Consider the following 223,911-nt stretch of genomic DNA (forward strand, 5'->3'; position numbering starts at 1 on the left):
GGATTGTACGAGGTAGCTGAGATGTATCTCAAGCGCTCGGAGCGCTTCATTGACCGGACGCGCTAAATCTTAGATTTCCAAGGATTGTTTCTTGATGTCGATAAAACCAACACCATATGCCGATGTTAATGCCCTGTTGGAAAATTTTCTTACAGAATGGCGTACTATTCTCGGGTCGAAGCTTGTGAGTTGCTATCTCTATGGCTCTCTGGTAACAGGCGACTTCGATCTGAATTGCAGTGATATTGATCTGCTAGTGGTTACCTCCCTCCCTCTCAATGAGGAAGAGCTTAAGCGTTTGCGGGAAATGCACCACGACTTTGTGCTTACCAGGATGGAATGGGATAACCGGATTGAAGTTGCCTATCTTTCGCTCACTGCCTTGAAAACCTATCGGACACAGGCGAGCGAGATCGCGATTATCAGCCCTGGCGAGCCTTTCCATACCAAGGAGGCAGGGCGTGAATGGCTGGTGAATTGGTATGTTGTGCGCGAATATGGTAAAACGCTCTTCGGCCCCGCGCCAACGGAGGTGATAGATCCGATTACCAGAACCGAGTATTTCCAGGTGGTCAGAGAGCACGCACAGGCATGGCGTGAGTGGGTGCAGGGGACTACACACCGGGGAGCGCAAGCTTACGCTATTTTGACCATGTGCCGGGCACTCTATACGCTCACAACAGGTGAGGTTGCTTCTAAGAGGCGGGCGGCTGCCTGGGCAGCGCTGGAAGTGCCCGAATGGGCTGGATTGATCAGGCAGGCTCACCACTGGCGAGAGGAGCAACCCTCCGAACCAATCGATCATACTTTCCCTCTGTCCGAAACCCAACGCTTTATCTTCGATATGACCGAACGTTGCAAACAAACACCCCATATGTAGGCGCAGTGCATCAGCCTGCGCCCTCTACTCTCTTTAGTAGAAGAAAGCAAGATCAGAGAAGTTAATCGAAACCTCTTGTTCTACAATGCTGCTAAGGCGTTTGACTAGCAAGAGGAGCGATAGTATGCGTAAAATTATCGTCTACAATATGGTTTCTCTGGATGGATATCATACTGGATTGAATAATGATCCCTCTGTGATGTTTCCAATGATGGGCGATAGAATGTTCAATGGCTATAATGCGGAACTGTTGCGTGAATCTGACACGTTTCTTGTGGGTCGTGTCTCTCACGAATTGTTTCATGGTTACTGGCCCAAGGTCGCCGAAAATCCAGATTCTGATGAGTGGACCGATGAACAAAGGGCGATCATAAAAGAGGGTAAATCTGTCAAAAATGTTGTTGTCTCGGATACTTTGACAGGAAGTTTGCCCGGTTTTCATATTATCAGGCGCGCGAATGCCTATCAAGAGATTGCCGAACTGAAACGTCAGCCCGGCAAAAATATTTTGATAACCGGCAGCAGAACTCTATGGAATGATCTGCTGGCACATGGCCTGATTGATGAGATCCATCTGATGATAGGCAATGTCGTTTTAGGTGAGGGAATACCTGTCTTCGTAGGTACGCCAGATGCAGCGCTGCGAGTCGCCGAGGTTATCCATTGGGAGGGCTCCAATAACGTTCTCATACGCTACGAAGTTCTCCACAAGAGCCAATAAACATCTCTCGTCCTTTCAAAAGATAGGCCCAAGGAAGGCCATCATTGTGTCTCCATGTAGCAGATGTGAGCTGAATTTGTCTCAATGTTTGCATTTTCGGGAGAGCGTTAGAAGACGCTCTCCCGAAAACCTTAAAACATCATGTTAATGGGATTAGCTCTGGGCAGGGCAAGCTAACCACAGCCTATTGCTCGACACCAGATTGTTCAGCAACCTCTTCGTCATTTTCTGTCGTTAGAGGCATGCCCCTGCGCATCGTATCAAGCACACTCTGTAATTCCTCGGAGGTTTTTCCAATCTCCTGTACCAGGCCACTAGATTGAAGCAGAGTAATGGCTTCCTCCAAAGCGCTTATGGCATCAGTTGGAAGCTTTATGTCGCGATAAAGTAAGACCGCCAGTTCGATCAAACTCTGAATTTCGTATTTGGTGAGAGACAACTGTTGAGCTGCTTCACGTGCGGCTGTGAATGTGGCACGTGCCTCTTCGCTCTGATTAAGCCTTGCCTGACATAACGCAAGCATATATTGGAGCTTTGCTTGACTTTCCTCGTCTCCAAGTTCCTGGACAATCGTAAGGGCTTCCTGACAGAGTGGAAGTGCGTCCGCTTCTTGCTCTGTCTGCGTAAGCAGATGTACCTGATGCATAAGTGTTGCTGCTACACCAGCTTTATTGCTCGCAGATCTTGCGATTGAAAGCGCCTGTTCATATATGTTATATGCTTCCTGGAAGTTCTCCTGCTGCACGTAAGATTCCGCTACGTTATTCACAATGAGGATACAGGTGGTCGTATCTCCAACCAGGGTACACAGGTTGAAAGCCTGATCGAAGAGTTGCTTTGCCTCATCATACTTCTCCATCCGCACATAAAGCTCTGCCATGCCATTCAGGGTAATGCCTTCTTCATTCTTATTCCCTGATTCTCTGATGATGGACAAAGCCTGTTCATAGGATGCGAGAGATTCCTCAAGCCGTTTGGTATCCCGATAGACGCCAGCTATATTGGTAAGGGTGATGGCTTCCCCTGTGCGATCCTCCACTTTCTGCCATATAGGCAAGGCTTGTTCTAGCAAAGGGAGGGCCTCATTTGGCTCGCCCATGTCCATATATGTTTCAGCCATGTTATTGAGGGTAATGGGTTCTCCGGCGCGATCACCTTTTTTCTGCCTGATAGACAATGCTTCCTGGTAGAGTTGAAGCGCCGTCTGATGCTGCCCCAGGTAACTGTAGATCTGTGCTAGATGGTTCGTAATTTTTAACTTCAGATCTTGCGCCTTCTTGCCTTTAAGTAATTCCTGAGCTTGCTGGAGCAGTTGTAGACCCCGCAAAACATCTCCCTGGCGGTAGACAACCCAGCCCCAATGGCAAAGATAGGTGGCCTGCTCGATACCTACGAGATATGCGCTCGCGCGCTCAAAATCTTCATCCATGATTTGAGCGAAAGTTGATGCCCATTCATGGCTATCCAGATTGGTGTAGATGCGCTCTAAGAGCGCGGCATATACCGCCCCATAACGTGAGAGCAACTCCTCGCTCGACAGCGCTTGCTCTAAATGGTGCTGGATATAGGGGCGTAATGCCGGTGGGAGAGCATAGACGGAATATGTTACATCGTCCAGCACCGCTGATTTATAGCTCAATAGGCCATGTAGCCAGAGTTGATGGAGTTGATCCGGGATAGATGGGCCCTGCTCTTGCTTTTCCGTTGCGTCAGGCGTAAAAATACTGGTGGCCGTCTCAGACAAAAAGTCTGTATAGAAGATCCACAAGCCGCTCAGGCATTTCTTCAGAGACGGTTCCATGAAATGGAGAGTGGTTTCAATCCAACGATAGAGCCTGCGTTGTTGACCATTTTCAAGGTCCGTGAATTTCTCTTCGGCTTCTTGCAGATGGGCTTCTGCCGCCTCAGTGAAGACATCTAGCGCGATCTTACTCGCGTTAAAAGCGCTCGCCAGCAAGCGTAGGCTAAGTGGGTGTCCATCCAGTTTCTCGCTCAAGCGCTGGGCCAGTGCAAGATCAATCTCGTTTCGGCGCTGGGGAACGCTTTGAGTGAACAGAGCGGCCCCAAAGGTTTCAGAGAGTCCTGATAAATCATAGAGCGTCTCATCAGGCCAACCCAGAAAGATGTGGGAAATCATCAAAATAGTGGCGCTCGTTGAGCTCAGAATTTGATTAATCCACTCCACCAGTTGCAGAGCGATTGGATTGTTAGCCTTTAGCTCTCCAACTAACGTTTCAACATTATCAAGGATCAGCAGGGTACGCTTTTGCGCCAGCCGCTGAAGAATCTGCTTCTCAATCTCCTGAGTGGATGAGCCTCTTTTTGGGGAGATGCCCAGGAAACGAGCTAGCTTGCTTACAAAGGCCGTATGCTTCGGTAAGGGATCTAATGAGAGGGCCCAGACGCCACCGGGCCAGGCCCAGGCGAATCGCTCCACCAGCGCGCGAGCCAGGGCTGATTTGCCCTGCCCACCTCCGGCGTGAAGCGTGAGTAGGCGTGGACGCTGGTCCGCCGTTAAATATGTACCCAACGCCTTGAGATCGCCCTGTCGCCCTTGAAAGATACCTTCAGCGCGGGGAAGCGCACGTATTTCCATTGGTGGGGTGGTATCTTTAATGACTAGACTACCTTCGCGGGATACAAAGCCGGATGCTGGCTCTTGCAGAGATGTATAGAGCACCGGGGCCCCTACCATCCAGAGCCGCTCTCCTCGCGCTAGTTCCAGGCGCGCCTGCAAGAGCGCCTCTTCAACTGACGAACCACGTGCTAGTTCACTATAGAATATCTCAGTGAACACACGTGCGTCACTCTCATATACTGAGAAGCGCATACCGAGCGCGTAGGGAATCTTCTGGTGTACGAGAGACGCCGCCAGATTGCTAAATGCGGTGGGACCCGGCTTCGCGCTCATGCAAGCGCTGAGCGTTACCAGGAAAACAGAACCACGCAGCCGTCGCACCAGATCTTTTGCTGATACTTCATCCAGGTCACCGTTTTCCTGCTCAAAACACAGAAGGGCACCTTCGTCGTTTTGCCCACCGTGTCCAGAAAAGTAGAGTACCAGATCTTTTTGTCCGGCTACCACCTGACGTACCCGTCCCAGAGTAGGGGGCCTCACTCGCTCCAGAGTAATAGCCTGGGGCACATCCCGAATGCTATCTTCCAGGACGTTCCAGTCCGCTGTCATATCAAGTTGGGCTACGTCCTCACTCAGTGGATCGGAAAAAAGCGAAACAATGCGCAAGCCATTCTGTAACACTGGTGGCGCGACCCGGCTTTCCGCTGGTAAGCCGCGCACAAAGTGGCATTCCAGAAGCAGGAAGCCTTCAGAATAATCAGGGAGTTGTGAATCTTCAACGCCATATGAACCATAGGCGTATTCCCAGGGGATTGAGTCGAGTTCAGTGGCTGTCGCGACTAACAACAAGCGTTCTGGGCGGCTAGCAAGCGCGCGGCGCGCGAGAGATCCAGGCGCAAAGAGCGCTTCGTAGAGCTTCTTTCCATAAGCCATTACATCGTCATGTAATGGCATCGATTCTTCGTCCTCTTCAAAATGAAGTGGTTGAGGATCAAAGGTATGCGAGTGTTGTCCATCACAGATCACTGCGACTTCAGTCTCGCTCTGAAGGTGAAGGAGCAATTCCATCTAACTACTCTCCATGTTCAAAAAGATGGTTATGTCGCCAGATTGATGAGGAATGCAAAAGCATCTGATAGCTCTTTCTGATTTTCGTTGAGGCGTCAATCCGGATGGCCCGGGAAAACCAGTGTAATCTAGCCACATACTTGGCATGTTTTACTAGCCAATGCGTGTGAAAAGGTATTCTAAATGCTCTGGCTTACAGGAGTAACAAAAACATCAAGCCCCTAAAACAAAACGATTGTGTGCTCTTGCCCAGCAAGAGCACACAATCGAAAAAGTGGGAATGCTATCCCCCAATCATGCTGGTGATGCGTGCGAAGGCGACGCCGAAGGTGAGCAATGCCAGCACTGTCTGCAATACCATGAAGAATTTGGCCCGTTGTGAAAGCACAACCACATCTGTGGGGCCGAAAGTGGTATTCGTATTGAATGCAAGGAACAGGTAATCAAAGACACCGGGCTTCCAATTATCCCAGCCATGAAAGTCATCCGCCTGCTGTGGGAAGACCAATTCCTTTTTCTTGGAATCAAAGTTCCTTCTTCCCCACTTGAGATCGAGGAACCAGTACCATGCGGCAAAGATCACCATGATCATGAACCAGATGAGAAGAACATTCCAGACCAGTGCACCAAGGTCACTGCCATTCTTGCTTTGATATTGTCCCAATGTATATACGAGGACTGTGTTGACGATAGCGATATAAAGCGTGGCGAGGGAGAGGGCGATACCAAGAATGAATCTCATCAATCGCATCTGTCCAATGATCCAGGCAAGTGCGAGAACAGCGAATGGTGTGAGAAAGATAAGCATGTCTGGGAGAAAAGAATTATCCCCCGGATCGTCAGGGCCTACAAATGTTGCTACTGCGGGTATTGCAAATAATTTATCAAAGACGTTAACCGAGTAATCCACGAAGAAGCACAGAGCATAAATAACGAGGATAATGATCAGTGACTTCCATGAACTTGCTCGTTTGAAGGTCGATTCTTTTTGGCTTTCTTCAGCATGTCCTTGCTGTAAAGATTGTTCCATAAATGAATTCTCTCCTTATGAATGAGTCGTGGTGTCACTCAAAGAGCAACTGGAAATAGAAATTGAACGATGGAACTTTATATTGTTCCTTACTATTCTCATTCTGTTGACTGGTGAACATAATCACACATGGCATTACTCAGTTGCTCTGAGTGCCTTATTTTATACAATTGCTTGTTTTATAGATGACTACTAATGTATATGTGTATATATATCAGCAGCTCTATACCAGCAACTCTATAAAAGTAAGTAACAGTAGAAACGGCAGGCTAATAATACCATATGTACCAGTGTTTGATAACCAATCTAGATAAAAATCCTAGTTGTCTATACTGCCAGTTTGTATGTATAAGGTGAGGTTTTATGTCATGAACGTGTTAAAGTTATGACACAAAATTCGCGAGAGCATCGTCTATGCTCTCGCGTCACCGTTTGATGTCAAAGTATAAGATCTTATGCAAAAAACAACCCTCATTCGAGGGCACGGCGTTGTTAATCGTAGCGCTCAGGTTTCCTTATAAATATAAGTAAAAGTGAATGAGAACTCAACTACGCACATTTATGTGCGTATACATTACACTAAAATAGGAGTGTAATATACATTATGCTAGCGTGCTATTTTAGAGGTAGAAGCATACTCCTCTGCGAGGAGCCCAAAGATAAGTGTATTTCGTAACGAGCCATCAGGGGTGCTCCCATCATGACGCAGATGCCCTTCCTGTGTGAAGCCAAGGCGATGCGCGACGGAAGCGCTACGGACATTTCTGGCGTCACAGCGGATCTCAAGGCGCTGGACCTTGAGCGAAGTGAAGGCGAATTCTATCAAAAGTTTGAGCCCTGCCGAAAGGTAACCATGCCCCTCAGCGGATGCGCTCAGCCAGTAACCTATCTCAAAGTAGCCAATCTCCCAGGTGCGGGGATGGAGTCCGGTACCACCAAGGAACCGTCCAGATTCTCTCTCCCAGATACTTAAATTTATATCTTCGCGCATCACCCATCGGGCTCGTACCACGTTAATCCAATTCAGTGTTTCCTCTATGGTCTGGTGTTTGTCGGCAAAGGGGAGCCAGGGGCGCAGGTGCTCGCGCGATTCATTGACGGCGTCAAAAAGTGCCTGGGCGTCGCTTTTTCTATATGGGCGCACAATAATGCGGTCGTCGTGAAGTTCATCGAAGAGGGGGGTAAGTGAACGGTAAGCGAGTATGCTCATGTACTATCCTTTCGTGATTGGTCCATTGCGTCTAATCGGAAGAGGTGAATATTTTCAAGTATACCTGCTGGGCTTGGATGATGACAACTCAACGAAGTGTGATCGATAGAGGGAACAGTTGCCAAGACATCTCTTGTGTAATAGCTGCCGGTGTTATTGTTGAGCCTATAAAGAGTTCTGCATTATCAGCAGAGAGTAGTGTGATCGATAGCAAAAACATTGATATGAAGAAGTGTGATGTTTACACGAAACGGTAGAGGGGAGAAAAACGAAAACCAGCCTGTTCATGAACAGGCTGGTTTTGCGAGATAAATGCCTACCAGGCGGGAGCCCAAATCCCAAATTCATTGTCATCAAGGTCTCTGAATTGTGCCCATTTGCCCCAGGGTTGAGTGCTCGGTTCCACGGTTAGAGTGACACCGCGCTCTTTGAGTGTCGAGCAGGTTTCCTCTAGATTATCGGTATGCAGGACAAAGCCTGTCATGCCTGTTCTGTCGCTGGCGCTCTGCCCACGCAGACCGAGCATGATGTGGGTCTGCCCGCCGGGAAGCGCAACTTCTACCCAGCGCTCAGTTTCGCTCATGGGCTGGTCGTCGATTTTTTCGAAGCCAAGTTTGTTAACGTAGAAATCGAGGGCTTTATCCTGGTTGCTAACGCCTACTGTAATGGTTCCAATTTTCGTGAACATGTTTTTCTATCCCTTCCAATGATTGCTCATAGTCATGTCTACCAGCGGTTTCCGTCGCATGAGTTATTAATTCAACCAGAATAGTATACCCTCATTGGACTAGGAAAACTTCTCGAATCTTGCGCTCTTTCCGAAAGGGAAAATACAGGCGGGATAGTAGAGCAGTGCTTCACTATCCCGCGTCTCTCTAACTCTAATATCAAAGCCATGCAGGTCAGGCGGATTTGCTGGGCTGTTGTTGCTGTTCGGCTTTTTGGAGAGCGACCGCGCTATTGATGAGGGCGATATGCGTCAAAGCCTGGGGATAGTTGCCGAGTGAGAGCGTGCTACCGGGGGCGACCTCTTCGGAGAAGAGTCCCAGAGGACTCGCGCAGGTTAGCACAAGCTCGAAGAGGCGGCGAGCCTCATCGAGGCGTCCCTGGCGTGCCAGATTCTCGACCAGCCAGAATGTGCAACTCGTAAATGTTCCTTCATCGCCATTCAGGCCGTCTTCGTTGCGATAACGATAGACGAAACCCTGGGGATCGGTCAGCTTCTCAAGCGTGCGCTCAACGGTGGCGAGCATCCGCGAATCGTTGGCATCGATGAAGCCTACCAGGGGCATGATCAGATTGGAGGCGTCGAGCGAGGTGTCTTCGTAGCGCTGCGTAAAGCTTTGGAGGACAGGGTTGTAGCCATGTGCCAGGACATCTTCGCGGATCTGAGCGCGTACCTCTTGCCAGCGCTCCAGGTCGGCGGGAAGATGAAACTGTTGGGCCATGCGCACGCCACGGTCAAGTGCCACCCAGCACATGACTTTGGAGTGTACGAATTGCGAAGGATCTCCGCGTACCTCCCAGATGCCATTATCGGTATCCTTCCAGTGTGCGCAGACATGTTCGATCAGGGTACGCATCAGCATCCAGAGTGGACCGTTGGGCTGTTCGCCATAGCGGTCAAAGCTGCCACTATTCCAGTAGAGATGGATGCAGTCAATCATCTCGCCGAAGACGTCAAGCTGCTTCTGTTGAGCCGCCTCATTACCTATGCGTACGGGCTGGGAGTCACGATAGCCGCTAAGATGTGTGAGTAACTCCTCTGGTAGCTCGCGTTCGCCGCGCAGCCCATACATGATTTGCAGTTCCTCGCCATCATTATAGGAGAGGTGGAGCAGCCAGCGCGTGAAGGCGCGTGTCTCTTCAGTAAAGCCGAGCATATTGAGGGCGTAAAGGGTAAAGGCGGAGTCGCGTAGCCAGGTATAGCGGTAATCCCAGTTGCGCATGCCACCTAGTTCCTCTGGGAGTGATGTTGTAGGAGCCGCCACAATCGCACCTGTGGGGGCATAACTTAACATTTTCAGTGCCAGGGCACTACGCTTGACCCAATCTTTATATGGGCCATTATATTCGGTCTGGGCGATCCATTTGCGCCAGCAGGAAAGCGTATGCGCCAATTCCCAGTCAAAGTTACGTTGCAGGAGATCCCATTCGACGAGGCGACGTACCGCGCGAGGGCTGCGCCCAACGCCAAGTGCGAAGGTCAGACGCTCGCCTTCATAAAGCTTGAAGCTCGCGGTCACAGTCGCATATTCGTCTTGCTCTCCCTGCTCGCATTGGATGCTGAAGGAATCTATATCGCGAATGCCAAGAATTGCCAGTCCAACATGTTGCTTCTCACTGGTGATGATCACGCCGCTCTGGTTCTCGACGAGGCTAACCGTAGCAGGGGTGCCAGCATAATTGGGAGTCACCTTGAGATGCATATTCAGGGTCATCTCGCCATCGAGACAGCTAATAACACGCACAAGTGAATGGCAGGAACCATTCTCTCGCGCCCAGGTATTATTATTGAGCGTACGATATGTCCAGGCGCTCAAGTCCTCGACAGGCATAAAGTCTGTAAGGACCGCTCGCCCGAGTTCGCCAGTAAAGGTCGTCTGTAGTACGTTGGTATCGGGTATATAGCGTTGTTTGCCGCCGATATTTGTATCCACAGGCGCGATCTGGAAGTACCCTCCACGTTCCGCGTCTAGCAAGCGACAAAAAACAGCCGGGCTGTCGAAATCTGGGAAACAGCCCCAATCTATTGAGCCATCAGGGGCGACCAATGCCGCTGAGTGGCAGTCGCCGATGACGCCATAGCTATTGATCTGTTGATAGTGCCGTATCTGTTGTTTGTCTGTGACCATGTGATCCAAATCCCCTCTAGACATGGCTCTTGTGTTCTGGCGATGTGGGCAGTGATGTGGGCTAGGTTGAGCTTGCTCTCGACGCTGATGCTCAACCATAAGATAGGAAAAGTATGGAAGATTGTTTGGTGAGAATAAAGGGCTTTTGGGGGGCTAGTAATAGGCTACTATAGGCGGTTTACACAAGCTAAATGGAGATTGTGAGCCATTTCACAGGCAAAGGGGGAAGATTAGGATTAGGCTGTCATACAACCCCTATGCATGGTAGTCATTAAGAATAGAAGGCATGCATTGTAGGTTCACGACATTTAAAAAAGGCTAACCTTCTGGCGTAAAGTGGTGAGATCAAGACATAATTTCAATTCTTCGCGGAGTTCTCTCGACGCTTCGTGAGGAAACTTCGTAGAATTTATTTAATGTTTTCAGTGCTTATACCCCTCGTAGGGTCAAGGAATGTGTATGGGGAACAGGGCTTCCAGCCTGATTCCCTGGTATTCCCTGGCCCTGCGAGCCGTTCAAGGCGGCGAGAGGTCCTGAGTAGTCGCGTCCATTAAAAAATCCTAGATCAGAGAAACGCTCATGAAGAAAGTTACAATCGCGCTGATAGGCGCGGGCTCTCGGGGGATGGAGAGTTATGGAACCTATGCGCTCAAGAATCCCTATGAGCTTGAATTTGTTGCCGTCGCTGACGCAAACCCGGCTCGGCTTAGCAAGTTTCAACAATTGCACCATGTTCCAGAGGAGCGTGCGTTTAGCGATTGGCGCGACCTTCTAAGCCAGCCCAAACTTGCCGATGCGGTCCTGATTTGTACACAGGACCGAATGCACTATGAGCCGGCGATGGCGGCGCTCCAAGCGGGCTATCATGTCTTGCTAGAGAAGCCAATGTCGCCTGATCCTCAAGAATGTGTGCGCATGGGGGCATACGCGGCGGAAGTTGGTCGTGTCTTCTCTATCTGTCATGTGTTACGCTTCACTAGTTTCTTTAGCGCGCTCAAGCGCCTGTTGGACGAGGATGCGATTGGGCGTCTAATCTCAATTGAACATAGCGAAAACGTCGCCTTCTGGCACTACGCGCATAGTTATGTGCGTGGCAACTGGCGCAATACCGCGCTCTCTAGCCCGATGATTCTGGCGAAGTCCTGCCACGATATGGATATCCTGCTGTGGCTCGCGGGCGCGGACTGTGTACGCCTCTCCTCCTTTGGTACGCTTACCCATTTCCGTGAGGAGAACGCGCCTCCCGGAGCGCCTATGCGCTGCACCGATGGCTGCCCGGCTGCGCACAATTGCGCCTATTTCGCTCCTAAATTCTATCTGAATGGTGACGATGCCTGGCCCAAATCGGTTATTAGTTCTGACATCAGCGATAAGGGTATCATGAAGGCTCTGGAAGAGGGACCATACGGGCGCTGCGTCTATCATTGTGATAACGATGTCGTTGATCACCAGGTCGTGAATATGCTCTTCGCCAACGACATAACCGCCGTCTTCACCATGAGCGCCTTTACCGATGATGTCACGCGTAAGATCAAGCTTATGGGTACGAAGGGCGAGATGTGGGGAACGATGGCGCGTGAAACCAATCGTATCGAGATCAAAGAATTTGTGAGTGGGACCCATAAGGTTATTGAGCTACCCAACGAGGGTGGTCCACAGGGGCATGGTGGTGGTGATTATGGAATCATCCGTGACTTCCTGCGTCTGGTACGCAGCGATGGTCGCGAGACGGGTCTGACCGCCGCTACAACCTCCGTACAGAGCCATCTGATGGCCTTTGCTGCTGAGGAAGCACGCCTGAAGAACAGTGTAATCGAAATGAACGAGTATGGTCGTCGCTGGGGCTTTGAGCGTCTCGCCGAAGCCGCCCAATCCACCACGACGGAGTTGGATGCCGCCAGTTTGCCTAACGCCTAGTGCTATTACCAAGGAGGGCGCGCACTACCGCTGGTAGTGCGCGCCCTCCTTATGTTTCAGTTCTCTGTCGTAAATAAGCGAAGCTCCTCGGGATCGTTATGCAGTGTGATCCGGCGCTCAAAATGTAGACCCAGCTTTTCTAGCAACTGGGCTGAGCGCTCATTATCAAGCGAGGTGATAGCCACAATACGCTGTAATCCCAACACCTGCCTTCCATGGGTGAGTACCGCCGAGGCTGCTTCATAGCCGTAGCCCTGAGTGCGGAACTGGGGCAGAAAAGCAAAGCCGATATCTACATCCTCCAGAGCATCTCTTTTGATTAAGCCACAGAGCCCAATCGGTGTACGATCTTCTTTAAGCGCGGTTAGATACAGGCCAAAGCCCTCACGGGCGTACATGGCAATGGGACCGCGCACAATATAGCTACGAGCATCTTCCAGGGTTCGCACTCCATTGTCTCCAATGTATCGCAGCCATGCGGGATCATTTACCAGCGCGAGAATAAAGGCGGCATCTTCAGTGGTAAGATGGCGGAGGATCAGCCTATCTGTTTCAAGTACATCCAATGGAGGGGACTCCTTTCTGATATGAGCAAAGTAGTGGCTTGCTCAATATATCACACCACATGAGCTGAGTGGCATTCGTAGATGCGGTACTTATAATGAGAGCAGGTTCCCAACTGCCTCATAGGCATAGAATGGAGATGACTATGCAGCTTCCTGCGTTTATCGATGATCACACTATCGAGCCAAGAGAGTATCATCGCAGGCTACGAGAGTGGTGTCGCATGATGCGCGCGTCTCACCCGGTCGCCTATGATGATGAGAGTAAGACCTGGCTTGTTTCTCGCTATGAAGATGTGGTGCGTGTGCAGAGCGATTACACTACCTTTTCCTCGGAGCACAGTCTCAATCGCGAGCGCCGCCAGGTCGTGCGCCGAGACCAGCCGAGCATTATTGAACTGGACCCACCACGCCATAGGCAGATGCGTTCGCTCATCACAGCAAGCTTCTCGGCGCGTACAATTGCCGAGATGGCTCCTCAGATTGAGCGGATCGTCGACGAGTTGCTCGATAAAGCCATTACCGAGGGGCATGTGGAATGGATGGATAGCTTCGCTAACCCTCTTCCCGTGATGGTTATCTCTGATATGCTAGGTATGCCGCGCGCGAAATGGCGACAATTCAAGGAGTGGAACGACGCTCTCACTATCGATGATGAGAATGGCGCGCGTGCCAGTGAAGCGTTCACTGAATACTTTGAGCAATCGATTGAGGAGCGGCGACGTCAGCCGCGTAATGACATCCTGAGCCTGCTCATCAACTCTGAGGTGGATGGTGAGCGCCTGAGCCATGATGAATTGATGGGCTTCTGCTTTACCCTCTTTATCGCGGGCAATATTACCACGACCAGTATTCTTGGCAATGCCTTGCTCTGTTTTGACGCCAACCCCCAGACACTAACGCAACTTAAAGAGCGGCCTGAGATTGTTCCCAGCGCCGTTGAAGAGATTATTCGGTATATGCCACCCTTCCGCGCGGGACTAAATGATCTGGTGCTGGGTCGGGTTGCGAAGAGGGATGTTGAGATAGGTGGTGAGCTGATTCAGAAGGGCGCGTATGTGCAGATTAACCGTCTCTCCGCCAACTTTGACGAACAGGTCTTCCCCGATGCGGAGCGCTTCGATATTGAGCGTAATCCCAATAAGCATCAATCGTTCGGGCATGGTGTCCATTTCTGTATAGGCGCGCCACTGGCACGTCTGGAAACGAAGATTGCCCTGACGAAACTCGCTGAACGCGTCAAGAAAACACATATCGTTGAAGGCGAACCTCTGGAGCAGGTCCGCCATCAGCTTCTCTTCGGCTTGAAACGCCTCCCTATCTATCTCGAAGTATAGTAATGGCAATATGAAGTTCGCATTGTCAGCAATGCGAACTTCATATTGTTGTTAATCTTTTAGACCGTAAAAGCTATAGAATGCTTTAATAAATGAGTTGCAGGTCGAGGAACTCTTGTGGATAGTGCATCAAACAATCCTTTGCAAACAGGTGGGGAATTCGAGATGTCAGCAGCTTAAATAGCACCAGAATGGCGAGGCTGGTGTAGAGTGCGAGTTGGGAATAGGCTCAATCTTTCTGGTTTACATTGCTCCTAGTATAATAGCTGTTCAGGAGCTTGCTATTTCGTATTCTTTGATGGCGTTTTGTGCGATGCTGAGGTTTACATCAGTGCAATCACGGTAGTAGCGGATGGCAATTAGCGAGTGACCTCTTTGTAGGAGGAAGCGAATAATTGCCGGTTCGGGTGTGCGTGCTTGATGGAAGAGCCAGAGGTCGCGCCCCTCGGCGATATCTTCTTGTAGGTACGCGATAGCTTCGTGAGCCTCTTCCGGCGACGAACCGGTACTGGAGCAGAAATAGGTGAGCGCATCTTCCTCATATCCAGCTTTGAGGAGGAGGATGGTTACGATAGGGTCAGCCCCTGGTTGTGTCGTAAGAGATTGATCTATGCTGTGAGAGGAGTTGTAGCCTTCCAGGTCGAGAATGGTGTGCATGGCTTCGCTGTATGAGACCGAGTTTTCTTCCTGATAAAGCTGAATGGCGCGTTCTCGTACCAGGGTAATGAGAGCCAGGGAGGGGGCCTTAAACTGGCGTACCAGTTGTGTGCGCGCTTTCTGCTGCCTCATGCGTTGTGTCACCTGAGAAATTGGTGATTTGGGCCGGCGTCTGTCTGGTCTTGTGGCTGGTCGTGAGGATTCATCGCGTTGTGGTGGGTGCGGCCTGGACAGTTCTTCATGCCGTCGGGCAGATTGTGACGGGGATGGTCGGCGTATGGCAAGAAAGACAATGACGAATATTATAATCATGATTATGGTTATCTCGGGCATTCGAGTTCTCTCCTCTTGCAAGTGTGTGGCTCTCTATTCTATAGACGCGAGGATGAGCTCTTTCTCGAATATATGGCCCCGCGAAAAGCGGTAGGCACGATCTTGAATTCAAGATCGTGCCTGTTGGGATGTGTGTTACATGGGGCGCCCGGCTGGTTTGCCTGGAAAGGGGGTTACACGGTTGTTCTGGAAGGCGCGAATAAGCCACTGTCCATTGTTCTTCACAAAGACTGTCGTGTTGATGGACTGGCGATCATCAGAGGCCACTTCCTGCCCGTCCAGGCGTGAAGCGCCGCCGCTGATGAGAAGCGCGACGGTGGGGGAGAGGAATTCTAAGCGCGGTTCGCGATATCCCTCAAGCTGAGAACCTTTCAGGGGACCTGTAAAGAGAAACTGGTGAAGTTTGGCAATTGCGATTGCACCCTTGCTGTGTGTGCCCATGACATCAACATAATCGGCGTCCTCGGTAAAGCAAGTTCCGTATCCCTGTCCATCGCCGTTATTCCAGTAGCCAATGAGTTGCTTCAGGAGAGATTGAATGTCTTCGATGTCTTTGGCTTCGTTTGAGTCGCTTTGAAATTGAGCCATTGCCCGATTCCTTTCTTTGCTTTTGATCCCAATAAGCCGCCTGTGATGGCTTGGGAGCATTAGTACAGCATGCAGAGTGATTGAGCCAGGTTGGCTAAGGCGCAACGCCTACATATGGAATAGCCCAAGATTTCTGAACACCGCTATTATAGGTCGTAAATTATTTCATGTGATCATGATTGTGATACAATTTGTTAGTTGAATCAAATATCTAGATCTGACTAGATATTTGATATGTCTAAATATATATTATGGAGGGATGGTTTGTCAAGACATCAATCAGTATCTCACTCAAAGCGAGAGAGCCTTATTGAGGCGGTTATGCGAGCGAGCCGCGAGAATAGCACTACAGCGGTATTTTTTCATACCTTTATGGCTGAGCAGGTTGGATTAGGCGCGACTGAGAGCAAGACTCTCTACCTGCTCGGAGCTAGAGGGCCTATGACAGCGGGCGAGATCGCGCGCGAGACAGGATTAACCACCCCTTCGGTGACGAGCCTCATTGATCGACTTGAAAGCAAAGGTTTTGTGCGGCGGGTGCGAGATAGTCATGACCGGCGGAGGGTGATTGTGGAGCAGAGACCGGAACGACTGGCGGAACTGAATAACCTGTTCGGCTCGCTAGCAGACGAATTTGGAGACATTGTGGATGCGTATAGCGATGATCAATTGGCCGCCATTGCGGATTATCTGACGCGGTCTAGCGAGCGGTCGCGAGAGATTGTCGCCAGGTTACAAAAAAGGAAGCAAGACGCGCCAGAGGCGGAGGGCAATCGATAATTCTGGAATAAAAGCGGGTCGCTTTGTGTTGTAGGTAGGCGTAACAGTGAGCTTAAAGTTTCGGAAGGAGACAGTGTACGAACATGCAGTATCGTCATCTTGGAAACGCTGGCGTCAAAGTGAGTAGCGTTGCTCTGGGTGGTTGGATCAACTATGGTGAGGGCAAGACTGCTCCCGATGCCGCCCAACAGGTCATCAAGACCGCTTATGAGCAGGGAATTAACTATTTTGATATCGCAGATGTGTACGGTCGTGGTGAGGCGGAGAAGGAGATGGGCGCGGTCCTGCGCGACTATCCTCGTCATTCGCTTGTCATCGCGTCTAAGGTCTTCTGGCCGATGAGCGATGAGGTCAATGATCGCGGCCTCTCGCGTAAACATATTATGGAGAGCGTTGAGAAGAGCCTCCAGCGGATCGGGACTGATTACCTGGATATATATTTCTGCCATCGTCCAGATCCCGAAACGCCGCTGGTAGAGACTGCCCGCGCTATGGATGATCTTGTGCATCAGGGCAAGGTGCTCTATTGGGGTACCTCTGAGTGGACCGGATCGCAGATCGCCGAAGTCTACCAGATTTGTGAGCGCTATAACCTCTATCCACCTACCGTTGAGCAACCACAGTATTCTATGCTTTACCGCGAGCGGGTTGAGCAGGAAATTCTCCCCATCACAGAGCCACGTGGTATTGGCCTTGTCATCTTCTCACCTCTGGCTCAGGGCATGCTGACGGGTAAGTACGACAACGGTGTAGGCGAGGGGACACGCTTCAATCGCGAGACCTGGGCGCGTGATCGCTTCTTCACTGAAGAGAATACCACTCGTGTACGCAAACTGAAGGAGATTGCTGACGACCTGGGTGTCACTCGCGCGCAACTGGCGCTTGCCTGGGTTCTGCGCCACACTGGCGTAAGCAGCGTCATCATCGGCGCGACACGTCCAGAGCAAGTCAATGATAATGTGAAGGCTATCGAAGTTAGCGATAAACTGACCGAAGATGTGCTCCAGCGCATTGATGCTATTTTGGGATAGCTAAAGCGCTGCGCGATATATAGGGGCAGGCGGATTTTGTCATGAACAAAACCCGCCTGCCCCTTTTGGGATTGAGTGAGAGCAGGAGACTTGAAAGCTTTGAGCCGCCATAGGCGGCTGTGTATAGTGTCTATATGCCATGTATGAAAATGTAGCTTTATCTCGCATTTTAGCCCGCTATCGCGCTAAATTCTTGTGCAATTTATACGAAAGTTTATCTATAAATTCTGATTATTCGCCACTACTCTCTAAAGGGAAGAGTCTTTATACTATGAAGGTGGTAGATTGTTTGCTCTTGTGCAAGGGGGCCTCTCCTTGCTTACAAGGAGATCAATCTCATGTAACGTCTGTATAGAGATAAGGGAATGCGTTCAGTCGCCAGAGTTGTCGACGAGTTTCACCTCCTCCCTCCCCCGAGAGATGGCCCATGACTAATTAGCTCATGTGGTCCATCTCTTTTTATGTGCACTCTGCACACAACAAGCAATGGCTAAAAGCTCTATGTCCATACACATATCGCGGACTTATTTTTGTTGGATACGTTTCATGAGGAGATAGAAGCGTCCATGTGTGCGAATGTTATAAAAGTGGTTGGCATTCGAGCGAGATAGAGGGATGGGCGTAATCTCAACGCCCTGTAAGTTGAAAATTGTGGCTTTCCCATCACCTACAATTTGTGCATACTATACAAAAGTGGGGAAGTTAAATTGTGTTATTTTGTCAATGTACGATGAGTCAATCTATATGGTACATTTCTCTTATGGTTCTTATACGACCCCCAACGCCGCTAGTCGCGGCTAGCACTGACGCGCTCAGGGTTTCGAGAGGCTGGGTTCTTACGCGAACCCCAACGCCGCCTATTTGCGGCTATCGCGCTTAGGGGCTCAGAGTATGAGAACATAGTTTTAGGCCTGAGAATGAATTATCTCCAATGGCAAGACGGTGCTGTGCCGCATCGCAACCAATCCTACTGTTGGATGCTCAGCAGGTCGTGATGGTTTCCCCAATGATTGAACGAAGACGTTCCAAACGGGCAAAAAGCTCCAGACATACTGAAGATCGACTGACAGTATGTCCTTGTACAGACGTTTTAAATTGGGAGGAAAGATGGCAACTATTGAGACAACACGACCCTCATCAGCCAGCGCGCTTGCCAATCCACGTACACGCTTCTTTATCCTGCACGTTCTGTTACTATTTGTAATTGGCCTGGTGGTGGGCTATGCCGCCACCTTCTTCGCGGGCTCCTCCGCAGGCAACTTTGACGCCAAGGCCATTAATAGCGGAGATACAGCCTGGGTTATTGTTTCCGCCGCTCTGGTCATGTTGATGACACCTGCGGTCGGCTTCTTCTATGGTGGTATGGTGACGCGCAAGAATGTTGTCAGCGTCATCAAGCAGTCGATACTTATTTTAGGAATTGTAAGCGTCCAGTGGGTGCTGTTCGGCTATAGCCTGGTGTTTGGTAAAGACATGGGTGGGCTGATTGGCGACCTCAGCTTCTTTGGCCTGAATGGCGTAGGATATGCCCCCAATGCGAGTTATGCTGGCACCATTCCTCAAATGGCCTTTATGGTCTTCCAGGCCATGTTCGCAATCATTACTCCAGCCCTCATTATTGGCTCTTTCGTAGAGCGCATTCGCTTCCGCACACTGGTCCTCTTCGTGATCTTGTGGTCTACACTGGTCTATGATCCCATCGCACACTGGGTCTGGGGCGTCGGCGGCTGGCTACGCAACCTGGGCGCGCTCGACTTCGCTGGCGGTACCGTTGTGCATATCAGCGCTGGTTTCGCGGGTCTGGCGGCGGCTATTGTGGTCGGAAAGCGCAAGGGTTATGAACAAGGTGGACATCTGGCCTCGAACAATGTGCCCTTCGTACTACTGGGCGCGGCACTCCTCTGGTTCGGCTGGTTCGGCTTTAATGCTGGAAGTGCTCTCGCGGCCTCTCCTCTGGCTGTAAATGCCTTTGTCGTAACGAATACGGCTGCTGCTGCCTGCGCGTTGACCTGGATGGTTCTGAGCTGGGCGGAGAATCGGAAGCCTAGCGCGATGGCAACCGCTACAGGTGCTGTATGCGGACTGGTCGCGATCACGCCTGCCAGTGGTTTTGTCGGACCAATCGCGAGTATCGCCATTGGTGTGGTCGCGGGCCTGGTCACCTACTTGATGCTTATGCTGCGCAGTAAGAAGACGCGCATTGATGATACGCTGGATGTCTGGGCCGCTCACGGTATGGGTGGTGTAACCGGCGCGCTCCTGACTGGCGTCTTCGCTGAGAAGGCTATTAATAGCGCTGGCAATAACGGCCTGCTTTTCGGCAACCCTGGTCAGTTGTGGACTCAGGTAATCGCGGTCGCGGTGACCGTAGTATATGCCTTCGTTGTCACCTTTATTCTGCTCAAGATACTCACGCCGCTGGGCTTGAGAGTATCGGCTGAAGAAGAGGAGGAGGGCCTGGATATGGCCGTCCATGGTGAGGATGGATACCGACTCTAGCGATTCATTCAGACAACGTATCACTCTGGATTGCTAGTAGTGTCTTTCGAGATGGGGAGCGCGTCACACGCTCCCCATCTTTTTGTGTGTGCCCCTTGTCTCTGGTGGATTTAAGAGTTTGGCGTAGGGCTTAACCGCTCGCGAATCCACTGCATAACATTCTGGGTTGTCTCCCCAATTGATGGATGACTAGTATCATAGAGCGTCATAGGTGGGGTGGTCGTGTTGGCGTGGTTTTTGAGCCAGCGATTAAACTGAACCATCCACTGAATAAATTCCTCTGAGCCTGATTCACGCCACTCTGGACGGCGTTTCAGGCGCTCTTCTAATAGTTCGTCATCACAGACCAGGGCCAGATAATGGAGCTTCGAGAAATAGCGGCGTTCGGGGCTGTTCTCCAGTTGTTCGGGAAGAGCTGTCCCACAGAGAACAACCGGGCGACCTGCCTGCCCAATATTTTTCGCAATGCGTAGCCATACATTATTATCGTCGTTTCCTTGCCCCTGGTTCTCACCCCAGAGGATATCAGACTCCATGACGACGCACTCACGCAAGCGCGAAACTAGTTCCAGGGTGAGGGTTGTCTTGCCAGCGCCACTGGAACCCGTAATAATAAACAGAGGTTGCTGCAAGAATGGATGCGGATGATGGCAGAAGGGGCAAATAGCAAATGGGCCTGCGGGATCAATCGTCTTCTCTACTGAGTATTCGCCACATTTTGGGCAGACGTTAAACACAAGATCCTCCTTAATCACAGTGAAAAGCAGTGCTGGTTTTGTCTGAAAGTTGTAACTTGTTCTGTAAGACAAAACCGGGTAAGATTGGGGCAATGGATCACCACAATATGACATATTCGTGGTGATCCTATAACGTAGGCTCACGCAAGTGGGCAAGCCCCGATATGCGGAGGCGCGCATATGTAGATGCGCATCCCCTTAAATATACTGATGGCGTCTGCGTATGCGCGCCAAGGGCTCTAGACCCGTATGAGCTACTACAAATGGCAAGAGATCCAGAGTCATTGCCTTTGATACTATATCATAAACGAAGATGGCGCGAAGGTACTGAATTTGAAAATAAAGAAACCAAACCTTGTAAAGATTTATTCGGAGAATAACCAGTTTCAATATATTGAAACCTTACGTCGCAAGCGTGAGAAGAGACTGCGGCACAAAGAGTTTTTCATTGAGGGGGTACGCCCAATTAATCAAGCGCTAGCTTATAATTGGGAGATCAATGCCTTTGTGTATTCGCGAGAGAAGCGACTCTCAGACTGGGCGGAGGGCATACTTGCCCGCTCGAAGGCGAAGACGCATTTTGAGCTTCCGCTCCATCTGCTTCAGAAATTGAGCAACAAGACTGAGAGTTCTGAGCTGCTCGCGCTTGTGACGACACCTGAAGACGATTTGAGTCGTATTCCGCTGACTCCAGAACTACTTGTTGTGGTCTTTGATCGGCCTGCCAGCCCAGGTAACCTGGGAACCATCATCCGTTCATGCGACGCGCTACAGGCCCAGGGTTTGATTCTCACTGGTCATGCCGTCGACCTCTACGATCCTGAGACGATTAGCGCGAGCACTGGCTCTTTCTTTGCCCTGCCAACCGTCAGGCTTCCCTCACAGCGAGAACTCCTGCCCTGGCTGACGACAGTAAGAGAGAAGTTAGGTGCATTGCAGGTCGTAGGAACCGATGAGAAGGCGGAACAGGAGATCTCACAGCATGATTTCGCTCTGCCAACGGTGCTTATAGCAGGCAATGAAACATGGGGGATGAGCGCGGCATATAAGGACCTGTGCGATGTCGTCGTGCAGATTCCCCTTGCGGGTTCCGCCTCATCGCTCAATGTGGCCTGCGCGACCTCCATCGCGCTCTATGAGGTAGGCCGACAAAGGCGATTGAGACAGAATATATAAAAGCGACCGCTGCTGAAGCGACGCGGCTACATATAGGGGCATTTAGGGCGTGGAGAAAAACGGCAGATGCAACATCTGTTGTGCCTGCATTCACTTCATACATGCCCTTATCATATGTAGCCGCGTCGCTTCAGCAGCGGCATCTTCTTAGAGAGGTGCTTGAACGGCGTCTAGCGTATTGAGGTTTTTACTGGTAATGAGGATGCCATTCTGCCAGGGATCGCGCAGAGAAAGCGTATGCTCGTCGAGTTTCTGCACAGGATGTCCCGCTGCTTGCAGGCGCGCGTGAACGTGTTCAACCTCAGTCGAGTCCGGAAGCTGAATGGTATAGAAGCGCAGACCAACGGCATTGGCGGGTGGTGGTGGCGCGTTGCGGCTCTCCCAGGTGTTGAGTCCTAGATGATGGTGGTAACCACCGGCTGAGACAAAGAGCGCGGCCCCATTCCAGTTTTGCATGATGTCGAAGCCAAGTACGTCATGATAGAATGCCTGGGCCTGTGGGATGTCACCTACACGCAGGTGCATATGGCCCAGTGTGGTTCCCACAGGCAACCCCTTCCAGGTTCGATTCTGTTGAATGCCCTCCTCCACCAGAGCGTTGACGTCCAGGTGCGCGTTCGCCATCGCGATCTGATTATTCTTCATGGGCCACTCGGCGCGGGCCGGTCGCGATAAATTTCGATACCATTGCCATCGGGATCAGAAAGGTAAAGCGCTTCGCTTACGAGATGGTCCGCCATGCCATCTATAGGTGTGCGAACTTGCGCCAGGTGATGAATGACATAGGCTAAATCCGCGCGCGAAGGAAGCAAGATCGCGAAGTGATAGAGTCCTGTGCTAAAACGTGGCAGTGGTTGTACTTGCTCAGGTTGGACCAGAGCTAGAAGTGCTGTACCCGGTATGCCAAGTAGGGCACTATTCGCGTTCTGTTCAAGCACATGGAAGCCAAGTTGCTGCTCATAATAAGCAATTGAATGGTCTAGCGAGGAGACCGCGAGCGTGACCATGCCGGTGTGCGCGTCTGGCGAGAGCGGAAAGTTGCCTGCTGTGTGATTCATGATTGTTTTGTTACCTTCTCTGAAGCGATTATTCTTACGACCTATTCGAAAACCTATAGAACTGTGTGCCTTGCGCAGGCTGAAGCGAAGCGCCTACATATGAGGCCCTTTGAACGTTAGCCGCCATTGGATTTTGCATAAGACTTAGTGACTATGGATAGTATACTAACTAGGTATATGTAAGTATAAACGATTTTGGTTATAAATTCTATTCCCACATCTATCATTTTAGAGTGTTGCGTGTATTGATTTGGTGGCGAGCCCCATGTGGTAGAGAAACGATGAGGGGAAGATAATGCGAAGGCGAAAGGGCAGTGCGTGTATAATGAGGCGACCTGCTTCTTGTTTAGAGAGAGCAGGTCGGTGAGCGAAGGGATAGACATGGGGAGGGCTAGTTGTGGATATTCCGGATCTGGTTCATGGAGACACTATGGTGTTGGGGACCGCCATTGTGTGATTCACCTTGTAGGGTGATGTTCTGAATGAGGGTGGTGGTGGCTTGCTTAGAGTTGGAGGTAACAGCCAGCCCTATGTAGACCTGCTGGTTCATCTTGAGAATGACGGTTCCGATCTGCTTGAAGTTCGTGCCATCTTCGGAGATGAAGCCGGTAATCTGGTCGCCCTCGCGAGTAAGGCGCAGCCAGAGCGGGAGCTTCGCATAGTCGTACTGGCTATAATTCACATACTCACCATACCGCTCGCGATACTGGAAGTAGGCGTAGCCGCTGGGTGTCCACTCGATCATGGCATGAGGAGCATTGCCCTCAAGTGTCTCGCGAATCTGGATGCCTGCTTTGGCATAGATATCAGTGTTATCGAGGCTAGCTATCTGTACGGTGAGTGTGCCATTGCCTTCTAGCTTGCGCTCAAGGAAACACAGGTCATCGGTGCTGGCGATAAGTTGTGTGCCGTTTGAGCGAATCCGCAGGGAATTGGGAGCCACGGAGTCCACTTTGGCGACAGTTTTACCGATCTCCTGAATGGTCCAGACGAGCGTCTGGTGAAGAGGAGAGGTCATGGTCATAGTCAAGTCTCCTTCTAAAGACTGCAACGGTGTGTAGCCTTGGGTTGTTGTTTCTACTGTATCGGGCGAGGAAACTCATATATTTGGGGATGTGGTTATCTCTGACTTTTTGCTGGCGGCTCATCTGAGGTTAAGCGGTTATGTCGCTGTTCCCATTGGGGAGCGTGGATAGTAAGGAAGACTGGACCCAGGGGAGAAGGCTTATGGTGATGGGTGGGGAGAGCGGCACATTCTAATCGTGCCGCTCTTAGGGGGGTTACTGGACGATGCGGGGATAGAGTTGCGCGCCAATGATAATCAGCACGGTGGTGACGACAAAGATGACGCCGAAATCGGTGATGAGGGAGGTCGCGTTTATCCCTTCGCCGATCATAAGCATACGAATGCCATCGACCACATAGGTCAGTGGATTAACGCGCGCGATGACCTGTAGCCAGGGCGGCATGATGTCGATGGGATAGATGGCGTTACTGGCAAAGAACATGGGCATCGTGATGACCTGTCCAATACCCATCACGCGGTCACGCGTCTTGAGCAGGCAGGCAATAATGAGAGAGAGTGTGGAGAAGCAGGCAGCACCCATGAGCGCCATAAAGAGCACGCCCAGGATTGCCAGCGGATTTGGGTTCAAGTGGACACCCAGAATGAATGCCAGTAGATAGATGACGATAGCCTGCGGGATGGAGCGAATGCCAGTAGAGAGTGCTTTGCCAAGCACCAGCGCCCCGCGCGGTGTTGGACTGGCGAGAAACTTATGAATCACGCCCAGGTCACGTTCCCAGATGATCGCGATTCCAGCGAAGATGGAGATGAAGAGCACACTCTGCGAGAGGATGCCGGGTGACATAAAGGCCAGATAGCTCACGTTCCCTGTTGGGATGGCGCGAACGCGCGTGAAAACCTCGCCGAAGATAAGCAGCCAGAGGGTAGGCTGAACGGCGCGCATCACCAGATCACTTGCGTCATGGCGAATCTTACGTATCTCCCACTCAGCGATAGTGCCAGTCTTACGAAAGAACTCGGCGACAACCGCTAATGGAGAGCGGTAAGACCGTACAGAGGCTCCCGTATGGAGCGCTAGTCGATTAACCAAGCCTTCTGGCTGTGCGTCTTGCTCTTGAAGCTTCACGGTAAGTCCCTCCTGATTCCAGGGCATCGCCCGCATAGTGAACGAACACATCATTAAGGTCGGGATTCTCGCCATCGACCGTAGCCTTTAGCTCGGCGGGTGTGCCACTAGCGGCGAGCACGCCCCGGTGCATAATGCCAATATGTGTGCAGAGACTATCGGCCTCTTCCATAGAATGAGTTGTCAGGAAGATGGTCATGTCTGTCTCGGCGCGGAGTTGCATTAAATGCTCCCAGATGGCCTGGCGAGCCACCGGATCCAGACCAACGGTTGGTTCATCGAGGAAGAGCACTCGTGGCTGATGCAGAAGAGACTGCGCGACTTCCAGGCGGCGGATCATGCCTCCGGAGTAGTTGCGCACAAGTTGCCTGCCCGCGTCCGTCAACCCAACAAAAGAGAGAACCTCTTCGATGCGCTCTTTACGGCTCCTTTGGGGTAGATCATAGAGCTTGGCGAAGATCAGGAGATTCTCAAATCCGGTCAGGTTGCCATCCGCCGAGAGGGCCTGGGGGACGTACCCGATGCTGCTCCGTACAGCGTTGGTCTGATGCTTAATATCGAAGCCGTTGACGGTCGCACTCCCGGCTGTGGGCGAAAGGAGCGTCGTCAGCATCTTGATGGTCGTGCTCTTACCTGCACCATTTGGACCGAGCAGCCCATAGACCTCGCCCTCCTCAACCTCGAAGCTGATCCCTTTGACCGCCTCATGGTCACCGAAGCGTTTCACCAGTTGTCGAACCTGAATAATTGCTGTCATGTACCTCCCTCTCCTGTAACCCTTGTGTCTCGGCGGCATCTAGCAGACGCCCGATGAGATGCTCAAGTTGTGCTTGCTCATCGACGTCGAGCGCATCTAACAGCGCCATGAGCTTCTCGCGTCTGCGTGTGAGTCCCGCGTCGATCAGAGCGTTGCCTTCTGGCGTCAGCGTAACCTGAACGACGCGCTCATCGTCCGCACGGCGCTGTCGTGTGAGTAACCCTGCCTTCTCCAGGCGTTTGCACGCTGATGTCGCGGAACTCGCGCTAATACCAAGAGTGTGCGCGAGATCACCGATATTCTGCGCCCCATGTTTATGCAACTGGCGCATGAGCCAGTATTGTTGCGGCGTCATCTCGGCGGTCCGCAACGGCCTGAGCAGGCGTGTCAGGGTCAATAGCTCTTCTACAAGGTGTTCGGCTGGCATACGTTCTTTTAATTCCTCTACCTTTGAATATCAAATGTTTCGATATTCAAAATAATTATAACCAATTGAAGTATGTAATTGCAAGGGAGCGTAAGTTAGAAACATTGTAACGCTTCTCGTCCAGGGAGGAAAATGAAGTTTCCTGGTGGGAGTGATTATTCTGGGGCGAACAGCGAAGTTTGAAGGAAGCTATACTGGATCAAAGAGTCAGGAAAGTAAGCAAAGAGCTGTATTGAGTGCTGTCTGTTGATTTCAACGTTACATTATGTGAAGGATGCGGTAAGATTTTTTGTTCATGGAGCTATTGCCTTTGTATCATTGTTTCTGTATACTGAAACGTATCGAGTTGAGCCTCCTATCTGCTACTAGCGTTCGCGACGGTATGATCTGACGTATAGCTAATCGCGATTGTATCGTCTGCTGAAATGGTGCAAAGGAGACTACCAGGAGTTTGCTTCATGCACCCTGGCTTTTTGACTCGGTCCCTGTCAGTTATGCACAACCCAACGTCTCGGAAGGATGTGTCTCATGGCAATAGCAGCCATGACCGTTGTTGGTTTGGTCGTGTTCGGCCTGATGATCGGCTCGGCCTTCGTGTGTGATCTGAAATCGCGGCCTAATGGTACGCGCGTCACGATGCGTTCCATCATGCTTGCCGGTCTGATCGTCAGTGGGTGCATCATCGGGATCGGCTGGCTCGGCTTCGGGTTCTTCAGCGGGATCGGCTGGTTCGACAGCAGGTCCGTCAACTTCGCCAGCCTGATGTTCGGCATGCCCATCGATGGACTTCAGAGCTTGTTCACTCACACGCCCATCGACTGGACTAACACCAAGTACCTCGGGTACTTCATCATCGGCGTCATCGGCAGCGTCATCGGCTGGTCCTTCATGCTCCGCCTGCCCTGGGCCGGCGGTGAGGCGAAGGCCGGTTCGTTCGGCCGATAGTCACAAAGGTGTGCCCCTAACTCCTGGGGCCCTGTCGCGAGAGGCGACGCCACATGGCGTCGCCTCTACGCTTTTATTCCCTCTTGTTAGCTATGATGTCTGCCTGTCGGAGCGGATCGCGGAGTCAATGGTATGGTAAACCAGAAGGTTGAGCCCTCGCTGGGAGTGCTCTCTACGCCGATTTCACCCCCGTGGAGGGTGATGATGGTCTGGCAGATATAGAGCCCCAGACCCAGACCCATAGAGCCACAGGAATCGCCCTGAATGTGCCTGCCTGGAATCTGATAGAAACGCTCCCAAATCCTTTTTTGCTCGTCACCTGTTAGCCCTGGACCGTAGTCGCGTATAGATACCTTGACCAGGGATTGATCACAAGCTACGCTGATCGCAATGGGTTTCTCTTCAGGTGAATACTTGATCGCGTTGGTAAGCAGATTGGTAATCACCTGGCTAATGCGCATGGCATCGACCTGGACTGGAAGGAACGCACTCGCGGGGGGCTCGTAATTAAGCTTACGCTCTGGATGCTGACCCTGGATATCAGTGATGACCTGGAAGATGATGTACAGCAGATCGATAGGAGCTGTAAATATCTCCAGGCGACCCTGAGTAATACGGTTGGCGTCCATGATGTCATTGATGATACGGCATTCAGCGACGACCTGTTGCTCCGCGCGCGCCAGATTCTTCTGAATTCGCTCCATCTGTTCGGCAAACTCCTCTTTATTCTCTGGTGAAAGCTGATTCAGGCGCTTGCGCATCATTTGCAGACTCGTACTGATGCCTGTGATGGGCGTGCGTAACTCATGGCTCGCCATGCCCATAAAAGTATCACGCATCTGATCCCGCATTTTTTGCTCGGTGATATCGCGGGCGATAATATAAATCTCATTCTCATTCAGGTTTGGGCGAGCGCTCCACGACAACCATTTATAGGAGCCATCTTTGGCGAGATAGCGATTCTCTTCCAGATCTTGTGGCTCTCCTTGCGCGAGCCTTGCGAAACGCCTGAGAGACCGATCTCTATCCTCGGGATGGACCCAATCCGTCGCGAGCACACCTACCGCGTCCTCGGGAGTATAGCCAAGAATGTCTTCAAAGGCCTTGTTTATGCGCAGATAGTAGCCATCGATGGTCGTCATGCAGACGATATCGAGCGACATATCGAAAATGTTTTGCGCTTCCCGTTCCTTGTGTTTCAGTTCGGTAATATCAAAGGCTTCAAATACAATCAGAGAGACCTTGTTGTGCTCATATTGCAGAGGGGATAAGGAGTATGTACCATAGCGTTCTTCCCCAATGGGAGTGTAAAAGTAGCCGGAGTTCTCGACGTACTTTCCCTGTGCCGCCTGCGCGACTTCTTCTTTCAGCTCTCGTTGTACTTCGGGAAGCCTATCCCACCAACCTACCTGCCAGAGTGGACGACCAAGCTGTAATTCTACTGGAAGATGATAACGACAGTTTGTTTTAATAACGTCAATAACTATACCAGCAGTATCTAAAACAACGATATATGTTCTGCACTGTCGCAAAATGTCTTGAAAGCGGTTTTCATGCTTCTGTTTCAGCACCAATTGCTTCTGCGTTATGAGGCGCTGGATCATAGGCTCGTTCCCCTCCAAAGCAGAGGTATGCAAGCGTCCTTACCGGCTATTCTCTATCCTCAATATTAGACTATTTATCATAAAATATATCACAATCTTCGGTTTCTTCACAAGCTGATCGATTATACATGCAATATTACGTACTTGAGGAATTGCAGACAGGCAATGCTGGTCCTCGCGATGAGATTTCAGGTCGTAAACACTCAGTGATAATAGGTATGTCCAGCGTGGCGAGAATACTGAAGTGGAGAAATGGGAGTGCTTTGATTGTCGCAATATTACAGTAGCGCTTTCGGCGATTCATGGTTTATAATTGAGACTACAGTGCTCTAGTTATAAGTCGTCCTCCACGTAGGGAGCGGCTTCGTGGTGCAACGGGCAAGCAAGGGGCTATGCAGAAAAAAGAGAAGACCTCATTTCTCTCCAAAGATCGCAAACGTTCCGCATAACATGGCTATTTTACTTATCAAGAAAACCTGAGCGCGACAACGGCGTTGGTTTTCGCGTAAGACCTCGTGTACCCTCCATACAATGAAGTTGGCATAGGCACTGGTGACCACGAACCGCTATGGACACATGTCCGCTTGCGTAACCTCGGCCTGGCATGCTCCGGCCACACCTGGAGGAAAAGACTTATGCACTTCGATTTATACAACAAAAGCGTACTCACGCTAAAGGATTTCAGCGCCGACGAGGTGAACGCGCTCCTCGACCTCTCGGCTGAACTGAAGGCAGCGCGAGCGGAGGGGCGAGAGGTACAGCGTCTGAGGGGAAAGAGCCTGGCGCTTATCTTTGAGAAGGATTCAACACGCACACGCTGCGCATTTGAAGTTGCCGCGTATGAGCAGGGTGCACATGTGACCTATATTGGTTCTGGTGGCTCGCATATTGGCTACAAGGAGACATTTAAGGATACCGCGCGTGTCCTGGGGCGTATGTATAGCGGTATTGAATATCGTGGCTCATGCCAGCGTAATGCTGAGAGTCTGGCGCGCTACTCTGGTGTGCCGGTCTGGAATGGCATGACCGATGAGGAGCATCCCTTTCAGACGCTAGCTGATCTATTGACAATGAGGGAGCACGTTCAAAAGCCACTCCGCGATATATCTTTCTGCTTCCTGGGAAATGTGTGCTTCAACATGGGACGCTCGCTCTTGCTAGGGGCCGCGAAGATGGGCATGGATATTCGCCTGGGAGCGCCGCGTGCTTTCTGGCCCGATGAGCAGAGCCTTGACTTTGCGCGTGCGTTGGCAGAGGAGACGGGCGCGCGGATTACGGTAACCGAAGACCTGGAGACGGCAGTCCAGGGCTGCGACTTCGTGCATACGGACGTATGGCTATCAATGGGCGAGGATTCCAGGGAATGGGCCGAGCGTATACCTCTGCTGCGCCCCTATCAGGTGACGCCACAAATCATGGAAATGACGGGGAACCCTAACGCGAAGTTCATGCATTGCCTACCCGCGATCAGCAACACAGAGACGACCCTGGGTCAGAAGTTATATGATGAGTTTGGCCTGAAGGGTGCCGAAGTTGTGGAAGAAGTCTTCGAGTCCGAGGCATCGATCGTATTTGATCAAGCTGAGAACCGCTTGCACACCACCAAGGCCGTCCTGGTCGCCACACTCGCTAAATAGCGACCGCCGCGTCGCTAATGCTCTTTTCATATATACCCAAAGAGCAATGGTGCTTGATATGCTTGGGTTGAAACGGTGCAGGATGTTGAAAAGGTCCAGTATTTTGTGGCGCGCCACAAAATACTGGACCTTTTCCGCGAATGTGCGAGTAATATGTAGCCGCGTCGCTTTAGCAGCGGCTTAATCCAGCACAGTGACCTGGATGGACTCGCTACCGAGCATGGCGGCGACCTGGCTGCGAACCTGCTCGTTGTAGTTCATGGTGTTGTTGTGAGGGGTCAGGCTGACCTGCCACTCGCCATTGCTGACACAGATCTCATAGTAATCGCGTCCCGGCTGGTTGCTCAGGCAACGATGAAGATCCTGTACCTTCATGATGTCGTTGGAGACGGAGATCTCATCATCACCACTGATGTTGAGCGTGAACCAGACCTGATAGCGCTTGCGATTCATCTCTTCTTCCGCCTTCTTGAGCGGTTCGATGCTATCGCAAAGAATGCCCGGCTCATCGCGGCGTACCTGGACGGTCCCCTTGATGAGCACAATCGCGTTCTCTTGCCATTGGTCGCGGGTCTGCTCGTAGGTGCGAGGGAAGATGGTAATACCTAGCGTGCCATACATGTCCTCAAGCTGCACGACGCACATATCGTCGCCCTTCTTGGTGGTAATACGGCGCACCTCTTTAATCATGCCACCTACAGTCACCTTTTTGGTATCCAATTCCTCTGTGACCTGATCGATGGTATGCGTGGCTCCACGCGATACAAAGATGTCGCTCAGATAGGCGAGAGGGTGCTTGGCAATATAGACGCCGATCAGTTCTTTCTCCCATTCAAGCAGTTGTTTGCGCGGGATTTCTGGCACTTTCGTAGTCAGGCTAAATTCCAGCGAACTATCGGTCTCCTCAAGGTCTCCAAAGAGGCTCATCATGCCGCGTTCTTTGGCTGAGCGCTCGCTCTTCCCGTAGTTAATGGCGCGCTCAGCAGAGGCAAGCAGGACATGACGTTGGTTCTCTGATTCCACAAGCGAATCCATCGCGCCAACTTTGATCAGCGTCTCGATGACGCCCTTGCCGACTGCCTGGGGATTGACGCGTGTGCAGAAGTCGGCAAGGGATTTGAAGGGACCACCCTCCTGGCGAGCTTGAATGATGGCGTCAATCGGGCCGTCACCGATACCCTTAATGGCGAGCAAGCCAAAGCGCACGTTATCGTCCTCGATGACGAAGCCCTTGCCACTCTTATTGACATCGGGTCCGAGTACATCGACGCGCATACGTTTACACTCGGCAATCGCGTTCGCGATCTTCTTGGCGTCCGCAGCTTCAGCCGTCATCGTCGCAGCCATATACTCGGCGGTATAATTGGCCTTGAGATAGGCGGTATAGAAGGAGACGACGGCATAACTGGCGGCATGGGCCTTGTTGAAGCCATAACCACCGAAGGGGAGGATCTGCTCAAAGAGCGTCTCCGCAACCTCCTGCTTCACGCCGTTCTTAACGCATCCCTTCAGGAAATCGCCCTTGTATCCCTCGACCTCATGCATAATCTTCTTACTCAGGGCTTTACGGAACTTGTTGACTTTGCCCCAGGAGAAGCCAGCCAGGTTAACGGCGATCAGGAGCACCTGGTCCTGATATACGATAACGCCGTAAGATTCCTCTAGCCACTGCGAGAGACGGGGATCAAGATAGGTCACCTTCTTGCGCCCATGCTTGGCGTCGACGAATTCAGGAATACTATCCATCGGGCCTGGACGGTAGAGCGCGACCATAGCGGTAATGTCCTCAATGCAGGTGGGCCTGAGCTGTTTGATATACTCGCGCATCTTCGCACTTTCCAACTGGAAGACGCCCGTTGTTTCGCCAGCCGCCAGCAGATCAAAGGCCTTCTTACGCTTGAGGTCAAGTTCGGGGTCGCCAGTTGGATCAAGAGGGAGTTTCTCCAGGTTAATGTCCTCGCCTCGCGATTCCTTGATGAACTTGACGGCATTATCGAGGATGGTAAGGTTGGCGAGACCCAGAATATCATATTTGATGAGGCCGATCTCTTCCAGGTGGGCGTGTTCGTACTGGGTTGAGATACGACCTTCACGTTTTTGCAGGGGCACAAAATTGACCAGGGCCTCATTGGCGACCAGAACACCGGCGGCATGCACGCCAGTCGAGCGCACCGAGCCTTCGAGCTTAAGTGCCATATCCAGCAGTTCTTTGGCCTCGCCATCGTGTCCATAGAGATCGTTCAGTTCGCGAACGTCGTTGAGTGAGCCCTGAAGTGTGATCTTGGGACCAGTTGGAATCAGGCGCGAGATACGATCGCCCAGGTCTTGCCTGCCCATGGAGCGTGCGACGTCCTTGACCGACTGCTTGGCAGCCATCGTATTGAAGGTGACCATCTGCGCCACACACTCATGCCCATACTTCTCACCAAGGTAGCGGATGACTTCTTCACGTCGATCATCAGGGAAGTCCATGTCGATATCGGGCATGTCATCGCGCTCAGGATTGAGGAAGCGTTCGAAGAGTAATTGGTAACGCAAGGGATCAACATTGGTAATACCAAGCGTATAGGCGACCACGCTACCGGCAGCCGAACCTCTAGCAAGACAGCGAATGCCATGTTCGCGCGCCCATTTCACGTAGTCAGCCACGACCAGGAAATAAGGCACGAAGCCCTTCTGAATAATAATGCTCATCTCGTAGTCAAGCTGGCGCTTGATCGGCTCGGTGAGCTCTCCGAAGCGATAGCGGACACCATCGAGGCACTGAGCGTAAAGATATTCGTCGGGCGTGCTGAACTGTGGGGGGATATCGACTGATGGGAGGCGAGCCTTATAGGAAAGGGGATCGACCTCGCACTGCTCCGCGAGGCGTACGGTATTGAGTAACCCTTCTCGCAGTTCGGGGAACAGGTCGAGCATCTGCTGAGGGCTACGAAGGAAATATTCATCGCTATCAAACTGGAAGCGATTGGGGTCGCTCAACGCGCTTCCGGTCTGGACGCAGAGCAGGACCTCATGCGCGTGGGCGTCGTTATCGTGAACGTAATGCAGGTCATTCGTCACGATCATCGGAACCTCTAGCTCTTTGGACAGACCATAGAGGATATGGTTAAGCTTGTTCTGGGGGGAAGGGGTGCCATCCTTCTCCTTGCCGTGGTGTTCCTGAATCTCCAAATAATAGTTCTCGCGCCCCAGCAGGCCCTGATACCAGCGGATGGCGTTCTTTGCCTCTTCCTCTTTGCCTTCCAATAGCAGTTGTGGGATCTCGCCACCGAGGCAGGAGGAAGTAGCGATAATGCCCTCGGAGTATTGTGACAGGACATTCTTATCGATCCTGGCATGGTTCGCGTACATGCCATCCGTATTGGCGAGGGTCATCATTTTCATCAGGTTACGGTAACCTGTGTTGTTCTTCGCCATCAAGAGCAGGTGCGTATAGTCGCGCTGTCCGCGCTTCTTCATTTTGACGTTCATATCCTCGGTCAGATAGGCTTCAACTCCGAGGACAGGGCGCACATCGGCGGCCTTGCAGGCTTTGTAGAACTCAAGCGCGCCATACATCGCACCGTGGTCAGTGATTGCCAGGTGCTTCATGCCAAGTTCTTTGGCCTGTTTGATCAGAGTTTTGATGCGGCTGAAGCCATCGAGGAGAGAATATTCAGTATGTACATGCAGGTGTGCGAAGTCAGTAAAGTTTTGCATTAAATAATATCTTTCACCTAAGATGCTTGACCAATATACATTGATGAGTTGCTAGATTATGGTTTCTATCAACAATAATACTCTCAGAGACGCGAAGTCATGCCGGACTCTGGAAAGAAGAGGGACCTTTTGGTCTTAAGTATAGCAGATATGGGGTAGATCGGTCTGCTCTAATTTTGGAGGAGTGGGATGGAGAACCAGAAGGTTGATCCACCTCCTGGTATGCTTGTAATGCCTACCTGCCCCTGGTGAAGCTCTATAATACTGCGGGAGAGGTAGAGACTGAGACCGAGACTAAGATCAAGCTCATGTTGTACTCCTACGCCCTTGGTGCGGTAGAAGCGTTCCCAGATATGGACCTGGTCTTCGGGTGAGATGCCCGGCCCATGATCGTGAACCTGGGCATAGACGTTTTTGTCATCCTTACGAATTGTCACATCGATGGGATATTGGTCGCTTGAATAGGCCAGGGCATTATCAATGTAGATGTGAAGAACTTCCTCGATACGTTCGCTATCGATAAACACAGGGTAGCATGCTGCCTTATCGACGAAGGTGAGGCGGATATGATGATCTGGGAAGTGTGGTTGTATCGTCGCAACTGTTTCGCGAGCGATATTCGCCAGATTATACCTGCCCTTACGCAGAGTAAAATTATTGCTCTGAAGTAAAGCATCATCGATCATGTGCCCGATCAGGTGTTTCTGTTTATGGGCGCTCTCCCAGGCGCTATGGAGCAATAGCTGAAGGCTATCCATGCGCCTTTGGATATCGGGCTGGTCAGGATATTCTCTCCTACAGCGTTGTAGACGAAGCTGGGCTAGCTGAAGATTGCCAATCATGCTGGTAAGGGGCGTGTTCAGCTCATGGCTTATCTGGTTGATGAAGGTGTTCATGCGCTGGTTGCTTTCCTTGAGTGCCAGCTCGTTTGCATGTGATATAGTCCATGAGCGCATGACCAGGATGTGCTCAATAACGAGGACTATTAGAGTGGCGATAGCTTTAACGAGATTGATATCATGTTGATCATAGGCCTGATTTTTTTCGGTTCGGCCCACGATTAGCAGGCCAACAAGTTTATCCTGGGCGAAAAGAGGGGCGATGAGCATAGCCTGCTCGTTGAAATCCTCTTCATATTCAAGAGGGATATGGATTTGAGAGCGAGGTATAACAACCACTTTCTTAGCTTGCAGAGTCGCTATGATGTCCGGGTCGAGATACTCTGACATGGTATAGAGGCCTGCTGCCTTGCAGCGATGATGGAGTTGCTCATCCGTGAGACCTGTAGCAGATAGGATATAGACGTAATTATCGGGATAGGAGTGGGCATAAATAACAACCTGATCACAGTCCATCTCATTCTTGGCAAGCTCTACAAGTCGCTGCGCAATATCGGTTATCTCGGAGAGTAGGAACCATGGCTGCTCAGGAAATTTAAAAGACTGATATGTTGGTAAGTCAGAGAGTGTGGATACAAAGGTTTGTAAGGGGGTTGGATCTACTTTTTGTGCCTCTGTCTTAATGTGGGTGGAGACAACTGATTCACTATGTGATCCAGCTTTTAGCAGGGTATGTGTGCCTTGATGCTTCCCTTTTCTCATCGTGCCCCTCAGTATCGTTCAGCTTTGATAACAAGAGCCGATGAGTGTACACCTTTCAAACGACTCCTCTTCCTATTATTGGCTTGCAATCAAGCTGAACATTTTTGGATATTGTCAAACGAAAGGCCATTTATGATTATGTTGATAAATTAAGTCAATAAAGCCTTGACAAGGCGCGGATCCTCCATTTACAATGAAACTATGATCGCCGTGTGTGGTTAGGAAGCCTCGTTGCTTCTCTTAGTGAGGACAAATTGGTATGCCAATAAGAAATGAGAGTCAATCTACCGCTCGTACCCACCTATTTTATGCCCCGCTTCCCCTCATGTGTTGTTCCTCCATGCGCCGCCTCTGTTGTTGTCCTCGCTAAGTGCTTATGAGAAATCCAATGCCGCTGTCTCGTTCAGGTTTACTTAGGGGACAGAGGTCCAATCTCTTCTTTGATCTGACAATGATCCCATAAACTCTACTTATTATCACACCTGCAAGCATTAAATTGCTGTCATGCTGACAGCATGACGGGAAGACATGCGTGCCTTTTTGTAGAAATGGATAAGTTGATGAGTATTGTGAGCGAATCCCTTGCAGATGTGCGGTGCGAGCTTGTGCGCAAGGAGAGGCGCGATTTACTGGTTCTGAGCCACATGGCCCAGGCATTAGAGCGGATGCTTAAGCAGCCACAGGTTCTGGCTGAGGAGCGACCGTGGTTGCATATGTCGCTGGAAAAGAAACGGCGAACGCATCGCGTTGCCATCTATCAACCTGAAGCGCTACGGATAGGCGGTGCCTTCTCCTTTGTCGGGTTTGTGAGCCAGCGGAGCACTGTTCTTGAGCCGGAATTGATCAATGAGGTGGCGCGAGTGGATCAGGAGATGCTCGTACACATAGGAAGCGTCCCTGGGTTGATAAGCTATTCGTCGCTTGAGCTACGGCCTGGCCTCTGGTATAACTTGGTGCTCTTTCAGGGGGCGGCGCTAAAGTCACATCTAAGAGGTATGGTGACGCACAGATATGCCGCGTACGAACTGGCTCCATCCTATTACGATTGGATTCGTTTGCATCAGGGAACGCTATCTGGCGGCCTGACGCGCTTACGCTTGCATTCAACACGCTATTATATGTTCGCGAGTACACCATCTAGTGCGGAACTGACCTATACTGAGACCGAGTTGTGAGTGGGAGGAAAGAATAATATGGCTGAGAGTACATCTGGAGCGGTGTTACGGGCCGCCACATATCTATCTCCATTGTTATATGACACCTACGCGTCCATCGCGCGCTATCTCGAAAAGCATCTGGGCCTGACAACAACACTAGCGGTAGGTGAGACGCTTGACGAGGTCACGAATTATGATCTGGCCTTTCTCTGTGGCTTGCTCTATGTACGCCTGAAGGCCGAACCGTCTAGCGAAATAGAATTACTGGTCGCGCCCGTACTCACGAATGAGCGCTATAAACGTAAAGCGGTCTACTTCTCTGATGTTGTTGTGCGCGATGAGAGTCCTTATACCTCGCTAGAGGATCTTTATGGAACGGTGTGGGCGTATAACGAGACATCCTCTTATTCGGGCTATAGCTTTGTGCGTTATAACCTCTTCGAGCGTGGTATCTCGCCTGATTTCTTCCGCTGCGCGCTCGCTACCGGCTCGCACCTCCAATCCTTGAGTGCCGTAAGCGAGGGGCGAGCGGATGTGACGATGGTGGATTCGCATGTGCTTGATGTACTGCGTCTGCGACAGCCAGAATATGTGGCAAACTTGCGCGTCATTGATGCCTTTGGCCCGGCTAGCATTCCTCCTCTAATCATCTCTACGCGCCTGGCTCCAGAGCTTCGCCAGCGGGTGCGCGATACGCTGCTTACGATGCATCTCGATCCCTTAGCGGCTCAAGCCTTGCGCGCGGGCTGCATCGAACGCTTTGTAGCGGTTGATGATGGCTCATACGACGATATCCGGCGTACGTTCTCCCTGGCGCGAGTGTGAGTACAAAGAGAGAGGGGCTGACCCATCTGAGTCAGCCCCTCTCTCCTTATGTTTCTCTGTGCCTATGGTAAGGTGATGAAAGAGACGCCGGCACCTGGATAGAAATCCCAGTAAGAGAGGGTCGCGAAACCGCCGCCATTGTTATACCAGTTGTAGTTGCTAGTATGAACGCTTCCATCGGAGTTGATGGATTCAACGATAGCGACGTGGCCTACACCGCCCGCGCCCTGTACGCCTGGCTGCAAGACGATGATCGCGCCGACGCTAGGAGATGCGGAGACGTGATAGCCGTATTGCCGTGCGCCGCTGTCCCATTCCCAGGCATTACCATACCAGGGAACCCATACACCGAAGAGCTGGTGGAAGCGGTATGAGGCCCAGTAGGTACATTGTCCATACGCGCCATGATTAGAGGTGCCGCCTGCGAGAGCGCCGCCCGAGTTGTTTGTAGTATTGTTGTAAGTCAAATCGTCATTGCCATACATCGTGACCGCTGTCTGGGTTGCAGCCTGCTCTACGATGGAGGCATCGCTGGCGGCCTTGGAGTCATAGACATTCTGATTTTGCCCGTTGGCTGTAAGATTACCCATTCCTGCCTGTGCATCAAGTGGGCCGCCGAGTGTGTTTACCATGAGCAGGCTACCCACCATGATGAAGAGCATGAGCGTGGCTACGCCGATCTGGATGACGACACGTCTTCCCTGAGGAGGGCGGATACTGGTGGTACGCTTGCCGTTTTCTCCCGCGATGGTAACTGGCGGACGGAGCGCGGTCGTCTTGCTCTTCGCCAGGGCCAGTCCGTCTGTGCTAACATTGGTTGAAAGCTGGCCTGTCGAGACTGGACGCATTAAGGCATAATTGCCGTTGGATGATGAAATAGGTCCTGTCGAAGGGGCTTCGGGTATGGGGGTGTAGGGGGTTGCAGGAGCCCCGTAGGCCTGCTCACCCTGTGGGGCCTGATTGTCCGCAAATACGCTGGCACCACTATAAGGCCCCACGCTGCTACCGTGTTCTCGATCCATCAATGACATTCTTGCTTCCTTCAATTATTTCTTATGCGAGAGCCTGAGTGTGCTTGGAGGCTCGCATAAGACCTTGCAATTTCGCGGTGCTGGTCTATTTATAGGTGTGTGAATTCAGTAGTAAAAATAGTTATAAATGTGAATGCATTGCCTCTACTCTACCCAAGTGCCTACCTATCGGTCAAGTTTCATGTCGCTCTATAGGAGTATATGGCTGATCTGCTAATGAAATGCGCGTCTATCGATATGAGCTCTCTACTTGAAGCTCTTAAAATGTCCTCATTTGAGGGAAAACGACATATTATCAATGACATCGCGATGCAAGGCCTTTGCAAAGGACAGGGAAACCTAAAAACACGATAGAGGATCTGGAGTGTGAATATAGTGCTTGTATTGCCCGCACTCTTCCGGCATACCGCTGACGTTAGCGAGGAGAGGGCATTGGAAAAGGATGCCAAGCCTAGCACATGGAGATTTACCTTTCAGATTCCCTAATATTGCGTACTTGTGAACGAGAAAAAGGCCCGAAGATATGTGTCCATGACATATGTCTTCGAGCCTTTTAGATAAGCAAGTGAATGGTTGTGTCAATCGTCCTATTTTGCTGTTTGCCTGCCTATTTATGGGTTATGATACGCATATATACCCATTTATTGGTATCATTCGTCATAGATGTGTATTTGGAGCAGTGACTGTGGAACAGCAACAACGTATAGGACAGCAACTTGGCAATTACCGCCTGGGTCGTATGTTGGGGAGAGGTGGCTTCGCTGAGGTGTATCTGGCGGACCATGTGCATTTGAATACTCAGGTCGCGGTCAAAATTCTCTCTACTCGTTTAACAGAGGATGACGTGCAGGAGTTCAGGCGCGAAGCACAACTGCTGGCGAGTCTGGTGCATCCGCGTATCGTGCGCGTGTTGGATTTCGGTGTGGAAGATGGGTCCCCCTATCTGGTTATGGATTATGCCCCCAACGGAACCCTGCGGCGTGCTCATCCCAAGGGTTCGCGCCTGCCTATCGAGAGTGTCGTTACTTTGACGCGGCAGGTGGCCGAAGCCTTGCAGTACGCGCATGATAAGCGCCTGATCCATCGCGATGTAAAGCCAGAGAACATTCTCCTGGGACGCGATAATGAGATTCTGCTCAGTGACTTTGGCATCGCGCTGGCGTTTCAGAGTTCGCATCTTCAAAGCACACAAAACATTGCCGGAACAATTGCCTATATGGCTCCCGAGCAGATCCAGGCTCATCCGGTTCCTGCCAGCGATCAGTACGCGCTTGGTACGGTCGTATATGAGTGGCTCTGTGGGCAGCGCCCCTTTAATGGAACGTATACCGAGGTCGCGATTAAACAGAGCACAGTGTTTCCTCCAGCGCCCAGTTCGCTACGTAGCGACCTTGGACCCGCGTTCGAGCAGGTTGTACTTCGTGCTTTACATAAGGACCCTCAACAGCGCTTCCCACGCATTCTCGATTTTGCTCTGGCGCTGGAGCAGGCCGCACAGCAGGCCGATTCGCAACTCTTTATCCCGACCGAGCGTAGGGTTAATCCTCCTTCATTGCCCGGTAACTATGCCCCGACCCCATCTTCTACGAGCCTCTCCAGTCTCTCGACGCCTGGTCAGTACACGCCCTCAACAAACCCACCCGCCTATGTCAGCGGTCAAGCGCCATCACCCTATATACCATATGGTATGCCCACGCCCGGCACGTATGTCGCGCCGCCAGCGCCAAAACGGCGTGGGAGGCGCTCGTTGCTGATTGGGTGCGCGGTAGGGTTGGTCGCGGTCTGCGCTCCCACTAGCTGGTTCGCGGTAACCCAGGGTCCCAAACTGGCGCGCAATGTGCTGAACTCAGCAGGTGGCGTCACGGGTCTGGCGCTGCCTCTCCTTTCCTACAAAGGGCATAAAGATTACGCTTATGTCGTCGGATGGTCGCCGGACGGCAAGTATATCGCGTCCAGTTCAAACGAGGGTACGTTGCTGCTATGGAGTGCCGATAAGGGCGAGACGCGCCTCTCGGTGCGCAGCCTGGTGCAGCCGCCGGAGTCGGACGATTACGCCTGGTCCTTGGCATGGACCGCACACCCCACACAGCGCCTGGCTGCTGGCTTTGTTGATGGCACTATCCAGATTCTTGATCCGAATGCTGGCAAGCGCCTTCTGGCTCTGGATCGGCAGGAGGGTGGGGTGATCCCTGTTCTCTCCTGGTCACCAGATGGGCGTTATCTTGCCATTGTGGGGAGTGATGATCGAGCGCGTGTCTACTCCTATGAGCCCTGGAAGGTTGTACGCACCTATGGGGAGCATACCGATGATGTAAGTTCTATCGCCTGGTCACCAGACGGCAAATGGCTAGTTACTGGCTCAAAGGACACGACCGCGCGCATCTGGGAGCCACTCACTGGGCATACGAAAATGGTCTACAAGGGGCACGCGAGCGAAGTCTCCTCTCTCTCCTGGTCTCCCGATAGTAAGCAAATCGTTTCGGTTGAGCGCAATCAAAGCGCCAAAATCTGGGAAGCCGCGACCGGGACCACACGTTATACCTATCAAGCTCCAGGGGGCGCTCCCATCGGTGATGCCTATTGGTCCAATCACGGCAAATATGTCTCTATCTATGGCGGAGATGCGCAACTCAGCTTGTATGACACACACAGCGGCAAGATAGAGAAGAACATCCCTACGGGCGTCTCCTTCAACCATTCCTGGTCGCCCGACGATACGCGCATTGTCTCCGCCAGTGGCGAGAAGACGGTTGACATCTGGGAGGTAAACTAGGGTTGCTGTACCGCTTTTGAACTCGCGCAAAAGAATAGGTAGATAAGCAGCGAAGAAAAATAAAGAGAGGATACGATATGGCAAGCATAACCATCGTTGACGAATCGACTATGGGCCAGAAGCGTGCCTGGAGTCTTGATATATTAGAAGAGGCACTCAGCCTGCGCGAGCTTATTCGCAGGCGTATTTACCAGGAAGTCACAGAGTTTAACGCTCGGCAAGTGCTCGACTTCAATGGTCTGGTCCAGCCAAGCGATGCCGAGCGCTCACTCAATGGTTATCGTCTCAAGAAAGCGCAGAAGCTAAACTGGGAGACACAATATAAGCGTGCTTTAGAAGCCTTTAAGGGGCATGGCATTATTGTGCTGGTGGATGATAAGCAGGTCGATGACCTTGATGCGATAATCACACTTCACGCGGGTTCCGAAATTACGTTCTTCAAGCTTGTGCCACTGGTGGGAGGATAAAGCATGCCGACAGAAGCACAAACACTCCTCAAGGCGTTTTCGGCTGAGATCGAAGGAGCAAAGAACCCCTGGAACATAAAGGTTTCTGACTATGATGCTGGGAAGGCCATTCTCTCAGCGGACCCTCAGACCCAGATTGCGGTCATCAGAGAAGCTCTCCTTCCTACAAAGCCAGCCAAAAACTGGTATATTAGCCATGGTATTGGTACTATGATGAGCCAGCTTTGCAGACGTAAGCTTCCTTATACATTGGAAGACCTGCAAGCTATTTTGAAGGCGCTGATTGGTGTTGGGAACCATCATGTTTATCCCTTTCAGGCTCTGTTACGAAGCATGTCTTATCCTCTTGCCGATCTCACAATCCTCGCTACCTGTCGCCCTCTACTAGAGAAATTGCGCAAAACTATGGTGGATTGGTATCAAAATGTTGAAATACGCAAGATCATACGCCTCGTCGATGAAATCCTCGAAGGACAGAGTGGACAAACTGTGCGAATCAACCGCGATCACTGGGGCGTGCTAGCCCTGACCTCGCTGGAAGAGATGGAGCCAGAAACGCGTGAGTGCTGGCAGAATCTGGCGCGTCACTGTGCATCAGCCAGTGGGAGTACTCCCAGTGCTAAATGGCTCACGCAGGCACGCGCACTTGTTGCTGAGGTGGGGCAGGAGTCATTTGAACGACAGGCTCGCGAGTGGATCTCTTTCTTCGCTCGCAAGCATGGAGTGCGCCCCGATGAGCAAAATGCGGAACTATTGCGCGGCCTGATCTGGTCTTGCATGGAGAGCAAGAGTGCTCCCCTGGCCGCCGTACTTGGGGATGCGGCTATTGAAGGCTATCGTAAGCTTCCCGGCCTGGGACCACGCGCTCCAAAGCTGGGAGGGGCATGTGTCTACGCTCTCAAGCATATGCCCGGCCTGCAAGGGGCCGCGCAAATTGAGCGTGTCCGCCTCAACGTTAAACAAGCCTCCTTCCTCAAAGGTATTGAGGAGGCCCTGAAAGAGGCTGCGCGCAAGGCTGGCATGAGTCGTGAAGATCTGGAAGAACTGACCGTCCCTACCTTCGATCTGAACGATGGAAAACGGAGCCTCCCGGTTGGGGAAACCAGAGTTGAGTTAGAGGTCGTGGGCATGGACGTGCGTACCCAATGGTATGACGCTGCGGGGAAGGCGCGCAAGGCCGCATCAGCCGAGGTAAAACGCGAGCACAAGCAGGAACTCAAAGACCTCAAGCGCTTGAGTACCGATCTGGAGCGCATGCTTGTCGCGCATCGCGAGCGCATCGAGCGCTTACCCCTGACCGAACGCACATGGTCGCTTGCTCACTGGCGGGAACGCTACCTTGAGCATCCATTGGTGAGCCTCATCGCGCGGCGCTTGATCTGGCGCTTCAAGGATGGCGAGCGCGTCATTGACGGTATCTGGCTCGATGGGCGACTGGTGGATGTACATGATCAGCCCTTGAGTAACTTTTCGGATACCACGATAGTCTCCTCCTGGCACCCCGTTTTCTGCTCACCAGATGAGGTGCGTTCCTGGCGCGACTGGCTCGACCGCCATCAGATTACCCAGCCCTTCAAGCAGGCGCATCGCGAGGTCTATCTCCTGACCGACGCCGAGCGTAACACGCATGTCTACTCCAACCGCTTCGCCGCGCATATCTTGCGCCAGCATCAGTTCCATGCTCTGGCTCAGGGGCGAGGCTGGCGTAACCAGTTGCGCCTCATGGTAGATGATTCGTATAATCCCGCCACGCTCGAACTGCCACACTGGAATCTGCGCGCCGAGTTCTGGATCGAGGGCGCGGGTGACAATTATGGCGCAGATACGAATGAAACGGGCACCTACCTCTACCTCGCCACCGATCAGGTCCGCTTCTATCGTTATGGCTCGACTGAGAACTACGCGCATGCTGGAGGTGGCGGTTATGGCAATTATATGGAAACTGTCGATCCTCTTCCGCTGGAAGATATTCCGCCCCTGGTACTCTCGGAGGTCTTACGTGATGTAGATCTCTTCGTGGGCGTCGCCAGCGTGGGCAATGATCCCACCTGGCAGGATGGTGGACCCCAGGGCGCATTCCGCGACTACTGGCACTCTTACAGCTTCGGCGAACTCTCGGCTACTGCCCAGACGCGTAAGCAGTTACTAGAGCGCCTGCTACCCCGCCTCGCTATTAGTGAGCGCTGCGAACTCGATGGTCGCTTCCTCAAAGTGCGAGGCGAACTGCGTATCTACAAAATTCATCTGGGATCTGGCAACATCCTCATGGAGCCAAACGACCAGTATCTCTGCATTGTGCCTAGTAGGGGAAGTGGTACTCCGACAGGCGAGCGCGTCTTTCTCCCCTTTGAGGGTGATACGGTCTTCTCCATCATCCTCTCCAAAGCCTTCTTGCTTGCTAACGACCGCAAGATCACCGACCCCACCATCACGCGCCAGATAGGCGTTGCGGTAGTATAAAACAAGGGGGAGCCATTCGCACTGGCTCCCCCTTTGCCAATTGCCTATTCTAAAGCCTCATACCACCTGACACTTCTATTCTCTGCCCGTTTATCCAACCGGTTTCCTCGGCGAGGAGTGCCGCAACAGCCCCGCCAATATCTTCTGGTTGACCAGCGCGACCAAGTGCGATCTGTGAGGCCACAAATTGGTTGACGTCTTTGTTATCGCGAACAGCACCCCCTCCAAAGTCTGTTGCAATGGCACCAGGAGCCACAACATTGACCACGATGCCTCGCTGACCAAGCTCAACTGCCATGTAGCGAGTCAGCACCTCTATCGCCCCCTTGACTGCACCATAAGCACTATTGCCGGGGAAGGAAAAGCGCGCGAGTCCTGATGAGATATTGATAATTCGTCCACCATTCACCATCAAGGGGAGGAGTGTTTGAGAGAGGAAGAAGGTACCCTTGAGATGCACATTGACCAACTGGTCAAATTGCTCTTCGGTCGTCTCGGTGAATGGTACATTAATGCCAAAGCCAGCATTATTGATGAGGAAGTCAAAATCCTCCCTCTCCCAAACCTGTCTGAGCGTCTCCTTGATAGCTTCTCTAAAGGCGGCAAAGGACTTCGTATTAGATACATCGAGATGCAGCGCGACTGCTTTTCGACCCTGCTTCTCAATCGAAGCGACCACTGCTTCTGCTTCTTCTTTTTTGCTGTTGTATGTCAGAATAACATCGTTCCCCTTGGCGGCGATATTCATCGCCATATCTTTTCCAAGTCCTCGGCTTCCGCCAGTAATAATTGCTATTTTCATGAACATCCCTTTCGAGAATATGTCTTATTTTTCTTTAATAATCTGTTTTGCCAGCCCGGTGGCGATTTTCCCTATCTCTTGGGCCCTGGCATCGTCGCCACGCTGGACCGCTTTCCAGAATGCGACCTTGTGTTCCAGATAGCGAAGATGCTCTTGCTTCTGGGCCATCTCCTGCTCTAGTGCTTTTTTCTGTGCCTCGAAGAGCGCAAGTTGTTGATCGGCAGCCGCTTTTCCATCTTTAAGAAGAGCAAAGTACTTCCGCATATCATCAATTGACATACCTGTTGCTCGTAAGCAAGCTAGAGCCTCAATATTCTGGACATCTTCAGCGGTATATCTCCGATGGTTACTGCTGCTGTCTCGGTTCACTCTGTCGAGCAAGCCAATCCGTTCATAGTAACGGAGGGTATGTTCGCTCAGACCGCTTCTTTGAACTACTTCCTGCAGGGTAAAGTAGAGAGGCATGTTTTCTATATCACGTGACATGGAGATAGTATGCAATACCTAGAGTGCTCTAGGTCAAGTGTTTGTTTGGTCAATTTTGAAAAGTGGTCAGAACTTCTTTCGCGAGCAAGAAACTTGCTTGTCCACAAAGAAGTTCTGACCGAAGTTGGGGAAATGCAAAACATTCTAAAACAAAGACAAAAGGATGTACATTTATAAGTGTCGAATGCGGTGTTAGATGCGCTTATTCCTCTTCCGTTATTTCTGGTCCAGTAAATGCGGCTTGCAGGAAGCCGCGATCCTCCTGGCTTAGGGGGAGGGTCGCGAGTTGGTCCGGGTCGTAGAAGGCGGCACCAAGCTCATAACCGTCCTTCTCGCGCGCTTCGGGATGGTAGTTGCCCGCGTTAGCGCAGTAGACGAGTTGCAGATGATTGGGGAAGGGATAGGGTGGATGGGGGACCGAATGCTGCATATGGCGAATGCCCAGGAAGCGCAACGGCGGCTGGATGCTCCAGCCACTCTCCTCTAGCACTTCGCGCCTGAGTGTCTCCTCGAAGGTCTCTCCATTTTCACGATGCCCGCCTGGAAGAAGATGAACTCCATTGGGATCGCGTATGACCAGCACTTCATTTCCGCGCCTGACCACGCAACGCACAGAGATTGTGTATTCAAGGGCGCGCGGTGGGAGCTTCGGGTTTACATAACTATCAATCCGAATTGGTGTGCTCCATACGACATCCACGCCACTGATATGGCGGCTCTGCTTAAGGTATTCAAGCAGCTCGGCATAAAACTCATTTGCATCGGTCGTGCTAGCAGGGATGTTCATATGGTCTATCCTTTCATTTCAAAGCACAGGGCTATCTCGCGGCTTTTGCGCATGGGGGTGTCTCTCTTGAAGATTGTATCAGACTGTGAGTTGTTGATGCTATTCATGCGCGTGCTTCGCATCATATCACAAGTGGCGAATATGTGAATTGGCATCCTGGTTATACCGGAATTAGGAGGAATAGCTAAACTATTTCATGAGGAGGCACGATGTGCGCATACTGATCGCCGAAGATGATCCCTTTGTGGGCGAGAGCATGAAGAAGGGTTTGGAGCGGCAACACTATGTGATTGATTGGGTTGAGAATGGCAGGCGTGCGCTCTCGCTTGGTAGTATCGAGCCCTATGATCTGGTTATTCTGGATGTGTTACTGCCTGAAATGGATGGCTTTGAGATTTGCCGCTCGCTACGTGAGCGAGGTCAGACCATGCCCATCCTCTTCTTGACTGCCCTGGATGGGGTCGATTACCGGGTAAATGGGCTGGATATGGGCGCTGACGACTACCTGACCAAGCCTTTTGCTTTTCGCGAATTGGAGGCACGGGTGCGCGCTCTGTTGCGCAGAGACGGACCAAGCAAGACGACACAACTCACGTTTGGGGACATAACCCTGGATACAGTTGGGCATCAGGTCTGGCGTGGCGGTCGCGAGGTCAATCTGACCCCAAAAGAATATCTGCTGCTGGAGTTTCTTATGCGCAATCCCCGGCAGGTCTTGAGCCGGACCATGATCGCGGAACACATCTGGGAGAGCGATGCCGAGAATCTCTCGAACGTGATTGATGTGTACGTGCGCTATGTGAGGCGCAAGCTATGCGAGCAAGGAGAACCTGATGTTATTCACACCATCCGAGGCTTCGGCTACCAGCTCAAAGAACCCTGAGAGTGAGCGTCCAAGAGGGATATGGCCGCTTGGTATACGCGCGCAGGTATCACTCTGGACCAGTTTGGTATTTGTATTTCTACTAGTGCTCTTCGGGACAGTTTTCTACATGCAGTTGCGCGCTACCCTGGACCAGAATATTGATAACACTCTGTATGTGCGCGCCCAGCATATCTCTAATGGTATGACCTACAAGAATCAAATGGCGCAAATGCCCCAGGCGCATGCCAGCGTGCCTGCCAATGTCACCCCGCCAGCCGTAACCCCACAAAGTAATCCCTACCAGCAATGGCGGGCTCGCCGCAACAACTCCGAGTTTAAGACCGCCGAGCGCGATATTATGCAGCATCATCCCGACCTCGCTGTCGATCTGGATGGACCCGTGCGCATCTTCGGCTCCAATGGACGTGAGATCTATAGCACGCCAACCTTCCAGGTCTTAAACCTGCCTGCCACCATTGAGCAGAGCACGCGCGAAGGGAAACCCTGGATCGGCACCGTCAGCGCGCACGATGGGCGAGAGGTCCGTCTCTATAGCCTGCCTCTGAAGCAGAACGGCAAGGTCTATAGCGTCATCCAGGTTGGTACCTCTCTCTCGACGCTGGAAGAGACGCTAAATAACGTCGTTTACGAACTGATGCTGGTTGGCCCTGCTGTCCTGCTGCTTGGTGCCTTTGGTAGCTACCTGCTGGCCTGTAAAGCTTTCAAGCCTATCGAGCGCCTGACCAGTGCCGCGCGCACCATTACTATAGGCGATCTCTCGCAGCGTGTCCCCGTACCACGTGCGCGTGATGAAGTGCGCCGTCTCGCCCTTACCTTTAACGAAATGATTGCCTCACTCGAAGCTATCTTCGCGCGGCAGCGACGCTTTACCTCTGATGCCGCCCATGAGCTTCGTACTCCTGTCGCTGCTATTCGTAGTATGGCCGAAGTCGCGCTTAGTGAGCGCGGCGAACTTGCGGGTCAAGATATGATGCGAACTTTACGCAATATTACCAGCGAGTCCGAGCGCCTGGGTGCGTTGATTAGTGACCTGCTAGCCCTGGCGCGTGCTGACGAGGGGCAGGGGCATTTTGAACGCGAGCCTGTGCGCCTGGACATGCTAGCTCAAGGGGTAGCAGCGACTATGGAGCCGCTGGCACAGGAGCGAGATGTGCAATTGCAGGTAGATGCGAGCGAGGTTGTGACAACCAATGGTGATGAAGCTCGCTTGATCCAGGTTGTGCTCAATCTTGTTGAGAATGCCCTCATCTACAACCAGCGTGGTGGAAGTGTCATGATAGAGGTGCGAAGCGAGGATGAGCGAGCCATCTTGCGTGTCCGAGATACAGGTATTGGAATCGCCCCCGAACATCTGGCGCACATCTTCGAGCGTTTCTACCGTACGGACAAGGCTCGCTCACGGGCCGCAGGCGGCAATGGTCTGGGTCTCTCCATTGTCGATTGGATTGTCAAAATGCATCAAGGGAAACTCGACGTCCAGAGCGAGCCTGAACAGGGCTCCACCTTCAGCGTCAGCTTTCCCCTCGCGCCAGCTACCAGCCAGGAAACGCGTATAAGTACCAGCATTGGAGCGAGCGTGGGCTAAAGCGTAGTGGTGGACTGACTCCAATGCATCCTTCCTAACAATACAATCTCTCTACTAGATAGCTTAAGTGGCAACCTCTTCACTTGATTCTCATAAAAGGTTTCTATACTGCCAAATGTGAGAGGGATGAAGGTAGATAAAAGGTCTAGAGATATTGACTGAAGAGAGGGATAACGCCATGCAACACTTTCAAACTCGCAATAATGCCATCATGAATGGATATAATAATACCTTGCTCTATGCTTTGAGGCGCTACCGCGCATATGAGACACGCAACGAGGAGAGCCACCGCTCCTGGCATAGGGATGGAGAGCTTATCGTGCTTGACCTGCCAATGGAAGAAGATGACTATGCCTCATATGGCTCTGGTGGCCCTGCCCAGGCGTATATATAGGCGTAGCCGATAGAAGACACGCCTCGGGCGCATTCCCACTCAAGAGAGCCAGCAAGCGAGACATCGGTGAGCACCACCGATGTCTCGCCACGTAGGCGTTCTATTAGCCCCAGCGCTGGCGTAAGCGCGGGAGAATCTCTTTCGCGTAGAGTTTGAGGAAGCGCGACTGGTCATCACCGGGAGCGTGGAAGATCAGATGCGTGAAGCCCAGGCCAATATAGTGTCCAACCTGCTCCACGTGCTCATCAGGATCGTTTGAAACGAGCCAGCGGCGATGGGCCTGATCCTCAACTGTTTTGGCCTTCTCCTCCATCTCGCGTGGATCGTGAATGCTTACCTTGTCCTCGGCAGGGAGTGCCAGCGCGGCCCAGATGCGGGTATCCTTCAGAGCTCGTTCCTTGTCCGTGTCGAACGAGACCTTCACTTCAATTGTGCGCTCTACGGTATTAGGATCTTTACCCGCCGCCTTTGCGCCCTCTTCCATTGCGGGTAGCAATTTATCGCGATATAGCTCATCGCCCTTACCGGAGGTGCAGATAAAGCCATCTCCCTCGCGACCCGCGAATTTAGCCGCCACAGGACCACCCGCGCTAATGTAAATAGGCACGGGATGCTCAGGCTTATCGTAGATGGTGGCGTTGCGCGTGTGATAATACTCGCCATTGAAAGTGACCATATCTTCGCGCCAGAGCTGCTTAATCAGGCGCACGGCTTCGCGTAGGCGTGCCAGGCGTTCTTTAGTCTCGGGCCACTCCATACCCGTTACCGCGACCTCGTTGAGCGATTCACCAGAGCCTACACCCAGGATGAAGCGTCCGGGATAGAGTTGTCCAAGCGTACCGAAGGACTGTGCTACCACGGCAGGCTGATAGCGAAAGGTAGGGGTAAGGACGCTGGTACCCAGTACGACGCGTTTGGTGCGCTCAGCCGCCGAGCCCAACCATGAAAGTGCGAACGGAGCGTGCCCATTTGTGTGTCGCCAGGGCTGGAAATGATCGCTAATCCAGACGCTATCAAATCCCAGGTCTTCAGCTTCGACTGTAAAGTCGAGCAGTTGGCGAGGTCCAAACTGTTCCGCTGATGCTTTATAGCCAAACTTTAAGGGTGTATTCGCCATATGAAAGAACTCCTTCTATCAAACAGATGCCTCATCCTTGAACTCCCTATGTTATATGAAGAGCTGCCGGGCAGGTATGAGGCCCTCTTCTGTCAGCATAACACTCACAGAATACCAGGCTCGCTAGGACAGGCTATACATTTGCCTGAGCGCAGCCGCCTGAGAGGCTTAAACGCCGCACAGCACACATTCGGCCTGAAGTCGAAGCATGTGGCGGCGAAGCTAGCCGCCGCTCAGGCGGCGTTGGCAAATGCTTTTTATACCAGGCTATCGGGCGAGCATCTGAAATTACCCATGCTCACCAGTATTTACCGCCTTTAATGAGAACATCACCAGTGCGGCGTTTTATGCCCAATGCTGAGCCTTCCTGGCTGATTTGACTCCAAACTCAGGGTGATGGATAACAACAATTGCCTTTTAAACTACAAGAAGGGTGAAGGGTATAATTTGGGACAGCTTTACTGTCACAGATGCAGGGCGTTCCATATGAGTGTACCCGCGATGTACCACATCACACAACCCACGAAGCAATCCAGAATCTTCCAGGACCAGGGGGAACGAAAGAGAGGAGCGAGCCACCGCGCTCCATACGCCAGAGCAAAGAACCAGGCAAACGAGGCGAGTATCGTTCCGAGTCCGAAGAGAAGCCGCTCACCGGAAGGATAGTGTGCACCAATACTTCCGATGAGTACCACCGTATCGAGAATGGCGTGTGGATTGAGTAAACTAAAGGCGAGGACAGACAGGATTACCTCACGTAATTGCCCTGTCTCTTCGGAAGTGGCATGAGCGTCAAGTTTTTCGGTTTGTAGGGCTGATTTGAAAGAGCGAAACCCATAGACTAGCAGAAACGCGGCGCCTCCCCAGGAAGCTACGATACTAAGTATAGGAAGCGCACTAATGATCGTGCCCAGACCTCCCACTCCCAATGAAATCAGTATGGTATCGCCGAGTGAACTTAGAAGGGCGATAACAAAAACATGCTGCCTCTTTAGTCCCATACGCAACACAAAGGCGTTTTGAGCGCCGATAGCGATAATAAGGCTTGCACCAAGCCCAAATCCTTGTATGAGGGGTGAGAAATCTTGTGACATTTGATGTTTACTCCATCTCCTACTACACTACCTGATATATAAGAGAATATAAAGCGTATAAGCCCGCGCTTCCTGGAATCTTCTCCCAGGAAGCGCGGGCTTATACGCTTTAGCGAAATTGACTTTAGTATGGACCGAGCTGCGAGGAGTAGGTGGACATATAACTGCCATAGGCTGATGCGGTCTGGCTGGCATTGTCCTGAACCATACCTGTATAGCAGGAGGTCTGACCTGGCGCGACGTATTTGTTCCCACCTGTATCACAGGTGTAGGCCTTGCCATCGTTGATGCGTACAATCTTCGCGTTGCCGTATTTCCCGGAGGGCATGGCCTTATCGAAGACGATCTTGGCCCAGGCGGCATGGCAGGTCACACTAAAGCGGAAATAGATTGTCGCGCCTACCCCGCTGATTGTGACATGCTTGGAATGCGAGTTTGAAAGTGACTGCTCGCAGGTTTTCCCACTGACAACATAGGTCGTGGGATTCTTGCCGTCAACCGCCGCGACAATAGGTTTCGGGGTCGGCGTAGGCGCTGGCTTGGACGTTGGTTTAGCCGTAGGAACTGGTGTCGGAGTTGCCTTGGGTGGTGTTGTCGGGGTCGATCCCTTGGTACCCGGCTGAGTAGGAGTAGCGCCGGTGGATGTACCATTTGTGCTGGTGGATGTACCATTCGTATTGTTGGTATTCTGATGGTCATTCACCCCAGGCGTGGCTGTCTTACCAGGCGCGTTTGATGAGTCATTATTGGATTGATTCCCTGCGAAGTTGCGGGCGTTCGTGGCGTTGTTGCCCTCTGCAAGGCTCTTCTGTATCTCTTCGGGCAGAGAGGTAATACTGAGAGCATTATTGCGCAGAGGTGGCATAAACGCGCTCGCGCCAATGACCAGTAAGACCAGCGCCACAGCTACTAGAGCGACAAAGCGACCACGGCTATTGCCTTTACTGGTCTGCTTTGCGCTCGTATTAGCTGGTAGCGTTGCGAGTGCGTATTGATCATTGTCGATATGAACCGCAGGTGTATTGGATACCTCATCCAGTTCGTTTTGGGTTTCGTCGAGCGTATTGGCGGAGGATGCGTACTCGCTCGCGAAGCTCTCTACTGTCTGGATTGTTTCGGCGGTGGGAGCTTGTGGCTCATTCTCTTCATCGAAATCGAGTCCGAGATCGGCGGGATTGAGCACTTTGGTCGTAAGTGTTCGTGTTAGGGGAAGGACCACAAGTCCGCGTTCAGGATCGCTGGCGGTTTCGAGCGCTTTGGCGAACTCTTGCACACTCGCGAAGCGCTGCTCTGGATCATGAGCGAGCGCCCGTTGTAGTACCTGTTCGACCTCGGTAGGGATGTGGGGAGCAAATGTGCGCAAGCTTGGTGGCGCAATCTCTTCCCGTGTATCCTCACCCTCCGTCTCCACCTGAGACGGCAAGCGACCGCTAAGCCACTGGTAAACAACGGCACCAAGCGCGTATTGATCACTGGCGGGACTTACTTCTCCGAGTTGTAGCTCAGGTGCGGCATAAGGCCCGATGTCTTGCGTTGTGTCGTCTTGTGTGTCTGACTCGCTAGCGGCGTGCGACAGGGTGGAGAGTGTGAAGTCACTTAGCAGTATCTTGTCTTCGGCATCGACCAGCATGTTCTCTGGCTTCACGTTGCCGTGTATGATGCCTTGCTCATGGGCATATTGCAATGCCTCCGCGATGGGTGCAATCTGAGCCAGAACATCCGCAAGGGGCATTTGCAAGCCTTTTGTATGCCGACCACGCAATGAGCCATTGCTTGCATACTCCATTATTACAAATGGAAGATGGTTGCTACCCACTCCACCATCGAGTAATTGCATAATCGATGGATTTTCCAGTTGTTGTGCATGCACCTCATCGATGAATGCCTTCTGGTCTTCCTCCCGCGTAAGGTAGACATTAAATACCTTTAGCGCGGCCTGGGTGTGCTCAAGTGTGTGTTCACCCAGGTAGACATCACCAGATTGTCCCCCGCCAAGCCAGCGGACAAGGCGATATGCACCCAATTGTTGACCCGAAAGGTCTATGTATTTCGTCATCCCTGAATATACTCCGCCATCTTGACACATAATGAAATATAGTTGTTGAAGCTCCCCAGGAGCATAAGCTGTCTCTATTGTAAATGTAGCAATCTTTAAACGTCAAGTAGATAGGATTTCCTGGATGTATGTAGTAAAAATTTATACAAAAACAAACAGCACTGTTATGGCGAGTATTGCACATTCAGGTTGTCACATAGGCAAAAAGAGAGGCAGCGGACCAATTCGCTGCCTCTCATAGTTGGTAATCTATCGTGTTATGAGTGCCATTCGCTCGCTAGCATACCGTAGACGACCATGTCATGGGCTTTTCCGTTGAGCCACTCCACCTGGCGCATGATGCCTTCCTGGGTGAACCCCAATCGTTCGGCAACCGCTCTGCTCGGCCTATTGCCTGTCGCGGCATGGATCTCTACTTTGTTGAATCTGTATTCCTCAAAAGCATAGGTGATAAGCGTACTGGTGGCGCGTGTGATGATACCTCGCCCCTGTAAGTCTTTATCAAGCCAGTAGCCGATCTCCGCCATGCGCTTATCCCAATTCATTCTCGGAAAACCAATCGCTCCCGCCAGTTGGCCGCGATACCACAGGTTGGTTGGCAGGCCCATATTATCTATGAAGCGTTGCATGCTCCCTCGCAAATACGCCTGGATGCCTTCATACGTTTGCTCGTAGGCTGCCCAGGGCATCCAGGGGCGTAGATGCTCAATATTGCGTTCGATCAGGTTGAGATACTCTTCTGCGTAGCGCATTTCGCTCAGGCGTAACTCGATCTCGTCGTCTACTCTGATACATAGTGATATGTTACTCATTCAATCTCCTCCAGGCTGTACTGTACAGGTTAGCATCATCCTTGTCAAATGCTGAGTATTCTGGTATACTGGCGCAGTAGATAGATTTTTGTATCGAAAGGAGGTGCGCTCTATGAACATTTCTCTTATAGTTTCAATGGGGCATGGCACCTCGAATAGAGGAGACTCTTTCCGCTAAGTCGCGGGTAACGCATTCCTATCTTTCCCCTCCTCCAGGTGCTTCGCCTCGCTGCCCTACTCCCATAGTCAATTTTCGCGGACGATTGTGTCCCACCTCTAAATTTTTTCCACAACAATGGAAGCGAGAAATAACATTATGGCACATGGTCATTTCCAGTCCTTTTTGCTCAACCTCTTACGCGAGGCCCAGATCAATCAGAATGCCTTCTTTCTGGCGCTCCCTCCCGGTGAGTTGGATATCATTGGCGAACCTAATTTTTGGTCCGCTAAGGATCATGTTGCTCACCTGACTTTCTGGCGTCAGCAGCTTGTTCTCAGACTGCAAGCACATCTGCGTCAGGAGCCACAACCGCAGAGTCAGGACTTTGAGAAGGTTAATCCTATTGTCTTTGAGGAGAATCGTTATCGGAACTGGCCCGATATCCTCTCCGAGTCCGATCAGGTCTATGCCAACCTTATCACGCTTATTGAGCAACTGGAAGAAGAGGACCTGACTGTGGTTGATCGCCTGCCCTGGATGCTTAAGGGCCTGGCGCTCTACATATCCGTGATGGGAAATTGCTACGAGCATACTATGATTCACCTGGGCTACTATCTTAGCGAACGACATCAGGGTGAGCGCGCTGTGGTTGTCTATGAGCAATGGGCTGACCAGATCATCAAGGCTGATGTCCCCGATCCCTTGAAGGGGAATATCCTCTATAATCTGGCTTGCTTCTATGCCACACATGATCAGCTAGAGAAGGCTCCGCCTGCGCTGGAAGAGTCATTTATCCTGACGCCTGAATTGCGCGAATTCGCGACCACTGATCCCGATCTGGTCGCGCTCTATCCTACCCAATCCTAATCGCTATTAGGATGCAAACATGAAATATCCCAAGGTTTGAAGGGATATGATTGCAGAAAAAGCCTCCTGAGAGAAACGGAAAGCAAAAGCACCTGTTTCTCTCAGGAGGCGTAAATTTCTGCAAAAACATTAAATGTGAAAATATGATGATATATGATATTTTATACATATAATTTCTTGCGTGATTTAAAATAAATAATTGATAGACTTATGCTATTGTGAAAATAGGCATTGGTCTGTATGAACATCTATATTTGAGGGTTGACGCAAAACATTTTGCGAATGGTATTCGTATGGACCAGGATATCTTCACAGGCGAGTCTTCTTACATCAGGTTGAAATAGAGAATGAAGGAAAATATTAAATAATGAAAGAATTGGAAAATATCACAGGAATTGCAGAACTCGATGATGCCGAGTTAGAACTAGTCAGCGGTCGCGGTGGCGAAGAAGGCGGCTTCGGTGGTTCTGGCGGCAAAGGCGGTTATGGCAAGGTCCAGGGGTACAGAAACGACAACGAGATTATCAACAATTTCTCGTTCCGTCATGATACCGCCATCAATGGCTTGATTAAAATTGGAGGCGACTCCGAAAATGGTGCGTTGAACAACTTCACCTGTAATAGCTTCAATAACACCGCCATTGGCCATTAATTGCAAGAAATTGATTTTACCAGCTTTGAGGCGAGGTGTGTTGTCTCAAATTTAGATTGAGATATGAATCATCCCGAATGGAACAAAGGTGGGATGGTGAGGGGGACGTTTAGCCAGAGAAAGCTGTGCGCTTCCCTCAAGCGGTAGAGCGGCACCTGTTCGCGCAGGCGCCGCTCTACTATGTGATATTTGGCGATGTCCCTACATAGTAGATTGCTGGCTGGTTCTTATAAATAACAGAGAGCAGCGAGCCTCTTCATATGTAGCCGCATCGCTTCAGCAGCGGCGTCGATCTCACGTCCTCAGGGGACCGCGTTTCACGCTCTCACGCATGGTATCTAGCTCTCCGGCGGGTACATATTCTACCCACCACGTGACTCCGGCTTCGGATAATGCTTGCATCAGGGCGCGATCCTTTTCCCAATCGCCCGAACGTTGCCTCCCACCTAGCTTGATTTCATAGGGAGTTTCTCGTTGTTGTTCGCTTCTATGGCTCTCCATGAAATCTCTAAGCTCTCGTACCTCCTCTGGCGTCCAATCGGTGTTTTCTCCGGGGGGATGTTTGTAGAGGCAGCAGCCTTCATAGCGTGCGGCCCGCAGGGATGGTCCTCTAAGCGGCCAGCCACCACCAACCAGGATTGGAATACGGGGTTTCTGCACTGGTGTGGGGAGGAAGGTCATTTCATGGACTTGAAAGTAGTGGCCTTGATAGCTGAAAGGCTCTCCGCTCCACAGACCGACAATGATGTCCAGCGCCTCATCCAGTATCTTCGCGCGCTCTTTCGCATCCCTCACTTCATTGACGCGACTAAAGCCTGCCTCCACACCATCCCCAGAGCCGACGCCGAGAATAAAGCGTCCATCGGAGAGTTGATCCAGGGCGACGGCCTCACGAGCTACTTTCCATGGTCGCCGTCTGCTCAATGGTGTCACTGATGTACCTAAACGTATATGTTTCGTGCCAACGGCCATCGCTGCCAGGGCTATCCAGGGATCGCAGGTTGGGACGGCACCATCACTTTGATGCACAATGTAATCTTCAACAAATACTCCATCCCAGCCGCTTGCTTCCGCCAGACATCCCAATTCTGCCAACACCCTTGCATCACCACACACACCCCCGTTAGGAAGAGAAAGACCGTATTTCATCTCGATCTCCTTGTTGTCTACTCTCGTTTCAATTCTCTATGAAGCAGTATAGGCCACCCTCGCGTCATCCTCTGTCATATTACAGAATGCTTTACGCATCTTTTGTTCCACAAATGGTAGTCAGGACTCAGATTTGAGGGGAAACATAAGCAACTTAGCGCGAAGAGTGAGTACAAGACATGTTCACAAGGGATACGCCCTCGATCTGGTATACTGCTTCTAGCGCTCTTAATAACCAACCATAATGGGCCAGTATGGCTTCGGACAGGGATGTAGTTGGAGGAGCTAGAGATTGACAAAACACACCATGAGGCGATCAGGAGAAGAAAAATGAGCCAAAAGATCCTACTATTGGGATTGACGGACAGTGTCCTCACCAACGCACAGCAACAGCTCACGCGTCCCGATCTGGAGGTGTTTTTAGGGAAGAGCGTAGAAGATGTGCGGTCCCGGTTTTCGCAGACTACCATCGATCACGTTTTTATAGGGGGCAAGCTCGCTGTGGAAACCCATCTAGAGATCGCGTGGGAAGTCATTCAGGCAAGTGACAAAGCGACTATACATCTACAGGATCGATCGGGGCCGGAAGGCTTTCTGTCGTTTGTTAAAGCAGTCCTTTGCGGACTTGTCCCAAACTAGATAGAGCTGGCTCTTCCCACTCAATTTTATTCTAATTTTCAGCCAGTAATTTACCAGATGAGCTTTAAGTGACCAGGACTCACGAAAAGAGGGCAGGCCTCATGAAAGAAGCCTGCCCTCCGATGCTGTGTTGAGCTCGGGAAATGTGGTTGTCTGCTAGATCCTAAGCTGTGACTTCCAGGCCGAGACCTGTCGCGATACGCTGACCGAATTCGGAATCGGCGCGGTAGAAATGCTTCAGCTGGCGCTCAACAGTGGCCTTGTTTTTGACGTTGCTCAGATGCCCAACGAGGTTATTGACAAGGTGGGTCTTCTCCTCAGCACTCATCAGGCGATAGAGGTCGCCGGGCTGCTGGAAGTCGTTGTCGGTCAGTTCGTACGAATGGCGGCTAGCTGTACCACTAAAGGTATCCTGGTGGTCGCCCTGGTAGAACTCTGGAGCCGCTTTTGGTCCGCCTGTGGTGTTGGGCTCGTAGTTCGAGCTGGCACCACCATTGCCGTCGAAGCGCATCGCGCCATCGCGGCGATAGTTGTTCACTGGGACTAGTGGGCGGTTGATGGGCAAATGCTCATAGTTGGTGCCGACGCGATAGCGATGGGCATCAGGATAGGCGAAGATGCGACCCTGAAGCATCTTGTCGGGAGAGAAGCCAATGCCGGGCACGATATTGGTTGGCGCGAAGGCTGCCTGCTCGACCTCGGCGAAGTAATTCTCCGGGTTGCGGTTCAGAACCAGGCGTCCAATCGGAATCAGAGGATAGTCCTTGTGTGACCAGACCTTGGTGACATCGAAGGGATCGAAGCGGTAGTTGCTGGCGTCTTCAATGGGCATGATCTGCACGAAGGCATTCCAGACGGCCTCGTTTCCACTCTCGATATGGTTGAAGAGATCAAGCGTCGCGAAATCGGGATTGGCACCCGCCATGTATGTCGCTTCCTCGTTGGTCCAGTTCTCGATGCCAGCGGCGGTCTTGAAGTGATATTTGACCCAGACCGCTTTGCCCTCGGCGTTGATCCACTTGAAGGTGTGGGAGCCGAAGCCGTCCATGTGACGGTAGGTCTTGGGTGTACCGCGACTGGAGAAGAGAATAGTGACCTGATGCAGGGCCTCAGGTGTGAGCGAGAGAAAGTCCCAGAAAGCATCGGGATCTTTGGCGTTGGTCTGTGGATTGCGCTTCTGTGTGTGAATGAAGTCAGGGAACTTGATGGCGTCGCGCAGGAAGAAGACCGGCGTATTGTTGCCTACGAGATCGTAGTTACCCTCTTCAGTGTAGAACTTAATGGCGAAGCCGCGTGGATCGCGGGCGCTATCGGCTGAACCTTTCTCGCCACCGACGGTAGAGAAGCGAATGAAGAGCGGCGTCTTCTTGCCCACGCCGTTCAGGAATGCAGCCTTTGTATACGCACTCTGGTCGTGTGTGAGTTCGAAATAACCATGCGCGCCCGCGCCCTTGGCGTGGACGATACGCTCGGGAATGCGCTCGCGGTTGAAGTGCGCCAGCTTCTCAACGAGGTGGAAGTCCTCAAGAAGCGTGGGGCCAGGATAGCCAACGGTGAGCGAATTTGTATTATCAGGAGCGGGAATACCAGAGTCGGTAGTAAGATAGTGCTGATCTTTTTCCGCCATGTTGTAAAGACACCTTTCTGGACTGATCGCGAGTGAGGCACGACCCAGATCTTATATGAAAATCAAAGTCGCTGCCGCGCCCCCGCATGGGGGTCTCGGCTAGCGCCCACTTCTTAGAAGAGAATTCGCCTGAGTATGCTCAGTTTATCAAGTAGGGCGCTACTAGCAGCATGCCTTTCTGATGATCGGCATGCGCCGACCTTTACTTTAGTGAAAGTACGCTACGATGATAGCACGCGATCAAATTTTTGTCAATTCAATTGCGCGCAATTGAATTGAGTGAAATATGTTTGACAAATGTGGTGTGAAAAGGTATGATGCATGTTACACAAAGTGTCATTGTGGCGTGAGTGTCATCCAGTATGTTTTGGGCTGATCAGGTCTTATGCGACAATCGAACTGCACAAGAGGGCATGGAGTAGCTCGCACTCAGGTTTTCGGATAAGGACTAGGCATATTTTTGGGAACGAGCGTCCTTTTCTATTCTCACTGAAAGGTTCTTATGGCTCCACAAATATCACGGGATGACGCATTGAAGCTTGATAATCAGCTCTGCTTCGCCCTCTATGCCGCCACACGCGCGATGATGAACACATACCGCACTCTGCTTGATCATCTTGGGCTCACCTTTCCCCAATACCTGGTTATGCTTGTACTCTGGGAAACTGGTCAGTGTACAGTCAAGGATCTTGGGCAAGCGCTGTACCTCGATTCCGGCACGCTCTCGCCACTCTTGAAGCGTCTGGAAGTGGCGGGCCTGCTTCGCAGAACACGTAGCGCTCGCGATGAGCGTGCCGTCGAAGTAAGTTTGACCGAGGCGGGACAGGCCTTGAAGGAGCAAGCCTTTCCCATACCAGGCGAATTCAATTGTCGTGTCGCCCTTGAGGATCAGGAATTTAGCCACCTGCGCGGTCAATTACGCCATCTCGCCGAGACGCTGACCGCCTCCAACGAAATTAACGACGCCGCCGACGAAAATGCTGGCTAAAACATTGCGCTCGGCCCTTTTTAATCGCAGAGTGCTTGTTATATACTTGTGCTTAGTGGGTCAACCACGCATATATTCATCTTCTAAAAGGACCTGTTAAGCTATGAAATCGCGCTCTCTTTTCGACCCCAAGATTCTATTGCATATTGAAGGTGCCGCTGTTTTGCTGGTGGCACTGATACTCTATTTCTGGCAGGGTGGCTACTGGTGGCTTTTGCTATTACTCATCCTCGCTCCTGATGTATCGATGCTTGGATATCTAGCTGGTAACCGCGTCGGCGCTATCTGCTACAACATCGTGCATGCCTACGTGTTACCGCTCGCCTTGGCACTCTATGGAGCGATAGCAGGCGTCCCACTTATTCTCTGGCTGGCGCTGATCTGGTTTGCCCATATCGGCGGTGACAGGGCATTGGGCTATGGCTTGAAGTATCCAACAGAATTTAAAGATACGCACCTGCAACGCGTTTAAGGGTGGGGGCCAGGGAGCCATCTGGGCTCCCTGGGAACATGTGGGGTTAAACCTGGGGCAAGAAGTTTTGTGAGCCGTAGGTGCCGCCGAGCACGTCTTTAGAGGAAGCTCCAAGCCAGCGATCAAGCACGGTCGCGTAGACGGAGCGGAAATCGACGGTATATTTCAGGTTGCCAGCGTCATCCAGGCTGGTCAGGCTGGGAGGTTCGCCATAGATGCCCTGCGTCACGGCGTTCCCAAGTACGAAGAGCGGCGCGGCGGTCCCGTGGTCGGTTCCCTGGCTACCATTCTCCTCCACCCTGCGCCCAAACTCCGACCATGTCATAACAACTACGTTGTCGGCCTTACCGTGAGCTTGAAGGTCGCTATAGAAGGCTAGGAGCCCCTCACCCAGAGTCTTCATTAACTGCGCGTGGTCTTCCGACTGGTTCGCGTGTGTGTCGAAGCCGCCAAGTGTAACATAACCCACGCGTAGACCAAGACCCTGAACGATAGTTTCCGCCAGGATTTGTAGTCCGGCGGCGAACGGTCCCTCTGGGTATTGCACCTGGGGCGTATAGTTGGAAGCAGCCTCATGTAGCTGGCGACTGCCCTCCTGCGCATTTACCGCTGTAGCTTCGAGCAGGGCCGCGTATGGAGCGGATTTAGGATAGGTGGAATAGAGCTTCATGAGCGTTTGCAAGCGGCTAGTGCCGCCATCCTTGTCGCTAGGATCAGCATTGACGCGATAGCTATTGACGGTCTTCAAGGTAGGCACCTGGGCGCTGATGGATTGGAGCGCCTGAACCGTCTGCGTATCCACGTTCAGCGACTTGAAGGGGTGCCCATCTTTGTCGACCCATCCGCTAACGAGCTTACCCAGCCAGCCTTCGCGTCCACCTCCGTTGAGGTCCAGCGTTTGCCAGACATCCATGGCCTGGAAGTGCGATAGGCTAGAGTTGGGGTAGCCAACGCCCTCGACGATAGCCATGTGCCCGCTATCCCAGAGCTTCTTGAGAGGTGCCAGTTCGGGATGCAGGCCGAGGCGGTTATCCAGGTGGAGTGTCTTGCTATCGGGGATTGCCAGAGTCGGGCGCATCTTGAAGTAGTTGGAGTCCGTGTAGGGAATGACTGTATTAAGGCCATCGTTGCCGCCAGCCATCTGTACCACGATTAATGTCTTGTCTGTCGCGGCCTGTGAGAAGCGTGCGCCCTGCGATGAGAGCGTCTTGGCGGAGGCGATACCTCGACTGAACACGCCCGGCATGACCATTCCAGCGGATACAACCAGCATCCCATCTTTAATCATAGTTCGCCGTGAGAATTTCATGAGCCTTTTATCCTTTCTAGTTCAATTGATATTCCGGGGATGTCATAAGCAGGTAGAGTGTGCCGCACACGCTATTGAGAGGGTAGCTCTTACCACCTGAAAATGTGATATTGCCCTTACCGCTGGCCTTTGTTGTGGTTAGATAGTTTGTCAGGGCGTCCTTGCGCTCCTGGGGCAGATTGCCGTCGAGCAGGAAGCCAGTGAAGTATGCGACAAAGTGCTCCGGCGAATCGATCTTCTGCTTGTTGATAATGTCCTGTAGATCGATGGTCCCTGGGTTGATCTTCTTCGCGCCCTTCTGTGGTCCCGAGAGCAGCATGTTGATATAGTTCAGGCGGGTCATCCAGGTGCCGCTATTGAGCCAGGCTGAGCTTACTTTGTCGCCGGGCCAGCCTGAGACGTTGGGTGGATCAAAGAGTTCCTGGCCCATGTTGACGGTGATCGCTGGCAGACCCTTGCCGCCTCCATTTACTCCGAGCGCGCGATAGGCTCCTACGGTGAACTCAACCGGTGACTTGAGGCGGCTACGATATGCCTTCTCTGAGGAGAACTGGGGCGAGAGGAGAAGGGCCTTCATAACCGCGCCCATGTTATGCTTGCTCTGGTTATAGGCATCAACGAGGGGCTGGAGGTCCTCTTTGCTCGGGTTTTCGTAGACGAAGAAGGTAAAGAGCTTGCCACAGATAAACCAGGGGAGCGCGGGATGGTTGGTCAGGGTGTTGATGATATCCTTGTAATCAAGCTTTCCTGTGTGTCCAAGGAAGGTCTTTTGCAGATCATTGTGCAATGCTGGTCTATAGATCGATTTTAGGGGATCGGTACGATTCAAGCGCCAACCGGTCAGAGCCGCAGCGCCATTGAAGACATCCTGCTGGGTGTAGTGACCCAGGCCGAGCGTGAAGAGTTCCATCAACTCGCGAGCGTAATTCTCATTGGGTTGCTTATTGCTGCTTTTCGCAAGATCGAGATAGACTAGCATGGCGGGATCAGCCGTAATGCCCGTCAGAATATTGTCGTAGGTATCGAAGGCATGAGCGCGCAGGAAGTTATTCTGCACAATCATGCGCTGAAAGCCAGTCTTCCCGCCGACTTTGCGGTAACTGCTCACCAGAACACCATGCCAGAAGAGCGTCATCTTCTCCAACAAGGGACGCTGAGTCCAGGCCATCCGCATGAGCCACCACTGTTGCTGATCCGCAGGCTTATTCATATCCAAATGGAGCTGCGATAGGCGCTGCTCCATCGCGCTATCATTAACCTGCTGATAGTTGAGCAGGCGGTCAACGCTATCTTCAAAGCCATAGCCCGCATACGCCTGCCGCTCCTGATCGCTCATGCCGAAGCCTGCTTTGCGCAACAGGTGCCCAATCTGTTTCTGTGCGGTTGGGCTCTGGGACTGGCTTTCCTGCCACCAGTGCTCTAACGCGAATCCTCCCGCGCCAATTGCCCCCACTCCCAAAAGACCTGCGGCGCCCAGTCCCAACGCTTTACGCCGTGAGATTCCCTGCTTCGTCGGTGCCTGGGCGGTGGATTGGCCGTGATCAGGTATTGTAGGTTGCTCGTATGCATCCATGTGTCGGCAATCCTCCTATTAATAGGACATAATGTCCATTTGCTCTCATTGTAAGCGATCCCTTTGATCTATCTGGCCTTTATTCTAGCAGGCAAATCTCAAGAAAGATTCAAGGTGAGCTACAGCTTTGCGCAAGATTGACGTAATATCGAGCAATTCTGACGACACTATGTCACTTGGGTACAGCCCCACTAACCGGTGAACGTGCTCAAGCGAGCTTGCGGGGACGCCCTCGCGGTCGCTTGGGCACCGTTGGATCAGGCAACGGGCGTGAGCGAGGACGTCCCCGCCGTTTCGGCTCAACCCAAGGTGCTGGAGCAATCTTGAAGGTCAACACCTCGCCAATGCCCCAGATATGATTGGTGAGGCCTGACGCCATCGCTGGCGTACAAGGAAACCCGAAATGCTTGGCCGAACTCAATTCGTGGTGTGCAAAGCACAAATTGTAGGTGCAGCCGAGCAGATACATGCCCGTTTCCAGCGCGTGTACACGATGGGCCGCATGGCGACATTTACGCGTGAGGCTCGCGAGCCGTTCGCGCATGGTCCCATTGAAGCGCTCGATAAAAGCGGTGTTGAGCACCGTTCCGCCTCGTGACTGCTGTAACAGCTTTTCGGCTGAAGACAGCAGACCTTGTGTCATTCTCCGCGTGATTTCCACTACACGCTTTTTCTCCGTGCGCTTGATGACCGTTGCAATCACGATGTCAGGCCACGGCATCAAGCATGCTCTTCCTTTGCCTGCGGTCTTTTTCACCTTTTCACGGAAAGCTCGACGAATGCTGCCCGGATACGATGCCCATCCATCCGTGCAGACCAGTAGCGTCCGCAACGATTGGCTGCACGCTCGCACCTGCCGCAGAAGGCAATCAGCGAGCTGGTTATCGCGCCTTCGGCTCACTACCCCAGCCAGCCACAGACGCGTTGAGACCATCATCGCTAACCCCATCCAGGCAACCATTTGACGCCCTTTCACCCGGATCTCATCGGCCTGCACATGCACTAGATCAAGCTGTCCTTGCTGCACGATCGCCTCATGGACCTGCTTGCAGTGCTCGCCTGCTCGATCACGCCAACTGGCGACGGTGCGTTCGTCTAACCCAAACGCCTGCACAATGGCCTGGACCGGACAACCATAGGCCACTAACGTCATCACAATGATCACCAGGCTCGCTGGCCTGCGTAGGCCTTCCAGCATCGTCCCTTTGCGGGCACTAAAGGTCTTTCGACACATCTGACATCGATATCGTGGTCGCTTGCGTCCATGAATACTGATGTTTCCTGCCCCTTTTTTGCCTCTTGCGCAACACATCTCGTTCGGGCAAAATTGAGAGGATGCGTCCATTGGCTCTGTACTTTTTTGCATAAGCGCAGCATCTCTTTGGACGCTGCTTTTTTCAAGCTTTCCTGACCTTTTCACCAGTTAGCGCAGTGCTACCTGTCACTTGCCACATCCACTCTAATTCAGGTATTATGGGCAATATTCGCCGATGCTAGAAATGATCTGATAGCGATAAAAGGAAGAAAGCATGAAAAATAGGACTTTAGGTGCTCAGGAGAAGCAGGGATATAGTGTTGGAGAGTTGTTAGCTTTAACAGTTCCCTTGATGTCGGCGGTAGTATCGATAGCCTGGGCGGTGGCGACATACTTCATTGTGCGCGAGGTACAGCAAGCACGCGTCGAAATCGCGCGTATCGAGGCCGAGAAAAAATAAGCAGCATTCCATTGTGAAGCGCTTCACAATGGAATGCTGCTTATTTTTTCCTATATTCCTTCGATCAAGTGATGGATGTTGCCGCGAACGGGGACGCGCTCAAAGCGTCGATCCTGGGGAAGGATACGCATGGGCATCCCGCGCACCGGGTCCAGATTGCTACCTTTAGGTTCAACTATGGTATCAGGTATGAGCGCGAGGCGGTAGCGCTGTAGCAACATTGCCAGCACGACTTTCATCTCCATAAGAGCGAATTCCGCGCCGATGCATCGATGTACTCCCGCAGCGAACGGGAGATACTCGTACGGCGTTCGACTTAGCGTTTCCCAGCGGCGCGGCTGAAAACGATCTGGGTTTTCATATAGTTCTGGTAAGCGGTGGGTAAGGAATGGGCTGAAGAAAATCGTCGAGCCTTTGGGGAGTGTGTAGCCACCGACCTCACAGGAAGCTGCCGCAATGCGCATGCTTGTAGGAGCCGGTGGCAGCATACGCAGGCTCTCCTTAATAACGCCATCAAGCAAGGGTAGTTGTGGAAGCGACTCAAGTGTAGGAGCCTCTCCATGTAGCTTACTATCGAGTTCCGTGAGCAGATCCGCCTGGATGTCGGGGTGCTGATGCAGTAAGAAGATGGTCCATGTCAGTGCGGTCGATGTGGTCATATGCCCTGCGGCATATAAGGTAAACGTCTGACTGATTAACTCCTCATCGGTAAGGCTAACCCCGTCTTCATCGTGCGCGCGTACCAGCGCTGCCAGCACATCATTGCTCTCAGTCTCTGAGCGCTTTTGTGTGATCAAACTACGGATAAAGTTTTCTAGCTGCTCCGCCAGCCTGAGCATCCGATGATAGGGCGTTCCTGGAATATCAATCAGTATGGGGAGCAGTAACCAGGCCTGCGAAGCCTCCATCTGTTGCAGGAGGGTTGCGATCTGATCGATTTTCTGCTCATCTTCCAGCCCGAACAGTGTCTTGACTGTGATACGCTGGGTAAGGTTCTGCATTTCCGCGTGCAGGTTGATCTGGTCGAGAGCTTGCCAGCGCTCAAGTAGACGCTCTGTGAGGGCTGCCATGTCGTCGCGATACAGTCCAATCTGCCGTTTATGGAAGGCTGGTTGCATCAAATGGCGATGCCGTTTGTGATGCTCGCCGTTCATGCTCAAGAGATTCGATAACTGGAGACGGCTCCAGGCAGTGTCTTTTGGCACCTTCAAGATTGTTCCTTTCCCAGCCTCGAAGAGTGCGGGTTGTGAAAGCAGTTGGAAGTTGTATTCAGGGCCAAAGGCAAAGACATACTTGGGATCGCCACGCTTCATAGCGACGATATCGCCATAGGTATCACGCAGTTGGCGCGAGTAGGTACATGGGTCGCTAAATATTTTAAGCATAGTTGACCAGCCGCCAATCAGGGGCAACGTTGCTGGACCAGGAAGAGTGCGCTGTGCAGCGATATTTGTTGCCATAAGATTATCTCCCTCATTGAAAAGAATGATAAGGCATTGATTGAAATGAGCCGGAGTGATATGGGTAGAAGTCCATGCAGCCCTTTTCAAGAACTGCATGGGGGACTTTGAGCGTTAGAGAGACAGCTCCAAATCCTTCTCCACTGTAGGCTGTTCCGCCTGTGGGAGGCGAGCCTGGCGCAGGATAAAGAGGGCAATGCCGCCCGATACCAGGATCAGCGTTCCCGAAATTGCCATCCAGAGGATAGCACCCAGGCTATCGCCAAAGCTGCTACTCAGTGTCATGCTGATGAGCGTTGCAAGCGACATCACAGTTTCGAGTGTTCCAAACACTCGACCGCGATAGCGATCCTCAGCTCCGGTCTGGAGCAGTGTGTAGAGCGTGATGATGAAGCCGACCGAGAAGACACCTACGATTCCGGTGAGGATCATGGCTATTATAGGATCAGGGAAGGAAATCACAGCCAGGATGGCGCCTCCCGAGACCAGACCACCCAGGGCGATCTGATAGCCAGGTCTTAGCCACTTGCTGAACACCCCGTTTAGCAAAGCGCCAAGAATTGAGCCAATCCCCTGCGAGGTTAAGATCCAGGCGTAGATCATCGCGTCACCATGTATAACATTTCTGACGAAGATCACAAACATAACCTGGATAATCCCTTGCCCAAGCATAAACACACACATTGTCACAAAGATGCCAACCAGTGTCTGACTGCCTCTGATAAGTCGAAGTCCCGCTGCCCACTCTTCCCAAAGATGCTTGACCGCCGCACCCACTGTCACACGTTCTTTCTGTTCAGTCGCTTTGTTTACAGAAGCAGACGTGGGAAGCGAAAGGCACAGAATCATCAGGGCGGAAAAGACGTAAGTAGCGCTATCCATCAAAACTGTTCCAGTAAGGCCCAGCGCGGTGAAGAGGATGCCGCCAACCGCTGGCCCGATCAAACGGGTTATCGATTGTCCTAGCGATGAGAGTGAGTTCGCGGCCATAAGTTGTTCTTGCTCGACCAGTGATGGAATGAGAGCCATCGATGCAGGCGTGAAGAACTGTGAGATGATGGCCTGTGTGGCTATCGCGACATAGATGAGCCAGAGTTGGTCCGCGCTATGTACCAGCAGCATGAGTAAGAGAACGACGGCCCGTAAGAGATCGGCGGTCAGCATAGTCCAGCGACGATTCCAGCGGTCTACGAAGACTCCAGCCAGCGAACTGAGCAGGACCCTGGGGAGAGTCTCAGCAATAACTGTGATACCCGTTTGCAAGACCGACCCCGTGAGCTGGTAGACGAAGTATGGTACCGCGATATACATAAAAAAGTCACCACACATCGAAATCACTTGCCCAAGCCATAGCAAGCTAAAATTGCGATTTTTAAAGATGGCAAACATTGAGCAACCCTTTCTTAATCATAAAGCTTGATGATTTTGTATTTTGTTAATCTTTTAAAACAAGATCATGAAAATTTAACTTAATAACTAAGCTAAAATTATATTAGCATGATAGTTTATCAATGTCAAGAAATTCTTAGGAAAGATTACAAAAATATATCCTTTTAACAAAAGGATATATTTGAGAGCTAGGATGTGGGGTAGCACTGCGCTAACTGGTGAAAAGGTCAGGAAAGCTTGAAAAAAGCAGCGTCCAAAGAGATGCTGCGCTTATGCAAAAAAGTACAGAGCCAATGGACGCATCCTCTCAATTTTGCCCGAACGAGATGTGTTGCGCAAGAGGCAAAAAAGGGGCAGGAAACATCAGTATTCATGGACGCAAGCGACCACGATATCGATGTCAGATGTGTCGAAAGACCTTTAGTGCCCGCAAAGGGACGATGCTGGAAGGCCTACGCAGGCCAGCGAGCCTGGTGATCATTGTGATGACGTTAGTGGCCTATGGTTGTCCGGTCCAGGCCATTGTGCAGGCGTTTGGGTTAGACGAACGCACCGTCGCCAGTTGGCGTGATCGAGCAGGCGAGCACTGCAAGCAGGTCCATGAGGCGATCGTGCAGCAAGGACAGCTTGATCTAGTGCATGTGCAGGCCGATGAGATCCGGGTGAAAGGGCGTCAAATGGTTGCCTGGATGGGGTTAGCGATGATGGTCTCAACGCGTCTGTGGCTGGCTGGGGTAGTGAGCCGAAGGCGCGATAACCAGCTCGCTGATTGCCTTCTGCGGCAGGTGCGAGCGTGCAGCCAATCGTTGCGGACGCTACTGGTCTGCACGGATGGATGGGCATCGTATCCGGGCAGCATTCGTCGAGCTTTCCGTGAAAAGGTGAAAAAGACCGCAGGCAAAGGAAGAGCATGCTTGATGCCGTGGCCTGACATCGTGATTGCAACGGTCATCAAGCGCACGGAGAAAAAGCGTGTAGTGGAAATCACGCGGAGAATGACACAAGGTCTGCTGTCTTCAGCCGAAAAGCTGTTACAGCAGTCACGAGGCGGAACAGTGCTCAACACCGCTTTTATCGAGCGCTTCAATGGGACCATGCGCGAACGGCTCGCGAGCCTCACGCGTAAATGTCGCCATGCGGCCCATCGTGTACACGCGCTGGAAACGGGCATGTATCTGCTCGGCTGCACCTACAATTTGTGCTTTGCACACCACGAATTGAGTTCGGCCAAGCATTTCGGGTTTCCTTGTACGCCAGCGATGGCGTCAGGCCTCACCAATCATATCTGGGGCATTGGCGAGGTGTTGACCTTCAAGATTGCTCCAGCACCTTGGGTTGAGCCGAAACGGCGGGGACGTCCTCGCTCACGCCCGTTGCCTGATCCAACGGTGCCCAAGCGACCGCGAGGGCGTCCCCGCAAGCTCGCTTGAGCACGTTCACCGGTTAGTGGGGCTGTACCGGATGTGGGTGAGCTACACTTTTTAGCAAATAATAACGACTTTCTAAGATTGTTCTTTTAGGGATCATAAGAAGTAAATTTGCAGCTTAATAGAAAAAATAGAAAGAGAGCGAATGACTAAATCTAATATAAAATAGGCTTAACGTGCTATTATATTGATAAATAGCTGCCTATCTATTAAGATAGGCTTCTGATTCATCTGGTCCTTGTCTTTGATGAGACTAATGAGGGCTTGCTCGCTCTCGTTTCCATATTTCCAGATCGCTGAAGTTTCGCGGAGGAATGGAAGGACTATAAACGAGTCGCTTGTTTGTTTCGACGTCCATTGTTGGAAGAGATAGGCTACTCAACCGTTCAGTACCGATCGCGCATAAGCGAGGAGTGACCATGTGCAGTAACTGCGAGGAGCGCCGCCACCAGCAGTGCACCCGGAAGTACCACACGCACGACAGCGGCGACGTCTGCTGCTGCCCGGAGCGGGAGCAGATCCGTCGGTGAACGGCTGAACGACGTTCGGTCTTCCAGGTGGGGCCCCACAGGGCTCCACCTGGGGGCACCAGAACATAGGAAGTGAATATACGCTCTACTCCCAATTGTTGTAGCTTCGCTCTTCTTTTCTGTCAGATTGACTAACTTCTTCCCCACATCTTTCCTCTGTCCCAGGATGAGTTCGACACAAAAATGTGAATTACACTTTCTTCTACGAGAGCCTTGACAGTAAGGCGTCGGATTTGATATGCTAAGCTCATACTTGAGTAGAGAGGTCCGGAGCGCCTGGCGTTCCGAGAGAAAGGACGTGTCAGATGGGAAAAGAACTTATCACACCTCATTTGCATCGCGTCTCTGAGAAGGCCATCTCCACTCCTGCTAGGAAGCAAGTATAAGCTAGCGAAGCTATAGACAGACGACAGGCCATCTCATGAAGGATGGTCTTTTTTTATTGCGTAAAGAGAGGCTGTGAGCGTGATGCTCATGGCCTCTTTTCTTTTGCCCAAAAAGTGGGCCAATGTGAAGAGAGGTGACAAATGCACAACAACATCCCTGCAAAAAACAACAATAATTGCTGTCTATTGATTACAACAAGGAGTATCCATTGTCCAAACGCAAGCTATTACGCGCGCTTGAAGAGCAAGAGGAACTTGAGGCTCTGCAAGAGCGCGAGGAAGAAGTAGAAGATCCCATTCGCTCATCGTTAGATTCATTTTTCGCAGATGCCTTAATCAGTGAGATAATTCATGAAGTCAAGAGCGGCAAAGAGGCGACTGTCTATTGCTGTCGCGCGCACCCTTCGCAGGATGTACCCTATATAGCAGCCAAGGTCTACCGCTCGCGTAACAACCGTGGCTTCAAGAACGACTCAATGTACCAGGAAGGGCGTTTTATCGGGGACCAGCGTATCAAGCGCGCCCTGAAGAACAAGTCGGATGTGGGTCGGGAAGCGCAGTTCAGTATGTGGATCGCGCACGAATTCGCGATGCTTACGATGCTCTACAAGGCGGGTGCGACTATTCCCAGGCCCATCGCGCACAATGGCAACGCTATCCTGATGGAGTATCTAGGAGAGCCACAGCAACCCGCTCCTGCTCTACAACATGTCCAACTCACTCCCGATGAAGTATATCCCACCTTCGCTCGTCTGATGGATAATATCGAGCTCTGGCTGGCGCATAACGTCGTGCATGGTGACCTCTCGGCCTATAACATCCTGTATTGGGAGGGGAAAGTAACCATCATCGATTTCCCCCAGGCCGTTGACCCACGCGTTAACTCACACGCCTTCACGTTGCTGGCGCGCGACATCGATAATGTCTGCAAGTATATCGGACGCTACGGCTTGCGGCGCGATAGCGGCGAGCTGGCTAACCGCCTCTGGCACCGCTTCAAGAACTCACAATTGTAGCTGGCACAAAGAAAATGCAGGGCGCTCAACTACAACGAGCGCCCTGCTATATATTGGGAGGATGGCTATACCTCACATTTATGATGAACCGGCATGTGTCTGATGTTTCAGTCAGCTTTTGAGAGATGATATTGGCAGATCGTCTCTATTGTAGAAAAACAAAACAAAAGGAGATAAAAATGCATCCCCCGTATGATAACATAGATGCTTATGCCAGTGATATAGCATTGCTGCCTCCCGAAATTCGTAGGCTTCCACTTCAGTGCCTCAAGGTGGTAGTGAAACCAGGCACGCGTACCCTGCTAGAGGTAATGGACCAGGCGCGCTGGTCTATGATCTGTGTTCAGCTAACCGCGCTCTTGCTCCTTGTCAGCGTGATAGATTATCTCTTTTACCTGTTAAGAACCCTTAAGCATACAAGCATGCTTCAATCAATCTGGTCCTTTGCGTCAGAATCAGGGGTAGTCGTGAATGTGCTTGCTATCCCATTCTTCATGCTTGTGGGTATCGGTGTGCTTCACTGGCTGACGTATCTGCTTGGCGGACGAGGGAAGTTCCTCACGATGCTCTATACGAATCTGCTCTTTCAGGTGCCACTTCTGTTGCTTTCAGCCATTATTAATGATATTCCAGGTATCATCTCGTTTGGTGAGATATCCTGGATTGCTATTGCCTGTAGTGTTATCTCCATTGCAATTCAGCTCTATACTGCGGTGCTACAAGCCCTTGCCTTAAAGGCGGTGCACGGATTGAGCCAGAGTCGAGCTGTGGTTTGTGTGTTGTTACTGGTGTTGTTCTCGCTCCCACTGGTTATCTTTCTCAGCATTATCATTTTGTAATAGTATATTATGAGATGATACTCAAAAATGGCTTACATCTTAGAAGGAGAAGCATATTGTGAGTGATGGTCAGCATCGTTTGGGTTTTGCCGAGGTGAATGGGACACGCATCGCGTATGAGATTGCAGGTACGGGCGAGCCACTGATTCTGGCGCACGCGGGGCTTACAGATAAGTCAATGTGGGACGAGCAGTTTTTGGCCTTTGCCGAGCACTTCCGCGTGGTGCGCTACGATCTGCGCGGTTTTGGTGAGACACCGATGGTCGAAGGGGAATATGCGCACGAAGAAGATTTGTGTGCCTTGTTGGATGATCTTGGCATAGAGCGGGCGCATCTTGTAGGCTGTTCAATGGGGGCATGTACTATGCTGGATTTCGCCCTGGTCTATCCAAGCCGGGTGCGTTCACTCAGTATTGTCGCAAGCACGCCAAATGGATTTGCCTTTGCGCAGCAAGACGAGGCGTCCAGGGTCATGCAGGAGGAACATGTCGCCGCCATTCGCGCGGGCGATACAAAGAGGGCCGCCGATGTGGAGGCGGATTACTGGGTCGCGGGTCCACGTCGTCGCCCCGAAGAGGTCGCGCCCTCTATACGGGAACGCGTGCGCACCATGAACCGGATCGCGATGGCGAACAAGGTCGCCTTCTTCAACCGTGTGTCCGAGCGCGAATTGCGTCCCGCCGCCGTTGATAGGCTGGCGGAACTACATGTCCCCACGCTCGTTGTCTTCGGTGATCTGGATGATGGTAATATTCTTAACGGAAGCGAGTATATGCTGAAAGGGACCGCAGGCGCGCGCAAAGCTGTCATAAATGGGACGGCTCACTTTCCCAACATGGAGCGCCCTGATGAGTTCAATCGCATTGTGCTCGACTTCTTGCGTGGATAGAGCTTGTCTCACCAGATGGGTTTGAGCGCGGGTAATGTGCCCTCATTGGCGGCGAAGACAAGGTGGCGCAGGCTGAAACGCAACTGCTCCAGGTTCTCGCGCCCTATGAGGTTCGCCCATTGCGCCTCAAGCTTGCTCATAATAGCCTCGGTTGAGTGTATATTGTCCCAGCCTTTCGACGTGAGGACAATGAGCTTTCCACGCTTATCGGTGGGGTGAGGTTGCCGTGCCACATAACCGCGCTCCTCTAAATAATCTATCATCTGGCTTGCAGCCTGCTTGGTGATGCCCAGGTGTTCGGCAAGCTCGTTTCCAGTAGCACCATCAGGTGCGAGGCGCTGAAAGACAAAGCCATGCGCGGGGCGAACGTCGCCAAAACCGGCCTGTGCGCTGTGTTCCTGTAGCTCATCGACCAGCGTGCGTAGCGCCATGCTCAATAGCGCGAACATGCCATACATACTGGCTGATATATCAGTCATCTCTTGTGCCTCCTCTCCTATTACCATAGACCTCTCAGCTAATACAAGCGACAAGTTTCTTAACGGCAGGGATATAGTCAAATTACTTGACTATATCCCTGTCCTATTGTATCATAACAATTAGTCAACTAAATTGACTATATAGGAGCGATTTGAAAGAACAGCTATATTAACATGGATAGGAGACAAAACAATGTTTGTTACAAGAGCAGTGGATGCACCTACGTTTCAGGTTCCGGGTTTTCACTTTACGAGCCATACCGCGCCAAGCCGGGGCGCGACCGAGACTGTAACCTGGCGTCTGGACATAGAACCAGGGGCCATGAGCATGAAGCACTCAATTGACCGCGAGGAGATATTTATCGCGACCGAGGGTACTTTCACGATAGGTATGGAGGATCAGGAAGTAGAGCTGCACTCGGGAGACGCCATAGCGGTACCCGCGAGGACGCTGTTTCAACTCTCCAATCGCGGTGAGCAGCCTGCCAGGGCAATCGTATGTCTACCAGCAGGCGCGACGGGGTTTGAAGAGGATGGAAGCGCGATAGGTGCGGCCCCCTGGACACGGTAGGAGCGAGAACAAAAGAAGAGAACGGACACCTTTAAAAGTGTCCGTTCTCTTCTTTATATAATATGGTTTTGTGGGTCGATTGCGCTTTATAGCGTGCGCCGTGTGCCGCCGGAAATGGCGCGCACAATCGCGATCACTACACAGGCGCCGATGAAGGCGACGACTATGCTACCCCAGAAGCCAAAGCTCGCACTTGGCAGAAGGAAGTCAGCCAGCAAGCCACCGATGAACGCGCCAACCACGCCCATGATGATGTCGCCGACGATTCCGTAACCGCCACCGCGCATGACCTGCCCTGCCAGGAAACCAGCGATCAAGCCAACGACGATCCAGGCCAAAATGCCACCGGGATTAAGTGATGCTGCGATTACTGTTGCGAATTCCATATCTTTTCTCCTTCTATCTTTACTTATGTCTATCTTTCTATTTCGTAGTTACAATATGGACACGAACGCTCCCCCTTAGATGGTTTCGCTCAAAACGGCTTTCCAAACCTCTTTAAGCCGATTTTTATCTATCTACTAAGCTTTCTTAGCTGTATTTTGTGGTACAGTAGAGTTATTGGGAATGGTATCAAGAGGTACGATCATGGTGTGCCATTGAGAAGGATCATGTTCGCATTAAGGCATTTTTAGTGTTGAAACTTAAGGCTTATACGAAAACCAAAGCCACCTGATCGGCGGTTAGCGCTTCGCGCCCAGGTTTTCGCTTACTTAAAAGAGTTCGTCAGGAAGAAGGGGCTCTCATGTCATCTCAACTTGAAGTCACACGAAAGCCTGAAGGGGGACGCCCGGTTCTACTTTGTGTGCCTGGCACCTATTGTTCTCCAGAGATATTTGACCTGTTTGATGTGGCGCTCTTACCAGACTTACAAATCGTGCCAATATCCTGGATGACCTCTCCAGGTCCGTGGGATATACCCACGCTTGGGAGGCGAGTCGCGTCCCTCATACGTGAGCTGAATATCGGTCCGGTCATGATTGCGGGACACTCTACGGGCGGGCCTATCGCGTTGGTCGCGGCTCTTACGGAACCGTCTCTAGTGGAAGGTTTGCTCCTGGTCGATACAGGAGCCAACACGGAAGGGCATGGCGATATAACCAGCATCATCAAAGCTATTGAGGTCGGGACTGGACCCGAGTTTTTTGAGCGTCTCTTGCGCCGCAGTTTCTACTATCAGCCTGATCAAGCTCTCATTCAGCGCTTGAGCGGTTACGCGGACCGCGTACCACGTGAAGCAGCCCTGGAAGTGCTTAAAAGTCAGTCAAGCGTGGATCTGGCAGAGGATCTTCCAAAGCTAAATATGCCAGCGGTCGTCGTGCATGGTAAGCATGATCAGGCGCGAACACTCGCCCATGCTGAATTATTGGTACACCATCTACCCCACGCCGAATTGCGCCTGCTGGATTCAGGTCATACTCCGATGGTAGAGGTTCCAGAAGCGTACGTGGAAGCTGTGAGACGACTCTATGACCTTACTCGCTAGTTATGAAGGGTCGCAAGCATGATGCCTGCGACCCTTCCTTGTCAGTGCTCATCACGAGCGAGTGTCCATTGGCGAAGTAGTTCAAGTTCATGATCAGGTGCGAGACCCGCGCGCAGAACATAATCTGATGGACGTCTCATATCCCAGGTCAGTGTGTCTTGAATAGTCTCTTTAAGAGGGCGAAAGCGCAGACCAGCGGCGATAGCTTTTCGACAGTCAACCCGCGAGAAGCCAACCATCTCGGAGGGCACCCAGAGCGGCATTTGCCTATAAGGTGCAACATCATGCCCCTGGAGGAAGGCTTCATCAACCCAGGTAAAACTCGCCACGTTGCCACTAACCTCGCGACATGCTTCAAGGAGTTGCCCTATGCTGAGAGTGTCTGTGGGTCCCTTGGCATTGTAGGTGCCGACCTGGCGTGATTCAACCATTGCTAGCGTCCAGGCGGCGAGATCACGCGCGTCAATAAACTGAACTGGGCGCTCAGGATTGTCTGGCGCGAGTATCTGTCCACCTTTGGTGACGCGATGGGGCCAGTAGGTAAAGCGATCCGTGGGGTCATAAGGTCCCACAATCAGACCGGGACGGATGACTAGCACGCGCCCTGGCATGGCTTCAGCGGCGAGGCGTTCAGCGAGAGCTTTGCGTCCACCATAGGTCGCCATATTGCTCGCGTCGGCATCTAGATCATCGAAGGGGATAACTGGCGAGGACTCATCGATGTGCGCGACTGTGTAATCTGCATAGACGGATGTGGTGGAGATAAAGGTATAGTGTTCGCAGTATTCAGCAAGCAAGTGTGCACTTTCAGACACGTGACGCGGCACCTGCCCATTAGAATCGATAACCGCGTCCCATGCGCGTCCATTTAGCTCGCGGAGGCCATTGGCCCGGTTGCCATGTATCTGCTCTACCTGCGGAAAAAGTTCGGGATCAGTCTGTCCTCGATTGAAGAGTGTAATTGTGTGTCCTCGTTCAAGCGCGGTCTCTACGAGATGGCGACCTAGAAAGCCCGTGCCGCCAAGAATAAGTAATTTCATATATCCTGCTTTCCTGATACTATCTTTATTTCACTATCCCTTCTCTGGTCAGAGATAGCCAGCGTTCAAGTATATGTAGGTGCTGAGCTTTGCCAGCGCAAAAGCTTATATAAATGATACCCCTCATGTCCATTATCAGTGAAGAGAAGTGGTATGCCATCAGCATAGGTCGAACGAGTGCCTATGCTATTAGCATAGGCGAGAGTAATGCTTGTGTTTACTGAGCGCAATTGAAGGAATAGGCGAAGGATAATATGTTCATGCTGAATAAGAATAATAGGCTCGCTCCCCGCGTACTTGTCGTTGAGCCTCAGTGGGACATTGCGATGTTTCTGGAATTCTTGCTAGTGAATGCTGATTATGAAGTCGAAATCTGCAAATCTGGCGAGGATGGTCTAAGGAGTGTAGAGCGCGCGCAGCCTGACCTGATTATCCTTGAGCCCACTCTGCCTGATCTGGATGAGTGGGCCTTCTGTCAGCGCTTAAGACCCCAGGATAGCGCGAGAAGGCTCTACCTCCTGATCTTGACCTGGAAGGATGATACAGAAGCAAAGCGACAAGCTCATAGGGCAGGCGCGGACGCCTTTATGACCAAGCCGTTTGCGATCAATGAGCTTATGGAGCAGGTTCGTATACTGGTGCCAAATCCGGCAAATAGGATCAATCGAGGAACTTCTTACACGTATAACAGGCCATCCAATGGCCCGAACTTTTTGAGGTCTTCCCCTCCTCGTCCTCCGCAACACTTACCCAGCACATATCCCTGCCCCTATTGCGGTAGCGAACTGCGGGTAGAGGATAACTACTGTCTCAATTGTGGGCAGCGCATCTACTCATAGAATTCTGAGAAAAGCCTTGACATCGGTTCGCGCTGCTTCTGCCCTATGTGATAGAGTAAAGAAGATAATCATCTTGAGAAGGAGAGTATAAGTATGTATCAACTGGCTCAGGTCAATATAGGGCGCATGCGAGCACCCTTGAGTGATCCCTTAATGGAAGGATTCGTGAATCAGCTTGAACCGATCAATGCCCTGGCTGATAACAGTCCTGGCTTTGTCTGGCGCTTGCAGTCATCGGAAGGCGATGCGACCTCGCTTCGTGTATATGAGGACGATATGATCCTCATCAATCTCTCCGTGTGGTCCTCGTTGCGAGAACTCTCCGACTTCATCTATGCCAGCGCGCACCGCGATGTCATGAAGCAGCGGCGGCAATGGTTTGAGCGCTTTGAGGGCGTCTATATCGCGCTCTGGTGGGTTCCAGAGGGGCATATTCCAACAGCAGAGGAAGCGAAGGAGCGTCTTGAGCACTTGCAAGAGCATGGCCCCACCTCCTATGCCTTCACCTATAAGCAGCCCTTCGCGCCCGCCGATTCCCCCCAGGCTGCACCCGAACCTGTAACCGATGAGTGCATGGTCTAAGAGCCTCTATATTGGGAAAGAGGAGATGTCACCTTGAGCGAGAGTATTATACGACAGGCGGAAGCCAGAGATATTTCCGGGATGCTCGAACTGGCGGCTCAGCGTCGCGAGGAGTACGCGCGTTACCAGAGCGTCTTCTGGAAGCCAGCGGCGGATGCGCTTGAGAGACAGCGGCCCTGGTTCGCGAAACTGATAGAACGTGAGGATGTGGTAACCCTGGTGTATGAGCACGACGCGATAGTACAGGGCTTTGTGATCGCCTCGTTTGTGCCAGCACCCCCTGTCTATGATGTCCCTGGTCTGACATGTAATATCGACGATTTTTGCGTACAGGAGCATGAGGAATGGTTGCGCTCTGGACGGCAACTGCTGGATGCCGCGATGGAGGAAGCGCGAAAGCGCGGAGCGGCCCAGGTCGTCGTTGTTTGCGCGCACCTGGACCACCCCAAGCGCTCCATGCTCAGCGATGCCGGGCTAACCATAGCTTCCGAGTGGTATACCATTCCCCTTTAGCGCGAAGTGGACACGCTCAGACCAGTATTTTGTGTAGGAAGACACGATGATACTGGTCTTCTATGTGTCTATCTGTTTCCTCAAAGCCAAGTGAGTGATAGAGCCGTAGATTTTCAGTCATGCGTTCATGAGTGTACAGGCGCATCTCATTAAGCTGAGATGAGCGCGTTTGCTCTTCAGCAAAGGCCATTAGCGCTTTCCCCAGCCCACGCCCCTGGTGGCGCGGGTCCACAGCGATGTTTTCAATAAACATGTGGGCATCACGAGGGAACATGACAAGGATACCATGTACCTTATCATGTTCCGTGAGCACATAGATAACCCCGCGTGCCAGCAGAGCGGCATAGTCGGCGGAGAGCGGTGCGGGTGAGACATTTAAGCGCTCAAGATAGACAGAGTAAGCCGAGCGAACACAGGCAACGATTGCGGTCAAATCGTCTTCGCGTGCCGCACGTATGGTAATCTCAGAGTTACTCATGCATATTACCTCCATGAAGGGGACAAGGCCCTTCCCAGGTTTACCAACTTTCGTGATGAATGAACTCGGTAGAAGGCTTGCGCCCACGCTTAAGTGAGCCAGTATACAAGGAGCCTGGTGGTGGTTCGCGCCCCCTGGTATCTGTATCGCGCTTCTGGCGGGTGGGTTGACCTTTATCAACATTGGCCTCGACGAAGTCGCTGATCCACGCCCGCGCAATGAAAAAATTCCTTTGCCACGCCAGCTTAGAGGGAAAGGGCGCTTGCCCAAGCAGGAACGACTTGATAATCAAAAATCTAATGAAATATGGTTTAAACATTAATTGATGCAATAAAAACCTGAGAATCTAAAACATCAATAGGCTTTTCCCTCTCGCTTGCCTGCTTCAAAGCAACCATTGTTCTTCTGGTCAGGGTTCATTGTTTTGGAGTGGTAATGAAAAGATAAAATGATTGATGAAATCAGCCTCAGATCGTGCTGTCAGTGTGCCATTATGCGCCTGAGCAATGCATTGAGAGACCCATAATCCTAATCCTAATCCCTGTGAATGAGCCCCTTTGGTAAACAGTTGGAACAAGCATGAAAGCTGCTCTGGTGGTATCGGATTACCTTGATTGCTTATCATAAGTGTGGCCCAGGAACCGTCGATACGCTGCTCGTGGGTGAGAGTGAGCATAATTGGTGTATCTGGTTCGGCATAGGTAGTTGCGTTGGAAAGCAGATTCTCAATGACCTGGGCAAGTCGATCTCGATCCGCCATCAGAATGAGTTGCTCAGGTACCTGCGTCACAATATGATGCTCTGACGTTTCCCAGATGGGAGCCAGCTCTTCCACAACTTTTACCAGATCAACTGATTGACGATGGAGCGTGAACATTCCTTGTTTGAGACGGGTGACATCCAGCAGATTGGACACTAATCGATTCAATCTTAAGACGATCAGGTCCAGCGCTTGAAATTCGCGCATATAGATTTCCTTCTGATCACGGCTTGCTCGCCGTTTCAACATGTCAACCCGTATTTTCAGTGGGGTGAGATAGTTACGCAAATCATGTGCCATGATGGTCAAGATTTCTTCCGCCGCAACGTGTTTTGCCTGTTCCGTAGCATCCCTTGTATGTTGTTCTACCAGTTCCGCCCGATGCAGGACAATCCCTACCCATTGGGTGATGGCATCAAGGAAAGGCACATCATCGGGACTAAACCGATGAGGTACTCTGGACGAGACAAGAAGTATGCCCCGTTTCTCGGAATTTACTATGAGGGGAATAATGATCTCCGACTTGATACCAAGAACATCTTTCACCCCTGGCAGCTCCTGAGGATCATGGTGAGCTTCTCCGGTCCAGTAGATTTGCCCTGTTTGATAGACTTCAGCCACTCGTCCTCCATTGGAGAGGAGCATGCGATCTAAGCCAACGGCTTTCTGTTTCTCGCCTATTGGGGTTGTACTTGTCCCATAAGCAATAAGACCCTTGAGGTCAGAATCATAGAGAAAGACATCCACTTTATCCGCATTTAATGCCTGCGTAATGAGTTCAGCGGTCTGCTGAAAGGTACTGGCTACATCTGTAGCCGGCAATTGAAGCAGATCTTGCAGGGTTGTAAGTAATTTATCGTTTTTGAGTAGTTCAGTTGGCATATGGGCTTTCCCCTTTCTTTGTCGCACATCAGGAGGGGTACATTGATATTGAACCTCCTGGAGCGTTTTTGGACGTTGAGTCATAACATTTGCTCCTACTGATAAACAAAGAAGGTACAAGGGAAAACAAACGCGACCATAATTAAAGAACGCAAGCACTGGTACATACTATATATACTTCTCCAGGCAAACACGTCCTAATTAGGAGGTTCAAATAAGCTTTTGTTTCTTGTCCTTGTTAACATGCCTGCCCTTAAATGAAATGACAGCGCAACCAAAGGCCCAAGGACGACCAAGCGCCCCAGACATCAAGCGTGAAAAATGTGCAAATAAGGTATTCATAGTCATCACTTCCTCTTCCTCAACCTTACAGTATCGAAAATGTGCCTATTAGGGAACACGAATCTTACCCTTCTTGAAGATATACTATTTGTGCATGGGCTTTCCTGGGCAGGAAAGATGAAGAAAATAAGTCGTTATTACATCGTGAAATACTCACTATCCCATCGAGGTTAAACCCTTCTAATATACATAGAACTGAATCCCACCACGCTATGTTCACGTGATGAGACTTAGTGAGCATTCATGCAGAGTGTCTGCATATGTATCCAGTACTTTGGTGAGGAGGAAAGACAGCTATGGCTACAAGCTCGACTGATACCAAATCCTTGATTGCCTCCCCTGTAGTTACAGGAGCCATTGCGGGCTGTCTCGCGACGATACCTATGAGCATTTTTATGCTGCTCGCACAACGATACTTACCTCATGAGCAACGCTATAGTCTGCCACCAGAAATCATTACCTATGATATCGCTCGTCGGGCCAATCTCCATTGGAAGCTTAGCAAGAGACAAACGGTGCTTGCGACCTTGGGTGCGCACTTAGGATATGGCGCAGCAGTCGGAATCCTCTATGCTCCTTTATGTCGGTTACTTCCAACAAAATCACCTCTGATTAAAGGCAGCATAGTTGGTCTGCTAGTGTGGATAGGAAGCTATATGGCACTTTTGCCTCTGTTACGTGTAGCTGAGTCGGCGTATCGGGAGCCGTTACATCGCAATGTTATGATGCTGGTTGCTCATCAGGTGTGGGGAGGGGCAACCGGGCTGATAGCGACCGGGTGGCGTCAGAATATACTACGCGTGAGTTGATTGCATTGAGATGCAATCTCCTGACTATGTGCCATTCTCACAATATACTCAAATAAGCGGAGCCCTGATCATATGCATATGATCAGGGCTCCGCTTATTTGAGTATCCAAAAGTGCTCTTTCCGTAAGAGTTCCTAATGATTTTTAGTTCACTTTGCGACTGGCTTGTACGACCATCTCCGCCATCGCCTCAATATCACGTGAGAGGCCAGGCGCGAACTCTTCTGGTCGCTCTGCTCCCATGCTAATCGGAGCACCTACGGGAGCGTTTTCAGGAACCTGCAAGGTTCCGCCATTATGTTCGCTAGTCGTTGATGGAGATTGCCCTTTAATGATCTTCGCCATCTCCGATCCATCCAAGCGCCAATGATACTGCTGGTTGTGAAGGCCTTTATCCATTAATTGCTTCACTTCAGGGAACTTCGTCGCATCAAAGTTCGGAATGGGTAACAGCTTGTTCCAGTTGACACCCAGCGATTCCAGGGCCTTCGCAAAGACATTTTCGTGAGCATGATCACGCACGATTAAATAGGAGATCGTAGAGCGTGCTGTCTTGTTCCTTGTCATCTCATACAAACGGCACTTCTGCAAGCGCCCAGTACTCTCCAGCATCAAATTATACAGCAGATCGAGGGAAAGATTGCCGCTATTGTAGACATATGATCCGGACCAGGGATTTCCGGCAGCATCCACCGGCATCGCACCCTGGCTGGCAACCAGCCAGTGATGGATATTACTCTTACCATGGCCATCAAGAGCAATTTCTAATGGAGTTCCTCCATCGCCATCGCCCATTGCCTTCCCCTGATAACGTGGTGAACCATCGACCAGGCGATTGATCGTGGTCGCAATCAATTCCACATGACTGATCTCTTCAATCCCCACTCCCTGAATAAGATCAAGATAGGGCTTGGCCTTACCTCGGAAATTAAAGCTCTGGAAAAGATACTGCATCATCGTACGCATTTCCCCAAACTGACCACCCAGTCCCTCTTGCAATGCGTTTGCCGCTGCTGGATCAGGCTCATCTGGGACAATCTCATTGATAAGTTTCTGTACATGGAAAAACATATTTCCTCCTTACAACCTTTTCCTGAATTGAAGATGTTTCTCTGTCATCTCTTTCTTGAAGTAACACTCCTCCTCCATGATAGGCAAACACGAAATTGGTCATGCTCTATGCTAAAAACACGACCCCATACACTGACGAAAACGATATAGTTGCATGCAACAACCACCAGAGCAGATTGCTGTGTTCTATGTCCTTTTTCACGTCTATAAAACTATGCATGCAATGGATATGAGATACAGCATAGGTAATTTCTATTCAGCCATAACATATTCGTCAACGATACATCTACGAGGAGATGAGATTCGTGTTCATTATAGAGACACTTTCGCTTGACAGAACACGAACAAAGGAAAAATTTTCCATGCATATTGATTCACTCTTCTCCCGCTTTGCACGATCCATGGCAAGAGTGCTTGGTCATCCTTTGGCTTTCGGCTTAGCCGCTCTCTTTATTGTTGCCTGGTTAATCAGTGGACCTCTCTTTCACTTTAGTGATACCTGGCAACTGGTCATCAACACTGGGACCACCATCATTACCTTTTTGATGGTCTTTCTCATCCAGAACACGCAGAATCGGGACAGCGAAGCCATGCAGGTCAAATTGGACGAGTTGATTCGCGCCACCAAGCAGGCCAATAACTCCATCCTGGATACTGAAGACCTTAATGAGCAGGATCTTGAGCATCTGCAACAGCATTACAGCTTTCTTGCTCAGCGTGCACAATCACATCTCTCTCATCAGAGACCCAGTGATGAGAATTCCCTCAAATCCAAAGATGTTTCACCTACGACAAAAAAGAAGTGAGCTTCCATTACCGCCATCTTCACATTCCTCTCAAACATCTCTCATTGAGAGAGGAGGAACAAAGAAGAAGAAAAACAGGTTTATTGAATTTCAACCCATTTTCAGTTGTTAAGTCTCAGATCTCAACAAAACTGTAGGGTTCCCAGAAATTGGCAAAGCAACGCTTCCAGACAAAAACGTTTCTCCTAGTATCATCGTGTACTGATTAGAACTACAGTTTGAGCAAAAAAGGGAGGTTGTTATGCCTGGACAAAAGAAAAACAAGCCGGTGCGTGGCGTCGGTGAAAAAGAAGAGCGCATGTACGAGCATATTAAAGAGTCAGCCGAAAAAAGCGGTCGGTATGGGAAGCGAGCTGAAGAGGTTGCTGCGCGCACAACGTTGAAACATCACAAAGAAGAAGGTCACAAAACAGGTGAGTAAGCCTAGTGCCTCTTCTCATAATCATTCCCTTACGCAGCCGTATACCGGGTATAGCCTGATACATAATTAGTCACTCTGACTAGTTTCAAAATGGGATAGACTCAGTATCACGCAAGGTTATGTATTGAGGTGGATTTTTTGCATATCCGCGTCACCGTATTCATTACCTGGTGTGGATATGTATTTCTTTTTGTGATGATGAAAGTTTCCTGCAATAATCAGTGACATATGAGCAGCAATATTTATATGGAGTATGCTTTATGCTTGACGACAATTAAGAGTAATTTCATGTAATGATGCATCCTTGTTTTCTAGCCAGTCTAGCCTGACTCTATAAAAAGCATCACTGTGAGAGAAAGCGAAAAGATTGCCAAAGAGGCTATGAAAGAAAGGTGGGAGCAAATGCAAAAAAAACAGCTAGACCAAACAACAGCACCCATTGTTGAAGCCATTGAAGCCTTTCAGAAACAAGGGGAGATTTCGTTTGGCATCCCTGGGCATAAAAGGGATGCTGGCATCGACCATCTTATGTCAGGGACACTTGGCAATTTGATGTATCGCAATGACATTCCAGGCCATCACGGGCTCGATGATCGCAAAGAGTCGAGAGGGACCCGTTTAAAAGCTGAAGAACTAGCTGCTGAGGCCTTTGGGGCCAAGCAATCGTTTTTTTCTATTGGCGGCACATCCTTAAGTGTCCATGTGGCAATGCTGACTGTCGCTGACTCTGGAGAAAAACTCATTGTTGCACGTAACACGCACAAATCAGTGATTGCGGCTCTCCTCCTCGGCGAGGTAAATCCGATCTTTCTTCAACCTGAAATCAATGAGGAATGGCAGATAGAAAACGGGATTACTCCTAAATCTCTGGAGCAGACCTTATCAATGCATCCAGACGCCAAAGGAGTCTTTCTTGTCAGCCCCACCGTGTATGGGATCACAAGTGACACCAAAGCACTGGCGGACATTTGTCACTCCCATCATATTCCGCTTATTGTGGATGAGGCATGGGGACCACATTTCGCGTTTCATCCAGATTTGCCTGAAACAGCCATGTCGTGCGGTGCAGATCTGAGTATGGGGAGTATTCATAAAACGATGGCAGGCCTGGGGCAGGCCTCTATTGTCAATATGCAAGGCGATCTTATTCAGCCAGATCGCTTCAAACTTTGTCTGAAACTCTTTGAATCGACGAGCCCGTCTTCGCTCATCCTTGCATCCGCTGACGCAGCGAGACGACAGATGGTCCTGGAAGGAAAAGCGCTGTTGGACAGGACACTCTCGTTATCCACATGGGTAAGAACAGAACTCTCGTCTGTCGAGGGGATTCATATCCTTGATAGGTCCTATCTGGGCACTCCTGGCGCAAAAGCGCTTGATATCACCAAAATAGTCCTTGATATCAGCGGCCTTGGTGTGAGCGGGTATGAAGCATCCGATTGGATTGAAGAGCGATACAAGATAAATTTCGAACTCTTGAACGAGCGACACCTGATGGCTCTGCTGACAATAGCTGACACCAGGCAAACAGTCGAAAAGCTCGTCACAGCAGTGAAAGCCATGGCAACGTGGGCACATGATCGCGAAAAGCCGACAGATATTACGTTACCAAAGCTCGATGAACTCTATGCAAAATGTGTCACCTCACCAACAAAGGCATTCTTTGGAGAGACAGAAGACATTCCCTTTGAGCAAGCCGCTGGGAGAATTGCTGCCGAGATGATAACTCCCTACCCGCCGGGCATTCCACGCATCGCACCAGGAGAGCTCATCAACCAAACCGTAATTGACTATCTCCAAAAAGGGATGCAATTGGGTATGTTTGAGGAATCTTTTGATCCATCTTTAGAAACCATACGGGTGGTAAAAAGGTAGTCTGTTGTTCTTATGATTATACTGAAAGCAGGCGAGAAAGCCGCCATTGCCGTGAGAGCCACCGCTTTTCTTCGTATTCTCGCCTCTCTTCTTATGAGGAGAGCTACAATTAGTCTATAGTTCCAGCTCTCCTCTGGGCACAGAAGTAGCTACTCATCGCGGCCATTGCTCCTAGAGCATCGTATACTCTATATAGAAATCTTTCTTTCGTGCGGCCTGTGTGGTGAATCGACGTGGAGAACGCCTGCGTTCAGGCACTTTGAAACAGTATATCAAGCATGTGAACGAAGGCGCAAGCGATAGATCGCGCTGTCTTGGGAGTATTATCATATCGCCAATCTTAAGGATATTGCTAACAGGCTGTCTCACAAATGTATTTGAACATATGGAAAAGCTCTCCCACTGTATCATACAATTGAGCATGACGAATATTTGCTATCAAAGGAGATGACATGGCAATGACAGATCTGGAGGGCAAAGTCGCGCTAGTTACAGGCGCGGCCTCTGGTATTGGGCTGGCTATCGCACGGGACTTCGCGGCTCGGGGCGCGCATGTTGTATTGAGCGACATCGATGTCGAGCATGGGGAGGCCGCAGCCTCCGAACTAGCGGGCGCTCGATTTCTGGCGGCTGATATGTCTCAAGGCGAGGATATCGAACGCCTGGTCGCCGAGGCGCTACAAGCAGAGGAACGTGTTGATATTCTCGTCAATAACGCTGGCATTCAGCACGTCGCGCCGATCACGGAGTTTGCCGCTGAGAAGTGGCGGCTAATCATCGACATCATGCTCACCGCTCCCTTTTTGTTGACAAAGGCGCTGTTACCTGGAATGTATGAGCGGCGCTGGGGGCGTGTTATCAATATCTGTTCAGTGCATTCATTACGCGCCTCCGCGTATAAGTCGGCCTATGTGAGTGCTAAGCATGGCCTGTTGGGATTGACGCGCGTGACGGCCCTGGAGGCGGCGGAATATGGCGTGACCTGTAATGCAATCTGCCCCTCATATGTGCGTACTCCTCTCGTTGAGAAGCAGATAGTGGATCAGGCGCGAATACACAATATCCCCGAAGATGAGGTTGTAGAGAAGGTTATGGCGGTTGAAGGCGCGATCAAACGCCTGCTAGAGCCGGAGGAAGTCGCGGGCTTTGTCGCATTCCTCTGTAGCGATGGAGCCAGCGGGATTACTGGTAGTGCTCAAACCATCGATTGTGGCTGGACCGCGCATTAGAGTGTGTGTTAATATACCGGGCTGGCGTCGATATGTCAGCCCGGTTTTATGTGTCACCAGAGAGGATAGCTCGCTTTGAGTTTTAGATCATGAGAAAGGATATTAAGAATGAAGCCTTCTGAGCATATACAGTTTATCAATCCCCCAACACTTGCCTCAACGCCAGGATATGCGCAGGTTGCCCGCGTCACAGGCGGGCAGACGATCTACCTTTCGGGCCAGATCGCGCTTGATGCGGCGGGTAAGCTTGTTGGAGAAGGCGACTTCCGCGCGCAGGCAATCCAGGTCTTCGAGAATCTCAAGGCCGCGCTCGCAGCCGTAGGAGCTGATTTTAGCCATGTTGTAAAGCTGAATATTTATCTACTGGATCGCGGTCAGGTGCCTGTGCTACGCGAGGTGCGTGATCTCTATGTGAACACGCAGGAGCCGCCAGCGAGCTCGCTTGTTGAGGTTCGCAGCCTGGCTCGAGAGGAGTTTTTACTCGAAATTGAAGCCATCGCGAGTCTGCCAGCGTAATCCTGCGGCTTTTTAGTTTCAAAGATCAATGTGCCCCTCCCAAATTCTCGGGAGGGGCAGAATGGTCTTTTGATGTGCCACTAAGAAGGAGATCTCTCACCATTCGGGAGCGCTCCTATCCTGGCGAGCGCTGATGTGATCAAGCCTCGATTGATAAATTAGTGCGCGTCGATGAACTCGGTGCAGAGTTTGACGGCTTCGTCTTGCTGTTCGATGTGGGGAGAGTGACCGCACTCAGGGATAATGAACTCCTGATAGGTGCCTCCATGCTCTTTATAGCTTTCAAGGACCGCGCGTATCTGACCTTTCATTGGTTGGGGTGGATAGAGTTGCGCGCCGGGCCAACCGGGGACGAAGCCAAGCTGACCGAGAAAGCCGATATCAAACATGGAGGTATCCGAAACGATCTGGTCGTCCGCGCCATGAAACCAGAGAACGGGAGGCTTTTCGCTTACATTGGCGAGTTCGCCCTGATTGAGATATTTGGGAGAGAGGGCGTTATTGACACCCTGGGCACCGGGAGCGCTCCCAGGCCAGTTCTCCGAGGGAAGAGTATCGCCGGGATAGTTGCCGGGTGCGACAGCCATGGCGAGGATGGAACTAACAAAAATCTCCTCGCGGTCAGGCGCAGCGCGGAAAGGGGGCTTGAAATAAAAGGTATTGATGGTTGTGCGTGGAGAGGTGGGATCGCTGCCACGGTCGCCATCAGCGAGGCGTTGTACAAAGTCACCATTCGCCGTTCCGCCGCCACTACCCGCATAATCCAGCCAGACAGGTGTACCAATGACATCTTTAGTGCCGCCGAAGCCATAAGGAGAGCCTGTAGCCTCAAGCATAAGCGTGCGTAGCGTGCCAGGATAATCGATGGCATACTGGATGGCGACATTGCCACCCAGAGACCAACCAAGCAGATGGAAAGATGGCAAGTCCAGCGCGCGCACAAAGGAGGCGATATCATCGGAAAAATCGCGCACGCCCCGCGTAGCGTCGACCGGGAGCGTCTCGCTCGCGCCATAGCCGCGCAGATCAGGAGCGTAGATCGTATAGCGTCCCGTCTCTGCCAGAGCGAGCATGAAATCCTGAAAGAAGAGCGAGGATGAGCAGTTGCCATGGATCAGAACGACGGGAAGTGGACCTTGGCCAGTGGTCAGATAGGCGGTTTTGAGCCGCTCGCTTTGAAGCGTGTGTTGTGTGATGCCTGAGAGTAAGAGTGGCGACGTTGACATAACTGTTTTTCTCCCTGCACTTGCTGCATACACAAATTTATGAGCTTCATTGTAGCATACATGAGCCCTTGCCTGTTCGCGGAAAGTGGTATTTTCCGCATAGCACCGATCGATCTGTTCAATCAAAACGGGAGAAGATCACGCGTCAGAAATTCCAGATCTTCTTTGGGTTGTGGCCTCCAATCGGCTAATACAGGGAAACCAGCCCATTTCAAACTAAAACGCAGATATTCTACAAAGGTGGGGCCCTCCATATCCCCATATCGAAGTGGAGCTAACACTTGATCGGCATGTTCATCGGGAAAACTAAATGCATAGGGGGTGCCAGCGGAATGGCCATAATCTTTTTCGACGCGATCATCTGCGAATTCAAAGATACAAAATGGTTTGTCAGAGGATCGCTGTTTTTGCATCCGAAGCAGTACATTTTCATCCAATGGCCTGACCTGCAATGGATCACATTCTCGCATGAGACTAGAACTCCACCGACTTTTTCTGAGAATAGGTAAGAGTGGATCAAAGGAGAGAGCAATTTCGTCCCATTGAGGATGATAGCCAAAGAAATTGACCGCGCCCACGATCTCATACCAGGCACGAACTGAGAGTGGAACAGGGCCAATCGTTCGTTCAATCTCATCAACATATGTTGACATGCGAACAGGCCATGTCCATCCGTCGGGTAAGCTACGTTTCCACTCTTCAACATCTTCCGGGGTATCGATGTTGTAACGAAACATAGGACTCAAGTCAAAGACATATTTTTCATCTTCCGCATAGGCTTCATCCATATAGTTAGCAGAGAGAAATATTGGGGGTTGTGTTCTTATCCACGCCAACATCTCAAGATAATCTCGTTGTTTATCAAAAAACGTTGAGCCTTCAATGGGTTGAACTCGATGATCATAGCCGAAGATGTAGCCTCTATGAGGCAAGCGCTCAATGAGCGTTTCAATGTTGCGGCGGACACGGCGCATGGTCTCGCGAGCCACGGAGAGGGCATCGGTATATACTGGTTCCTGACGAACATCGGCTCCTAATTGCATCAATTCATCCCAGACCTGCTCATACTCACCATTGAGGTATCGTTCTAAATAGGTCATATTCTTCCTGCAATTCTAACAATGCTTGTATCTTCTATGGTCTTAGACGAAAACCAACCCTCATACGAGGGCACGGCGCGGCTAGCGCGACTAGCGCTAACGCGCTCAGGTTTCCGCAAAAGGAGTATTCCAAAAATGGGCCAGGGTCACAATGCATGTTCTCACTGTGATAAATACATACGCTGCATTGTTGCTATTATGCTACATTGTCGGTCCAGGCCACAAACATGAAACAAAGAATCGTTTCCCCGGTCTATGATCCCTCCGACAAGCGCAACAAAATTATTGATAGATTTTTGATATCAACCGCTATTACCTCTTACTGATCCTTTAGGACTTTTTGCCCCGTGTCATGCTACGCTTGTCGTGACGTGAAATCGCCGTGCTTCTTCGTGCCTCCCATATGCCACGATGAGAGTGCTTGTTGAAGATCTGACGATACTGGTAGAAGTGTGCTCGCCAGGCGCGGAAAACGCAGCCGGTTTGTAGCTATTCCTGATCAGGAAACATTGTGCGTGTGCCTGACATACGCCTCTAAAAAGAACATGATGTGGCGGGTAAGCGTTGCTTGCTAGCGGCGCGTTTCGAGTACGTCTACAAACCAATGACGTTAGAGGAGGCTCAAGGGATTCGATAAAAAAGAATAGCAAGCGGGTTAGAGATCGTTCAGGGTCGTGTGGTAGAGGATAACGAGAGGTGGAAATGATGAAGGAGACCCTTACCAGCCTTGCGGTTGGTATCTCGCTGGTCACGCTGGCCCTCTGGGTCATGTTCAGCTCAAAGCGAAACTTCGTCAAGGTGAACAACGTCGTCTGGAGCCGGAACATGCACAAGTACATGGCGCACTGCAAGCACATGCTGGTGCTCGTCTTCTCGACCATCTGTTGGCTGCTCAGCCTGTTGTCAGATGGCTCCCTCGTCACGAAATCGCTCTACACTGTTACTCTTGTAGCGGTGTTCTGGTGGGAGATATATGACAGTCGCTGTCTGGAGAACGCGCCGAAGCAGTGCAAAATTGTAGCCGCGCAGGTCAGTGTCCCGCAAGGAACGAGCGTGACTGTGGAGAAAGACGCGTCGGGGAGCGTGGTCATTAAAGTGGCAGGAGTATCCGGTGCCAGGGGGAAGGGGGGAGGCAATGAACCCGTCACAATCGCACTTACAGGCGCACTTCTGGAGGCGGTGACTATCAACATGGCAGAGGAGAAGAGGAGGCCGCCTCAGAAGCTGAAGAAGATTGCGTGAGGTTGGAAAGCGATGTGGAGGAGGAGGTTGCCTGTATGCACCGCCGCTACCCTCCCCTTCGCCATCAGGCGAGCGTGTAGGCAAAACCCAAGAGCTATTATAAGTACCCAAGACAAGAGGGAGGAGTCATTATGGCTCCCCCTCTTGTTTTGCATGTTTTATCTTTCGTTAAGACCAGAAGTAAAGTCAGAAAAGGAGACCGCAACGTTTTATTGATGAACTTTTGATATTCTTCTGTATCCTTCATACAGTTTTTTGATGGCTTGTGAGGTAGATTTATAGCAATAGCCAGGGAGATAGTCCCCTAACAAGGCAACAGGTGAGATGCCCATGTTGCGATATTCTCTGAGGAGTAATGGTAATTGACTACTTCATCGATACCGACAACATACGCAGGCAGAAGCAAGCGTACGTTCTCAAGTCTCAAAGGCAAAACGTTTGTTGTAAAATTGGGTGGAAGTACGTTGGAGTATCAGCGTACGGTGTTACAGGACTGTATCTGCTTGCACGCGCTAGGCGTTCACATCGTTCTGGTGCATGGTGGTGGACATACGATTGATGAATGGCTCACAAAGTTGCATATCCCCGTTCGCTTTCAGCACGGATTGCGTGTTACTGACGCGCAAACCCTGGAAGTTGTGCGCATGGTCTTGTGTGGTCAAATTAATCAAGAATTGGTGGCCCTGGCGACACAACTTGGTGGGAATGTTGTCGGCCTTTGTGGAACGGATGGTAATATTGTCCAGGGGCATCAAATGGACAAAAGCCTGGGATTCGTGGGGGAAATTGATGCCATCCATCCCATGCTAATACAACAAGTTATCGATGACGGCTATATTCCTATTCTCGCGCCGTTGGGCCTGGGACCAGATGGAAGCTGCCTAAATATGAATGCTGATCTGGTGGCTTCACGTCTAGCCGGGGCCTTGCAAGCATCACGCCTTACCTTTTTGAGTAACATCGATGGCATTTATGGTTCAGATGGCGCTGTAATTCCAGAGATGCATGAGGCAGAGGTTAATTCGCTGATCGAGAGCGGCATTATTAAAGATGGGATGATCCCCAAGGTAAATGCGTGCCTCCACGCACTGAAGGATGTTCCCTGTGTCCAGATTGCGAATGGTGGCAACCCACATATGCTTCTCCATACATTAGAAGATCTACCACTCGGGACCAAATTTGTGCATTAAGCAAGGCGGAATCTTGAGTGGTTTTTTTTATGTGCTCACCAGGGGCTGTACGACTCTTTGTAAGGATTGGAAAGCGTTGAGAAGTGTGTTACCTGAGCGCGATGGTGGAGCTTTGGCAGACGAGAGTATGCTTACAAAGAGAGTCGTATAGCATGCCAGAAGGTCTGGCAAATGGTGTTGAGGAGCCACGCCTATGAGTAGTGTAGAGCCTGTTACCTACCGAATAGATGTGCATCATCATGTCGTTCCGCCTTTCTATGTCGATGCTTTGCGGCAGGGGGGACTTATCGAGTCGATTCCCGGTGTCCCCTTCCCGAATTGGAGCCTTGATGCTACACTTGCTATGCTTGATAAGCAGGGAATTGCCAGCGCGCTCCTATCCATCTCGGAGCCGGGTGTATACTTTGGTGAGAAGGTCAAGGCCCAGGCTTTAGCGCACCGGGTTAATATCTTCCTGGCTGAATTGGTGCAGAATCATAGCACACGTCTGGGAGGATTCGCGGCCCTACCGCTACCCGATGTAGGCGCGGCCCTACGCGAGATGGAGTACGCGCTAGATACTTTGAAGCTTGATGGGGTTGGGCTACTCTCCAATTATCGTGGCACCTACCTGGGCTCACCGCAGTTTGAAGAGCTTTTTGCTGAATTGAACCGACGGCGCGTCCCGATCTTCATTCATCCATCAACACCCCCGGCTAAGGATCAGCCTCTATTCGGTCTACCCGCCTCGCTCTATGAGTTCCCTTTCGATACGACACGGATGGTCGTCAATATGCTCTATAGTGGTATGTTGGAGCGTTATCCAAATCTGCGTATCATCCTTTCACATGCGGGGGGAACGATACCCTATCTGGCGAAGCGCATCGCGCATGGAGCAATGCTTGAGAAAGTCATGGGCGAACGCAATCCTGAGAACCTGCTTGCCCAGTTACGGCGCTTCTACTACGATGTTGCCATGTCGATCTCGCCCTATGCTCTCCCCTCGCTACAAGCTCTGGCTGACCCCTCGCGTATCCTCTATGGGAGCGATTATCCTTTTGTGCCGGAGCCAGCCATTCAGCATGACCTGAAGGAGTTGCGAGCCTACAATGGCTTTAATCCCGGCGAGGCTCGCCTGATTGAGCGTGAGAATGCCCTGCTGCTTTTCCCACGCTTCAAGAATTAAGAGAGCCCCTATCCTCACGCGGGATGGGGCTCTCTCTTTAAAATGTGCCTGGCTTTTAGAGCATCCAGAGGATGCCATTAGGCAATTTGGGATGTAGCGTGGTCCAGGTCTTGCCACCATCGCTGGTGACGCGTAACTGAATGTTGGTATCCGCGCGGAGAGTAAAGTCATAATTTGGTCTGACCAGGCTCCAGCCATGTTGAATATCAGTGAAGCTAGAACTAATATATGTACGATCAGCGAAAGGTGAACTGATTCCTAATTCCCATTTGCCATCTTGCAGGATGTACTGTTGTACCGTGAAGGTAAAATGTTGATTATTAGGAATCCCCATTGCCTTGAACGCGATGTGTTGTTCATCTCCTGCGATGAATTCACTATACGTTGTACTAAGTGCCTTCATATCCCATTGGTTGGAGTTACCTGATCCAGTATAGACATAGGATTGAAACTGTCTTGTGACAGAGTTGCCGAATGAGAGAAGAAAGGCATCTTTACCTTGTGAGTTAAAAAGGAAATCAATTTGTTGAAGTTGGGTACTCTTCCAGCCGGAAGGAGTTGTAAGTGTAAGCTCCTTCCATGTTTTTCCACCATCCTGTGTCGCATTGAGTGTTGCTGGGATTCCGTTTAATGGGTAGGTGAGAAAGTAGCCATGTCGTTGATCCGTAAAGCTAATTTGATATGGTTGTCCCTTGGAAGGGAGGCTCGAAGCGTTTTTGCCTGTATGCCCAATCTCTTGCCATGATGAGCCTCCATTATGCGTCTGATAGAGAGTGTACCCTTTGGGCGTTTTATGGCTGAGTAGCAACCAACCATCTTTGTCATTGATAAACGTCAGGGCTTGCAGACCGTCATTCTCGGTATCCATAGGAATATCACACGGTTGCCATGATTTACCACCATCAGTTGTGCGATACATTGGGGTGTTACCCCTATCCTGAAGTGCCACGTACCAGGCGGTTTTCTCATCTAGCACAAACACATTTGGGAGATTTGAACTGCTCTTCATCTTAGGTGATACATCTTGCCATGTTTTGCCGCCATCGGTTGTACGCAGCAAGGCTTGCGGGAATACAGTATCGCCATTTTTGCCCTTTGCGGCTAACGCCCAGCCTGTTGAGGGGCTTGCCATGTAGAGTGTGTTACTGAGGACAAGGCGGTGCGTCTGCTTGCTTATGGGTGTGGTAGGATGTTTCGTTGATATTTGGGGCTGTCGTGCGGTGAGTATAAACGCGAATGAGCCAACCACTAGAGCTGTAACCAATATGGCGGCAAGCAAGCCCAGGAAGCGAAGTCCGCGTGACGTTTTGCGCGTCTTGTTCCTTGGTAATGGTATAGGTTGCTGATCGTGACTTGAAGCCGCTAGGCGCGTGGCATGATCTGGCATGTATTGGTCCGTTGAGGATAGGGTCCCTCTACCAGCGGCTTTCGTCTGGAGGCGCTGGCGAATTCGCACCAGGGATGCCTGATCGTCCCTGCTTGGGCGGTAAAGGTCCGTGAGTGCGTGGGTGAGGCGTGTGTTGTTTTGTTCGTCCTCGGTAGTGTCAAAGGGCCTCTTCATGCTCTCTCCTCCTTTTCTAGCGTCGTAAAGCGTGCGCGAAGCTGGCGTATGCTACGCGAAAGTAGCTGGCGGACAGCCGCCTCGCTTTTCTCCACCATCTGTCCGATCTCCGCGCAGCGCAGGCTATGCCCATAGCGCAGGCGCAAGATGTGCTGCTGAAGCGGTGGTAACTCGCTGATATGCTGGTGCAATTGTGTTTGTTGCTCTCGCATCAAGAATGTAAATTCCGGATTGTTAAGGGCCTCGTCGAGCAGTGAATCCGCGATGCTATCAAGCACGACGACCGGTCGGCGCTTCTGACGGCGATAATAATCGATAACTTTGTTGCGTGCGACCCGGCGTAGCCATGCCAGTTGCTCTGAGCGTGTAGCATGGAGGATTGGCTGATTTTCCAGGGCAGCCGTAAAGACCTCTGTGGTAATGTCCTCAGCATCCTCACGTAGTTGAACCTGCGCCCGGATATGCATGAAGATCAGTTCTCCATACTGATCGAAGAGCGCGGTCCCTGCGTCAATAGGAGCATCAGGGAAAGGGTATTCTGATTGCATACTCCTGTTTCCTCTACTTGCTTGCGATTCAATTCGTCTGAGCGCAGCCGCCAGGAATGTTTAGATGTTTTGGAATCCAGGCATAGCTGGTATGAGAACTTATATGGCAACGAAGCAAGCCGCTGTCCAGACGGCGTTAGCATATGCTTTTTGTATAGCTTGCTAATTTCACTGACATTATCGACGAGCTTTGAAGAATGTGACAGGAAACTTAGAAGGAGAGATTATTGAGGGCAAAGCATCCCTACCAGCCCTATGTATGTTGCTCTGAGGTGTGAAGCCGTTGTGCGATGCAAGCGAGCTATAGATTAGGGGCGGGTATTCCAGTATATCATAAATGGGGATCGGGTACATCGTGCTTTTTGGCGGTGTCTTCAGAGGTTCAATGGGGTATGATGAGATTCCAGTAATGAGAAAGGACGTGGAAGATGATACACGTTGGATTGATTGGCGAGTTCCGGGCAGAGATCAAATCTCATCAAGCGATACCCCAGGCGCTTGAGTTGGCCTCAAAGGAACTTGGCTGTACCTTCAAATATGAATGGCTACCGACCCCATTGCTGGAACATGATACTGAGCGCTGGTTGAGCACGTATCAGGCACTCTGGTTCGTTCCGGGCACACCGTATGCCAGCCTGGATGGAGCCATACACGCGATACAGTACACGCGTGAGCACTCTTTACCCACACTAGGGACATGCGGAGGGTGCCAGCATATGATTATCGAGTACGCGCGCAATGTGCTGGGAATGGCGGAGGCGGACCATGCTGAGTCTAATCCCGATGCCGAGCTCAAATTGATTATGCCGCTTGTTTGCTCTCGTTCCAATCTCGAAACAGATTGTTTACTAACGCCAGGTTCTCGGGTTGCGACTATCTACGGCGCGAACGAAGTGACCGAGCGCTATGGAACCTGTAATTATGGCCCAAACGTTCAATTCTGGCCCGCGCTTGAGCAAGGGGGAATGCTTGTAAGCGGGAAAGATCGCGAAGGAGATGCTCGCATTATCGAGCTTGGTTCACACCCCTTCTTTGTAGGTACACTCTTTCAGCCTGAGCTCTCAGCCTCCAAAAAGATAGCGCATCCCCTCATCAAAGCTCTGTTGCAGGCCGCTAATTGAGCGACATGAAGTCGTGTAGTAATCACGCATAATAGGTGAGGAAAGGGTCTTTATCGTCGGAGGGCGTATCGGGAAAGGGATCGTTTGCGAAGCGCAAGCGGTAACAGTACTCCTTCACCTCGTATGGTTCCTCAACGGTAAATGGCCCCTCCTCCAGTTCAAAGGCCACTGTGCGAGATGCGTCAGCCTCCTCAAGACCTTCAGCCTCTTCCTCACCGTACTCGATGCCTGTAAACTCAAAGTGGATATGAGTGCTATCGACGATGTGATAACGAAATGTGACAGTTGAGCGCATCCCCTGTGCCTCACCATATTCGTGCTCCCCACTGCCATCCGCGCGAAAGGTCGCGCGCAATAGAAAATCATAGTACTGTAAGCCTGCCTGCCAACTCTCCCTGGTCAGAATATCAGGCGCTTGCTCCTGTAAAGTACTCATTCACGTAACCTCGCATTGTTCTTTGAATTATGTACTATTTCTGGTAAGATAATAGCCTGTTATTTTACCTTTTCATAGGCGTCTGGAGCGCGCCCTGATCGGTCTGCTGCATCTGTATATGCTAAGATATAAGCTACAGTATATGACCCCAGCCATAAGAGCGTAAAATTTCTGACAATCCCCTATGCATTGAAAGGCGACGAGATGCGAGACCGTTGCGCGGAATGTGGTGCCCTGCCGCCCGAAGGGCGCACCTGCCAGGACATCTTTAATGAGTTTACCACCTTCAAATACCTCGATGAAAGCTACTTCCAGGTTCACCTCCCCATGGTGACCTGTTTTATGATCCAACACGGACGCTATAGCGATCCAGGACTTACTCACGCTCGCTCTCTTTTGTGTGCCTATGTTGAACAGCAAATGACAGTACCACAACTCTATCAACTCGCTGCTCAGGGGATGAGCAGTCGTGAGCGAACCTGGAAGATGAATCGCTTGGAGAATGATGCCCCACCGCCGAGCATTAATTGGCGTATGACCCTTATCGATGTCGCGCAAGGCTCGCACATGGGCGAGGATACATCTTCCTATTGCGAACTGGTCAGGCAATGGGCGCGCAGCATCCTGGAACAGATGGCAATATGACGTTGAATGAAGAATCTATACATGGTGAGCATCCTCTCTCTTATGATGGACAAACTCAGACATCACTGACTCACATCGTGGAGGCGCTCTGGCAGACAAACGTTCAGTCGAGTACTCTCCTTGGGGAAGGCGTCTACGGGCGTTGCTATGGTGTGGAATTTGGTTGTTCCCCTCATCGCGCGGTAATTAAAATACAGAAGTATCCCGGCATGGGAGATCAAGAGCGTCATCAGCTTGCCGAGTTACACAACAAATTCCCTGCCCTGACCCCACAAGTCTATGCATATTTACCTGAGACTGAAATCGGGGATGCGCTTATCATGCAGTGGCTTCCCGGTCAGAGTTGTCCTCGACCGGAGCAGTTGCCACATGCTTTGCGTGCTTCCCTCCAGCGCCAGGCAGTAGAGCTTTTGTTAGAATTGCACGCTGTTGAGCATCCTCAAGGCTATGGCTCGTTTGATGGTCCATTCTATACGCGTTGGTGGGATTACTATGGTCAGCGTGTTCGAGATACCTACCAGGCAATTACGGAGTCTGAGGAGGCTCGCGCCTATCTAGGCCCCCAGGTGTTGGCCTTAATGGATCGCGCTCTCAAACATGGTGAGCGTATTCTAGCTACCAGTGAGGGGCGTCCGGTTCTCCTTCACGGCGATTACTGTTTTGGTAATCTCCTATTCGACTCGCAGACATGGCGCATTTCTGGCCTTATTGATCCACTTGATGCTGAATGGGGCGAGCGCGAGCTTGATCTGGTGAATCTTATCAATGGGCATATCCATCACTTTGAACTGGTGAATCTGTATCGTAAAGCGATGGATCTTGGCCCACTCTTCCCTCTCCGTTACTGGTTTTATCAGGTGTGGACATGGCTCTTCTATTATGTGCGGGTACGCGTGGCATGTCGGGAGTGGGTTTTGCGTTGTGGTCGCGAACTCGACAAAGCCATGAAGCGCTATCTCTAGCACAGCATGTTTGTTGCCTGCATGTTTGCTGTTACTCCTTATGCGGAAACCTGAGCGCGTCAGCGCTAGCGGCGTTGGTTCTCGCATAAGACTTATCGCGGAAGCGATGAATAAGAAGGAAGATATATGTCATCCATTGAGTTTGGCTTATTACTTCCCGCTATACCTCACAGAGGTATGACACGGGAAATCTACCTCAAACGGATTCGCGAGAGTCTGGATATTGTCACCGGACATTTTCATTCGATCTGGTATGTCGATCATTTGCAATTTCAGGATGCTCCGGTCCTTGAGGGCTGGACGGCCCTGACCTACATGGCTGCTTGTTATCCCTCTTTTCACTTTGGGAATGTGGTGCTTGCTCAGTCCTTTCGTAATCCTGCCCTGCTGGCGAAAATGGTGGCGACTGCTCAGTATATGAGCGAAGGGCGCTTTATCCTTGGTATTGGGGCTGGTTGGCATCAGGAAGAGTATGATGCCTATGGCTTTCCTTATCCAACGCCGGGCGTAAGAGTAGAGCAGTTGGAAGAGACACTGACTATTCTCAAAGCCCTCTGGACCCAACCCCAGGCTACTGTGGAGGGGAAGCATTACCACGTTCTCAATGCTGTGTGTGAGCCAAAGCCTGATCCATTGCCAAGGATTATGGTTGGTGGCGAGCGACCACGTATGCTTCGCCTGATTGCGCGGCACGCTGACGAATGGAATATTTCCCAGGAAGGTATCGCTCGCTATCGTGAGCTGGTGAAAGAGTGCGAAAAGGCCTGTGCTGCTGTTGGGCGCGATCCAGCTACACTACGCAGAAGCTGGTTCGGTGGCTGTCTATGTGTGCCTGAAGGGACTGACATGAGTAGCGTGGATATGTCGCTGGTCAAATCTCCCAATGCACTGGTTGGCACACCCAGACAGATTATTGAGAAACTCAAGCCATTTATCGATCTGGGTGTGGTATCTTTCCAGTTAAAAAATGAGGGATTTCCCGATACTACGTCATTGCGTTTGCTAGTGGATGAAGTTTTGCCACGCCTTAACGCTTAGGTCCTCCTGGGCGAGTCGCTGTTATATATTATTTGAGCAGCGTTGCCAGTTCGTTGACGCTCGCGACGATGTGAGTTGGTTGCGCTGCCTGAAGCTCCTCATAGCTGCCATAGCCAAAGGTGACGCCTATTGAGGGCATGTCATTTAGTTTCGCGCCAAGGATGTCGTGCTTACGGTCACCGATCATGACCGCGTCCTTTTTGGAGAGTGCAAGCGCGGTCAGGGCATATGCGATCACTTCGGCTTTGCTTGAGCGCGTGCCATCGAGTTCGCTACCGACGATCAACTCAAAATAGTGGTAGAGTCCAAAGTGTTCAAGTATCCGTTTGGCGAAGATTGTGGGTTTTGAGGTGGCAACGATGAGCCGTTTGCCATCTTCCTTGAGATCGGCGAGTAGCTTCCCTATGCCTGGAAAGACCTCATTCTCATAAAGGCCGGTTTCGGCGAAATATTCACGGTAGTAGGCGACGGCCTGACGCGCCTGCTCAGGAGTAAAGCCATATTGACCCTCAAATGTCTCATAGAGAGGGGGGCCGATGAAAGGGATGAGTGTGTCAAGGTCCGTAACGTTGATGCTGAAGCGTGCGAGAGCATAGGCGACTGAGCGTGTAATGCCGATTTTGGGATCAGTGAGGGTGCCATCCAGGTCGAAGAGTATGGTCTGGTAAGCTGACATATGCCGGGCGTGGTCCTTTCAGAGCGATATTGATAGAGGTGTATGCTTTTTATTATGACATAAAGCCCGGCAATTTGGCACATCTGCTCAGTAAATGAGTTGAAGGGTCGCGCGTCCATATTAGCGCGACCCTCTTTTGTATCTATCGGATAGGCTAGACCCAGTTGGGGCGATAGCGTAACAGTGCGCCTACACCTCCCATGGCTTGAAGAACGGGATGGCCCTCTACGGATTCGACTCGCGCATCTGTATTCGCAGCCCGGCGTACAAGCTCACTGCGTTCTTGTTCGTCCAGTGGGACATCGTTCGCCAGAATCAGAACGTCAGCTTCACCATGTTCAAGTGCGTCAAGTGTTTCCTGCATTCCACTGACCGCCAGCCCATTTGCACGTATTCCTTCCACAAGATTGTCGGCCTGGTTATGCGATGCTTCTCGTTCCATGTACTGAATAACCGGCTTGATCTCCTCATGGACTATGTGACGAGGAGTGCGGATGTCGAGGCTCATGACCTCCTCATGGACCAGGGGCTCTATCTTGTTGGAAAGCTCCTGATGTAACAGGGGAATAGCTACTGGATCGCCAGCCAGGATGACGCGCCGGGCTCCCTCTTGCTGTACAAGGTCTTCAATGGCAGTGGCGGCCTCCTGTGCGAACTCTTTACGCTTATTCTCGACTCGCCGATGGTATCGAGCCTGGTTGAGACATGTCGCGTTGCGTTTGCTGTAGCCAAAAGGCGAGTCGTCAGGACCCGCGACTTCCTCAAGAAAACCCAGGCGTGTCACAAAGAGGCGGGTCGTATTTGTGTCGACCACGGCGGTGACAACCGTTTCCTGTTCGTCAAGCAGGTGTGCTAGTTGAAAGAGATCGGGATAGGGTTCAAATGCGATCTGATTTTGAAAGGCTACACCAGTTTCCAGAGTTTCAAAGAGCCCATGAGCGTCACAAGCGAAGATGGCAATGCCTTGTAACCATGGCTCAGTGTGGTTCTCAAGGTACAATTGAACTTTTTCCGCATCCTTGCGAAAGCCATCCAGCGCGGGATGACGCGGCAACAATGTTCTTTCAATCTCACGTAATCTGTTCCTGAGCACCGGGGTAGAAGTGCGACCCCATGGTTGTTTCCCTGACATATGCGGACTCATATCCAGGTAGACACTTAATACCTGTGCCCCATCAGGTTCCCAGGCTGCGAGTTTGTGAAAAAGTTCTTGAGCGGTCTGCATATTCCTCTCCTTGTGAAGGTCAACTTTTGCCCCCTCCTCCTCCTATCATAAAACGTTCGCTGTTCCTCGAACGTAGCTCTACAACTTTGTGAGAAGATATGATGCTTAACTGTTGTGTCCTGTTTAGATGTCTCCTCGCTTGACAGCCTGTTACCTCATCTTTTAGAATCAGCCTTAAGCCCACCGCTACCCGCCTCCGCGCTGGCAAAAAGAAGCGCCGGAGGCAAGAGAAAGTCGAGTTTATCACAATGTTGAGTGGCTTCTCGGTGTTGTTTTCTGGCTATCAATGGACCTCCCCTGATAATTGGTTCTTTTTTGTATGCATATGCATCATGCTCTATCTTCTCCCTGATCTGATCGCTAAATGGCTTTTTGACTTACGCTGTTATTGTATTGTCCTTTTCCTTACAGCTCCCTATACCATCGTGCCATACCCTTTTTGCCGTTTTCATATGCTTACTTTACGAGCCCTCTCTTTCGCGAAACTAGATGACTACCAAGCTTTCCTTGCTCAGGTGAACGCCTTGTTCACACTTGGGGATAGGAATGTGGTACGTACCTATGTAAATCGTGCGGCGTGCTACATGAATTTGCACCAACCCGCCGCCGCGCTGGCGGATGCCGAGGAGGCTGTGAGGCGTGACCCTAAACTGGTACTGGCATATCGCAATCGTGGTTATGCTTACTTTCTACTGAAAGACTATGCGCGAGCGCTTGCCGATTTGGAGTATGTCTTCCAGTTGAAACCGGCTTTAGTTGATAATGTTCTTGCCATTGTAAACATTCATTTAGCTTCAGGCAATTATCAAACGGCTATTGATTTGCTAAATGAGAGGATTCACGCATCGCCTAAACAGTCCGGGTATTATCACCAGTTGGGTTATGCTTACTTGCTGTTGCACGACTATCGGCGCTCTATAGAATGTTATCAGTGCATCCTGAGCATGAAGGTCTCGACCGACGCCATTTGCCGTGCTTACAATAATCTCGGTTGCGTGTATTTCAAGTTGCGTGATCTGTCGAATGCGCGAGCGAGCTTTGAGGCGGGTTTGCGTCGCGATCCGAAGCATCATACTCTTCTGTTCTCGCTTGTTGAGGTCTACATTATTCTGCACATTGACTCGCAGGATGTGCCTCGGTTACTGGAACGGTTGGAGAGTGTTATCGCGAACACGCCAAAATGCGCCCGCAGCTTGTACGATGGGCTCGCGGCATACTGGCGCGGCGATTATACCGACGCATGCGCGCAGCTTGGTTATGCTATCCTTGAAGAGCCATTCTCATTAACGCCGCATCTCTGGTATTGCTTGGCTAGCGCGGCGGGCAAGCATGATGATCTGGCTCTCAAGGCTCTTGAGCATGTGCTTGAAATAGAAGAGCGCGATAGTGTTGGGCTGATTCCTTTACGCTTGATTGTGGTGACAAATCCTTCCTTCTATGCAGCGCATGTGCAAGCGATTGTCGAGGCTATTCCGCTGCTCACTGATGAGCCTACCTATTTCGCCTGATTCCTCAGAACTGACTGTTTGGGCAGTGTCCATTGTGACCTTTCGTACAGTGCCGAATTCTCGCTTCCCTGCTATGCTATACACATTGCTAGAGCAAAAAGAATTTCAGGTCTGTACGGGAGGAATGAACGTATGCAAATCCAGAATCTTACTTTGACCACCAGTAAACTCAGCGCGTTGCGAGCGTTTTATATCGATACTTTCCGCTTGCCTCTGCTAGATGAGAGCGAGGAGAGCTTCACCTTTCAGGCGGGGATAACAACGGTAACGTTCCGGGCGACAGAGCAGGCCGATAGCGTCTATCACTTCGCCTTTACGATTCCAAGCAATAAATTCTCCCTTGCGTATGCATGGGTAAAGGGTATGACGGAGCCTCTGGTCCTGGATGGTAAGGACGCTTTTCCCTCTAAGTCATGGGGGAGTGATTCGGTCTACTTTTATGATCCTGCTGGCAATAACGTCGAGTTTATTGCTATGCCTTCTCTGGCGAATGATGCCCCTGGCCCCTTCGATCCCGCTCAGGACTTGTTGAGCGTGAGCGAGATTGGTGTGCCGGTGCGGAATGTAGCGTCCGAGGTCGGGATCCTGGAACATGATTTTGGTCAGACGATCTTCCGCGACAGCATCTCTGAGAAGTTTGCCGCTGTGGGCGACGACGAGGGCAGGTTGATTGTTGTGGAAATCGGGCGACCCTGGTTCCCAACAACGGTGGGTGTGGTTGTGGCTCCTGTTACTGTACGTGTATCAGGCTCGCGCGAGGCGCGTTATTCCATTGAGGGCTTGCCCTTTACGTTAGAGCAGGTCGCGAGCCAGGAGTAAGATTTTCAGGGAAGAAAGGGAAACCGGATATGGCGTGTGATTGGCGCTTGTATGCAAATGAGAACTTCTGCTATGTAACTACAAAGGGTCGTAAGACGGGGCGCGCACATACCATTGAAATCTGGTTCGCGCTCGATGGACCAACGCTGTATATGCTCGCGGGTGGGCGTGATAAGACAGACTGGGTAAGAAATCTTCAGCGCGATTCCGTAGTGAATGTTAGGATGAAGGAGGAGCGCTTCAAGGGCCTGGGACGTGTGGTTGTGGAGGGATCGGAGGAGGACGAGCGTGCGCGCCAACTCGTCTTCACCAAGTATCAAGCTCGCTCTAACGAGGATCTACGGGACTGGTCGCGACGCTCTTTACCAGTCGCGATAGATTTGACCAACGACCAATCCCAATCAGAAGTGCCACCACGGCCCTGAGGCTTCAACGATTGGACCTTATACCACAGAGTCCCAGAGCGTAGGCATCGTGAGCCTGGGACTCTGTGTTCCGCGTGCTTCAAGTTGGGAGACGGTCACTCCAAGCAAGCGTACATGGCCCTGGGTCCCAATCTGCTGCTCAAGCAGGATGCGTGCCTGTTCGAGCATGATGTGGCGCTCATAGAAGGGGTATGGAAGGGTCACGCGGCGCGTGATAAGCTGGAAGTCGCTCCAGCGAAGCTTGAGAACCAGAGTACGCGCCTGTAGCTTGAGTTCGGAGAGGCGCGACTCAACCTTACTCGCGAGATCATCGAGGATGCGCAGGACTTCCTCGCGCTGCGCCAGGGCGAGATCCTGCGCCAGGGTTGTCTCCTTGCCAATCGATTTGCGCACCCTGACCGGCTCGACCTCGCGCTCATCTTCGCCGCGTACATAATGATAGAACATGCTTCCACGCTCATGAAAAAGCTCGCGTAGTCGCTCCTCGCTCTGGCGTTTGAGATCAGCCCCAGTATGAATGCCATGCTCCTGCAAGCGGGCGGCGGTCACACGCCCCACTCCAAAGAATTTCTGGATGGGCAGGCTCTCAAGGAAGTCTGCGGCACGCTCTGGGGTGATTACTGTCAGACCATCGGGCTTGCGGTAATCAGAGGCGAGCTTGGCAATGAACTTATTGTAGGAGACGCCAGCCGAGGCGGTCAATCCTGTGCGCTCGAAGATGTGCCGCTTGATCTCACGCGCGACCTGTGTGGCGGAAGCGAGGCCTGCTTTATTGCTGGTCACATCTAGAAAAGCCTCGTCGAGCGAGAGCGGCTCTACGATATCAGTATATTCGCGGAAGACCCGCATGATTTGAGTGGAGACCTCGCGATACACATCGAAGCGCGGCGGCACAAAGATCGCGTGCGGGCAGCGCTGCAAAGCTGTGCGCGCTGGCATCGCCGAATGAATCCCAAAGCGCCGAGCTTCGTATGAACAGGTCGCTACAACCCCGCGCCGGTTAGGATCTCCCCCTACGATCACAGGCTTGCCTCGTAGCTCTGGTTTATCTCGCTGCTCTATCGAGGCGTAAAAGGCGTCCATATCTATGTGTATAATCTTGCGTGATGGCTGTTCCATGCTGCTCTCGCGTACCCTCCTCCATCACTATTATAACAAATTTTCTAACTCCATCGCCTATCCTCGCCGCCTGAGACGGCTCACAAAAATTAAGGGGCATGGCAGAATTGGCGCGGGTTCGCGCCAATTCTGCCATGCCCCTTAACCCGATAATGTATATTTGAGAGCACAAAGCGGGGATCAAAGGGGACCTGAAGCCTTAAGAAGACTCTTATCTGAAAAGTTTCATAGATGGAAGTATTACCAGACGTAGGGAATGATGCGATAGCGAACCTGTTTCATATATTCATCATAGCCCGCGAGTTCTGCTTGTAACGTGCGCTCCTCTTGTACCGCGCGGAACGCAATCCCTCCAATGAGAAGCAAACCCAGGACGATCCCATACCATGATCCCAGCAGAAGGCTTGTGCAGAGTAGGAAGATGAGCGCGGCGGCATACATTGGATGGCGCACATAGTGATAGGGTCCGGTCGTGACGACTGTTTGTCCCCGCTCCTCCTGGATGCGTACAACAGGTGATAAGTACGAGTTCTCGCGAAAGGTCACGAAGAAGAGGTAGAACGAAAATAACATCAGAATCGCGCTTGCTATCTGAAGCCAGCCCGGTACCTGGGACCAGTGGAAGCGCACGGCGTCGAGTGGCATCAAGATTAGCCAGGCCAGAAAGAGGATATTTACGAGCGCGAAGAATATGGTATCCCAGCGTTTCCGGTTGGGTTTGCTGAAACCCGTCATGCGCTCGGTCAGCAAACCTGGATTATGTTGAAGGAGCCACAGAGTGATAGCAATAGTGAAGCCAAAGAAGAGTACCAGGAAGGCCCAACCCGCGAGCCATGCGATAGTGCCTGCCGTGAGAAAAAGGACCAGGGCAAAGATCACAAACATTGCGACGACTTGCGCTGTTAACAGTTTGAGATTGACCGCCATAGGAGACCCCCTCTTTAAAGCTATAACCAACTATACAAGAGTACAGCACGCCGATTTAGCCGGAGAGAAATGTTACTGTATATCTGACTGATATCGGTTATGTAGCTATAGTTTACTGACGACGCTTTGAGGGCCTACGAAGATGGCTCCGCCTTCTCGCACTGTCTCGCGAATCAGTTTGGTCATTCGCTCCTTGTTCAGATTGACGAGGGCGATCCAATCGGCGGGGGCTCCGGTTTGTGGATCATGGTGGGCACTCCAATTCGCGATCTCTAGCAAGATCGGAATGAGGTCAAGCCCCTTCTCCGTCAGGGTATACATCTCTTTGCGCCTATCCTCTTCAAGGGGATGTTTCGCGATAATGCCCTTTTGCTCCAGGAGCGCGAGCCGACTGGCGAGAATATTGGTCGCGATACCCTCTTCTGAGGCTAAAAACTCTCCATAGGTCTTCTTCCCGAAGTAGACCATATCGCGAATAATTAAGAGCGACCACATGTCGCCGAATGCTTCCAGCCCATAGTTAATAGGGCAGTCCGAGCGCCGCTGTTGATTTTTCTTCATAAGCGTTTAAGGGGCTTTCATGGCCTTATCGGGCCAGGCAGTTACTATATTAACAATCGATCAAGCTTAGTATACTGCTTTTACTTGCATTTCACAAGTGGAACTCAAATGAGCCAGAGAAGCAGGCGAGTGCTTGATTCTCTGGCTCATTTATAAAGCTTGTGAGGTGAAGATTACGAGGCGAGGCGCTGCATAAAGAGGATGCTGGCGGTGATGATTTGCTGGCGAGCAAGCTGATGTGAGATGGTTGGCAGACCATCGCCATCTTGCTTACCGTAATCGCCGAAGTAGCTGTGGATAGCGCCATCGATGGCGACATATTGCGTGCTGGCTGGCGCTTTGGCTTTGGCTGCATTAATCTTGGCGGGGGTGCTGAGCCCGTCGCGAGAGCCGTAAATGGACGTTGCGACGAAATCTGAGCGTCCGGAGATGTCGTTATTGGCGTATGAGGCATAGAAGAGAAGGCCCTTGATATTGGGATGACTTCCCGCGTAGTCGGAAGCTATGACGCCTCCTAATGAGTGCCCGCCAATGGCCCATGTCTTGATCTCGGGGTGCAGAGAAATGATGTTGTCAGCCTTATTGCCACCAAGAATGGCGAAGTTGAGCGGCATTTTGGCAATGAAGGTCGCGTAGCCCTGCGTAGCAAGGGCGTGCATATAGACGGCATATGCCGCTGGCTCAACCTTCGCGCCGGGATAGAAGATCAACCCCTCGCTAGCCTGTAAGAGTGGAATAAAGGCGATCATGTCGCCATCCTCGAACACATTTACCTGTCCATCGCTATGTACAGCGGCTCGCGCCTCGTCGCTGGCGGGATAGGGTTGGATATAGAAGGCTATGCTAATGCCGCCAATGACCAGGACGAGACAGAGCATGACCAGTATATAGCTCCAGATATGGCGCTTGGGTCTGGTTTGGGGTAAGGACTGCTGTGGAGGGTCTTGCACCCGTTGAGATGACATAGATAACGTTTCCTTTGATAGAGTTGGTAGGCTATGAGGGCTGGACGCACCATGCCTCAATGAGATTGGCTATGCGTTCCTGGCCCTGGTGAAAGCTGGTGAGTGGCAGGCTTTCGTTGGGCTGATGGGCTTCCTCGATCAGGCCGGGACCGCAGATATAAGAGCGAATGCCAAGGGTCTGAAACTGTCCGCCATCGGTCGCATAGGGCGCGCCACGCTCTCCGCGTCGCCCCATAACGCTCGCGAGTACGTCGCAGAAGGGATCGTTTGCGGGCGAATTGAGCGGGGGAACAGAGATGAAGTCTCCAAGTGTGACACCACACTCAGGGGCTATCTGGCGCATCGGTTTCGCGATCTCGCTCTCGATGCGCTGGCGTAGTTCGTCAATGATCGCATCGACGTTATCTCCGGGCGCGATCCGAATGCTTGTCGTGAGTTGGCAGGTCTCAGCAATCATGTTCGCCGCCAGTCCGCCCTGGATGACACCATAATTGAAGGCGGTCGCGGGATTCTCGGGGAAGAGTTGACGATTATCAGGGGTGATGCGTGCCTTGAGGTCACGCCCTACTTCCTTGATGATCTGGATTACCTGGCTCATACGGTCAATGGCGTTGAGTCCCTGGTCGGCGGCGCTGCTATGTCCACCTTGTCCGCGCACAGCTACCTCGAATGTCCCGTATCCCTTATGGGCCGGGAAGATCTCAAAGTTGGTGGGTTCGCCAATCAGCGCGACCTCTGGCAGGAGATATCCCTCTAACAGTTCGGGCAGTTGCCCGACAAGGCGCTTTGAGCCCTGACCCGCGACCTCTTCGTCATAGGTGAAGATAAACATCAAGGGGCGTTGTAAGCGTTTTAGGCTTCCCTGTTTCGCTGCCAGGATGGCCTGCGCGATAAAGACCTTCATGTCAGTGACACCGCGCCCGTAGATCTTCTCGTCATCGCTGATCATCTCCAGTGGATCGCTTTTCCAGCCGGGCTGGCCTTCGAAGGGAACTATGTCGATGTGCCCTGAGATGATTAGCCCCCTCTCGACCCTGGGTCCGGCCCACGCGACCACCGAAGCCTTGGTAACTCCCTTCACGTCGTCGCGAACTACCTTGACCTGAAAGCCACTCTCCTCAAGGTAGTTCGCCAGGTAATTTGCCGCCTCGACATTGCTGAGTGCGCTGACAGTATTAAAGCCAATCAGCCGCCGTGAAAGCTCCCAAAGCTCGGCCCTCTGCTGTGCTGCCATAATCCGTATCCTCTCTAACCGTTGTCTGCAAATAGTGTGATCGATAGCGTTCTCACTTCCCCTTATGATAGCACGTTCGCTACTGACATAGGGTTGTCACTCCACTCCGTTATACTCCCTGTATAAGAACACAAACGATAATTATGGAGTGTGAGAAAGGAAACTCGCTATGAACCACAGTCAACGCCTCGCCAAAGCTCAGGAGTTTATCTGGTTGCATGCCCGCCTCCTTGATCGTTACCTGTTTGCTTACCATTTTGCCGGTGGGGACAAGAAGCCCGTACTTGGTGCCCTTCGGGCATACCAGAATGAGGATGGAGGCTTCGGCAACGCGCTAGAGCCAGATAAGCGCTGCCCTACCAGCCAACCTCAGGATGTTGAGACTGCCCTGCATGTTCTGGATGACATTGACGCGATGCATGATGAGATGGTTACTCGCGCCTGTGATTACCTGACAACTATAACTACCTCTGAGGGCGGAGTCCCATTTGCCTTGCCGGCAGTCAATGACTATCCACATGCCCCCTGGTGGGTCGCTGACGAGAACCCGCCAGCCTCGCTCAATCCCACTGCGGCTCTGGTGGGATTGCTGCTCAAGCATGGCATTCAGCATCCCTGGGTCGAAACCGCGTCTGCCTTCTGTTGGCAAGCGATTGAGGCGCTGGACTCGACCGAGTTCCACACGCTGATGCCTGTTATCACCTTCCTTGAGCACGCTTCTGACCGGACCCGTGCTGAGCACGAACTAGAGCGTATCGTGTCTCGTCTCTTAAAGCCAGGTGTGATTGAGCTTGATCCTCATGCCCAGGGCTATGTACAGAAGCCACTGGACTGGGCACCGAGCCCGGATAGCTTCTGTCGCCGCCTCTTTACCGATGATATCATTGAGCGCCATCTGACCGCGTTCGCCGAACGCCAACGAGAAGATGGCGGCTGGCCCATATCCTGGGAACCTATCAGTTCGACAGTGGAGAGCGAGTGGCGGGGGCGTGTAACCATCGGGGCTTTGCGTCTTCTAGAAGAGAATGCAAACGTTAGCTCGCAGCGATAGAAAAGGGTTCTTCCATGAAAGCACACGTTACAGTCATTACATTGGGTGTGGATAATCTAGAAAGGGCGCTTATCTTCTATCGCGATGGTCTTGGCTTGCCAACAGAGGGCATCATTGGCAAGGAGTTTGAACACGGAGCCGTGGCATTCTTTGACATGCAACCCGGCTTGAAGCTTGCTATCTGGCCCCGCGCCGACATCGCTCACGACGCATCCATTGCTCAAACAGGTCATAGCCCAACTGAGTTCACTCTGGGTCATAATGTCAGCAGTCGTGAAGAGGTTGACACGGTTATGAAGCAGGCGGAGAAAGCTGGCGCGAAGGTGATTAAACCCGCTGGTGAGACGTTCTGGGGCGGTTATTCTGGCTACTTTCAGGACCCTGACGAGCATATATGGGAAATCGTCTGGAACCCTCAACTCTTACCGTAATATAACGCCTTAGTGAAAGGGGCAGGGCATATATCTCGCCCTGCCCCTGGTTCTATCCTTGATAAAGGAACCTGACTATTTCCAATGCCGCATGGGTAATCCGGCTACCGGGGATTGGAACGTTGGAAGCGTACTCATTCCCAGAGAGCCGAGATAGGCCGTGCGCAGGTCAGGACCACCAAAGGTAAGACTGGTGATAAATTGCAGTTTTGGACCAGCAGCCATTGCCATACCTTCTGGCGTGGCTGTCCCATTGGCGAGTCCCTCATCAAAGGCCATGAGGGCTTCCTCGCGTGGGTCCTCGAAGACGACATGGTAGTCGCCATCAGTCGTGATGACGCCCAGACCGTTGCGAAGTACCAGCGTGATCCAGATGTTGCCCTCCGCATCGAAAGTAAAGCCATCGACAGCAGAGCCCGCGCCCAGGTAATTCGGGCCAAAGTTCTCTTTGTCGGTCAGGTTACCGTCAGGTTGGACGCGGAAACGAAGCACACGATTCTTCATGGTTTCCGCTATATACAAATACTCCTCACGTGGATCGAGGCGAATCTCGTTTGTCAAATAAAGACCATCGGCCACAATGCGTGGCCCTTTTTCGTCTATCAAAATTATATACCCATCGGGGCGTGCGTTTACTGCCGAGGGCCACCAGTGGGACTCTCGCGTCATAACCGAGATCCAGAGCCGATTGCGGCTATCAAGAAAGACAAAATTGGGCGTTGTGATGCTAACTCCATCAATCTCTGTCAATAGATCTTTCACGTTTCCGTCAGGCGAGATCTTTTGTACCTTACTCGCACCGAGGTTCGCAACGATGATAGAGCCATCATCCGCCATAGCCAGACCGTTGACTTCAGCGCCGTCCAGGCCACCAATAAAGTGCTGTGAACCATCGGGATTGATACGGGTCACACCACCGCGAGCATCTGATGCCCACAGCGTTCCATTGGGTTGGGCGATAACAGATTCGGGACGAACCAAATCATGGCCTGTATAGCTTAGATCGTCGAGTTCCAGGCGGAATTCTTTGATCGGAACAGTGCTCTTATTCATTTAGAAATCCTTTCTTCATGAAAAAAACGAGACGCGACGTTGCTCTTATGTCGTTATTGGTATGAGCCGTAAGAGGTAAGGACGCTTCATGGCATGCCGAACAGGCTCATCCAATCCGTATAAGAACTAAGAGCAAATATATCACCATTTATATGGGAGGAGCAAGCAGGCAGAGATACCACATCGCTTGAAAAGCGCTCTTAGCGGCAACAAAATACTAGTGCAGCAAGGAGAATAAGTGCCGAAATATAAGGATGCACGCAACGGTAAATTTCGAGGTCGGTTTTTCAGAGGGGATAGGATATAATTTAAAGGAGCAAAGCGAGCAGCATGGATGTTGGTCGCGTAGTGCCGGAAGGGGTTAGCCGCGATGTTTACATTTGGGATTGAGCATGAGATTGCCTTTCTGGATCACATGGGTCAATTCGCCGACTTCCGTTCGCTGGACTTCAACGACCTCGCCGCCTTGATTGAGTCTCTTCCCCTTTACCATGGTGATTATCCCCGCCTGCGTGTGGGTCGGACCGGGATACGCCGGAAGCGCTGGTATATCGAGGGCTTTGATCGCCACGATGAGCAGGGGAACGTCAATGGCTTCCTGCCCAAAGGCACCGAGATTCGCACGACACCTTGCGCCAGCATCAAAGAGGCTATCGAGGAATTGAGCGCGAGTTTTGAGAGCCTGCGCGTGGTCGCCACCGAGGCGGGCTTCACACCCGTTCTGACCAGTTTTCATCCCTACCGCAGCGAGGTAGAGCCGCTTGTTCCCTTCAATGCCTATGAGCGCGCAACCCTTCAGCGATCGGCAGGTGAGCGTGCCGCCCTGCTGGCCCTTCTGACCTTTGGTCCTGACCTCAATATCGCGTATCAGGGGCTCAGTGAAGAGGCCGCGCTGGATGTTGGCATGAAGTTTATGTACTACAGCCCCTATATCCTCCCCTTTAGTTATAGCTCGCCTTTCTGGTGTGGTGAGCCCTGGAACGGTTTCTCGGTGCGTACCGCGCAGCGTACGGGACGGCGTGCTATCGTCAATGTCTTCCTCTCACCCGATTCCAGGCTGCGTGAGCGCTTTCCTGGGATCATCAAGAGCGCGCGCATACCTGGAGAGGTGGGGCGTATCGAGTTCAAAGCGTGCGATAGCTGTGACCAGTTCTCACTCTACGCGGGTCTACTAGCCTTGCTCAAGGGGCTACTTATCGATACAACGCTCCCAGGTCGCGCGCTAGAGCCTGATATTGCCCTACATCAGCATTCAGCACGTTTTGGCCTCGATAATGCGACTATCGCGGCAGGTTCTCGCCTTGTTGTGGACGCGGCTCAACGCGCTCTCGACACCGATGCTGACGCTCTCTACCTCGCCCCGCTTCTGGCAATGCTTCATCACTACGAACCTCCCGCCCGGCGCTTGCTGGCTTCGTTTAGCGCCAACGGCTCCATTGAAGCCGCCCTGCGTCAGACCTACCAGCGCTGATACTTGAGCGCTTTAGCTAAAGCGTTGTATCTAGATATGTTTGGACACGGGCGATTAGGGCCTCGTAGTCGATGGTGGCAAAGTTGGATGTGTCGTGAACGATGGAGGGCGCGCCGTGTACGAGAGGGCGGACCTGCTCCTCTTTGGGAGGGAAGGGAATGTTCCGCGCTTGCTCCATATGTCCAGGGTGACGCTCGCCAGAGTTGCTACGGCGCTGCCAGCGCTCCTCAAGGATTGTTTGCTCGGCAACACAGAATATCTCAAGGGGCTGATAGGGGTAACGCTCGCGAAGTACCTTGAGATCAGGTATCGCGAACTGGGGATAGAAGACGCTCTCAATGATGCAGGATTGGCGTACTCGGAGGATGTTTTCAGCAAACTGGTACAACAGGCGCATACTAGCCCTTCCAATAAGTTGAGATTGTGTGAGATCCTCACATCCTAATATCTCGCAGAGCAACTCTTTTGCCATGTCCTTGCCCATGAATGGCAGCATAAAATGGTTCGCGAGGCGGCGTCCTAACGATGACTTCCCGGTCGCGGGAAACCCCGAGACGACGATCAGCGTGGGGAGTTGTGCGGATGTAAGAGTCAATGGCGCTCTCCTTGCAATAAATAACGTGTCTACATGAGCTTGCGGTAGCGTGGATGGCGCGATGTGACGTGGTAGCCAACGCCCTCATAGAGGCGCACCGAGTGATTAGGGTTCTCGGCGACAGTTAACAACCTTGTGCGAGGTATGCTCTGTTCCTGCATCGTGCGCAGAGTGAGTGTCAGCAAAGCTTTCGCCACGCCGCGCCGTCGCCAATCGCGCGCGACCGCTACCCACGGCGTCTCTCCTTCGCCTCCCTCAATTTTGCTGATGACCAGACCCGCGATTTGGTTGCCATCCCAGGCGACCAGCCACAAACCTTTTGTCTCTGGCGACCAGCCTGCGTCGGCGAGGAATTCCTCATAGCTGTCTGTACTATAGCCATGGCGCGATTCCTGAAAGATGGAGTCATTGGCGGCGTAGATTGCTGGCAGATGCGCCTCTTCTACTGGTCGCAAGGTCAGCCCCTCCGGCATAGGGGCAATCTCTACAGGCTCTGCCGGAAGTTCACATAGCATCTTCACGACAGTAAAGGCTACCGCGTATCCCTCGTTGAGCAGGAGGGCGCGGTTCGCGGGTTGGGACTCGTCGGCGTTGCCTCCGAACGTAGGAATGCCCTTGCCTGTATTCGCGCTGGCGATTTCACGCAGACGTTGTTCTTGCCAGTGTAGAAGTGCGCGCCCGATCCCTTTGCGCTGCCATGTAGGCACTACCCAGCCCAGGTGAAGATAAAGCAGCGTACCATTGGTCTCTTCCCACCAGGTCAGCCAGGTATAAGCGACCATGCGACCCGCTACCTCCGCGATCAGGCAGTCCCGCGTGGGGTCACACGCCGGGTTGGGCACTGTATCAGGTCCAGGCATCCATATTTCACCATCCACGGCCTGCACCTCGCGGCGTACCGCTTCCAGGGCTGGAATATCCTCTTCGCCTCGGTACAGGCGAAAGCGCAAACCTTCTATAGCAGGTGCATCCGAAAGGACAAGATTTGTATCGCTCATCCTTAGATTCCATCCTCTTTCTATCGAAATGTGGCTTAAACGCGGAACGGGAGCCGCCCGGAGGCGACTCCCGTTCCATACTGTGGCCCACAGGCGGGATCTACCTGCGATCACTCCGCCAGCGACCCTGCCGACCCTGCTGCGGGAGCACAGTGTCGCTGCGCAGCGATACTCCGTGAGGCCCATCCTTCAGGATGAGGTTGGTGAGTTCGGGCGGGTCGATGTCACCCTGGACCACCATGGTGAACGTTACGTTGGTCCTGCCCTTCGTTTCAGGGGCGGGTGCGATTTCAATTGCCATGCGGGCATCGCCAGATACCACAGCAGCCAGCTTCAGCAGGAGGCTGTGGGCACGTGCGATGTCGGCTGCGCTCATGATGGCTTTACCACCTTCGCTTACGTGGCGACAGGAGGCCCGGATGGGCAACCTGGAGGTGGGCATCGGCTGTGCCCATAGCCTCAAAATATGCTCGCGTCGTTATGACAGCGAGGACAAATTCAAGCCATGGTCGACCATGCATACATTGAGCGAGCGTGCCACAGTAGCCGTTCTATTGAAGCGCTTTGAATAGCTCTCCCTTTGCTTCAGTGCCTTCGCGCGAAGTGCAGCGGACGGGCATGTAGGCGAAGCCTTTCCAGGTCGAACGTGCTTGACCTATAAAAAGGTAATGTTTGTTAAGGGTAAGAGTACCATAATCGGGCGCGAAAAGCCAGGGTGGCACCTTCTTTGGTTGTAGATGCTTACAAGTACTTGAAATATGAGATCCATGTCTCGAAGGGCTGAAAGCCGACTGATTCGTAGAGGCGGACTGCTCCGGTAGGGTTCGCCGCGTCAACGCTAATACACGCCTTGGTGATTCCTAGCGCTTGCAGGGTGCGCAGATTCCGCTGAAGCAGCGCGCGACCCAGTCCGCGACCACGGTGCGCGGGGTGCGTTCCCAGGCTGGCAATAAAGCCAACTATTTCTTCGGCCCCTTCGCGCTTCATGGGCTCGATAGAGGCTGTACAGAAACTTGCCAGCGCGCCATCGGGAGCTATCGCCAACACGTCCAGTTCAGAGCGATACTCTGGTGTGAGCTTTTCCGCACGTAGTTCAGCCATAGTGGTTGGCTGTGAGTTCCAGTGCTCACTGAAGGCCAGATTGTGCAGTTCTGTATAGTTGGGGACATCGCTCAAGGTGGCGTTGCGTAATGTATAACCAGCGGGCAGGTCCGAGACGGCTATATTGTCTTGTAGTGCCTGCTTCATGGTAAAGAAATACCGCACCCGACTAAAGCCATTGGCTTCGAGAAACTGAAAACGCGAGGGATGGTTATCAAGCGACGCGGTAAACAGGCGTGCCCGGCTCTGCCCGCCTCGCTGTAAAGTTTGAGCTTCGGCCCAGTGTAAGAGCTCAACGGCCTCATCGCTAGCCGTTGGCGCGAGATAATACCAGTAGCGCCCCTCCGTAATGTTATCCTCAACCTGACTAACACGGAGTCGCGCGAATCCTCGCACATTCTTTGCCGAGTCCAGGCTGACCTGGAAAAGATCGGTGTTTTGTTGTTCCTGAAGTGCCTCGCGATGCAGATCAAGATCGACGGTATCCGCTACCTCACAGGCGCGCAAGAACTCATCAAGCCGTGAATAGTCATCGGGCATGCACACTGAACGAGAAATCATGATATATACATTCCTTTACTCTTCATCTTATGCCCCTAAATACTATCACTTTACCCCCTTCACCTGATAGATGAGGATAGTACCAAAGGCGAAGTAGATGGTCGTGACCAGGAATAGGATTGTATAACCGAAATTATTGGGCGTATTATGGAGCATCTGAAGCAGGATGCCACCAATACAGATGCCAATAACTTGAGGTAAGATTCCCATAGCTGACCAGAGACCAAGAAACTTGCCCGCCTCATCCGTAGGTGGCAGGGTATCGGTTGCCAGTGCCCAGTCAACGCTAGAATTCGCCCCATAGCCGATGCCGAAGAGGGCGGCGGCGATCAAAGCCATGAGTGGGGACTGGAAAAAGATAAAGATCAGGCAGACCAGCGCCATCACGAAACCTGAGAGATAGATCATGCCTTTGCGTCCCCAGTGATCGGAGGCCCAGCCAGCCAGTAGCGAGGTTGGAAGCGAGGCGACGAGCAGGACTGGCAGAAAGGCTCCACCAATGAACTGTTCCCCCGAGACCTTGAGCACGTCATCGGCATAGTACTGCAAAAAGTAGAAGATAGTCCAGATACCCATCTGCATAAGCAGGCGAGTGAGCAGAACCCACCATAGATCAGGGTAGCGCGAAGGCTTAAAGAAGAAGCCGCGCACGAAGGTCCCGAAGCCGAAGCGCTCACGTGTTCCAGGCGCTAGCGGCGTCTCTTTCACAGTGAGAATCGTGTAGATGACCAGAGCGATCTGCACCACCGCGATCAGCAGGAAGATCCAGGTTATGTCCTGCTTATAGACATCCAAAGGATCTTTTTTGTTGACAATGAGGCCAGCCACAACGGAGCCTAGCGCCGTTCCCAGCAGCAGGCAGATGCCATTGATACCAGCGGTTACCCCTCGCTGTCTGGTTGGGACTTTATCGGCGATAATCGCGCTCCACGGAGAGTTCGCGACGTTATTGCTCAATTGGAGCAGCACGAAGAGCAGGGCAAAAGTGGGGATCAGCAGGCTTGGATTGATCGCGGGCGAGAAGGCGAAGGCGACCAGGGCGATGATATTGAAAATCGTGCCAACAATCATGAAGGGGCGGCGGCGTCCCATACGAAATGTCGCGTAGTCTGAGATAGCTCCCGTGAGCGGATTAACAACCGTCGCTACGAGCGTACCCCACACCACGACCAGAGTGAGATTGAGATCCTTGAGGGCGGGATCGAGCAGTTTGGCAACCATACTGGGAAGGATTACAGCCATGATGGCGTTCCAGTGAAACTGGTTAGCAAGCCAGAAGATATTAATGTTGATCTGCTCAAAGATCGAGACGGGGCGTGGCTCTATAGCTGGTATCGCGACCTCGGCATCGATGCCGGGCTGTCTGGGTATCTCCATAGATAAGTCCCCTTCCGCAAGCTTACAGGGTGAGCAAGACGTAAAAGCATTCTTCACGCTTGTCAGCTATTATACTCAGCGGCAGTGTTCACTGACAAGATGTCGTAGATGAGGAGCACTGCGAGCCGAGAGAATTATAAGAAATAACGACAATGCCATGTCATAACTACCCATCGTGCCTCCTCCTGTCGTATACTTACGGCGAGGCGGTGCTTAGCGCTCGCTGAAGCGTCGCGCCTACATATGCAGGTTCTTGCGTCTCTATTCGATGTGAAAGGAATCATAATGGAAGAAGACCCCCAGAAGCGCCTTTCTTTCATGGGAGCCAACTATGTCGCGCGACAGGTTGGTTATCACATGACTCAGGGCTGGGGCGAGGGCGACAGCGCCACGAATGCCTATTTCTCCTCTCTTGAGACCTTTGGTCAACGCTTTGAAGAGCTTCTACTAGACATCCGAGGTATGGGTTTCTCACTCATGGATCTGTGGATGGCTCAACTGAATTGGTCCTGGGCTACTCCTGAACATATTTCTATCGCCCGTGACCTACTCCAGCGCCATGATATCCGCATTGCCAGCCTCGCGGGCTACTTTGGCTCGACCAGGGCTGAATTTGAGTCCGCTTGCCAACTGGCTCAGAGCCTGAATGCGTCTATTCTGGGTGGCTCGACCGGCCTGCTCGCTAGCGACCGTCCTGCGACAGTCGCGCTCCTCAAGGAGTACAACGTCCGCCTGGCGATTGAAAATCATCCCGCTGAGAAGACTGCTCAGGATACGCTCACTCTCATCGGCGATGGCGGGGATGGCTTCATTGGTACGGCGCTCGATACGGGCTGGTATGCCACCAATGGCTATGATGCTGTACGCGCTGCCGAAGAACTTTATCCTCACCTCTTCTATGTCCACCTGAAAGACGTTCTGGCACCAGGTGCGCACGACACTTGCCGCTATGGACGGGGATGTGTCGACATTGTTCGCTGTGTGGAAACACTTGAGCGCCTGGGCTATCGAGGGGCCTATAGCATTGAGCATGAGCCCGAACACTTTGATCCCACTGAAGATTGTATCGCTATGCGTGAGATGCTCCTCAAGTGGCTCACTGAGGGATAATTCTGTTTTCATGAGTGCTGTTTATTTATTTACAAAAGGAATTGATGGATATGGATATTAAGCCACTACGGATCGCCGTCGCCGGTTGTGGAAATATCGCCGGTGCCTACGCCAACACCTTGCAGCCCTACTCTTTTATCAAGCTTCAGGGCGCGACCGATATTGACCTCACGCGCGCCGAAGCCTATGTCGCTGCGTACGGTGGTCAGGTTTATGCCACGCTTGATGACCTGCTTGCTGACACTGAGGTTGATCTGGTCGTCAACCTGACCATCCACCATGCACATGTAGATGTCATTCGCAAATGCCTGCTTGCCGGTAAGGATGTCTATAGCGAGAAGCCTCTTGCGCTCAGTAGCAAGGATGCATGGGAACTGGTAGAACTCGCGAAGGAGCGCGGCAGACGCTTGATCTGCGCGCCTATTACCATTCTAGGCGAGGGACAGCAGACGGTCTGGAAGCTTATTCGCGATGGTCGACTGGGAACGGTGCGCCTGGCTTATGCCGAGGTCAACTGGGGACGCATCGAGTCATGGCACCCGGCACCGGGTCCTTTCTATGAAGTGGGAGCCCTCTTTGATGTCGGTGTGTATCCGCTCACGATTCTGACTACGATCTTTGGTCCCGCGCGCAAGGTCACGGCCTTTGGTAAGGTGCTCTTCCCTGATCGTGTGACGAAAGAGGGCGTTCCCTTTCATATCGACACGCCCGATTTCGCGACTGCCGCGATTGAGTTTGCCTCTGGCGCGGTTGCTCGCCTGACGACCAATTTCTATGTTGGGCATCCTGGTAAGCAGAAGGGTATCGAGTTCCACGGCGATCTTGGTTCATGCTATTTGAGCGACTGGCAGAATTTTAACGGTAACGTCGAGTTCGCCGAGTTTGGTCAGAGCTACGAGTCGGTTCCGTATGTCAAGGAGCCGTACGCGGGGACCGAATGGGCGCGAGGTCTCGTTGAGCTAGCGCAGGCTATCACGGAGGAGCGCTCCTCGCGCATCACCGGGGCTCAGGCCGCGCACGTCGTCGATATCCTCTGCGCCGTTCGTGCCTCTTTCGAGGATGGTCACCCGGTCACCATCGACAGCGAGTTCGCGCCCCCAGTGCCGATGGATTGGGCTAACTAGCTAAACAGGTGGCCTATATATAGGCGCAGGATCTCATAACCATGCGAGCGTTGACAAGAATCAACGCTCGCATGGTTGTTTGGGAGTTTAGAAATTCCCATAGATGCCTGGAAGGCCGTGCTCTCCGAGGATGAAGGATAGCTCGCCTCCGTGATGGATCTCATGTTCAAGGGTGTGCCAGATGATCCATTGCCGAGTGTGGGGAGGGAAGTATGGTCGCTCTTCTTCTTTTAACGTGGCTGGCGGCTGGACGATATAATCAAGGTTGGTGGCGTTCCACTTGCCAAGAGCCGTAGCTACTATATCCCAGGTGGACTTGAGTCCTGCGACCAGTTCGGCGGTATTACGTGGCGAGACTTCCACTTCGTCCGAGGGGTCCCAGTGCGCGATGGGGGCTAGATCGGGATTACCTTCACCCATCCATGCCTGGAACCACCAGACGCGATTCGCGATTATATGTTGGGCCAGCATTCCCACGGTCCATTGATGCGATCCCGCCGACAACGCCAGTTGTTCAGACGAAAGCGGTTCTATGACTTCAATAAGGCTCTGCTGGTACGTTTGCCATCCTTGATAAAACGTGAGAAGTGAGGGGGCATGTTCCGTCATGTCTGTATGCTCCATATTGTCGTGATGTGCTTTAAAAGCATGTGCTAACACCGCCCCATTGGCGGCTTGCCACTATGTGACATTGGCATCATAGCATGGCGCTCCGGTTTAAGACTTCTTCAATCTTGCGCAAACTATCCCCTACAATGTCACTCAAGAGGCTTAATCCCCATATGTAGGCGCTCAGCTTCAGCGAGTGCCCATTGCTCAATCGATCTACTCTTTGCTTAGTCATTGCAGATGGTAAGCGCTGCCAGACCGTCAGAAGGGAATAACACGAATTGCATTGATGTTTTAGACCATAGCTGATGGATAGGTGGCGCTCTGTGCCTCTTTCCAGGGTCTTATGTGAAAACAAACGTCGCTGCCGCGACTAGCGCTAACTCCCATGCGAGGCACGGCGCGTTCAGGTTTTCGGATAAGGAGCAGCATATTTTTGATGAATGGAGTAGTTGTTTTGATGTTCTCACGTTCACGTTCGTTGGCTATGCTCGTTTGTGCCCTTTTTATGTTGTCTATCAGCTTGCTCGCAAGTGGCTGCGGCGCAAGCCCATCGACAACAAGCACTTCAAAGAGTGCGCAACAAGTTTCAATTGGTCTGGGATATATCCCCGATATTCAGTTCGCGCCTTTCTATGTGGCCCAGTCGAAGGGCTACTATAAAGATGCCGGTCTGGATGTGACCTTCCATCATGGCATAGTGCCTGACCTCATTGGCTCGATGATGGCTGGCAAGAATACCTTTGTGATGGCGGGTGGTGACGAACTGCTTACCGCTCGCAATGAGCATATCCAGGCAAAGACTGTAACTACGATCTTCCAGAAGTATCCTATCAGTCTGGTTGTGCCTGCTGACTCGCCTATCAAGTCGCCAGCCGATCTCAAAGGGCATTCGATTGGTATTCCTGGCCCTTACGGTTCGAGTTATACCGCGTTGCTGGCTTTCCTCTATAAAGAGCATCTCTCGCTCTCTGATGTCAAGCTGCAATCAATCGGCTTCACCCAGGTCGCGGCGTTGCTGGCTCATCGTGTAGACGCGATTGTCGGTTTCTCCAATAATGAGCCGCTTCAACTTCAGCGACGCAATTTCCCGGTGCGTACCTTCGCTGTCTCGGACTATCAGCCGCTCGTCTCAGAAGGGATCATCGTTCCTGAGACGACGCTTCAGAAGCAGCCTGAGATGGTGCATCAGTTCGTGCTGGCAACCTTAAAAGGTTTGAGCTATGTTATAGCTCATCCAGAAGAGGCCGTCACTCTGAGCAAGCCCTTTGTGCCTGGTATGAGTAATAATGAGCAGACGCTTCAGATCTTGAAGGCTACTATACCTATCTGGCAGGGGAGCGGTGCATTGGGGAGTAATGACGATGCCACCTGGCAATCGATGGAGCAATTCATGGTTGCGCAGAAGATGATCAAACCGGTCCAGAAGCTCTCTGACGCCTATACCAACCAGTACATAAAGTGAGCTAATAGCCCTTGGGAGCATAGAACGTGAGTGCATGCTTTCTTGCTGGAAACATGCCTGCTCCTCTGTACAGTAAAAAGAGGCTCCTCTTCTCCTATAATAATCATCCGAGAAGAGGAGCCTCTTTTTGCCTCTTTATTTATTCAGATGCCAAAAAGCATCTGTTGATGTTCCCTGTAGGGGTCGCTACGCATGGAATGTTGAGGGTTAGAGAATATCGCTATAAAACTCGCTCACATAGCGCTGAAAGCTGGTCATAGCTTCAACGCATGACCAGCTAGCACGCGTGAGTTCTTCGCGCCTCTTCTCGACTGCCGAAATGGCTTGTTCTGGGTGGCCCTCCGCCAGTTCTTCCAGAACAGAGTGGATGCTAGGGAAGTTGTAGCCCGCCTCTCGCAGCAGGGCTACCACACGCAGGCGGCGCATCTGCTGCTCGTCATAGATGCGGTAGCGGCTATTTCGGTCACGCGATGGGCGCAAGAGTCCCTGTTGCTCCCAGAAGTGGAGTGCCGAGACGCGTACGCCCACTGAATCTGCCGCCTCGCCTACCCGGTATGTCCGAGGCCGAATGTTTTCCGCTTCAGGAGCGGGTTGGGAGGCCAGGGCCCGCAACGCGGAGAGCGTTTGCTCCGCCTGTAGGCGTTTGTGGGCTAAATCAGCGTGCCGCGCATCGATGGTCGCGAGCGCGGCTGAGAGGTCCCCGTGATGAAGGGCTTTCATGATAACTGGCATGCGCTGCCAGCCATAGCCCTTGACCAGGCTACGAAGAGTTGTCAGCGCGACGAGATGGTGTTGGGTGTAGAGACGATAGCCGCTCTTGCTCCGAGTGACAGGAGGCAGCAGGTCCCAGGTTTCGTAGTTGCGCACCTGTTGCACGCTGATCCCTGCTGCCCTGGCGAGGTCGATGGTGCGCAATACGTCGCGAGATTTATGACTACTGCTACTCATCATCGTCGCTATCTGACCCATTGAACTTGCTGGGTATGCTTTTATAGACGGCAACCCAGTCGGTCGCGATCTTGATCTGAGCGTCCTTGAGGGTCATCTTTCCATCGCATACCTGATCGTGCAACCAGTTCTCAACGCGATCCTTCTCATGGAAGCCGGGTTTTGGACTGGCGGGCTCGGGCCAGAGATTGGAGATATCGTTGTTACCGCCGAGTTGTAGGCTGACAAGGTGGTCTACTTCGTATTGTCCCGGTTTACGCTTCTTTATGCCATATGAGGTATAGACCTTATTCTTCAGGCTGGTCGTGACGTTGCGTACGGAACTGGCATAGCCTGGCACACAGATCTTGCCTTTGGTGGCGTTGGCAAAGATCGCTCCAGGGGTACAAGCCTTATCCTGGATCGGACCACTGGCTTTGCAACCACTGGTCTTGGTTCGCACGCCCCATTTTGGTTCCGTGGTGGATTTGGTCGCAGTGGGTGACGGTGCGGTTGGAGATGTGGGTATCGTGATCGCTCCACAGCCAGCGAGGACGAAAAGTAAGGCCAGAATGAGCAGCTTTTTGCTCCACAGAACTTGCATGAGCTCCCTCCCTATGTATGTTACGTGACTTTTCAGTGTGGCATCAAAGCACATGTGATACCATTTGCTGTGGTAGGAGAGGATCGGAGCACAGCCCGAGCCCCAGCAGCCCTACCCTACGCATCTCACTTGATGCTACCTTCTAAGCCCAGATGCTTCTCGGGCCAGTATCCTGAGCTATTACCATATGTGGCTCACTCCGATTGGAGAATGAGCCATGTATTCTCAAAGCGTCGCGCGCGCAAATCGCTGGCAGTAATGGAATAGTAGAGCATTCCAGTGCTAGCCCAGCGCATCCCTATGCGCTCATCCGTATCGACCTGGAAGAGCAGTTGCCATTCTTTTGCGCCTGGGGTGAGCTCACCTTCCCTTGGATCGTCGTCTTCGGTGACACCGTGGGATATAAGCTGGCATTGCAGGCGCAGATCATCCTGAAGCAGATCGGGATTGCCAAGCAAGCGGTGACGAAATGCCCGCTTCTCTGGCGGCACGAAGTCCTCTAGAAGATCATCATACCGCTCTTGTTCCTCATCTGTCCAGTCGAAACTAGAGATTTCTAATGCTGGAATCTGCGAGAGCGTCAACTCGCACGCGAAACTGAGCGAGGCCGCCTTAAACTGGCTGGCTGCTGGCAAGTTCGCGGGAGCCTGTGCGCGTTTGAGTTCTCCCGACTCCTCGCGGAAGAACACGCTCCAACCACCACGGTTGGCGGGTTCATCTCCATACGTTTCCTGGCGTGCATCATAGAAGAACCAGAGCATACCTCTCTCCGGCAGAAGCTTATTGGCGTCGTAGGGATGGGTATCTCGCAGGTTAATTTGCGCGATAAAGGACTGAGAGAGATTGTGCCATACGGGCCAGGGAATATCAAGAGGCAAATCCGGCATTCCACCTAGCTTTGAGACACCAATTGGAAGTGATTCGTCAGTGGTAGGTTGCGCGTTCAGGCGAATCGAGGGTTTGACCAGTGGATCAATATCCCTGGTCAAGCGTTGAAGTCCCGCATCTCTGAAGAGTTTCTTTATCTTTTGCTTATCCATGAATCCACTCCTCCACTCTCTATAATACTCGCTATCTGTTCTAAAAGGATACTCCTCGGAGGTCGCACGCCGCAGCGTAAGTGGACATTGCCGTGGGAAACCCTTTCACATCCCTCAATTGAAATGGCCGCTTCAGGAACCTTTTTTCCTGTTGTTGTGAGAATAATTTTTGAGAGGTTGCATAATCGTTGAGGTTGAGCGTGGTGTTGTGGGGGAGTGGTGGCGCAGGTTAAAGCGCTGCTGGAATGCGCCGACGTTGATTGGCTTTTGGGGAAGAACGATGGGAGGCGAGACACGTATATAGGGTTGCGTTCTCGACCTCTTTCACGCTTCTTCCCCTTTTGCTTACTGTCCGGGCGTGAAGACTGGTTGCGCTTCTATTTGCAATCCCTTCAAGTCTTCCGCCCACAGATTTTTCTGTGAAGCGTGCCAACAGAACTCTTTCGCAGGCCCCATTGTCATCTGACGTTGCCACAAGATGCCTTGTTGCTCACTTTGATGCAGGTGGAAAAGTGTGTAGAATGTATCATAACTCATGTCAGCAGGCTTACTAAACCAGGTGGCGGAGCGAAGCCCAGCCAGATGGGCAGGGTCGAATGTTCCCTCCTTCCAACGATACAGGCCACCAGTCTCATTGGTCGTCAGGTGCGCAACCTGATGATGTGGCCTATATCGGAACCTTTTCAAAGGTGCTGACCCCTGCTTTGCGTATTGGCTATTTGCTTGTTCCTCCGCCCTTACGGGAGCCAATTGAGCGTTTGAAACGATTTTCTGACTATCATACGTCCTGGCCGACGCAGCAAGCCCTGGCGATTCTGCTCTCAGAAGGGCATCTTGATCGACATATTCGCCGAATGCGGCATCATTACGCACATAAGCGTCAGGTATTAAAGGATACTCTTGCTCCTATCGCTCACCTCGCGCAATTATGTGGTCTTGATGCTGGTTTACATGCTTATCTCGAACTCCGTGCAGATCTGGATGCCCATTGTGTCGCTCAAGATGCCCAAGCGCGCGGCATTCTTGTTTCAACCATTGACACGTGCTATATGGGTACACCTGATCGCAATGGCCTTCTCCTTGGGTATGGAGGGCTCTCAGCACAAGATGTTGTACGTGGAGCACTGATCCTACGAGAGGTGATTGAACAACAGGCGGGCTCGGTATAGTAGGGCGTTGAGCTTTAGCCAACGCCCTATATCCCAAATTCTCTTAAAGCCTGCTTTTGAGGCTTGTGACTCATACGCTTTAGTGGAGTCTATAGACTACTAGCGAGAGAAGAGTGACTGCACCGTTTCGGGCATAGAGGGATAGGCCCTGACTGGTGGGATTGGGGAAGATCAGGTCGCTGATGACACGCTCGCCATCGTTCGCGAAGACCTCGATGGATGAAGTATCCACGAAGATGTGTAAGGTGAGAGTTGCGTCGTGCAAGACGAGGGGGGCGCTATGTCGCCCCGCGAAGAGTTCATGAAAAGCGCTCTCACCAGAGCGGGTACGATCAACAAAGACTTCGGCGCGGGTGGTGTCGTAGCCCACAATAGTTTGTTGGTCGGTTCCTACGCGTACACTCAGGCCAAACTCTGTTGCCGTTCCCGCCTCAAAGGTGGCAACAACCTCAATCGCGCTCCCTTGAATGGGGAGAGCGTGGTTCCCGGCTGCAAGCTCCTGGCGAGGGAGTGTGAAGGATTCTGCGCGTAGCTGTTTCAGTTCTTCGATAGGTTGCTGCAACAGGGCTATACCCTCCGGGAGCGTTTTGAGCTTGAGTTCGCGCGGAATGGTCATCATACCCTGCCAATCGCCGGTTGGAAGCCTGGAGGCGTAGCTCCAATGGTCGCACCAGCCAAGCCAGATAAGACGTCCATCCGAAGCCGGGATATTATTCCAGGGGACTGCGGCATAGTGATCCTTGCCGTAATCCGACCAGAGGACGTTCGCTGCGGGATTGGCATTGGTGAATGTGTAGCCGTCAAAGTGACCAATAAGATACTGCATGCGTGGTAGCTCCATAGCGCGGTCCTGTTCAAGGATCACGCTCATATGTAGCACCCAACGCATTGTATTGGGATCGCCATCGACGGGCAACTCAAACAGGCTGGGGCATTCCCAGATAACACCAGGGTAGCCATGCCCAGAGCCAAATTCGCTGGCAAGGTCCCAGTGCTTGAGATCTGGTGAGCGGTAGATGCGCACATGGTCGCCGTTGGACACGACCATGACCCATGCCTGAGTAGGCGCGTGCCAGAAGACAAAGGGGTCGCGAAAATCCCTGACGTTTGGATTAGGAATGACGGGATTTTCCTCATATGTGGTCCAGCTACGACCCGCGTCCTTACTGTAGGCAATACTCTGAATTTGGGGACCGAGAGGTGCGCTTTGCTGGCCATTCTGATGCGTAAATATCGCGACCATACCGCCATTCTCATCAAAGAGGCCGCTTGTATTGGCGTCATCCGCCACGGCACTGCCTGACCAGATATCGCCCAGGTGATCCGGCTTAATGGCAGTTGGTAGGATCTGCCAATGCACTAAGTCCTGGCTGACGGCATGACCCCAATGCTTGGGCGCCAGGTGTTGGTAAAAGAGGTGATACTCCCCTTTATAGTAAATAAGCCCATTGGGATCATTCATGAAATCGTGTCGTGGGAAAAAATGGTAATACGGTTCATAGGCTGATGTCATGCTGCTGATTACCCCCTTCCCAAGAGTATATCATGTGATGAATCTAGGGTGGGCATCGCTCCGGATGCGCTATAATGCTGGTGGTAAAAATATGTAGGCTTATGTTGTTCTTAGGAGATATGATACATGCTAGACCCGCTTCCAGAGATGATTGAACACCTTGAGACCGATCCCACCATACCAGCGGAGGTTCCTCAACTACTGCGGACGCTACGCTCTGATATGCGGGAGGTGCTTGGAGTTAATCTGCTTGGGCTCTATCTGCGCGGCTCTCTAGTCCAGGGGGACTTCGATCCACTCACAAGCGATATCGATTTCTTTGCTGTCGTGCGACAACGCCTCTCTCAGACCGAGTTCGCGCAATTAGCTGCGATGCATACGCGCCTGGGGAGGCTTCCCAACCGCTATGGGGCTCATCTGGAGGGACCCTATATCGACCTTGGATCTGCCCGATGCTTTCAGGTAGGCGAGCGTCACCCCACCATCGCGCGCGGCGAGGAACTGATATGGAGCCTGCACGATTATAACTGGCTGCTTGAACGCTATATTGTTCGCGAGGCTGGTGGGGTTTTATTTGGACCAGCACCAACCAGCCTTATCGATCCTATTACAGACGATGAATTGTGCGCAGCGGTCCGCCGCCGCCTACCCGAGTGGCTAGCCTGGGCCAATCGACCAGATGATCCCGATTGGCAGGGAACGCGCAGCCATAAAGCCTATGTTGTCGAAACCATGTGCCGCGCCCTCCACACCCTGGCGACTGGCGAGCTAGCCAGTAAGCCCCAGGCCGTCACCTGGGCCATCACGACCCTTCCCGAGCCATACCGCACCACCGCCGAGCGCTCACGGATCTGGCATTCCGACTTCACGCCTGATCCCTCCCTCAACCCCGAAGTCATGGCTTTCATTCGGTGGGCCGCTAGCCAATCCATCCCTTAACAGTGGCAAGCGCAGAGCTTTAGCTCTGCGCCTACATATGGGGGCTTAAGCCTTGTAGGTGTCATTGACAACATGTGTGAGTGCATCATTATAGCGCATGAGTACCCACTTCTGACGGTTGGGGGGAAGGGACCACTGGGTTACTGTCGCATTACCTATGGAGACGCCGGGCATCGAAGTCGCGCTGATGCCAAAGAAGTGGACAAACGATGCCTGGATGATACCGCCATGTGTGACAATGACAATATCTTTTCCGGCGTACTCTTGCGTGACGCGATTGAGGGCTTGCTGTACGCGCACGACAAACTCTAGAGATGTCTCAAAACCTTCCTGCCAGCGGTAGAAGGGTCGCTGATCGAGTGGAACCCCGGCCCAGCGCGCATTGAAGGCATCGGGGTCCAGAGTACCATCCTCGACACGCCACTCCTCAAAGCTTTCATCATATATGACAGGTTGTGCCAAAGCAGGTGCTAGAATACGCGCCGACTCCTGGGCTCGCCTCAAAGTGCTGGCGATAAGGACATCAGCCCGGATGTCGCTCGATTGGGCTATGCGGTCCCGTAGCGTTTCGCCCTGACGTACACCATCCACAGTGAGTCCTAGATCCTGGTATTTGCCATTCTCAAGATCCTCGATATAGTCACCATGTCGAATAAGATACAGGTTTGTCATTATTTCTTTCCTTCGATTTTATAGGGAGTTTACCATGAAGTATCTGTAACGGATATATCCATAGCGGTAGTATATGGCGTTTGGTGAGCATTGTCAAGCGTAGTGTTCTGTATACTGTAGGGAGATGTCATCGCGGCTGTAGGGGCATCCCTTGACGGAAGGAGTACAGCGATGTTATATGGATGTAAAGTTGAGCGTCTACATACTATGAAACAAGCTTGTAGCTACATGTGAGAGAGGAATAGGGCATGTTGAACCCATTTCCAGAAGCGGTGAGCATGAAATCGAGCCTTCAGGCAAAAATAGATGAGGTCGTAGCACAGCATTTCCCGACGCTGTTGAACCTGCTCATCGTCCGACAAGGCTCGCTAGTTGTGGAGCGCTCCTACCACGAAGGCAATGCAACCGCCAGCACGAACGTCAAATCGATCACCAAGAGCATTATCTCAACGCTAGTGGGAATCGCCCTTCATGAGGGCTACCTCACAAGCCTGGACCAGCGGCTAGAGGAGTTCTTTCCCCAATCCTTTCCAACCTCGGGCGATCAGCGCAAGAGAGAGATAAACCTTCGGCACTTGCTCACCCTCAGTTCGGGCCTGCAATGGGATGAGCGCGCGCCAACAAGCCTGCCCTCCCTCTACGCCAGTGCCGATTATGTCGCGCATGGCTTGAGCTTGCCCCTACAACATACTCCCGGCGAGGTCTTTGCCTACAGTACACTGGATGCGCATCTCCTCTCCGCTGTCCTGACACGCGCTACGGGGATGGACATGTTGGCTTTCGCCAATCAATATCTCTTCGGCCCGCTTGGCAGTACCATCACGACCTGGACAAGCGATCCCCAGGGCAACCGGATCGGCGGTTCAGAAATTGCCCTGACATCGCGTGATCTGGCGAAGATTGGCTATCTCTACTTGAAGCGTGGAAAGTGGGGAGAACGCCAGATTTTCGCCGAAGACTATCATGCAGCCGCGACGCAGACCCAGATAACCCCAGGATTGGGAGGGTATGACGCGGCTACCTACGGCTATCTGTGGTGGGTAAACACCGTTGGACCCTACCACACATATTACGCTCTGGGCTATGGTGGGCAGATAATCTGCGTCCTTCCAGATCTGGACATAATCATAGTCACCACAGCCCCCACGAACGTCCCACCCGAACAGGGCGCAGGTCCCCAGGTCTTTGCCCTACCCCGCCAACTAACCGAGCGCATCGTACTCCCCCTGCTGATGTAAGCACCTCAAACAGGTTCAGCAAAGGTTCTGTACGGAACTTTTGCTGGTCCTGCTTGTTTAAATGAATGCGCGTGAGAGAAAGAGTAGGCGCATGGTTGCGAGTGCTACTCTTTCTCTGATTGAAACGATGACCTGACCTCGAACTTATACTGTAGTGGAGGTCGCTCAAGCTGGCTCAAAGTATTCTGAACTGTGTGAAACAGCTCATGGAATGAGATGCGTTCACTCAAGCCTGGCAGGTCTGGGTAAGCTGGCTCACAGCGCTTCAGGAAGTCCTCACCATATCCCTCTGGACCTAGCATGGTCGCGAAGTCGCTGGCGGGGTCTCCCAGACTTACACTCTGAGAGAAATTCAACATGTCCCAAAGGGCAATGCCACCAATAGCATGCCTTGTCTCATCGTAAAGGATCGACCTGGGGCCAAAGTTACCATGCACCACCACAGGTTGTATATCAAAGTAATCGTGCGTATCGAGGAATGTTTCAAAATTCGCCGCTAGATTCTCGCGCTCCTCTATCCCAATATGAGGAAAGAGCACCTCACGGGAGCGCTTATAAAGGCTCTCGTAAGCTTCCCGGCTATGCTTGAGCGGCAATTCCAGGTCAGCCAGTTCATGTACTGGGATATGGTGCAGTTCATAGAGAAAGGTGCCAAGCTCAAGGGCCAGCATATTCAATAACTCATCATCGATGTCTGCCAACATAGCCTGCGTGAAGGGGCGACCTATGGAAGTACCATCGCGGACAGGACGCAAACCATTCCTTGTAACCCAGTGATATACTTCATCAAGCCACTTGCCTAGATAGCTTAACGATTGCTGAAGAGGTAGGGAGAGATACTTCTGTAATGCGGAATATATTTTATACTGATCCGTTGCGACAGATGCCATTTCTTGCATATGTGGTGATCCATTATAAAGCTTATCGGATATTGATTCTGGCTTCTCTGTTGGCATAAAGGGTATGAGAGGTGATTTTAAACCCGGTTGCTCGAGGTAGTGGCTCATCATCTTCCAGCTATATGGTAGCCCATATGCCTTCAATGTGTTCGCCATTTCCCAGGGCTCCTGCCGCGTACAGAGTATTAGCAGTATAGCGCGCTGCTCTTCTGTAAGTTCAGCGAGCGGTGGACGCCTGGAAGCCTTGCCATCTGGTAAGCGCGCGAAAGTGATATGGAGCAACAATTCTACGAGTGTTCGTATACACGCAATATCAAGTGTATGTATGGTTTTAGAGACTGGAGAATCCTCATCCAGGAATATATTAGGATTTAAATCGAACTCTGACTCAGACCATCCCTCATCCTTGTTGGCAAGAGTCTCGCGCAACGCTGGAACCATGAAACGCAAGCGCTCAGGTGGGAGAAGAAGAAGTTCCTGAGCCGCTGCGTACCAGGGTTGCGAACCTCCTTCGAAACTCTCTGGATATGGCAAGTTTGGATATTCCTCAAGCTCCTCATTTGATTGTTAGTGGAACATGACCGTCGCCAGAAGCTGTATAGCCTCTTGGGGAGTCTGCTCACGCGCGAGGCGTGGCAATGTCAGCGCCGCGCAAAAGGTCAGGAGCGGGTCATTATTTGCCTGCGCCATACTCCAGATCGCCTGCCAATCGGTCGTACCGATCCGTGAGAGAGCACCCAGCGTCCGCACAAGATTGGCCCGAGCCAGGGGGTCAGACTCTTGCTTCGCCTTAAGCAACAAGAGATTGTGTAACTCTTCAGAGGGGGACGTGATGAGCTTCAGGATATAGGTAGCACGCATCCGCACCTCTACAGCTTCATCGTCGAGCAATCCAACGAAAATCGTCAGGTCTTTGCCTACCTCCTCGCGTGCGTCCTTGAACGGAATATGGGGCGGCAGATACAAGCTAGAAGCGGTGTTGCCCGACCGTTTCTCAGCCTCGTAGGGCCAGCATAGAGCTACATCAGCCAACAATCCAGCAATATTTACCTTCACCTTGACCCCAGGATCAGCCAATAGCTCCAGTAAGTAAGGAACCGCGTATGCCGTTGCTAAATACGTGCTTCCTTGATGAATGAGATTGCTCCATAGCATTGATATACCGTTTTGTTGTTCCTCTTCGTTCTCTGAGGCCACCTGGCGTAACCAGGTTGGCACATCGCTTGCTTTACCATAGGCATGATAAAGCTCTGACCAGGGTACATCATCAAGACCCTCAAACATTATTCAGTGCTCCTTCGTTTCATGCATTGCTATGAGCTTGTCGTACATAAACGCTTCGTGGGTTAGGGGATACGGCAAATGGAGATACCTATAATAACATGAAAAAGCTGTGCGAAATATCTTTCACGCAACTTTTTTCTGAAATCTTATACGAAAATCAACACTGTCGGTGCACGCTAGCTGCCGCACCGACAGTGTTGATTTTCGTATTGTGAAGATGTCTAACAGTACATCCTCCGCGTCTTCACGATATTTGATATGCTTCTGTAAATATGTGAAGACAGCCGGGGCATAGCGTTGAAATAACTCCGTTATGCTTGAAGAATCTGGCAGCATCTCCTCATTCGATCTCAATATCATGTTTATTAATCCGAACTCTTTGATGATATGTACATTTCATTTGAGGCCTCACTTACACCGTCGTGACTGATATGCAATTGTTACAAAATATTCAGGCTAGAAAAAGTAGTACCTATAATAGCAGGTAGTCAGAAGAGAACTAGAGCTATTTCTATAGAGAAGCAATATTATGACCAGGGCTGCCACACGGCAGTAGGTTGAAAAGAGACTGAGGGGTTGACATTGCGTCTCCTTGAGGGTAGTATTATGAATATTGAACATTGAATAAATTTATAAAATATTCATAAATGAGGAGATGAGCTTGAAAAAAACGGAGCCGCCCCCCAGACAGCAAGAACGTGCGGAGCTCATTTTACAGGTGGCTGCCGAACAACTTCTGCGCTGGGGTTATAAAAAAGTAACCATCAACGATATTGCACAGCAGGCAGGCATTGGTATCGGCACGATCTACCTGCACTGGAAAACCAAGGAAGCTTTGTTTCAGACCGTGATGTTGCGTGAAATTGTCGCGGTCTGGGATGAGATGTTGCAGCGTATGCGCCGTGATTACAGGGAGTTCTACCCCCACCGTATGATGCGCTCCATCTTGCTCATCGCCATGCAGAGACCGCTTGCACGCGCCATCTTTATCGGAGATGGAGAACTGCTGGGGAAGCTCGTACAAAACCAGCAAGCACTACAGAATCCTATGATACATACAACCGATCAATTTTTTGTCTTCTTACGCGATCAGGGGTTGATGAACACTGACATGAGCGTGCACCTGCAGCAGTACGCTTTCAGTGCTGCTGTCACCGGTTTTTGTCTTGTTGACCCGCTGATTGCCGAAGAAGATCGGGTATCGCTTGAGGAAAGGGTTGATGCTCTGGCTCATGTGATACGCCAATCCTTTGAGCCTTCTGAGTTAGTCGCTGATGATGTGATGCGTGAAGTGGTGGCACCCAGGATGCTTACATTTTTTGAACAGATGATAACTGGCCTTTCTCAACAGGTACAAAAGACACTAGCTCTCTAGAAGTAGGCTTCGATCCTATTGGAGGTCCATAATGGCAACAACCACAACCATTCCACGCACTAGCTCATCTCTTCCCGGTCCACAGGGTCTCCCCCTGCTTGGCGCGAAAGCAAAGATGCTCCAGCTTTATTTGCACCCTGTTGCGTTCTTACAACAACTATATCAGACCTATGGTGATACCGTCGTGGTGACGAAGAATGATCCAATGCTTGTCTTCGCTTTTGGTCCACAGCACAATTTTCGCCTGCTCTCCAATCCTGATCTCTTCCATGCTAACCATGAGAATTCTTCAAAGAGGGTCCCGCCAGGAACCGCGCTCACCCGCATCTGGTTCAATAATTTGCTGCGCATGGACGGAGTTCAACATAAGCAGCAACGCCGTTTGATGATGCCATCTTTCCATAAGAAGCAGATTGTGCATTATCACAATGATATGATCGATCAGACACAACGGCTGCTTGATCGCTGGGAGGTTGGCGCTGAGTTTAATCTGTTACGGGAGATGCAGCGACTCACTCAGGCTATAGTGGTCAAGACGTTGTTCGGGCTTGATGATGAGGAGAAGTTGCAAAGACTTGGCGATCAGATGGCGAAGCTGATGAAAATCGTCGGGCTGGGATTTCTGATGCCGGTCAATTTTCCTGGCTCCCCGTATCGCCAGGCTTTACAGATCGCGCAAACGCTTGATACGGAAATTCGTGCGATGATCGAGCAGAAGCGAGCACAACCGGAGGCTACTGACGTTCTGGCGATGCTGATCCAGACGCATGATGAGGATGGCGAGAGACTCAGTGATGATCAGCTCATCGGACATTGCTTCGCGTTATATGTCGCCGGGCATGAGACGACCGCCAACGCTCTGACTTGGACGAATTTCCTGCTGGAACAGCATCCGCACATCCTTGCGGATTTGCTCGATGAATTGGATGCAAAGCTACATGGTGCCCCTCCAACCATCGAGCAATTGCGTGAGTTGCCGATGCTGGAGGGTGTGGTAAAAGAGGGTCTGCGCCTGTTCCCGCCCGCCATGGCGGGTCTGCGCGTTGCTACGGAGGCCTGCGAATTGGGTGGGGTTGAGCTAGCAGCGAACACCAGTATCATGTATAGCCAGTTCATTACCCATCGGATACCCGAGCTCTATGAGGAGCCGAATCGCTTCAAGCCCGAGCGCTGGCTGACCCTGGAGCGTTCACCCTATGAATACCTGCCGTTTAGCGCGGGGCATCATATGTGTATCGCATCATCGTTCGCTATGCAAGAACTGAAGATAGTGCTGGCGATGACGCTTCAGCGCTATCGCCTGGCGGTGCGGCCCAATGCAAAGCTTGATCTTGACCTCAGAATGCACGCGAAACCTGGCATGCCAATCCGTGTCTTTGCCCAGGATCGACAATTTAAATCCACCCCTGTTCGCGGCACCGTCCGAGATATGTTCGTCAAAGACTGAGAGGCCTATCATTCAGCGCATAAATGCTTTGAGGGATATGGCAAATGTGTTATCCATAATAATACGAAAAAGCTGCGCGAAAGATCTTTCACACAGCTTTTTCGTGGAAGTCTTTTCAAGCGTGGGCCCAGGAAGAGACGCGCTCACCGCGCATAAACTGGGTCAGGAACTCGGCGGCGGGATGATGAGAGCGCTCAATGGCAGTGATGACTGCCTGATGATCGTAGTCCACAAAGCGAGGGTGAAGTTGGTAGCCGTTGGCATCCGCTTTGAGTAGAGCATAGGTTGCCTGCAATTCAGGGATAATGGGATTGCTCACGCTACCAAGGTTCAAGACATGCATCCCATCGACCCGGCGCTCAAGGGGGAAATGAGTATGCCCAACGATCACAAGGTCGGCCCGCGCGGGCGCGAGCAAAGTGCGTAGCTCATTATCACTGAGCCCAGGATGAATACCAGGTCCATCATCAAGCCCTGGCGCGGCATGTACACCAAGCATCCGCGTACCATCTGGTAGCGTCATCCGCACTTCTAGTTCTAGCTCAGTCAGCCACTTGCGCCATCCGCTCGCTTGTATAAAACCCTGCGTCCAGGCAAGGTTAGCGTTCATCTCTATTAAGCGAGCGATTAAGCCAGAATCGTTATGCACCTCCTCTGGCTTGGGACCGGGACGTTCCCCTGATATAAGATAGCGATCCGTATTACCGCGTATAAAGCTGGCATTAGGTAGGGTCGAAACGCGCTCCAGTACCCCCACGGGATCAAAGCCAATGGCCGCGAAGTCGCCCAGAAACCAGTAACCATCAACACCACCCTGAATCTCGATATCGGCCAGGACCGCATCTAAGGCAATTGGATTGCCGTGAATGTCGGATATAAGGGCATAGCGCATATGTCATTTCTCTTTCTATCAGCCAGTCAGGCTCTTGCTATTCGCAAGATCATTAGGTGAGCCTTCTCTTGGCAGAAACCGGCAATGCATACATACGCTGTCATTATAACATCTCACAGGCAAAATGTAACCTTTTGAGGAGTTTAGAAGTATAGAAGGTGAAGGCACAAGATTTAGGTGAATCCTTGAGTACGTAAGCCTGCCACGGGAGCGGCGTATAATTTGGTGGAAATCCGAACGCGCCCATGCTTATGCACAATGAGTATTTGGGGATTGATCCATCCATGCTTGAGGGGAAGGTGCGCCAGTATGAGTGTTTATAACACATTAGAACTGATTACTCTCTGTCCTCGCTGCGAAAATGTCTCGCCAGTAGAGGTCGAGTTTCGCTTTGGGCACATGAATCTGGACACATACCGCCTGGGTGATGACCTGCGCTGGATCGGTGTGGGGCACTCTCTACCAAGGGAGCGCCCTCCCAATGGTGACTATGATGGCGAGGGGTATGCTGAATGCCTGACATGCCACAAAGATTTCTGGATGATGATCTATGTGCGCAAGGATATCATCGCCAGCGCGACCGTCGACCACACAAAAGTGGGCTATATTCATTGATATGGCTCGAAAATTGGCTGTTGCCACTCCCAGCGGAGTTGAACGGAGGGGGGAAGCATGATGCCGAAATCCCTGGCGAGCGTCTCCATATACTCTTTGTCGCCCATGATATTGCGCTCCTCTCGTTTACCATGCGCCGATGAGATATACTGGCGCTCGCAGAGGGTAAGCCTGCCGGTGGTGGTGGCACGCGTGCACAGTCGCTTCTGTGTGAAATAGGAGTCGGGTGAGGTTTGCTGATAATGGCACATGTGCGCGAAGTCACGCAGCTCGCGTGGTCGTAAATTGAAGCGGTAAAGTGGCCTCCAGACCCCTTTCTCGTACTGCTGCAATATCCAGTTTTCGCCATCGCGTGCCAGGCGATACACGCATTCGCGCTGCATCTGTACCTTTCCAGCCTCAAGATGCAATGGCTTCCTGAACGAACTACTGAACCCCACGTCCGCCAGCCACTCACCCTCCTTTAAGCGAACCAGGAGCGCAAGATGACCATACTCGGGGCCGAAAGTGCCATCCTCTGCTGCGACCTCTGCCGAGAGGTAAGTAATACGATATCCTAGTTCACGCAGCAGGCGTGCGAAAAGCGCGTTCAACTCGTAACAAATTCCCCCACGCCGCCAGCCGACGATTTTCTGAAAGAGTACCTCTTCATCCAGGCGCAAGGGCAGACCACAATGTATATCCAGATTCTCGAAGGGGACCGAAACGAGATGTGCTTCATGTAACAATCTTAACGCCTCCAACGTCGGCTTTAAGGTACTAAGTGAGATAAGCGGTGCTTCATTCAAGCGGCGTAAGTAGGCTAAGATGTCCATAGGCACCCTCCTGACGTATTCTTCTTCTCTTATTCAGTATATCCAAGCACGCAATAGAAGCTTCCTGACATACATTTATATACCTGGCGAGCTGCCGCTGCTAAAGCGACGCGGCTACATATGGGGGAGTTGGAAGCTTAGGGGGGTGAGCCCAAGCGACGCGGCTACATATGGGGGAGCTGGAAGCTTAGGGGAGTGAGCCCAAGCGACGCGGCTACATATGAGGTTCTTTCTTTCGGTAATTAAATGATGATCTTCACGATAAGCGTATGGGGACTTATATGTAGCCGCGTCGCTTTAGCAGCGGCATTGGGCTGGTCCTGTATGCTAACAGAGTAAGGATTGAGCAATGAATAATATGAGAGTGGCTCACTATGGCGCGTACTCTGCCGCAGTGAGCCCTGGAAAGCAACGAAGCTATGAGTATAAACCAGAATACAGTCAAGGCGGTGAAGACTGACATTCCCGCTCGAATGGACCGCTTGCCCTGGAGTCGCTGGCACTGGCTCGTCGTTATCTCGCTTGGTATCACCTGGATTCTTGATGGTCTGGAAGTGACCATTGTAGGAGCCATCGCCAGCGTGCTCGCGCGACCTGATACCCTGCACCTATCAGACCTCGAAGCCTCAAGCGCTGGCTCCGTCTACCTGATTGGCGCGGTCCTTGGTGCCCTGGTATTTGGCCGGATGACCGATCAGCAGGGCCGCAAAAAACTCTTCATGATTACGCTTGTCATCTATCTTAGTGCAACGATTGCTACGGCTTTCTCGCCCAATTTTTACTGGTTCGCGGTCTGCCGCTTCCTGACAGGCGCGGGTATCGGTGGCGAGTATGCCGCGATTAACTCGGCTATTGACGAGTTGATACCTGCACGTGCGCGTGGTTGGACGGATCTGGCGATCAACAGCACATGGTGGATTGGCACAGTCTTTGGCGCGTTGATGACTGGCATCCTGCTTAATCCCCACCTCTTCCCGGTCGACGTTGGCTGGCGTCTTGCCTTTGGTATGGGCGCGATCCTGGGTCTGGGTATTCTGCTGGTGCGCCGTTATGTTCCGGAGAGTCCCCGCTGGCTGATGATGCATGGGCGTTTCGATGAAGCCAACAAGATTGTCTCTGGCATCGAGCATGAGATCATCACGGAACGGCATGGGAAGTCGCTTCCCCCGCCGGAGGGGTCCATCTATATTCGACCCAGAGGCAGTATCAGTTTTGGTGAGATTATCAAGACGATGGTCAAGCATTATCCCAAGCGCTCAATCCTGGGGCTCTCGCTGATGGCTGCCCAGGCTTTCTTCTATAACGCCATCTTCTTCACCTACGCGCTGGTTCTGACCACCTTCTTTCACTTGCCAGCAGAGAGCGTGCCGTTCTACCAGATACCCTTTGCCATTGGTAATATCATCGGCCCCTTTACCATTGGTCGCCTGTTTGACACTATCGGACGGCGCAAGATGATTAGCTTTACCTATATCACCTCGGGCGTTCTGCTCGCCATTACAAGCTGGCTCTTCGCGCAGGGCTATCTCAACGCCGTCACGCTTACCATCTGTTGGTCCATCATCTTCTTCTTTGCCTCCACTGGCTCCAGTTCCGCTTACCTGACGGTGAGCGAGATCTTTCCGCTAGAGGTGCGCGCGCTGGTTATCGCCCTCTTCTACGCCATAGGCACGGGTATAGGTGGCGCTTTCGCCCCCTTCATCTTTGGTCTGTTGATTCAGACACGCCAGCCAACTATCCTGGCCTACGGCTACCTGGCAGGCGCGATCATGATGGCCCTGGCGGGAGTCGTCGCCATCTTCTTTGGCGTAGATGCCGAGCGCAAGTCGCTCGAAAGCATCGCCCGTCCCTTCTCTCAGGTTGAGGAGGATGCTGATAGTGCCACCACTCCAACTGCCACCCAGGCCAGCTAAGAGCGGAATAGGAACGACCGAGCCTCTCATGTCGCAAAGGGCTCGGTCGTCCTTTCTAAAGCAAGAAATTGTCCCCAATTCACGAACTATTTCTATTGAGTTTCGCCTATCCCAATGGTATACTCACACATGTAGTTAAGATCTACCAGGCTACTGTCTCCAATAGGGAGAGACTGCGCCTGCGACCCTAAGGGGTGAGTACCTTGAGCGACGAGTTCTTGTTCATCCTCCTCTTCGGCCTGGGGCTGGGGTGGTTCATCGGGAGAAGCGCAGGAGTGAGAGAGTACGTCTCGTTTGCGTACCTGCCTCTTGTCATTGTGATGTTCGTTTTCGCCATGAACTTGGGCCTCACCGCCCTTGCCATTGGCGCATTCGTCATCGCGGCAGCGATTGGTTACTTCACCAGCTAGCTGATAGGTGATCTTGATGGTTGCAGTATTTCGAGCGAGATCTACCCAGATCCACTCGACTCGGCGGTCCCCACGTGGGGCCTGGTGGATTCCCTCCCTACAGGGAGGGAAGGGAAAGGGAGTGCGGGGTGGTTATCACAAGTGACCTGTGAGATCACCCCTGCACCCTCCCTTCGAGTGAGCCACGCGTTGGCGAAAGCTCAATGCCTACATATACAGTTATCTTAGCATCCATTTCCTGTGAATTCTGTGTTGGCGAAAGCCAATGCCTACATATGATGAAGCCTCTTCCCCAAATGTTAACCCAGATACATGAGTCGAAGGTGTGTGTGCTGGTTTGCCGCAGGCAAACCAGCACACACACCTTTAAACCCACGAAGCACTGTAGCGCTGAGAAATCTCCGAAAACACTGCCCTTTTGAACCTAAATCATGTGTTCTACCGTGTTAAGAAGCAAAAGCAATCTTAAATCCTAAGAAGGATATCAGGAGGTATAGACATATGGTATTAGGTGCATTAGTCATTTCTCTGACAAAGCTTATTGTCTGGCTTCTTATCGCCCTCCTGGTGGGCGTGTTAGGCGAGCTTATCGCACACAGACGCACACCAGATGGCTTCCTGGGCGCGGTTGTTCTGGGTTTCCTCGCCATTTTCCTCGTTGTGGGTGTCCTGGATTTCCATATCGTGGGTGAGCCATATATCAATGGGGTACCGTTAATCAGTTCGATTCTAGCCGCTGTGCTGCTGGTCGTGATCTGGAGCGGTTTCGTGTATCATCGCGCTCGCCCATACTACTATCGCCGTAGCACCTACGCTCACCGTCCCCGTACTACCCGCCGCCGCTGGTTCTAACCATGCACACGCGCACTGAATGTAGAAGGCTCATACAACCTGACGTATGAGCCTTCTGTCTTGAGTAACCCCCTGGATAATTTCAAAATTTTTCTGCCCAAACTCTCCTTCTCTCCACCTATCCATTGAGCTTATTGAGCCTTTTACACGTGAATGTTACAATTACAATGTTAATTATTAGTCTTCATCTCTGGCGCGTCGCATTTTGACGATGACGGGATGGAGCATGACGGTTTTACCAGGTTAGTAAGTCTCCATTCGGGAGGCTTCGCCTGCATCCCTTAAGGGGTGTTGTAAGTGACTCGTCCTACTGAGCTTGCCCTGACTCTGGCAGTGCTCTGCGCTGTGCTTGGCCTCGTTTCCTCGTGGGTCGTATGTTACCTGTACATTGAGAGGGGGTGTAGGTTCTTCAGCAGTACCCTCATCATCCTCTTCCCGTCGGGGCTTGTCGTGAACATGATCGAGCACATCATCGGAGCAGAGATCAGCTTCTACAAAATACTCTTCTGGCTCGGCGTGTACTCGGTGATGTTCGTGATCGGGATCGAATCCGAGGTGTGGGACCGACTGCGGGAAGAGCGCAGGCTGCGACGACGAAGGTAAGATCGTTCCCCCCTCGAACTGTTCGGGGGGGAGCGAAGAGGCGATGGAGTGCGGGGCGGTCCTGGTCGGGACCGCCCCAGCACCCCCTCTTCGTCACAATTCATCTCCGTTCAAAGTTTTCCTTGAGAGAATAAATCCTCTTCCCATCTTCATCGGTTTGAGAAAGTGCCTGGGTAATTATATGTGCCCTTCGTGCTAAATATCCCCATCTCCACTTATCCATTGAGCTTATTGAGCCTTTTATGTGATAATGTTACACTTGTAATGTCATTGAAAGTCTCTATCTCTGGCGCGTTGTACATTGACGCAGACGGAATGGAGCCATGACGGTTTTACCGGGCGCTATCAAGCTCTCATTTGGAGGGCTTCGCCTGCGGACCCTGGAAGGGGGTTCGTCGCATGACCGCCTTGTTGGCGATTGCCTTGCTACTTGTTGGTCTGGTGATGGGCTACTTGTGTTTCTCCTCGTTCCGCCAGAGGAACATGTTTCTTCGTGTTGTGTGTGTGTCACTGAACGTCGCCACCTTCTTCGGCGCTGGCATCATCTTCAATTCTTGGGTTGGTGCCATGTGTTGGGTGGGACTGGCTTTCGGATCCCTTTTCTGTGATTTGTTCGGGCGCGCACTTAACAAATGGGGGAAGAGGAAGATGGAAGAACTGTTCTTCTCCGTGCTCAGCGCGGTCGCACAGATCGCGTCGTTGTGCACGGACCACATCTGGTGGCCGTTCCACAGTTGGAGGCAGAAGAAGCGGTAAGACCGTTCCCCTTGAGCTATATGGGGGAGCGAAGGGGCGATGGAGTGCGGGGCGGTCCTGGTCGGGACCGCCCCAGCACCCCCTCTTCGTCATTTGGGGTGCGAGGAATGTGTTAGTAGGTAAAGGACGAGTTGGTCACGGTGCCCATGTTTACGGAGCAGAGTGGGCCAACCTTGGCGACGTAGATGGGTGTCATGTCGCTCTGGTGATACATAAACTCCACATACTTATAGTACATGGTTGAAGTCTCGGTGTAGGAGTACCAGATCAGATCATAGTTCCCCTGGTTGACTCCTGTGAAGGTAAAGTTCCCATTCCCGTCAATGCTCACCTTGTAGGGGGCGCTGTCCCACTTGCTGAAGAGCGCGTCCTTCCCCATATTGCCTTTGAGGCCAGTCGTCAGACCTATCTGTTGGAAGTCGTAGCTCTCAGTATTTGAGAATTTGCCCTTGACGGTCTGGGGTGCGTTCAGATCGCTCTGTGCTTTCTTACCCTCGCCCGTGTTTTTGAATTGCTTCGCCAAACGTTGGTAGGTTGGGATGGCGCTACTGCAACTTGATTTACGCTGCTCAAGCGCCTGCCCCATCAGGGCCTTTGCCATATCGCCGTAGAGCTTTTTGGCTTCGGGCGTGTTAGGGAATTGCGACAGAATGGTGTCGAACTTGCTCACCGCTGTGTCGTAGTCCTTCGATTTGAGACTGCTCTCGGCAAGATTGTAGTAGGCCTTAGCCGCGTTTCCCTGACCCTTCTCCTGACAGGCGCTATCGCAATAGGTTAGCGCCAGGATCGCGTCATAGCGAACCGCTGCGTCGGTGTAATCCTGTCTCTGCATACTCTGATCGGCGAGCGTGAAGCGCGCGTCGAGGTCACCCGTGCGAGCCTTGGTCTTGCAGGAGATATCACAGTAGGACAGGTTCATGATCGCGGTATAGTTCTTCTCGGCATTATCGAGATCACCAGCCTTGACGAGATTATCAGTGAGCGCGAAGCGGGCCGTAATGTCGCCATCCTGCGCACGCTTGACTTCGTCCTTGAGCGAACTGTCCGTATACTTAGTGATAACGATGTTGAACTTCTTGACCGCCTCAGAGTAGTTTTGCGCCTTGTTGAGCGCCAGACCCCAGGAGCCATAGACGCGCGCCTGATCCTCACCATCTGGTGCGTGCTGACCCGCCAGACCATACTCGTCAATCGCGGCCTGCCATTGCCGCTGGTCTTCCAGGGAATGAGCCTGCGCGATGTGCAATGGATTTTGCAGGAAGAGTTCCGTGCCTGACTGCACAAACAGGATAAGCACACAGAGCAGCGTGACCACTATCTGACGCCGACGCGTTGGGTTCAGCGTGGATGTCAGGCCATTTCCAGCCCGTACCGCCAGGGCGATGAGCAGAGCAAAGGCCAGGATGAGAGCGGCGGTTCCTGCATGCGCGGCCCCGGCAGCCCAATCGCTACCTGTGAGGTGCAGGACGACCATCAATGCCACAATCAGGACAAGCCCAAGAATTAGGGCCCATATTGGTAGGGGGCGCGCGAGCTTGCCTGGTTCCTTCGGCGGCTTAGGCGTCTTTGGCGCTGTTTGCGGATACTGCCCGCTGAAACTGGCATACGGGTTAAAGACGGTTTGGTCCACTGGTGGAGGAGTAGCATAGTCCGAACCAGATACGCCGCTATTTGAGTAGTTCACCCCCGAACCAACCGGCGTAGTTGGAGGATAGTTCACCCCCGAGTTATAACTTTGAGGATGATTTACCCCCGAGCCAATTGATGGCGTTGGCGGATAGTTTACTCCTGAGTTATAACTTTGAGGATGATTTACCCCCGAGTTCGCTGGTGGCGGCGGTGGTGGATAATTCACTCCTGAGTTCGCTGGCGGCGGAGGTGGTGGCGGATAGTTCACCCCCGAATTCGATGGTGGTGGCGGCGGATATGCCCCCTGGCTCACGCCAAATGGATTATGTACTCCTGATCCAGATGGCTGATCGCCATACGCGTTATGTACGGGTGGCGTTAGCGCTGGACTCGCGGGCGGAACTGTAGGATATGCCAGGTCTTGCCCGGACCCACTATGCTCAGACCATGTGGGCTGATTATACTGAGCATCGCTAAGATTACTAGCTGCCGCCGAAGAGCCTCCATACTCTCGGAATGTGTTCGTCTCCTGTTCGGACAGTTCAGGTTCTACGTTTTTTACCTGCTCCGATGGCTGGACAGCACGGGCGCGGGGATTCGTCGCTTCGTCATCGTCGTCATCCTGAATTGGCTGACCTACAATGGTTTGCTCTTCTGAGCTATCGGCTGGCTCGCTGGCATGAGAGCCCTCTTCTGCCTGACCGATAACAGGTGCCTCTTCCGCTATATTGGGTGAGTTTTGCCCGCCGTTGGGCTGGGGGGTGGGTGGAACAAGCCTTTCGGTGTGCGCCAGGGCATCATGGCTTGAGTCCTCCGGCGTTTGCCTGGGAGGTTGCCCTTCATTGTTAGGAGTGTTTAGCCCCATTCGAGACCTCCGTGCCTTCATCTAACAAGATATCAATAAAATAACTTTTATAAATGCATTACGCCAACGCCGCCTCTCGGCGGCTAGCGCTCCGCGCTCAGGCAAATGAATTGCTGGGTCTTATGCATTCGCCAACGTCGCCTGATCGGCGGCTAGCGCTCCGCGCTCAGGCAAATGAATTGCAACTCAAGTATAAGGCATGTAATAAGTGTATGTCTATGCTATAGCGAAAAGTAAGCTTCATGTAAATGAAGTAGCTCACAATTCGAAATGCCTGGCACAATTTATAGTGTATTGGTAGGTTTGTCGCAGGCAAACTTACCAATACATACGACTCCTGATCGCGCTTACGCGTGGCGATGACGACGGCGATACCAGATGATAGCCGCGCTGACAAGGATCGCTACAGGAGCGATAGGAAAGGCGAAGAGGATGGCGGCACTCTTGAGATAGGTAAGGGTGCAGTTGGGTGGGGTTGTTGTGTCTTTGAGCTCGATGTATGAATTGATGGCATGCGCGTTCGCGTTGGGAGCGAAGATTGGATCAAGCGTCATATGCTCTGGTGTATAGCTAGTATAGAAACGTGTGAGCGTCGCTTGTTCCGGAACAGTCCCGGTGGGTGCTCCGAGGGCGCGGTCATTCAGAAAATAGGGCGCGGGTCCGGCGTATTGAGTCACAATGCCATAGCCACCCACACTGGCAATCGCCTCGTTCACAAGCTCATAGTAATTCGCGCCCGGCGTTGGCGACATACTAAGGCGCGCGCTATCGATGCTTACGTCACGGTAGTTCTGGGGCGCGAAACGCTCGTTAGCGACAATCGAAACCTGCATGTTCATCCGCGTTTGAATATCGGTCGCTGCCAACTGAATCGGCACCATAACAGACGTCATTACCATCGGGAAGGTGACTTTGACAGGCTGGATATTGCTTGCATCCTGACCCGGACGCAGGCGCATTGCGAGAAAGAGCATCTTCTTCTGTATATAGGGTTGAATGAGGTTCTGTGTATTGCTCGGTACGGTATAGTGGTGGGACTGAAGCCACTTTGCGAGGGCTTCGGCGTCGCTCGAACCGATGACCTGATACTCGAAAGGACCAGCCGTTCCCCCGCTATAGGTATTGACCCTGTTCACCGTATTAGGCGCACCCGCGTAATCTCCACGATTCAGGAGGGTGATATCAGCATAGTCGCAATTGGGGGCCTCGGGCACGATAAAGCGCGGTGCAGTTGTATTCTCAAGCTGCTCGAAGAGGTTCTTATTCTCCAGCACATCGACCTTTGGAGCCACTGGTACTGGCAGTACCCAGGCGAAATCACTGGCTTTCCCTGTATAGTGAATTTCCTCTACCAGGGTCGTTGTCTGTTTGCCAATCGTAATCAATAAACGCTCGGTATCCTGGCTGACCTTCGCCTGATTGGCTCCGACAAAGAGCCCACCACAGGCCAGAGCCGACAGGGGAGAGAAGAGGATGAGGGCCAGAGCCAGCATCGATCCAGCCAGTAAGCGTCTTAGGCTTAATACATGTTGTAACATCTATAACCTCACTACAAGCAACTGATGTATATCGTTCTTGGCTCCTCCGGCCTTGGGAGTACATTCCGAAATCTAATCCTGGCTAGAACCAGTAACGGCAGTGGTCAGGCCGAGACCGATGTAAATAGAGCCTGTGACATAGCGCTGTACGCGCTGGTAGAGTCTATTTGTCGTCAGGAAGCGCCCGGCGAGAGAGCCGAGCAGGGCATAGGTGCCATCCGTTATCACACCAACGACCTCGAAGAGCAGACCGAAGAAGAGCATCTGCCATATAGCTGATCCCCTGGCGGGATCGACGAACTGGGGTAGGAAAGCGTAGAAGAAGAGAGCGGTCTTCGGGTTAAGCAGATCCACCAGGAAGCCTTGCAAGAAGATTTGCGCAAAACTCTTTTGCGCAGGAGCCAGCGCCTCCTGTTTCCTCTCGCGCTTAAATAGCGTACGCAGGCCAAGGTAGATCAGATATGCCGCGCCGACATACTTCACGATATTGAAGGCCAGAGCGGAGGTGAGGAGCAGAGCAGAGAGTCCCAGGGCAGCAGCCAGACCATGAACGAGGCCCGCCACTTCGATGCCCAGAACAGAGGCCAGGCCCGCGCGTCTCCCCTGTGCAGCGCTGCGCGTGACAATGTATAGTACAGAGGGACCAGGAATTATCAACAATCCAGCAGCCGTCAAAACGAAGAGTGCTATTGTAGTCAGTGTTGGCATGAGGGTATCCTTCTAGAGCACATTGACAATCATCACCCTCTCAGGATAGCAGAGCCATTTAGCCATTGCAAGCGTAATTCTCAACATATGTTGGCACTCAGCTTTAGCAATCGCGGAGCCACCCGCGAAATTTTTTAAGATGGAAGTTGATTCGCGTCGTATAAAGGATAGAAGCAAAGGAGATGTGATATGCAGGAGCAGGATTTCCGGATATTTGAGGCGCAGGGTGTCCTTCAACGTGTGTGGCGGCATGACTATCCCCCTACATGGCAGGTCTTTCTAGGGCCAATAGTCACCGCCTCGACCTGCCTGCTACGTTTGGCTCAGTTCTTACTTGGCGCTATAGCCGTTCTTATGGTTTTACTCACTATCGTGGGTGTGGTAGGCATTACGCTAGATAAAGGCTTTGACATTGGTTATATCGTCGTGCTGGGTATTGTGCTGGTGGTCGCGGCTGGTTTGGTAGGTTTGATCATGCTTCTGCAGCGTGGTGTGCGCGCGGCGGAGCAGCAAGCGCGTGGCAAACCCAGGCGAACAATGGTCGTCACACCTGAGAACGTCGTAGCTTATGAGCGGGGCAAGACGCGAGCTATCTACTTCGCCCACATCGCGCAGATGCGACTGCGTGTCAAGGCCAACACGACCACAACAACGACCTTTTCTACATCTGTTGGCCCTGATGGATCCGTCACCTCCACACCTATGACTACGACAACACCAGCCGCGCCTTCAATCTGGCTTGATCTGACCTACCGTAATGGGGAGCAAGGTATCTGGAAGATTAGCCTTCTTCCTCAAGATACCATAGCTCAGACCATCCTCGACGCCTTTACCCGCTACCGGCTTGATCATGGCTATTGATACTCGCGCATAAGCTTCGCTTCACGCGCCAGCTTGACAGTAGAGGTAACATGGTAGCCGATATCAATGTGAACGCACAAAACAATGATAGGAGACAAGCATGGCGCACCTACCTGAGCATCCTACATTACCCGAACTACAACAATATGTAGACGCGGTCTGCCAGGAGCGAGGCTGGACCAAGGATAATTACTCAGAGAAGTTTTTGCTCTTCACTGAAGAGGTCGGGGAACTGGCGAAGGCCATCCGCAAGGAGCAAGGGCTCTACAAAGAGCAGGGCAAGCAGTCACGCTTTGAGCTTGAAGAGGAGTTCGCCGACGTACTCAGCTATCTACTGGACCTCGCGAACCATTTCCAGATCGACCTGGAGGCAGCTTTTCGTGAGAAGGAGCGCGTCAACGCCTCTCGCACCTGGGAGTAGACTTCTAACAGGATTAAGAAGAGGTCTGTCTGGACCTCTTCTTAGGCATCGAGAGCCATTGAGCCATAAATATAGGTCCCATAGATATGCGCGGATAGTGGTTCAAGGGCCTGAAGGTAGGCCTGAAGCACCGGCTGAACAGATAATGGAATCTGAGCGTCCATAGGCATTATCTCCCCGCAATTATAAACCAAACAAACCTTCCGCGCGCAAGAAGGGCTTAACATCGACGGAGCTGGTAAGCGAAAGTAGGATCGGGCCTTGCTCCGGTTCTATCTCCAATGTGAAGCGTAAGAAGGGGCAACAGAGGCGCTCATAGCGTATGAATGACGCGACTGCTTCCAGAGCCGAGCCCGGCAGACATACTGCGTAGCCCGTAGGAAGTTCTCGCACCTGTTGCGACAGCGCAAAGAGGCGCTCGGTGTTTGCCCGGTGCGCCGAGCGCTGCTCCGGCGATATGGCCTGCATATCGCACGCCAGGATCGGTTCGTGATATTCTGGTGAAGTCATCACTCTAATCTCCTCTCGAAACGTATCGTATCTTTGCCCCAAAGCATACAACTTCAAGCGCCCTTGAAGTCAAGAAGAGATTGGAAGTTCGCTCGAAAGTGAGAGCCCCATCAGGAGTGAGGATTTTGCATGTGGAGGGGCTTCATATGTTGCGCGTCCTTGAGCTCTAGACTCCTGTCAGCATCAGCTCAGCTTTAGCCTGGTGTTGGGAAAAATTGCCAACCATATCGATATAAGGATACCCCAACCGTTCGGCTTCCTGGCGAATGAACGCGCTCCAGAGTGGTACGTCCTCAACAATCTGACGGCGGTGTGCCTCGGGCAGATTAGCATACCCTTTGGAGCGCCCTGGGAATTGAGTGAAATTCTCAAGCGTCATATGAGAGTACCCCAGAAACACCGAGCGGATCGTATACTGCGTTGAGAGCTGTGCCACCTGTGCCGGAAGAAAATCGACCCCTTCGATCACATAATCGTCGGTGAACGAACTGATGCCCCAGATAAAGCGATCCAGATAGGGAAAGAACCATTCCGCAGCGGCGGTGATGGCCTCGGGAGATGCGTCCCACTTCATTTTGCGACCTGGAGTATTTGCCACTCTCAACAGGTCCATCAGCAGGTCCGTTGAAATCCATCCGATCTTCAAGGTTGTGCAGAGCTGTTGAGCCAGAATAGTCTTGCCTACTCTGGGAGCTCCGCCTATTAAATAAATCATGTCATACCTCCTGAATAGCTGGCTCGCGGTTTGCATCAACGAGCACAGCCGGATGTGCTTGCTTAACAGGTTACTGTAGACTCCATATTCCGAAGCTCATTGCCCTATGGTCTTTTCTTTCCGCAGCATCTCCTTTTAATGTCTGCCAGGCACTGTTTCCGTTTTATTTTCTGTATGTTCCATTTTACACCTTATGAGTCGATCCATTTTATCTGATTTTTAGGAGCGTTATACTATTTTATCTTGTATGAAACAAAGCCTGTTCTAATGTTATAATTCAGAGAAGAATATCATCATAAAGGAGCATAGATGCGGACGCGACAGGAGAGCACGATCTTCAGAAATCAGGCCGGCTACATATCGACATGGTGGCGGGGCGATCCACTCCCCACCCTCTCATCTACCCCCGATTTATATATAGAGAGAAGCGAAAACGTAGAGGCCCTGGCACATGTCATGGAGTGTCCCAGAGAAGAAGTTTCAAACCTGTTGCGAAAGGGACATGAGGCATATATCGCTCGCATAGGAGCGCAGCCGGTCGCGGTTGGCTGGTCCGCCAGGAGAGAGGCTGGCTTTGGCGGTGGACTGGTCACGTTCCGCATTCCCGAAGGGAATCGCTATCTTTACGACTTTGTGACCCTGCCAGCCTGGCGCGGACGTGGCATCTATCCCCATCTATTGCAATACATCTTGAAGGCCGAGAGTTCCACCAATGAGCGCTTCTGGATCGTATATCAGTTCACCAATACCGCCTCGAAGCGTGGCATCGAGAAAGCGGGCTTTCGCCTTGCCAGCAACGTCTGCTTCCTGGATGATGGCTCACTCGGACTTGTCCCGCCCCCCGATGCATTTGAGCGCGCACGTGCCTGCGCCCGGCTCGTTGGTCTCCCGCTAATCGCGGGCTTTACAAAAGACCAGGATTGAAAGGAAATCGTCCCCATGACGTCAGGACTCCCCGACTTTTTCAAGTATAACCTCTGGGCGAACCTATCACTGCCCGGCTGTCATCGTCTTGATCCAGACCATTGACCACGGCATCGATCACCGCTCGCAAATCTCCACCCTGCTCACCCAGCAAGGTATTGAGCCACACAACCTCGATGCCTGGTCCTATAACGACGACGTGAATGCATAGCAAGTGTTAAGCGAGCCACTTTTATCGGCAACAAAAATGTTTATAATTAAAAGAGAGTATCATGATCATGTTCTTGCGAAACTGATGTTATCGCTCCATGATCATTTCACCGTAAGATCATCTGTATCTACATCGATTCAGCAGCACCTTGCGCGAACTGGTGGGTACATAAGATCAACCAGGTGAAAGGTTGCGAGCGGACAGCGCGACTCTTCACTCCACCACAAGACGACCGACGCTCTTGACATCTAGCTACAGGCTAGGTCTCTGGAGAATCGGGATTTCCCACTCCTTCATCATACGGCGCAAAAACGCCCGGCACGAATTGGGGAATATTGTGGACAGGTTTGATGTTGAACACATCACCGCAGTGGTCAAGAGGAGGCGTGAGACTGGGACACTCGTCGTCGAGATGCGGTCCGATAAGACCAGTTGGTCCCAGCTCGACGGCGTGCGGGGTGTGAAGATGATCGCTCGCGAAGACTGCGGCATCCTTCTTACCGACGAGGAAGCCGAGGAGATCTGCGAGTTCAACGGCTGGCAGAAGTACCCCGAGTAATCTGCCACCCGAGTTCGGGTCCGAGAGGGCGCATGCTACTATGCGCCCTCCCAGGTCCGAACTCGCAACCTTTATGCATGCCTTAACATACTGTCTGCGCTGTTCTCTCCCGCCACATCACCTCATCATTGCCTTGGATAAACTCAACGCAAAAACTGCCGTCCCTACTGTTAAGCCTCCAACGAGGTTACGATATTTTTAGCGCTCAACAGCGAGGCGAATACCTAACGCGATAAAGATGCCGCCAGTCACGTAGTCGATCCAGCGCTTGGTGTGGCGATAGGCACGTGTAATGGGCGCGAGCGAGAAGAGGCAGGCCACAATACAGAACCAGCCTGCCGCCATGACGAGCATGAGCGCGGCGCTTGCAACTTGCAACCAGAGCGGCGGGTTAGCGGGTAGAATAACCACGAACAGGCTACTAAAAAATACAACCGCCTTGGGATTGCTGATATTAGTAATAAAGCCAACCCTCCAGGCGGAGAGGCCGCTCTTCTGTGGTACTATATCGACCTTCTCAGGGGCAGCGCGATGAGCACTCATGATCGATCTGACACCAAGGTAGATCAGATAGAGCGCTCCGCCAATTCTCATAAGTTCAACGAGCCAGCTTAAACGAGCCATCAAGATACCCATGCCAAGCATGCTACCAACAATCCAGATCGCGATGGCGCTAGTAATGCCGAGCGCAACCATAATACCCTCACGCCGTGAGCGAGCGGTCGCATACTGTACAGTCGCGGCGAAGTCCGGGCCAGGACTGATGATCGCCAGCAGCCATACACCTGCCAGCAGGGTTAGTGATGCCATATAATTCATAGTTTCTAAGCTCCATCATGAATGTATATTGATCTATTATATGATCTGGCGAGACAGTGCTGCTAGCCGCTTGAGGGTTGGAGAGGTAGGCGATAAAATATTGTGCGCCCAACATTTATCGCCTACCTTTTGCTTACTCTTCCAGCAGGGTAGCCTTGACCTCTGGTTCGAGAGGTCGCGCGAGAGGCGTATCACGGCGCATTGTACGAGCGTAGAGTAACAGCGCGGGCGCGAGAATGATACCCGTGACCAGGATCGCCGCGCGCGTGCTGTAGTGGGTGGCGAGTAGGCCCAGGAGCGGACCGCCCGTAATCTGCGCGATGGCGCTGACCTGTCCTCGGAGCGAGAAGACAGTTGCGCGTACACTGGACTCAAGATTCTGGTTCATCCAGATTTGTTCCAGGGACATGCGTGGTCCGCCCGCCGTAGTGAAGAGGAAGAAGGCTGCCAGAGCTAGCAAGAACTGACCCGCCAACGCGAAGGCAATCACGCCCACCATCATCAACGCGTCTGATACGAAGAGAGCCAGCGCCACCGCCCGGTGACTCTTCATATCCACAAAGCGCCGCGCGATTTCAGTTCCGCAGAAATTGGTCGTGACGATGCAGGCTTCGATGATACAGAACCATGTCTCTGAAGCCAGTCCACCCAGCACAGGGAAGCTAAAGCCATGCAGCAAGTAATACTGCCAGAGTTGATCGAAGCCCGCGCTAAAGATACCCGCGAAGACACCAATCCCCAGGACGGTGAGCAATACAGGTCGCAGGCGCACCAGGCGAATGCCTGAGCGCAGGGTATAGGCCATCTGCTGCCAGGACGTGCGCTCCTCACGTGGGGCTGGCTTGAAATTCCTCTCGGGCATAACCAGAGCCAGGATCAGGCTCACGGCGATGATGAGCGCCCCACCTAGCGCGACCGGGAGGTTGAGGCGCACACTGACAAGCCCCATGCTGATACCAATCCCGACCAGCGAGCAGAGCGAACCAACCTGCGCGGCCCGAATATAGACCGGACCCGCATGGTCCGCGCCCACTTCATCCGCGATCCAGGCCGTATCCGCCCCAGCCATCAGCGTCACACCTATCCCGCGCGTGACCTGGATGGAGAGCACAACCGTGAAGATTGGTACCAGCCCCTCAATCAGGTAGCTTATACCAATTAGCAGGACGCCCAACACGACCGCCCAGCGACGGCTATACATATCAGCCAGCACGCCAGTTGGGGCCTGTAAAAGCAGGCATACCGTTTGTTGCAAGGTGCCAATCAGGATGAGTTGCAAAGGACTCATTCCCACGACCTTCGCCAGGTATATCAACTCAATCGTGAGCAGCATGGAGTATGAGAGCGACAGCGCGCCACTCATAGCAATAAAAATGGAAGATGCTTTGAAATTGCGCATTACTTTCCCTTTGTCCTTTATGTGAAAACCTGGGTGCGTTGGTTTTCGCATAAGACCTTTGAAGATACAGTATGACGGTAGACAAGGGAGGGTAATGCGGGGAGAGATGGAGGCATTACAGAACCGAACACCTTAAGGGCGCATATGTGCCCAGAAGTGCCCTATGGTTACTCTATGGTCGGTCCTAGAGGAGCGGAATGTCAGCTCACACTGGTTGCGTGTCCACTATCCAACGCATTACCCTGTGTGAAAACTAACTGCATAGATTACTTACCTCCTTGCGGCTTGAAGACGTTCGGGAGCGCGTCGAGGGCGCGTCCTTCTCTTTCGAGCATACCCGATATGCCCGTAAATTGCAAGGGCGTGTCGTGATGGAGGAGAGTGGTGTGGTTCCCTTCCCAAAGGTCCCGGCATGGAGAGGACCTTTGTCACTATTCGCCTGCCATAATATGTGAGGGAATCACCTCTATACTTATACAAGAGACATCATTTTACCAGTTAAGCGCACCTAAACAAGAGCCAGGTTTCTGCTATCTATATAAGCACAACTAATGAGTGAGTTACAGAGGAAAATGATGAATATAGAAGAGATGAAAGACTCACAAGAAGAGTGGCGGTTGCCTCGCGAGCTTGGCACACGTGATCTGACGGCATGGTTAATCCTGATCGTACTTTTCTATCTTAGTGTAAGTGTTGTGCAACGCGCGAGTATTATGGCCTTCTTCTACTGGTTGCTCAGCCTTTTATTTGTTATCCCCATCTCCTATGTGATGTGCTGGCTGGCACGTCATTTATCCTTTCATGGTGGACATTATATCTGGATCAGAAAGATGGGAGGACCGCGCTGGGGCGAAATTACAGGGGCCTTCACCTGTCTCTATGGAGTCTGTGTTATCCTGACGACTTTGCAAGGAACGCTTATCCTTATCCACTCTATTGAACCCAGATGGTTTAATGACTCACTCTCCTCATTTCTTGGTGAGGGAGGGCTATTACTTATGACAACCCTTCTGGCGCTTATACCTCTGCACTATTTGAAGCACCTCCTCTTTGGTAGCGCCATACTATATGTCATCATCTTTCTAGTTGTTGGGCTGGCGGGGTTCTACTGGCTCTATCAAGGCCACACACCTGGCATTAACTTGAGTAATGTGCGCATAGAGCAACCTCATTGGAGGCATATCGGAGCGTTCAGTATTGTTATGTGGGCCTTTATGGGGACTGACTGGCCCTTTATTATGGGGCGTGAGGTACGGAAAGAAGCGTCCAAGGCCAGCCGCTTCGTCTGGTGGGGGAGCGCATGGCTCTTAATCGCCTATATTGTTGCGACTTTTGGCGTGCTGGTCGTTTTACCGCAACAGAAAGCTGAGTCGCTGGACGCGATGTTCCTGACGGTTAAGACAAGCTTTGGCGATCTAGCGGGCCTGATCGTTCTAATCGTGCTAAGCATAACACAAATCGCCGTTTCCATCACGATCTTACAGGTTTGCTCTCGTATGTTCATGACCATGTCGCAAGATAAGCTCCTGCCTAAGCGTTTTGCTTCAATCTATCGAGGGAAAGTGCCAGTCATTGGCATTTTGGCCCAGACAAGCGCCTGTTTTATCATATTCCTCATCATAGGAGTTATGCTGTATAACCTGGATAGCGCGGAAGTCTGGATTGGGGACCGGGGCATACAGGTCAATGTTGCTCTGCAAGCGCTCGCGGCCCTGATCTGGTCCCTGGCAACTATCCTTCTCTATGGGCTAGTGATCTACAATCTGACGGGACAGCGAGCCAGGGTGAAAACTTCGCTTTTTAGATTAGAAATCCCGTCAAAGGCCAGTAGCCTTAAAGTGCGCGCGTTCTGTATTGTGGGCATTTTTAGCACGCTTGCTGGTGGTGTGCTTATCTTATTCTACTCCTGGATTCCCAATATGCTTCCCATGCCGTCGTGGACCTTCCTCATCGCGTTCTCTACAGGTGTGGTGCTAGTACTTGGCTGGTTATGCGCGGAGGTAACGCGTCAGTGGCGACTTACACAGGATCTTAAGTGTAAGACGCGCAAAGAGCAAGAACTCATAACGCAGTTGCGCGACATCTACCAGGACCAGTGTACGCTAGCGAATCAACAACAGACATTATTGCGTCAGCGCGACGTGCTCTTCCGCGAGCAGGCCCATCTGGCTGTCACAGACGCGCTTACGGGCCTCCCTAATCAACGCGCTATCATCAAAGAGCTAAAGAAGGTTATCGCCACCTGCGCATTTCATAAGTTGCCCTGCGCACTCCTCTTCGTGGATGTTGACCATTTCAAGCATATTAATGATAACTTTGGGCACCGCACAGGCGACATTGTTCTTCGCCTGATAGGTGAGCGCCTACGTGACTTCATGGGTGAACGTGCGATTGTCGGGCGCTATGGCGGCGAAGAGTTTGTTGTCATACTACATGGGATCGCGCTCCAGAAGGCGGAATTATACGCCGAAAAGATACGGCTAATGATGCAGAATCGACCGTTCGAGTGGATATCTGAGGAACTGGAGAGGTCAATTAGTTATCACCTCACAGTGAGCATAGGCGTCGTTACTTTTCCAGAGCACGCTTGTTGTGGAGAGAATCTGTTGCGTGCGGCGGATCGTGCGATGTATCGTGCCAAGGCACGAGGAAGGAACTACATTCATGTCGAGCAACCAAGCGCTAAATCTTCTGATGACCCACGCATCGATGGTGATAGACTCTTGCCATTGGAGGCAACCACACTCAAAGCGCTCCTGGCGCTTCTACAAGAGCGTGATGTGAAGATATATGAACATGGGCAGCGCGTGGCGAAGCTGTCAGGCTATGTGGCTCAGGACATTGGATGTAGTGGGGAAGATAGCCTGATCATACGCATCGCTGGCTTGCTTCACAATATAGGAAATCTGAACTCGCAAAATGAGCGTGAGTATTGTATAACTCCTATATTTAATTATGAGTTAAGAGAGTCACAAGAGGATATTCAGGCCAGCGCAAGGATACTTTCCAGAGCTGGCTACATCTTCTCACTCGCCGCGCGAACGCTTCAGTTACGGCATGAGCACTGGGATGGTTCGGGCTATCCTGCTGGTCTACGTCGGACAGAGATCCCTTTGATAGCGCGCATCCTTGCCGTCGTTGATACTTATGACGCGCTCATCACCTGCTATTCGTATACAGCGGAAGCAGCCTATGCCAGGTTGCTCATCTGGGGAGGAACATACTTTGATATAGAGGTGGTATGGGCGCTTGGGAGGACTCTGCGTGGAGCCGAGCGCTTCACCGATCCAGCGCTTCCCACCGTTAATCTCCCACTCCCAACTCAGCAGTACACCGAAGGATAGACCGCGTCGGGTCATCCTCGGATCAATTTATCTGCCCGACAGTATCATCAGAGAGAAAATGATGTCGTTGAAAAATATTTCAAAATTCTCCCTCATGTGTAGATGAAAGCTCTATGTCTATGTAAAGGAAACTTTTATCTTTTGAGTATTGTTGTAATAGATAGATAAAGGGAACGGCACCCCGAGTAAATTTCTCGGAGGTGCCGTCCTGGTGAAACGTAAATAAAGTTACTTCTTGTTGCGCCGCGCACGCCGCAGTATGACGACGTCCACGACCGCGATGCTCGTCATGATCACCACCGGAACGATCCAGTGCGCGCCAGGAATGTGGCGCGTCAGGAACGACCCCATGATGGGATCTTCCAGCAGCATTTTGGCCGTCGTCCACCCCAGCGACAGGCTTGCCAGATCCAGCAGCCAGGGCAGTTTCTTCATCAGCTTCGCGACCAGTGTGCTCCCTACCATCAGCAGGGCGATGCTCACCAGCATGCCGATAACCAGCGTCGGCATATGCCCGGAGGCGATCCCTGCGACGGCGAGCACGTTGTCAATGCTCATCATCAGGTCCGCGACCAGAACAGCCCAGAGTGCGCTGATGATACCACCGGACTTTTTCGCTGAGTGGTGCTCCTTGTTCCTCTCCCTCAGCAAATTGATCGCGATGTAGTAAAGCGCTACCGCGCCACCGGCCTGGAGCAGCGGGACGGACAGCAGCATTGTTGCCGCCGCGGTCAGCGCAATGCGGAGCGTAGCCGCACCAATACCACCGAGGATGATGACCAATCGCCGTTGGCGACCCTCCAAACTGGCGGCAATGGCACCGATCAGCAGCGCGTTGTCGCCGCTGAGCACGATGTCGGATACGATGATCTGAAGCAAGCCAGCCAGACTGATTCCTTCGAACCAGCTAATGACAACATCCATTTCTACTTTTGCGCCTTTCCTCGTCCTGCACTGTCATTAAACTGCTCTGTCATTGAATTACATGGCTCTTGCGTGAAGTTGTTCTTTTACGTTTCTCCCATCTGGTCATATTGACCGTAGTGTTCGCCTCGCGCAATGGCAGCGACAGCGGTTCGTGAGTAGATAAGGTAATGCCCCATCTCCTGGCTCACTCCTGCTCCCCGCGCGCATTCTTACTCACGCAGACGGCATCTGGCAGGAACAGCGCGAACCATTTCCAGTTACGAACTAACCTGGAGTGACTACGATCAGACTACGCGTTAATGTAGCTTAATGCCTGTCGTAATCAGTATTTATATGCAAAGCATATCATACGATCCATTTTAGGACTAGTGTAAAATATCGCTTTTAACGATAATTTAACAATAAATTAACTAGCGTTGCGCACCATCGTTTTCAGATGTATTTGGAAAGAACATAAATTACAGTGATGGCTGTATGTTTGATTTGATATTTGTTATGAAAGAAGGCCTAAGATGACTTCTCAAGTGTTATTAGATATAAGGTATTAATGCTCAACTTAATTAGCCTGCTTGGTTACTATTGCTCACACTCGTCGTCTTCTAATAATAGAAGAGCTAAAATCGTTAGCGGGCATGAAGAATGCCTTGACGGAGCCCAAGCCAGAGCCAGCATCCCAAAGAAGGGAAAACTGGCATGCCCAAATCTCCGCAGAGATCGTATGCATTGACGCAGTGCAAGGCAGGAGCCGTTTCCTGCTATTCTTTTATAAGGATGTATCCATGAAGGGCATAATTTTTGTTGTTTGGGAGAAATACCTGGGTGAGCGCTTTGGCTCACCATTTCTTGATCGCTATCGAGCCGCAATAGGCGAAAACCAGCAGAATCTACCTGAGATTGTTCGTGTCTATCCCGATGAATTGCTGGTTAAAGGGTTAGCGACTGCGAGCAAGATGAGCCTGGAGTCGGAAGATGCATTGATGGTTGAGTATGGACGTTTCTTCATGCTCAACGGCCTGGTGGAATATCTGTGTGGTTACCTGCTGGCGCAATCCTGGAGCGGGTATGAGCTCTTGCTTCAGATGCGTGATGCGCACGCGCAGATGCGGAGAACGCCAGATGGCATCAACCCACCTCTCTTCGAATACGAAGTGCTCTCGGGGGATCACAAGCACATGATGCTGACATACGAGAGTAATCGAAGGCTCTGCTCTCTGCTCGAAGGCTGTATTTATGGTGCCGCCGAGCGTTTTGGAGAGAAGGTGCGCATTCGACAACATACCTGCCAGAAGAAAGGTGATAGCGTCTGCCGCTTTGAGATTCTCTTCGAGGGCGATTCCTGGGCCAAGCACGCGACTCCAGATCGTATTAAGCAGGAGAAGGAGCGCCTCTCAAAGCAGGGCTTGAGCAACTTGATCTTGCAGGTACTCTCACCTAACCCCAATAACGCGATGGATATGTTTGTAATTAAAAAAGCTATAGAGCAGCACCAGGGATCATACTTCCCCGAAATCTATCAAAAGCAGCAGCAGCTTGGACCCGTGCATATCTCGCAAGTCTTCACGACCCTGGCGAAGCTTCAACAGGTAGGACTGGTCTCAAGTACCGCCAACCAGGGGCCAGATTCCTTCACCCAGCGTCTCTACTGGCGTTCCCCAACACATGACTGAGAATTGAAATAATAACGCAAGAAAGGTTGTGTGTATTGGGAACCCAGAGGTTCTCAACACGCACAACCTTTCTTTGGTATTGTGTGGAAAAGGTCTACATATGTCGCCTAATGTGCCTACGCTGCAAGGGGGCTGCGATGCAGAGTAGGCAATTAGTTCAGAAAGTCTTTCAACTGACGGCTATTGTAGGATTGTCGGAGCTTGCGCAGGGCCTTGGCTTCGATCTGGCGCACGCGCTCACGCGAGAGGTGCAGATTCTGTCCAATCTCCGCTAGAGTATGCTCCTTACCATCCAGAAAGCCAAAGTGATACTGAATGATGCGCCGCTCGCGCTCATTTAGCTCCCCTAATACTTCCGCGATCTGCTCTTTAAGAATATGATGTGTCGTAATATCAGCGGGTGAGGCTGTGTCCTGATCCTCAACGAAGTCGCCTAGCGAGCTATCACCATCTTCCCCGACTGGCGATTCCAGGCTAATAGGCTGTTTGCCTGCTTCAAGAATATCATAGACTGTCTCGACGCTAATATTCATACGTTCAGCGATCTCGTCCGCCGATGGCTCATGTCCAAGCTCCTGAAAGAGCTGTGAGCTCACGCGATGCAGACGGTTCACCGCTTCATGGAAGTGAACGGGCAAGCGAATGGTACGCGCCTGATTGGCGATGGCGCGGTTAATTGCCTGACGAATCCACCATGTCGCGTATGTGCTAAACTTAAAACCCCGGCTATAGTCGAACTTCTCCACGGCGAGCATCAGGCCCGCGTTACCTTCCTGAATCAAGTCCGCCAGGGCCATGCCGCGACTCATATACTTGCGCGCGATGCTAACGACCAGGCGTAGATTGGCCTCGGTCAGGCTCTCGCGGGCGCGTTGAGCAGCGTCAAGGATATCGCGTGTTGGTTCGACCTTGAGTAGGCGTGCCCGTTCGCACTCAAGCTTGCCTCGTTCGATCTGCTGAGCCAGAAAAACCTCTTGTTCACCAGTGAGTAGTGGGACGCGGCCCATCTCACGCAGGTAGGTTTCGAGGGTATCACCGGGCTCGCCCATGGCTTCAGCCAGCGCGGCGGGATGCATATTCTTGCGATGAACCTCTGACTCTTTCATGATAATGTGCGCGGGATCATCTTCCTGCAACTCATCATCTAGATCGTCGGTATCTGTCTGCTCTTCGTCCTCATCTTCAACATCATCTTCATCCTCGGAGAGAAGGTCCAGATGGATGTCGTGCTCGTCTTCAACCTGTTGTGTTGTGAAAGGAGACCGCTGAAGAGGATGTGAGCGTGTCGCGTCTCTCTCGTTTTCTCGTAATAACATTGCCATAAAAGTCTCCTCTATGGGTAAACGCACAATAAAATAAGGCAATGAGTGCGTGTGGATATACCAGTTTCGGTCTTAATGTCTTTCTTAATACAAAAACCTGAGCGCGTGAACGCTAGCTGCTGTCAGGCAACATTGGTTTTTGAGAGGTCTGCCGTCTTATACAAAAGCCAACACCACCTAAATGGCAGCTAGCGCGATCTCCTTGCATGAAAACCTGAGTGCGCTCTGGTTGATACGAACACCAGCGCTGCCTTCACGGCAGCTAGCGCAAAGCGCTCAGATGTTCGTACAAGGAGTACGCGCTAGTCGCGATAGCGACGTTGGTTTTCATATCAAACTAAACGCGCTCAGGTTTTTGAGACGTCTAATAATCTTCTGCTTCTCGTTTATCGTCCGCGCCCGTATGAGGGAGAGGGTGAGTAAATCGGTATATATGTTAACGCGTAAGGGTATCATATAACAACAGGTCTGGTAGGAATGTCTTAGGTCAATACTACTCAGCAATGTGGATAGATGTGGCAGGACGTTTCATTATAGTAAACAATCACAGCGCTAGCTCTATTCCATCTCACTATTCTATTCTACCTCTATAAAGAACGACGATGCCTGATCCTTTCGGTATAGTCAATGTCAACACATTACTTTATCGGTATATGCGCCAATTTCTAGAGGACTTTGGGCCAATTTCTTCTCCGAAAATCAGAGCGCTTGAATAGTACTCCCATAGCCAGTGCAATAGCGCTGGATAATTCGTGGGGTACAGAGATTAAAGGCGTGTGTACATCTTGGTCTCCTCATACGTGTCATAAGATGGGGTGAGCACGTCGCATGGGGCATGCGTGGTCAAAGAGGTGAGGGCCGCTGCTAAAGCGACGCGGCTACATATGGAGCCGTTGGTGGAGGGTGAAGCGTGTGTAAGCGATACGGCTACATATAAGCTACATCTAATAGGGGGAAGAGTGAATGAGGTCGTATCGAATGTATATATACATTCTCCTCGACATCTCCGCCTGCGAGAGGACCATATGTAGCCGCGTCGCTTTAGCAGCGGCACCTCTGAGATTTTCTTCTTAAGGAGTATGCTGAGAGGTAGAGATAGAGTTGCTTGTTTGCTTGTGTGGCGAGATGAGAAAGGAGTGGGTGTACTATGCTCCAGGGGAAGCGCTGGTCCATTGGGGGCCTGATACTGTTGCTACTCTGTGTTGGCTGTCTGGCTGGTTTCATGAAACCTTTGTCAGGAGCGGCGCGAGTAGTGGAGGGGGCGACGCAGGTGATTCAATTCCATCCAGATGCGAATGTGAATCAGAGCGCGTCGGGCAATTGTTGGGTTAACTCGCTGGCTACGGCGCGTGTAGATGCCTGGCGTTGCGCGCTTGGCAATGAGATCTATGATCCCTGCTTTGATAAGGTGGACGCGCGACCCACTGGCGATGTTGTTGTCTGTGATGCTAACCCCGCGACCGGGCGCAAGGGTATTCAGGTACATTTGACACAACCTCTGCCACAGGCGATACCTGAGAAGGGGCAGGCTACCCGAGCCTGGCTGCTACTCCTCTCCAATGGGGCATATTGTGCCTTCTTGACCGGGGCGACAGGCGAGGTCGGGGGGATGCGTATAAATTATGGTTGTTCAGATTCCTCTACGGTTGTGGGAATGCCAACTATGGGCAAGCTATGGATGGTGCATAACTTGCCGCAGGGAAGCCAGAGTCCCGTTGAAGTGCCAGTTAAAACGGCCTGGCTGTGAGATCTTACAATGGCAATCAACCATGTAGGACTGCCGGGCTTGAGGGGTCCGGCGCAAGTGGAAGCGTTGCGCCAATGTCGCTAGTAAGGCAATTGGGTTTGAGAGTCCGGCGCAGGCTGAAGCGCTGCGCTTATAATATGAAGCTCTCAAGCATTCCGTACGTGGTCAGGGCTGACACGCTCAGGTTGTCGTGAGGCTTCGAAGGATAGGTTTTCTATGTCTGGCATATCGCAATCACCCCATCCACCGGCGCGTGCGCGCCAACTTTCCTGGCTCAGGGTGCTGATATTAGGCTTGTTGCTTTTTATCGTTACTGTGCTGGTCATGTATTGGACGCATAACACAAACCTCTATCCAACCGTCATTGTGATTGGTAACTTCCTTGTTCCGGTGGTTTTTGTGGCATTTCTCTATGATCATCAGCAGATTACCTCATTGACACCAGAGATGATCGCGAAGAGTTTTGTTATGGGTGGTGTGCTGGGTGTGCTGGGGGCGTCTATTCTGGAATCGCTTCTGTTGCCCAAGCCTACTGGCCCTAATGACCCAATCAGCTTGAGAAGCGGTATGATTATCGCGCTTATCGAGGAGGGGTGTAAGATTGCGGCGGTAATGCTATTGGCGCGCAAGATACGCCATGACGCGCCTATTGATGGTCTGCTATTAGGCGCGGCTGTGGGCATGGGTTTTGCCGCTCTTGAAAGCACAGGCTATGCCTTTAACGCGCTCATCTATAATCAGGGTTTTGTGGGAGCGTCGATTGTGGAGACGGTTCTGCGTGGCTTGATCGCGCCCTTTGGGCATGGAACCTGGACGGCTGTTCTTGGCGCGGTCCTCTTCCGAGAGAGTAAACCGCACCGTTTTCGTATCACTTTCCCAGTCGTTATGGCCTTCATTTTCGTGGTTGTGCTACATGGTTGCTGGGATGGTCTGCCACATACGATTCGCGTGGTTATCCCTCCGGGCCTGCCAATCTCGCTGGCTTCGATTGTGATAAGTATTCTCGGCCTGGGTACGCTTTTTCTGGTCTATAGAGGGGCCGAGCGCGAGCCAGCGGTTCCTGAAACATAAGAGGTGATACGCTCCTATATGGTATCATGCGTGAGGGAAGTATGAAGCGGGGCGAATCCTCTGACAGTGTGAATGATGAAAGGCTTTGATGGAACATTGAGCGAGCGGTTATACCTGGTTATGAAGCATGAAGGGGCGCGCCTGTGTTGTGTAGATTTTGGAGGTGATGGCGCGCCTGCTTTGCTTTTGCATGGATTGGCGGGTCGTGGCAATGAGTGGTATGAGACGGCGCAATGGCTTAGGGAGCACTATCATGTATACGCGCTGGATCAGCGGGGGCATGGTCGTAGCAGTAAGGGCTTGGACGATTATTCGCGGGATGTGTATGTGAATGACGCGGCTTGTGTGATCGAGCAATTAGGTCAGGGACCAGTGGTACTGGTTGGTCAGTCGTTGGGTGGGCAGATTGCCTATCTCGTCGCGGCGCGTCGTCCAGAGCTTGTGCAGACCTTGATTGTTGTGGAAGCGGGCATTCATCCTGATCCTGACACACCAGCGAACATTCGCAAGTGGCTGAACGGCTGGCCCCTACCATTTCCTTCATTGGCTGCTGCTAGAGCATATTTCGGTGGCGATGATGATCCCGAAGCAAGGGCCTGGATAGAGGTGCTTGAGGAGCGGGATGATGGCTACTGGCCTCAATTTGAGGGTGAGGAGATGGTATCCTCTGTAGAGGATCAGCGTGAGTATGGTGAGGAGTGGGCACGCCTGCACTGTCCAACGCTGTTGGTCAGTGGTGAGAAGGGCTATCTCCCACAAGCGGAGGCGCGTGAGATGCTGACGCTTAACGCCAATGTACGCCATGAGCGAATCCCCGGAGCTGGGCATATGCTACATCTCAGCCACGCGCACGAGTGGCGGAAGATTGCTGAGACCTTCTTACGAGAGCTATAAATCATTTTAAGGAAGAAAGAGAGGCATGTATGGCAGATATACAGGTTTATGATGCGATAGTGATTGGCGCGGGACAGGGTGGAGGTCCATTGTCGTCCGCGCTAGTGGAGGGCGGCAAAAAGAAGGTCGCTATGATCGAGCGTGAGCATGTCGGCGGAACTTGCGTGAATGAGGGATGTACACCAACAAAGACGATGGTTGCCAGCGCGAAGGTGGCCTATCTCGCGCGTCGAGCCGATGATTACGGTGTGAGTACTGGCCCTCTCAGTATAGATATGTCCGTTGTGCGCAAACGCAAGCGCGATATCGTAGAGAGCTTTCGCTCTGGTAGTGAGAACCGCCTGGTTGGTTCCGGAGTGGATCTGCTCATGGGTGAAGCCAGTTTTACTGGTCCCAAGCGCCTGCGTGTGAAGCTTAACGATGGCGGAGAGCGTGAAATCACGGCTGATACCATCATTATTAATACGGGGATGCGACCAGCACATCCCGATATCGAAGGATTGGATGGGGTGCCTACGCTCGATTCAACCTCAATCATGGAACTGGATACAGTTCCAGAACATCTGATCGTTGTGGGTGGAGGCTATATTGGGCTGGAGTTTGGGCAGATGTTCCGCCGCTTTGGTAGCAATGTGACGGTGGTGCATCGAGGTAAGCAGGTGCTCGCGCGCGAGGATAAGGATGTCACGGATGAGGTGGAAAAGATTCTGCGCGAGGATGATATCGAGGTCCTGTTGCAGACCATTCCTACACACGTTGAGCGGGACGCCGAGGGTCGCATTCACCTCTCAGTCAAGACGCCAGATGGCACGCGCACGCTCATTGGCTCACATCTTCTGCTCGCCTCCGGGCGTGTTCCCAATACCGACGTGCTCAATCCTGCCGCTACAGGCGTCAACATGGACAAGCAAGGGTGTATACAGGTCAATGATGCATTGGAGACTAATGTACCTGGCATTTATGCCATCGGTGATGTAAAGGGTGGACCGGCCTTTACGCACATCTCCTATGACGACTATCGCATTCTGAAGACCAATCTGCTAGAGCATGGCAGTGCCAGTATTCATAATCGTATGGTTCCCTATACGGTCTTTATTGATCCACAGCTTGGGCGTGTGGGCCTGACTGAGGAGGAGGCGCGTGCGCAGGGGCGTGCGATTCGCGTGGCGAAGATGCCTATGACCTATGTCGCGCGCGCGTTAGAGACGGATGAGACGCGAGGTCTCATGAAAGCTATCGTCGATAAAGATACGGATCAGATTCTGGGCGCGGCGATATTGGGCATCGAGGGCGGCGAGGTCATGGCCTGTTTGCAAATCGCCATGATGGGCAAACTACCCTATACCGCGCTGCGCGATGCAACTTTCTCTCACCCTAACCTCTCTGAAGCCCTCAACAATCTCTTTGGCATGTTCGAGGATTAGCCATATCAAATCACGAAGGGGCCAGCGCGTCGTCACGCGCTGGCCCCTTCGTGATTTGTGTACGAAGTACTTATTGATAAATGACCTGCTCCAGTGCTAACCCCTCCTGAAGCTGGAAGTTCGATGGGCGTGATCCGAGCCATGGTTCGTTCTCCTCTGCTGTTGATGTGTAATTCCATCCAGGTCTCGATAAGGGGTGCCGGAACAAACAGTGTGACTGATGTGTCGTTCCCTTCCAAGCATCCAAGGATGCCACGCCTTAATATCCGAGAAAGATACTCATCGTTTCACCATTAGACACCGGCTCAAGCGGCGACCGCCCGAAACGCCCAGGTTATTTCCAAAGTTTTGTAGGAGAGCAAGTGGGAAGAAGTTTTTTAGAGCGGTTTCCCGTATACTATCTCTACCTGCAAGATGCAAGCGGAATGAGAGGAACTGAGATCCTTTACGATTTTTGCTTAATATAGAAGGAGCTTGCAAATGCCTGAACCGCGAATCTTGTTGACTGGCCTTGGATTTGGCGAGTCGCCGCGCTGGCATGAGGGTCGTCTGTGGTTTTCTAACTGGGGTACACAGGATATTGTCGCTGTGGATATGGAGGGTAAGAGCGAAGTCATGGCTCGCGTGCCGTCCACACTTCCCTTCTGCATTGATTGGTTGCCAGATAGGAGCTTGCTTGTCGTCTCGGGACGCGAAGGACGGCTCCTGCGTCAGGAGTCGAGCGGAGAACTGGTGACTCATGCTGATCTAAGCCACCTTGCTAGCCTCTGGAACGAGATTGTTGTAGATGGTCGTGGCAATATCTATGTCAATGGGGGGGCTTTGACGCTCCTGGGATCATCGCGCTGGTCACTCCCGATGGGTCGGTGCGGCAGGTGGCGGACAACATCGCTTTTGCGAATGGGATGGCTATGACACCCGATAATGGGACGCTCATAGTTGCCGAGTCTCATGGGAGTTGTCTTACAGCCTTCACCATAGATGGGGATGGTAGGCTGTCAGGTCGGCGAGTTTGGGCCGCGCTCGATAATGCGGCACCCGATGGTATCTGCCTCGACGCAGAGGGCGCTGTCTGGTATGGTGATGTCCCTAATAAGTGTTGTGTATGGGTGAGAGAAGGTGGTGAGGTTTTGCAGACGATCAAGCTTGATCGTGGCTGCTTCGCATGTATGCTTGGAGGAGAAGACAAGCATACTTTGTTCATGCTGGCTGCTGAGTGGAGCGGGTTTGAGCACATGGATGACCAGGCGCGAACGGGCCAGGTTCTCACTCTCCATGCACCCGCGCCGGGTGCGGGGTATCCATAGACGGGGAGTGGATAAAAAAGAGATTTTCGTTACCGCTTTTGGTGAAGCCGGAAGGAATAGTTATATAGAAGCGATTGAGTTATCTGAAAGTAAATATCTGGCATAAAGAAAGTTGTGAGGAGAAAACGATCATGCAAGCAGCTACACAGACTGTATCAAACTCAAAGGCCATGCTTTGGACCGGGCGCGTCTTGTCTGCTCTGCCCATTTTGTTTCTGTTTTTTGATGCCGTGACCCATATCATACAGCTTCCTACTGTTGTAGAGGCGACCACGCAACTCGGCATCCCGGCGGGCCTTGCTCCAGTCATGGGTACCATCCTGCTTGTCTGCGTTATCCTCTACGCGATTCCCCAGACCTCATTCCTCGGCGCAGTCCTGCTGACGGGCTATCTAGGTGGGGCGATTGCGACGAACCTGCGCCTGGAACTCTCCCTCTTTGGCAATGTCCTTTTCCCTGTCTATGTGGCCCTCTTCATCTGGGGTGGCCTCTACCTGCGTGACAAGCGGCTACGCGCTTTGATCTTGCCCCGCCGCTAGCGTGAGCCAGCGCACGAACTTTCCGGGCTCAAGCCATGACGGTTAGGCGATTTCAAGCAGTGGTGGAGGTTTTCCTCCACCACTTCGCATATGTAAGGGCCTATAACCCTCTTTGCTATGTAAATTGTCCCTCTTTCTCTCTTCCTCGTCGTAAATGACTCCCGTAGAATACTCCCCATAGATGCTTGCTTTGCTCTGCTCTGCAATTTCCCCAAGCTCATGTAGTTATCCATATTTATTTCGCTAAGGATGCTATGTGCTGAGCGGATAACAGGTTAGCAGGATTGTCTTGTTCCCTTTTGCCGACAAAAGCCCTTTTTATGCTGAAAGAAGTATATTCTGCGGCTTACTTTAGGTAGAACACCAATATTTTAGGAAAGAAAAATATGTTGTCCTTGCTTCGCCGTCGTCTTAGGTTTGATAAATATAGTTGGTGTGCCATTGCCATAATTCTCCTGGCATTTCTGTTACGCTTTTTTATGATTGCTCAAGGCTGGCCTGTTGTTACCGATGACGAAGGCCCTGTTGGACTCATGGCTCGGCATATTGCCTATCTTGGCGCGCATCCTCTCTTTTATTATGGACAAGATTATATGGGGCCGCTGGAAGCCTATTTAGGTGCCGCTTTCTTCTGGCTTCTGGGCCCTTCTCCCTTCTCCTTGCGCCTCGGCTTAGTGATTATATTTGCCCTCTTTCTCATTTGTTTCTATGCTTTAACAGCACGTCTCTATTCAAAGGGATTGGCCCTCTTTTCGCTCGCCTTGTTAAGCCTGGGGACGCCCGAAGTGATTTTTAGACAGCTTTCAGCCGCCGCTGGAACTCCCGAGTATATTTTCTTTGTGACGCTGCTTTTACTCCTCACATCCTGGCTCGCCTTCACTGCCACTCCTGAAGCCAAAGGTAAAAGCAATAGCGCGCATGCTAAAACAGGGCGCTCAAGATTACCCTGGTATCGCCTGCTTGCTTATGCGGCCTGGGGAGCAATCGCGGGATTAGCTATCTGGAGTCACTTGCTTAGCGTGGCATTTGTTGTAATAGCGGGGCCCATGCTTATTCTCTGCTGCTATAGAGAGTTACGACCATCAGTAGTAGTGACTCTCTTGCTCATGCTATTTATTTGTGTTTCTCCCCAACTCCTCTATAAATTCTTCGTTCCAACCTCTCCCACACAGGCGTCTTTGTTTGGAGGCGGATATCATGAAACCAGCGGACCAGCCCCCCTGGCTCTTTCAGGCAAAGAGGCTGGTATTCGTCCATCGCTTGGGCTACAGATCGCAGGCAATCTGATGGTAACACTTCCTATCGCGATTGATGCCAACGGAGTCTGTTCCCTGAATAGCGGAAATGCCTGGCCCCTTACAAGTCAGACTTCCTCTCAGACCCTGGTGTGTTCGGGCGTGCATGGGGCCTGGGGCATTGGATTTCTTGTGCTCTGGTTTATGGCTACAATTGTTGCCGCGAAACGTCTCTGGATTAACTGGCGACGAGTGCGAGATCAGGAGCATGCATTGGAACAACGGCATGAGATGGTTCGTCAGGCTGCTCGCCTCACGCTTCTTTTAAGTGCCGGGGCAGCCGAGTTCGTGCTCTCTTTCAATCAATTGGCGAACGCGGTCACTCCCTGGACATCTAGCCGTTATCTGGTTGGTGTGCTTATAGCAACCCCTGCGGTGCTTTCTCCTCTGTGGGAGAACAGGCAGAAGGGTAAAGATCTATGGCGTTCCTTAAAAGGGCGGATCAAGGTCGTTTGTAAATATAGTCTGCTCTTGCTCATCCTTTTAAGCTGCCTGCTTGGTACCTTTAACATATTTACACAGGAGGTTCCTAGAGCTCAGGCTACCCAACTGCATGATAGCCAATTAGTTGAACGACTCTTAGCAGCAGGGGCTACCCGTATATATACAAATAATTGGATGTGTGATCGCCTCGCCTTTGAGAGCGACGAACGGATCATTTGTAGCGCTCTTGATCAGCATCTTCATCCAGGACTTGATCGCTATTTCCCTTACCGCGCCATTGTGGCACAGGACCCCCATCCATTCTATGTATTTCCCCAGGGGTCGGTCCAAACATTACTCTTTGTACAACTAGCCAAAGAGCAACACATCGAGTATGTAGTTTTTACCGCGTATGGCTGTGATATCTATCGGCCCACGCGGAGAGTTGTTCCCTGACCTCTAGTTGTTTGCCTCTCCCCTTTCGCTCATCCATTGCGATAGTTTGCTTCGGGGTCATGTACGTGTAAGTGGGGTTTTGAATTCACGTTATTGAGTGAGAGGAAGGGGAGAGAGTGAACTGAATCCAACGACCATGACTCTCGCATATTGCCAGATCTCCTGATCCAGAGCGGCCTGTTGTGCTAGCCAGGAATACAACGGTGAGGCATTTGACGCGTCCGGGCGCCCAAAGCTAGAGATTCCATGCTGCGTAAAACTTTGGCGCAAATAGGCCAGTTCTTTTTCTTCAAACGCACTTGCATCCATGTCGAAAAATCCCTATAGGTTGTGGTAGGAGATGTAGTAAGGGTGAACCTCGAAGTGCATCACACCGCGCTGGACCACTGGATCATGCGCCATGAGATCGCGCGCGACCTCCAGTGATTCAGCCTCAAATATGGAGATACCGAAGGCGCGGTCTGTACAGGGACCTATCAGGTAGAATTTCCGCTCCTTGACCAACGTATTCAGGTAGGCGACATGGGCTGCCATTGCCTCTTGCTCCTCTGGAAGCAACTCTTCAAGAAAGCCCGGTCGCTTTGGGCGAATCATGCAGATAAAGGTTGTTTGCTCTGCCATTAGTGCACCTCCTACTGGGCAGTCTCGGCCCTGGTTTGAGCCTGGGTCGTCACTCTTCTAGGGGCTCTCCGCCTGTAATTTGAAAATACTGCTCGCTTACAGGCACATCTATCATTATATTAGAATACAATATTTTTGAGTTAAATGCTTCTCTAAATTTGCCCTTTAGTGACATGCACTGTTTGATATCCTCCTTTCGCATGCGTTATCCATATTGTAGAATATAACTCAACAATATAAATATGTATATGAAAGAGGCATGCTTCTATGCCAGATCGCGTCCTTATACTTGGCATTGAGCTACTTGTGGTGCTTGCCATTATTGGTTTTATCTTCTATAAGAGCTTTATGAAACGGCTACGTGCTCTATCTGGTGTATGAGTATCGGATTCGGCATCCCTTTGAAAGTAAGCTTGATCGTGAGACCATACAGCTTACAGGTGATCCATTCGCACTGATTACTGCTCACCATTTTACTGCGGCCTTCGATGGCAAACCGCTCATCTTTGATGGCAAGCAGCCCGAGAAAGAGAAACGCATCTGGCAGCTTGTCACTATGGGCAATCAGCTCTGGCCTCGCGCACCCTACGCCTCAGAGCCTGTGCCTACCGTTATTACCATCACGTGCGATGGATATCAGATTACTGCGCCACCCACGGCGGTTACGGAGCCTGCATCGGTGCCTATCGAACCATATGGGGCTATGCATAGCAAGTAATGGATTACTTGCATATTAATGTCAAGGGAGACACATCACATATGTCGCTACAGCAATATCTAAATATCGTCGCGCTGGTTGTCTCATTCCTGATTGGTAATTTGGCTGGCATCATCGAGAGAAGCAAACGCCGTCGCCTCCTTGTGTGACAGAGCCAACGCTTGACGCCCTCATCCTCCCCGCTTGCTCGCTATGATGCCTATCGCGAGTACGTCAGGTTGCGATTACAGTATTGGAAGAACGCCTTTTTAGTTGGTCTCTTCGCCTCCTTTTTTGCCATCGCTTGTCTAACAATGCTAATTTTTAATATTATTGGTGGCGATAGCTCCGTGAGACCGGGACCGGTCGGTATGGAATACTATGGCTTGATTGCCGCAATATGGATACAGTGGATAGTAAGCTGCTGTACAGTTGACATTCAGGTGCTACGCACCTTTTACATTAATCGTTTGCCTGAAAGACCGTGCTTGCTCAAGATAATATTTCCATACGCATTGCCCCTGTTTCTGTTTATTGTTTTCTCTTTGCTTCAACTGGGAAATGCTTACAATCTCGTATCTATGGAGATCCAGATTGACCTCTTGTTTGCTATCCTTGTTCTGCTGCTTTTGTGCTTTGACCTCTTCCCGTTTCAGTATGCATGCTTGACTGCTTCCATTCAGCCAATCGAGGAGACTGAGTGGGTTGAACTGCTTCCCCGTATCAATGAGTGGGCTGGTCGCGCAGGAGTGACCCTGGCATCAGTGCAGGTGGCGCAGGACGCTATTGGCTGGCATGGGGTGCGCATTGTGGGGTTGGGCAAGCGACCAACGTTGATTTTGGGTGAAGCCTTGCTGCGTGCCAGCGAGTGGCGCGTACGCGACGCCTTCATTTGTATGGCCTTGGCGGAGCATTACGTCGGGATCGCACGCAGGCGTCTCAGACGCGACATCGGGTATCTCCTCCTGCTCTGCGCCTGGATACCATGCTACCACTTCGCGGAACAACTCGCGCATACTCCAATGAGGATAGGGGCATGGGCGCCTTACATCGGCTTTCCCATCCTCGCGCTAGTCCTGGGGCTGAGCCATCCTGGTAGGGCTTACTATAAGGCCGACCGCTTTGCTGCTACCCTGACAGGCGATCCCGCCGCGCTCATCGTGGCCTATCGACTCAAGATGGCCTTCAATGGTTGGTCTATATCGTGGAGCATTAGGAGTCTGGATGGGAAGCGCGTCGAGCAACTGGCAAAACTGAGTATGCAGCCGTGGCCCCGAGCGCTCCATGCCTCTGTGCCGGTCCCTGCGATTATGCAGATCAGTTATTATACAACGCTACCTCAGATGGTGACGGAGCCTGCTCCAGTGCCCGGTGAGCTCTATAAAATAGAGCGTCCCGCGTGAGATATGTCTCACGCGGGACGTCGTGTGCGTATGGAAAGGGACGATTAGCCGCGACTGGGCGCGACCTGGATTTGTTCGGCAGGCTGGTTCTTCCAGGGCCAACCAACTTGCATGCAGAGGTAGCTCTGGACAGCGAAGAGAACCGCGATAAGCGTAGTGTGAACCAGTTCGACGACCAGTTGCCCGCCAGTGGTGACGGTGAGCATGCCAGCCATGCCCTGCAAGACGACCAGAATGAAGGCCAGCCCCGCGCCACGAACGATGTCCGGGCGCTGGCGATAACGGCGTACAACCCAGATCAGCAGACCCAGGATGAGCAGACCAATCAGTGAGGCGGCGTAGCGGTGGAGCATCTGGACGCCCGGCATGGTCGAGATATCGGGGACCATCGTGCTACAGCCGGGCCATTGCGTGCCGCAGCCCAATGTCGAGGAGGAGTGGCGAACGAACGCGCCTGTGTAGACGACGATATAGCAGAAGGCCGCCGTTCCCCAGATCATATACTGAAGGCCCTTGCCAACGAGTGGGAGGGTAGTGGGTGCCACGCGCTCTCCTACCTGCTTCAACTGGAAGAGGTACACGGTCAGCAGGACGACGCTGGCGAAGGAGATCAGCGAGAAACCAAAGTGTAGCGAGAGGAACCACTTCAAGGCGAAAGTTCCCTCGAACTGAACGGTCAATGCGCCTAGCGCTCCCTGGAGCACGACAAAGAAGATGCTCAGGAAGCCGAGCAGCTTGACGCGCCCGTTCTGGCGGAAGACCCACCAGGACCAGACGGTCAGGATCAGGATCAGGAAGCCATCAATGCCAGATGCGATACGATGGCTATACTCAAGCACGGAATCAACTGACATGTACTCAGGAATCAGTTGCCCCTTACAGATCGGCCATGAGGTGCCGCACCCCTGTCCCGCACCAGTCTTGGTAACAATCGCCCCCATCAGCACCATAATATACGCGCCAATCGAGGTGATAACCCCAAATATTCTCATCAAACGCAGTATCATTTTATCTTACTCAATATCTTTTTCAGAGAGCCCCACTAGCCTCACACTGGCTTGACGCGGCCCGAAGCGGTTCAGAGTGGGTTCGTGCCCTACTCCGCCAGATGGGCAAATGGACATGAAGAGATGTGAATTTGACATATTATAGCACGACCTGTCAGGTCCAGGCACATCGCGTCATTTGTGCTTCGCGATGGTGGCAACATTCAAGCAAAGGCTCAGATACGGCGTTCTAAAGCGGAAGAATGGATTCATGTTTTGGGGGCAAGTGTTCGCGAAGGAGAAATGAATGAAGCCGGGGGCACGCCACATGTGGCGTGCCCCCGGCCCGACGTGCTCAGTGTTGCATCAGCTCAGGCCGAGGCTCCTGCGCAGCGCGTCGAGGTACTTGACACGCTGCGCTTGGTCGAGGGTCTTGAGCTCGTTGGTGACCCGCTCAAGGAGGGGCATATCGCGCGATACGCGAAGCAGGACAGCGTCCCGCGTCTCGCTGCGTTTGGGCTCCCATGCCATGATCGCCTCGAATGTCTCCAGCATCTTTTCGATCTGATCAGACGATCGAGCCACCTTGTAACCGTGGCGCACCAGGGCCGCGTCCGAACTGCTGGCCCCGTAGAGCCGCAGACCTACCGCATTCCGAACGTAGCCGGAGGTCTGGGCGAGCAGGGTCACGATCCTGTTCGCCAGCGCCGGGTTTTCGCTCAGCAGAAGGTAATACCCCTGCGTGAACGGTCCATCCATACGATGCTCAATGAATAGGCCTGAGTCCCGTGCATCGAGCAGTTCGAGGATTGACACCAGCCTGTTGCTCTCGTCATCGCCGTCAAAAAGCTCCAGCAATGAATCCCGGATGTGGAAGGCCCACACGTCGTACGGCTCTCCACCAGAGTGGACCTCGAAGGCCTCCCCGCTGGTGGCCTTCTTGATGACGCGTGCGACGCGGACTGCGGCCTGTCGAGGGAGGCTGCTCGCGGCCTCCAGCAGGTCATTGTTGTACCAGTCGACAGCCTCCTGCTCGATGCCCTGCGGCGTCCCGCTGTGATAGAGCAGGTCGAGCACCTCCTGAGGGAGGTCCTCAGAGTTACCAGATGTGGCGGTCGTGGGCTCGGTCATGACTATCCCTTTCGGGACGGGCGAGGGTTTTCTTAGTACCCTCGCAGCGTATAATGCATTGCGCTGAGCAAATCGGGGCCAACCTTTGGCGAAAAGCCAGAAGGGGTTCGTCGTTGTGCCGAACCGGCCTGTTCGGCGCCATTCTCCTGTCTCCCGCGAGGTCTCAGCGTTCAAGACGTGGAAGATGCGGAGACGAACCAGACCTGGTCACCTTGCTAGCATAAACCAGCTTGTCGATGGTGACGGTCGATTGCTCTGAAAATAGTATAAAGCATATGGATGTGTAACACAAGTATTTTCCCCTATTTAAGCCTGGAACTGCCTGGAGAGGAAAAAGAATGATAGTCTATATGCTATACTTCACTCAGGAGCGTTGCTTTAGCCATCTACATCCGCCAGGGACCAGGGCGTGAAACTTGCAGCTTACCAACAATGCGCGACTATGGAAGAAGTGATGCTCGTCGATCAGTTTCGACCTCATGTCGAAGTCTATACGCGCGTAGAGGGGCGATGGATGCGCACGATCTATAGGCCTGATGAGACTATCGCGCTCAATAGCCTGGATATATTTCTCTCAATAGATGAGGTACACTTCGGTATCGACTTCGAGGAAGAAATCGAGGAGTGATTGTGTAGCCCTGGTCGAGGTATGAGAGAGGGAAAATGAGAATAAATCTCCCTCTCTCAGTTCGTGGTTTATAGGTTGCCAGGGCGGTGGGATGGAGTAAAGGCGCGTCGTAAGGCTGCTAATTGGTCGCGGTCGGCGGTCTGGGTTACCCGGGCATTGGGGACCATGCGGAAGCCGTGGTAAACGCCTGGGTAGACGTGTAATTCGGTTGGCACGCCCGCGCGGGTCAGGCGGCGCGCGTACTCCATATCTTCTTCAAGAAAGAGATCAAGCGCGCCCACGTTGATAAAGGTGGGTGGCAGGCCTTCAAGCTGCTCGGCACGCGCCGCAGCCGCGTAGGGCGAAACATCGTCGCCACCGGGTTCTTGTCCCAACATCGAGGTCCAGCCAAAGCGATTGGCCTCCGGGGTCCAGATAAACTCTCCCGTGTACGGATGTGGATTCTCTTGTGTGCACGTGCGATCATCGAGCATGGGGGCGATCAGGAATTGGAATAGCAGAGGGATTTCCCCACGGTCGCGCGCTAAGAGCGCTAGAGTAGCTGCCAGCCCACCGCCCGCGCTGCTCCCTCCAACCGCGATGCGCCTGGAATCGATACCCAATTCTTCGGCATGGGTATAGAGCCAGTTCAAGGCCGCGTAACAATCTTCTACTGGACCTGGATAAGGTGTCTCAGGGGCCAGGCGATAGTCCACTGAAACGGCGGCACACCCGGTCGCTGACACGAAACTTTTGGCCATGAGGTCTTCCGCATCAGCCGATCCCATGATATAACCACCACCGTGGAGCCAGAGGAGCGCCGGGAGCAGCCCCTGTGTTGAGTTTGGTTGATAGATCAGTACCCGGACATCTGGCGCTTCCTCTGGTCCAGGGATGAAGCGCTCACTCATAGAGATGGCGTCGGAAGACTGGGGCTGCTTCACGAATAAGCGGGCAGCGGCTCGTATCTGATTCAGGTTTTCAGCACTGAGAGTTGTGGCTGGGATCTGGTCGAGGATGGGGGCAAGTTCTGGATCAACAAGATGCTTTGAGGTTGTGCCTTTGTTCATGTGTGCTCTTTCCGTATTGTGACTATTCTCCTTCTGGCCTGCACTCTAGTATAAGACGAAATATGTCGCTCTCGCAATGTTGTGTTGTTTGAAGAAATAATAAATGCTCACGTGTAGCCTGGTCGAGCCTGCCGGGAGCATGTGCTATACTGAGCGCAAAGTTGGAAATGGCCTTCGAGGCTGGATGAGCAGCCTTCTATGTGCAAGGAGTAGCATCTATGTTTTCATTACAAGATAAGGTCGCGTTGATAACGGGCGCGGGTTCAGGTATTGGGGAAGCTATCGCGCGCCTCTTCGCCCGACAGGGTGCGCGGGTCGTTGTGGGCGATGTGCGCCTGGACGCGGCCCAGCAGGTCGCGGATGATATTAAGGCTGAGGGGGGCGAGGCTCTGCCCCTGGCCTTCGATGTGGCGGAGAGCGAGCAAGTACGAGCGGCCTTTAGCAAGGCCGTGGCGCGCTATGGTCGCGTGGATATCTCCGTCAATAACGCGGGTATCAGCCATGTTGGCAATATCCTTGAGACGAGCGACGAGGACTATGAGCGTGTGATGCGCGTCAACGCGGGAGGCGTCTTCCGCTGCGCTCGGGAGGCTGTGCGCCAGATGCTCGCGCAAGATCCCAAGGGCGGCACCATTATCAATATTTCTTCCGTGGCGGCCCAGGTGGGAGTGGAGCAGCGCCTTCCTTATTCGGCGAGCAAGGGGGCTGTGCTTGCTATGACGCGCAGCATCGCCATCGACTTTGTGTCGCAGGGCATTCGCTGTAACGCCATCTGCCCTGGTACGGTCCACTCTCCCTTTGTCGAAGGCTATCTCAAGCGTAATTTTGCCGGGCGCGAAGACGAGGTGCGCCAAACTCTCCACGCACGTCAGCCCATCGGGCGTATGGGGCGCCCCGACGAGATCGCGAACGCCGCGCTGTATCTGGCCTCTGATGAGGCCGCTTTTGTCACGGGGAGTGGGCTTGTTATTGATGGAGGTTGGACCGCGAAATAGGGGGTCTATGTGTTGATTGTGCTGACTGACACCAGCACAATCAACACATAGACGTGGCTGGGGAAGTAATAATACAATACAAGAATGTAAATGCAACAACGGAACATTTCGCCATGGCATGGCACTATCGCAAAGAAGCGTACTGTATTTCCTGAAGAGAGGAAGGTTCCGTCTTATGTTTATCGATATTCCACTTCTTACAGTCTCCCTACCTGAGCAGTTTAATGCCGCGAGCTATTTTCTGGATCGTCATCTAGCAGAGGGGCGTGGCGAGCGGACGGCGATCTATTATGAGGGTAATGCCTACACCTACGCCCAGATCGCGGAACAGGCCAATCGTGTTGGTAGTGGCCTGAGCGAGCTAGGGATCGAGATGGAGCAGCGCGTGGCCCTGATCCTGCTCGATTCACCAGCCTTTGCCGCAAGTTTCTTCGGCGCGCTCAAACTTGGCGCGGTCCCCGTTCCCATGAATACAATGTTGCGCCCAGACGATTACATCTACCTGCTCAATGATTGTCGTGCCAAGGTACTCTGCGTACACGCTGAACTCTGGCGCGCAATACGGCATATTCTGCCGCGCCTCCTCTACCTGCGCCACGTCGTAGTCGTTGGTCTGGAGCAGAGCGGAGAGCGTGAGAATGCGACCTGCCATGACTTTGAGCTCTGGCTGCGGCGCGCCTCCCCAGACCTGAAGGCCGCGCGTACCAGTAAGGATGATAGCGCTTTCTGGTTGTATAGCTCCGGTAGCACTGGCTTTCCCAAGGGCTGTGTGCATTTGCATCACGACATGACCTATTGCTGCGAGTATTATGCGAAACCTATATTGCAAATAAATGAACGTGATATCTGCTTTTCCGCTTCTAAGCTCTTCTTCGCCTATGGCTTTGGCAATGGGCTGTACTTTCCCTTCGCGGTAGGGGCCAGCGCCGTACATTATCCAGGCCGCCCTCAGCCCGAAGCTGTTTTCCAGGCCATTGAGCAGTATCGCCCGACCATCTTCTTCGGGTCGCCCGCGCTCTATGCCAATATGCTGGCTTCAGGGAAGAGCTACGACCTTTCTTCTCTACGGCTCTGCGTTTCCGCAGGCGAGGCGCTCCCCGCCGACATCTGGCGGCGCTGGCAGCAGCGATATGGAGTCGAGATTCTGGATGGCATTGGCAGTACGGAAATCCTGCATATCTTCATCAGCAATCGTACAGGCGAGGTGCGTCCCGGTAGTACAGGCAAAATCGTGCCGGGCTACGAGGCGCGTATCGTTGATGAGCGAGGAGCAGAGGTAGCACCGGGCGAGATGGGAACGCTGCTCATTCGCGGCGACAGTACGGCGGCCTGCTACTGGAATAAGCATGAGAAGACCCTGGATACCATGCGTGGACGCTGGATCGCTACAGGCGACACCTACACGCAGGACGCCGACGGTTACTACTGGTATGGTGGGCGCGTCGACGACATGCTCAAGGTCAATGGGCTCTGGGTTTCGCCAGCCGAGGTCGAAGGCGCTCTAATGGCTCATCCAGCCGTTCTACAGGCCGCGATAGTCGGAGCGGCGGACCAGGATGAGCTTATCAAGCCCAGGGCCTATATTGTCCTGCAAAGTGATCACGAACCATCCGAGACACTGGTAAACGAGCTCAAAACGTTCGTCAAAGCTCGCCTGGCCTCCTTCAAAGCCCCCCAATGGATCGAGTTTGTCTCCGAACTACCCATGACCGCGACCGGCAAAATTCAGCGCTTTGTACTACGAGAGGCCTCCCGACCCCAAATGTAAGGGTGTGCAGGATGGTACTGTTGCTGATGTAACAGCACCATCCTGTCCCTATATGTTTGTAGTCATGTCGCTTTGGCAGTAGCGTCCTTTTCTGGAATGGGCTGGCTTTCAACACACTATCTGTATATATGCATCTGCTGCCCCTCTCACATTCTATTACCACCACATTCATATATAACAAAGCTCTACAATAAATGTCATGTCATGAAATTGCAGATCGCATGTCGCCTTATTGCATTGAATAACCGCAAATATTAATGTTATATTGAAAAAAATTAATATATTTTAACAATTGAATACGCACACTATCACCTTAATAACTTCTACACAAAATTTTCACAACCTCTACCCACAAAACTCCTTCCATTACGCAAGCTCGTGATCATTTCTGAATCTGAACAATTGCTGTTCAGACTCATTTTACATACATAGTTGTGTCATGTTTGCCAACTACGTAGTTGGCAAAATGTAAGGAGGCAAGATCATGATCGCATCGACGAATTGGACGCGACGCGATAAGGCCCAACTCCGTAAGGGGCTGCTCTTTATCAGTCCCTGGATCATTGGCTTTCTCGCATTTGTGCTCTATCCGCTCATCTACTCGTTCGTAATGAGCTTCGCGCGCTACTCAGGCTTACAATCGCCTGTCTGGCTGGGCTTCCAGAACTATGTCCGTCTCTTCACCGATCCCCTGGTTTGGAAATCAGTCGACAACACGGTGTTTTACGCCATCCGGGCTGTCCCTATAGGCCTCATCATTGGCCTCTTGCTGGCTCTGGCGATGGGACGCGCGGTCAAAGAAGTGTCTGTCTATCGCACCGCTCTCTACCTTCCCTCGCTGATCCCCATATTTGCCATGTCGTTCATCTTTATCGTCCTGGTCAATCCACAATATGGGGTCGTCAATGAGTTCCTGGGGCTCTTCGGCGTTCCTAACACCAACTACCTTGGCGATCCTATCGGAGCCAAAAACGTCATTGTGGCCCTGGCACAGCTTGGGGCAGGCAACACGGCCCTGATCTTCCTGGCTGGTCTCAATGGCATACCTCAGACGCTCTATGAAGCGGCCCGCATCGATGGGGCAAGTCGCCTGACTTCGTTTCTGCGCATTACCCTTCCGCTCCTCTCCCCCGTGATCCTCTTCAACCTGATTACGGGCCTCAGTGCCGGACTTCAGGTCTTCACGCCCGCCTATATTATGACTAATGGCGGACCCGATAACGGCACCCTCTTCTACATGTACTATATGTACAAAAATGCCTTTAGCTACGCTCAGCTAGGCTATGCTTGTGCCCTCTCGGTTGTGCTTTTCCTTGCCGGACTCGTGCTAGCCCTGATTGTCTACACCATTGCCCAACGCTTCGTAAACTACGAAATCGTCAGCTAGCAATCCCTGGACATACACAATTTCATCCCCAACCCGCAAACTGGTCTACAGGTCCGGTTGAATAGAGATACTCAATTGCGGGTGCGCAATAAGTTCTTATGCGAAAACCAACCCTCATTCGAGGGCACGGCGCCGCTAGCGCGGCTAGCGCTGGCGCGCTCAGGTTTCCGGATAAGGAATAAGGAGAGTAATTTATGAAGGCAGCCTTGAGCACACCAGAATTTGAGCAGCGCGAACGCGCCATTGAGCAGCGCAAACGCATGCTTGCCACGCGTAAAATGATTGATCTGGGCGTGACGCGTTTCTTCCTGATTGTTATGTCGCTAATCTTCCTGATCCCGTTCTACTGGATGATCGTAACGGCACTTAAATCGAATCCGGAACTGGCACAGGTTCCACCGACGATCCTTCCTCAAAGCTGGCAATGGGATAACTTTGCCAAGGCCTTTCAGACGATCCCTTTCGCGAGCTACTTCGTAAACTCCGTCCTGATTACCGCGCTCGCCGTAGTGGGTGCCCTGGTTTCAAACTTGATCGTTGCCTATGGCTTCTCCTGCATTGAATGGCGAGGACGCGATCTGGTCTTCTACCTCGTCTTAGCCACCATCTTCATTCCCTTCCCCCTGGCGATTATTCCCCAGTTTGATATGTTCGCCTGGCTCCACTGGATCAATACCTATCTTCCCCTGGTCGTACCCTCGTTCTTTGCCAGTGCCTTCTACACCTTTATGCTACGCCAATTCCTGCTCCAGATTCCTCGCGATTTGCTGGACGCCGCCCGTATCGATGGTGCTAGCGAATGGCGCATCCTCTGGCAGGTGGTCGCGCCTATGGCAAGACCAGCCCTGGCAGCGGTTGGCATCTTCGCCGCGATTGGAGCCTGGAATGACTTCATGGGACCACTGATCTATCTGCAAGATGACGCTTTGCAGACGCTTTCGATTGGCCTGCAAGCCTTCCGTTCGACGCACGATATCCAGTTCAACCTCTTGATGGGGGCTTCCGTACTGGTCATCTTGCCCGTAACGATCCTCTTCTTTGTCTTCCAGCGCTTCTTTATCCGTGGCGTTACGTTGGGCAGCATCCGCTAGGACTTATGCCGCTATTACCTATAGCAGTACGCGGAACGCTTGAGCCGCGCTTACATATGAAGAAGCTCAAGACTTCTGACCACTGCTTTACTACTTTGTGCAAAAAGGAGTCATTTTATGCTTGTCCAGCGCTATATACTTAAGGGCGGCGCGGTCTTCCTGCTGCTGCTACTCTTCTCCGTGGCGTTTTCCGCGTGTGGGTTCGGGCAGAGCGACCCCCATGAGGTCGTCTTCTGGACCTCGGTCAACGATGACATTGATATCTCAGCAGAAAAACAGATTATCGCTGGCTTTGAGCAGGAGAACCCCGGCTACCATGTGCGTCTGGTCAGTAAGCCGTCTCCCTCCACAGGTGACGCGACAGCCCTTATCACGGCGGTTCGCGGTGGTACACCCCCCGATGTCTATCTGGTTGACCGCTTCACTGTAAGCCAGTACGCGGCTATTGGCCTCTTGTCAGATCTCCAGTCATATGTCGACCAAGATGGTGGAACGCTGGGAAGCAATTACCTGCCCTTCGCCTGGAAGGAGGCTTCGTACCGGCAGCATCCCTATGGTCTGCCAATGGATACCGATGCGCGTGCGATGTACTATAACAAGGACCTTCTGAAGGCAGCGGGTATTGATCCAGCGATCCTTGATCCCTCGAACGGCCCCATGTCTATCGACGAGGTGATGGAAATCGCCAAGAAGATGAACAAGATGGACGCGAAGGGGAACTATACCGAGTTGGGGCTGATCCCCTGGTCCGGACAGGGTTTCCATGCTACCTGGGGCCTGGACTTCTCAGCCAAATTCTATAATGAGCAAACCTGTCAGGTCACGCCTACCGAGTCGGGCTTCTCAACGGCGTTCAAATACTTCCAGCAGTGGAGCAAGGATCTTAATTATGGCAAGGTAGATACCTTCTTAGCGACTTACCAGCCCCCCAACGCTCCCCCCAGTCAGACGCCCATGTTTACGGGTCACCTGGGCATGTCGGTTGACGGCAACTGGACGCTGTCGAGCATTCAGCAGTATGCTCCCCAACTGAACTATGGCATCACGTACCTGCCAGTCTTACACAAGGGAGATCGCCCCTTCACATGGTCGGGTGGCTTCTCACTGGTCATGCCAGAGGGCGCGCCTAACACGGTTGGCGGCTGGAAATTTATGAAGTATATGACTGGCCCCAAAGGGCAGGCCATCTATACCAAGGTCACCAGCCACCTCCCAACGTGGCAATCTTTGCTGAACGATACCAGCCTCATTCAGGGCAATCAGAAATTCTTCGCTGACATGATGAAGTTCTCCGAGAGCCGTCCACCCCTTCCTATCGGCGCTCAATACTCAGATGCCATGGACGCGGCCCAATCTTCTGTCCTGCTTGGCACCTCAACTCCCGAAGTGGCACTACAGCAGGTCTATCAACGCCTGCAACCTCAGATGCAACAATATTGTCCATTCAAGCTTGATTAGTCCCCCCGTAAAGAAGGAAGGGAGTGCTGGTTTTCACGGAAACCAGCACTCCCTTTATATTTGCGTATCCTTATTGACCAGTGAAGGCGCGGGTAGGGGTGATACGTATCGGTTGCGAATACAGCATAACAAATGCTTCGGCGGGAACGCCTATCCTTTGCAGCCCCTCATGGTATTTCTCGCCATAGGCTCGCACAGCCTCACTTCCCTCTCCCTTTCCAAGCAATTTGGCGGTCCCTTCAAGTACCACGACATCAAAACCATTTTGTGTGTCATCGAGCGCCAGCGTCACAGAGGGATTCTGGCATAAATTTGCGATCTTCCGAGTATGCGGTTTGCTCCAGATCAGAAGCGTCGCGCCTTCCCAGAGAAACCATACAGGTACAGTATGTGGACGCCCATCAGGGCGAACAGTGGTAAGCCAGGCCATCTTATTAGTACGAAGCCGTTCTTCCACATGTGATTGTAGAACTACAGACATAAATCTCCTTCCTTACCTCAACAAAGATGTTGTTGAGAGCGTACACTCTCGCCTTACCTGAGAGTCAAGAGAAAAATTCTGCGCCTACATATTGGGCCGTCTCGCTTTGAGCGCGGTTTCTCTGCTATACACCAGTTGGTACGGTGGTAAGCTTGACGAATTCATGGGTCCCCAAACGGCTGAGTACTTGCCGAATGAAGGATGGGAACGCCGACAGAGCCGTTTGAGCATCAACGAATTCCGGTTTCTGGAATACATATTCTCGCTTGTGCCAGCGCAGGCTCCCTTGTTCGGCGGCGCGCAGATTACGCAACCAATCCACCTGCGGGCCATAGGTCAGGGCGATGATAAAGCCATCGCTTACTTGCCAGACCATAATTGGAATCTCATACGTCTTTCCGCTACGCCGACCAACATGGCGCAAAAGCGCGAACGGACCACGGCTCCCACGGGCCAGATTACGCAAGACCGGATTGACGAAACGCTTAACGAAATTTCTTAACCCCTTGTTATCCTTACTCATAATCGTTCCTCCTTGAATCATGCAGGAGCATAGAGAACTATAATGACAGCTTATTTTTACGGTGCCAACGCGCGCATAATGATCTCAACCACCGCGTCGGCGCGACTACTGACCATTGAGGAGGCTCCCTCCCCGCCAAAAACCAGCCCCAGAACGCTAGTCGTAAGCAGCCCGCCTAGTAACGTATATGCCACCACCTCTACATCAATGTCCGCGATCAGCTTTTGCTCCTTTGCCGCTGCGAGCAAGCCCGTAATGAGAGAGAGACCCTTCTGGGTGACAGTCGAAAAGAAGAGCGAGCCAAGCTGGGGAAAACGCGAAGACTCGGCGAGGATCATCCGCACCAGAGGGAGATATCCTGGCTGAGTGACCATAGTGACGATCTCACGCGAGAGGCTCAGTAGCCCCTGGCGAAGTGATGGTAGATCATGGGGGGCGGGTAAGTTAGCGAGCTTCTCAGAGAAGCCCGGCTGCTCCATCGTCAAATGTTTCAGGACATCAACAAAGAGCGCCTCTTTGTTGGCATAGTAGCGATAGAGCGTCTCCTTAGAAGCGATACCAGCCTCCGCCAGAATGGCCTCGATGCTCGTCGCTAAATAGCCCTGTTGAAGAAATAGCCGATGGGCGGCGGCACGCAACCGCTCTCGCGTCTGCTGAGCACGCTTGTTGAGTTGTGATTCCATACTTCCCCTTCCATAATCGTAACGTACGGTACGTTACGATTATGGAAGAAAAACGAATTTTTGTCAAGTGCCGCTGCTGAAGCGACGCGGCTACATATGGGCTTACAGTGGAAGGGAAAGCATTAGGTAAAGCCGCTGCTGAAGGGACGCGGCTACATATGATGAAGATGGGGATTTTGTTCATGAGGGTGATCTCGAATGTACATGACGTGTATCACCTGACCCTCACGCCCCAAACCACACCCAACCTCAACGTGATGCGCACCCTTATGCTCATATACGAGCTAGCAGATGGGAATAATATCTGCTAGCAAATACAGGCATTGACCGCTAGTATTCTTGTGGAGAATATGCTACATTGGTGATTAGCAATCTAATTGCTTTATTGCTAATGAGCGAGAAAGGATGAGAACGCTTTGAGTAATAACTGGTTACGAGACTACACCGTACTGGCACTGAGGCTACAGAAGACAATTGATGAGCATACAAATTACGAATCTCTTGAGGAATATCAGCCACCGGAATGGTATGAACAGGTGCGGCATGAGCCCGTTCAGCCAGCGGATGTGCTGGCACAACACGCACAGGAGTTGAGCGCGAGTCTATCTCAGCAAGGCTTTGAAGCTCATCGCGAGCGGTATTTAGCAAAGCAAGTACGCGCGCTTGAAACGGTTGCTCTGCGCCTGCGAGGCGAGCGCTTTACATTACAGGAGGAGTTAGAGCGCTGCTTTGATCTTCAGATCGAGTGGTTGCCTGAGAGTTCATTTGAGGAGGCATACACTCTCTACGATGAGGCCCTGCCTGGAAGCGGCGACATAGCCGAGCGCTTGCGGCGCTGGAGAGCGTCCGTAACCTTGCCACCGGAGAAAGCGCACCTGTTACCCTCTTTCCTTCAGCGAGCCCTGGATGAGGCTCGACGGCGCACACGGGCTCTCATCTCGCTGCCAGCCGATGAGCAGACCGGGATTCAGGTTATCCATGACCAGCCTGTGAGGGCTGTAGCCTGTTATCTGGGAGAACATCGTGGGCGCGTCCACCTCAACCCCCAGGTTCCCTTCCCCCTCTCAGACCTCTTCTATGTTCTCTGCCATGAAGGCTATCCCGGCCACCTCGCGGAAGCCATGCTGAAAGATGATGCCCTGATCCAAGAGCGAGGTTATCTTGAGCAGCGCGTGTGTTTTCTGTACACGCCGCAGTTAGTGTTAAGCGAGGGCATTGCCCTCCTCGCCCATGAAATGCTCTTCGCACCAGGAGAGGCGCAACAATGGCTGGCGGAACATATCTATCCAGAGGCGGGTATAGACCCTGATACGAGTGATTTGACGAAGATCCACCGCGCCAATGACCTCCTATACGGGGTTTCGTGTAACGCGGCCTGGCTTTTGAGAGAAGGACGCTCACCTGCGGAAGCGCTAGATTACCTTATGCGCTATAGACCCATGAGTGAAGAGGCGGCACGCCGTGAGCTTGCCTCAATGCAGCGCCCCTTCCATGATACCTATATCTTCACCTATTTTCATGGTCGCCGTTTGCTAGAGCCATACCTGCAAGGCCCTCAACGCCAGGAACGCTTGCGGCAAGTGCTTACGCAGCAGGTGTTGCCTTCCGATCTCAGCATGAGAGAGCTTTAAGAGCTAACAACGGACGAGAACTTGTCATGTGTGTCTCGCGCAATGGTGTTGATGAATTCGCGCGCCACACGCGAGATAGAGCCTACCCGACGATAGACCAGGGCAAAGATAAACTCCTCGGGAAGATCGGCAATGGGGAGCAGGACCAGATCATGGTCAACTTGAGATGGTCGGATCAGGGCGGGAAGTGTCAGCGTGACGCCGATGTCTTGCCGCACCATCTCCTTCAAGCCCTCGACCGATTCGATTTCGACGAGTGGGCGCATCCGTAGCCCTCGCTGGGCAAAAATGCGCTGCGTAATCTGTCCCATGCGGGAGGTCTCGTCCAGCAACAGAAAGGGCTCGTGTGCTATCCGCTCCAGTGTCACCGCCGACTTGTTGGTCTGAGCCAGTGGATGGCGGATCGAGACCAGCAGGTGAAGCGGTTGGCGAAAGAGCTCTTTTGTAATGAGGAGTTCGGATTGTAGCTTGGGATCGAGGATAAAACCAAGTTCAATCTCTCCCTGCTCAACAGACGTAATTAACTCGTCTGTATGGTTCACGCGCACCTTTAAGCGTACGTGGGGATAGTGTTGGTGGAAGTTCGCGAAGAGCTCAGGCAGGAAGGCACTTGCCAGAGATTCTATGCAACCCAGCAGGAGCGTCCCGCGATGCCCGCCTCGAAGCTCGGAAAGCTCCTGCTGACCCTCCTGTAGCTGTTCCAGGGCGTTGCGAACGTGGCGCGCGAAATCTTGACCCGCTGCTGTGAGCGTGACACGCTTCTTCTTGCGCTCGAAAAGCTCTACCCCCAACTCCTCTTCCAGGGTCGCTATCTGGCGGCTTAATGCCGATTGCGCGACCAGAGACAGTTCCGCCGCCTTACGAAAGTTCTGCGTCTGCGCCGCCGCCAGAAAATAGGTAAGCTGGTGCATTTCCATTTTTGTTTTTCTCTCTTTATAGGTTGTATCTCTGCTAAGGTTCGCCGCCGCAGGCGGCGAAGGGGAAAGTAGTACGCAGAGGGGCGTCAGCCCCTCTGCACTCCCTGCTTCATGCGGTGCGAAGAAACATATGTAGGCGCAGAGCTTCAGCCTGCGCCGTCTCGCCACGGTAGGGTATAAAGCGTTCGCTAAAGCTGAACGCCTATATATCGGGCTCTCCCTGCGCCGTCTCGCCACGGTAGGGTATAAAGCGTTCGCTAAAGCTGAACGCCTACATATCGGGCTCTCCCTGCGCATGTTCCTCTACGTCTCCACTTCACTTCCTCGCCTCAATACTAGTTGATCTCATATTGAGATCATAAGTATATCAAATAGATGTTGGACGCATCAACTTGTCTGGCTTATACTGAGGCTGTGATCACTCTGGTGCCAGTCGTGACGCGGAATGCGCAATCCGCTTTTTGAATTCAGACATACATTGAAGGACTCCTCGCTGGAGTGGAAATGAGAGAGCTATGACCCAGGTTGAGCAACTGGCTGAATTTGTCGTGCGTGCGAGATACGAGGATCTCTCGGAAGAGGCACGCCAACAACTCAAGATTCGCATTCTCGATGCGCTTGGCTGCGCCATTGGCGCGCTTGACGGCCCGCCTATCAAGGCTCTTCGCACCCAGATCGATGACTTTGGGGGTCGTCCCCTGGTCACGCTCATTGGCGGTGGGCGAACCGCTCCGGACCGCGCGGCATTCTATAACTCGGCTCTTGTTCGCTATCTGGACTACAACGATAGCTACATTGCTAAGAATGAGACCTGTCATCCTAGCGATAACCTGGGAGCCGTCCTGGCTGCCAGCGAGTACGCGCATCGGGACGGCAAAGAGTTACTGACCGCTCTGGCGCTGGCATACCAGGTACAATGCCGCCTCTCGGATGTGGCCCCGGTCCGAGCACATGGCTTTGACCACACTACACAGGGAGCATACGCGGTAGCGGCTGGCGTGGGCAGAGCGCTTGGGCTCGATGAGAAAGAGGTCGCGAACGCCATTGCCATCAGTGGAACCGCTTACAATGCCCTGCGTGTCACCCGCACTGGAAGCCTCTCTAACTGGAAGGGGCTGGCCTATCCCAACACAGCCCTGGGCGCGACCCACGCTGCCTTCCTCGCTATGTATGGCATAACTGGTCCAATGGAGGTATTTGAGGGCAACAAGGGTCTGATGGATGCCATCACCGGCCACTTTGAGCTTGACTGGTTGCAGGAGAACCTTGAGGCCGTCAGGCGGACCAGCGTCAAGCGCTATAACGCGGAGTTCCATTCACAGTCCGCGCTTGAAGGTATCCTGGAACTATGCACGACACACCAGATACAGCCAGAAGACATTGAACGCGTGGGAATCGACATCTTTGATGTGGCCTACCATATCATCGGGGGAGGGGAAGAGGGCGATAAGCAAGCGGTACGCACCAAGGAAGAGGCCGATCACAGCTTGCCCTACATGGTAGCGGTAGCCCTGCTGGATGGCGAGGTCTCCCCGGCGCAGTACGCGCCTGAGCGCATCACGCGCGAGGACGTACAAAGCCTGTTACGCAAGGTAGTGATCCAGCCAGATGACACCCTGAGCGAGCGCTTCCCCGTTGAGATGCCCTGCCGAATAACGATCACGCTCAAAGATGGTCGGACGCTGCGTACGGAGAAGCGGGACTTCGAGGGCTTCCACGCTCGACCGATGTCCTGGGAGCAGGCCGTTGCTAAATTTGAGCGCCTCGCCGCTCCCTACGCCTCCGCCACCTGCCGCCAGGGCATCATTGATGCTATCGCCCACCTTGAAACAAAGCAGGTTGAGGATTTAACAAAGCTGCTAAGCGAACTTGGTGGCTAGGGCATGCCGCAAGCTGAAGCCTACATATAACCTCCCACCAATGGGAACCCAAGCATATATTAAGAAGGAGAAACCAGATCATGAGCGAGCGAGCATTTCCATTTATACGTATGAACGAGCGTGAGGGCAAGCCTCGTACCCGTGGCATTACCGAAATCCGAGGACCATACTATACGCCGATGGGCAAACGCTACCTGGAGGATGTCTTAGAGACGATGGGCGAATATGTTGATTCGCTCAAGTTCGCGGGTGGCTCCTTTACACTCATGCCAGAGAAGCAACTCCGAGAGATCATTGATCTGGCCCATAGCTACAATGTACAGGTCTCGACGGGAGGCTTCATCGAGCACGCGCTGACTCAGGGACTCGATGTTGTCAACCGCTACATTGAGGAGTGCCACAATGTCGGCTTCGACATCCTTGAAATCTCAAGTGGCTTCATCACCATCCCGGTCGATGACTGGCTGCGACTGATTGAGAAGGTCCAGAAAGCCGGGCTAAAGGCCAAGCCAGAGGTTGGTATCCAGTTTGGCGCGGGAGGCGCGAGTGCGGCGGAGGAGCTTGAGTCCGAGGGGACGCGCGATGTAGATTGGGCCATCGGGCAAGCGAAGCGCTTCCTTGATGCCGGAGCCTACATGATTATGATTGAGTCCGAGGGTATTACGGAGAACGTCAAGACCTGGCGCACCGACGCGGCAGCCAAGATCATTGGCGCGCTCGGCCTGGAGAAGGTCATGTTCGAGGCTGCGGACCCAGAAGTCTTTGCCTGGTATATCAAAAATTACGGGCCCGAAGTAAATGTCTTCGTGGACCATAGCCAGATCGTTCAGCTTGAGTGCTTACGCGCGGGCATCTGGGGAACCAAGAGCCTGTGGGGCCGAGTCCTGACCTATAAAGGATAAGAATTGAAGTAAAAGCGCCTGGGGAGTGTGCTTCCCAGGCGCTTCCTTTTCATTCCTACTTCATACATGTCGAGAAGTCCTATTCAACGTGGCTACATCTGGGGAAGGGCTAGTTTATCGAGGGGAAGCCGCTGCTGAAGCGACGCGGCTACATATATGGGCATTTCTGAGGAGTGATGGTTCTTTGAATTCAGAATTGCCTTCAATAGGCGCTCTCACTTAATACAGGAGGGGATCTCATATGTAGCCGCGTCGCTTTAGCAGCGGCCTCCAGAGGTGAAGGTGTGACGCGGAGGGGGTGCGGGTGCGGCCCCCGACTCGGGGTCCGCACCGCACTCCATCCGTCCGCCCGCCCGCGCGACGCGGGCGGGGTCCTGCACGATCCCTCCGAAGGGAGGGGGTCTACTGGTTGTCGCTGGCGGTGAGCGCCTGGAGGGCGCCCTCCCGCCTGCCGGCAGTCCTGGCGGCCACGCCGGCACGCTCCTGGGCCCTCATCAGGGCCTCGGTGGCGGCCGTGTTGGCGACCACGGCGTCCGCGGCGGAGACCTCCACCAGCGTCTCGATGCCGAAGACGTCCAGGGCGACTCGCGCGCCGTCCGACGTGGAGAGGTCCCGCAGGGCCTCCACCGCCACGTCCGAGGACGCGAACCGGCGGAAGAAGACGTTCCGCTGCATCTCGGGGGAGAGCGCGTCCAGGGCCGCGTTCGCCACGTGCGTGGCGGAGATGTGGCCGTTGGTGAGACTCATGTTCACCAGGTCTTCCCCCATGACGTACCGCGGGATGGCGCCCAGGAAGCGCTCGATGCCCAGGTGCTTGACGGCGAAGGCGGTGAGCTGCTTCCCGTACCGGTCGACGATCTTCTCCCGGGTCACGTAGCCCGCACCACCGATCACGATGAGCGCGGCGAGAACACCGAGAGCTCCTTCGAAGTACTGCATGAGAACCCCTTCCGTAGGGTCTCGTAGGGAGGAGCATCCTAATGGCGTGCTCCTTTCGGCAGAACCGTCAAAGTCCCTTCCGCAACGTCGATACTAAATGGTAGACGCGCTGGCAAGAGAGCTAATAACGATATTCTGAGTGTAGCATCTTAGCTGTTAAAATGCAAGACGCCAGTATTCTTTATAGATAGTAGGTTGTAAATTTGTGAGGTATTTCACAATTTGAAGAGAGAGTGAGTATGTGGCAGCAATCAGCCACATACTCACTTTTTTGCCGGGTTAGGGCTTGAGGTCTTCGCAGGTGACCATGAAGAGCAGGTCGAGCATGCTGTTGACCCCAAGGGGATCTCGCAGGCTTTGTGCGAGGTCCAGATTACCTATCGTGACCTGCATAGGCGCGACGATACTGGCTGTTGTGGGGATAAATGGAACACTTGCCGAATGTGTCAATTGCTGGACGCTTGGGTTGGCCGCCTCTTTGGCAGGCAGGCTGGCATATGTGGTTGTCGCCGATGGAGTGGGCGTCATACCAGTAATGATAGGGCAGGAGGCATCATTCCCAAACATATATTGTAGATCGGGCGCGATCTTCTCACAGATGGGCATGAAGTCACCCGAACCGTCCTGAATCTCGTTGGAATAGGGCGGGCTGAGGACTAAGCGATGGATGCTCGTTGTATCGAGGTCGCGCGCGTAGTTCGCTAGCTTGATGATTGAGGCACTATCCATACTTGTCAGCAGGTGGCCCTTGAGGTCAGACAGATATTCAGGGACCTTGGTGACTACGTCCACGCCCTGTATCTTAGCCTTGAGCGCGCTCAGAAGTTGCTGTTGTCGAACTGAGCGCCCAAAGTCGCCTCCCATATCCGAGTGGCGTGTGCGCACATACTCAAGGGCCTCCACACCGTTCATATGCTGCGGACCCGGTGCGATGTTGAGGCGCTTATAGCTCTTGACGTCCTTGTTATTCACATCGTTAGGATATGTATCGTCGACCATCGGGTGCAGGGCATCAATGTCTACTCCACCAGCGGTATCTACGACCTTGACGAAGCCATCCAGGCCGACCCAGGCGTAGTCGTTGATATGAATGTTAAAGTTCTGCTCTACCGTAGCGATTGCCAGACCGACGCCATCCAGGTGTGGATCTTTGGCATGTTGACCGTTATGACCATTGGCATAACCGGTAGAGAAGGCGGCGTCCATTTTGCCTTGCCCATAACCAGGAATGACGACGCGCATATCGCGTGGAATGGAGAGCATACCAACATAATTGGTCGCGGGATCGATGGTGACCACAATATCGGTCTGTGCCAGAGGGGCAGTGTTTTTGCCATCGGTATCGCTACCGAGCAGGAGGATATTCACGCGCCCACCGCTCAGGATGTCGCCATTGTTGCTCGTATCGCTATGTGAGCCATTCGTACCGAACTCCGTTGGCATCTGGCCGGTAATCTGCTCAATGGACGAGGCCAGATGCGTCTCGTAGTACCAGACGCCGGGTGTCAGCACAAGTAGCAGTAGGACCAGGATGCCAACGAGTATGCGAGCCCAGATGGGGAAACGACGCTTTTTACGCGGCCCCTTCCCGCCAGAAGGAGGTTGGACAGGCGGTGGTGGTGTACGCGGAAGCTCGCCGGGCATGACAGGCGGGAAGACAGGTCGCGGAGTCTGCGGTAGCGTACTGGGCATCTGGGGCGCACCACTATTCATAGGCGGTTGTTGCCCACGCGGAGGCCCTAATGGCGGAGTCTGCGGTATTGATGGGAACGTGTTAACGGTTGAGATATCCGGGGCGGAGCGCGCGTTCACGCCCGGAGGTATACCAGGACCTGGCTGCCCACCCGGACCTGGGGCTGGGTTCGGGTTGAGTTGCGCGGTAATCCTGGGTCGAGCGCCAGGTGCTAACGGTTGAGCATTAGGCTGAGCACTCTTATCAAGCGTCACCACATCCTGACTCTGATCCTGATCGTTCTCTGGTAGCTTTTGTGTATGCGGCCGTAAGTGCTTAAACTGGCGTTGCATTCAACTTGCACCTCCATACATATTGTGAGCACACGAACAACCTCCTCTAGCCTCAACCCTCTCCACACGTACAAATACGCCAGTTGCTTGAGGTACTCCATCTTACCACATTCCGTTGTACTCTTGCTCGCATTCACCGGCATAAGCATTTATGTAAATTCATTGCTTTGTCTTTAAGGCATATGCCGATATATATACATGATATCGTTGGCACCGCGAAAATCATCTCGCTTTCTTTACGGAACGTGGCAAAGCAGGACCTTTCGGTCAGTACCAGTGTCATTTCTCCAATACTTCCTGAATCGGTAGAAGCTTGCGAGCTTTAAAATGGTGGAACAAATGTCTTGACTCTCAAGTTACTTGATAGTTTATACTTTGGGCAGCACAGAGGGATTGAGGGAAGGCAGGCAGAGATGATCAAGATTGGCGAGTTCTCAAAGTTAGTGCAGGTTTCAGTACCCACCCTGCGCTACTACGATCAGGTTGGCTTGCTCAAGCCCGTTGAGGTGGACACGGTAACTGGCTACCGCTATTACGCCGCTAGCCAACTTCCAAAGATGCACCGCATTCTGGCCTTGAAAGGGCTTGGTTTCTCGCTGGAACAAATAGCTGCCGTGCTGTCCGAAGGGCTCACCCCGGAGCAGATGCGCGGTATGCTGCGCCTGCGCCACGCGCAGATAGGGCAACAGATAGCTGAAATGCAGGCCCAACTAGGCGAGGTAGAGATGCGCTTAGGCTATATTGAACGAGAGGAGCAGATAGCCACCTATGACGTGATATTGAAGCCGGTGGAGCCGCTACTGGTGGCCTCGGTACGAGCCATTCTCCCAAACCACAGCGCGAGCGGTTCACTGTTCGGTGAGGTCTATGACGCCATTTGCCCACACGTAGCCAAAGCACTTGGCCCCAATCCGGGTCAGGGCGGACAAACAATGGTCCTCTGGTATGACACTGAATTCAAAGAGCGAGATGTAGATGGGGCCGCCGCGTTTCTCCTGCGTTGTCGCGTACCGGAACGTGGACGGATGCGTGTCCACGAACTTCCCGCCGCCACGATGGCCTCGACCGTCCATCATGGCTCTTACAACACGATTGGCGACGCGCATACAGCGGTCTTAGTATGGATCGAGGCTAACGGATACCGGATCGTGGGTCCTGACCGCGAAGTGTACCTTTATAACAAAGCCCCAATTCACCTGGACGATCCTACCTATGTTACCGAAATTCAATACCCTGTCGAGAAGGTCAGTTGAGATTGTATGACTTCTCAGCGCTAAAGCGCTTCGCCTGGAACCGGGCGAGCCGCCGCAGGTGGCGAGGGGCCTGACAAAACAAATGCAAGGAGTAGCAATATGTTTACGGAGCCAAAGATAGACGAGCGCCCTGATACACACTATGTTGGTATTCGAACTATGGCAAGTTTACAGGAGATGGGGAATGGCCTCATCCCCAGACTGCATACAGAGGTCTATACCTGGCTGAAGCAGCAGGGTGTGCCGCCAGCAGGAGCGCCCTTTATTCGCTATCATGTTATCAATATGGAGACCAAATTGGATATCGAGTTGGGCGTACCTGTCGCTGGCCCCATTCCAGACGATGAGCGTGTACGCGCTGGTGTGCTCCCGGCAGGCCGCTATGCCTCGCTCATCTTCACGGGCATAGAGAATGGTATAAAGGGAAATGGGATGCTCCTCGATTGGGGCGCGGAACATGGCCTCAAGTGGGACACCTTTGAAGCTGAAGGCGGAGATGGCTTCGTCTCGCGCTACGAGAGTGAGATTACCGATCCCGCTGATGAACCAGACCCCTCCAAATGGGATACTGAGGTCGCCATCCGCATCGCAGACGAGCCCACCCACTAAGCCTGCTATATAGAAGGCATAATCTCACCACCATACATAGACGCAGCGCTTTAGCGAGCGCTGCGTCTGCATATAAAGCGTCGTAGTTGTTAATAGAGAGAGCACACGAGAGAGTCAACGTAGAAGCTATTCACGAAAATAGGACCAAATTGGGCGGAATTAAGTGGAAAAATTGTCACAAATTGGCTCGCTAAATTTACATACTGTATGAAGATCGCAAATGGTGATCTTAAGGAAATGATTTCACAGAATCAGAAAGGGAAAACGTATGTTTAATCCATTTAATTGGGTTCCATTGAACTGGGTTCCACTGAATTGGGTCCCTTAAGGATCAAACAGAGATAGCATGCTACACGCCGCTTGTATAGCGGGGTAGCTAGATACGCCTCATCTAAGCGGAAGTGCTCCAGCGATATTGCTGGAGCACTTCCGCTATTTTGTGTACCCTGAGGTTCAAACTATAGCATCAACCCTGGGATACTTGTTCGATGGCAGCGGTGCGTGTCTGGATGTCGCTGATACGCTGCATGTCGAACTTCATTTTACGGTCAAAGGTGTAGATGCCGTTCTGCTCCTGGTAGACGTCGGTAAGCTGAGTGTAGCAGTAACCGAACATGGAGGGATCATCTAGAAGAGCGTCACAGAGGCCCTTGAAGCGAGCATAGAACTCGTCGAGGGATTTTGGCGCGACACCATAACCCCAGCTATCCTTGCTCGGATCGCTCTCGGCGTTCCACCAGATACCACCAAACTCACTAACGAAGTAGGGCTGGTTGCGGTATGGAAGCGAGATTTCTCGTCCGTTGTGGCGGTTGATAAAGGGCTTGTTCTCCCTGGTTCCGGCATGGTTGGCGGCGAACTTGACCGGGTCTTGCTCATAGTCATGGCTATCGTACACATCGGTCTCGGGGACGCGGTGACTGTAGCCGGAGGCATCGAGGACCGGGCGTGTGCTATCCATCGCCTTCGTCGCCAGGAACATACCACGTGTAACGTCGTCGAGGACCGTGGTGCGGTCGGTCATGACCTGCCAGGTCTCGTTCAGGGGGCACCAGCCAATGATGGAAGGATGGGAGTAGTCGCGTTCGACAGCCTCTAGCCACTGTGTAATGTAGGTCGCGCCGGGCTGCTGATGATCGTCGTCGCGTCCGTAGCCGCCACTGCCCCAATCAGGGAACTCGCCCCAGACGAGGTATCCAAGGCGGTCGGCATGGTAGAGGAAGCGCTCTTCAAAGACCTTCTGGTGGAGGCGCGCGCCGTTGAAGCCAGCGTCCAGGCCGAGTTGAATATCATTTACCAGGGCCTCATCGCTGGGCGCGGTCATGATACCATCCGGGTAGTAGCCCTGGTCGAGCACCAGGCGCTGGAATACAATCTGATCATTGATCTTGATAGCCTTGCCTTCGATGGTCACGCTACGCAGACCGGCATAGCTGGTCGCGGCGTCCACGACGGCATCGCCGTCAAGAATCTCGATCTCTAGATTATAGAGATAGGGCGACTGGGTGGACCAGAGGTGGCGTCGCTCCTCGGGAATGGAGAGGGTGAGCTTGGGAGCGAAATCGCGGTCGGCGGGTACGCTCACCACGCAGATTTCACCTTCGTCATCTTTCAGGCGCGCGCGCAGGATAAGACCTGTGCCGAGAGCGCTCAGGGGCTGGGTGAGGTGGAAGCAACTCTGGGCGACGTCCGGTGTAATGCGGGGGCGCTTGAGCGCGACGGCGGAGACGGGCTCAAGCCAGACTGTTTGCCAGATGCCGGTTGTGCGTGTGTAGTTGCAGTCATGATTCTCATAGCGCTGAGACTGTTTGCCGCGCGCCTGGGGCGGTTGCGCGGTATCGCGTGCGCGCACGACGATAGTCACTTCGCTACCAGCCAGTCCCGAAGGAAGCTCACAGCTAAAGGGTGTAAAGCCTCCACGATGGCGTGCTACCTCGTTCCCATTGACCCAGACGGTGGTGTCATAATCGACTGCCTGGAAGTGTAGGAGTACCTGCTGCTCACCCCAGGAAGCGGGAATGGTGACTGTCCGGCGATACCAGACGGCGGGCATGAAATCCGTGTTGCCAATGCCAGAGAGTTCGGACTCGGGGCAGAAGGGAACAAGAATGCGATCTTGCAATTCGCGCTGCACCAGGCCGCGCTGGAGACCGCTATCACCGGCATCAATCTCGAACTGCCATTCACCATTGAGGTTTAGCCATTCGGAGCGGACAAATTGGGGGCGAGGATATTCGGGACGAGGTATACTCATCAGATCTCTCCTTTGTGAAATCAAATATGAAATCTAACTGCATCGTTTATCATGTATGGTAGGATACAGCTAAATGAGAGAAGAGTCCATGAGTGAATCCCAAATAAACCTTCGTGAAACCCACATCGTTGGATCTCATACCCATGAGCAGATCGTGGGCAAACAGGCGTGCCAGGCTTTGAGCCTGCATCGCATTGGACTGGTAGGAATGTCGCAGGCGCGACCGCCTTTCCGTTTTGAGCGTCCGCGTCCGTTCAATAGTCAGTTGCTCCTTTGCCTGGAGGGTTGGGGCATGATTCTGGTGGATGGTGAGTGGCAGCGCTGCCCGCCCGGTACGGCCTATCTCACGCCACCTGGGGTCGCGCACGCCTACCGCGCTGTTGAGGAGAGGCCGTGGAGTGTGTGCTGGGTGGCGTATGATGATAGTCTTGAGCAGGCGAGTATTGGGGGAGAGAGCACGCGCCAGGTCCAGGTGGACCCGCAGCCACTCGCTGCCGTGATCGCGGGTCTCTATCGTGAGTATATCGGGCAGGCGGAACCGGCGGCCATGCAGCAATGGGCTGAACTGATCGCGCTCTATGCTCAGCGCATCATCGGTCCGGAGCGCCAGGAGCGACGTTTGCAGCAACTCTGGGAGCATGTAAATCAGGATATCAGTCACGATTGGAGCAATGAAGCGCTGGCGAACCAGCTTGGTATTAGTAGTGAGCAGCTTCGCCGCCTCTGTCTGCAACAGCTTGGTGAGAGTCCGATGAAATATCTGACCCTCTTACGCATGCGCCGGGCTATGGCTCTGCTTTCCAGCGACTCCTATAGCGTGGAGCAGGTCGCGATGCGCATTGGCTATCACAATGCCTTCGCATTTAGCACCGCCTTCAAACGCGCGGCGGGGGTCTCACCCTCGGCGTACCGCGACCAGATGCGAAAATCTAAGGGATAGCAAACTGGCGCTTATTTTCGCTGCGCTATATATAGGAGAGCAAGGTAGCCTTTGGTGATGCGCCCATGATAGCGCGAATTGATCAAATCAACAATCTCTTGAAAGAGACGGTCGTGTTGCTGCTGCTCTAATATCCTGTGGTTGGAATAGGTATCAAGCAAGCGAAGATAGCTGGCGGCATCGTAAGTAACGTCCCATAGATACCGATGTACTGACACATCACGGAAGAGGTTCGTCTGCTCTATTTCGGCCTTCACTGGCTCCCGGATCTCATGGGGCCAGAATAGCTGACCATATTTCTCCTGCTGCTCTGGGACCAGTCGTCGATAGATCTGCTCGACCTCCTCAAAAAAGCCCTGAGAAGCCTCGCTCTGGACGTGTACATGCCAGAACAGGGCGATGGTCCCAGAAGGCTTGAGCGCTCGCGCTGTTTTCTGAAAGGAGATTGCGGGATCAATCCAATGAAAAGCGGTCGCGGAATAGGCGAGATCAAAGACTTCCTCTTCCAATTGCCAGTCTTCAAAGGCCTCTGTGAGGATGTTGACATGGGGGTATGGCGCGAGATTACGGCGAGCAACGGCAGCCATGTTGTCCCCAAGTTCGATGCCGAGGATGTGATAACCCCTCCGTGCCAGAGGAAGGGTCGCCTGTCCTGTACCACAGCCAATCTCGAGGAGGCGGCCATTGGGAGGAAGAGAGGTGAGCGCTACGATATCGTCAAAAAGGGCTTCAGGATAGCCCGGTCGCGCCTGATCGTATAGCAAGGCATCCTGGTTGAATGTGGCCCGCAGGCGTGCTCTTTCTTGGGTCATCTTGTCTGTTACCTCCCAGCAGATAAAGCAGAAAACATACAACATTAGCAAGTATACCTGAAGAGGAGTGTTAAATGTGATTGTCAGGGACGCCGCTGCTGAAGGGACGCGGCTACATATGTGGCACCACACCCACGCAATATGCCTCATAGGCTTACTCTCCGAAGAATGAGCATCCATGAGTTTCTTCAAGAGGAGTATCGCACATTCCCGTTTAAATGTGCAGATTTGATCTCACTTAACTATCTTGCTTAAGATACATCTGCTGTTTACAGAAGAGAGGCCTGATGTAGAGCGTTTCGCTCAGATTTATCCGTACCAGTGCTTCTGTTGGAGCGTGTATTTGCGAACTTGGTGGATCATTCAGCACTTTCTGTTACAACGCCCATATGTAGCCGCGTCGCTTCAGCAGTGGCACTAGATTTCCAGTAGTGCATTGATCTCGGCGATAGCCTGGGCATTGGTCTGGAAGTGGACGCCGTGGATGCCAAAGGCTTTAGCAGCCTTGATAGCTTCCCCCCAGTCATCGAGGAAGATTACCTCTTCGGGCGCCAGTCCCAGGCGCTCACAGGTAAGGGCAAAGATGCGCTCGTCGGGCTTTTCCAGGCCAACTTCATGAGAGTAGATGATGAACTCACTCATCTCGCTAAAATGATAGAGCTCCTCCTCACGTTCGCGCGCGCCCACGAAGCTATTGCTTAGTATGGCGGTTCGATAGCTGGGGCGCAGAGAGCGGAAGTAGTCCGCGAGTTCGACGTTAAGCTCGCCCAGGTATTCCTTCCAGAGATCACCCATAAAGGCTTCGACCTGCGGGCGATCCATTCCCAGGCGCTCCCCAATGGCTTGCTCCACATCCGCCAGGGTACAGTGTCCGAGCGAGCCAGCCTGCCAGATATCGCCGAGCCGCCGGTTTAGTTCGCCTGGTTCATGCTCTAGTTTGGCCTCCCAGCGCGCGCCGTACCCTGTTGGTGGGGTTAATTCCAGTATGCCACCAATATCGAAGACCACCGCTTTAATCGCCATACCTGTGTACTCCTTTTTCGTATCAAGGAACAATCTATATCATGTGTGGATATATCCGTGGTTGATATATTAGCAGGAGCCGATGTGGATGTCAAGAGGAACGCGAGGAGATGGTAAGGTGACGCAAGATGATAAGAGGGGGTACCGACACGTTGAGAGAGGGGACATGTCCCCTCTCTCAACATGATCAGTGTGTTCCGCGATGCGGAGCCGGGTTACCGCCGAGGTACGACCACCTCGCCAGCTCGCTGGAATTGGATCACATTGTTTCTCACTATCGGTTTACCGCCGACGATGACAGCGATGATCCCATTGGGGTGCTGCTTCGGCTCCAGGTAGGTCGCCACACTCCTCAACGTCCTGATGTTGAAGAGCACGAAGTCCGCGACCTTGCCGACCTCGATGGTGCCCCGATCCTTCATACCGAAGCGCCAGGCGGGGAGAGAGGTCATCTTGCGGACGATCTCCTCCAGGGGCATGCCCATCGCCAGCCCCCGCCGGATGGCCTCCGTGGTGGTCTGGTACAGCCTCGGGTGCGGCTTTCCAGGTGACTTCAGGTCCAGGGCCTCGTCCGTGGGGAGGCCGTCCGAGCCGATCATGGCATATGGCTTGGAGATGACCATATCCACCTCTCGCGGATTCAGGCAGTGCGAGACGAGTGTGAACTCGCCTTTCGTCGCCAGAATCAGGTCGCAGAGTGTCTCGGGGATCTCCTTCCCCCACACGCTCGCGGCCTCGGCGATGCTCTTCCCTTCCAGGAACTTGATCTCCGGATTCGGGATGTGAACGATCTGGAGGTTTTCGGGCTTGTCCGAGAAGAGGATGTTCTCCCATCCCGGAATTCCTTGCCTCAGATCACGACAGATGGCCTGGTACTGCTCGGGGGTTCCGAGCCTCTCCAGAGCGGCATTGAGCCCGCCCTCGATTGCCCAGGGCGGGAGCATGGAGTAGGGAATGGCTCCCGCTGCGTCGAACGGGTAGACATCCACGGTCACGTCCATGCCATTCGCGCGGGAGCTCTCGATGAGCTCAAGCGCTTCTCCCATCCTTCCCCAGTTGTTCGGGCCGGTGAGCTTGAGGTGGCTGATGTGCAATGCCACCCTGGCCGCGCGGGCGATCTCCAGTACTTCCTTGATGGAGTCGAGGAAGCCGTCGGCCTCGTTGCGCATGTGCGGTACGAGGACACCGCCGTAGCTGCCAACGACGCGCGCCAGGCGGATTAGTTCCTCCTTGGCGGTCCATGCGCCAGGGGCGTAGATCAGACCAAGCGAGAGCCCTGCTGCCCCAGCTTCCATGGCCTCATGGACAAGCGTCTCCATGGACCGAAGCTCGTCTTCGCGTGCCGGACGTTTGGCGAACCCCATCACGGCGCATCGCACCGCGCTGAGACCTACCAGGACGGAGATGTTCTGCCCCAGACCCAATCGACGCAGCGCCTGCATCCAGGCGCTCATGGAGGGGTAGTTCCAGGGCTCTCCCTTGCCCAGAACGGGGTCCGCCAGTTCTTGGAGCTGCGCAGTTTCAGGTCCGCAGGGAGCGGGGCTGAAGCCGCAATTCCCTATGACGGAACTTGTGATACCCTGTTGCAACTTGGGCTTCACAAGACCCTGCTTGAGTAGGGCGTTGTCGTCGTGCGTGTGCGTGTCGGTGAGCCCAGGCATGAGGACCCGCCCCTTGGCATTCAGGATGTACCGCGCATCCTCAAAGAGATTGGGCCCCACTTCTACGATGTATCTACCTCTCACCCCGACGTCGCTGACAAACGGCGGTTTTCCAGTACCGTCGATGATCGTTACGCCGCGGATTAGGAGACTGTAACGCATTACTGCTCCCTTTTCGGAGAACGGATCTTTTGGCTGGGGGTTGCGGTTGAGCAGCGCACGCTATGTGTGGTGATCACCTCTTTCATGTTCTCTATCGCATGCGATGAGTGGGCATAGCTAGAAGAATCAATAGTCGGGTATTTTTTCCAATCCTTGCGTCGGAGCATTGGCTACAACGAGCGTTCTCAAGGTGATATGGGCTCGCTGGATCTCTGCGTGAATCCCAGAGCATTACAGAACATACCGCACGGCCCCATTGCGCGCTCGATCACCCAGTACCCTGAGTGATGTCATGGCTGCGTAGAACATGGAGGTGGGTTTGTTCTTATGCTCTCCATAGAGGAGCCCAGGAAGCTACCAAACCTACTCTATGGAAGCAGTAAATTCTCATTAGAATAACATACTCTTTTGCCGCTCTACAAGCCTTTTTCTTGGCATCGGGATTACTCATAGTGAGCTTAGTGAGTAGCCAAGCTGCCATTGACACTATTGATAGCACATGTTACGCTTAGTGTATCCTTCTCCGACGCGAGGAGAGACATTCTGATGGGAAAGGTTCGGATAGATATGGTCTTCATGGGAGCCAGGAGCGCAAACAAACAGAATAACCAGCGCACCGCCCAGGGCCATATTCTGCCTATTTTTAGGAATGTTTCCGCGTGGATGCGTTAGAACAGGTAGAATGTGTAAAGGCCGTGGGCGGTGCGCTCACGGCCTTTTGTTATCCCTTTTATGACGTATGAGAAAACCTGAGCGAGAAGGAAATAATCTATGTACAATGATCACCAAGCTCTCTACGATTACCTTGTCCACGAATACAACCACCATTTTGACTACTGGGATTGGTCCTACCTGGATGGCAGGCGCGTAGATGTCTCACCAGAGCCTCGACCGTGGGATTATAGTGCGAGCATCCAGGCATATGCGCGAGATGTACGATCCATCCTCGACATGCGCACGGGCGGCGGCGACCTCTTCGCAACCTTGCTCAAGCAGTCCTCAATACCAGAAGCCTACGCCACAGAAGCCTATCTTCCTAACCTCACGCGAGCGCGCCAGCTACTAGAGCCATTCGGCGCGACTGTCTTTCAGGTGGAAGGCGAGAGCCTCCCATTGCAAGATAATACCCTGGAATTGGTCATCAACCGGCATGGAAGCTATGATCCACGTGAGGTCTCGCGTGTCCTGAAGCCTGGGCACTGCTTCGTCACTCAGCAAGTTGGTGACCAGACCAACTTGCGCATTCATGAACTGCTAGGCACGCGTAAACAGCCTACCGGGCATGGGGAGGCATCCACGAAAACTTCCTGGAATCTGCGCCATGCTGTCGCTGAATTGCGTGCGGCAGGCTGGCACATAGTAGAGCAGTACGAGCACTTTGCCATCACCCGCTTCAACGATCTTGGAGCCCTCGTCTACTACCTCAAGGCTATTCCCTGGGAGGTCCTCGACTTCAGCGTCGAGCGCTACTTTGAGCATCTCGTCGCGGCCCAGGATCTCTTCCACAGTGAGGGTCACCTGGATGTTACCTTCCATACGTTCTTTGTAGTAGCTCGTAAGGATGACTCTCTATAAAGAGCCTCAATATGCAGGCGCAGAGCTTGAGCCTGTGCCAGGTCATGTGCGTCCGCGCCGTGAGCTATCCTCTAGCGCCTGCATATGCTTTGCTTCCAATCTATGAGTTGCGGAGCGCGCGCTCAATCTGGGATTGTTCGGCGGGGAGGGCGGGACGAAAGGCGTCCTTCTCGTTGATATAGGCAATGCGTGACCCCTGGAAGGTTACTAGCATATCGGGGCGATGATCGCCGTTGACATCGAGAAAGCGTAGCGTCACGGGTGCCAGATCATCATTTGGCCCGTATAACTGCGGTCCGGTGTAGATGTGGGTGTGGGCGGCATCCCCGCCCGATATCTCTATGATCTGGATGCGGCGATTGAGGTTGATGGCGATAAAGTGGCTGGGTTGCCCATTTTGCTCGTTGTGCCCAACCATAGCGTCAATCTGAAAGGTACGGGGGCGACCATAGCGTAGATCGTCGAGGGCCGTCTGCCCCCAACCTAGCGCGAGGCTAAGCCCCATAGTGAGTAGGAGCGTTGCCACCATGCCGCAGCCGATATAGAATAACGGGTGGGTGCGTTGACGCGCTTTTCTTACGGACGGCTTCGATTTCGTGGTGGGGATGATATCTTCGGTCGTTGCATACTCGATTTCGGGTAGAGAATCGGTTGTTCCATGTCCACGAGAGGCGCGCTGTACGGCTGGCCGTACCACCTTACGTTCTGACTTGCTGTGAGACGAATTTGTCACCTGGCCCGTAGATGGGCGAAGGCGTACGAGGCTACGCTGGGTGAGATGGGTTTGTTCCTGCTCCTCGGCGCTGGCTGCACGCATCGGTCTGCTCCTTTCCATGCAGGCACGCCGGGCGTATGCCTCAGCGTGGCTTCTACTCAACGATCCACGGTGGCGCGGGAACTATCTCTCACGCCCATGCGTTCTAATAGTAGGGAGTGAAAGCCGAGTATTTCGGCGTCCTCGTAGGAGATTGTAGCAGGAAAAATGGCGCATGTCTATAGATTTTAGAACAAATTTTCTAATTATTTAGAACAAACCCCCTAATTCGTATTTGTGCTATTTCATTTCTTAAGCGGAGCACGCCCCTGCCTGGCGCTTATGTCCCCTCTATGCCGAAACCTCGCATGCTTCAATTACCGCTTTTTGAGGTCCCAGAAAGAATAGGTACATGAAATGTGTTGTGATGTTAGAGCGTGGCAAGGGAGGATGTGGGATGGTAAGGACTCTAACGACGACATTGGCAGCAGCCCTGGGGGAAAATACGCGCGTCCCTGTTGTCTCCGCGACGGTCGAGGATCACATCATACGCTACGATACTGTGCCTGCCGCGAATACGGCGTTGACGCAGAACTTCTTTAGCGCGTGCGTTGCCAATGATGGCTCGATCATTCGCGTACTCGCGCCCTATGCCGCGACGTTTACTTCCTTCCAGTATCAGCGTATCACCAATCCTACCATTGCCAGCCAGTGGACCACATGGACTACCTTCGCGGGCTCCAGTGGCCTTATCAATGCTCATGCCGCTGTGTATGTCTCTAACAATGGGGGAACCTTGCGAGCCTTCGTGCAACGTGGGAGCGGCGGTACCATGCTCTGGTGCTGGACCTCGACGGATAACGGCGTAACATGGAGCGCGAGCCCTACGACGGTAGGGACGCCTCCCAGTAGCGCGACGATTAAGGGGCTGAGTAGCGCGGGCAATAATGATATCTTTCTGCAATACGATGTGGTGGGCGGAGCAGCGATGGGAGCATACTTCTTCGCGGGGTCCTGGGGCGCGCTGGTGACATGGCCCCTTACGCCTACCAGTGGTGGCGCGGGTCTCGCGGTCTATTGGGATAGCGCCAGCAGCCTCTACCGTATCATATACTCGACCGGATATGAGATCTGGACCATCAATTATACCCCTTCTGGCTCTGTCTGGTCGGGAAATGGTCGCCTGGTACCCGCGACTCCGGGCGGACTGGCCCATCTCTCGCCCTTTGTTACGCGCGAGTCTAATGGCGTCTATACCCTGACCTATATTGATAACGACGCGGCAGGTATCACCGGGCTCAACTATGCCTACCCGCGTGTGCGCCAGAGCGCCGATTTCATTCATTGGAATAATGGCACCGTCTTGCAGGAGGCCAATTTTAACGCGGGCTTTGGGCTGGCACTGGTCAATCGGCCTGGGGACGCCCTCTATCTGATTGGGTGTAATCTGGCGTATAAGCGTAGCACCTATAGCCAGAGCGACGCCACGCGCTACCTGGACATTTCGGGCGCGATCCTCAACTATCAACGCGAGGAGCGCGTGGGTCAAGCGGCGCGTATCGAAATAGAGCTTGATAACGCGAGTGGCGTGCTCAATACGAAAGTGGGTTCGCCAACAAGCTTCCAACCACTCAACATTGGAAGTAGCCTGCTCATCAGCGAGGGATATAAAACGGGAGCGGGGCACACAACCCCCGAGACAGTACAAACGACGACCCTGCGTATCCGGCAAGTGGTCTTCGAGCGCGCTCCGGGCCGCAATCGCGTCCACGTGATTGCCTACGACACCACGCGCCTGCTCGATATGCTCAACTCATACCAGACGGTCTACCAGGGCGCGAGCATTAGCTTCCTGCTCAAGGAGATCTGTGCACGTGCGGGGCTGCTCTCGGTCAACATACCCGGCACAAGCAGTTTTACGCAGACCATCCCATTCTTTATTCTTCAAGCCAGTCGCCCCCTGCGGACCGCCTTGGAAGAGGTCATGCAGACCTATAACCTCACCTACTTCCTCGACCAGAGCGAGACAGTACAGTTTCGCGAACTCAGCTCCGGCGATCCCTCTGTGTGGAGCTACCAACCTGAGATTGAGACATTAAGTCTGGGGAGCGACGACGAGCGGGGCGAGCGCGACGAGCCAGCCAATCGAATCGTGGTCATTGGGAGCGCGCCAAGCAATACTGTTGTTGGGCAGGTCACAACGGGCGAAGCCTACGACAATACGCGCATGAAGCTTACCGGAGTTGAGCGTATTGGGCGCGTGGTGGACCTCAAGCTCACCAGCGCCGCCCAGTGCGCCGTCCGTGCTCAGTCACTCCTCTACCGCGAGCAGCGCGGCACCGTGCGCCACAGTGTGACCGTTCCCCTTAATCCAGCCCTGCAACTCTATGACTCGATCACGCTTACCGACTATAACGCCCCGCTCGGCACGGACCGCGCCGGAACCTTCCGCGTCAAGACCCTGAATGCCCACTATAGCGCCCAGGATGCCACCTTCCGCCATACAATCGAGTTGGAAGGACTCTAGACGCGCCAAGCCAAAAGAAGGAGAAACCCATGCTCTTGAGCGATATCGAGAACGCGGTAAGGCTCGACCTCTTTGATCCAGCGGGTGCGAGTCAGCGCTGGAGCAACGCCGACCTTGATCGCTCCATCGACCGCGCGGTCGAGCGCTACTCTCAGTATTACCCTAACATCGCCTACGCGGACATGCAGGCTCAGCCTTACCAGCGCACCTATCCTTATCCCGCTTCATGGAATGCGAACTGTCCTGTGCTCTGGCTTGAGCGCGTCCTCTATCCTCTTCAGGCATATGGCACTACACTCAACGCGCCCACGTCAGGCGCAAGCCTGGCCCTGGCGGCAGGCGCGGGACTGGGACTCGGGCTGTATAAGTATACCCTGACATTTCTCACTCAGGGAGGTGAGACGACACCGAGCCCACTCACACAGATCACCACCACAAGCGGCAACCAGGTTGTAAACCTGACGAATATCCCAACCGCGAGCGCTAATAGCAACAACTCTGTCATCGGGCGCAACCTCTACCGCACATCCGCTAATGGCAACATACCCACGCTGCTCGCGACGCTCGCGGACAATACCACGACCAGCTATACGGATAGCACCAGCGATGCCAGCATCGCCAGTACGCCGGGTGTGCCGGTCCTTAACACCTCTGGCGTTATGCTCTGGCCCGCGCGTTCCCGCGCGTTCGCCGAGTATAGCGGACTCTATGATGGCGCGAACGCCCTGGCATCGAGCGGCAACATGGGCGGTATGGGTGGCGCCGGAAGGGCCGCGAGCGCGCTTGGGGCGAATGCACCCGCCTTCACGCTCGCCCTGAGCGATGCCGAGCTACCCCGCGATAACACAATCCTCATGCGGATCTTCTACGCCACGCGCCACCAGCTTGACGCGCAGGGCTGCACCGTTCCGGAAATCCATTGCGACATCATTACCCTGGGAGCCTGCGCCTACGCGCTCGAAGCCTATCAGACGCCCACCAACGACAACTTCGCCTTCCAGAACGGTGGCGTCAATGATCGCTTCGACGATACCGCGATTCCCAGCGCGTGGCTGCGCGCTTCCCAGAATCGCATGAAGCAATTTCAGCAGCGCCTGGAAGAGATCAAGCGCCAGCGTGCTGTCTCTTCGATTTCACATACCAATTGGGGGAGGATTCATCCGCGCTGGTGGCGCGTCTAGCCTTGCTTCAGAATAAAGTGGAGCAAGATCTATATTATTGGAAGGGGAGCGCGCATGGCACAGATCGGCCTCGACTGCGAGATCATTCTTGACGGGATTGGCTATTTCGTCAAGCCGGGAACATACCAGATGCGCCAGCCACGCAACCGACAGGTGACATTGCGCGCCGACGGTGGAAACTCCTACGTCGATCTGGGGCCAGGCAAGCGCATCTGGGAGATGACGCTGCTATGCATAAACGAACTCAAGCGCTACGATGGAGCCAACGTCACCCTGAGCGGACAGCAGTACCGCGATGCTCTGCGCGCCAGCTTTATCAGCAGCATCGGCACCACTATCAACTTCGTTGACCCTCTCAACGGGAGTTCTGTCTCTGTCCACTTCGACACATATCAGGAGCGCATCCTCAACCTGCATAGCCAGATTATTAGCTTATCGACCGGCGGAAGCCCCAGAGCATCTTACGAGGTCAGCATCACACTCATCGAAGCCTGATGCTCCATGATCCTCTCCCTATTGAGGAATGTGGAATTGAGGTATAATGGTAGGCATGAAGAAAGCTGAACAAATTTCCACCATCGCATTCGCCGACGAGCAAAGCTGGGAAACATGGCTGGCTGAGCATCATGCTGATACACCAGGCCTCTGGCTCAAGCTCGCCAAGAAGCAGAGCGGCATCCCTTCCATCACCTATGCGGAGGCGCTTCAGGTTGCCCTCTGTTATGGTTGGATTGACGGACAGAAGGCCACTGTCGACGAGCAATACTGGCTCCAGAAGTTCACACCACGCCGTCCCCGTAGCATCTGGTCAAAAGTCAACCGCGAGCACATCGAGAAGCTTATCGCCAGTGGTCGCATGCAAGCGGCTGGTCTCCGTCAGGTAGAGTTGGCTCAGGCCGATGGACGCTGGGATGCAGCCTACACCTCCCAAAGTAAGAGTAGTATTCCCCCTGATCTGCAAGTTGAACTTGAGCGCAACCCTCAAGCACAAGCCTTCTTCGACAGCCTGAATAGCCGCAACCGCTTTGCCATCATTCACCGTGTGGAGACGACGAAGAAGCCTGAGACGCGCGCCGCACATATCCAGAAGTTCATCGTCATGCTCAATCAGGGTCAGAAGATTTACCCCTAACAAGTTGAAGGCTGCGTTTTTAACGAAGCGCAGCCCTCAAATATTCGTCGCTAAAGTTGGACCGAATTATCCAGCCTTAGACCGCCATCGCACTCAAGTACGGACCCGGTTACAAAGCCATTCTGGATCAGGTAGACAATGGAGAGCGCTACATCCTCAGGCTCACCAACGCGACCTACTGAGGTCGCCGCCGCCGATTCCTTAAAGAAAGCCACACGCTGCTTCTCTGGCATGATATTCCACCAGGGTGTCGCGATAATACCAGGCGAGACCGCGTTGACGCGCAAGGGCCTCAACTCGGAGGCCAGGGGAGGTACCATCGCTTCGAGCGCGCCATTGATCGCCGCCAGACCTGCCGTTCCCGGCATAGAATTGCGAGCCGATATGGCTGTCACGAAGGTAATTGAGCCATCGCGCCTGATCGTCTCCAGACTGGCCTGAGCTGCCCTTATTTGGGGCCAGAACTTGCCCTCGAAGCCCTTACCTAGCGCATCCATCTCTAGTGTACGGAGTGGTCCGGCTCCTGCTCCGCCGCTAAGTGTGAGCACAAGGTGATCGAATTTGCCCACGCGTTGAAAGAAGGTCCGTAACTGCTCTGAGTCTGCCGCGTCAACAGCCTCACCACTCGCTCCCTCACCTACCTCCGCAACCGCCTGTTTCACCTTCTCCGCCTGACGACCACCGATGATAACATTCGCGCCCTGCGTTACCAGAGACTTCGCCGTAGCCAGTCCTACTCCTGACGCGCCCCCCAGAATTATCACACGCTGCCCAGATAGGTTCATTGCTCTACTCCTTTTAGCTTCATTCTTCTCTCTATTGCATTCTGCGACACATATCATATATACTTTGTGCGAGACGAGACGGACCGTCTCGTATATGAATCAAATTGTACACGGCACGTGGCGTATTGTCAAGTCGTTTGTAGAGTGAGGATAAGAGCAAACAGATGAGAGGGGAGGCTTAGTCATTGTCAGGAGAAGAACAGCAGCCTAATAAAGAAAGATCAGGGCCGCTATCGGCACGCCGCCGTAGTCAGCAAGCTCATGACGCCATCTTGCGGGCTGCGCTCACGATCCTTGAGCAGAGAGGGTACGCGGCTTTGAGCATTGAATCTATCGCCGCGCTGGCTGGCGTAGGCAAGCAGACTATTTATCGCTGGTGGCCTTCAAAGGCTGCTGTCGTGCTTGAGGCATTCGCGAAGCAGGCTGCTTTAGATAACCCACTACCAGATAACCACACGCTGCATGAGAATGTACTGGCATTTCTAGAGACGACCTTCCGCCTGCTAAATGAAGGAGCGGCGAAGACTGTACGAGGTTTGATGGCAGAAGCTCAGCTTGATCCGGCCTTTGGCGAAGAGTTTCGACGAACCTTTATACACGCCCGCCGCCAATCGCTTTTGGCATTGCTTGAGCGTGGTGCCGAGCGTGGGGAGCTGGCACCCAACACCGATCTGGAATTGCTGCTCGATATGTTCTACGGCCCTATGTGGTATCGCCTGCTCAACCAGCATGCCCCGCTCAATAACGCCTTCGCACGCCAACTCACTGATTTCGTGCTGCGGCAAGCCAGGGATGAATAGATTACCACTCACTCGTCGATGCTCAGACGAGTGAGTGGCTGAGATTGATAGACACTCGTCAACGCCGCCTGATCGGCGGCTAGCGCTTCGCGCTCAGACGAGTGCACGGCTGAGATTGATAGACACTCGTCAACGCCGCCTGATTGGCGGCTAGCGCTTCGCGCTCAGACGAGTGCTCGGCTACGCTCATATTTGTTGACGAACATGCGGCTACCGCAGAAGATATTGCGGCGTGTAAAGGCGGGGGGCGTCTGCTGGCGCAGGCGCTCACGCACGCTTTCTTTGTGCGAGCCTAGCGAGTAGTACCAGGGCTCGTCCAAGGTATAGAGGGGATTCATTGCCCAGGCAGGGCAAGGGAGATCGTACTTCTGGCAGAGATATTCGACGGAAGCCGCGCAGAACACGGTCCAGCGCCAGAGATCAGGCGTCATCTCCACAGGCTCTTCAAGGGGTTCGCGTACCAGTTCCTCACGCCGTTCGGGGTAATTGCCAAAGAAGTCATTCATAAAATTCCCCAGTGGTATCCAGGGATCTTCTCCGGCGCGTATCTCCTTGTATGATACGTTCATTGTTTGTAGTTGGGTCGCTAGTTTCATCGTTCCCCCCAATGCATTGTAAAGAACCATCTCTACTCATTGTAGCACGTAACATGCTGAATTGATAGTAGTCATAATGGAACCTTCCAGCGGTGCCGCAGCTGAAGCGACGCGGCTCTCATATGTAGACGCTCAGCTTTAGCGAGCGCTTTACCCCCTTTCCAGAAGAATAATTTGGGAATTTCTTGCCCCCGAATCGAATGTACCTCACAATCTGACTTTCATCAAAATCTGCCAAAATTTGTAATAGACGAATTACCCATTGCTTGCTTATGCGCGTATTCCTTTCTGCCGCCCTTACGTTTCTTCTTTACAGGCTCTCAGAGCCAGCCGGAGCCGTACGTAAGGCGGATTGTCAGGCCCGACATATCCGTAAAGCTTCATTGTATTTGGCTAAAAAGTGTGCTATAAGGAGGGTGTTATTGACATGTCGCTCTTGATGCCACCAGGGTCGAGACGTTTGGTAATGCCAAATACTCTCGTAGCCGAAGGCTCGGGTATTTACCATTTGGCTCTCATGGCAAGCAAGCCTGAGTGACATAGCTGGTGATCCTCCTGGGATCGCTAGCATGTGTCTAGCAGAATTGGCGGTGATAATCACTCTATTTCTATAAAGTCCACTCAACGCACGGAAGGAAACAACATGTAAATGTCCTGAAGAGGTAGAGCCCTAGCAAGCGCTTCCTGCTTAACAGGAATAGTTTGCCGTAGTACCAAGAGGCATTGCGAGTGTCTAGCTCGCATAGCCTATCCCTTTCACCTCTTAGGAGAAACATGTCGTACGGGCGCGAAGCCGCGCAGTACTACGACCGCTTCTATCAGAAGTGGTTTGAAGTTCCCCAGTTCGTGTGTGACCTCATGAACACCGCTGCCTTCCGCCGACTGTGGTGGGTCAGGCAGATGGGATTCGTGGGATACCTTCTCGATAGCCGAGTCTCGCACAGCCGCGCGGAGCACAGCCGTGGAACGTGGTACATGCTCACGCGCGTCATCGAGCAGCTCCAGCTCACGGGTGGTCTCAGCGACATCTCGGAAGTCAGTCTGCGGAGCATCCAGGCTGCGGCCCTGTTCCACGACCTGGGCCATTGGCCCTTCTCGCACAGCCTGGAGGCCGTGCGGGGGCTGATCGACCACGAAGACAACGGCACAATCATCCTGTTGGAAGACCCCCAGATTGGGGCGATCCTCCGCAGGTGGGGCCTCTCACCCAGGCGCATCGCCGAGCTGATCGTGCCTCCGGAGGGAGGCTACCAGCAGCAGGAGGACATGCTCCTCCACTCGCTCCTCAGCGCCGACACGCTGGGGTTCGACGCGGACCGAATGGAGTACCTGGGCCGCGATGCCTGGCTGTGCGGGCGCACCCCCGAGGAGTGGGCCCCCATCGAGAAGCTGCTCAGCTCCATGCGCATCCACGAGGGTGTGTACGAAATGGAGCGTGGCATCGTTATTACGCCCAAGGGGATCAAGCCGCTGAGCGACGCCTTGCTCCTGCGCGGCAAGCTGCGGGGAGTATCCCACTCCTGGCAGATCAGGTCCGCTGAAGCGATGACGGTGCGTGCCACCGAACTCGTACGCGGCGACCGAGCCGACGATAGCCCGCTGTCCAACTCGGCGCTGCGGCGGCTTGGCGACAACGAGCTGCTTGACCAGCTCGCATCGTCGGGTGTATCGGAGGCCCGCGACTTGGCGAACGGGATCAGGGAAGGCAGGCTCTACCGCCCCCTCATTGAGTGGGGGCCCGAGGACGCTGGCTACCACAAGATGGTCAACCTGAGCGCGGAGGGAGTGCGCGATGTCGCGCGCATCCTCCCTGAAGTATGGGGCGTCGCGGCGCACAAGGTGCTTGTCGACGTGCCGGTCAGGCTCTCGAAGGGCAAAATCGACCTGCTCGTACGGTATGACGATGGGTCTCTCACTCCCTGGAGTGAGGTGACAGAGTGGACCGAGGAACACAAGGACCCGCGCAAGGTCCGTGTGCTGGTCGATGGGGACCTGGAGGAGGCGCTCTCACCGGAGCGCGCATCATCTAGCCTCATGAGCGTCCTTCAGGGACGCTAAGGCACATACAGAGGGCGGCGGCTCGCAGCATTGCTGCGTGTCCACCGCCCTCTGCGTATTCTGAGGCAAAATTCGCTCCTACAGCGGACGGCAGAACAAGTGAGCGGAGAGCCCTGCGCAGGCTAAAGCTCTGCGCCTACATATGCAAGAGCTTAATCAATTCCCCCCGCAATAGGATACTTTCAATTGCTTACTCGGCAGCAGTTAGCTCATGATGCATATGTAAGAGTGTCAGCACGGTCTCTTTTGTACGGCGACCCATGCCGCACTCGGTAGCGATGCCAAAATGGGAAACCATGCGTTGAGCGACGCCGATTTTCTGCTTGGCCTCTTCTAGCGCCTCTTCAACCTGATCCCCTGGCTCGAAATGTACAAGCCCCAGGTAGAGCCTCGTCTCAGGATGGAGCTTCAGGTTTCGCAGCGGTTGATAGTATTCCTCGTCGGTACGATTACGCGGTACAGGCATATGGATCCAGTTCAGATCCCGTTCTAAGCCAGCGGCAATGCCATTGGCAACCTCGACCAGTAATGTTGTATCCTTTGGCTCGACAAAGTGCTTATGCCCGGCATCGCCATAGCAGAGGTGATAACCTACCTCAACCTGGGCTGGTACCTGTTTCCCAAGCTCGATCAGGCGCGGGAGGATCTCAGTTTGCTCTTTCAAGAAATAGGTATAGCCAGGGCCTCCGGCCTTCTCAAGCAAGAGAAACTCCGTTGCGACATCCCACTGAATCGCCAGTTCATCATGTGGCACGGTCGCGAGAATGTCATTGAGCTCAGCCAGCAAGGCCACTGTATAAATGGGGTCAATCTTTCCCTGATCTTCGGGCTCAACAAAGGTCGCTACAGTCGCGAGCGGTGTCGGCAGGCTTACCTGAAAGCGATAGCTCGCCGGGATGGTGCCTTCCTTTTTCATCTGGGCGAAAAGCTTGTATGACTCTTTCGCCGCTTTCGCGTATCCCAGATCATCGATATGGGCCTCTTCAGGCGAGACATCGGGGCGCAGCTTTACACGAGGTAGTTGTCCATACCTTTGAAGGTTGGCAGGAACTTCCTCAAAATATGGATTCTGCGCGAGGAAGGGATATTGCCAGACAATCCAGTTGTAGCGCTCTCCCGTCTCGCCGTCAGGAAGACGGGTCAAACGGTCTCCCATGATAGCACTGGTATCACGAAATACGTCCTCGGTTGTTCCCAGAGGGATGCTTCCAACGAGATGCGATCCGTGTGGTAGGCTTGTTGAAGTAGCTTTATCGCCGGTAAGTTGCTCATGGACCATATATATACCTCCGTTTGTTCTTTATTAGCGTGTGGTGGAATCACGTGGCGGAGTCGGCAAATACTTTTTATGGCAACCAGAATAAATCCTGGTATTACTCAGTAGTATATATTACGAAGCAGCCTGATTCTGACTATATTCGTCCCTCTCTACACCCAAATATAATCATGTTTGCTTCAATTCAAAGGGTTTCAACTAGAACAGAGTATCGAGAGTATCGTCAAGGACATATTCTTCTTGCCAGCGAGGATCGGGGACGAAGCGGTCCACGATGTCCTGGGCCTGCTCGCGCGTGGTAATATTTAGTTCCGCCAGCAGAGCCAGCACATCATCCATATCCTTCTGGCGAAAGACCATCAGCTTGAGTGCCAGGATATACTCGCGTGGGGGAAGGTACGCGTGGAGGGATTTAAACTTGCGCCATAGGCTAGGCTGGGGATCAGGAGCCATATCTTTGATAAAGTAAGCTACGTCGTCATTCATCCACTTGCGCTTTAAATGGTGCTTGCTCGCAACGGCCCGCACCGCCGCCTGGAAGGCTTTGGTCTGCGGCGTGGCGTTCGTGGAGTCGGGAATATCAAGCAGGACGACATCTACATCTTCGGTTGCCTTGCGATTCTTGAGGGTAAGCAGCATGAAGGCTCCGCCGACGAGGAGTATGCGCACTGGTTCCTTGAAGGCGCGCCGCTCCAATTCGTCCCCCAGATCCTCGAAATAGCGCTCGATCTCCTGACTTTCCATGTCGAATCATCCTTTTCTGGTGTTCGTCGATAGCGGTACGTTCAGGCAAAGACCCCGCTAATATGTAGCCGCGTTTACCTCTGTTGCAACATTACTTATCCCACAAGTTGCACATCGATGCCCAGGTCGCGTGCTTGCTGGATCATTGTGGGTGGAGCCAGGGGATCGGTAATAATGCGCGTGAGGCGTTCCAGGGGGCAGAAGGTTGCCAGCGTTACAAGGCCCCACTTGCTGGAATCAATCACGGCAATGACCTCTTTTGCCGCGCCAACAATGGCACGTTTGATCTCGACCTCTTCGCTGTTGACATCGGTCAGACCCGCGCTTAAGGTCAGGCCCCGCGCGCCTACGAAGGCTTTGCTAATGTTGACCTGTTCAAGTAGCGCCCGACCCCAGTTGCCGACAAGCGATGCGGACTCGCGCCGCAACATGCCGCCAAGCATAAGAACTGAGATACCTGGAAACTGCAAAAGCTCCATGCCGGTGCGGACGCCATTGGTGACGATGGTCAATTCTTGCTTTGCTCCTAGATAGGGGACCATCGCCAGCGTCGTGCTACTGGCATCGAGTACGACAGTATCGCCATCCTGCACATAGCTCGCCGCCGCCCTGGCGATGCGCTGCTTCTCACTCCGACGCAACTGCTCGCGTTCAGCGTAGCCTATCTCGTTGACAGCGCTGGTATTGGGGATCGCGCCGCCATGTGTGCGTAGGGCCAGCCCCTGGGTCTCCAACCATGTCAGATCCTTGCGGATAGTGACCTCTGAGACAGAAAAGAGGCGACTAAGTTCCGCGACAGTAGCTCGCTGCTCACGCTCTAGCACGCGCATGATCTGCTGCCGTCGTTCGGGACTGAAAAGCCCTGGCTCTTCAGCAATTGTTTCGTTCTCTTCCGTTTTATTTCGTCTGTTTTCCATATGTAAGCTCTTCGTGGCCCTCATCTTTCGTTCTCTTATATCATAGCTCATCGCGGGCTGTCAATCGCTGTCGTCAGAAAAGTGATAGTAATGTTATACTTGAGCTATTAATTAGCGAAAGGAGCATACTACTGTATGCATATGCAAATCAAACCTTTTAGTCAGGCTGATCTTGAAGAGGCTTCTGTCTTGCTTGCGCGCCGTCACCAGGAGGATTGCGCGCGTGAGCCTATGCTTCCCGAGCGCTATTCCAACCCCTCAGAGGCTCGCGTAGCCCTGGAAAAGGCGTGGGAGGCATCAACGATTGATGGTGTGAGCGCGGGAGGGGTTATGGCCCGCCATGATGGCAAGCTGATTGGCTACCTGATCGGCACTCCCAAGATTGATGAGGTCTGGGGACGTAGCGTGTGGGTAGAGTATGCCGGGCATGCCATTGATCGCGCCTATGGTGCCGAACTCTATCGCGACCTTTACGCGGCCCTTTCCCCTACCTGGGTCGCACTCGGATGCCTCTATCATGTCGCTAATCTCCCGGCTTCAGATCAAGAAGCAATAGAAGCGTGGTTTAATTTGAGCTTCGGGAAGGAGCAGGTCTATGCCCTACGCGAGACCGCTCCCGCTTCGGCTTTCGACTTTCCCGTTGATCCTACGCTTGAGGTTCGCCGGGCTACCCCTGCCGACATCGATCTCGCGTCCGAGCTTGATGATGTTCTTCCAGAGCATCAGGCCCAATCGCCGGTTTATTCTGTCCTCATTCCCTACGATAGGGAAGAGTCCCGGCAAGATACATTAGAGGAACTTGCGAATCCCGAATGGAAGACATGGCTTGCGGTGCGGGACGGACATTGTGCTGGCATCCAAATCTATTTGCCCGCTCGACCACCACGCGGTATCGGCGAGATGATCGTTCCCGAGCGCTGTAGTTTCCTTGGCTTCGCCGCGACGCGCCAGGATGAGCGCGGGCGCGGTGTGGGTCGCGCCCTTACCGCTCGCGGACTCGCCGAAGATCACGCCAGCGGTTATACTTACTGCCTTACCGATTGGCGCGCGACCAACCTGCTCTCCTCTCGCTTCTGGTCCCACCGGGGATGGCGACCCGTAGCCTATCGCCTGACACGCCGCCTCGATGAACGCATCCTCAAAGACCGCTAATGACCATTGCCGCTGCTAAAGCGACGCGGCTACATATGGGAAGAATTCAGCGTGAGCATTGGAGAAATGCTCACGCTCCCGCTTTGCTGTCGCAGCAACATTTTCACGATCATCTCTGTCATTTTTTGTTATCGCAAGTTAACTCCGGTTTGGCGGCACCTTCTGGTTGCAGGGGGAGGTAGACCTCAAAGAGGGAGCCTGAGCCGATGGTGCTATGGACACGGATCTCGCCGTGGTGCGTCTGGACGATCCATTGAGCTATCGCGAGTCCCAGCCCGGTTCCCCCTGGCTCCTCGGTCCCTTTCTGCGTGCGAGCTTTGTCCACGCGATAGAAGCGGTCGAATAGGAAGGGGAGATGATCACTAGCGATGCCGGGTCCGTCGTCCCGCACGCGCGCGACTGCCCTCTCTCCCTCGCGAGCCAGTTCTACATGAACATGTTTGCCAATGCCACTTGTGTACTTAATGGCATTCTCAATCAGGTTGGTAAGCATACTTCCCAGGTGGTGAGGGTCGCCCTGGACGATTAATTCTGGCAATTCTCCTGTCGAGATGGTGATATCCTTACGCTGAGCGAGGGGGAGCAGCCGCTCGACACTGGCGAGCGCGATATCGCTCAGGTCTACCTCCTCCTGTTGCAAGGCAATTTGTCCCGCGTCCGCACGCGCCAGGAGAAGCAGACTATTGACGATAGCAGCCATTTGTTCATTCTCTACCTGGATTTGCTCAAGGGCCTGCTGATACTCCTCGGGGGTGCTCGCCTGGGTGAGTGCCTGATTGATCTCCAGATTGATGATTGTCAGGGGGGTGCGTAGCTCATGGCTGGCATCGGCGGTGAAGCGGGCTTGCTGCTTAAAAGCTGCTTCCAGGCGTGCTAACATCTGGTCAAAGGTCGCGGCAAGTTCACCAAATTCGTCGCGGCGCTTGAGATTCAAGCGGCGGCGCAGGTCGGTCGCGTTAATCTCGTTCGCGGTGCGCGTAATCATCTTCACGGGTCGCAGCGACTTGCCAGCCAGCCAGTAGCCTCCGATGGCGGCAACAAGCAGCCCCATAAAGCCATGCCACATCCAAATAGTGACAATAGGAATCGAAAAACTATGGGGCAGGCCCACGAAGAGGACCCCGACTCGCTCCTGCCCATTAAGCACTGGCGTCATCAAGATACGATAACCGGGCTCAGAATGCCAGTTCCACGACCACCCTCGACGCTCACCAGATGACGAAGAACCCTGATCAGGGATACTGATATCGAAGAGGGTCTGATTGCCCTCAGCCCTCATCTGAAGTTGCTGAATAATATTCGCTGGTAATGTACCACGCATATCTAGCATTGTCGTATCGGGTTCGAGCAAGAGCACAAATTCATTGGAAGAGAGCTGGACCGTTTGTGTGTTGGGTTGTACGTTCCGCAGCAAAGCCGTGCGATAAACATCGCGCAATTGCTGGGCGTCCTGGTAGAGCTGGGTATCCAGGCGAGCATTGATGGCGTCTGAGCTTAGATAGGCCTGTGTTCCGTAGAGACTGCCGCCGAAAAGACACATCAGAAACGCGATGAACGCGAGATACCAGAGGGTCAGGCGCAATCTGACGCTAGAGAAGAAGAAGGCACAAGAGGTGAGAAAGGAGCGCGATTTCATGCCTCCTCCTGCTTTTGCTTTGGAGCATCAAGGCGATAGCCAACGCCACGGATGGTATTCAACTGCTGGACCGCGAATGGCGCGTCAATCTTACGTCTGAGACGGCGCACGTAGACATCGATGACGTTGGAGTTACACTCAAAGTCATAGTTCCAGATGTGTTGCTCAATCATATCGCGCGTTACGACCTGATTGGGATGGTACATGAAATATTCAAGCAGAGCAAACTCGCGTGGCGTGAGTTCAATGGGTGTTCCCTCGCGCTCGACGGTATGGGTTACAGGATCAACAACCAGACTTCCCGCGACCAGCCTCCCACTTTTAAAGGGCTGTTGACGGCGTAGCAGGGCCCGCAGGCGCGCGAGAAGTTCACGCATAGCGAAGGGCTTGATTAGATAATCGTCCGCGCCACAGTCCAGCCCTTGCACGCGATCATCCACTCCATCGCGTGCCGTGAGTAGAAGAATGGGAATATGGATGCGGCGGCGGCGTAGCTCGCGACAGACTTCAAGACCATCCTTCTTTGGTAACAGGATATCCAGAATGATAAGGTCATAGGGCGTCAACTCGGCGAGGTCTTGCCCCTCCTGCCCGTCATAGGCCGTGTCCACACTATACCCCTCATGCGCCAGGTTAGTTTTTAATGAATTGCTGAGGCGGTAGTTGTCCTCGACGACCAGTATTCGCATATGCTCGCGCTCCTATTATGTCTCTGTCTATACATGTGTCCATATCCCTACCTGGCTGAGACCTCTCAGCGCTAGAGCGCTTCATAGGGGTCAAGGGTGTCGGCGGGTTTGCCATCGGCAAACCCGCCGACACCCTTGACCCTTGCGAGCCACCGCAGGCGGCGAGGGGTCTTTATTGCACTCTACTCTGTAACCATATTATGGCATAAGAAGATGACAAAACGGTGACAGAATCAGGGCGAAATATTCATGGCCCTGTCATTCGCTCCGGGTACACTGTGCATACATTCGAACTCATGCATAGGGAAGAAAGGTATAGCACAAATGATTGCGGTAAAAACTTTACACTGGATAGGTGGTCTGGTAGGTCTTATAGCGCTGCTCCTGGGGCTGTCGTACTGGATCTTTCAGGCCAATGTCATATCATTCCATATGCTCGCGGGCCTGCTGGTGACGCTCTCAATGCTCATCCTGGGAATTATTCTTGCCTTTACCAAGGGCTGCCGGGTGCTGGGAATCGTAGGCATCGTGTACGCGCTGATCCTGCCCATTTTCGGGATGTCCCAAATGACTCTTCTGGTTGGTGATCTGCACTGGCTGATTCGGGTCGCGCATCTGCTGGTGGGCCTGGGCGCGCTCGCGATTATTGGTTTCATGGGAAGGAACTTCCTGAAAGTTAGAGGTCACAAACAACCTCAGGTTGCCGTCTCGGGCATATCAACCACTCAGGAGTAAAGGTGATGTGGCAAACCATCTGCTTCTGCCCACCTGGAATGCTGGAGGACGAGCGACATCACTTCCTTGACCTGTATGGTCGCTACATCCAGTCGGGAAAGCATGGGGCGCAGGAGATCAATCAGGTTGATCTGGGGCTCTCCTTTCTCTCCCTGCTCACACCGGACGAAGCCCTCACAGTCTTGCAGGAGCGGCGCGAGCTCATCACGCGTTCGCAAGAGTGGTTAGAGTGCCAGGATCAGAGTAATGATGTGATGCACATGCTCACGCTTGACCATATAGGCACCATGCTAGAGGCCGAGCGATCCTGGCTTGAGCGCTCAATCCGCCACCTCCGCATCTCCGCCCTAATCTAAAATGTTTCGCGAAAACAAATAAATGGTGTAGATGGACTTCAATGTTTTCACGGTAACAGCAACAATAGTGCTTAGAGGGCATATAGAGGCGCAGAGCTTGAGCCTGCGCCGCCTCTCTATCGTATAGTGACATGGATGCGATGCCAGGCGTTATTGGCGTAGCCTTTGAGATTCCACACCTGGCGTCTGTCGGCTGGTTGCTTGCGACCAGCGGTATCGTAGGCGCGAACGCAGAGCATATGCTCTCCCTTCGGGAGGTCGACTGTATGCTCCCAGAAGCACCAGGACCAGGGGTCGGCGCGCTCGGTAATGCGCGCATTTGTCCAGGTAACACCTCGATCAGTGGAGATCTCGACACGTTCAATGGGATGGCTTCCACCAGTCATGGCATAACCGCGTATGGAGAGCGGTCCCGCCGGGAGGGTCTCGCCGTTCTCAGGCACACATATGACCGAGTTCAGGGGAGGGCTTCGAGTGTTTGGCCCTGGCTCGCGTCAGCCTTTGCTGCCTCGGTGACATAGGAGGGGAAGAGCTTATAGGATTTGGCCTGGAAGTAGTTATGTGAGGGCTCGCTCTGGAGGGTGATCGCGCCTAGCCATTTGACGCTGCGCGCGCCAATATAGCCGGGAACGATGACGCGCAGGGGAGCGCCATGTTCAGGAGTGAGCGGCTGATCATTCATCTCATAGGCCAGTAGCACTTCAGGGGAAAGGGCCTTCTCAAGCGCGATAGAACTACCGAAGCCAACCTGTTCGTCATCCTTCAAAACCTCGTCCAGACCAGCGAAGGCTACGTAACGGGCCTCCGGCTCGATCTCTGCCGCCGCCAGGACGTCGCGCAGGGCGACGCCGCGCCAGATGGCGTTGCTAATGGGTTCGCCGCCCCAGAGAAGTTCGCCTGGGATGGGGCGTAGCTCTGCCAGTTCTTTGCGGCGGCTACCTGTGCATTGCAGTGTCGCCATGACCGTATAGCTGGGGAAGCGATTACGTAGCTCCGCGAGCGAGAGCTCTAAATAGTTGCGCACGTTGCCCGTGATATGCAGACGGTAGCTCTCGCTATCAATCGTGGGTGTATTGCCGTGGCTCCGGGCAAAGAAGCGTTCCTGTGGTGTAACAAATGAGCTACATAGCTGTGGCAGGGGCGTACCCGCGTTGTATGGCTGCTCCTGATAGACAATGCCGAGAGTGCGTGTAGATGGGTCGTTCATGCTAGCCTTCTCCTTTATCCATCCCGCTTCTGGGGCTCTCCTGTCAGTGTTCGTGACATATACATATAAAGTATACTGTTGGCTTGCTAGCTATGCCTGTTCATTATAGAGAGAGCTTGCAGGGAAGGCTTGAGTTCTTTCATATGTAGGTGCGGAGCTTCAGCCTCTTGGCATTATGGATCGAGAGCGGACGAGCTTAGCCGCGCTCTAAGAGGATGAGTAAGCGCAGAGCATTTGCCTGCGCTTACTTTATTTATTACCAGGACCAGACGCGAGCGTTGCTGAAGGCTGCTTCGGCGGGTGTGTGGTTGTCGTTGCCCGCGAAGACGCCAATCTGACCATGCCCATAGGCCGCGTCATTTGCCGTTACAAGCTTCTCTCCATTGACATATGCGCTTAATTGGTTGGCTTCAGCGACCACTGCTATCTGATTGTGCTTTCCATAGCCTGCCTTGAAGGATGTTGCTCGCCCCTGGTGTAGCAAGTAGGCATCGTCGTCGGCTTTGCTCACATAGCGCTTGAGCATATAGGAGCCGTCCGCGTAGATTCGCAAATAATAGTATTTTGAGGCCGCACTATCGATAGCGCGGAAGATAATGCCGCCATAGTCCCCCTGAAGTAGAACCATGTCTACCTCGTAAGCGAAGTTCGTGAAGTTGGTGCCCTGGGCGATACAGGCATGGAAGTAGCCCTCAAGCGGCTGATAGGAATAGTATGCGCCCTGCTTAAACTGGCATGCGGCCCGATTCTCGTTCCAGCCCTCCTGCCAGTTTAGCGCCGTGCTTTGTTGTTGGAGCGTGTCATTGACGGCTAACGAGCCTCGACCACCATAGGGATTAGTTGGAGCGAGTAGTCCTGGCAGCAGGTAGAAGGTGCCACCCCCGACTACTAGCGCGACCAGGAGCGCACTCACCACGGCAACTAGCCACCGCTTTTTGGTCCACCACGATGCTTGAATACGTTTTGGAAGGCTGGCGCTCTTCACCTTTTCAGAGGACGGGGTTAGCTTTTCGTAGGTGGTATGAGTTGTACTCAGAACGATGGGAACTGGCTCTGGCGGCTGTGGGTCTGCTATGAGTTGGGTCTCCTGTTCCTGCTCATCCTCTGATATCAGGTTCAATTCGATGGCGTTCTTGCCGAGCAGTTCGCATAGTTTCGTGCGAAAGTAGGGTGAAGGTAGGCTAAGGCCGCGCTCCCAGGCGCTTACGGTGTTTGGCGTCGTGCCAAGCTCTTGCGCCATCATTGCCTGGGACCAGCCTCGTATTGTACGTTCCTTTTTGAGAATCTGCGAAAATTCTAGCATTTTTAGGCCCACAATGACATATTTTATGTCCACAATGAGTG

The 223,911-nt window shown here is 52.6% G+C and carries 210 protein-coding genes and 2 pseudogenes (1 of these 212 running past the window's edge); 107 read left to right on the plus strand and 105 right to left on the minus strand.

Annotated elements, in window-relative coordinates; genetic code table 11:
* From K3T82_RS37045 to K3T82_RS37055, 3 genes are all read left to right on the plus strand, one after another.
* Positions 1 to 66, plus strand: partial view of an XRE family transcriptional regulator gene (locus K3T82_RS37045; protein ID WP_220198533.1) — the end only. Its footprint begins 1,491 nt before the window's first position; 66 of the gene's 1,557 nt are visible here — the last part of the coding sequence; the start codon falls outside the window, past its left edge; the stop codon is at positions 64 to 66.
* A gap of 28 nt (positions 67 to 94) precedes the next feature.
* Entirely contained in the window at positions 95 to 880 is a 786-nt protein-coding gene (locus K3T82_RS37050; RefSeq protein WP_220198534.1) for an aminoglycoside adenylyltransferase domain-containing protein, read from the plus strand.
* Positions 881 to 1,004: 124 nt separating this feature from the next.
* Positions 1,005 to 1,601, plus strand: coding sequence for a dihydrofolate reductase family protein (locus K3T82_RS37055; protein WP_220198535.1), 597 nt, complete (start codon positions 1,005 to 1,007; stop codon positions 1,599 to 1,601).
* Between the two features lie 184 nt (positions 1,602 to 1,785).
* On the opposite strand, the gene K3T82_RS37060 is transcribed toward K3T82_RS37055, so the two are convergent.
* The 5 genes from K3T82_RS37060 to K3T82_RS37080 form a co-directional block, all read right to left on the minus strand.
* The gene (locus K3T82_RS37060) at positions 1,786 to 5,247 is read right to left on the minus strand and encodes a CHAT domain-containing tetratricopeptide repeat protein (protein WP_220198536.1); all 3,462 of its coding nucleotides are present in this window, start codon (positions 5,245 to 5,247) and stop codon (positions 1,786 to 1,788) included.
* 283 nt (positions 5,248 to 5,530) lie between these two features.
* On the minus strand, positions 5,531 to 6,277 hold the full coding sequence (locus K3T82_RS37065; protein ID WP_220198537.1) for a DUF1345 domain-containing protein: 747 nt from the start codon (positions 6,275 to 6,277) through the stop codon (positions 5,531 to 5,533).
* 607 nt (positions 6,278 to 6,884) lie between these two features.
* On the minus strand, positions 6,885 to 7,487 hold the full coding sequence (locus K3T82_RS37070; RefSeq protein WP_220198538.1) for a GNAT family N-acetyltransferase: 603 nt from the start codon (positions 7,485 to 7,487) through the stop codon (positions 6,885 to 6,887).
* Between the two features lie 316 nt (positions 7,488 to 7,803).
* The gene (locus tag K3T82_RS37075) at positions 7,804 to 8,175 is read right to left on the minus strand and encodes a VOC family protein (RefSeq protein ID WP_220198539.1); all 372 of its coding nucleotides are present in this window, start codon (positions 8,173 to 8,175) and stop codon (positions 7,804 to 7,806) included.
* Between the two features lie 214 nt (positions 8,176 to 8,389).
* Entirely contained in the window at positions 8,390 to 10,342 is a 1,953-nt protein-coding gene (locus tag K3T82_RS37080; protein WP_220198540.1) for a glycoside hydrolase family 15 protein, read from the minus strand.
* A 579-nt stretch (positions 10,343 to 10,921) separates the two neighbouring features.
* Between K3T82_RS37080 and K3T82_RS37085 the strand changes: the two genes are divergently transcribed.
* Complete coding sequence (locus K3T82_RS37085) at positions 10,922 to 12,259, plus strand: Gfo/Idh/MocA family protein (protein WP_220198541.1); 1,338 nt, start codon at positions 10,922 to 10,924, stop codon at positions 12,257 to 12,259.
* Positions 12,260 to 12,315: 56 nt separating this feature from the next.
* On the opposite strand, the gene K3T82_RS37090 is transcribed toward K3T82_RS37085, so the two are convergent.
* The gene (locus tag K3T82_RS37090) at positions 12,316 to 12,825 is read right to left on the minus strand and encodes a GNAT family N-acetyltransferase (RefSeq protein WP_220198542.1); all 510 of its coding nucleotides are present in this window, start codon (positions 12,823 to 12,825) and stop codon (positions 12,316 to 12,318) included.
* Between the two features lie 143 nt (positions 12,826 to 12,968).
* Here K3T82_RS37090 and K3T82_RS37095 point away from each other — a divergent pair, with 143 nt between their 5' ends.
* Positions 12,969 to 14,159 carry a cytochrome P450 gene (locus K3T82_RS37095; protein ID WP_220198543.1) on the plus strand — a complete coding sequence of 397 codons (1,191 nt, stop codon included), beginning with the start codon at positions 12,969 to 12,971 and terminating at the stop codon, positions 14,157 to 14,159.
* 270 nt (positions 14,160 to 14,429) lie between these two features.
* On the opposite strand, the gene K3T82_RS37100 is transcribed toward K3T82_RS37095, so the two are convergent.
* Complete coding sequence (locus tag K3T82_RS37100; protein ID WP_220198544.1) at positions 14,430 to 15,149, minus strand: hypothetical protein; 720 nt, start codon at positions 15,147 to 15,149, stop codon at positions 14,430 to 14,432.
* A 135-nt stretch (positions 15,150 to 15,284) separates the two neighbouring features.
* On the minus strand, positions 15,285 to 15,737 hold the full coding sequence (locus K3T82_RS37105; RefSeq protein ID WP_220198545.1) for an SgcJ/EcaC family oxidoreductase: 453 nt from the start codon (positions 15,735 to 15,737) through the stop codon (positions 15,285 to 15,287).
* 264 nt (positions 15,738 to 16,001) lie between these two features.
* On the opposite strand from K3T82_RS37105, the gene K3T82_RS37110 reads away from it, so the two are divergent.
* From K3T82_RS37110 to K3T82_RS37120, 3 genes are all read left to right on the plus strand, one after another.
* The gene (locus K3T82_RS37110; protein ID WP_220198546.1) at positions 16,002 to 16,517 is read left to right on the plus strand and encodes a MarR family winged helix-turn-helix transcriptional regulator; all 516 of its coding nucleotides are present in this window, start codon (positions 16,002 to 16,004) and stop codon (positions 16,515 to 16,517) included.
* An 83-nt stretch (positions 16,518 to 16,600) separates the two neighbouring features.
* Entirely contained in the window at positions 16,601 to 17,548 is a 948-nt protein-coding gene (locus tag K3T82_RS37115; RefSeq protein ID WP_220198547.1) for an aldo/keto reductase family protein, read from the plus strand.
* 1,107 nt (positions 17,549 to 18,655) lie between these two features.
* Positions 18,656 to 20,047: an ammonium transporter gene (locus tag K3T82_RS37120; RefSeq protein ID WP_236031804.1), complete on the plus strand. Its 1,392-nt coding sequence runs from the start codon at positions 18,656 to 18,658 to the stop codon at positions 20,045 to 20,047.
* Positions 20,048 to 20,157: 110 nt separating this feature from the next.
* Here the strand turns inward: K3T82_RS37120 and K3T82_RS37125 are convergent, their stop codons facing one another.
* Positions 20,158 to 20,784: a P-loop nucleotide/nucleoside kinase family protein gene (locus K3T82_RS37125; RefSeq protein ID WP_220198548.1), complete on the minus strand. Its 627-nt coding sequence runs from the start codon at positions 20,782 to 20,784 to the stop codon at positions 20,158 to 20,160.
* Positions 20,785 to 21,117: 333 nt separating this feature from the next.
* Here K3T82_RS37125 and K3T82_RS37130 point away from each other — a divergent pair, with 333 nt between their 5' ends.
* Positions 21,118 to 21,960, plus strand: a complete 843-nt coding sequence (locus K3T82_RS37130; protein WP_220198549.1) for an RNA methyltransferase — start codon at positions 21,118 to 21,120, stop codon at positions 21,958 to 21,960.
* A gap of 147 nt (positions 21,961 to 22,107) precedes the next feature.
* Here the strand turns inward: K3T82_RS37130 and K3T82_RS37135 are convergent, their stop codons facing one another.
* The 6 genes from K3T82_RS37135 to K3T82_RS37160 all read right to left on the minus strand — a co-directional run bounded on the left by K3T82_RS37135 (position 22,108) and on the right by K3T82_RS37160 (position 26,355).
* Entirely contained in the window at positions 22,108 to 22,605 is a 498-nt protein-coding gene (locus K3T82_RS37135; protein WP_220198550.1) for a VOC family protein, read from the minus strand.
* On the minus strand, positions 22,602 to 23,018 hold the full coding sequence (locus K3T82_RS37140) for a VOC family protein (protein WP_220198551.1): 417 nt from the start codon (positions 23,016 to 23,018) through the stop codon (positions 22,602 to 22,604). Before K3T82_RS37140 ends, K3T82_RS37135 begins: the two co-directional genes overlap by 4 nt.
* Positions 23,019 to 23,409: 391 nt before the next feature.
* Complete coding sequence (locus tag K3T82_RS37145) at positions 23,410 to 24,042, minus strand: DUF1349 domain-containing protein (protein WP_220198552.1); 633 nt, start codon at positions 24,040 to 24,042, stop codon at positions 23,410 to 23,412.
* A 256-nt stretch (positions 24,043 to 24,298) separates the two neighbouring features.
* On the minus strand, positions 24,299 to 25,039 hold the full coding sequence (locus tag K3T82_RS37150; protein ID WP_420799387.1) for an ABC transporter permease: 741 nt from the start codon (positions 25,037 to 25,039) through the stop codon (positions 24,299 to 24,301).
* 88 nt (positions 25,040 to 25,127) lie between these two features.
* Positions 25,128 to 25,928 carry an ABC transporter ATP-binding protein gene (locus tag K3T82_RS37155; protein WP_220198553.1) on the minus strand — a complete coding sequence of 267 codons (801 nt, stop codon included), beginning with the start codon at positions 25,926 to 25,928 and terminating at the stop codon, positions 25,128 to 25,130.
* Positions 25,882 to 26,355 (minus strand): MarR family winged helix-turn-helix transcriptional regulator, encoded by a 474-nt coding sequence (locus tag K3T82_RS37160; RefSeq protein WP_220198554.1) that lies wholly within the window; start codon positions 26,353 to 26,355, stop codon positions 25,882 to 25,884. The genes K3T82_RS37155 and K3T82_RS37160 overlap by 47 nt, the downstream gene beginning before the upstream one ends.
* Positions 26,356 to 26,883: 528 nt before the next feature.
* Here K3T82_RS37160 and K3T82_RS37165 point away from each other — a divergent pair.
* Positions 26,884 to 27,300 carry a hypothetical protein gene (locus K3T82_RS37165; RefSeq protein WP_220198555.1) on the plus strand — a complete coding sequence of 139 codons (417 nt, stop codon included), beginning with the start codon at positions 26,884 to 26,886 and terminating at the stop codon, positions 27,298 to 27,300.
* An 86-nt stretch (positions 27,301 to 27,386) separates the two neighbouring features.
* Here the strand turns inward: K3T82_RS37165 and K3T82_RS37170 are convergent, their stop codons facing one another.
* Positions 27,387 to 28,904: a PAS domain-containing sensor histidine kinase gene (locus tag K3T82_RS37170; RefSeq protein WP_220198556.1), complete on the minus strand. Its 1,518-nt coding sequence runs from the start codon at positions 28,902 to 28,904 to the stop codon at positions 27,387 to 27,389.
* Positions 28,905 to 29,539: 635 nt separating this feature from the next.
* Between K3T82_RS37170 and argF the strand changes: the two genes are divergently transcribed.
* A complete protein-coding gene (gene argF / locus K3T82_RS37175; protein ID WP_220198557.1) occupies positions 29,540 to 30,541 on the plus strand; it encodes an ornithine carbamoyltransferase in 1,002 nt (333 codons plus the stop codon).
* Between the two features lie 180 nt (positions 30,542 to 30,721).
* Here the strand turns inward: argF and dnaE are convergent, their stop codons facing one another.
* Complete coding sequence (gene dnaE, locus K3T82_RS37180; protein WP_220198558.1) at positions 30,722 to 34,243, minus strand: DNA polymerase III subunit alpha; 3,522 nt, start codon at positions 34,241 to 34,243, stop codon at positions 30,722 to 30,724.
* A 170-nt stretch (positions 34,244 to 34,413) separates the two neighbouring features.
* Positions 34,414 to 35,844 carry a GAF domain-containing sensor histidine kinase gene (locus K3T82_RS37185; RefSeq protein ID WP_220198559.1) on the minus strand — a complete coding sequence of 477 codons (1,431 nt, stop codon included), beginning with the start codon at positions 35,842 to 35,844 and terminating at the stop codon, positions 34,414 to 34,416.
* 560 nt (positions 35,845 to 36,404) lie between these two features.
* On the opposite strand from K3T82_RS37185, the gene K3T82_RS37190 reads away from it, so the two are divergent.
* A complete protein-coding gene (locus tag K3T82_RS37190) occupies positions 36,405 to 37,019 on the plus strand; it encodes a hypothetical protein (protein WP_220198560.1) in 615 nt (204 codons plus the stop codon).
* 18 nt (positions 37,020 to 37,037) lie between these two features.
* A complete protein-coding gene (locus K3T82_RS37195) occupies positions 37,038 to 37,826 on the plus strand; it encodes a PhnD/SsuA/transferrin family substrate-binding protein (RefSeq protein ID WP_220198561.1) in 789 nt (262 codons plus the stop codon).
* A gap of 62 nt (positions 37,827 to 37,888) precedes the next feature.
* On the opposite strand, the gene K3T82_RS37200 is transcribed toward K3T82_RS37195, so the two are convergent.
* A complete protein-coding gene (locus K3T82_RS37200; protein WP_220198562.1) occupies positions 37,889 to 38,857 on the minus strand; it encodes a CHAP domain-containing protein in 969 nt (322 codons plus the stop codon).
* Between the two features lie 685 nt (positions 38,858 to 39,542).
* Here K3T82_RS37200 and K3T82_RS37205 point away from each other — a divergent pair.
* The 3 genes from K3T82_RS37205 (at position 39,543) to K3T82_RS37215 (ending at position 44,557) form a co-directional block, all read left to right on the plus strand.
* The gene (locus K3T82_RS37205; RefSeq protein WP_236031806.1) at positions 39,543 to 41,630 is read left to right on the plus strand and encodes a WD40 repeat domain-containing serine/threonine protein kinase; all 2,088 of its coding nucleotides are present in this window, start codon (positions 39,543 to 39,545) and stop codon (positions 41,628 to 41,630) included.
* Positions 41,631 to 41,707: 77 nt separating this feature from the next.
* Positions 41,708 to 42,097, plus strand: a complete 390-nt coding sequence (locus tag K3T82_RS37210) for a hypothetical protein (protein ID WP_220198564.1) — start codon at positions 41,708 to 41,710, stop codon at positions 42,095 to 42,097.
* Positions 42,098 to 42,100: 3 nt separating this feature from the next.
* Positions 42,101 to 44,557, plus strand: coding sequence for a DUF4132 domain-containing protein (locus K3T82_RS37215; protein ID WP_220198565.1), 2,457 nt, complete (start codon positions 42,101 to 42,103; stop codon positions 44,555 to 44,557).
* 49 nt (positions 44,558 to 44,606) lie between these two features.
* Here the strand turns inward: K3T82_RS37215 and K3T82_RS37220 are convergent, their stop codons facing one another.
* From K3T82_RS37220 to K3T82_RS37230, 3 genes are all read right to left on the minus strand, one after another.
* Positions 44,607 to 45,365 (minus strand): SDR family NAD(P)-dependent oxidoreductase, encoded by a 759-nt coding sequence (locus tag K3T82_RS37220; RefSeq protein ID WP_420799384.1) that lies wholly within the window; start codon positions 45,363 to 45,365, stop codon positions 44,607 to 44,609.
* 18 nt (positions 45,366 to 45,383) lie between these two features.
* A complete protein-coding gene (locus tag K3T82_RS37225; RefSeq protein WP_220198567.1) occupies positions 45,384 to 45,845 on the minus strand; it encodes a MerR family transcriptional regulator in 462 nt (153 codons plus the stop codon).
* A gap of 202 nt (positions 45,846 to 46,047) precedes the next feature.
* Positions 46,048 to 46,632: an NUDIX hydrolase gene (locus tag K3T82_RS37230; protein ID WP_220198568.1), complete on the minus strand. Its 585-nt coding sequence runs from the start codon at positions 46,630 to 46,632 to the stop codon at positions 46,048 to 46,050.
* Between the two features lie 211 nt (positions 46,633 to 46,843).
* On the opposite strand from K3T82_RS37230, the gene K3T82_RS37235 reads away from it, so the two are divergent.
* From K3T82_RS37235 to K3T82_RS37245, 3 genes are all read left to right on the plus strand, one after another.
* Positions 46,844 to 47,515: a response regulator transcription factor gene (locus K3T82_RS37235; RefSeq protein ID WP_220198569.1), complete on the plus strand. Its 672-nt coding sequence runs from the start codon at positions 46,844 to 46,846 to the stop codon at positions 47,513 to 47,515.
* A complete protein-coding gene (locus K3T82_RS37240; protein WP_220198570.1) occupies positions 47,466 to 49,103 on the plus strand; it encodes a sensor histidine kinase in 1,638 nt (545 codons plus the stop codon). Before K3T82_RS37235 ends, K3T82_RS37240 begins: the two co-directional genes overlap by 50 nt.
* A gap of 178 nt (positions 49,104 to 49,281) precedes the next feature.
* On the plus strand, positions 49,282 to 49,497 hold the full coding sequence (locus K3T82_RS37245; RefSeq protein WP_220198571.1) for a hypothetical protein: 216 nt from the start codon (positions 49,282 to 49,284) through the stop codon (positions 49,495 to 49,497).
* Between the two features lie 103 nt (positions 49,498 to 49,600).
* On the opposite strand, the gene fgd is transcribed toward K3T82_RS37245, so the two are convergent.
* Positions 49,601 to 50,614 (minus strand): glucose-6-phosphate dehydrogenase (coenzyme-F420), encoded by a 1,014-nt coding sequence (gene fgd, locus K3T82_RS37250; RefSeq protein ID WP_220198572.1) that lies wholly within the window; start codon positions 50,612 to 50,614, stop codon positions 49,601 to 49,603.
* Here fgd and K3T82_RS37255 point away from each other — a divergent pair, their 5' ends adjacent.
* Positions 50,615 to 50,935 (plus strand): hypothetical protein, encoded by a 321-nt coding sequence (locus K3T82_RS37255; protein ID WP_220198573.1) that lies wholly within the window; start codon positions 50,615 to 50,617, stop codon positions 50,933 to 50,935.
* A gap of 143 nt (positions 50,936 to 51,078) precedes the next feature.
* Here the strand turns inward: K3T82_RS37255 and K3T82_RS37260 are convergent, their stop codons facing one another.
* The 3 genes from K3T82_RS37260 to K3T82_RS37270 all read right to left on the minus strand — a co-directional run bounded on the left by K3T82_RS37260 (position 51,079) and on the right by K3T82_RS37270 (position 54,576).
* Positions 51,079 to 51,708, minus strand: coding sequence for a LysE/ArgO family amino acid transporter (locus tag K3T82_RS37260; RefSeq protein WP_220198574.1), 630 nt, complete (start codon positions 51,706 to 51,708; stop codon positions 51,079 to 51,081).
* A 124-nt stretch (positions 51,709 to 51,832) separates the two neighbouring features.
* A complete protein-coding gene (locus tag K3T82_RS37265) occupies positions 51,833 to 53,764 on the minus strand; it encodes a protein kinase domain-containing protein (protein WP_220198575.1) in 1,932 nt (643 codons plus the stop codon).
* Between the two features lie 257 nt (positions 53,765 to 54,021).
* Positions 54,022 to 54,576, minus strand: a complete 555-nt coding sequence (locus tag K3T82_RS37270; RefSeq protein WP_220198576.1) for a GNAT family N-acetyltransferase — start codon at positions 54,574 to 54,576, stop codon at positions 54,022 to 54,024.
* A 316-nt stretch (positions 54,577 to 54,892) separates the two neighbouring features.
* Here K3T82_RS37270 and K3T82_RS37275 point away from each other — a divergent pair, with 316 nt between their 5' ends.
* Together K3T82_RS37275 and K3T82_RS37280 are read left to right on the plus strand one after the other, a co-directional pair.
* The gene (locus K3T82_RS37275) at positions 54,893 to 55,603 is read left to right on the plus strand and encodes a DinB family protein (protein ID WP_220198577.1); all 711 of its coding nucleotides are present in this window, start codon (positions 54,893 to 54,895) and stop codon (positions 55,601 to 55,603) included.
* A 367-nt stretch (positions 55,604 to 55,970) separates the two neighbouring features.
* Positions 55,971 to 56,255, plus strand: a complete 285-nt coding sequence (locus tag K3T82_RS37280) for a hypothetical protein (protein WP_220198578.1) — start codon at positions 55,971 to 55,973, stop codon at positions 56,253 to 56,255.
* Between the two features lie 294 nt (positions 56,256 to 56,549).
* Here K3T82_RS37280 and K3T82_RS37285 read toward each other — a convergent pair whose 3' ends face one another.
* Entirely contained in the window at positions 56,550 to 57,404 is an 855-nt protein-coding gene (locus tag K3T82_RS37285; protein WP_220198579.1) for an LLM class flavin-dependent oxidoreductase, read from the minus strand.
* Positions 57,405 to 57,734: 330 nt separating this feature from the next.
* Here K3T82_RS37285 and K3T82_RS37290 point away from each other — a divergent pair, with 330 nt between their 5' ends.
* Positions 57,735 to 58,043, plus strand: coding sequence for a hypothetical protein (locus K3T82_RS37290; protein WP_220198580.1), 309 nt, complete (start codon positions 57,735 to 57,737; stop codon positions 58,041 to 58,043).
* Between the two features lie 163 nt (positions 58,044 to 58,206).
* Here the strand turns inward: K3T82_RS37290 and K3T82_RS37295 are convergent, their stop codons facing one another.
* Positions 58,207 to 59,670 (minus strand): catalase, encoded by a 1,464-nt coding sequence (locus K3T82_RS37295; RefSeq protein ID WP_220198581.1) that lies wholly within the window; start codon positions 59,668 to 59,670, stop codon positions 58,207 to 58,209.
* A gap of 502 nt (positions 59,671 to 60,172) precedes the next feature.
* Here K3T82_RS37295 and K3T82_RS37300 point away from each other — a divergent pair.
* Positions 60,173 to 60,658 (plus strand): MarR family winged helix-turn-helix transcriptional regulator, encoded by a 486-nt coding sequence (locus K3T82_RS37300; RefSeq protein WP_220198582.1) that lies wholly within the window; start codon positions 60,173 to 60,175, stop codon positions 60,656 to 60,658.
* A gap of 103 nt (positions 60,659 to 60,761) precedes the next feature.
* A complete protein-coding gene (locus K3T82_RS37305) occupies positions 60,762 to 61,130 on the plus strand; it encodes a DUF4260 domain-containing protein (RefSeq protein WP_220198583.1) in 369 nt (122 codons plus the stop codon).
* 46 nt (positions 61,131 to 61,176) lie between these two features.
* Here the strand turns inward: K3T82_RS37305 and K3T82_RS37310 are convergent, their stop codons facing one another.
* The 3 genes from K3T82_RS37310 to K3T82_RS37320 form a co-directional block, all read right to left on the minus strand.
* Complete coding sequence (locus tag K3T82_RS37310) at positions 61,177 to 62,439, minus strand: DUF1501 domain-containing protein (protein ID WP_220198584.1); 1,263 nt, start codon at positions 62,437 to 62,439, stop codon at positions 61,177 to 61,179.
* 16 nt (positions 62,440 to 62,455) lie between these two features.
* A complete protein-coding gene (locus K3T82_RS37315; RefSeq protein WP_220198585.1) occupies positions 62,456 to 64,012 on the minus strand; it encodes a DUF1800 domain-containing protein in 1,557 nt (518 codons plus the stop codon).
* 208 nt (positions 64,013 to 64,220) lie between these two features.
* Positions 64,221 to 65,378: a hypothetical protein gene (locus K3T82_RS37320; protein WP_220196968.1), complete on the minus strand. Its 1,158-nt coding sequence runs from the start codon at positions 65,376 to 65,378 to the stop codon at positions 64,221 to 64,223.
* Between the two features lie 163 nt (positions 65,379 to 65,541).
* Between K3T82_RS37320 and K3T82_RS37325 the strand changes: the two genes are divergently transcribed.
* Positions 65,542 to 65,727, plus strand: a complete 186-nt coding sequence (locus tag K3T82_RS37325) for a hypothetical protein (protein WP_220198586.1) — start codon at positions 65,542 to 65,544, stop codon at positions 65,725 to 65,727.
* Positions 65,728 to 65,777: 50 nt separating this feature from the next.
* On the opposite strand, the gene K3T82_RS37330 is transcribed toward K3T82_RS37325, so the two are convergent.
* Together K3T82_RS37330 and K3T82_RS37335 are read right to left on the minus strand one after the other, a co-directional pair.
* A complete protein-coding gene (locus K3T82_RS37330) occupies positions 65,778 to 67,187 on the minus strand; it encodes a cytochrome P450 (RefSeq protein ID WP_220198587.1) in 1,410 nt (469 codons plus the stop codon).
* 114 nt (positions 67,188 to 67,301) lie between these two features.
* Positions 67,302 to 68,576 (minus strand): MFS transporter, encoded by a 1,275-nt coding sequence (locus K3T82_RS37335; protein WP_220198588.1) that lies wholly within the window; start codon positions 68,574 to 68,576, stop codon positions 67,302 to 67,304.
* 272 nt (positions 68,577 to 68,848) lie between these two features.
* Between K3T82_RS37335 and K3T82_RS37340 the strand changes: the two genes are divergently transcribed.
* A complete protein-coding gene (locus K3T82_RS37340; RefSeq protein ID WP_220196968.1) occupies positions 68,849 to 70,006 on the plus strand; it encodes a hypothetical protein in 1,158 nt (385 codons plus the stop codon).
* 383 nt (positions 70,007 to 70,389) lie between these two features.
* Here the strand turns inward: K3T82_RS37340 and K3T82_RS37345 are convergent, their stop codons facing one another.
* Positions 70,390 to 70,572 carry a hypothetical protein gene (locus tag K3T82_RS37345; protein WP_220198589.1) on the minus strand — a complete coding sequence of 61 codons (183 nt, stop codon included), beginning with the start codon at positions 70,570 to 70,572 and terminating at the stop codon, positions 70,390 to 70,392.
* A 556-nt stretch (positions 70,573 to 71,128) separates the two neighbouring features.
* Here K3T82_RS37345 and K3T82_RS37350 point away from each other — a divergent pair.
* From K3T82_RS37350 to K3T82_RS37360, 3 genes are all read left to right on the plus strand, one after another.
* Positions 71,129 to 71,935 carry an RIO1 family regulatory kinase/ATPase domain-containing protein gene (locus K3T82_RS37350; RefSeq protein WP_220198590.1) on the plus strand — a complete coding sequence of 269 codons (807 nt, stop codon included), beginning with the start codon at positions 71,129 to 71,131 and terminating at the stop codon, positions 71,933 to 71,935.
* Positions 71,936 to 72,114: 179 nt separating this feature from the next.
* Positions 72,115 to 72,774 (plus strand): YIP1 family protein, encoded by a 660-nt coding sequence (locus tag K3T82_RS37355; RefSeq protein ID WP_220198591.1) that lies wholly within the window; start codon positions 72,115 to 72,117, stop codon positions 72,772 to 72,774.
* 58 nt (positions 72,775 to 72,832) lie between these two features.
* Positions 72,833 to 73,663 carry an alpha/beta fold hydrolase gene (locus K3T82_RS37360; protein WP_220198592.1) on the plus strand — a complete coding sequence of 277 codons (831 nt, stop codon included), beginning with the start codon at positions 72,833 to 72,835 and terminating at the stop codon, positions 73,661 to 73,663.
* A gap of 8 nt (positions 73,664 to 73,671) precedes the next feature.
* Here the strand turns inward: K3T82_RS37360 and K3T82_RS37365 are convergent, their stop codons facing one another.
* Positions 73,672 to 74,142 (minus strand): MarR family winged helix-turn-helix transcriptional regulator, encoded by a 471-nt coding sequence (locus tag K3T82_RS37365; RefSeq protein ID WP_236031807.1) that lies wholly within the window; start codon positions 74,140 to 74,142, stop codon positions 73,672 to 73,674.
* A gap of 193 nt (positions 74,143 to 74,335) precedes the next feature.
* Between K3T82_RS37365 and K3T82_RS37370 the strand changes: the two genes are divergently transcribed.
* Entirely contained in the window at positions 74,336 to 74,713 is a 378-nt protein-coding gene (locus tag K3T82_RS37370; RefSeq protein WP_220198593.1) for a cupin domain-containing protein, read from the plus strand.
* 86 nt (positions 74,714 to 74,799) lie between these two features.
* On the opposite strand, the gene K3T82_RS37375 is transcribed toward K3T82_RS37370, so the two are convergent.
* The gene (locus K3T82_RS37375) at positions 74,800 to 75,099 is read right to left on the minus strand and encodes a GlsB/YeaQ/YmgE family stress response membrane protein (RefSeq protein WP_220198594.1); all 300 of its coding nucleotides are present in this window, start codon (positions 75,097 to 75,099) and stop codon (positions 74,800 to 74,802) included.
* Positions 75,100 to 75,458: 359 nt separating this feature from the next.
* Between K3T82_RS37375 and K3T82_RS37380 the strand changes: the two genes are divergently transcribed.
* Positions 75,459 to 76,199 carry an alpha/beta fold hydrolase gene (locus K3T82_RS37380; RefSeq protein ID WP_220198595.1) on the plus strand — a complete coding sequence of 247 codons (741 nt, stop codon included), beginning with the start codon at positions 75,459 to 75,461 and terminating at the stop codon, positions 76,197 to 76,199.
* Positions 76,200 to 76,240: 41 nt separating this feature from the next.
* Here the strand turns inward: K3T82_RS37380 and K3T82_RS37385 are convergent, their stop codons facing one another.
* Complete coding sequence (locus tag K3T82_RS37385; protein WP_220198596.1) at positions 76,241 to 77,239, minus strand: NAD-dependent epimerase/dehydratase family protein; 999 nt, start codon at positions 77,237 to 77,239, stop codon at positions 76,241 to 76,243.
* Positions 77,240 to 77,499: 260 nt separating this feature from the next.
* Between K3T82_RS37385 and K3T82_RS37390 the strand changes: the two genes are divergently transcribed.
* The 3 genes from K3T82_RS37390 to K3T82_RS37400 all read left to right on the plus strand — a co-directional run bounded on the left by K3T82_RS37390 (position 77,500) and on the right by K3T82_RS37400 (position 79,173).
* Positions 77,500 to 78,078, plus strand: coding sequence for a response regulator (locus tag K3T82_RS37390; RefSeq protein ID WP_220198597.1), 579 nt, complete (start codon positions 77,500 to 77,502; stop codon positions 78,076 to 78,078).
* A gap of 93 nt (positions 78,079 to 78,171) precedes the next feature.
* Complete coding sequence (locus K3T82_RS37395) at positions 78,172 to 78,660, plus strand: DUF3291 domain-containing protein (protein WP_220198598.1); 489 nt, start codon at positions 78,172 to 78,174, stop codon at positions 78,658 to 78,660.
* Positions 78,661 to 78,693: 33 nt separating this feature from the next.
* On the plus strand, positions 78,694 to 79,173 hold the full coding sequence (locus tag K3T82_RS37400) for a GNAT family N-acetyltransferase (RefSeq protein WP_220198599.1): 480 nt from the start codon (positions 78,694 to 78,696) through the stop codon (positions 79,171 to 79,173).
* A 16-nt stretch (positions 79,174 to 79,189) separates the two neighbouring features.
* Here K3T82_RS37400 and K3T82_RS37405 read toward each other — a convergent pair whose 3' ends face one another.
* The 3 genes from K3T82_RS37405 to K3T82_RS37415 form a co-directional block, all read right to left on the minus strand.
* Entirely contained in the window at positions 79,190 to 79,651 is a 462-nt protein-coding gene (locus K3T82_RS37405) for a GNAT family N-acetyltransferase (protein ID WP_220198600.1), read from the minus strand.
* Positions 79,652 to 79,691: 40 nt separating this feature from the next.
* The gene (locus K3T82_RS37410) at positions 79,692 to 79,970 is read right to left on the minus strand and encodes a hypothetical protein (RefSeq protein ID WP_220198601.1); all 279 of its coding nucleotides are present in this window, start codon (positions 79,968 to 79,970) and stop codon (positions 79,692 to 79,694) included.
* 90 nt (positions 79,971 to 80,060) lie between these two features.
* Positions 80,061 to 81,377 (minus strand): GAF domain-containing sensor histidine kinase, encoded by a 1,317-nt coding sequence (locus K3T82_RS37415; RefSeq protein ID WP_220198602.1) that lies wholly within the window; start codon positions 81,375 to 81,377, stop codon positions 80,061 to 80,063.
* Positions 81,378 to 81,931: 554 nt separating this feature from the next.
* Between K3T82_RS37415 and K3T82_RS37420 the strand changes: the two genes are divergently transcribed.
* Positions 81,932 to 82,444, plus strand: a complete 513-nt coding sequence (locus K3T82_RS37420) for a DUF6789 family protein (protein ID WP_220198603.1) — start codon at positions 81,932 to 81,934, stop codon at positions 82,442 to 82,444.
* 143 nt (positions 82,445 to 82,587) lie between these two features.
* Here K3T82_RS37420 and K3T82_RS37425 read toward each other — a convergent pair whose 3' ends face one another.
* The gene (locus K3T82_RS37425) at positions 82,588 to 83,514 is read right to left on the minus strand and encodes a manganese catalase family protein (protein ID WP_220198604.1); all 927 of its coding nucleotides are present in this window, start codon (positions 83,512 to 83,514) and stop codon (positions 82,588 to 82,590) included.
* 362 nt (positions 83,515 to 83,876) lie between these two features.
* Between K3T82_RS37425 and K3T82_RS37430 the strand changes: the two genes are divergently transcribed.
* The 5 genes from K3T82_RS37430 to K3T82_RS37450 all read left to right on the plus strand — a co-directional run bounded on the left by K3T82_RS37430 (position 83,877) and on the right by K3T82_RS37450 (position 88,361).
* A complete protein-coding gene (locus tag K3T82_RS37430) occupies positions 83,877 to 84,320 on the plus strand; it encodes a low affinity iron permease family protein (RefSeq protein WP_220198605.1) in 444 nt (147 codons plus the stop codon).
* Between the two features lie 241 nt (positions 84,321 to 84,561).
* Entirely contained in the window at positions 84,562 to 84,741 is a 180-nt protein-coding gene (locus tag K3T82_RS37435) for a hypothetical protein (RefSeq protein ID WP_220198606.1), read from the plus strand.
* Between the two features lie 402 nt (positions 84,742 to 85,143).
* Positions 85,144 to 86,616, plus strand: coding sequence for an aminotransferase class I/II-fold pyridoxal phosphate-dependent enzyme (locus tag K3T82_RS37440; RefSeq protein ID WP_220198607.1), 1,473 nt, complete (start codon positions 85,144 to 85,146; stop codon positions 86,614 to 86,616).
* A gap of 458 nt (positions 86,617 to 87,074) precedes the next feature.
* Positions 87,075 to 87,845: a 3-hydroxybutyrate dehydrogenase gene (locus K3T82_RS37445; protein WP_220198738.1), complete on the plus strand. Its 771-nt coding sequence runs from the start codon at positions 87,075 to 87,077 to the stop codon at positions 87,843 to 87,845.
* A 108-nt stretch (positions 87,846 to 87,953) separates the two neighbouring features.
* Positions 87,954 to 88,361 carry a RidA family protein gene (locus K3T82_RS37450; RefSeq protein ID WP_220198608.1) on the plus strand — a complete coding sequence of 136 codons (408 nt, stop codon included), beginning with the start codon at positions 87,954 to 87,956 and terminating at the stop codon, positions 88,359 to 88,361.
* A gap of 158 nt (positions 88,362 to 88,519) precedes the next feature.
* Here the strand turns inward: K3T82_RS37450 and K3T82_RS37455 are convergent, their stop codons facing one another.
* The gene (locus K3T82_RS37455) at positions 88,520 to 89,587 is read right to left on the minus strand and encodes an alpha/beta fold hydrolase (protein ID WP_220198609.1); all 1,068 of its coding nucleotides are present in this window, start codon (positions 89,585 to 89,587) and stop codon (positions 88,520 to 88,522) included.
* A 122-nt stretch (positions 89,588 to 89,709) separates the two neighbouring features.
* Entirely contained in the window at positions 89,710 to 90,687 is a 978-nt protein-coding gene (locus tag K3T82_RS37460) for a hypothetical protein (protein WP_220198610.1), read from the minus strand.
* A 702-nt stretch (positions 90,688 to 91,389) separates the two neighbouring features.
* On the opposite strand from K3T82_RS37460, the gene K3T82_RS37465 reads away from it, so the two are divergent.
* The 3 genes from K3T82_RS37465 to K3T82_RS37475 all read left to right on the plus strand — a co-directional run bounded on the left by K3T82_RS37465 (position 91,390) and on the right by K3T82_RS37475 (position 94,284).
* Positions 91,390 to 91,929, plus strand: a complete 540-nt coding sequence (locus tag K3T82_RS37465) for a hypothetical protein (RefSeq protein WP_220198611.1) — start codon at positions 91,390 to 91,392, stop codon at positions 91,927 to 91,929.
* A gap of 362 nt (positions 91,930 to 92,291) precedes the next feature.
* On the plus strand, positions 92,292 to 93,119 hold the full coding sequence (gene argB / locus K3T82_RS37470) for an acetylglutamate kinase (RefSeq protein WP_220198612.1): 828 nt from the start codon (positions 92,292 to 92,294) through the stop codon (positions 93,117 to 93,119).
* 193 nt (positions 93,120 to 93,312) lie between these two features.
* On the plus strand, positions 93,313 to 94,284 hold the full coding sequence (locus K3T82_RS37475) for an amidohydrolase family protein (protein WP_220198613.1): 972 nt from the start codon (positions 93,313 to 93,315) through the stop codon (positions 94,282 to 94,284).
* Positions 94,285 to 94,339: 55 nt separating this feature from the next.
* On the opposite strand, the gene K3T82_RS37480 is transcribed toward K3T82_RS37475, so the two are convergent.
* Together K3T82_RS37480 and K3T82_RS37485 are read right to left on the minus strand one after the other, a co-directional pair.
* Entirely contained in the window at positions 94,340 to 95,845 is a 1,506-nt protein-coding gene (locus tag K3T82_RS37480; RefSeq protein WP_220198614.1) for a VPS10 domain-containing protein, read from the minus strand.
* Entirely contained in the window at positions 95,842 to 96,393 is a 552-nt protein-coding gene (locus K3T82_RS37485; RefSeq protein WP_220198615.1) for an RNA polymerase sigma factor, read from the minus strand. The genes K3T82_RS37480 and K3T82_RS37485 overlap by 4 nt, the downstream gene beginning before the upstream one ends.
* Positions 96,394 to 96,821: 428 nt before the next feature.
* Here K3T82_RS37485 and K3T82_RS37490 point away from each other — a divergent pair, with 428 nt between their 5' ends.
* Positions 96,822 to 97,514 (plus strand): CTP synthase C-terminal region-related (seleno)protein, encoded by a 693-nt coding sequence (locus K3T82_RS37490; RefSeq protein WP_220198616.1) that lies wholly within the window; start codon positions 96,822 to 96,824, stop codon positions 97,512 to 97,514.
* 22 nt (positions 97,515 to 97,536) lie between these two features.
* Here the strand turns inward: K3T82_RS37490 and K3T82_RS37495 are convergent, their stop codons facing one another.
* Positions 97,537 to 97,950: a hypothetical protein gene (locus K3T82_RS37495; RefSeq protein WP_220198617.1), complete on the minus strand. Its 414-nt coding sequence runs from the start codon at positions 97,948 to 97,950 to the stop codon at positions 97,537 to 97,539.
* A 204-nt stretch (positions 97,951 to 98,154) separates the two neighbouring features.
* Here K3T82_RS37495 and K3T82_RS37500 point away from each other — a divergent pair, with 204 nt between their 5' ends.
* From K3T82_RS37500 to K3T82_RS37510, 3 genes are all read left to right on the plus strand, one after another.
* Complete coding sequence (locus tag K3T82_RS37500) at positions 98,155 to 98,595, plus strand: DUF5946 family protein (protein ID WP_220198618.1); 441 nt, start codon at positions 98,155 to 98,157, stop codon at positions 98,593 to 98,595.
* On the plus strand, positions 98,541 to 99,557 hold the full coding sequence (locus K3T82_RS37505; protein ID WP_220198619.1) for a phosphotransferase family protein: 1,017 nt from the start codon (positions 98,541 to 98,543) through the stop codon (positions 99,555 to 99,557). Before K3T82_RS37500 ends, K3T82_RS37505 begins: the two co-directional genes overlap by 55 nt.
* 126 nt (positions 99,558 to 99,683) lie before the next feature.
* A complete protein-coding gene (locus K3T82_RS37510) occupies positions 99,684 to 100,595 on the plus strand; it encodes an LLM class flavin-dependent oxidoreductase (RefSeq protein WP_220198620.1) in 912 nt (303 codons plus the stop codon).
* Between the two features lie 28 nt (positions 100,596 to 100,623).
* On the opposite strand, the gene K3T82_RS37515 is transcribed toward K3T82_RS37510, so the two are convergent.
* Positions 100,624 to 101,271 carry an HAD family hydrolase gene (locus tag K3T82_RS37515; protein ID WP_220198621.1) on the minus strand — a complete coding sequence of 216 codons (648 nt, stop codon included), beginning with the start codon at positions 101,269 to 101,271 and terminating at the stop codon, positions 100,624 to 100,626.
* 154 nt (positions 101,272 to 101,425) lie between these two features.
* Positions 101,426 to 102,496, minus strand: a complete 1,071-nt coding sequence (locus tag K3T82_RS37520; protein WP_220198622.1) for a baeRF10 domain-containing protein — start codon at positions 102,494 to 102,496, stop codon at positions 101,426 to 101,428.
* Positions 102,497 to 103,044: 548 nt separating this feature from the next.
* Between K3T82_RS37520 and K3T82_RS37525 the strand changes: the two genes are divergently transcribed.
* From K3T82_RS37525 to K3T82_RS37535, 3 genes are all read left to right on the plus strand, one after another.
* Entirely contained in the window at positions 103,045 to 104,004 is a 960-nt protein-coding gene (locus tag K3T82_RS37525) for a tetratricopeptide repeat protein (protein WP_220198623.1), read from the plus strand.
* A gap of 132 nt (positions 104,005 to 104,136) precedes the next feature.
* Positions 104,137 to 104,823, plus strand: a complete 687-nt coding sequence (locus K3T82_RS37530; protein ID WP_220198624.1) for a VOC family protein — start codon at positions 104,137 to 104,139, stop codon at positions 104,821 to 104,823.
* A gap of 29 nt (positions 104,824 to 104,852) precedes the next feature.
* On the plus strand, positions 104,853 to 105,248 hold the full coding sequence (locus tag K3T82_RS37535; RefSeq protein WP_220198625.1) for a nitroreductase/quinone reductase family protein: 396 nt from the start codon (positions 104,853 to 104,855) through the stop codon (positions 105,246 to 105,248).
* Positions 105,249 to 105,266: 18 nt separating this feature from the next.
* On the opposite strand, the gene dinB is transcribed toward K3T82_RS37535, so the two are convergent.
* From dinB to K3T82_RS37560, 5 genes are all read right to left on the minus strand, one after another.
* Entirely contained in the window at positions 105,267 to 106,367 is a 1,101-nt protein-coding gene (dinB, locus tag K3T82_RS37540; protein ID WP_220198626.1) for a DNA polymerase IV, read from the minus strand.
* 240 nt (positions 106,368 to 106,607) lie between these two features.
* Entirely contained in the window at positions 106,608 to 107,294 is a 687-nt protein-coding gene (locus K3T82_RS37545; protein ID WP_220198627.1) for a methyltransferase family protein, read from the minus strand.
* A 105-nt stretch (positions 107,295 to 107,399) separates the two neighbouring features.
* On the minus strand, positions 107,400 to 107,855 hold the full coding sequence (locus K3T82_RS37550) for a winged helix-turn-helix transcriptional regulator (protein WP_220198628.1): 456 nt from the start codon (positions 107,853 to 107,855) through the stop codon (positions 107,400 to 107,402).
* A gap of 173 nt (positions 107,856 to 108,028) precedes the next feature.
* Positions 108,029 to 108,820 carry an alpha/beta hydrolase gene (locus tag K3T82_RS37555; protein ID WP_220198629.1) on the minus strand — a complete coding sequence of 264 codons (792 nt, stop codon included), beginning with the start codon at positions 108,818 to 108,820 and terminating at the stop codon, positions 108,029 to 108,031.
* A 31-nt stretch (positions 108,821 to 108,851) separates the two neighbouring features.
* Positions 108,852 to 110,054: a M20/M25/M40 family metallo-hydrolase gene (locus K3T82_RS37560; protein WP_220198630.1), complete on the minus strand. Its 1,203-nt coding sequence runs from the start codon at positions 110,052 to 110,054 to the stop codon at positions 108,852 to 108,854.
* Positions 110,055 to 110,223: 169 nt separating this feature from the next.
* Between K3T82_RS37560 and K3T82_RS37565 the strand changes: the two genes are divergently transcribed.
* Entirely contained in the window at positions 110,224 to 111,105 is an 882-nt protein-coding gene (locus K3T82_RS37565; protein WP_220198631.1) for a hypothetical protein, read from the plus strand.
* Positions 111,106 to 111,119: 14 nt separating this feature from the next.
* Positions 111,120 to 111,536 (plus strand): VOC family protein, encoded by a 417-nt coding sequence (locus K3T82_RS37570; RefSeq protein ID WP_220198632.1) that lies wholly within the window; start codon positions 111,120 to 111,122, stop codon positions 111,534 to 111,536.
* Between the two features lie 75 nt (positions 111,537 to 111,611).
* On the opposite strand, the gene K3T82_RS37575 is transcribed toward K3T82_RS37570, so the two are convergent.
* Complete coding sequence (locus K3T82_RS37575; RefSeq protein WP_220198633.1) at positions 111,612 to 112,589, minus strand: SMP-30/gluconolactonase/LRE family protein; 978 nt, start codon at positions 112,587 to 112,589, stop codon at positions 111,612 to 111,614.
* A gap of 370 nt (positions 112,590 to 112,959) precedes the next feature.
* On the opposite strand from K3T82_RS37575, the gene K3T82_RS37580 reads away from it, so the two are divergent.
* Positions 112,960 to 114,060 (plus strand): glutamate-cysteine ligase family protein, encoded by a 1,101-nt coding sequence (locus K3T82_RS37580; protein WP_220198634.1) that lies wholly within the window; start codon positions 112,960 to 112,962, stop codon positions 114,058 to 114,060.
* 16 nt (positions 114,061 to 114,076) lie between these two features.
* Here the strand turns inward: K3T82_RS37580 and K3T82_RS37585 are convergent, their stop codons facing one another.
* Together K3T82_RS37585 and K3T82_RS37590 are read right to left on the minus strand one after the other, a co-directional pair.
* Positions 114,077 to 114,655: a P-loop nucleotide/nucleoside kinase family protein gene (locus tag K3T82_RS37585; RefSeq protein WP_220198635.1), complete on the minus strand. Its 579-nt coding sequence runs from the start codon at positions 114,653 to 114,655 to the stop codon at positions 114,077 to 114,079.
* A 29-nt stretch (positions 114,656 to 114,684) separates the two neighbouring features.
* Positions 114,685 to 115,653 (minus strand): GNAT family N-acetyltransferase, encoded by a 969-nt coding sequence (locus K3T82_RS37590; RefSeq protein WP_220198636.1) that lies wholly within the window; start codon positions 115,651 to 115,653, stop codon positions 114,685 to 114,687.
* Between the two features lie 28 nt (positions 115,654 to 115,681).
* Between K3T82_RS37590 and K3T82_RS37595 the strand changes: the two genes are divergently transcribed.
* The gene (locus K3T82_RS37595; protein WP_220198637.1) at positions 115,682 to 116,110 is read left to right on the plus strand and encodes a hypothetical protein; all 429 of its coding nucleotides are present in this window, start codon (positions 115,682 to 115,684) and stop codon (positions 116,108 to 116,110) included.
* 284 nt (positions 116,111 to 116,394) lie between these two features.
* Here K3T82_RS37595 and K3T82_RS37600 read toward each other — a convergent pair whose 3' ends face one another.
* Positions 116,395 to 117,315, minus strand: a complete 921-nt coding sequence (locus tag K3T82_RS37600; protein WP_220198638.1) for a GNAT family N-acetyltransferase — start codon at positions 117,313 to 117,315, stop codon at positions 116,395 to 116,397.
* A gap of 45 nt (positions 117,316 to 117,360) precedes the next feature.
* Positions 117,361 to 118,692, minus strand: coding sequence for an MFS transporter (locus tag K3T82_RS37605; protein ID WP_220198639.1), 1,332 nt, complete (start codon positions 118,690 to 118,692; stop codon positions 117,361 to 117,363).
* A 285-nt stretch (positions 118,693 to 118,977) separates the two neighbouring features.
* Here K3T82_RS37605 and K3T82_RS37610 point away from each other — a divergent pair, with 285 nt between their 5' ends.
* Positions 118,978 to 119,802 carry a sugar phosphate isomerase/epimerase family protein gene (locus tag K3T82_RS37610; RefSeq protein WP_220198640.1) on the plus strand — a complete coding sequence of 275 codons (825 nt, stop codon included), beginning with the start codon at positions 118,978 to 118,980 and terminating at the stop codon, positions 119,800 to 119,802.
* A gap of 50 nt (positions 119,803 to 119,852) precedes the next feature.
* Entirely contained in the window at positions 119,853 to 120,926 is a 1,074-nt protein-coding gene (locus K3T82_RS37615; RefSeq protein WP_220198641.1) for a Gfo/Idh/MocA family protein, read from the plus strand.
* Between the two features lie 87 nt (positions 120,927 to 121,013).
* On the opposite strand, the gene K3T82_RS37620 is transcribed toward K3T82_RS37615, so the two are convergent.
* Positions 121,014 to 121,535 carry a DinB family protein gene (locus K3T82_RS37620; protein WP_220198642.1) on the minus strand — a complete coding sequence of 174 codons (522 nt, stop codon included), beginning with the start codon at positions 121,533 to 121,535 and terminating at the stop codon, positions 121,014 to 121,016.
* Positions 121,536 to 121,974: 439 nt separating this feature from the next.
* Here K3T82_RS37620 and K3T82_RS37625 point away from each other — a divergent pair, with 439 nt between their 5' ends.
* A complete protein-coding gene (locus tag K3T82_RS37625) occupies positions 121,975 to 123,000 on the plus strand; it encodes an ABC transporter substrate-binding protein (protein ID WP_236031809.1) in 1,026 nt (341 codons plus the stop codon).
* A 207-nt stretch (positions 123,001 to 123,207) separates the two neighbouring features.
* Here K3T82_RS37625 and K3T82_RS37630 read toward each other — a convergent pair whose 3' ends face one another.
* The 4 genes from K3T82_RS37630 to K3T82_RS37645 all read right to left on the minus strand — a co-directional run bounded on the left by K3T82_RS37630 (position 123,208) and on the right by K3T82_RS37645 (position 126,258).
* Positions 123,208 to 123,969, minus strand: coding sequence for a MerR family transcriptional regulator (locus K3T82_RS37630; protein WP_220198643.1), 762 nt, complete (start codon positions 123,967 to 123,969; stop codon positions 123,208 to 123,210).
* Positions 123,941 to 124,531 (minus strand): HNH endonuclease signature motif containing protein, encoded by a 591-nt coding sequence (locus K3T82_RS37635; protein WP_220198644.1) that lies wholly within the window; start codon positions 124,529 to 124,531, stop codon positions 123,941 to 123,943. Before K3T82_RS37635 ends, K3T82_RS37630 begins: the two co-directional genes overlap by 29 nt.
* Positions 124,532 to 124,725: 194 nt before the next feature.
* Entirely contained in the window at positions 124,726 to 125,571 is an 846-nt protein-coding gene (locus tag K3T82_RS37640; protein WP_220198645.1) for a YwqG family protein, read from the minus strand.
* A 345-nt stretch (positions 125,572 to 125,916) separates the two neighbouring features.
* A complete protein-coding gene (locus K3T82_RS37645) occupies positions 125,917 to 126,258 on the minus strand; it encodes a hypothetical protein (protein ID WP_220198646.1) in 342 nt (113 codons plus the stop codon).
* A 17-nt stretch (positions 126,259 to 126,275) separates the two neighbouring features.
* Here K3T82_RS37645 and K3T82_RS37650 point away from each other — a divergent pair, with 17 nt between their 5' ends.
* Positions 126,276 to 126,740, plus strand: a complete 465-nt coding sequence (locus K3T82_RS37650) for an aminotransferase class I/II-fold pyridoxal phosphate-dependent enzyme (RefSeq protein ID WP_236031810.1) — start codon at positions 126,276 to 126,278, stop codon at positions 126,738 to 126,740.
* 79 nt (positions 126,741 to 126,819) lie between these two features.
* Here K3T82_RS37650 and K3T82_RS37655 read toward each other — a convergent pair whose 3' ends face one another.
* Positions 126,820 to 128,253, minus strand: a complete 1,434-nt coding sequence (locus tag K3T82_RS37655; RefSeq protein WP_220198648.1) for a glycoside hydrolase family 32 protein — start codon at positions 128,251 to 128,253, stop codon at positions 126,820 to 126,822.
* Between the two features lie 126 nt (positions 128,254 to 128,379).
* Here K3T82_RS37655 and K3T82_RS37660 point away from each other — a divergent pair, with 126 nt between their 5' ends.
* Complete coding sequence (locus K3T82_RS37660; protein ID WP_220198649.1) at positions 128,380 to 129,192, plus strand: aminoglycoside adenylyltransferase domain-containing protein; 813 nt, start codon at positions 128,380 to 128,382, stop codon at positions 129,190 to 129,192.
* Between the two features lie 45 nt (positions 129,193 to 129,237).
* On the opposite strand, the gene K3T82_RS37665 is transcribed toward K3T82_RS37660, so the two are convergent.
* Positions 129,238 to 129,864 carry a histidine phosphatase family protein gene (locus K3T82_RS37665; protein ID WP_220198650.1) on the minus strand — a complete coding sequence of 209 codons (627 nt, stop codon included), beginning with the start codon at positions 129,862 to 129,864 and terminating at the stop codon, positions 129,238 to 129,240.
* Between the two features lie 248 nt (positions 129,865 to 130,112).
* On the opposite strand from K3T82_RS37665, the gene K3T82_RS37670 reads away from it, so the two are divergent.
* Positions 130,113 to 131,102 (plus strand): serine hydrolase domain-containing protein, encoded by a 990-nt coding sequence (locus K3T82_RS37670; RefSeq protein ID WP_220198651.1) that lies wholly within the window; start codon positions 130,113 to 130,115, stop codon positions 131,100 to 131,102.
* Positions 131,103 to 131,206: 104 nt separating this feature from the next.
* Here K3T82_RS37670 and K3T82_RS37675 read toward each other — a convergent pair whose 3' ends face one another.
* Positions 131,207 to 132,535 (minus strand): phosphotransferase family protein, encoded by a 1,329-nt coding sequence (locus K3T82_RS37675; protein WP_220198652.1) that lies wholly within the window; start codon positions 132,533 to 132,535, stop codon positions 131,207 to 131,209.
* A gap of 33 nt (positions 132,536 to 132,568) precedes the next feature.
* Complete coding sequence (locus K3T82_RS37680; protein ID WP_220198653.1) at positions 132,569 to 133,285, minus strand: hypothetical protein; 717 nt, start codon at positions 133,283 to 133,285, stop codon at positions 132,569 to 132,571.
* A 661-nt stretch (positions 133,286 to 133,946) separates the two neighbouring features.
* Here K3T82_RS37680 and K3T82_RS37685 point away from each other — a divergent pair.
* Together K3T82_RS37685 and K3T82_RS37690 are read left to right on the plus strand one after the other, a co-directional pair.
* The gene (locus tag K3T82_RS37685) at positions 133,947 to 134,660 is read left to right on the plus strand and encodes a TetR/AcrR family transcriptional regulator (protein ID WP_220198654.1); all 714 of its coding nucleotides are present in this window, start codon (positions 133,947 to 133,949) and stop codon (positions 134,658 to 134,660) included.
* Between the two features lie 31 nt (positions 134,661 to 134,691).
* Positions 134,692 to 136,107: a cytochrome P450 gene (locus tag K3T82_RS37690; RefSeq protein ID WP_220198655.1), complete on the plus strand. Its 1,416-nt coding sequence runs from the start codon at positions 134,692 to 134,694 to the stop codon at positions 136,105 to 136,107.
* A 115-nt stretch (positions 136,108 to 136,222) separates the two neighbouring features.
* Here the strand turns inward: K3T82_RS37690 and K3T82_RS37695 are convergent, their stop codons facing one another.
* Positions 136,223 to 136,999 carry a metallophosphoesterase family protein gene (locus K3T82_RS37695; RefSeq protein WP_220198656.1) on the minus strand — a complete coding sequence of 259 codons (777 nt, stop codon included), beginning with the start codon at positions 136,997 to 136,999 and terminating at the stop codon, positions 136,223 to 136,225.
* A gap of 309 nt (positions 137,000 to 137,308) precedes the next feature.
* Between K3T82_RS37695 and K3T82_RS37700 the strand changes: the two genes are divergently transcribed.
* A complete protein-coding gene (locus K3T82_RS37700; RefSeq protein WP_220198657.1) occupies positions 137,309 to 137,614 on the plus strand; it encodes a hypothetical protein in 306 nt (101 codons plus the stop codon).
* Here K3T82_RS37700 and K3T82_RS37705 read toward each other — a convergent pair.
* Positions 137,608 to 138,429 (minus strand): arylamine N-acetyltransferase family protein, encoded by an 822-nt coding sequence (locus K3T82_RS37705; protein ID WP_220198658.1) that lies wholly within the window; start codon positions 138,427 to 138,429, stop codon positions 137,608 to 137,610. The two genes, K3T82_RS37700 and K3T82_RS37705, sit on opposite strands and share 7 nt — an antisense overlap.
* Before the next feature lie 419 nt (positions 138,430 to 138,848).
* Between K3T82_RS37705 and K3T82_RS37710 the strand changes: the two genes are divergently transcribed.
* The 5 genes from K3T82_RS37710 to K3T82_RS37730 all read left to right on the plus strand — a co-directional run bounded on the left by K3T82_RS37710 (position 138,849) and on the right by K3T82_RS37730 (position 142,963).
* Complete coding sequence (locus K3T82_RS37710; protein WP_220198659.1) at positions 138,849 to 140,342, plus strand: MFS transporter; 1,494 nt, start codon at positions 138,849 to 138,851, stop codon at positions 140,340 to 140,342.
* Between the two features lie 203 nt (positions 140,343 to 140,545).
* The gene (locus K3T82_RS37715) at positions 140,546 to 140,752 is read left to right on the plus strand and encodes a hypothetical protein (protein ID WP_220198660.1); all 207 of its coding nucleotides are present in this window, start codon (positions 140,546 to 140,548) and stop codon (positions 140,750 to 140,752) included.
* Between the two features lie 501 nt (positions 140,753 to 141,253).
* The gene (locus K3T82_RS37720) at positions 141,254 to 141,604 is read left to right on the plus strand and encodes a GlsB/YeaQ/YmgE family stress response membrane protein (protein ID WP_220198661.1); all 351 of its coding nucleotides are present in this window, start codon (positions 141,254 to 141,256) and stop codon (positions 141,602 to 141,604) included.
* 297 nt (positions 141,605 to 141,901) lie between these two features.
* On the plus strand, positions 141,902 to 142,207 hold the full coding sequence (locus tag K3T82_RS37725; RefSeq protein WP_220198662.1) for a hypothetical protein: 306 nt from the start codon (positions 141,902 to 141,904) through the stop codon (positions 142,205 to 142,207).
* 399 nt (positions 142,208 to 142,606) lie between these two features.
* Complete coding sequence (locus tag K3T82_RS37730; RefSeq protein ID WP_220198663.1) at positions 142,607 to 142,963, plus strand: hypothetical protein; 357 nt, start codon at positions 142,607 to 142,609, stop codon at positions 142,961 to 142,963.
* A gap of 112 nt (positions 142,964 to 143,075) precedes the next feature.
* Here K3T82_RS37730 and K3T82_RS37735 read toward each other — a convergent pair whose 3' ends face one another.
* From K3T82_RS37735 to K3T82_RS37745, 3 genes are all read right to left on the minus strand, one after another.
* Positions 143,076 to 145,457 carry a tetratricopeptide repeat protein gene (locus tag K3T82_RS37735; protein ID WP_220198664.1) on the minus strand — a complete coding sequence of 794 codons (2,382 nt, stop codon included), beginning with the start codon at positions 145,455 to 145,457 and terminating at the stop codon, positions 143,076 to 143,078.
* 347 nt (positions 145,458 to 145,804) lie between these two features.
* Complete coding sequence (locus tag K3T82_RS37740; RefSeq protein ID WP_220198665.1) at positions 145,805 to 146,995, minus strand: DUF2330 domain-containing protein; 1,191 nt, start codon at positions 146,993 to 146,995, stop codon at positions 145,805 to 145,807.
* Positions 146,996 to 147,067: 72 nt separating this feature from the next.
* A complete protein-coding gene (locus tag K3T82_RS37745; RefSeq protein ID WP_220198666.1) occupies positions 147,068 to 147,703 on the minus strand; it encodes a LysE family translocator in 636 nt (211 codons plus the stop codon).
* A gap of 189 nt (positions 147,704 to 147,892) precedes the next feature.
* Between K3T82_RS37745 and K3T82_RS37750 the strand changes: the two genes are divergently transcribed.
* Positions 147,893 to 148,564 carry a hypothetical protein gene (locus tag K3T82_RS37750; protein WP_220198667.1) on the plus strand — a complete coding sequence of 224 codons (672 nt, stop codon included), beginning with the start codon at positions 147,893 to 147,895 and terminating at the stop codon, positions 148,562 to 148,564.
* A gap of 100 nt (positions 148,565 to 148,664) precedes the next feature.
* Positions 148,665 to 148,985: a MazG nucleotide pyrophosphohydrolase domain-containing protein gene (locus tag K3T82_RS37755; protein WP_220198668.1), complete on the plus strand. Its 321-nt coding sequence runs from the start codon at positions 148,665 to 148,667 to the stop codon at positions 148,983 to 148,985.
* Between the two features lie 41 nt (positions 148,986 to 149,026).
* Here K3T82_RS37755 and K3T82_RS49375 read toward each other — a convergent pair whose 3' ends face one another.
* From K3T82_RS49375 to K3T82_RS37765, 3 genes are all read right to left on the minus strand, one after another.
* A complete protein-coding gene (locus K3T82_RS49375; protein WP_268886715.1) occupies positions 149,027 to 149,149 on the minus strand; it encodes a hypothetical protein in 123 nt (40 codons plus the stop codon).
* 19 nt (positions 149,150 to 149,168) lie between these two features.
* On the minus strand, positions 149,169 to 149,495 hold the full coding sequence (locus tag K3T82_RS37760) for a hypothetical protein (RefSeq protein ID WP_220198669.1): 327 nt from the start codon (positions 149,493 to 149,495) through the stop codon (positions 149,169 to 149,171).
* A 166-nt stretch (positions 149,496 to 149,661) separates the two neighbouring features.
* Positions 149,662 to 150,210 (minus strand): hypothetical protein, encoded by a 549-nt coding sequence (locus K3T82_RS37765; protein WP_220198670.1) that lies wholly within the window; start codon positions 150,208 to 150,210, stop codon positions 149,662 to 149,664.
* A gap of 309 nt (positions 150,211 to 150,519) precedes the next feature.
* Here K3T82_RS37765 and K3T82_RS37770 point away from each other — a divergent pair, with 309 nt between their 5' ends.
* The 3 genes from K3T82_RS37770 (at position 150,520) to K3T82_RS37780 (ending at position 151,904) form a co-directional block, all read left to right on the plus strand.
* Positions 150,520 to 151,134, plus strand: coding sequence for a GNAT family N-acetyltransferase (locus K3T82_RS37770; protein WP_220198671.1), 615 nt, complete (start codon positions 150,520 to 150,522; stop codon positions 151,132 to 151,134).
* 88 nt (positions 151,135 to 151,222) lie between these two features.
* A complete protein-coding gene (locus tag K3T82_RS37775) occupies positions 151,223 to 151,345 on the plus strand; it encodes a DinB family protein (protein ID WP_236031811.1) in 123 nt (40 codons plus the stop codon).
* A 337-nt stretch (positions 151,346 to 151,682) separates the two neighbouring features.
* Positions 151,683 to 151,904 (plus strand): hypothetical protein, encoded by a 222-nt coding sequence (locus K3T82_RS37780; RefSeq protein WP_220198672.1) that lies wholly within the window; start codon positions 151,683 to 151,685, stop codon positions 151,902 to 151,904.
* Between the two features lie 198 nt (positions 151,905 to 152,102).
* Here K3T82_RS37780 and K3T82_RS37785 read toward each other — a convergent pair whose 3' ends face one another.
* Together K3T82_RS37785 and K3T82_RS37790 are read right to left on the minus strand one after the other, a co-directional pair.
* Positions 152,103 to 152,723: a LysE family translocator gene (locus tag K3T82_RS37785; RefSeq protein ID WP_220198673.1), complete on the minus strand. Its 621-nt coding sequence runs from the start codon at positions 152,721 to 152,723 to the stop codon at positions 152,103 to 152,105.
* Between the two features lie 133 nt (positions 152,724 to 152,856).
* Positions 152,857 to 154,122 (minus strand): MFS transporter, encoded by a 1,266-nt coding sequence (locus K3T82_RS37790; RefSeq protein ID WP_220198674.1) that lies wholly within the window; start codon positions 154,120 to 154,122, stop codon positions 152,857 to 152,859.
* 590 nt (positions 154,123 to 154,712) lie between these two features.
* On the opposite strand from K3T82_RS37790, the gene K3T82_RS37795 reads away from it, so the two are divergent.
* Positions 154,713 to 157,466 carry an amino acid permease gene (locus tag K3T82_RS37795; protein WP_220198675.1) on the plus strand — a complete coding sequence of 918 codons (2,754 nt, stop codon included), beginning with the start codon at positions 154,713 to 154,715 and terminating at the stop codon, positions 157,464 to 157,466.
* A 228-nt stretch (positions 157,467 to 157,694) separates the two neighbouring features.
* Here the strand turns inward: K3T82_RS37795 and K3T82_RS37800 are convergent, their stop codons facing one another.
* The gene (locus K3T82_RS37800; RefSeq protein ID WP_220198676.1) at positions 157,695 to 158,390 is read right to left on the minus strand and encodes a YjbE family putative metal transport protein; all 696 of its coding nucleotides are present in this window, start codon (positions 158,388 to 158,390) and stop codon (positions 157,695 to 157,697) included.
* 782 nt (positions 158,391 to 159,172) lie between these two features.
* Between K3T82_RS37800 and K3T82_RS37805 the strand changes: the two genes are divergently transcribed.
* Positions 159,173 to 160,060 carry a heme NO-binding domain-containing protein gene (locus K3T82_RS37805; protein ID WP_220198677.1) on the plus strand — a complete coding sequence of 296 codons (888 nt, stop codon included), beginning with the start codon at positions 159,173 to 159,175 and terminating at the stop codon, positions 160,058 to 160,060.
* Between the two features lie 152 nt (positions 160,061 to 160,212).
* On the opposite strand, the gene K3T82_RS37810 is transcribed toward K3T82_RS37805, so the two are convergent.
* Entirely contained in the window at positions 160,213 to 161,382 is a 1,170-nt protein-coding gene (locus tag K3T82_RS37810; RefSeq protein ID WP_220198678.1) for a sigma-70 family RNA polymerase sigma factor, read from the minus strand.
* Between the two features lie 1,147 nt (positions 161,383 to 162,529).
* Here K3T82_RS37810 and K3T82_RS37815 point away from each other — a divergent pair.
* From K3T82_RS37815 to K3T82_RS37845, 7 genes and pseudogenes are all read left to right on the plus strand, one after another.
* On the plus strand, positions 162,530 to 163,129 hold the full coding sequence (locus K3T82_RS37815; protein WP_220198679.1) for a hypothetical protein: 600 nt from the start codon (positions 162,530 to 162,532) through the stop codon (positions 163,127 to 163,129).
* 216 nt (positions 163,130 to 163,345) lie between these two features.
* Positions 163,346 to 164,200, plus strand: a complete 855-nt coding sequence (locus tag K3T82_RS37820; protein WP_220198680.1) for a PrsW family intramembrane metalloprotease — start codon at positions 163,346 to 163,348, stop codon at positions 164,198 to 164,200.
* Positions 164,201 to 164,296: 96 nt separating this feature from the next.
* A complete protein-coding gene (locus tag K3T82_RS37825; protein WP_220198681.1) occupies positions 164,297 to 165,094 on the plus strand; it encodes an alpha/beta fold hydrolase in 798 nt (265 codons plus the stop codon).
* 29 nt (positions 165,095 to 165,123) lie between these two features.
* A complete protein-coding gene (locus tag K3T82_RS37830; protein WP_220198682.1) occupies positions 165,124 to 166,518 on the plus strand; it encodes a mercuric reductase in 1,395 nt (464 codons plus the stop codon).
* Positions 166,519 to 166,998: 480 nt separating this feature from the next.
* A pseudogene (locus tag K3T82_RS50460) lies at positions 166,999 to 167,825 on the plus strand (SMP-30/gluconolactonase/LRE family protein).
* A 131-nt stretch (positions 167,826 to 167,956) separates the two neighbouring features.
* Positions 167,957 to 168,364: a DoxX family protein gene (locus tag K3T82_RS37840; protein WP_220198683.1), complete on the plus strand. Its 408-nt coding sequence runs from the start codon at positions 167,957 to 167,959 to the stop codon at positions 168,362 to 168,364.
* A 386-nt stretch (positions 168,365 to 168,750) separates the two neighbouring features.
* Positions 168,751 to 170,538, plus strand: coding sequence for a glycosyltransferase family 39 protein (locus K3T82_RS37845; protein ID WP_220198684.1), 1,788 nt, complete (start codon positions 168,751 to 168,753; stop codon positions 170,536 to 170,538).
* A gap of 90 nt (positions 170,539 to 170,628) precedes the next feature.
* Here K3T82_RS37845 and K3T82_RS37850 read toward each other — a convergent pair whose 3' ends face one another.
* A complete protein-coding gene (locus K3T82_RS37850; protein ID WP_220198685.1) occupies positions 170,629 to 170,847 on the minus strand; it encodes a hypothetical protein in 219 nt (72 codons plus the stop codon).
* A 12-nt stretch (positions 170,848 to 170,859) separates the two neighbouring features.
* Positions 170,860 to 171,159, minus strand: coding sequence for a YciI family protein (locus tag K3T82_RS37855; RefSeq protein WP_220198686.1), 300 nt, complete (start codon positions 171,157 to 171,159; stop codon positions 170,860 to 170,862).
* A gap of 361 nt (positions 171,160 to 171,520) precedes the next feature.
* Here K3T82_RS37855 and K3T82_RS37860 point away from each other — a divergent pair, with 361 nt between their 5' ends.
* Together K3T82_RS37860 and K3T82_RS37865 are read left to right on the plus strand one after the other, a co-directional pair.
* Positions 171,521 to 171,877, plus strand: coding sequence for a hypothetical protein (locus tag K3T82_RS37860; RefSeq protein WP_220198687.1), 357 nt, complete (start codon positions 171,521 to 171,523; stop codon positions 171,875 to 171,877).
* A gap of 161 nt (positions 171,878 to 172,038) precedes the next feature.
* Positions 172,039 to 173,259 carry a hypothetical protein gene (locus K3T82_RS37865; RefSeq protein WP_220198688.1) on the plus strand — a complete coding sequence of 407 codons (1,221 nt, stop codon included), beginning with the start codon at positions 172,039 to 172,041 and terminating at the stop codon, positions 173,257 to 173,259.
* A gap of 44 nt (positions 173,260 to 173,303) precedes the next feature.
* On the opposite strand, the gene K3T82_RS37870 is transcribed toward K3T82_RS37865, so the two are convergent.
* Both K3T82_RS37870 and K3T82_RS37875 read right to left on the minus strand, forming a co-directional pair.
* Positions 173,304 to 174,251 carry a COX15/CtaA family protein gene (locus K3T82_RS37870; protein ID WP_220198689.1) on the minus strand — a complete coding sequence of 316 codons (948 nt, stop codon included), beginning with the start codon at positions 174,249 to 174,251 and terminating at the stop codon, positions 173,304 to 173,306.
* 360 nt (positions 174,252 to 174,611) lie between these two features.
* Positions 174,612 to 175,376, minus strand: a complete 765-nt coding sequence (locus K3T82_RS37875) for a hypothetical protein (protein ID WP_220198690.1) — start codon at positions 175,374 to 175,376, stop codon at positions 174,612 to 174,614.
* A 394-nt stretch (positions 175,377 to 175,770) separates the two neighbouring features.
* On the opposite strand from K3T82_RS37875, the pseudogene K3T82_RS37880 reads away from it, so the two are divergent.
* A pseudogene (locus K3T82_RS37880) lies at positions 175,771 to 176,004 on the plus strand (hypothetical protein); the annotation flags it as partial.
* A gap of 68 nt (positions 176,005 to 176,072) precedes the next feature.
* Here the strand turns inward: K3T82_RS37880 and K3T82_RS37885 are convergent.
* Entirely contained in the window at positions 176,073 to 177,053 is a 981-nt protein-coding gene (locus K3T82_RS37885) for an alpha/beta hydrolase (RefSeq protein WP_220198692.1), read from the minus strand.
* A gap of 218 nt (positions 177,054 to 177,271) precedes the next feature.
* On the opposite strand from K3T82_RS37885, the gene K3T82_RS37890 reads away from it, so the two are divergent.
* The 5 genes from K3T82_RS37890 to K3T82_RS37910 all read left to right on the plus strand — a co-directional run bounded on the left by K3T82_RS37890 (position 177,272) and on the right by K3T82_RS37910 (position 183,752).
* Positions 177,272 to 178,048 (plus strand): SDR family NAD(P)-dependent oxidoreductase, encoded by a 777-nt coding sequence (locus tag K3T82_RS37890; RefSeq protein ID WP_220198693.1) that lies wholly within the window; start codon positions 177,272 to 177,274, stop codon positions 178,046 to 178,048.
* Between the two features lie 175 nt (positions 178,049 to 178,223).
* Positions 178,224 to 179,816 (plus strand): benzoate-CoA ligase family protein, encoded by a 1,593-nt coding sequence (locus K3T82_RS37895; RefSeq protein WP_220198694.1) that lies wholly within the window; start codon positions 178,224 to 178,226, stop codon positions 179,814 to 179,816.
* A gap of 484 nt (positions 179,817 to 180,300) precedes the next feature.
* A complete protein-coding gene (locus K3T82_RS37900) occupies positions 180,301 to 181,203 on the plus strand; it encodes a carbohydrate ABC transporter permease (protein WP_220198695.1) in 903 nt (300 codons plus the stop codon).
* Between the two features lie 194 nt (positions 181,204 to 181,397).
* Positions 181,398 to 182,294: a carbohydrate ABC transporter permease gene (locus K3T82_RS37905; protein ID WP_220198696.1), complete on the plus strand. Its 897-nt coding sequence runs from the start codon at positions 181,398 to 181,400 to the stop codon at positions 182,292 to 182,294.
* Positions 182,295 to 182,411: 117 nt separating this feature from the next.
* Positions 182,412 to 183,752: an ABC transporter substrate-binding protein gene (locus tag K3T82_RS37910; RefSeq protein WP_220198697.1), complete on the plus strand. Its 1,341-nt coding sequence runs from the start codon at positions 182,412 to 182,414 to the stop codon at positions 183,750 to 183,752.
* A gap of 70 nt (positions 183,753 to 183,822) precedes the next feature.
* On the opposite strand, the gene K3T82_RS37915 is transcribed toward K3T82_RS37910, so the two are convergent.
* The 3 genes from K3T82_RS37915 to K3T82_RS37925 all read right to left on the minus strand — a co-directional run bounded on the left by K3T82_RS37915 (position 183,823) and on the right by K3T82_RS37925 (position 185,439).
* Positions 183,823 to 184,233 carry a TIGR03667 family PPOX class F420-dependent oxidoreductase gene (locus K3T82_RS37915; RefSeq protein ID WP_220198698.1) on the minus strand — a complete coding sequence of 137 codons (411 nt, stop codon included), beginning with the start codon at positions 184,231 to 184,233 and terminating at the stop codon, positions 183,823 to 183,825.
* A 124-nt stretch (positions 184,234 to 184,357) separates the two neighbouring features.
* The gene (locus tag K3T82_RS37920; protein ID WP_220198699.1) at positions 184,358 to 184,756 is read right to left on the minus strand and encodes a nitroreductase family deazaflavin-dependent oxidoreductase; all 399 of its coding nucleotides are present in this window, start codon (positions 184,754 to 184,756) and stop codon (positions 184,358 to 184,360) included.
* A gap of 56 nt (positions 184,757 to 184,812) precedes the next feature.
* Positions 184,813 to 185,439, minus strand: coding sequence for a TetR/AcrR family transcriptional regulator (locus tag K3T82_RS37925; RefSeq protein WP_220198700.1), 627 nt, complete (start codon positions 185,437 to 185,439; stop codon positions 184,813 to 184,815).
* Positions 185,440 to 185,855: 416 nt separating this feature from the next.
* On the opposite strand from K3T82_RS37925, the gene K3T82_RS37930 reads away from it, so the two are divergent.
* Complete coding sequence (locus K3T82_RS37930; protein ID WP_220198701.1) at positions 185,856 to 187,070, plus strand: DUF885 domain-containing protein; 1,215 nt, start codon at positions 185,856 to 185,858, stop codon at positions 187,068 to 187,070.
* On the opposite strand, the gene K3T82_RS37935 is transcribed toward K3T82_RS37930, so the two are convergent.
* Entirely contained in the window at positions 187,067 to 187,987 is a 921-nt protein-coding gene (locus K3T82_RS37935) for a LysR family transcriptional regulator (protein WP_220198702.1), read from the minus strand. The two genes, K3T82_RS37930 and K3T82_RS37935, sit on opposite strands and share 4 nt — an antisense overlap.
* A gap of 515 nt (positions 187,988 to 188,502) precedes the next feature.
* Here K3T82_RS37935 and K3T82_RS37940 point away from each other — a divergent pair.
* Both K3T82_RS37940 and K3T82_RS37945 read left to right on the plus strand, forming a co-directional pair.
* A complete protein-coding gene (locus K3T82_RS37940) occupies positions 188,503 to 189,867 on the plus strand; it encodes an MmgE/PrpD family protein (RefSeq protein ID WP_220198703.1) in 1,365 nt (454 codons plus the stop codon).
* A gap of 80 nt (positions 189,868 to 189,947) precedes the next feature.
* On the plus strand, positions 189,948 to 190,769 hold the full coding sequence (locus tag K3T82_RS37945; RefSeq protein ID WP_220198704.1) for a phosphosulfolactate synthase: 822 nt from the start codon (positions 189,948 to 189,950) through the stop codon (positions 190,767 to 190,769).
* A gap of 402 nt (positions 190,770 to 191,171) precedes the next feature.
* Here the strand turns inward: K3T82_RS37945 and K3T82_RS37950 are convergent, their stop codons facing one another.
* Both K3T82_RS37950 and K3T82_RS37955 read right to left on the minus strand, forming a co-directional pair.
* Positions 191,172 to 191,708 (minus strand): hypothetical protein, encoded by a 537-nt coding sequence (locus tag K3T82_RS37950; RefSeq protein WP_220198705.1) that lies wholly within the window; start codon positions 191,706 to 191,708, stop codon positions 191,172 to 191,174.
* 279 nt (positions 191,709 to 191,987) lie between these two features.
* Positions 191,988 to 193,733 carry an LCP family protein gene (locus K3T82_RS37955; protein ID WP_220198706.1) on the minus strand — a complete coding sequence of 582 codons (1,746 nt, stop codon included), beginning with the start codon at positions 193,731 to 193,733 and terminating at the stop codon, positions 191,988 to 191,990.
* 413 nt (positions 193,734 to 194,146) lie between these two features.
* On the opposite strand from K3T82_RS37955, the gene K3T82_RS37960 reads away from it, so the two are divergent.
* Together K3T82_RS37960 and K3T82_RS37965 are read left to right on the plus strand one after the other, a co-directional pair.
* Complete coding sequence (locus K3T82_RS37960) at positions 194,147 to 194,986, plus strand: MerR family transcriptional regulator (RefSeq protein WP_220198707.1); 840 nt, start codon at positions 194,147 to 194,149, stop codon at positions 194,984 to 194,986.
* A gap of 99 nt (positions 194,987 to 195,085) precedes the next feature.
* Positions 195,086 to 195,595, plus strand: coding sequence for a GyrI-like domain-containing protein (locus K3T82_RS37965; protein ID WP_220198708.1), 510 nt, complete (start codon positions 195,086 to 195,088; stop codon positions 195,593 to 195,595).
* Between the two features lie 466 nt (positions 195,596 to 196,061).
* On the opposite strand, the gene K3T82_RS37970 is transcribed toward K3T82_RS37965, so the two are convergent.
* Positions 196,062 to 197,849 carry a glycoside hydrolase family 2 protein gene (locus K3T82_RS37970; protein WP_220198709.1) on the minus strand — a complete coding sequence of 596 codons (1,788 nt, stop codon included), beginning with the start codon at positions 197,847 to 197,849 and terminating at the stop codon, positions 196,062 to 196,064.
* Between the two features lie 88 nt (positions 197,850 to 197,937).
* Here K3T82_RS37970 and K3T82_RS37975 point away from each other — a divergent pair, with 88 nt between their 5' ends.
* Complete coding sequence (locus tag K3T82_RS37975) at positions 197,938 to 198,789, plus strand: helix-turn-helix transcriptional regulator (protein ID WP_220198710.1); 852 nt, start codon at positions 197,938 to 197,940, stop codon at positions 198,787 to 198,789.
* A gap of 11 nt (positions 198,790 to 198,800) precedes the next feature.
* On the opposite strand, the gene K3T82_RS37980 is transcribed toward K3T82_RS37975, so the two are convergent.
* From K3T82_RS37980 to K3T82_RS37990, 3 genes are all read right to left on the minus strand, one after another.
* The gene (locus tag K3T82_RS37980) at positions 198,801 to 199,601 is read right to left on the minus strand and encodes a class I SAM-dependent methyltransferase (RefSeq protein ID WP_220198711.1); all 801 of its coding nucleotides are present in this window, start codon (positions 199,599 to 199,601) and stop codon (positions 198,801 to 198,803) included.
* A 417-nt stretch (positions 199,602 to 200,018) separates the two neighbouring features.
* Positions 200,019 to 200,624 carry an HAD family hydrolase gene (locus K3T82_RS37985; RefSeq protein WP_220198712.1) on the minus strand — a complete coding sequence of 202 codons (606 nt, stop codon included), beginning with the start codon at positions 200,622 to 200,624 and terminating at the stop codon, positions 200,019 to 200,021.
* Positions 200,625 to 200,839: 215 nt separating this feature from the next.
* On the minus strand, positions 200,840 to 202,447 hold the full coding sequence (locus K3T82_RS37990; protein ID WP_220198713.1) for an N-acyl-D-amino-acid deacylase family protein: 1,608 nt from the start codon (positions 202,445 to 202,447) through the stop codon (positions 200,840 to 200,842).
* 771 nt (positions 202,448 to 203,218) lie between these two features.
* On the opposite strand from K3T82_RS37990, the gene K3T82_RS37995 reads away from it, so the two are divergent.
* Positions 203,219 to 204,022 carry a class I SAM-dependent methyltransferase gene (locus K3T82_RS37995; RefSeq protein WP_220198714.1) on the plus strand — a complete coding sequence of 268 codons (804 nt, stop codon included), beginning with the start codon at positions 203,219 to 203,221 and terminating at the stop codon, positions 204,020 to 204,022.
* Between the two features lie 100 nt (positions 204,023 to 204,122).
* On the opposite strand, the gene K3T82_RS38000 is transcribed toward K3T82_RS37995, so the two are convergent.
* A complete protein-coding gene (locus K3T82_RS38000; RefSeq protein WP_220198715.1) occupies positions 204,123 to 204,839 on the minus strand; it encodes a hypothetical protein in 717 nt (238 codons plus the stop codon).
* A gap of 394 nt (positions 204,840 to 205,233) precedes the next feature.
* Between K3T82_RS38000 and K3T82_RS38005 the strand changes: the two genes are divergently transcribed.
* The 4 genes from K3T82_RS38005 to K3T82_RS38020 are packed head-to-tail and all read left to right on the plus strand — an operon-like array spanning position 205,234 to position 209,616.
* Positions 205,234 to 207,303 carry a PLL family lectin gene (locus K3T82_RS38005; protein ID WP_220198716.1) on the plus strand — a complete coding sequence of 690 codons (2,070 nt, stop codon included), beginning with the start codon at positions 205,234 to 205,236 and terminating at the stop codon, positions 207,301 to 207,303.
* 29 nt (positions 207,304 to 207,332) lie between these two features.
* Positions 207,333 to 208,484: a hypothetical protein gene (locus K3T82_RS38010; protein ID WP_220198717.1), complete on the plus strand. Its 1,152-nt coding sequence runs from the start codon at positions 207,333 to 207,335 to the stop codon at positions 208,482 to 208,484.
* A 54-nt stretch (positions 208,485 to 208,538) separates the two neighbouring features.
* Positions 208,539 to 208,979 carry a hypothetical protein gene (locus K3T82_RS38015; RefSeq protein ID WP_220198718.1) on the plus strand — a complete coding sequence of 147 codons (441 nt, stop codon included), beginning with the start codon at positions 208,539 to 208,541 and terminating at the stop codon, positions 208,977 to 208,979.
* A gap of 55 nt (positions 208,980 to 209,034) precedes the next feature.
* Positions 209,035 to 209,616: a YdeI/OmpD-associated family protein gene (locus tag K3T82_RS38020; RefSeq protein ID WP_220198719.1), complete on the plus strand. Its 582-nt coding sequence runs from the start codon at positions 209,035 to 209,037 to the stop codon at positions 209,614 to 209,616.
* Positions 209,617 to 209,666: 50 nt separating this feature from the next.
* On the opposite strand, the gene K3T82_RS38025 is transcribed toward K3T82_RS38020, so the two are convergent.
* Positions 209,667 to 210,401 carry an SDR family oxidoreductase gene (locus K3T82_RS38025; RefSeq protein ID WP_220198720.1) on the minus strand — a complete coding sequence of 245 codons (735 nt, stop codon included), beginning with the start codon at positions 210,399 to 210,401 and terminating at the stop codon, positions 209,667 to 209,669.
* A gap of 185 nt (positions 210,402 to 210,586) precedes the next feature.
* On the opposite strand from K3T82_RS38025, the gene K3T82_RS38030 reads away from it, so the two are divergent.
* Positions 210,587 to 211,201, plus strand: coding sequence for a TetR/AcrR family transcriptional regulator (locus tag K3T82_RS38030; protein ID WP_220198721.1), 615 nt, complete (start codon positions 210,587 to 210,589; stop codon positions 211,199 to 211,201).
* Between the two features lie 164 nt (positions 211,202 to 211,365).
* On the opposite strand, the gene K3T82_RS38035 is transcribed toward K3T82_RS38030, so the two are convergent.
* Entirely contained in the window at positions 211,366 to 211,827 is a 462-nt protein-coding gene (locus tag K3T82_RS38035) for a hypothetical protein (RefSeq protein ID WP_236031812.1), read from the minus strand.
* A gap of 945 nt (positions 211,828 to 212,772) precedes the next feature.
* Between K3T82_RS38035 and K3T82_RS50465 the strand changes: the two genes are divergently transcribed.
* Positions 212,773 to 213,855 (plus strand): HD domain-containing protein, encoded by a 1,083-nt coding sequence (locus K3T82_RS50465; protein ID WP_420799388.1) that lies wholly within the window; start codon positions 212,773 to 212,775, stop codon positions 213,853 to 213,855.
* 190 nt (positions 213,856 to 214,045) lie between these two features.
* On the opposite strand, the gene K3T82_RS38045 is transcribed toward K3T82_RS50465, so the two are convergent.
* From K3T82_RS38045 to K3T82_RS38055, 3 genes are all read right to left on the minus strand, one after another.
* A complete protein-coding gene (locus tag K3T82_RS38045) occupies positions 214,046 to 215,134 on the minus strand; it encodes a uroporphyrinogen decarboxylase/cobalamine-independent methonine synthase family protein (RefSeq protein ID WP_220198723.1) in 1,089 nt (362 codons plus the stop codon).
* Between the two features lie 195 nt (positions 215,135 to 215,329).
* Positions 215,330 to 215,875: a hypothetical protein gene (locus tag K3T82_RS38050; protein ID WP_220198724.1), complete on the minus strand. Its 546-nt coding sequence runs from the start codon at positions 215,873 to 215,875 to the stop codon at positions 215,330 to 215,332.
* A 95-nt stretch (positions 215,876 to 215,970) separates the two neighbouring features.
* Positions 215,971 to 216,792, minus strand: coding sequence for a DeoR/GlpR family DNA-binding transcription regulator (locus tag K3T82_RS38055; protein ID WP_220198725.1), 822 nt, complete (start codon positions 216,790 to 216,792; stop codon positions 215,971 to 215,973).
* A 135-nt stretch (positions 216,793 to 216,927) separates the two neighbouring features.
* On the opposite strand from K3T82_RS38055, the gene K3T82_RS38060 reads away from it, so the two are divergent.
* Entirely contained in the window at positions 216,928 to 217,944 is a 1,017-nt protein-coding gene (locus tag K3T82_RS38060) for a GNAT family N-acetyltransferase (RefSeq protein WP_220198726.1), read from the plus strand.
* Between the two features lie 118 nt (positions 217,945 to 218,062).
* Here K3T82_RS38060 and K3T82_RS38065 read toward each other — a convergent pair whose 3' ends face one another.
* Together K3T82_RS38065 and K3T82_RS38070 are read right to left on the minus strand one after the other, a co-directional pair.
* The gene (locus K3T82_RS38065; RefSeq protein ID WP_220198727.1) at positions 218,063 to 219,580 is read right to left on the minus strand and encodes a sensor histidine kinase; all 1,518 of its coding nucleotides are present in this window, start codon (positions 219,578 to 219,580) and stop codon (positions 218,063 to 218,065) included.
* The gene (locus K3T82_RS38070; protein ID WP_220198728.1) at positions 219,577 to 220,269 is read right to left on the minus strand and encodes a response regulator transcription factor; all 693 of its coding nucleotides are present in this window, start codon (positions 220,267 to 220,269) and stop codon (positions 219,577 to 219,579) included. Before K3T82_RS38070 ends, K3T82_RS38065 begins: the two co-directional genes overlap by 4 nt.
* Positions 220,270 to 220,593: 324 nt before the next feature.
* On the opposite strand from K3T82_RS38070, the gene K3T82_RS38075 reads away from it, so the two are divergent.
* Both K3T82_RS38075 and K3T82_RS38080 read left to right on the plus strand, forming a co-directional pair.
* A complete protein-coding gene (locus K3T82_RS38075; protein ID WP_220198729.1) occupies positions 220,594 to 221,004 on the plus strand; it encodes an NfeD family protein in 411 nt (136 codons plus the stop codon).
* A 5-nt stretch (positions 221,005 to 221,009) separates the two neighbouring features.
* On the plus strand, positions 221,010 to 221,360 hold the full coding sequence (locus K3T82_RS38080) for a hypothetical protein (protein WP_220198730.1): 351 nt from the start codon (positions 221,010 to 221,012) through the stop codon (positions 221,358 to 221,360).
* Positions 221,361 to 221,476: 116 nt separating this feature from the next.
* Here K3T82_RS38080 and K3T82_RS48450 read toward each other — a convergent pair whose 3' ends face one another.
* The 3 genes from K3T82_RS48450 to K3T82_RS38090 all read right to left on the minus strand — a co-directional run.
* Positions 221,477 to 221,803: a molybdopterin-binding protein gene (locus tag K3T82_RS48450; RefSeq protein ID WP_236031813.1), complete on the minus strand. Its 327-nt coding sequence runs from the start codon at positions 221,801 to 221,803 to the stop codon at positions 221,477 to 221,479.
* A gap of 14 nt (positions 221,804 to 221,817) precedes the next feature.
* Complete coding sequence (locus K3T82_RS38085; protein ID WP_236031814.1) at positions 221,818 to 222,567, minus strand: molybdopterin-dependent oxidoreductase; 750 nt, start codon at positions 222,565 to 222,567, stop codon at positions 221,818 to 221,820.
* A 256-nt stretch (positions 222,568 to 222,823) separates the two neighbouring features.
* Positions 222,824 to 223,911, minus strand: a 1,088-nt coding sequence (locus K3T82_RS38090) for a helix-turn-helix domain-containing protein (RefSeq protein ID WP_220198731.1), incomplete at its 5' end; no start/stop codon positions are given.

It is taken from the genome of Ktedonospora formicarum (assembly GCF_016587355.1).
GTDB classification, from domain to species: Bacteria; Chloroflexota; Ktedonobacteria; order Ktedonobacterales; family Ktedonobacteraceae; genus Ktedonobacter; species Ktedonobacter formicarum.

Bases quoted from the DNA above. Each gene is read 5' to 3' on its own strand.
- K3T82_RS37050 (WP_220198534.1), top strand. From the start codon at position 95: ATGTCGATAAAACCAACACCATATGCCGATGTTAATGCCCTGTTGGAA.
- K3T82_RS37055 (WP_220198535.1), top strand. From the start codon at position 1,005: ATGCGTAAAATTATCGTCTACAATATGGTTTCTCTGGATGGATATCAT.
- K3T82_RS37060 (WP_220198536.1), bottom strand. From the start codon at position 5,247: ATGGAATTGCTCCTTCACCTTCAGAGCGAGACTGAAGTCGCAGTGATC.
- K3T82_RS37065 (WP_220198537.1), bottom strand. From the start codon at position 6,277: ATGGAACAATCTTTACAGCAAGGACATGCTGAAGAAAGCCAAAAAGAA.
- K3T82_RS37070 (WP_220198538.1), bottom strand. From the start codon at position 7,487: ATGAGCATACTCGCTTACCGTTCACTTACCCCCCTCTTCGATGAACTT.
- K3T82_RS37075 (WP_220198539.1), bottom strand. From the start codon at position 8,175: ATGTTCACGAAAATTGGAACCATTACAGTAGGCGTTAGCAACCAGGAT.
- K3T82_RS37080 (WP_220198540.1), bottom strand. From the start codon at position 10,342: ATGGTCACAGACAAACAACAGATACGGCACTATCAACAGATCAATAGC.
- K3T82_RS37085 (WP_220198541.1), top strand. From the start codon at position 10,922: ATGAAGAAAGTTACAATCGCGCTGATAGGCGCGGGCTCTCGGGGGATG.
- K3T82_RS37095 (WP_220198543.1), top strand. From the start codon at position 12,969: ATGCAGCTTCCTGCGTTTATCGATGATCACACTATCGAGCCAAGAGAG.
- K3T82_RS37100 (WP_220198544.1), bottom strand. From the start codon at position 15,149: ATGCCCGAGATAACCATAATCATGATTATAATATTCGTCATTGTCTTT.
- K3T82_RS37105 (WP_220198545.1), bottom strand. From the start codon at position 15,737: ATGGCTCAATTTCAAAGCGACTCAAACGAAGCCAAAGACATCGAAGAC.
- K3T82_RS37115 (WP_220198547.1), top strand. From the start codon at position 16,601: ATGCAGTATCGTCATCTTGGAAACGCTGGCGTCAAAGTGAGTAGCGTT.
- K3T82_RS37120 (WP_236031804.1), top strand. From the start codon at position 18,656: ATGGCAACTATTGAGACAACACGACCCTCATCAGCCAGCGCGCTTGCC.
- K3T82_RS37135 (WP_220198550.1), bottom strand. From the start codon at position 22,605: ATGAAGAATAATCAGATCGCGATGGCGAACGCGCACCTGGACGTCAAC.
- K3T82_RS37140 (WP_220198551.1), bottom strand. From the start codon at position 23,018: ATGAATCACACAGCAGGCAACTTTCCGCTCTCGCCAGACGCGCACACC.
- K3T82_RS37145 (WP_220198552.1), bottom strand. From the start codon at position 24,042: ATGACCATGACCTCTCCTCTTCACCAGACGCTCGTCTGGACCATTCAG.
- K3T82_RS37155 (WP_220198553.1), bottom strand. From the start codon at position 25,928: ATGACAGCAATTATTCAGGTTCGACAACTGGTGAAACGCTTCGGTGAC.
- K3T82_RS37160 (WP_220198554.1), bottom strand. From the start codon at position 26,355: ATGCCAGCCGAACACCTTGTAGAAGAGCTATTGACCCTGACACGCCTG.
- K3T82_RS37165 (WP_220198555.1), top strand. From the start codon at position 26,884: ATGGCAATAGCAGCCATGACCGTTGTTGGTTTGGTCGTGTTCGGCCTG.
- K3T82_RS37170 (WP_220198556.1), bottom strand. From the start codon at position 28,904: ATGATCCAGCGCCTCATAACGCAGAAGCAATTGGTGCTGAAACAGAAG.
- argF (WP_220198557.1), top strand. From the start codon at position 29,540: ATGCACTTCGATTTATACAACAAAAGCGTACTCACGCTAAAGGATTTC.
- dnaE (WP_220198558.1), bottom strand. From the start codon at position 34,243: ATGCAAAACTTTACTGACTTCGCACACCTGCATGTACATACTGAATAT.
- K3T82_RS37185 (WP_220198559.1), bottom strand. From the start codon at position 35,844: ATGAGAAAAGGGAAGCATCAAGGCACACATACCCTGCTAAAAGCTGGA.
- K3T82_RS37190 (WP_220198560.1), top strand. From the start codon at position 36,405: ATGAGTATTGTGAGCGAATCCCTTGCAGATGTGCGGTGCGAGCTTGTG.
- K3T82_RS37195 (WP_220198561.1), top strand. From the start codon at position 37,038: ATGGCTGAGAGTACATCTGGAGCGGTGTTACGGGCCGCCACATATCTA.
- K3T82_RS37200 (WP_220198562.1), bottom strand. From the start codon at position 38,857: ATGTCATTGATGGATCGAGAACACGGTAGCAGCGTGGGGCCTTATAGT.
- K3T82_RS37210 (WP_220198564.1), top strand. From the start codon at position 41,708: ATGGCAAGCATAACCATCGTTGACGAATCGACTATGGGCCAGAAGCGT.
- K3T82_RS37215 (WP_220198565.1), top strand. From the start codon at position 42,101: ATGCCGACAGAAGCACAAACACTCCTCAAGGCGTTTTCGGCTGAGATC.
- K3T82_RS37220 (WP_420799384.1), bottom strand. From the start codon at position 45,365: ATGTTCATGAAAATAGCAATTATTACTGGCGGAAGCCGAGGACTTGGA.
- K3T82_RS37225 (WP_220198567.1), bottom strand. From the start codon at position 45,845: ATGTCACGTGATATAGAAAACATGCCTCTCTACTTTACCCTGCAGGAA.
- K3T82_RS37230 (WP_220198568.1), bottom strand. From the start codon at position 46,632: ATGAACATCCCTGCTAGCACGACCGATGCAAATGAGTTTTATGCCGAG.
- K3T82_RS37240 (WP_220198570.1), top strand. From the start codon at position 47,466: ATGTTATTCACACCATCCGAGGCTTCGGCTACCAGCTCAAAGAACCCT.
- K3T82_RS37245 (WP_220198571.1), top strand. From the start codon at position 49,282: ATGCAACACTTTCAAACTCGCAATAATGCCATCATGAATGGATATAAT.
- fgd (WP_220198572.1), bottom strand. From the start codon at position 50,614: ATGGCGAATACACCCTTAAAGTTTGGCTATAAAGCATCAGCGGAACAG.
- K3T82_RS37255 (WP_220198573.1), top strand. From the start codon at position 50,615: ATGAAAGAACTCCTTCTATCAAACAGATGCCTCATCCTTGAACTCCCT.
- K3T82_RS37260 (WP_220198574.1), bottom strand. From the start codon at position 51,708: ATGTCACAAGATTTCTCACCCCTCATACAAGGATTTGGGCTTGGTGCA.
- K3T82_RS37265 (WP_220198575.1), bottom strand. From the start codon at position 53,764: ATGACGAAATACATAGACCTTTCGGGTCAACAATTGGGTGCATATCGC.
- K3T82_RS37270 (WP_220198576.1), bottom strand. From the start codon at position 54,576: ATGAGTAACATATCACTATGTATCAGAGTAGACGACGAGATCGAGTTA.
- K3T82_RS37275 (WP_220198577.1), top strand. From the start codon at position 54,893: ATGGCACATGGTCATTTCCAGTCCTTTTTGCTCAACCTCTTACGCGAG.
- K3T82_RS37280 (WP_220198578.1), top strand. From the start codon at position 55,971: ATGAAAGAATTGGAAAATATCACAGGAATTGCAGAACTCGATGATGCC.
- K3T82_RS37285 (WP_220198579.1), bottom strand. From the start codon at position 57,404: ATGAAATACGGTCTTTCTCTTCCTAACGGGGGTGTGTGTGGTGATGCA.
- K3T82_RS37290 (WP_220198580.1), top strand. From the start codon at position 57,735: ATGAGCCAAAAGATCCTACTATTGGGATTGACGGACAGTGTCCTCACC.
- K3T82_RS37295 (WP_220198581.1), bottom strand. From the start codon at position 59,670: ATGGCGGAAAAAGATCAGCACTATCTTACTACCGACTCTGGTATTCCC.
- K3T82_RS37300 (WP_220198582.1), top strand. From the start codon at position 60,173: ATGGCTCCACAAATATCACGGGATGACGCATTGAAGCTTGATAATCAG.
- K3T82_RS37305 (WP_220198583.1), top strand. From the start codon at position 60,762: ATGAAATCGCGCTCTCTTTTCGACCCCAAGATTCTATTGCATATTGAA.
- K3T82_RS37310 (WP_220198584.1), bottom strand. From the start codon at position 62,439: ATGAAATTCTCACGGCGAACTATGATTAAAGATGGGATGCTGGTTGTA.
- K3T82_RS37315 (WP_220198585.1), bottom strand. From the start codon at position 64,012: ATGGATGCATACGAGCAACCTACAATACCTGATCACGGCCAATCCACC.
- K3T82_RS37320 (WP_220196968.1), bottom strand. From the start codon at position 65,378: ATGCAAAAAAGTACAGAGCCAATGGACGCATCCTCTCAATTTTGCCCG.
- K3T82_RS37325 (WP_220198586.1), top strand. From the start codon at position 65,542: ATGAAAAATAGGACTTTAGGTGCTCAGGAGAAGCAGGGATATAGTGTT.
- K3T82_RS37330 (WP_220198587.1), bottom strand. From the start codon at position 67,187: ATGGCAACAAATATCGCTGCACAGCGCACTCTTCCTGGTCCAGCAACG.
- K3T82_RS37335 (WP_220198588.1), bottom strand. From the start codon at position 68,576: ATGTTTGCCATCTTTAAAAATCGCAATTTTAGCTTGCTATGGCTTGGG.
- K3T82_RS37340 (WP_220196968.1), top strand. From the start codon at position 68,849: ATGCAAAAAAGTACAGAGCCAATGGACGCATCCTCTCAATTTTGCCCG.
- K3T82_RS37355 (WP_220198591.1), top strand. From the start codon at position 72,115: ATGCATCCCCCGTATGATAACATAGATGCTTATGCCAGTGATATAGCA.
- K3T82_RS37365 (WP_236031807.1), bottom strand. From the start codon at position 74,142: ATGACTGATATATCAGCCAGTATGTATGGCATGTTCGCGCTATTGAGC.
- K3T82_RS37370 (WP_220198593.1), top strand. From the start codon at position 74,336: ATGTTTGTTACAAGAGCAGTGGATGCACCTACGTTTCAGGTTCCGGGT.
- K3T82_RS37375 (WP_220198594.1), bottom strand. From the start codon at position 75,099: ATGGAATTCGCAACAGTAATCGCAGCATCACTTAATCCCGGTGGCATT.
- K3T82_RS37380 (WP_220198595.1), top strand. From the start codon at position 75,459: ATGTCATCTCAACTTGAAGTCACACGAAAGCCTGAAGGGGGACGCCCG.
- K3T82_RS37385 (WP_220198596.1), bottom strand. From the start codon at position 77,239: ATGAAATTACTTATTCTTGGCGGCACGGGCTTTCTAGGTCGCCATCTC.
- K3T82_RS37390 (WP_220198597.1), top strand. From the start codon at position 77,500: ATGCTGAATAAGAATAATAGGCTCGCTCCCCGCGTACTTGTCGTTGAG.
- K3T82_RS37395 (WP_220198598.1), top strand. From the start codon at position 78,172: ATGTATCAACTGGCTCAGGTCAATATAGGGCGCATGCGAGCACCCTTG.
- K3T82_RS37405 (WP_220198600.1), bottom strand. From the start codon at position 79,651: ATGAGTAACTCTGAGATTACCATACGTGCGGCACGCGAAGACGATTTG.
- K3T82_RS37410 (WP_220198601.1), bottom strand. From the start codon at position 79,970: ATGTTTAAACCATATTTCATTAGATTTTTGATTATCAAGTCGTTCCTG.
- K3T82_RS37415 (WP_220198602.1), bottom strand. From the start codon at position 81,377: ATGACTCAACGTCCAAAAACGCTCCAGGAGGTTCAATATCAATGTACC.
- K3T82_RS37420 (WP_220198603.1), top strand. From the start codon at position 81,932: ATGGCTACAAGCTCGACTGATACCAAATCCTTGATTGCCTCCCCTGTA.
- K3T82_RS37425 (WP_220198604.1), bottom strand. From the start codon at position 83,514: ATGTTTTTCCATGTACAGAAACTTATCAATGAGATTGTCCCAGATGAG.
- K3T82_RS37430 (WP_220198605.1), top strand. From the start codon at position 83,877: ATGCATATTGATTCACTCTTCTCCCGCTTTGCACGATCCATGGCAAGA.
- K3T82_RS37435 (WP_220198606.1), top strand. From the start codon at position 84,562: ATGCCTGGACAAAAGAAAAACAAGCCGGTGCGTGGCGTCGGTGAAAAA.
- K3T82_RS37440 (WP_220198607.1), top strand. From the start codon at position 85,144: ATGCAAAAAAAACAGCTAGACCAAACAACAGCACCCATTGTTGAAGCC.
- K3T82_RS37445 (WP_220198738.1), top strand. From the start codon at position 87,075: ATGACAGATCTGGAGGGCAAAGTCGCGCTAGTTACAGGCGCGGCCTCT.
- K3T82_RS37450 (WP_220198608.1), top strand. From the start codon at position 87,954: ATGAAGCCTTCTGAGCATATACAGTTTATCAATCCCCCAACACTTGCC.
- K3T82_RS37455 (WP_220198609.1), bottom strand. From the start codon at position 89,587: ATGTCAACGTCGCCACTCTTACTCTCAGGCATCACACAACACACGCTT.
- K3T82_RS37460 (WP_220198610.1), bottom strand. From the start codon at position 90,687: ATGACCTATTTAGAACGATACCTCAATGGTGAGTATGAGCAGGTCTGG.
- K3T82_RS37465 (WP_220198611.1), top strand. From the start codon at position 91,390: ATGATGAAGGAGACCCTTACCAGCCTTGCGGTTGGTATCTCGCTGGTC.
- K3T82_RS37475 (WP_220198613.1), top strand. From the start codon at position 93,313: ATGAGTAGTGTAGAGCCTGTTACCTACCGAATAGATGTGCATCATCAT.
- K3T82_RS37480 (WP_220198614.1), bottom strand. From the start codon at position 95,845: ATGAAGAGGCCCTTTGACACTACCGAGGACGAACAAAACAACACACGC.
- K3T82_RS37485 (WP_220198615.1), bottom strand. From the start codon at position 96,393: ATGCAATCAGAATACCCTTTCCCTGATGCTCCTATTGACGCAGGGACC.
- K3T82_RS37490 (WP_220198616.1), top strand. From the start codon at position 96,822: ATGATACACGTTGGATTGATTGGCGAGTTCCGGGCAGAGATCAAATCT.
- K3T82_RS37495 (WP_220198617.1), bottom strand. From the start codon at position 97,950: ATGAGTACTTTACAGGAGCAAGCGCCTGATATTCTGACCAGGGAGAGT.
- K3T82_RS37500 (WP_220198618.1), top strand. From the start codon at position 98,155: ATGCGAGACCGTTGCGCGGAATGTGGTGCCCTGCCGCCCGAAGGGCGC.
- K3T82_RS37510 (WP_220198620.1), top strand. From the start codon at position 99,684: ATGTCATCCATTGAGTTTGGCTTATTACTTCCCGCTATACCTCACAGA.
- K3T82_RS37515 (WP_220198621.1), bottom strand. From the start codon at position 101,271: ATGTCAGCTTACCAGACCATACTCTTCGACCTGGATGGCACCCTCACT.
- K3T82_RS37520 (WP_220198622.1), bottom strand. From the start codon at position 102,496: ATGCAGACCGCTCAAGAACTTTTTCACAAACTCGCAGCCTGGGAACCT.
- K3T82_RS37530 (WP_220198624.1), top strand. From the start codon at position 104,137: ATGCAAATCCAGAATCTTACTTTGACCACCAGTAAACTCAGCGCGTTG.
- K3T82_RS37535 (WP_220198625.1), top strand. From the start codon at position 104,853: ATGGCGTGTGATTGGCGCTTGTATGCAAATGAGAACTTCTGCTATGTA.
- dinB (WP_220198626.1), bottom strand. From the start codon at position 106,367: ATGGAACAGCCATCACGCAAGATTATACACATAGATATGGACGCCTTT.
- K3T82_RS37545 (WP_220198627.1), bottom strand. From the start codon at position 107,294: ATGGCGGTCAATCTCAAACTGTTAACAGCGCAAGTCGTCGCAATGTTT.
- K3T82_RS37550 (WP_220198628.1), bottom strand. From the start codon at position 107,855: ATGAAGAAAAATCAACAGCGGCGCTCGGACTGCCCTATTAACTATGGG.
- K3T82_RS37555 (WP_220198629.1), bottom strand. From the start codon at position 108,820: ATGTCATCTCAACGGGTGCAAGACCCTCCACAGCAGTCCTTACCCCAA.
- K3T82_RS37560 (WP_220198630.1), bottom strand. From the start codon at position 110,054: ATGGCAGCACAGCAGAGGGCCGAGCTTTGGGAGCTTTCACGGCGGCTG.
- K3T82_RS37565 (WP_220198631.1), top strand. From the start codon at position 110,224: ATGAACCACAGTCAACGCCTCGCCAAAGCTCAGGAGTTTATCTGGTTG.
- K3T82_RS37570 (WP_220198632.1), top strand. From the start codon at position 111,120: ATGAAAGCACACGTTACAGTCATTACATTGGGTGTGGATAATCTAGAA.
- K3T82_RS37575 (WP_220198633.1), bottom strand. From the start codon at position 112,589: ATGAATAAGAGCACTGTTCCGATCAAAGAATTCCGCCTGGAACTCGAC.
- K3T82_RS37580 (WP_220198634.1), top strand. From the start codon at position 112,960: ATGTTTACATTTGGGATTGAGCATGAGATTGCCTTTCTGGATCACATG.
- K3T82_RS37590 (WP_220198636.1), bottom strand. From the start codon at position 115,653: ATGAGCGATACAAATCTTGTCCTTTCGGATGCACCTGCTATAGAAGGT.
- K3T82_RS37595 (WP_220198637.1), top strand. From the start codon at position 115,682: ATGTGGCTTAAACGCGGAACGGGAGCCGCCCGGAGGCGACTCCCGTTC.
- K3T82_RS37600 (WP_220198638.1), bottom strand. From the start codon at position 117,315: ATGATTTCTCGTTCAGTGTGCATGCCCGATGACTATTCACGGCTTGAT.
- K3T82_RS37605 (WP_220198639.1), bottom strand. From the start codon at position 118,692: ATGGAGATACCCAGACAGCCCGGCATCGATGCCGAGGTCGCGATACCA.
- K3T82_RS37610 (WP_220198640.1), top strand. From the start codon at position 118,978: ATGGAAGAAGACCCCCAGAAGCGCCTTTCTTTCATGGGAGCCAACTAT.
- K3T82_RS37615 (WP_220198641.1), top strand. From the start codon at position 119,853: ATGGATATTAAGCCACTACGGATCGCCGTCGCCGGTTGTGGAAATATC.
- K3T82_RS37620 (WP_220198642.1), bottom strand. From the start codon at position 121,535: ATGACGGAACATGCCCCCTCACTTCTCACGTTTTATCAAGGATGGCAA.
- K3T82_RS37625 (WP_236031809.1), top strand. From the start codon at position 121,975: ATGAATGGAGTAGTTGTTTTGATGTTCTCACGTTCACGTTCGTTGGCT.
- K3T82_RS37630 (WP_220198643.1), bottom strand. From the start codon at position 123,969: ATGGGTCAGATAGCGACGATGATGAGTAGCAGTAGTCATAAATCTCGC.
- K3T82_RS37635 (WP_220198644.1), bottom strand. From the start codon at position 124,531: ATGCAAGTTCTGTGGAGCAAAAAGCTGCTCATTCTGGCCTTACTTTTC.
- K3T82_RS37640 (WP_220198645.1), bottom strand. From the start codon at position 125,571: ATGGATAAGCAAAAGATAAAGAAACTCTTCAGAGATGCGGGACTTCAA.
- K3T82_RS37655 (WP_220198648.1), bottom strand. From the start codon at position 128,253: ATGACATCAGCCTATGAACCGTATTACCATTTTTTCCCACGACACGAT.
- K3T82_RS37660 (WP_220198649.1), top strand. From the start codon at position 128,380: ATGCTAGACCCGCTTCCAGAGATGATTGAACACCTTGAGACCGATCCC.
- K3T82_RS37665 (WP_220198650.1), bottom strand. From the start codon at position 129,864: ATGACAAACCTGTATCTTATTCGACATGGTGACTATATCGAGGATCTT.
- K3T82_RS37670 (WP_220198651.1), top strand. From the start codon at position 130,113: ATGTTGAACCCATTTCCAGAAGCGGTGAGCATGAAATCGAGCCTTCAG.
- K3T82_RS37680 (WP_220198653.1), bottom strand. From the start codon at position 133,285: ATGTTTGAGGGTCTTGATGATGTACCCTGGTCAGAGCTTTATCATGCC.
- K3T82_RS37690 (WP_220198655.1), top strand. From the start codon at position 134,692: ATGGCAACAACCACAACCATTCCACGCACTAGCTCATCTCTTCCCGGT.
- K3T82_RS37695 (WP_220198656.1), bottom strand. From the start codon at position 136,999: ATGCGCTATGCCCTTATATCCGACATTCACGGCAATCCAATTGCCTTA.
- K3T82_RS37700 (WP_220198657.1), top strand. From the start codon at position 137,309: ATGAGTGTTTATAACACATTAGAACTGATTACTCTCTGTCCTCGCTGC.
- K3T82_RS37705 (WP_220198658.1), bottom strand. From the start codon at position 138,429: ATGGACATCTTAGCCTACTTACGCCGCTTGAATGAAGCACCGCTTATC.
- K3T82_RS37710 (WP_220198659.1), top strand. From the start codon at position 138,849: ATGAGTATAAACCAGAATACAGTCAAGGCGGTGAAGACTGACATTCCC.
- K3T82_RS37720 (WP_220198661.1), top strand. From the start codon at position 141,254: ATGGTATTAGGTGCATTAGTCATTTCTCTGACAAAGCTTATTGTCTGG.
- K3T82_RS37730 (WP_220198663.1), top strand. From the start codon at position 142,607: ATGACCGCCTTGTTGGCGATTGCCTTGCTACTTGTTGGTCTGGTGATG.
- K3T82_RS37735 (WP_220198664.1), bottom strand. From the start codon at position 145,457: ATGGGGCTAAACACTCCTAACAATGAAGGGCAACCTCCCAGGCAAACG.
- K3T82_RS37740 (WP_220198665.1), bottom strand. From the start codon at position 146,995: ATGTTACAACATGTATTAAGCCTAAGACGCTTACTGGCTGGATCGATG.
- K3T82_RS37745 (WP_220198666.1), bottom strand. From the start codon at position 147,703: ATGCCAACACTGACTACAATAGCACTCTTCGTTTTGACGGCTGCTGGA.
- K3T82_RS37750 (WP_220198667.1), top strand. From the start codon at position 147,893: ATGCAGGAGCAGGATTTCCGGATATTTGAGGCGCAGGGTGTCCTTCAA.
- K3T82_RS37755 (WP_220198668.1), top strand. From the start codon at position 148,665: ATGGCGCACCTACCTGAGCATCCTACATTACCCGAACTACAACAATAT.
- K3T82_RS49375 (WP_268886715.1), bottom strand. From the start codon at position 149,149: ATGGACGCTCAGATTCCATTATCTGTTCAGCCGGTGCTTCAGGCCTAC.
- K3T82_RS37760 (WP_220198669.1), bottom strand. From the start codon at position 149,495: ATGACTTCACCAGAATATCACGAACCGATCCTGGCGTGCGATATGCAG.
- K3T82_RS37765 (WP_220198670.1), bottom strand. From the start codon at position 150,210: ATGATTTATTTAATAGGCGGAGCTCCCAGAGTAGGCAAGACTATTCTG.
- K3T82_RS37770 (WP_220198671.1), top strand. From the start codon at position 150,520: ATGCGGACGCGACAGGAGAGCACGATCTTCAGAAATCAGGCCGGCTAC.
- K3T82_RS37785 (WP_220198673.1), bottom strand. From the start codon at position 152,723: ATGAATTATATGGCATCACTAACCCTGCTGGCAGGTGTATGGCTGCTG.
- K3T82_RS37790 (WP_220198674.1), bottom strand. From the start codon at position 154,122: ATGCGCAATTTCAAAGCATCTTCCATTTTTATTGCTATGAGTGGCGCG.
- K3T82_RS37795 (WP_220198675.1), top strand. From the start codon at position 154,713: ATGAAAGACTCACAAGAAGAGTGGCGGTTGCCTCGCGAGCTTGGCACA.
- K3T82_RS37800 (WP_220198676.1), bottom strand. From the start codon at position 158,390: ATGGATGTTGTCATTAGCTGGTTCGAAGGAATCAGTCTGGCTGGCTTG.
- K3T82_RS37805 (WP_220198677.1), top strand. From the start codon at position 159,173: ATGAAGGGCATAATTTTTGTTGTTTGGGAGAAATACCTGGGTGAGCGC.
- K3T82_RS37810 (WP_220198678.1), bottom strand. From the start codon at position 161,382: ATGGCAATGTTATTACGAGAAAACGAGAGAGACGCGACACGCTCACAT.
- K3T82_RS37815 (WP_220198679.1), top strand. From the start codon at position 162,530: ATGCTCCAGGGGAAGCGCTGGTCCATTGGGGGCCTGATACTGTTGCTA.
- K3T82_RS37820 (WP_220198680.1), top strand. From the start codon at position 163,346: ATGTCTGGCATATCGCAATCACCCCATCCACCGGCGCGTGCGCGCCAA.
- K3T82_RS37830 (WP_220198682.1), top strand. From the start codon at position 165,124: ATGGCAGATATACAGGTTTATGATGCGATAGTGATTGGCGCGGGACAG.
- K3T82_RS37840 (WP_220198683.1), top strand. From the start codon at position 167,957: ATGCAAGCAGCTACACAGACTGTATCAAACTCAAAGGCCATGCTTTGG.
- K3T82_RS37845 (WP_220198684.1), top strand. From the start codon at position 168,751: ATGTTGTCCTTGCTTCGCCGTCGTCTTAGGTTTGATAAATATAGTTGG.
- K3T82_RS37850 (WP_220198685.1), bottom strand. From the start codon at position 170,847: ATGGATGCAAGTGCGTTTGAAGAAAAAGAACTGGCCTATTTGCGCCAA.
- K3T82_RS37855 (WP_220198686.1), bottom strand. From the start codon at position 171,159: ATGGCAGAGCAAACAACCTTTATCTGCATGATTCGCCCAAAGCGACCG.
- K3T82_RS37870 (WP_220198689.1), bottom strand. From the start codon at position 174,251: ATGAGAATATTTGGGGTTATCACCTCGATTGGCGCGTATATTATGGTG.
- K3T82_RS37875 (WP_220198690.1), bottom strand. From the start codon at position 175,376: ATGACCGAGCCCACGACCGCCACATCTGGTAACTCTGAGGACCTCCCT.
- K3T82_RS37885 (WP_220198692.1), bottom strand. From the start codon at position 177,053: ATGAACAAAGGCACAACCTCAAAGCATCTTGTTGATCCAGAACTTGCC.
- K3T82_RS37890 (WP_220198693.1), top strand. From the start codon at position 177,272: ATGTTTTCATTACAAGATAAGGTCGCGTTGATAACGGGCGCGGGTTCA.
- K3T82_RS37895 (WP_220198694.1), top strand. From the start codon at position 178,224: ATGTTTATCGATATTCCACTTCTTACAGTCTCCCTACCTGAGCAGTTT.
- K3T82_RS37900 (WP_220198695.1), top strand. From the start codon at position 180,301: ATGATCGCATCGACGAATTGGACGCGACGCGATAAGGCCCAACTCCGT.
- K3T82_RS37905 (WP_220198696.1), top strand. From the start codon at position 181,398: ATGAAGGCAGCCTTGAGCACACCAGAATTTGAGCAGCGCGAACGCGCC.
- K3T82_RS37910 (WP_220198697.1), top strand. From the start codon at position 182,412: ATGCTTGTCCAGCGCTATATACTTAAGGGCGGCGCGGTCTTCCTGCTG.
- K3T82_RS37915 (WP_220198698.1), bottom strand. From the start codon at position 184,233: ATGTCTGTAGTTCTACAATCACATGTGGAAGAACGGCTTCGTACTAAT.
- K3T82_RS37920 (WP_220198699.1), bottom strand. From the start codon at position 184,756: ATGAGTAAGGATAACAAGGGGTTAAGAAATTTCGTTAAGCGTTTCGTC.
- K3T82_RS37925 (WP_220198700.1), bottom strand. From the start codon at position 185,439: ATGGAATCACAACTCAACAAGCGTGCTCAGCAGACGCGAGAGCGGTTG.
- K3T82_RS37935 (WP_220198702.1), bottom strand. From the start codon at position 187,987: ATGGAAATGCACCAGCTTACCTATTTTCTGGCGGCGGCGCAGACGCAG.
- K3T82_RS37940 (WP_220198703.1), top strand. From the start codon at position 188,503: ATGACCCAGGTTGAGCAACTGGCTGAATTTGTCGTGCGTGCGAGATAC.
- K3T82_RS37945 (WP_220198704.1), top strand. From the start codon at position 189,948: ATGAGCGAGCGAGCATTTCCATTTATACGTATGAACGAGCGTGAGGGC.
- K3T82_RS37950 (WP_220198705.1), bottom strand. From the start codon at position 191,708: ATGCAGTACTTCGAAGGAGCTCTCGGTGTTCTCGCCGCGCTCATCGTG.
- K3T82_RS37955 (WP_220198706.1), bottom strand. From the start codon at position 193,733: ATGCAACGCCAGTTTAAGCACTTACGGCCGCATACACAAAAGCTACCA.
- K3T82_RS37960 (WP_220198707.1), top strand. From the start codon at position 194,147: ATGATCAAGATTGGCGAGTTCTCAAAGTTAGTGCAGGTTTCAGTACCC.
- K3T82_RS37965 (WP_220198708.1), top strand. From the start codon at position 195,086: ATGTTTACGGAGCCAAAGATAGACGAGCGCCCTGATACACACTATGTT.
- K3T82_RS37970 (WP_220198709.1), bottom strand. From the start codon at position 197,849: ATGAGTATACCTCGTCCCGAATATCCTCGCCCCCAATTTGTCCGCTCC.
- K3T82_RS37975 (WP_220198710.1), top strand. From the start codon at position 197,938: ATGAGTGAATCCCAAATAAACCTTCGTGAAACCCACATCGTTGGATCT.
- K3T82_RS37980 (WP_220198711.1), bottom strand. From the start codon at position 199,601: ATGACCCAAGAAAGAGCACGCCTGCGGGCCACATTCAACCAGGATGCC.
- K3T82_RS37985 (WP_220198712.1), bottom strand. From the start codon at position 200,624: ATGGCGATTAAAGCGGTGGTCTTCGATATTGGTGGCATACTGGAATTA.
- K3T82_RS37990 (WP_220198713.1), bottom strand. From the start codon at position 202,447: ATGCGTTACAGTCTCCTAATCCGCGGCGTAACGATCATCGACGGTACT.
- K3T82_RS37995 (WP_220198714.1), top strand. From the start codon at position 203,219: ATGTACAATGATCACCAAGCTCTCTACGATTACCTTGTCCACGAATAC.
- K3T82_RS38000 (WP_220198715.1), bottom strand. From the start codon at position 204,839: ATGCGTGCAGCCAGCGCCGAGGAGCAGGAACAAACCCATCTCACCCAG.
- K3T82_RS38005 (WP_220198716.1), top strand. From the start codon at position 205,234: ATGGTAAGGACTCTAACGACGACATTGGCAGCAGCCCTGGGGGAAAAT.
- K3T82_RS38010 (WP_220198717.1), top strand. From the start codon at position 207,333: ATGCTCTTGAGCGATATCGAGAACGCGGTAAGGCTCGACCTCTTTGAT.
- K3T82_RS38015 (WP_220198718.1), top strand. From the start codon at position 208,539: ATGGCACAGATCGGCCTCGACTGCGAGATCATTCTTGACGGGATTGGC.
- K3T82_RS38020 (WP_220198719.1), top strand. From the start codon at position 209,035: ATGAAGAAAGCTGAACAAATTTCCACCATCGCATTCGCCGACGAGCAA.
- K3T82_RS38025 (WP_220198720.1), bottom strand. From the start codon at position 210,401: ATGAACCTATCTGGGCAGCGTGTGATAATTCTGGGGGGCGCGTCAGGA.
- K3T82_RS38035 (WP_236031812.1), bottom strand. From the start codon at position 211,827: ATGGTTCTTTACAATGCATTGGGGGGAACGATGAAACTAGCGACCCAA.
- K3T82_RS50465 (WP_420799388.1), top strand. From the start codon at position 212,773: ATGCTCACGCGCGTCATCGAGCAGCTCCAGCTCACGGGTGGTCTCAGC.
- K3T82_RS38045 (WP_220198723.1), bottom strand. From the start codon at position 215,134: ATGGTCCATGAGCAACTTACCGGCGATAAAGCTACTTCAACAAGCCTA.
- K3T82_RS38050 (WP_220198724.1), bottom strand. From the start codon at position 215,875: ATGGAAAGTCAGGAGATCGAGCGCTATTTCGAGGATCTGGGGGACGAA.
- K3T82_RS38055 (WP_220198725.1), bottom strand. From the start codon at position 216,792: ATGGAAAACAGACGAAATAAAACGGAAGAGAACGAAACAATTGCTGAA.
- K3T82_RS38060 (WP_220198726.1), top strand. From the start codon at position 216,928: ATGCATATGCAAATCAAACCTTTTAGTCAGGCTGATCTTGAAGAGGCT.
- K3T82_RS38065 (WP_220198727.1), bottom strand. From the start codon at position 219,580: ATGAAATCGCGCTCCTTTCTCACCTCTTGTGCCTTCTTCTTCTCTAGC.
- K3T82_RS38070 (WP_220198728.1), bottom strand. From the start codon at position 220,269: ATGCGAATACTGGTCGTCGAGGACAACTACCGCCTCAGCAATTCATTA.
- K3T82_RS38075 (WP_220198729.1), top strand. From the start codon at position 220,594: ATGATTGCGGTAAAAACTTTACACTGGATAGGTGGTCTGGTAGGTCTT.
- K3T82_RS38080 (WP_220198730.1), top strand. From the start codon at position 221,010: ATGTGGCAAACCATCTGCTTCTGCCCACCTGGAATGCTGGAGGACGAG.
- K3T82_RS38085 (WP_236031814.1), bottom strand. From the start codon at position 222,567: ATGAACGACCCATCTACACGCACTCTCGGCATTGTCTATCAGGAGCAG.